Raw genomic sequence first — 230,686 nt, forward strand, 5'->3', positions numbered from 1 at the left:
TAAGTGATCTGATGAAGTCTATCGTTTTACATCTAGGTAGCCCACTAAGGAAAGGCTCTAGAGGCTCTCTCTCTGCCTCAACATCCCTTACCCATTATAGAAGATGCCTTCTAAGCACATTACAAAAAGGACATTATTATACCTCAATAAGGTTGTTTTTTTTAAAAAAGGATGTATTATTATCCCCGGGTTGTATGGAGATGTGTCCCAAAGTGTCATTTTCTATTTTGAATAGTGACCAAAGAATGGATGAGGTGTAATCATGTATATTAAAGGTGAAGATCTGAAAGTAATCCGCAAACAGGCTGGACTGACAATTTCTGAAGCAGCCAAGTTAGCTGGAGTAAAAACGCGCAAAACGATAATGAACTGGGAAAAAAATGTAGGAGCGCCTAATATCAACCAGTTTTTGCAGTTATGTCGTGGTTATGGTCTGGATTGCCATAAACTGATGACAGACATCATGCATCGTAGCGCCACAGGTCAAGAACTGGGGGCAATTCAAAGCCACCATAGTTGATGAAAGATGAAGCATAGTCCGTCAATTGCGGGCTATGCTTACAAGAAAAACAATATCAGGGATGAAATAAAAGAGGCTGTGATAATTCTATCAATAGCTGTTAGTGATAGAAGTGATTCGACCAAGCACTTCCAATACACTTACCTTATCTTTGGATAATGTCTGAGGCGGGTAGTTGTTATTGTCACTCAGCAAATTGATACCGCCTTCAAGTGTCAGTTGCACCCGGCGAATACAGACAGTCTCATTGATTTTGAGCATATACATCTTGCCATCTTGAAGTTCTGTTTCACTGCTGTCATATATGACTCTGGCACCTTCCTTAATTGTGGGTTCCATCGCATTCCCAACGGCTGTCCAATCATGATGAAGTGGCGGTAAGTGAGGAGCGGTATATTCTGTTGCACCTTCACAAACTTGCAAGACAGTCTTTTGATCCAGGATATTGTTAGAACTAAATCTGGCAATGACTCTTTGTTTAACAAGCTCTTTGAAGTCATAGCCCGTTTCATTTGATAGTGCGACCAAATAATCCACATCAGGTAAACGGCCTGAATTTTCATAAGACTTCAACGTATTTGGATGGCAGTCGTATTTCTTTGCCATGGCAACACGAGTGATGTGGGGTGCTCTTAATGATTTTATCCACTGCCCAAATTCTTTTTCGTTCAATGTATTATACCCGGGTAAATTTACACGCTAGCATTCTATTAAATGTGCACTCAGACCCCAAGCACTTATTTGCACAAATTTTACCTGAAGACATAAGAATATCTTTATGTGAAATCTTTTATAATCAAATAGATATTTTAGTATCAAAATCGAAATTATCACCTCCGAAATAATCAACCCAAAATAATGAGTGAGGTAACAAAATAGCTCTGTTAAATGTATAGGAGCCTTTTTAAAGTAAGTATTTTTGCGAGATATAGACTGAACGATACAGAAAGGGAGTCAAGCAAGTGCAAAAAGATGTCTATTCTAAAGCCTACCAGGAACTGTTGGATAAGCTCAATCAACAGGATGAAATTTTGTCTGGTTTACCTGACGGTGAAGTTAGAAAAGAGGCATTTAATATTTTACTTGGCGCTGAAGAGTTACTTATTCGGTGGGACGAAATAGGCGTCAACTTTTCACAAGCGATTTCCGTATTACTGAGAGAAAACGAACGCCTGATAAATCAGGAACCCGGAGAGTCTTAGTAGCTCAGTCGAGTTAATCCGTATTTATCTCTCAATAACATCGAAAGAATCTCGAAATAGCCTTGAAGTAAACAACTCCCGGGTTAGTCTTTATTTCCTTAACTATTCGTTACTATCCACATCATCTGAATAATCAGCCAGCATATCGTTCGTTTCACCCGAAGTATTAACCTGTGACACTGGCAGTTCACTATCATGCTCAGCAAGATCCTCTTCTGCCTGACCCGCCATAGTATATTCAACTTCTATGCTATCGACTCTCTGCAAACCTCTCGGCAACTTGCTACCACGGCGTCCTCGCTCACCACGGTAATATTCCAAATCTTTTGCCGTCAGGGTCATTGGGCGCTTGCCCGCAGTAAGTTTGACCGAAGCGCCTTCGGGCACAATCGCAATAAGTTTCACATATTCTTCCCGGCTTTGAACACGAGAACTGGGCACGTTAATGATCTTGTTCCCCTTCCCTTTGCCTAAAGCAGGCAAATCCCGTAGGGGGAACATTAACATTCGACCTTCGTTGGTAATGGATAAACAGTAATCCGTATCCAGATTCACAACTCGCTGAGGCGGGATCACCTTTGAACCTCGGGGCAACGATAGATAGGCTTTACCGGCTTTATTCTTACTAACCATGTCATTGAATTTTCCAATGAAACCATAGCCAGCATCAGAGGCAATTAAATAACTCTGCTCGTCAGCCCCCATAATGGCGTGCTCGAATTGTTCCCCGGCAACCATATTAAAACGACCCGTAAGCGGCTCGCCCTGGCTTCTTGCAGAAGGCAGGCTATGAGCATCGCAGGAGAAAGTTCTACCTGAGGAATCTAAAAATACGACTTGTTGGGTACTACGTCCCTTGGCTGCACTGAGGAAATTGTCGCCGGCTTTATAACTCAAACCAACCACATCAATGTCGTGACCTTTAGCACAACGAGCCCAGCCTTTTTCAGATAACACAACCGTGACGGGTTCTGAAGGCACTAATTGTTTTTCAGACAACGCTTTCGCTTCATGGCGTTCTACGATCGGAGATCGACGTTCATCTCCATACTCTTTGGCATCTTCCAGTATTTCTTTCTTAATCAGCGTTTTCAGCCTGCGATCGGAACCCAGCAATTGCTCTAACTTTTCACGCTCAGCTTCAAGTTCATCCTGCTCGCCGCGAATTTTCATTTCTTCCAGCTTTGCCAAATGGCGCAACTTCAAATCGAGTATGGCTTCAGCTTGCGTATCGCTAAGGCCAAATCGTTCCATTAAAACAGGTTTAGGCTTGTCTTCGTTACGAATAATGGCAATCACTTCGTCAATATTGAGGAAGGCGATCATCAAACCTTCGAGGATATGCAATCTAGCCAGCACTTTTTCCAGGCGATATTGCAAACGACGAGTGACGGTATCTTTGCGGAAAGCCAACCATTCATTGAGAATGGTCAATAAGCCCTTAACTTGTGGACGACCATCCAGGCCAATCATATTCAGGTTAACGCGATAACTCTTTTCCAAATCCGTTGTGGCAAACAAATGCTGCATCAGCTGTTCGGTATCAACACGGTTAGAGCGTGGCGTAATGACTAAGCGAGTAGGGTTTTCATGATCCGATTCATCGCGTAAGTCACTAACCATTGGTAGCTTCTTGGCTTGCATCTGCCCAGCAATTTGCTCAAGGATCTTGGCACCCGAGGATTGATGCGGTAGCGCTGTAATGATCAGATCACCATTATCTTCATGATAAACAGCGCGCATCTTAATGCTTCCCTTGCCTGTTTCGTAGATCTTAACGATGTCGGCCTTGGGCGTAATAATTTCAGCTTCTGTTGGATAATCAGGGCCTTGCACATGGGTCATGATCTCAGCAAGGTCAGCTTTACTATCATCCAGTAAGGCAGCGCAAGCGTTAGCTAATTCTCGAACATTGTGTGGCGGAATATCCGTTGCCATACCAACAGCAATACCGGTAACGCCATTGAGTAAGATATGAGGCAATCTTGATGGCAGAACCTTAGGTTCTTTTAATGTGCCATCAAAGTTAGGAACCCAATCGACCGTTCCCTGCCCTAGCTCACGTAGTAGAACTTCACTGAATTTCGACAAACGCGCTTCGGTATAACGCATGGCAGCGAAAGACTTGGGATCATCAGGCGCTCCCCAGTTTCCTTGCCCATCAACTAAAGGGTATCGGTACGAAAATGGCTGAGCCATTAACACCATAGCTTCATAACAGGCCGAATCACCGTGCGGGTGAAACTTACCCAGTACGTCCCCCACCGTTCTCGCCGATTTCTTATATTTGGCAGTGGCACTTAAGCCCAAATCGGACATGGCATAAATGATACGGCGCTGTACTGGCTTTAAGCCATCACCAATATTTGGTAACGCCCTGTCCATGATGACGTACATGGAATAATTCAAATACGCATCTTCGGTAAATTTACGAATGGGGAGTTGTTCTACGCCTTCGGCGCTAATAGTGATTTCTTGGCTCATAGTAGCTTTTAGCGTTAACCCTTAATTATTCTTGAGCTTCCAATGTATTGTGTGCCTTACGCATAGGTGAATAGAAACGCTTCATTACACACAATTAGTTAGGGCATGTTACTTACGGTAAGTGATCCTGTAAATCACATTTGCAAAGTCGTCCGACAACAACAAGCTTCCATCAGGCATAGGCAAAAAGGCAACTGGACGTCCCCAAGCGGTATCGTCTGCTTGTAACCAGCCATCAATAAAGGGCTGATAATTCTCAACCTTGTCTTTTTTCACTGTTGCCATCATGACTCGATAGCCTGACTTCTTGGAACGATTCCAGGAGCCATGTTCTGCTACAAATAGGGTTTCCTTATAAGAGGCAGGAAATTGTTGTCCCTGATAGAAGTGAATACCAAGAGGCGCTACATGAGCCTGTAAATCCAGTGCCGGCGCGCGATAATCTGAAGCTTTCTTGCCAACACCAAATTCAGGGTCGGCAACGCTACTACCAAAGAAATAGGGATAACCAAAATGTTGCCCATGCTCACTCACATGATTAATTTCACAAGGAGGAAGGTCATCACCTAACCAATCGCGACCATTATCACTAAACCAGAAATCCCCCGTTTTTGGATGCCAGTCGAAGCCAACACTGTTTCTCACACCTCTTGCAACCCACTCTTGCTGCCCGGTTTTCAAATTAAAGCGCAAGATTGAATCAAAACGAGGATCGTCAAAATCTTTCGAACCTTGGGTCATACACACATTACACGGTGTTCCAATAGGCACATACAACCAACCATCAGGGCCAAAATCGATATTCTTCCAGCCATGATGTCTCTCTTTAGGTAAATTAGCGACAACCACTTCCGGTTTGGGAGGATTGGAAAGATGCTCTTCAATATTGGCAAACCTGATAACCTGATTGACCTCAGCAACGTACAGGTCTCCATCTTTGAAGGCCAAGCCTGAAGGCATAAACAGACCGGATGCAATCTCAATGACTTTTTCCGCTTTACCGTCACCATCGGCATCAACCACCGCATGCACTTTTCCCGGATTGCGACTCCCCACAAACACAGTCCCTTTATTACCCAAGGCCATTTGCCGCGCGTTATCAACATTTTCTGCATAAAGGCTTATCTCAAATCCCTCGGGTAATTTGAGTTTTTCCAATGGCAAAGACCAGGCAGAAGTTAAAAACAGGCAGTAAAGTGCCAACATTGACAGGTATTTCATCATAGCCTCTTAATAGAAAATCCGGACGATTTTTGCATTTCATTGTGGGCACAATAGTGCCATTTCACAAGTGAGAATTTGCATTAACAAATGATACATTTCATCACTTCTTTTTACACACAGTTCACAAGGGATTATTTACTAACCTTAAATAGCTACAACCCCGGTAAATAAAGCTATCTGGCAATACGAATTTACATCGTATATTTGTTATTCAAAGGTCTTTAAGGTAACTTAGATGAAAACCCCTCTAATGTTCAGAGCACTCGTAACATCAACAGTTAAATGTAGTTGTGTTGAGTATCGCAGTATTAGTCGTTTTTTTGGGTGTGGGATTAGAGAACTATCGATTTAGTTAATTCAATCAGACAACAACTGATCGGGTTAGCAGTAAGGGGAAATTGGAAATTAAAATGCGCCGAATAGTCCATTTGTTGTTTTGGGTAGCCTGTATTTGGGCACCAAGTGTAATGGGGCAAAACCAATCATTAATTGAACTGGTAGACGTCAATAAGTCTTACTCTATTAACCGCAAAGCTCAAATATTGGAAGAGCCTAATGGTGTTTGGCAAATTAATGAAGTTGTACAACGACACAATCTCTTTTATAAGCCCACCTCAGATAATCCTAACTATGGCCTTAGTGAGAAAGGATTATGGCTTTACTCTCAAATAGTAAATAAATCTGATATGCGTTTTTGGGTTGTTGATGTCAGCTTTGCCCAAAATGACAACGTGGATTTTTATTTGCTGGAAGACGGCGAAGTTATTTTTGAAAGTAAGCAAGGAAAAGTCACCAATAATCAGTACAAACGATACCCTGTTTTCAAAATACAAATGAAACAAGGGCCAATCTACGACCTCTATGTTCGTGTATATAACCCTCATCTCAACCGAGTCATTCCCATTGATATCTATTCCGGCAAGCACTTCAATCTGGTCATGAACGTGGATCAAACCATGTGGGGTTTCTACTACGGTGGCTTGTTCATGCTTGTGCTGTATAGCGTAGTATTATTCATTAACACTCGCGAAAGTAGCCTCTTTGCATACGTTTTCTATCTCATCAATGCAATTTTATTTGAACTGGTTTGGGGTGGGCATCTTCATTTATTTCTTAATTCGCCAACCAGTCAGTGGCTCATGACCCATACCGATCTGGTCTTTTCCCTGATGGCCTTTAGTGCAGGGTGTTTTGCGCTTTCCTTTTTAGAAGCATCCAATTCCGCACCAAAGGCCACCAAATTAGTGAAAATCTTTTTGGGCTTAGAATTTTTCCTGGTAATCATTTCCGCTATTGATGTATTCCCATCTAAAGTACAAAACTACCTTGTTTACTTCATTAGCATAGGCGCCATATTTAGTTATCTCCGAGCAGGAATAGAAAGCTATTTAAACCACTACAAACCCGCCAGATACTTTGTTTTCGCCTGGACAATACTGCTCTCTTGCGCATTTGTAGGACTATTAGGCCTTATTGGATATCTTCCCTCTAACTTTGCGACCACCTATTGTTTCCAAATTGGCGTATTCATTGAATCGGCGTTCTTCGCTTTAGCCATACTGGAGAAAAGTCGCCATAAGCTGGAAACCGACGTGCAAAGTGCCACAGAAGATCTCATGAATAATCTGGAATTAATCGAAGAGCAAAACGCCCGTTTAGACATTGCACGCAAAGACGCCGTAAAAGCCAGCCATATTAAATCGCAATTCCTGGCGAATATGAGCCACGAAATAAGAACACCATTGAATGCCATTCTGGGTTTTAGCAAAGAACTCTCAACGCTGTCACTTCCGGCAGATAAACAGGAACATATTCAAATTATCAATACTTCCGCGACAAACCTGTTGGCTATTGTGAATGATGTTCTGGACTTCTCTAAAATAGAAGCCGGAAAACTGCGCATTCACCAAGAGCATTTCAGCCCAACTGAATTGCTCGAAGAATTACTGTTTGTCAATTCGAAAGCGGCTCGAAAAAAAGGCTTGTTCTTTGGTTTCGACAGTTGCCCGCTACCGCAAAAACTGGTTGGCGATCCGGCACGTATCAAACAGGTACTCACCAACCTGTTAAGTAACGCTATCAAATTTACCCAGGAAGGCTATGTCAATATGGTCGTGCGTGGAAAAGCACTCGACAACGGACTGTACCAACTGGAATTTCTGATAGAAGACTCCGGTATTGGTATTGAGAACAAGAACAAAAGTAAACTGTTTCGCGCCTTTTCCCAGCTTGACGAAGCGTTAACCCGCTCCTATCAGGGAACCGGTTTGGGATTGGTGATTTGCCAACAACTGGTGCAATTAATGAAAGGTCGCATCAGCTTTGAAAGCCTTTATGGCGTTGGCAGTAGTTTTAAAGTCACGCTTACCTGCAAGCAAGCCTCCGAAGAATACGACATGATGCCGGATCCTCAATGGCAAGACAAAACCGTGGTCATTCTGGATAAAGACTTTTTAGCAAGACGCAGCAAAGCCAAGTTACTCACCTATTTAGGTGCCAAAGTCACATCCGCAGAAAGTCTGGATTTTCTGGCATCCCTGCATAACAAATATGACTATTTGCTAGTGGATGCCCTAAGTTTAAATGGAATCAATCAAAGTGAATACTTACGTCAGTGCAAGCTGTTTCCGGCGAACGATAAGGTGCTACTTCATGACAACCATCATTCCATTAACGCGATCCCGCAAGTGCATGACATCTTCAATCGCTACATTGAGAAACCGTTATTACTGTCTCGGTTAACCCATTTCTTCGAACAGGAAGAGCAAGACGATGCCGATATCTGGCAACAACGACTTGCCTCATTGCCCGCGATTAGCGTGTTAGCCGTAGACGATATGGAACTGAATTTAAAACTGCTGAAAACCTGGCTGCTTGATGCGCCGATTGATTTGGTGCTTTGCTACAGTGGCAAAGAAGCCGTTAGCCTGTGTGAAAGCAAAGATTTCGATCTCATTCTAATGGATGTTCAAATGCCTGAGATGGATGGTGTCGAGGCCACGAAACGTATTCGCCGTACTCGAATCAACCAGGGCACACCGATCATCGCAGTAACCGCCCACGCATTCAGAGAAGAAAAAGAACGCCTGTTAAATTCGGGGATGGATGATTATCTGGCAAAACCGCTCGATCTGGGTTCTTTAATCAATACCATCAAACGATGGAGTATAGGCGTTGAAGAAAAAGGCCCCATCACCTCAGATTTACCCGACTTTGAATGGAAACTTGCGGTCGGTCGCGCCAATGGTAACGAATCGATAGCGAACGAAATGTTCTATGACTTTGTAGAGCAGTTACCGGAATCCTTTGCCGCAATCAGTCACAATGCTGAAAATCAACGCTGGAAAGAAATGCAACATTTTGTGCATAGGCTACATGGCGCATCTTGTTACACCGGTGTACCAAAGCTACAGTTTTTATGCGCAGAATGTGAAAAATGCCTGAAACTGGGAGATATAGATGACGCAATGCGCTACGTCCCCAGTATTAAACAGGCGGTTGACGCCTTACTGAAAATGAAACAGGAAAGTTAACAAGGTAAAAAATACCAACGCCATATAGAACAATATGTACAGCCGCATGGAGGCGGCTGTAGTGCTCCATCAAGGGGTTCGCGCAAGCTGGCGTTTAATCTTCCTGCGCAACCTTGTTTTTACATTCTCGAAGCAGCTGCACAAACTCTTCCGTAGAGCGATCCAATTCCGCTACATTAATGAATAAATCATAGCCCAGTGTTTCCCGCAGCTTGGTCATTCTGTTAGCAAACATAGCCTGCAACCCGGTATACAACTTACCACTTTCAGAGGTGTATCTATCGTCTTCCAATAAATGGTCATTGTAATCATTCTGGGTTTTCATCTGTTCCTTGATCGCTTGCAGCAGCAAGGAACGTTGCTCTGTCATAATGTTATTCATTAAACGCGGCGACATCGTTTCCAGAACAGGCTCGTAACTTTTCACCCGAATGCCGACAACCGCCAAAGGATGGTGTTGCAAATCAACGTAAACACTGGGCACATCAAAACGCTGAATATTGTCCCAATGTAAATACCACTGCCCATGTCGATGGTGATATCGCATTTCCTGACGAGAAAGATGCAGGCTATGATCGGGCTCTCTTAGCTTAAACCAGCCAATGAGTATGGCAACCAAGCCACCACAGATGATGAAAATTCCCATCAAACGCAGCTCAACAGGCAACCAACTAAGAACCATTGTCCCCAGAATAAGCGCCACACCGCCAATCGCGATACTCGTCAGGCCGCCACCTTTAGATTGTGCCCGAATATAAATGACATCATCCATACGCTATAACCAGAAAAAATACACGACAACGAACATCATCACTGCCCATAAAATGATGAACCGCCAACGACGACAAGTAGGGCAATCGGTATGCCACCAGCGAGATAATTTGCTTGTTTTCATCTTATCCTGAACCACCCAGTAAGAACGCTTAGCGCTATATTGTAACGCCGCTTTCATGCTATCATCCCCGGCTTTGTAATTTACCCCTTGATTTAACGGGCTGAAGCGCCCCAGATTTGAGACGATTCATGACGGACAAACTAGCCGAACATTACAGCGATATTATTACCCTTTTAGGCGAAGATGTAACTCGTGACGGGCTAATCGACACACCAAAACGTGCTGCCAAAGCCATGCAATTCCTCACCGCTGGCTATGATATGTCATTGCAAGAAGTAATCAATGATGCAATTTTTGAAGCTGACACCGACGAAATGGTTGTGGTTCAAGGTATCGAATTCTATTCCTTGTGTGAGCATCACCTTTTACCCTTTATTGGGAGCTGCAACATAGCCTATATCCCAAACGGCAAAGTGTTAGGATTATCCAAGTTTGCTCGTATCGTCGATCTATTCTCTCGTCGCTTGCAAATTCAGGAAGGGCTAACCAAACAAATCGCCGAAGCAGTGCAAGAAGTCACAGGAGCGCGTGGTGTAGGTGTGATCATGGAAGCCAAACACATGTGCATGATGATGCGCGGCGTACAAAAGCAGAATTCCTCAATGGTCACATCAGTCATGCTTGGATCATTCCGCGAATCTCAAGCAACTCGTACCGAATTCCTACGCTTAATCGGTAAATAAGCCGCTGCAAATTGAAACATCCCGGAATAAGCAAATTCCGGGATGTTAGTCACACATTCAATACCAGGTTTTACATTTTGTCCTGGGTTTTAGTGTCGAAATCGCTGGCATCATGGCGTTCAAGCAACTGCTCATGAGGTTCACCGAACACCCGATTCACCATACGACCACGCTTAACCGCAGTTCTTGAACCCACTTCTTCCGTCCAACGCATCAAATTTTTATATTCATGGGTTTGCAAAAACTCGGCTGCATTGTATACCGCGCCACTCGCCACACCGCCGTACCAAGGCCAGATTGCCATATCGGCAATAGTATAGTCATCACCGCAGATATACTGATGTTTCTCTAGTTGTTTGTCCAACACATCCAACTGCCTTTTCACCTCCATGGTAAAGCGGTTAATAGGGTATTCGTAACGTTCTGGCGCATACGTATAGAAATGCCCAAAGCCTCCGCCCAAAAATGGAGCACTGCCCATTTGCCAGAACAACCAGTTTAAACATTCTGTGCGGCCAGCATGGTCTTGCGGAATGAAAGCACCAAATTTCTCAGCCAGATAAAGCAAGATCGAACCCGATTCAAACACGCGCGTTTCCGGATCCGTTGTCGTATCCAGCAAGGCAGGAATTTTAGAATTGGGATTAATATCAACAAAGCCAGAACCAAATTGTTCCAAATCCAAGATACGGATCAAAAACGCATCATACTCCGCATCGCTAAAGCCTTTGGCTAAAAGCTCTTCAAACATAATGGTGACTTTCTGACCATTAGGCGTACCCAGGGAATAGAGTTGGAAGGGATGTTTGCCTCGGGGAAGTTCCTTTTCGAATCGCGCCCCGGCGGTAGGGCGATTAATGCTGGCGAATTGCCCGCCATTCTCATCATCATAAGTCCAGATTTTCGGCGGTGTATAGGTTGGATCAGACACAGTGAAGCCTCGCTTTATTTATGTAAAGTGGGAAAAATGTGGTGCAACTTGAATCCACGCCCAAGGATTATTTATCTCTCTCTAACGTATTTTGCCCATCTAAATAGCTACACGGAGCTATTAGTCAGCTATAGAAAGTTGTGAGCAGACCCACTGTCGCAGGGAAGCGACGGTGGAGCTCCCCAAGAATGGGTTTACGGCGAGTCTGCGACGAGTTTCTATAGGTGACTCTTCATTGCAGAAAATACTAGTCGCAAAAGAAAAGTTAACGCACAAGAAAGTACCCTACCTATATGGGAATGCTTTCCTAAAAATAAAGGCAACAACTTGAAAAGTGTAGGAAAACGAGTAAAGAAAAAAGCCTCTATTCGAAAGCAGAATCCTTGGCAAAATCTCGCAATTTAGAATCTTCTTGCTCAGTAAGGTGCGGATAAGCCTCTGCCACCGCTTGCATAATGTATGCAACGGGCACACCGTCAAATGTGCCGTGATCTGTCACATATTCCATATGTTTCTGCCCATTCTCGGTGTAAGGATGGAATATAGAATCCGTTTCACCATCGAATTCCAAAGGCACAACTCCAAATTTCTGGCATAGCTCCACATTAAAAACAGGCGTACATTTCACCCACTGATCATCCAGAAATAATTCTGCGTAACCATGCATCACAAACAAATCAGAACGCAGTAATTCCAATAACTTAGGGCTGGAAAGATGATTGCGCACATTCGCCAAGCCCAAGCGAGCCGGAATGCCCAAACCTCTCGCCGCAGCAACCATCAATGCCGATTTAGGCACACAAAACGCCTCGCCTTTTTCAACCGCATAGCTGGCAGTCAGAGACGGCACACCATCAATAAAAGTGTAAGGGTTGTAACGAATGTCATCACGCACCAAGTAATAAAGCTCCACCGCTTTCTCTTTGTTTGAACTGGCTTTCACCCGGGAAATAAGTTCTTGAATACCGGGATGGGAAAAATCTAATTCGGGAGTTTCTTGTAGGTACTTGTCCATGGCAATTGCGTGGTATGACCAGTAGGTAGGCAAAGTGTAATAGATGCTCTCCTTGCAAACCAGTGCTTTGTATTAAAGGAATAACAGACAGCTCACTTACGATTTTGTTATGCAGGTGCTAACATCGGTGCATTCTTTTCTACCGTTACCAATGATTGTGCCCAAAATAGCAAACGACTCAGTATCGGTTTCCATTCAGCAACTCAAACAGCCTTCGCAGCAAGAAACGTGGCAACAAAAGTCCGATTGGGTTGCCGTTGAAGAACCTTTAGAGATCTGGGTTAAGTTCGCACAATCGCAAGATAAACCTTTCCCGCTTACTGTCACCATGCGCACTCCCGGTGATGATCTCGATCTGGTGAAAGGCTGGCTGCTCTCAACCGCGTCGATATCGGTCAATGATATTGTAGATATTCGCCATACAGGAACCGAGACCTTAAAATCCGGGCAAAGTAATCGCGTTATCGTGACCTTAAAAGACGCCGTTCAAGACAAAATAGCTCAGCTAGCGCGCAGTGAAATAATCAGCAGCAGTTGCGGCGTTTGCGGTTTTAAGCAGATTGAAAACCTGATGGATGAATTGCATCAAAGCCAGCGAAAAGCTAACTGTCGCATTAACTTGAACCCAATAAGCCTGGATAACGATCAGATATTCGCACTTACCCATCACCTCAAAGAAAACCAACCCTTATTTGCTGCAACGGGCGGAGTACATGGTGTCGGGTTGTTTGATGCAACAGGTAAGCTGTTGGATGTTCGCGAAGATGTCGGGCGGCATAATGCCATGGATAAACTCATCGGTGCGCATTACGAAAAATTTTCGAGTTCATCCTACGGTGTTGTATTAAGCGGACGAGTGAGCTTCGATATGGTGCAAAAAGCCGTGAAAGCCAGCATAGTGATGATCGTCGCCATTGGCGCGCCAAGCAGCTTAGCCATTGAATTAGCAAAAGAAGCAGATATAAGCCTTTATGGGTTTATCAACAGCAATAAAATAAACCGCTATGTTTAAATACAACTTTCAGAAAAGACCATGAGCAAAGAAAACACGCCTCCACAAAAAATCACCGTCAGCCTTCCCAAAGACTGGGCGGCGGGCGTACCAGCGGTCATTTCAGCATATAAGAATGTCGGCACGAAAGTGGGCGCAATCAAAGGTTCAAAATTGCTACTGGAAGCCAACCAAAAACAAGGCTTCGACTGCCCCGGCTGCGCCTGGCCAGACCCATTAGGCCACAGAGCCACCTTTGAGTTCTGCGAAAACGGAGCCAAAGCCATTGCCGACGAAGCCACACGCAAACGCGCCGATGCTGAATTCTTTGCTCAATACAATATAGAACAACTCAAAGCTGAATCAGACCGTTGGCTTAACGATCAAGGTCGATTAGTCGAGCCCTTATTTTTAGACCAAAGTTCTGAACACTATCGCCCCATCTCCTGGGAAGCGGCTTTTGAACTTATTGCCGACGAACTTAACGCCTTAAACAGCGCCGACGAAGCGGCTTTTTACACCTCAGGGCGAACCAGCAACGAAGCGGCATTTCTGTATCAACTTTTCGTTCGAGCCTTCGGCACCAACAACCTGCCCGATTGCTCCAATATGTGCCACGAATCCAGCGGCGTCGGGCTAAAAGAAAGCATCGGCGTCGGTAAAGGCACAGTCACGCTAGAAGACTTGCACCACTCAAAAGCTATTTTTATTTTTGGGCAGAATCCCGGCTCTAACCACCCCAGAATGCTATCAGCCTTGCAAAAAGCGAAACGCAATGGCGCGACAATTATCACCATCAATCCATTAGACGAAACCGGTTCAAAACGCTTTAAAAACCCGCAAGAAATAGAAGGCGTAATAGGTGCTGGCACAGCACTTCGCAACCTGCATTTGCCAGTGAAAATAAACGGCGATGTGGCCTTATTAACCGGGTTGTGCAAATACCTGCTGGAACAGGACGAACTTAATGGCAATGTGCTTGATCACGACTTTATCGCATCTTATTGCTACAACTTCGACGCATTTAAGCAACAAATACAAGCAAGTGATTGGCAAGCCATAGAAACGGTCAGTGGCATCAACAAAGCACAGATCATTCAAGCCGCCGAGCTCTACATGCAAGCCGACAGCGCCATTTGCTGCTGGGCAATGGGCATGACGCAACATAAAAACGCCGTGGCCAATATCCAGATGATGACCAATTTTCTCATGCTGCGTGGCAATTTAGGCAAGCCGGGAGCCGGAGTCTGCCCGGTGCGTGGACACAGTAATGTGCAAGGCGATCGCACCATGGGGATTTGGGAAAGGCCATCACAAGCCCTGCTTGATGCCATTGAACAGGAATTCCATTTCCAGCCCCCGCAACATCATGGCGTTGATGCCGTGCAATGCGCAGACGACATGCTCAGCGGCAAAATCAAAGTCTTCTTTGCTATGGGTGGCAACTTCTATTCCGCCATGCCCGACAACCAACGTGTAGGGCAAGGCTTAAGTAACTGTTCCCTTACTGTGCAAGTCTCAACAAAACTAAACCGCTCGCACCTGTACCACGGAAAACGCGCACTAATATTGCCAGCGCTGGGTCGAACCGAAATCGACACCCAAGCAAGCGGCATTCAGATCGTGACCGTTGAAAACTCAATGGGTGTGGTGCAAACCTCTTACGGGAAGATCCCGCCCGCATCGGAGCATTTAAAAAGCGAAGTGGCGATTATTGCCGAACTCGCAGACAAGGTGTTTGCTACGAGAGGAACCTCGAATAACACTATTCCCTGGCTTAGCTTCAAGCAGGATTATCGACACATTCGCGACCATATCGCCAAGGTTATCCCCGGTTTTGAGGACTTTAATCAACGCATAGAAAAAGAAGGCGAATTCCAACTTCCCAACGCCGTGCGCGATGCTCGACGTTTCGACACCGCCACAGGCAAAGCCAACTTCACCTGCCACGACATTGAACCCATTGATGTGCCAGAAGGCTGTTTTATATTGATGACCTTACGTAGTCACGATCAATTCAACACCACCATCTACACCGACAACGACCGCTACCGAGGCATTCACGGCACTCGCAAAGTGCTGTTTATTAACAAGCACGACATTGCTTCGCTAAATTTAAAAGCGGGAGACAGGGTAGATATCACCTCGCATTGGCAAGACGAGCCAGACAGAACCATCACAGGATTCCAACTGGTTGAATACGCTATCCCACAAGGCAGTGTTGGCGCTTACTACCCGGAAACTAACGACTTGATAACGTTAGGAAGCAAAGCCGATAAAAGTAACACACCGGCTTATAAGTCGGTGGTGGTGAGTTTGAGGAAGTCTTTATAGCCGCTTATGTTATCTGTCTCTTCGTCACATCTTTTTATGTCAGATAGATTCTATTCATTAATGATAATTATGCTTTTGTTATTTCTTTAGGTTTCTTGTATGACACGTCCTTCGGACGCGCCAGTTACTTTTCTTGTCTCTGAACAAGAAAAGTAACCAAAAGAAATCAGCCCCAACGGTTAACCTATTCCTGCGCTTCTCGAATATTGAAAGCCGGTCTCACGGTGCATCCATGCACCGAGCAGCCCTAATTCATCATCCCTGATGAATTGCTTTCAATATTCTTCCGTTTTGCTAATTTAGTCAGGGGGTTAACCGAGGGGAACAGACCATTCTTCAAGCTTCATACCACGTCAAAGAGAATAAGGTGACATATAGCCATCTGTATAAAACGCAAACGATTAAAAGACCATTCATTCGACTTGTTACTAAGAGACAGCTTATGTTATTGGGTTTGTTTAAGTACGAGCGTAATGGGTGTCAAGTGAGAGCAATGAATAGACGAGTGAGATCAAAGAATAGAAAGAGCAAATAATAAAGCGCCGAGGTTCTGAAACAAGTTCAGAACGACGCCGTTTTTGTTTTTAAGCGCCTTCGCTCTGGTTTTAAGCGCCTTCGCTCTGGTTTTGAACGCCTTCGCTCTTGAGCCAATTAATGTGGGCTAATTAACAGGCAATTCAACACATCAAAAATACTCCTCAAACTCCTTACGCAACAACGCCATCATATTCGGTCTACGCTTATTTTGCAGAATGACATCAGCCATCAAGTCGGCAAATTGCTGATGAATGTCAGCGTTGTCGGGTAACTGATTCCGCAATTTTTTTAGTATCGACACGGCTTCGTGATAGCTCTGACTGTTAGATTGCTGCAACACCAGCGTTAAGGCTCTCGCACAATATTGAATGGCTTTTTCAGGAAAGTCAGAGGCCAACTTAACCGACGCCATACGCAATACTTCTTCGCCAGCCTTGTTGTTATCCAGCCAATTAACCGCCTTATCGAAAGCATTCTCATCCAGATAAAAGTGAACAATATCGTCTTGGCCAACGCTGATGCGCGCCAATTTCCTTGCCTTATCAGTCTGAGAATTGGCTCGCGCCAACAAGCTCGACTCCACATCAGACATTAACGTATCGGGCTGCCACCCCATAATCTCAACAGCACGTTGAAGCCGTTGCCATGAATAATATCCCGGGTAACGATTAAACTGTTCCCATGCAATGGCCCAGGCTTTTTGGGTATCCCCCAAAGCCGCATAGACTTTAATCGCCTGAGCATCCCACTCATTTTGATAACGGTTTGCCGTTGCCATTTTTTGCGCCGCCAACAACCAGTCTTCTGCTTGAAATTCATCATGGTTATCCAGACAAAATTGGCTAATCGCTAACAGGTCGTGAAAACTGGATGCCATTTTGCTTTTGATTTTCAATGCGTTGCTAAACTCTTTTGCCTGAGGCAAATGAGTCAACAGCATTTCTCCCAGTCGTAGCAGATCAAAATTCATTTCGCGCTTTTGAATATCCGCATTCACTGCAATGGCATCAAACTGCTGCTGGCAGTTTTGCAAAAATACCGACATTTCCTCGTCATTTAGCTGAAAATCGCCGGGAATTTTCGGGAGACCTTCAATCTCTGAATTTAGGTGACTTAACAACCATTGCGCTTTGTCCTGCGCATTCCATGTTTGACGCGCCACCGCATGAGGTAAGGCGTCAGACAACAAATATTGCACGCCAAAACGAAAACCACCGGAATCGTCAACCCGCTCAGCGACTTTATTCAAACGCTCGTAAATGGAAAATATCAGCTTTAAATGTTCTTCTGCGGGTAGTTGGCGAGCCGCCTCAAGTACATCAGCAATTGCCCGCTCAGCGGCATTGAAATACTCAGCGACCTTTCTGTATTCCCAAATATCTTTAATCGGCAGCGATTTAGTCACCAGCTTTTTAAGCGAACCAAAATCCTGCTTTGAAGAGGCAATAACGGCCTTGTTCATCCATCGGGCATATTGATGTTTATTGTCACAAAGCAACTCATATAAAGACTTGTGCAAAGTGTCGGCAGGAAGCGCCTGAATATACTGTTGCAGCAATGCATCTTTATTGACTTTCGGAGCCGATTTCTTTTTGACGGGCTGCTCTTCTTCTGTTTCTTCTGCCTCAAATGACTCATTGTTCAGTGTGGCGTTATAAGCCAGCACCAGTGCAACACAATGCTTACACACCGCCTGGTAATCAAAGGCCGGGCAATTACATCTACAACGCCAGGAGCCATTATCCTTAATACTCACCCCCACGCGGTAATCATAGGTACCCGACACAATACCCGATATTTCACTGCCCGATTGTTGCTGCAAAACAACATCACCTTTGCGAAAAATGCTTTTCCCCTTGGTAAAGGTTGAATTGCCAGCGACCTCTAATAACTGCTCTTCCGAAATCATCGTTCATGCATTCTGGTTGCAATAAATGGCGGTATTATCCACAGCTCATACGCTCATGTACATTCCAATCCAACACCTTTTTATTTGCATCAACACAATTGATGCAACTATTTTCTTGATCTAAAACGCACCACCCAATATATTGCATCAAGCGCGTTGAAGTGATTAAAAACTACAGGACTCTCCGACAGGTGACGTTAAGCCAAATAGCAACCATTAATGCTGGTTATCCTTTTCGAGGAGCCATCGCCGAAAAAGCCACAAGCGCTATTCTGGCGGTGCAAATGCGCGACACCTCGGAAAGCGGCGGCATTCATTGGCATACCTGTACAGCAACCACGCCTACCGGAAAGCGCGAACCACAATGGTTGCAGGAAGGCGATATTCTTATTGCCGCGCGAGGTAATCGTTATTACGCGGTTCTGGTTAAAGACATCCCGCCCAATACAGTCGCACTCGCAGCACCCCAGTTTTATGTGGTAAGAACGCTGGCAAAAGCCTTACTACCGGAATTTTTAATGTGGCAGCTTAACCAGCCGCCCTGCCAACGTTATCTGGACAAAAACAGCGAAGGCACCAGCAGCAAAAGCATCAGAGCGTCGGTGTTAGCCGATTTGCCAATAATAGTGCCATCGTTGGAAAAACAGCGCACAATATTGGCCTTAAACGCGCTGATACTAAAAGAACGCAAAGCCGCACAAGCGCTGATCCATAACGGCGAACAGATGCTGGCAAGCATAGCCAATGACCTGTTCACCCAGGCTTGAACACCAACAACGAATATCGGGAACAACAAAAACATGAGCGAAAGAGTCAGTCAGGACAGTATCAACAAAGCCGTATGGTCGGCGTGTGACACATTCCGGGGCACAGTAGATCCAAGCATTTACAAAGATTACGTACTGACCATGCTGTTCGTTAAGTACCTGACCGACGTATGGCAAGACCACTACGACGAATACAAAAAGCAGTACGGCGACGCGCCTGAACTTATCCATGCCATGATGTCGAACGAACGCTTTGTGCTTCCCGCCGAGGCCAGTTTTTATCATCTTTACGACAAACGCCATCAACCCGGCAACGGCGAGCGTATCGACAAAGCACTACACGCCATCGAAGATGCCAACATCAGCAAGCTGGCCGACGTGTTTCAGGACATCAGCTTTAACTCCAACAAGCTGGGCGACGAACACCAGAAAAACGACATTCTGCGCCACTTGCTGGAAGACTTCGCCAAAGACTCACTCAACCTGCGTCCCTCCCGCGTGGGCAACCTCGACATCATTGGCAATGCCTACGAATTTTTGATCAAAAACTTCGCGGCAACATCGGGCAAAAAAGCCGGTGAATTCTATACACCGCCAGAAGTGTCGGAGCTGATCGCCGAATTAGTCGCCCCGGAAGAAGGCGATGAAATATGCGACCCCACCTGCGGCTCGGCGTCGCTGTTATTAAAATGCGCCAACCAGATACAAAGCAAACATAAAGGCTCGAAAAAATTCGCGCTGTACGGGCAAGAAGCCATTGGCAGCACCTGGGCGCTGGCGAAAATGAATATGTTTTTGCATGGTATCGACAACCACAAAATTGAGTGGGGCGATACCATTCGCAACCCCAAATTGCTCGACAGCAACGGCAAGTTAAAATTGTTCGATGTGGTGGTGGCTAATCCGCCTTTCTCTCTGGAAAAATGGGGCATTGAAGTCGCCGAAGACGACAAACACACCCGCTTTAAACGCGGCTTACCGCCCAAAACCAAAGGCGACTACGCCTTTATCAGCCACATGGTAGAAACACTTAAACCCGCCACCAAAGGCAACGGCGGCAGAATGGGCGTAGTCGTGCCACACGGCGTACTGTTCCGCGGTGCCAGCGAAGGCAAAATACGCACAAGGCTGATAGAAGAAGGCATGTTAGACGCTGTTATTGGCTTGCCCGAAAAGCTGTTTTACGGCACCGGCATTCCCGCCGCCGTTCTGCTGTTCCGTCGCTTTAAATCTAACAACAACGTGCTGTTTATCGACGCCAGCCGCGAATTTAAAGCCGGAAAAAACCAGAACCAGCTCACCGACGACAACATCGCCAAAATCGTCGCCACCTACCAAAGCCGTGAAAGCATCGACAAATACAGCTATGTCGCCAGCCTGGATGAACTAAAAGAAAACGACTACAACCTGAATATTCCCCGCTACGTCGACACCTTTGAAGAAGAAGAGGAAATCGACCTCATGGCCGTTCGCGCCGAACGCCTAACGCTAAAAGCCGAACTACAGGAACTGGAAACCCAAATGGAAAGCTACCTAAAGGAGCTGGGTTATGAGTAGTCAATACCATTTTGCCGACGCCGGGAAAATGGTCGGTTCAGCACCTGGTAGTAGCCAAGAAATCGACAATCTCATGTTAACTTGCAATACCAACACAAACCGTCGTCATGCTGAACTTGTTTCAGCATCTCCCAACAGCCATACCAACATTAATCATCGTCATGCTGAACTTGTTTCAGCATCTCTCACACACCCTGCATTGCTTAACCCGGAGCCCCTCTCCTGTCATACCAGGCTCGACCCGGCATCCAGAGCAACAGCGCAAACAAGCCTATTAAATGCAAAAGGGAGGGAAGGTTATGGTGCCTAAAGGGTGGACATATGGTGCAATAGAACAATATATAGAGTTAGTTAATGGGTTTGCTTTTAAAAGCTCTGAATACACAACTCTCGAACACGACATCAAATTATTACGCGGCGACAATATAACTTCAGGCTCATTACGTTGGAAGAATGCAAAGAGATGGCCTAAAGAGCATTATCCTTCTCTTAATAAGTTTCATTTGAATGAAGGAGATATAGTAATTGCTATGGATCGTACATGGGTTTCTAGTGGCTTAAAAGTAGCGCCGGTGACTTTAGAAGATCTTCCCTGCTTATTAGTTCAACGTGTATCAAGAGTGAGAGCAAAAAATAATTTTGAACAAAGCCTTCTGAAACAAATATTTATTGGTCATCAATTTGAGCAGTATGTGAAATCCGTCCAAACAGAAACCGCAGTCCCCCATATAAGTCCTCAACAAATTAGAAAATTCCCAATTCTTGTTCCCCCCTTACCCGAACAACAAAAAATCGCTCAAATCCTTTCCACTTGGGATAAGGCTATTGCAACAACCGAAAAGCTGCTTACCAATAGCCAGCAACAGAAAAAAGCATTAATGCAGCAATTGCTTACAGGGAAAAGGCGCTTATTGGATGAATGGGGTATTCCTTACAAAAAGCGTTGGGAAAAAGTAAAGCTAGGTGATGTTAGTTTCATAACAACGGGGGTTTCTAACAGAGAAGATTCCATATTGGATGGGGAGTTTGCTTTTTTTGATCGTTCAGAGGACATTAGAACCAGTAATCAATTCTTATACGACACCGAGGCCGTTATTGTTCCAGGAGAAGGGCAAGACTTCATACCCAAACACTTTTCAGGGAAATTTGATCTTCACCAAAGAACTTACGCAATAATGGATTTTAAAAATTCGATAGGTAAGTTTATTTATTACTATATACATTATTTCCGTAGCTATTTTTTGTCACAAGCCGTAGGAAGCACAGTAAAATCGCTTAGATTACCGATGTTCCAAAAAATGCCTATTCATGTTCCATCACTCAAAGAACAAACCGCTATCGCTAATGTCCTTTCCACCGCCGACAAGGAAATCGACACACTGAAACAAAAACTGTCGGCATTAAAACAAGAAAAACAAGCACTAATGCAACAACTACTCACTGGCAAACGCCGGGTTAAGGTCGAGGAGGCCGCATGAATTCAGAACCACTAGAAGACGATGATTTGACCTTTATTGAAGATATACTCGAAAAGTATGGCAACGATGATTCCATTTTGTGCGCTTCTGAGCTGGATGGCTTTTTAACCGCGATAGTATCGGGCCCCAATATGCTGCTTCCCAGCCAATGGATGCCGGAAATATGGGGCGGCGCAGGTAATGAGCCAGAATGGGAAAGTGAACAGGAAGTGCAGCGTTTTATGTCGCTGGTAATGCGAAATATGAATAATAACATTGATATGTTGATGCATTATCCCGATGAATTTGAATGTTTATTCGATATGGGCATACCCGCAGAAGAAGGCGGAGACCCGGTTCTCATCCCGGAAGAATGGTGCTTTGGTTACATAAGAGGAATGACACTGGGTGATTGGCCAGAATGGTCGGAACTTCCAGAGGAACTAAAAATGGCGCTGGATATGGTGGCTCTGTTTGGTCTGGAAGATAACTTTGACGTAGTGGAAAACTTGTCTATGGAAGAGCATCAGGAACTCACCCATGCTATCGCACCAGCCGCCGCCGCCCTGTACCACTATTTTCTGCAACAGCGAGCGCCAGGTTCAATAGAAGGAGCATTAAACAGGCCAATGCCGGAAGTACGAACAGAGCCCAAAACAGGGCGCAATGATCCATGCCCTTGTGGCAGTGGTAAAAAGTATAAAAAGTGCTGTTTGCATTAATGGCTTTTCACCTTGGGAGATAAGCGATGAAAGAAAGCCAATTAGCCCAGGCTCCGGAAGGCGAGTTTATTCTATTTAGAAGCGCAGATGGCAAGGTTCAGGTTGAGTGTCGCTTTGGATCCGATACCTTATGGCTTTCGCAGGCAATGATTTGTCAGCTTTACGGCAAAGCAAAATCAACCATTAGCGAACATATTTCCAATATTTTTGAAGCCAATGAACTGGTCGAAGATTCAGTTGTTCGGTTTTACCGAACAACTGCTGCCGATGGCAAACCCTATGACGTTAAATACTACAGTCTGCCTTTGATTTTAGCTGTGGGTTACAGAGTGAGATCGCCACAAGGCACGCAATTCAGGCAATGGGCTACCCGCACTTTGCAGGAGTATATTGTTAAAGGCTTTGTTATAGACGACGAACGTCTGAAAAACCCGCCAGTGGGCCATTCTGTTGTACCGGATTATTTTGACGAATTACTGGAACGTATTCGCGATATACGCGCCAGTGAACGCCGGGTGTATTTGCGTGTGAAAGACATTTTCACCATGGCAGCCGATTATGAGCCTTCGCTACAAGACACCAACAGGTTCTTTCAAACCATACAAAACAAACTGCACTTTGCCAGCACGGGTTTAACCGCCGCAGAAATTATTAGCACTCGCATTGACGCCAACAAACCCAACCTTGGACTCACCAGTTTTAAAAGCGATGAAGTAAGAAAAACGGATGTCACCATTGCCAAAAACTACCTGACCGAAGACGAAATAAAAGCACTGAATCGCATTGTGAATATGTGGCTCGATTTTGCCGAAGATCAGGCCATGCAAAGAAAGCAGATATTCTTGCAGGATTGGGCGGAAAAGCTGGATCAGTTTCTGGCATTTAACAGTCGGGATGTACTTGAAGGTAAAGGCAGCATCAGCAAAAAAGCCGCCGATGAAAAAGCCCGTCTGGAGTTCGAGAAATATGCAAGCCATCGCAGAAAGCTGAAAGAACAGGAAGGCGCTGAGATTAACATTCAAGCCCTTCGGGACATTCTTAAACAAGACAACTCTTAAAGCAGTAGCAAGAGCAGAAACATTTAGAGGCAAGGTAAAAGGAACGCAGATGACTGTACCCAATACCAACGAACAATACGCTAGCCATATTCCGGCTGTTGCAACGTTAATCTCTTTGGGGTGGCAGTTTATCTCACAAAGTGACTGTATGGCGCTACGCGGCTCAAGCCGTGAAGTATTATTAAAACCGCAATTAATTGCTTACTTAAGCAAGAAAACCTTTGATTATAAAGGGCAAACCTACCCGCTTTCAGCTCAGGCCATTGACCAGATCTTGCGTAAACTGAGCTCGCCCGGGCTTAACGAAGGTTTGATGGCAGCAAACCAGACTCTTTACAACGACCTGACCCTGGGCATCACCGTGACCGAGTTTATGCCCGACGGTAAAAAGTACCAGCCCAATGTCGCCCTCATCGACTGGCAACATATCGACAACAACCTGTTTTATGTCAGCGAAGAATTCGAGGTGTTAAACGGCTCGGGAACCCAGTCTCGCCGCCCGGATGTAGTCTGTTTCGTGAATGGCATACCGCTCGTAGTCATTGAAGCGAAACGCCCCGATTCAGGCAATGCGGGTAAGTCGATGGTGGACGAAGGCATTAGCCAGACCATTCGTAACCAAAAGCAGGATGAGATCCCTGAACTGTTTGTTTATGCCCAATTAATGCTGGCCATTAGCATGACCGAAGGGCGTTACGGCACCACCGAAACCGAAGCCAAGTTTTGGGCTAAATGGGACGAAGAGGAACTGGCGCCGAGTGTTTTTCATGACATCAAGAACACGCCGATACCAGCACAGCAAAAACAGGCGTTATTTGCCGATAAATCGGAGAAAATCGCTCGTTATTTCGAAGAACTGTGGTCGAAAGAGCAACTACCTAGTAATCAGGACAAGCTGATCATTAGCCTGTTATCGAAACAGCGATTATTGGAGTTTGTGCGCTATTTTATTCTGTTCGACAAAAAAGTCGGCAAAATCGCCGCACGTTACCAGCAGGTTTTCGGCATTAAAGCCTTAATCAAGCAAATTTCCGGGTTTAAGCCCGACGGCAGCCGCGAAGGCGGCGTGATCTGGCATACCACAGGCTCGGGCAAGTCCTTCACTATGGTGTTGCTGTGTAAAGCGTTGTTGCTTGCCAATGAGTTGCAAGATTGCCGGATCATTGTGGTTACAGACCGGGTTGATCTGGAAACGCAGTTAGCAAAAACCTTTCTAACCGGCGGCGCTTTTGGCAGCGACATTTCCAGCAAAAAGAAAGGCGATGAGCTGGCCAAGGTCAAAACCGGAAAACAGTTAGCGCAACGCATTGGCGAAGGTAATGAGCGCATTATCTTCACTATCATTAACAAATTTACCAGCGCGACCAAACTGCCAGAATGCCACAACCCGTCTAACAAGCTGATTGTGTTAATTGACGAGGGGCATCGCAGCCAAGGGGGCGAAACCCACGAGCGAATGCGCCAGGCATTACCGAATGCCTCGTATATTGCCTTTACTGGAACGCCGCTGCTTAAAAACGACAAAACCACCAACAAGTTTGGCCCTATTGTTCACGCTTACACCATGAAACGGGCAGTGGAAGATGGCACGGTAACGCCGCTTTTATATGAAGAGCGTAAGCCCGAACTGAATGTGAATGCGGCTTCTATCGACGCCTGGTTTGACAAGATCACCCAAGGCTTGTCGGAAGCGCAAAAAACCGATCTCAAGAAGAAGTTCTCAACCAAAGGGGTTATTTATGGCGCAGAACGGCGGTTGGAGTTAATTGCCTGGGATATTGCCACGCATTTTAATGACAACTTCAAAGCGCTGGATATGGGCTTAAAGGGGCAATTGGCTTGTGATTCCAAGCTTTCGGCGATCCGCTATAAAAAATTTCTGGATGACATTGGCCTGGTCAGCAGTGCCATTGTGATTTCCCCTCCCGATACCCGAGAGGGGCATGAAAAGGTTGATGAGTCTGCCCTGCCCGAGATCCAGCAGTGGTGGAAAGACAACGTTAAAAGCGACGCTGATACCTATGAAAAAAAGGTCATTGAAGACTTCGCCACCGAAGGCGCACCCGACATTTTAATTGTGGTTGATAAGCTGTTAACCGGGTTTGATGAACCCAGAAATTCGGTGCTCTACATTGATAAGCCCTTAAAGCAACACAACCTGATCCAGGCCATTGCACGGGTAAATCGTCTGCATGAACAAAAGCAATATGGCTTACTAATTGATTATCGCGGCATATTGAAAGAATTGGATACCGCCATTGCCAAGTATCAAGATTTGGAAAAGCGTACTCAGGGCGGGTTTGACTTGAACGACATCGACGCCATGTATGCTGATGTGAATACCGAATACCGGCGTTTGCCGCAGTTACATGCTGCGCTTTGGGCAATTTTTGCGAGTGTTGTTAACCGACAAGACATTGAACAGTATCGACAGGTTTTGCTGCCGAAATATCAAAAAGATAACGAAGGCGTTGAATATGATGCTCGCCTGAAATTACGGGAAGACTTTTACGACGCGCTAACCCAGTTTGGTTTGTGCTTGAAGGTGGCCTTATCGACCCGCAGTTTTTTTGAAGATTCGGCATTTTCTGAAGACCGGATAACAGAATATAAGCGCGACCTGAAATGGTTCCTGGATCTTAGAAAAATCGTCCGTCAGGATGCCTTGGAAACCATTGATTATTCTACTTACGAGAAGCAAATCCGTAAGCTGGTGAATAAAGATGTGACCGCTAACGCGATTGCGGAGCCCGACGGCGTGTATGTGGTGAGTGAACTTGGCAGGGAAGAGCCTGAAAGTTGGAATGAAGAAAAAACCCGCAACGAAACCGATATTATTCGCACTCGTTTGAAAAAAAGCATAGAGCAGGAGCTTGCCGCAGACCCCTACGCGCAACAATATTTTTCCGAGCTGTTAAAACAGGCCATTCTGGAAGCGGAAGCCTTATTTGATCATCCTTATAAACAGTATGCGATTTTTAAAACGGCCGAAGAGCAGATGAAGGCCAGGGACATTCCCGACATGCCACCCGCCTTTGCCAACAATAAACAAGCCCAGGCCTATTATGGTGCGTTCAGGTTAGCCTTGGGCGAAGAGCTGACACACTTTGATGATGAAACCCAAGCGTCGCTGATCACAGAAGCCTTTGAAGTAGAAAACATCGTTCGCGACGCCGTTGCAGAAAACTCGTTGAATCCCTTGGGTATTGAATCGGCGATACAACGGGCTCTTTTGCCGCGCCTGTTTGCCCTTGTTGGCCTTGATCGCGCACAAGACATTATTGAGCAGGTGATTAATATCATGCGTGCCGGGTTCAATCGCAAATGATCACCGAACATGAAATTCGTTACGGCGATGACATTATTCGATTCACCTTATGTCGAAGCGACCATGCCGTTGCCGATAGCAAAAGAAAAGTCACCATTCATGTTCACCCCAATGGCGATGTGCAGGTTGACGCCCCGAATAAGGCTTCCACCGAGGAAGTGAAGCAAGCGCTGCAAAAAAGGGCAAGATGGGTGTTGCAACACCGTAGCGAGGCGCTTGCCAGGCAACAGCATGTGCTGCCTCGTTGCTATGTGAGCGGAGAGTCGGTTTTCTATCTGGGACGACGCTATGTATTAAAAGTGCTTGAAGCCGCTGATAAGCAGGTAAAACTGGTTGGGGGGCAGCTTAAGGTTTATTCCGATCCCGCCAACCCGGGTTTGGTCAAAGAGCAACTGAATGCCTGGTACAGAAAACAGGCTCTCGTCGTGTTTGAACGAAGACTCAAAGCCGTTGTAGAAAAAGCCCCCTGGGTTAACACCGCACCAAACTGGAAATTGCTGGTGATGCAAAAGCAATGGGGAAGCTGTTCACCTACCGGGCTTTTGTCACTCAACCCGCATTTGGTGAAAGCCCCTACAAAATGCATTGACTACGTGCTGCTACACGAGCTTTGCCACTTAAAAGAACACAACCACAGCCCCGAATTTTATCGCCTGCTGTCGCGACAAATGCCCGACTGGGAAACGGTTAAAGGCAAACTGGATGGCATGGCAGAGTTGATATTGAATGAGTGAAGGTGGTCGCCAAGTGGTCGCCTCGGGTGTTTTTTGAGTGTAAATGGTCGCTTTTTGAAGGTGTTTTTCCGGTGACTTTTCCAGCTCCAGAAACAAAAAAACCTGCGTTAAGCAGGTTCTTGTGAGATGGTACCAGAGGCCGGACTTGAACCGGCACAGTATTGCTACCGGCGGATTTTGAATCCGCTGCGTCTACCAATTTCGCCACTCTGGCATCTCAGATTGTGTGCTCTTGCAAGTGATTCCAAACTGACTATTTTTCAGTGATTGGCTTCCCTTGTGAGCGGTGCATATTAAATGGATTCTGGGGTTTTAAGTCAACTGTTTTTTTGTTTATTTTGACACTTGGGTTACGGAGTGCTGCAAAAAGCAGCACTTTGAGCAAATCTTTCTCTACAAACAACCATTATCTGCATATGTTGGCAGATAATGGTTGCTAACACAGACTGAATTTAGCTGCGTTTTACCGCTTTAGGTTCGTTGTGAATACGCATTTTGTTCACAGCTTCAAATGCGCTGCTGTACGCCGGGCGTTTCACATATTTACCTGCGCCTTTCACGGTACGTAAATCACCTTCTGTCCAGACTACTTTGCCTTGGCTTAAGGTGTGTACCGCAATACCGGTAACAGTTCGACCTTCAAAGATATTGAAGTCGATGTTTTGGTGGTGAGTTTTTGCTGAAATAGTACGAGTTCCTTTTGGATCCCAAATCACGATATCAGCATCAGCTCCTACTTCAATGGCTCCTTTACGTGGATACATATTGAAGATTTTCGCCGTATTGGTGGAAGTCACAGCCACAAACTCGTTGGGTGTCAGCTTGCCTGTCGTCACGCCCGCATCCCAAAGTACCGACATTCTATCTTCGACACCAGCTGTACCATTCGGGATTTTGGAGAAATCATCTTTACCCATGGCTTTTTGGTCTGCGCAGAAGCAGCAGTGGTCGGTTGCTGTAGTTTGCAAATTACCTGATTGTAACCCTTTCCAGAGTGCATCCTGGTGCTTTTTCGGGCGGAATGGCGGGCTCATAACGTGAGCTGCTGCATATTCCCAGTTTTCGTTTTGGTAAACCGAATCATCAATTTCCAAATGCCCCGCCAAGACCTCACCATATACGCGCTGTCCATTATTACGCGCATCGGTAATGGCATGTAGCGCTTCTTCACAAGATACGTGAACACAATACAGAGGAACGTTCAACGCCTGGGCAATGCGAATGGCTCTGTTCGCCGCTTCGCCTTCCACTTCAGATGGACGCGATAATGGATGGCCTTCAGGGCCAGTGATACCACGCTCCAGAATTTTGCGTTGCAAGTGATAAACCAGATCGCCATTTTCTGCGTGAACCGTTGGCATAGCGCCCAATTCCAAACAGCGAGTAAAGCTGTTAATGAGCGTTTCGTCTTCTGCCATGATGGCATTCTTATAAGCCATGAAGTGCTTGAAGCTGTTCACACCATGATCGTGCACCAGTTTACCCATGTCTTCATACACTGACTCGTCCCACCAGGTAACAGCAACGTGGAAACCATAATCTGTCGCAGATTTCTCAGCCCACTCCATCCACTGATGGTAAGCGTCCATAAGCGGCTGCTGTGGATTTGGGATAACGAAATCTATGATGGACGTTGTACCACCAGCAGCACCAGCGCTGGTGCCAGTAAAGAAATCTTCACTGGCAACTGTGCCCATGAAGGGAAGTTGCATATGAGTGTGGGGGTCGATGCCGCCAGGCATCACTAACAAGTCACCTGCGTCGATGACTTCTGTACCCGCAGGCACATCCAGATTCTCCCCAATTGCCTCAATGATTCCGTTATTGCAGTAAACATCTGCTCGATAACTTTTATCTGCCGAGACAACTTCACCGCCTTTTATCAAAATTGCCATGTGAACTCCACGATGTCGGTTAAATACCATGTTAGAAGCGATAAAATCAGGCAGATATCGACACTTTTTATCAACAATTACCGATGAAGAATTGTGACTAATGCTGAAACAGGCCAAGATTAGGAAAAGTCTAAAATCTGCCTGAATAGATATGAACGCACTGAAAAATACATCGCTTCTTTTGGCGTTATGTTTTTTGTTCCAAAACTAATATTGTTCAAGGTGAAATATTTTACAACCCTTAAACGTAATTTTCTTTGTGTACATCTCGTAAAAAAGTATCCAACACCATGTTGTGTCTATTGCATTTTCTGGTCACTGTGCGGTATTGAGTCACGAAATTATATTGCTCTGGATTAAGCGCCCGCATTTTTCCATCTTGAATCCATCTTTTCGCATAATGGGTAGGTAAATAACCAATATAGCTTCCTGTCAAAATGAGCAAAGCAACCCCTTCTCTGTCGGTTGCTGTCGCAGAGGTTTTTAGATTTTGATAGTGGCATCGGGTCTGCGCTGATTGCGCGTAGGCAGGAGCAACGGCATCATGTTGCTGGATCAGTTGTTCAGTAATTTCTTCCTCGGGTATATCAAATAACTCATGCTCTTTGCCGCAATAAAGAAGGGATTCTTCGTTATACAGCTCGGTATATTGCAGTCCGGGTAAAGTACGAATGTTAGGGACAACCCCGACATGCAATCCGCCGTCCAGTATAGAGCGTTCAATCTCATTTGGCGGGATCATGCGGATCTGAATTTCAACATCAGGCCCTTTCTCTTTTAGCGCCTTAAGCGCATGGGAAATTTTCATGTGCTCAATGGTGACAAGGTTATCGGTTATGCCGATATTCAGCTCACCTGTCAGGTGCTCATGAATAAAATTCACTTTTGAGCGAAAATCTTCCAGGGAAGTCATTAACTGCTGACTAGCCTGATAAACTAATTTTCCTTCTTCGGTCAATGAGAAACCAGCCCGCCCTCGCTGACATAATCTCATACCTAAACGTTCTTCTAAGTCTGACATGCTAATGCTAATCGCAGAACGAGTGATATTCAGCTCGACTTCCGCTGCAGAAAAGCCTCCACATTCAACTACTGTGCGGAATACACGCAATAACCGAATATCAAAATTACTCAGCTGTGGCGCTATTTTGTTATTTCTGCTCATACGTATGTTTTAGTTTAGAAAATGCTTAAGTAAAGATTAATAAATTAATATGGATTAAAAATAAATCCAAGAATAAACTCATTATAATCTTGACCAATTGGTCAAATTTTTCCAAACTAGTATTTCGACTCACTTGAGCAAATAGAATTAACGATCGACAAGTGAACAACGGAGAGCTTCATGGCAGACATTTCAGCATCAAAAACGGAATTACCGAATAAAGAATCACTCGAAGCATTTTGGATGCCTTATACCGCAAATCGGTATTTCAAAGAAAATCCAATTATTGTGACAGGTGCAGAAGGTAATTATTTCACGACCCAGGATGGTAAAACAGTTTACGACGCCTTTTCCGGGCTGTGGTGTACTGGCATGGGTCATGGTCGTAGTGAAATTGTTGATGCAGTGTCGAAAGGCATTAGAACACTGGATTACTCACCTGCATTTCAGGTTGGTAATGATTTAGCGTTCGAAGTAGCGAACAAGGTAAAAGCCATTACGCCTGAAGGTCTGGATCATGTGTTTTTCACCAATTCAGGTTCAGAAGCTGCCGATACGGCACTGAAAATGGCTCGCGCTTATTGGCGTTTAAAAGGCCAGGGTACAAAAACCCGTTTTATTGGTCGCGCGCTGGCTTATCACGGTGTGAACTTCGGCGGTATCAGTGTTGGCGGTATCGCAGGTAACAGAAAGCTGTATGGTCAAGGTGTCGATGCCGTGCATCTGCCTCATACCCTGTTACCAGAAAACCGCTTCACAAAAGGTATGCCTGAGACTGGCGCTCATTTAGCAGACGTATTGGAAGACATGCTGATCATGCATGATCCCTCCAACGTAGCAGCGGTTATCGTTGAACCTTTTTCCGGTTCTGCGGGAGTGATCATTCCGCCAGTGGGTTATTTGCAGCGTTTACGTGAAATTTGCGACAAGCACAATGTATTGTTGATTTTCGATGAAGTTATCACTGGCTTCGGTCGTACCGGTCAAGCTTTTGGAGCTGACACCTTTGGCGTAACGCCCGACATTATGACCATGGCGAAAGGCATTACCAACGGCACAGTACCAATGGGCGCAGTGGTTAGCAAAGGTGACATTTACAACACCTTTATGGAAAACGGTGGCCCTGAATACATGTTGGAATTTCCACATGGTTATACCTATTCAGGTCATCCGGTTGCTTGTGCAGCAGCAATAGCAGCCCTGGATCTGTTTGAAAAAGAAAAGATGTCGGAAAAAGTGGCAGCAATGTCGCCTTATTTCGAGGAACAAATTCATAATTTGAAGGGACTAAAACATATTGCTGACATTCGCAATTTCGGTTTGGCCGGCGCATTAGAAATTGCATCGTTCAATGGTAATGAACCCGCTAAACGCCCCTTTGAGATTTTCCGTCGCTGTTGGGACGCTGGTGTTTTTGTTCGCTGTGGTGCGAACACAATACAAATTGCCCCTATGTTCACAGCAACGAGAGAAGAAATTGATCACACCTTTAACGTATTGCACGACGCGATATTAGCAACTGAATAGTAATCGAGTAGTTAGGAATAGATGATATGAATACCATTACGCATTTTATTAACGGACAAGAGGTAGACGAGCAAGCTCGCTATCAGGACGTCTATAACCCTGCTACCGGTGAAATCACAGGGCGCGTTGCCTTAGCGTCGAAAGAAAAACTGGAAGATGCCGTTGCTGTTGCAAAAGCAGCCTTTCCAGCATGGCGCTCCACTCCACCATTAAAACGCGCTCAAATTATGTTTCGCTTCAAGCAATTGCTTGAAGATAACGCAGCAGAAATTTGCAACTTACTCACAGCAGAACACGGTAAAGTCACCGATGATGCCATGGGTGAATTACGCCGCGGTATCGAGAATGTCGAGTATGCCTGCGGTGCGCCAGAATTACTAAAAGGCGAACACTCGCGCAATACCGGCCCTGGCATTGATAGCTGGTCTGAATTCCAGCCGCTAGGTGTGGTTGCAGGTATCACTCCTTTTAACTTTCCGGCCATGGTGCCTTTATGGATGTATCCAATGGCCATTGCCTGTGGCAACACATTCATATTGAAACCTTCTGAACGCGATCCTAGTGCCCCCATGTTTATTGGTAAGTTGCTAAAAGAAGCCGGTGTGCCTGATGGCGTATTCAACATCGTGAATGGCGACAAAGAATGCGTCGATGCCATTTTGGAATCACCCGATATTCAAGCCGTCAGCTTTGTCGGTTCAACACCGATTGCTGAATACGTTTACTCAAAAGGTAATGCCAACGGTAAGCGCGTACAAGCTCTGGGTGGCGCGAAAAACCACGCCATCATCATGCCAGATGCCGATTTAGACAATGTGGTAGATGCCTTGATGGGCGCAGCCTACGGCTCTTGTGGTGAACGCTGCATGGCGATTTCCGTTGCAGTATGTGTTGGCGATGACGTTGCCAATCAAATCGTCGGCGATCTGAAAAGCCGCGTTTCCGAACTGCGCATTGGCCCAGGGTTGGAAAATGGCCAGGAAATGGGGCCATTAATCACTCAACAACATTATGAAAAAGTGGCGGGTTTGATCACCAATGGTGTGAATGAAGGAGCCAAATTACTGGTTGATGGTCGAGACTTTAGTGTCGCAGGGCATGAAAAAGGTTACTTCTTGGGCGGTAGTTTATTTGACCATGTCACACCGGATATGGAAATATATAAGACCGAGATATTTGGCCCTGTGTTGTGTGTGGTACGGGTTGATTCCCTGCAAACTGCCATGGATATGATCGACAATCATGAATATGGCAACGGTACCTGCATATTTACACGGGACGGTGGTGCTGCCCGTTATTTTTCAGATCACATTAACGTAGGCATGGTTGGGGTTAATGTTCCTCTGCCTGTGCCTGCTGCATACCATAGTTTCGGTGGATGGAAGCGCTCGTTGTTTGGAGACTTGTCTGCCTATGGTCCTGATTCTGTAAGATTCTATACACGTCGTAAAACCATTACTCAACGATGGCCTTCGTCAGGTGTGCGTGAAGGAACGCAGTTTGCGTTTCCCAGCTAGGAAGTAGCGAAGAATTTCGTATTTTGGGGAGAGTAGCCAAGTCGTAGCTCATTGTGTATTCAAAACTACAATTAAAAAGGGTAAATAATTTGAAGCAAGGCATTCAATCCAATCGATTATTGGAATCCGAAGTTGTCGAGAACTTCGGAGATATTAAACCGCTACTAACCGAAAAAGAGGTTATGGTAGCCAGTGAGCGCTGTTTGTTCTGCTACGATGCACCTTGCATAAAGGCGTGTCCAACCAGCATTGATATTCCGCAGTTTATTCGCAAGATTAACTCTGGTAACCCTCATGGCGCGGCAAAAGAAATTTTGTCGGCCAATATTCTCGGAGGCAGTTGCGCCAGAGTATGTCCTACCGAAATTTTGTGCGAAGGCGCCTGTGTGCGTAATACACAGGAACATGCGCCGGTACAAATTGGACGCTTGCAACGTTATGCGGTCGATCATCTGGATACCAGCAGACCTTATCCTTTCACTCGCGAACCTGACACAGGCAAGCATGTTGCTGTCATCGGTGGTGGCCCTGCCGGTTTGGCCTGTGCCCACCGTTTGGCTCGATTTGGTCATCAAGTCACTATTTATGAAGCCTCACAAAAAATTGGCGGATTGAATGAATACGGTATCGCCCAGTACAAACTGGTCGACAACTACGCTCAAAAAGAAGTGGATTTTATTCTTCAAATTGGCGGCATTGAGGTGAAGTACGAGTCACCTCTGGGCAGCAACCTGACGCTAGACCAGATCCGCGAACAACATGATGCCGTATTCCTGAGCATTGGCATGGGCGACGTTAACCGCCTGAACGTTCCTGGTGAAGACTTGCCAGGCGTCGAAGATGCCGTTGCTTATATTCGTCAATTACGCCAAACCCAAAACCTTGCCGAGCTTCCTGTAGGTCAACGTATCGTTGTCATCGGTGCAGGTATGACAGCGATCGATATCGCAGTGCAGAGCAAAAAGCTCGGCGCAGAAGAGGTTTCTATCGTCTATCGCCGTGATCGCAAAGCCATGGGTGCTTCAGAGCATGAGCAAGAACTGGCTCTGCAACATGGTGTACGCTTTATTCTAAATGCACAGCCTGAAGAAATACTCGGGGAATCGTCTGGTGTTACTGGTATGAACTTTAAGCGCACAGTCACCGACGATAGCGGCAAGTTAGTCACAACAGATGAAATCATTCATGTTCCATGTGATGTGGTATTTAAAGCCATCGGTCAAAAAGCAACGCCAGTTCCTTTTGAAGGTAGTAAGGAAGTTCCAGCGTTTGATAAACGCGGCAAACTTGCTGTTGACGCGCAATTCAAAACTTCTTTGCCAGACGTTTTTGCGGGCGGTGATTGTACTGAAGGTCACGACTTGACCGTTGGTGCTGTTGATCACGGTCAACGCGCAGCTCTCGCAATTCATCAACAACTACAAGAACAATAATAAGGTGACGTTATGGCTGATTTAACAAGTAATTTTGTAGGTATTAAGTCCCCCAATCCGTTTTGGTTGGCTTCTGCACCTCCAACAGACAAAGCATATAACGTTATCCGTGCGTTTGAAGCTGGTTGGGGTGGCGTAGTATGGAAAACACTGGGTGAAGACCCGGCTCCCATTAACCTGTCTTCCCGTTATTTTGCTCATTACGGGCAAAATCGTCATGTTATCGGAATCAACAACAACGAATTGATTACTGATCGCCCATTACAGGTGAATCTGGACGAAATCACACAAGTTAAAAAAGACTGGCCTGATCGCGCAGTGGTTGTTTCCGTTATGGTGCCTTGTGAAGAAGACGCCTGGAAACGCATTTTGCCTAAAATCGAAGCCACGGGTGCTGACGGCGTAGAACTGAACTTCGGCTGCCCTCACGGTATGCCAGAACGCGGTATGGGTGCTGCGGTTGGTCAGGTGCCTGAATACGTTGAGATGGTAACGCGTTGGTGTAAGGAAAATTGCAGCATTCCGGTTATCGTTAAGCTAACGCCGAACATCAGTGATATTCGCGCTCCAGCCAGAGCTGCCAACCGTGGTAACGCTGATGCCGTCAGCCTGATCAATACCGTTATTTCCATTACTTCGGTAAACCTGGATTCCATGTCTCCTGAGCCGGTTATTGACGGCAAAGGCACTCACGGTGGTTATTGCGGCCCCGGTGTTAAGCCAATTGCGTTGAACATGGTGTCGGAAATCGCTCGTGACCCAGAAACCTATGGTTTGCCTATTTCCGGTATTGGTGGCGTGTCTACATGGCGTGATGCGGCGGAGTTTATCGCTCTGGGAGCAGGTAACGTTCAAGTGTGTACTGCTGCCATGTTATACGGCTTCGACATCATCAAAGACCTGTGCGACGGCTTAAGCGACTGGATGGATACCAAAGGCTACAAAACCATCGACGATTTTCGTGGTAAGGCCATTCCAAATACCGTTGATTGGAAAAACCTGAATATTAACTACAAGCGTATTGCTCATATCAATCAAGACAACTGTATCAACTGTGGTCGTTGTTTTGCTGCTTGTGAAGATACATCGCATCAGGCCATTGCCAAAACTGATGCAGGTAACGGCGTATCGAAATACACCGTTATCGAAGACGAATGCGTAGGTTGTAACCTGTGCCATATCACTTGTCCTGAACCGAATGTTATCGAGATGCGAGAAGTGAACGAAGGTAAGCCTTATGTGAGTTGGGAGCATCATCCAGCCAACCCATATCGCGTAGCTAAATAAGAATTGTTGGGAATAGATTAAAAGAAGCATAACGGAGGTACGTCATGCCAAGAAATGTTGTAAGCGGATTGATTCAATGTCACAACCCGCTAAATGATGAGTCGTTACCAGTTAAGCAAATACAGCAAGCTGCGCTTGAGCATCATATCCCTTTTATTGAAGAAGCGGGTAAAAAAGGCGTTCAGATTCTGTGTTTACAAGAGATCTTTAACGGGCCTTACTTTTGTCCGTCGCAAGACCCGCGCTGGTATGATGCTGCCGAGCCAATTCCAGGCCCGACAACAGCCATCATGCAAGAATATGCCAAGAAGTATGAAATGGTCATCATCGTACCTCTGTATGAATACGTGCAGCCGGGTGTTTACTACAACACAGCGGCCGTAATTGATGCAGACGGTACTTATCTGGGCAAATATCGTAAGAAGCAAATTCCGCATACCAATGGTTTTTGGGAGAAATTCTTTTTCAAACCTGGAGATTCGGACTATCCTGTATTTCAAACGCGCTATGCAAAAATCGGTGTTTACATTTGTTACGACCGCCATTTCCCTGAAGGTGCCCGTATTTTAGGTCTAAACGGTGCAGAGATTGTTTATAACCCTTCAGCAACAGTCGCTGGCTTGTCCCAGTACCTGTGGAAATTGGAGCAACCCGCTCACGCAGTAGCAAACGGCTACTTTATGGGTTGTATCAATCGTGTAGGCACTGAAGCACCTTGGAATATTGGAAAGTTTTACGGAAGTAGCTATCACGTTAATCCTCGTGGCGAAATCATTGATTGTGCCTCTGAAGATAACGACGAATTGCTTATTTCAACGCTCGACCTGGACATGATTGATGAAGTTAGAAAGGTATGGCAGTTCTATCGGGACAGACGTCCAGAAACATACCAAAAACTAACCGAAATTTAATTATCTCCGCGGTTTAATCGTTAAACGTGCGCAAACCCTGCCGGATTGCAGGTGTACAAGGAGGATTTATGGAACAACGTCTAATTAGCAGACAAGAAGTGAAATCAGTAGCAGTAAAAGTTGGTGAATTTGTCGAGTTGAATGCAATGGATGACTTGAAAGAGAGTCCTTTGTATAACGAAGACCTGGCACCCACAAAAGTTGAACAACGTACCTGGCACAAAGGGAACGTTGCTGCCCTGTGGGTGGGAATGGCTATTTGCGTTCCTACCTATACGCTTGGTGGCGTCTTGACTGCCTATTTTGGTTTATCGGTAGTTGAGGCTCTGCTGACAATTTTAGTGGCCAACATTATCGTGTTAATCCCTCTGACTTTAAATGCGTTTTCGGGAACGAAATATGGAATTCCTTTCCCCGTGTTGTTGCGCTCGTCTTTCGGTTTATATGGTTCCAACCTGCCCTGTTTAATCCGAGCCGTCGTTGCCTGCGGCTGGTTCGGAATCCAAACCATGTTTGGCGGGGTGGCCTGTCACTTATTGCTGTCCAGTGTCTCATCAGAGTGGGCAGCACTAGGTAGCGCGGGTGAAGTGTACGGCTTTTTCATGTTTTGGGCTTTGAACGTATTTGTTGTGGTAAAAGGTTCAAACTCAATCAAACTATTGGAAAGCTGGTCAGCGCCTCTGTTATTGGCTGTTGGATTAGGCTTAATGTTCTGGGCTCTGCCACAAATTGATGTGGCCGAGATCATGGCAACCAAAGGTAATCGTCCAGAAGATGCTTCTGCAACCCCTTACCTGATGGCTGGTGTTACTGCAATGGTTGGCTTTTGGGCAACCTTAAGCTTGAACATTCCCGACTTCAGTCGTTTTGTAAAATCTCAGAAAGATCAGATTGTCGGTCAAGCTATTGGCCTTCCTTTAACCATGTTCTTTTTCGCAGCCCTTGGTGTGGTATTGACCTCTGCTTCGATGAGCCTGGTTGGTGAAACGGTGTCTGACCCCATCAACCTGATTGGCAAAATCGACAACCCTATGTTGGTTGCCATCGCAATGACGCTTATTATTGTTGCGACATTATCAACTAACAGTGCAGCGAACGTTGTCTCGCCAACCAACGACTTCCAAAACATCGCACCTAAATACATTGGTGAGAAACGTGGTGTATTCCTGACAGGTTTCATCGGCATTCTTATGATGAGTTGGGAATTACTGAAGAAGATGGGTTGGATTGAATCTGATGTCAGCGTAGAAGCCTTATATTCGAACTGGTTGTTAGGCTACTCAAGCTTGTTAGGCCCCATTGCCGGAATCATGATTGTTGATTACTTCATTGTGAATAAACAACAATTGGATTTGGTGTCGTTATACAAGCGTGGTGGTCGATATGCTGATGTTAACTACCAAGGTATGGCTGCATTCCTGATACCTGTAGGATTAACGCTGTACAGCATCCTGACAGGTAATATGCACTGGTTCTATGATTACGGATGGTTCACTGGCTCTTTAATGGGCGGATTGATCTACTACGCACTGAAGAAACAACAAGCAATTGCTGCACAATAGTCAAATTTCGGTAATATTTCTTCCAAAAATGATGTAGCCTATGGTTACATCATTTTTTTTATCTAAAATTTGACCTGCCGTAATGCGTTCATATCAAGAACAGCATGTAAACGACATTAGTAAGCAGGCTTCAGGAAGAATTACAGAAGTTTCACGTTATATCTATGCAGAACCTAAAAACAGAACTAGCTCAGATTCTACACACACGGTTACCACAATATTTTTCATCCCCGGAAAAAACCGAAAGCTTCATTGAAATTCAAAGTGACAAAATAATACTTACTATCCCTTTTGCATGCTCAGGCATTTTTAACCAATATGGTAAAGATATTTTCAGTGAATTCTGCTCACAAAATAACCTTGAAAAAGAATTAAACTTTGATATCAAATCCGTTAAAGGATTGCAGCCTGACTTTGTTAAGAATGTAATTGCCGTTTCATCAGGAAAAGGCGGAGTTGGAAAATCAACAACTGCTGTTAATTTAGCCATTTCTTTACAAAGAGAAGGCGCGAAGGTTGGTATTTTAGACGCAGATATATACGGCCCATCCATTCCTATCTTAATGGGTACAGTGAATCAACAACCGCAAGTTTTACCTAATGATAAAATGCAGCCCATTATGGCTCACGATATTCAAACCATGTCTATCGGATATCTGGTTGATGGTGATTCTGCGAATATTTGGCGAGGCCCGATGGCTAGCCGGGCATTTCAACAACTCTATGAAGAAACGCAATGGCAAGCACTTGATTATCTTATCGTTGATATGCCCCCGGGCACAGGTGATATTCAGTTGACTTTAGCTCAACAACTCCCCGTATGTGCTGCGATTATCGTCACTACACCACAAGATCTCGCCCTCGCAGATGCCATTAAAGGTATAGAAATGTATAAAAAGGTCGATGTTCCCATACTTGGTATAGTCGAAAATATGAGCTATCACACTTGCTCAAATTGCCAACATAAGGAAAATATTTTCGGTGCTGACGGGGCAGATAAAATTGCAAAAAGATATTTAACAAATATTTTACAGAAATTCCCTCTATCTGCAGCGATCAGGCAAATGGGTGATGCAGGAAGCCCCCTTCCATTAAACACAGAAGGTGAAAAAAAGATATCTGATTTATATTCCGATATGGCTCGAAATATATCTATGCAGATATCTGAATTTAAAATGCATGAACAGCAGATATCTGTAGTTAAAGTTTAAGGAAATAGTAGTAGTTATTTGAAATTCAAAGTATTAAGATAAAAAATTGATCCTTCCAATATTCAATCTAGACGGGTGTTGTTGGGAGTTGAGCTGTAAACAGCTTTCCGTCAGTGCATCGAGTTAGTTTAATGATGCGTAACAATATAGTTAATGCAGGTAACATAATTTATGCAAAATAAGACAAGTTCTCTTCGCAAGATGGCTGGTAAAGGCTGCCTGGCTATTTCTATGCTCTCCCTGAGTGTTGCGAGCGCTCTCTCCCATGCCGAGGAGGCAGCGGCTGAAGGCGTTGACTTTAATGCCAGCGTGTTCGAGAAAATTACTGTAACGTCGCAAAAACGTGAGCAGTTTCTGGATGATGTAAGTATCGCGGTTACCGCATTTAGCGCTCCTCAAATGGAGATGTACGGTATAGAAGACAGCATCGATTTAATCGATTTTGCGCCTAACGTGTCCAGAGCGGGTGACTTGGGTGGTCAACGTTCAATCTTCAACATCCGTGGTGTTGTTCAAAACGACTACGCTGACATCGCAGAAGCTCCAGTTGCGGTATATGTAGACGGTGGTTACTTGGCAAGCACTCAGGCACAAACGTTCGGTATGTTCGACATCCAACGTGTTGAAATCCTGAAAGGCCCTCAAGGTACGTTGTTTGGTCGTAACGCGACAGGTGGTTTGGTTAACACGATTACCGCCAAGCCTACAGAGTACACCGAAGGCTACGCAGAATTTACAGCTGCACGTTTCGGTCAGCTTCGCTTTGAAACCGCTATCTCTGGTGAGTTAAGCGACTCCGTTCGCGGTCGTTTCGCCCTGATGACAAACAAAATGGATAACATTTTGGACAACATCTACGAAGACGGTGCAGATCCTGATCCTCGCTTGGGTTCTGTCGGCGGTGGTCAAGACGGCTATAACGATGACACCAAAGCTATCCGTGCCCAATTAGAATTTGACTTGGGTGAAGACGGTACAGCTCTATTAGCGGGTAACTGGTCAGATACCGTTAAGTCAGAAGGCCCTTATCAGGTTGTTAACACCACTGAGATTCTTGATGCTAACGGTAATGTAATTGACGTTATCTTCGCAGCTGATGACCCTATGGGCTGTGACCGTATTCAAGGTGGCAATTGTGTTGACGGTAACTTTGATGGCAACCCTTTCCGCCCAGGTGTTGGCACTGATTTCAATGGGAACATCGACCCTGATGGCAGTGGCGTACAGGTTAACAAAGACTTCGCCTTTGACGATCAAAACAAATTCGACTCTAAAGGTTTAATGCTAACTATCGATTACTTCTTCGAAAACATGGACTTCGTGTCTGTGACAGATTACAAGAAGTTCACTCGTACTGTAGGCTTGGACTCTGACCAAACCGCTTCACCAGAACTGATTTTCCAATCTGACGGTGAAACCACTCAATTGAGCCAGGAATTCCGTTTCTCTGGTTCGACTGACAATTATAAGTGGGTAGGTGGTTTATTCTATTTGGGCATCGAAACAGACTATCTTCAAGGCTTGGCGGCCTCTCCAACTGCAGGCTTCCTTGCTGGTGAAGAAGCAAACACCATTGCCAACATCGACACTGATTCATACTCAATCTTTGGTCAAATCGACTATAACCTGACTGATGAATTGGTATTGGTTGCTGGTGCGCGTTTGGTTCAGGAAGACAAGGCATTAGAAGGCCGCGTTATCCAGAATGCCAACACCAATGACCGTTTGGTTGAAGTTGATTATGCCAACGGCACACTTTTGGAAACAGCTAACCTTGAAAACAATCAGGATCTTTGGTCTGCCAAAGTTCAGTTGGACTACTCACCAAATGATGATGCGCTGTATTACTTCGGTATCAACCGTGGTGTAAAAGCGGGTAGCTTTAACGCTCCATTGTTCGGTGGCTATAGCTCATACGATCCAGAAGTGTTGTTGTCATACGAAGCGGGTGCCAAGTTGACATTCATGGAAGGCAAAATGCAGTTTAACTCCAGCGTGTTCTACTATGATTACTCTGACTACCAGTCGTTCTCATGGGTTAACAACGCAGGTGTTGTATTCAACGAAGAAGCCACCTTCACAGGTGCTGAAATCGAAATCTTCCTGAATGCTGCTAAAGGTCTGGATATCATGTTCAACGCTTCATACATTGATGCTGTTGTTGAAGACCTGCAAGTTGCTGACGGCGATTTCAGAGACACCACTCCTCCATATACTCCGGAATATCAAGCCTCTGGTATGATCCGTTATAGCTGGAGCGTAGGTGAAGGCAATATGGCTGCGGTATTGAGCGGTAGCTATCAGTCTGAGACTTTCCACAACGCCAGAAACTTTACAGCTCATAAATTGGATAGCCAATTCAAAGCGAATGCTAACCTGACCTGGAAAGATTCTGAAGATATGTGGAACGTAGTTGTATACGTTGACAACTTGACTGACGAAGACGATGGCATCATTGGTTTCGACGTATCTGGTTTCTACGGAAACACTCAGATCGCTTACACCAAGCCTCGTACTTACGGTATTACTGTTAGAAGAAACTTCTAATTTGTCTTTGATGAGATTGAGTTCTTGCTGAACTCAATCTCATTTTCTCCCCATCTCCTCAAAAAACAGACAACTTCCAAATTTAAGCCTATTTAAGCAACAACAGAGCTCTCATTTTTTGTTAGAATACGCCCAATTTACGTTTTAGAAATCGAGCAGTATGTCTGCAAAAAAAGCCCAAAAGACCAAGTCATCTAAACCACAAAAAACAAATGCTAATACACCAATGTTTCCACGAGCCGGATTTATGCGTCGCTTGGCAGCAATGGTATACGACATTCTGATGGCCGTTGCCGTTGGAATGGTTGCCGCCATGGTAATGATAGTCACGATGACGCTCCTGCTGGAAAATGGCGTATTAGATAAACACGGCTATGAACATGTCAGTGACGTTATTCAGCATTCGGAACCCTTTAAATATACGATCCGCATTTGGGTATCGGCCTGGGTACTTGGTTTTTTCCTGTGGTTTTGGCGTAACGGCGGGCAAACGATAGGCATGAGAGCCTGGCGTATGCGCTTATTTAGTACGGATGACAGGCCGCTAACCTACACTCGGGCGCTATATAGAATCATCGCTTCATTAGGCGGACTTGGCACTCTTCTGGTGCTATTTGACATTAAAAACAAACAATCATTGCAAGACCGTTTAGCCAAGACCGAAATGCTGGTACTCACTAAAGCGGCAAATGATCATAAAGCCTGGAAAGAAATTTAATCGGTTATATTAGGAAGACTGACTATGAGTGATGTATTGATTGTTATCCCTGCGCGCTACTCCAGTTCCCGCTTACCGGGAAAGCCGCTGGAAAAAATAGCAGGCAAGGAAATGCTTAAACGTGTCGCAGACATTGCTAACTATGTCGCCCAAAAAATGCATAACTGCGCCTATGTAGTGGCAACAGACGACGAACGCATCGAAGCTTTTTGCCTTGAAGAATCCATTCCTGTCGTCATGACCTCAGATTACTGCCAAAGCGGAACCGAACGCTGTTGGGATGCCGTGCAGAAGATCGAAGAAACTCAGCCTCGTCCTAAATTCATCGTTAATCTGCAAGGTGACAACCCCCTCTGCCCGCCCTGGTTTCTGGAAAAGCTCATTCAAGATTGGCAACAAGGCCGTCATGAAGAAAAGACAGAAGAAGAGACAGAAAAAGATGCAGGACAAGTATTCACTCCCTATGTACACCTTTCCTGGGATGAATTGGATGCATTACGCGAAACCAAAAAAGTCACACCATACAGCGGCACTACTGTGCAAATTGATAAGCATGGCTATGCACTCACATTTAGCAAGTTGATCTTGCCCGCCATGCGTAAAGAGAAGAAACTACGCGAAACCATGGAAAAGCCTCCCGTTCGACGCCATATTGGGCTTTATTCCTACACATACGATGCATTAGAGCAATATTTTGGTTTGGAACCCGGCCAATATGAAGAACCGGAAGGTCTGGAACAAATGCGCTTTGTGGAACATGGTATTCCTGTCAAGATGGTAGAAGTTGATTATCAAGGTCGCATTGGTATGAGTGGCGTTGACAGCCCTGAAGATATTCAACGAGCCGAAGCTGTTATCGCCGAATGTGGTGAGTTTGATTTAAGTTTATAGGCTCAAAAATACCAATGCTCGCTGATATTGCCTACCGAATTACGGGATATCACTACAAGGATATCCATAAGGCATTTGAATCCATTTCATCTGGCATGGATTCACCAGATATTATTGAAGCATGTGAGCTTTTGGAAACGATGATTAACCAAAAGCTCAGCCAGATTAAACCGGCTATTACGACAAAGAATAATCCTGAACTATTAGTGGTTGCCGGAATACCCTATTCCGGAAAATCGACTCATATCAGGGCTCATATAAGCCCCCTTTTGAAGCAAAACACCTCTTGTATCGTCAGTTTCGATGACATAATGCAAACCATGCCCTTATATCAACGCTTGATGTTAAACAATGGCGCAGAAACGGCTTTTCTCAACACTGAATTAGTCGCCCGAATTGCGGGCTATGAACTACTTTCCAGAGCAATCCAGCAAGGGCATTCGATTATTTTTGAGCATAGTTCAGCGCTACAAGAACATGTGAATTTATATCGCATCATCAAACAAGAATTTGCTTACAGTACGCAAATGCAAGTGCTTAAAATCAGCCTGGAACAGGCTTATCAGCGGGCTAGCTCAAACCAGCAGAGAGATTCTGGACGCCATACTCCCAAGGCATATATTGAAGATCGCCATCAGGCATTAAACTCACTTTTACCCGAATACGAGTCTATAATGCCGGTTCACTACATTGAGTCGCATCAATAAATAGATCAGACAGACAAGAGAAGAACAGTGACAACCAGACTGATTATTGCCCGCCACGGAAATACCTTCACTAAAGAGCAAACACCAACACGAGTGGGCGCAAACACCGATTTACCCTTGGTAGAAAATGAAAGAGGCAACGCAATTGGCAGGTACTTGTTGAAGCTGGGCATCAATATTGATGCCGTCTATTGTGGCCCTTTGAAGCGTCATATTCAAACAGCCGAATTGGCCTGTGAAGCCCTTGAATTCGACACTTCCGCAATTCAGGTAAAACACAATTTCAACGAAATTGATTACGGTCCCGACGAAGACAAAACCGAAGAACAAGTCATGCTGCGCTTGGGTAATGGTGACTTAAAAGCCGGGGAATTAATCATAGAAAAGTGGAACCGTGAGGCTATCGCGCCTCCGGGTTGGCAGGTAGATGTCGAAGCGCTGAAACAATCATGGTTGGACTTCAGTCAATCTATCGCCACCGAGCATCCAAATCAAAATGTCTTATTAGTCTCCAGTAATGGCACTATTCGCTTCGCCCCTGTTATTACAGGAGATTTTGAAGGCTTTATCGCTGAACACGATATTAAAGTAACCACTGGTGGCATCTGCATTTTCGAAAAAGAAGACGACGAAGCCAACTGGCGCTGTGTGGAATGGGGAGTGAAGCCGTTAAAGCATATCTAACCTGATTTATTCTGCTCGCTATAGCAAACACCTTGTCACTTTTCGTCAGTTTTTTCCTGTGGCAATCACGTTAATATGAAAGCAAATAGATAAGAGTAGAGATTATATGCTAACCAAAGACCAAGCCCGAGAATTTGCTTCACGCTGGCTCCCAGCATGGACAGGCAACGACCCGCAAAAACTGGCAGATTTCTATTCAGACGATGCATTCTACCTCGACCCAGGCATCCCTAAAGGTGTTCAGGGAAAAGAAGCGCTGTTAGCTTACTTCTCAAAATTGTTAGCCCAAACCCCTGAATGGGTATGGACTCAAATTGAACCCATTCCCATGGAAGGTGGTTTTCTCAATAAATGGCTCGCAGTGATCCCCGTTGGCGATAAAAAAATCGAATGTATTGGCGTTTGTTTTGTGCAGTTCGACGAACAAGGGAAAATTCGCCGTAACGAAGTGTATTTTGACCGCACAGAACTGGTTGCAGAGATTTACCGATTAAAACAGCAGGGTTAATAGAATTAACCCAAACAATATGGCCAATTTTAAAGTGTAATCATCTATACTTGGGCAATATTTCGTTATGACTCAATAAACCAATATCAATCGAACTATGCATTTCAGAATTCAGTCCCAGCTTAAAGAAGCACCAGTAAAACTGTTTGATTTACTGATGTTGGTATTGTCTTTGTATTCGATTGTATCAGTGGTTGTGCAACTCACCATGGCACTCGAACAAAGAGTGGCAGAAATTCTCTATTACATGGATTTTGTCGTGTGTTTCGTGTTTTTTATCGACTTTTTGCGGCAATTTTTCAGCGCACAAAGCAAGCTGCAATATATGAGATGGGGTTGGATCGATTTACTCGCCAGTATCCCGGTCATTGAAGAATTCCGATTTTTGCGGATTTTTCAGATATTCCGTGTCATTAAAGTAATGCGTCACCTTAATGTGCATACCGTATTACTTAAATTGGTTGATAGAGATAGATCTGAACTGGCCTTCTCCAGTGCCTTGGTGATCACTTTCCTGCTTATGGCTTTAGGCCCAATTGGTATTTTGCATTTCGAAGGACAAGTTCCAAATTCCAATATTCAAAGTGCCGAAGATGCCATCTGGTGGGCGTTTGTTACCCTAACCACGGTTGGATATGGTGACTACTACCCTATCACCACTGGCGGACGCATTGTCGCAGCCATTTTATGTGTCGCAGGCATTGGACTGTTTGGCACTTTCTCGGGAATGGCTGCCAATTGGTTGCTGGGCAGAAAGGAACACCCAAGCAATCAAAAATAATCCCTTCAATTTAGCTTGAGCCTTACCAGTCAAGCACCTTTAGGTGTCTAAATTGATTGATGTTTTTATATTTATATAAGTGATATTTAGTAACATTCCTGAACTAAAAGGTGAACTGAAGTGAAACTATTAACAATGATAAGTATGATAATTTTAGCTACCAGTAGTTTCGCTGATGAAATGTTGATAGATAAGGATTGCAATCGAAATCAACTACAGAGTAGAAGCAATTGCGCGCTAAAAGCTTTACATAATTTACTTGAAAGCCCCCCGAAACCGATCACCATATCAACTCCTGATGGCCAACTTACTTTTTCTTCAGAACAACTTATGGCGCATGATTTGTCAGTACTTAATTCGGAGCTGGGTCTGGAAGCCGATTCTCAATTAGTATTTGATCGAGACAAACTGGCTAGGAGCAAGAACAAATCTCAGAAAGGCGGTGAAAACCTATCTGTTAAGGCAGTAGATTTAGAAGAATTCGCAGCCATAGAAAAAATTGTTGCCATCGCAAAGGAACATCAAATAGTAATGATAAATGAAGCCCATCATGTTTCAATGCACCGCTTTTTTGCTAAAAACCTTGCTTTAGCGCTCAGAAAAATAGGATTTACTCACATAGCAGCAGAAACCTTTTCTGACTTAAGTTCGTTAAAGTCGTCCGGATACCCAACAATTGAAACAGGTGTTTATACTTCAGATCCAGAATTTGGCGATTTCATTAGAAGTGCAGCTTTAGCTGGCTATAAGTTTGTTAAGTACGAAGCGGCTGGTAATAAAAGAGAATTTGAGCAAGCCCAAAATATAGCTCAAGCTTTGCAAAAAATGCCTAATGCAAAAATTTTAGTTTATGCGGGATATGGTCACATAAAAGAAAATGTAAGCTCTCAAGGACAAGAATGGATGGCAGCGCAATTTAAGAAGTTTACTGGCATCGACCCGTTAACAATTGACCAGGTCAGTGGCACTGCTCGTTATGAGGATGAACTAACAGATCCCACATACAAATTTGTTGAACCTTATCTTGAAACTCAATCACTTGTATTTAAGAATAAAAACGACGAATGGTTGGTTTCAACTAGCTATTCTGAAGCCGTTGATTTAACGGTATTCCATCCCAGAGAGGAAATAGTTAATGGACGAGCAAATTGGTTAGTTAATAAAAAAGACAGACAACTTTATAGGGCTACTCATTTACCGAAGGAAAGGCCTATCGCAGTTAAAGCCGTCATTGAAGACGAATGGAATGAAAAAGGAATAAAATCAATTCCCATGGATCAAATATTGCTTAAAGACAGTGAATCTATTGCTAACTTATATCTGCCTCCTGGTAATTATCGTATATTAATTGACTCATTATCGGGAAAGAAGTACTCCTCCAAAACGATCTTAATTAGTAATTAGAGCTTCCAGGATTGATTTTAGGTATTTTTGCATCATATTGGTTGCAGCTGGAGTCTAAAAAATCACATATAAATTCAATGAGAATGATTCAAAATCCACGCCTATGAAACTTTGTCCCGCCATTCTTCTTTACTAATCTCGGTCAATTTCTTATTTTTCAGAATCATTATTCGGTCCGCCGATTGTATAGTTTCGGCCCGGTGTGCCACGATAATCCTCGTAATATTCATGTGCTTTACCGCTTCATTGATTAGTGACTCGGTTTTGATATCTAAATGGGAAGTTGCCTCATCAAGAAACAATATTTGCGGATTGCGATATAACACCCTTGCTAAAAGTACTCTTTGTTTTTGGCCTCCTGACAGAGTTGTGCCCATATCCCCGATTAACGAATTATACTGCATTGGCATTGCCATTATGTCATCGTGAATTGCAGCCAATTTAGCGACTCGTAGGACTTTTTCGAAATCCACATCAGGTTGAAAAAAACAAATATTTTCTCTAGGCAGTGTTGATCTTTGTGTAAAAAACAATCGGCATAGCATCAAGGTATAATGGTTTCGCCAAAAATCGTTATACCGAAGGTGATGCAATGCCACGAACAATGCTAACAGATAATGCTTGGGAAAAGTTAAAAAATGTGCTCAAAGAAAGTGGGCGGGTTTACAATAAATATGAACACAGAAATACGCTGGAAGGCATTCTTTATCGAATGCGCACAGGTATACAGTGGCGAGATTTACCTCCTGAGTTTGGTCTATGGAATACCATTTTTCGGCGGTTTAACTTATGGTCGAAAAAAGGTGTTTTAGAAAAATTGTTGAGCACTCTGGCGAAGGAAAGTGATACAGAGTGGCTGTTCATCGATGGCAGTATTGTCAAAGCCCATCAGGATAGTGCTCGAAGTGGTCGCAAAGACGAAGAAGCAATAGGCAAAAGCCGAGGCGGTAACTCGACTAAAATCCATTTGGCTGTCGATAGCGGCGGATTGCCAGTTTATTTTGAATTGTCGGGTGGTCAAGTTAACGATATTGTCCATGCAGAGAGTTTGATTAATCATGCATCTACGGCACAGCATGTTATTGCAGGCAAGGGCTACGACAGCGAGGTTTTAAGGGACTTTATCGAAAATAAGGGCAGTCAATCGCAGATACCAAGGAAGCAAAATAGCCGCATCGGAAATAGCCAAATGGACTGGTGTTTATACAGGTACCGACACCTTGTTGAAAATGCCTTTATGAAGATAAAGAAATACAGAGCCGTTGCCACTCGGTATGACAAATTGGCGAGGAACTATCGCAGCATAGTCGCTCTGGCCTTTGTCATGATGTGGCTACCAATGTATTGCGATTGAAATATAAACAAAGATCAACACTGTCTAGAGAAAACCTTCACTGAAGCATCTGAATTATTCGATGAAAGTATCGGTTCTCAAATCGCGGAAATGGTCAGTAAAACGGTTCTAAAATTACAATAAAAGTTACGACAAAAACGCCTACAAAAGTGTGATTATAACACTAAAAACACTCTAATTTCTGTGCCCAGATTTTCAAATCGGTCTCAATCGTTGTAAAAATTGATAAAACGGGCATTCAATCAAAATAAAATATAAATCTATAATATCAATTAGTTACGAAGTATACCGATTAACACCATTTGCAAACATTCAGGCAGGTTAAGCCTCCCAAGCTTTCACTTACCGCTTCAACATCTGCAACGCAAACAATGCAACCAATAAGCTCGGTGTTAATGCTCCGAGCACGGGCGGGAAGTTGTATACCATGCTTAAAGGCCCAAAAACTTCGTTAACAATGAAGAAGCCAAAGCCGGTTAGCACACCTAATATAATTCTGGCTCCTGTTGTCACTGAGCGTAGCGGGCCAAAAATAAAAGATAACGCCAGCAATAGCATGACTCCAACCGAGACCGGTTGCAGTAGTTTCCTCCAGAATGCCAGCTGATAACGGTTAGCGTCCTGACTGTTGTTTTCCAGATATTGGATATAGCTGTACAAGCCCTCAATGGATAACGCTTCCGGTTTAATGATCGCTACCCCCAACTTGTCGGGCGTTAAGCTTGATAACCACTGCTCTTCAGTTTTTTTAGAACTCTTTATCTGCTCACCAATTTGTGTACTGCCCACTCTTTTCAACTGCCACTCTTCGCCGTTAAAAGTGGCTGATTTTGCAGTGGTAATAGTGGTGAGTTGTAAATCTTCAGAGAAATCGTAAATCGTAATATCGCGAAGTTCATCCCTGTTAACCACTTCCCCAATACTCACAAACTTGTCACCGTCTTTTGCCCAGGTCAGCTTGTCCGACGCGAACAAATTACCGCCGGAAATCGCCTGAGCTCGAATTTCTTTGGCTTTGGTTTCGGTCATAGGCGCAACCCATTCCCCCAATGCCATAATAAACAGCACCATCAACAACGCACTTTTCATTGCCGATTTAATGATGGCTAAACGGCTCATGCCCGAAGCCTGCATCACTGTTAATTCGCTGGAACTGGCCAGAAGCCCCATGCCAATTAAGCCTCCCAACAAGGTTGCCATAGGGAAGAACTGCTCAATATCACGAGGTAAACTCAGTAAAACGTAAACGCCGGCAACCGTCATATCGAAGCTACCACTGCCAATATGGCGTAGTTGCTCGATAAACTTGATCAAACCGCTTAACCCAATCAGAACCGAAAGGCTAACGAAAGTCGTACCCAGCAAGGTTCTTGCAAGGTACATATCAATAATACTAAACATGTCCTTCCCCCTGATTATGATGTTTCCCTCTGAGACGAGCTCGAATCCTTACGCCAAATGATCGCTCTTTCAGGATCAGGAGCGCCCCAATGGCAAGAATAACCATATGCACCCACCACACGCCCAAAGCAGGTGGGATCTTGCCATCTTCCAACGCCTTTCGACTCGCCATCATCAGCAGGAAATAACCGAGGTACAACAACAAAGCCGGAAAGATCTTGCCAAATCGACCCTGACGCGGATCGACGGTGCTCAAAGGAACAGCTATCAACACCAGAAACGGGATAGATAGAGGAATCGCCAAACGCCACTGGAATTCAGCTGTAGCAGCAAGCGAGTCTTCTTCTAATAACTGCGACGTTGGATAGGCCGAGAGCTTGCGCCGTTGCTGTTCAGCTTCCTGCTCTGCGATCTGAATCTGATATTTCTCGAATTGAACGATATGAAAATCATTCTGGCCTTTTTCACCTTCGTACTGAGAACCATTAGTCAGCACTAACTTTTGGGAACCATCTTTATTTTCTTCAACATAGCCACCTTCAGCGTAAACAACCTGAATATCCTGACTCGCCGATTCAGCATCATGTTGCGCCAAAAAGACTTTCTGCAATTTGTTGTCGCTGGTGATATCGTGCACAAACATCACCGCGCGCTTATTCGAGGTTTCTTCAAAACGACCCGGAATCAACGCTATCAAGCCCGCTTCTGTTGCGACTCTATCCTCCAACTGATACTGGGTTTCTACCGACAAAGGCGCTATCCACAGAGTAAGAACCCCCGTCAACATAGCAAACAGCAAGGCCAACACCATCATCACTCGGGCAACATACCATTCACTAACGCCACAGGCTCTCATCACTGTCATTTCGCTATCAACGTACAAACGCCCGTGCGCCAACATAATGCCGAGGAAAAAACTTAAAGGAAGAATAAGTGCTGCCAGAACCGGCATTTTTAATGCTAAAAAACCAAGCACCAAACTGGCAGGAATATCGCCGTCAGAGGCATCAGCAAGAACTCGCACAAAGCGCTGAGTAATAAAAATGGCCATTAACACCAGGAATACAGCAAATTGTGACTTTATGGTTTCTCGAAGTAGATACTTCAGTAGTAACACGTTATCTCCTGGCCTATCAATTTAGCGCCCCCAAACACCTGATTTTAGTGTTTGAGAAGCAAGAAAACAGGGTTTTTTAGTGGAATGCCTAGAAATTTCAAGTAAACTTACCGTTTTTATATATTTGTCTGGTCATAGGTCAGCGTCACTCAGCACTATCATCATGGCTTTGGACGTTGAAATTTAAGGGCTAAAGCACTCCGGGCGTAGTGATTATCTCTGCCTGAGTTGAGCATTGCAAACAATAACTTATCCTTCCATTGGATATGTCGTATCAATGACCAGTTTTTAATTATAGCAATAACCCGACAGTAAACAGTGAGGTTGGCGTCGAGCTATTTGAGGAATCCCTATGGAATTCAATGTAAAAAGCGGCAGTCCTGAAAAGCAGCGTAGTGCCTGTATTGTTGTTGGTGTCTTTGAACCCCGACGTTTAACACCCGTTGCCGAACAATTGGACATCATCAGCGAAGGTTACATCAGCAATCTATTACGCCGTGGCGATTTGGAAGGCAAGGCCGGACAAATGCTATTACTTCACCATGTTCCTAACGTGCTAAGCGAACGCATTTTATTAGTAGGATGTGGCAAAGAGCGTGAGTTAGACGAACGTCAATATCGCCAAATCATCAAGAAAACCATCAGCACACTCAATGAAACCGGTTCAATGGAAGCGGTCTGCTTTTTGACTGAATTACATGTAAAAGGTCGCGACACCTATTGGAAAGTACGTCACGCCGTTGAAACAACCAACGAAGCGCTGTACAACTTTACGGCCATGAAATCCCGTAAAGACGAAGCTCGCCGTCCTCTACGTAAAATCGTGTTTAATGTGCCTACCCGTCGTGAACTCACAACCGGTGAGCGAGCGATTGAACACGGCATGGCAATTTCTGCTGGCATCAAAACCACGAAAGATGTCGCCAACATGCCTCCCAATATTTGCAACCCAGCCTATTTACGTGATCAGGCAATGGAAATTGCAGAACAGCACGACAACCTGACCATTGAAGTGATTGATGAAGCTCAAATGGCAGAGTTGAATATGAATTCCTACCTGGCTGTCGGACGAGGCTCTCAAAATGAGTCGATGATGACTGTTATGCACTACAAAGGCGGCGTACCAAGCCAAAACCCTGTCGTGCTGGTGGGTAAAGGGCTCACCTTCGATTCAGGCGGCATCTCTCTGAAAGGAGGAGATGGCATGGACGAAATGAAATACGACATGTGCGGCGCCGCATCTGTTCTTGGAGCCATGCAGTCTATCGCCCAAATGAAACTGCCGATCAACGTCATTGGTGTATTAGCGGGCTGTGAAAACATGCCCGACGCGAATGCTTACCGACCGGGCGACATTCTGACAACCATGTCAGGACAAACCGTGGAAGTATTAAATACCGACGCCGAAGGCCGTTTGGTGTTGTGCGATGCCCTTACCTATGTAGAACGTTTCAGCCCCGACGTGGTCATTGATGTGGCAACGCTCACTGGCGCTTGTGTCGTTGCCTTGGGCAAACACGCGACAGGTATGCTGAGTAACCACAATCCTTTGGCTCATGAACTCATCAATGCTTCCGAGCAAAGTAGTGATCGCGCATGGCGCTTGCCGCTTTGGGATGAATATCAGGAGCAATTGGAAAGCCCATTCGCAGATATGTCCAATTTAGGCGGACGCGCTGCCGGAACGATCACTGCGGCATGTTTTCTGTCTCGCTTTACCCGCAAATACCATTGGGCGCATTTGGATATAGCTGGTACAGCCTGGATTAGCGGCGGCAAGGAAAAGGGCGCCACAGGTCGTCCTGTTGCCATGCTGGCTCAATATGTGATGAATAAAGCTGGTGTAGAGACCGAAGACTAAACCATGCCAGCAGCTATTTTTTATCTTTTGCCTGAAGAAACTTCGCAAGCCGACAGCGAACAACAACGATTGCTGGCTTATGCTTGCGATGTGGCTGCTCGTTGTTATCGCAACCGCCAACGAGTATGGGTGCAATGTCAGGATCAACAGCAAGCGGAAGCCTTCGACGAATTGCTATGGCAACGTCCTGTTGATGCTTTTGTTCCCCATAACCTGGTTGGAGAAGGTGCAGGAAACTCACCTGTTGAAATCAGTTGGAATAAGGAAGGCAAATCGCCACCTCGTGTAAACAGCCCTGTACTGATCAATTTAGCCGAGCTCTTTCCATCGTTCGCGAATCGTTTCCAATTCGCTTACGATTTCGTCCCATCGCAAGAGACTCAAAAACAACAGGCAAGAGTACGTTACAAACACTATCGTGCGGCAGGGTATGAACTCAATACCATCCCCGCCGACCAGATTAATGAGAATAACAATGGATAAAACGTTTAATCCGCAAAATATTGAACAAGCACGTTACCAAGATTGGGAAAGCAAAGGATATTTTGAAGCCAGTGGCACTGGCAGTCCTTACTGTATTTTACTACCACCTCCCAACGTAACGGGCAGCCTGCACATGGGGCATGCATTCCAGCATACCATTATGGATGCCTTAACCCGTTACCACCGCATGAAAGGTGACAACACCTTGTGGCAAGCAGGTACAGACCACGCAGGTATCGCAACCCAAATGGTTGTAGAGCGTCAACTGGCTGCTGACGGTAAAACCCGTCACGATCTGGGACGCGAAGCATTCGTTGAAAAAATCTGGGAATGGAAAGAGCACTCTGGCGGTACTATCACTAGCCAAATGCGTCGCTTGGGCGATTCCTGTGACTGGAATCGTGAAGCCTTCACCATGGACGAAGACCTGTCCAAAGCCGTTACCGAAGTGTTCGTTAAGTTGCACGAAGAAGGCTTAATTTATCGCGGCAAACGTCTGGTTAACTGGGATCCGGTTCTTCACACAGCGGTTTCCGATCTGGAAGTATTAAACGAAGAAGAAAACGGCCACATGTGGCACATGCGCTACCCATTGGCAGACGGTAGTGGCGAATTGATTGTTGCCACTACTCGTCCAGAAACCATGTTGGGTGATACCGCCGTTGCCGTAAACCCGGAAGATGAGCGCTACCAAGCCTTTATCGGAAAAGAAATCAAACTGCCCATTACAGGCCGTTTAATCCCGGTTGTTGCCGACGAACATGCCGATCCTGAATTCGGAACAGGTTGTGTAAAGGTCACTCCAGCTCACGATTTCAACGACTATGAAATTGGTAAGCGTCACAACTTGCCGATGATCAACATCTTCACTGCCGATGCCAAATTGAACGACGAAGCGCCGGAGCACTTGCGGGGTCTGGATCGTTTCGATGCACGTGAGAAAATCGTAGCCGAATTAGATGCCGCCGGCGTATTGGTTAAGGTTGTAGATCACAAACTTAAAGTGCCTCGTGGCGACAGAACGGGCGCGGTTATCGAACCGTATCTGACCGACCAGTGGTATGTAAAAGTAGAACCATTAGCCAAGCCAGCGATTGAAGCGGTAGAAAACGGCGACATCAAATTCGTACCGGAAAACTGGAGCAAAACCTATTTCCAATGGATGTACAACATTCAGGATTGGTGTATTTCCCGTCAATTATGGTGGGGACACCGTATTCCAGCCTGGTACGACAGCGACGGTAATGTCTACGTGGGTCGCACAGAAGAAGAAGTGCGCAGTAAGCACAGCTTGTCAGCAGATATTGCATTAACACAAGACAACGACGTTCTGGACACCTGGTTCTCGTCAGCATTGTGGCCATTCGCCACGATGGGATGGCCAGAAAAAACACCTGAACTGGAAACCTTCGTACCTTCATCTGTGTTGGTAACTGGTTTCGATATCATCTTCTTCTGGGTTGCCCGCATGATCATGATGACCATGAAGTTCACTGGCAAAATCCCATTTAAAGAAGTCTACATTACTGGCCTGATCCGCGACGAACAGGGCAATAAAATGTCGAAATCCAAGGGTAACGTCCTCGATCCTATCGATTTGATCGACGGTATCGATCTGGATTCCCTGGTGAACAAACGCACAGCCGGAATGATGCAACCCCAATTGGCAGAGAAGATCAGTAAACGTACTCGCAAGCAGTTCCCTGAAGGTATTGCTGCACACGGCACAGATCCTTTGCGTTTCACCTTCCTGGCGATGGCTTCAACCAGCCGCGACATCAATTTCGATATGGGTCGCGTTGAAGGTTATCGTAACTTCTGCAATAAGCTATGGAACGCATCACGTTTCGTGCTGATGAACACAGAAGATCAGGATACCGGCAAACAAGGCGGAGAAATGGAATTAAGTCTGGCAGATCAATGGATCTGGGCGAAGTTCCAAAATGCAGTAAAAGACTTCGAACAAGCGGTTTCGGAATATCGCTTCGATATCGCCGCTCAAACCGTTTACGAATTTACCTGGAACCAGTTCTGTGACTGGTATCTGGAATTAACCAAACCTGTGCTTAACAGCGATACCAGTAGCGAAGCGCAAAAGCGTGGCACTCGCCATACCTTGGTTAATGTACTGGAAAACCTGTTACGTTTGTTGCATCCATTTATGCCATTTATCACGGAAGAAATCTGGCAACGTGTTGCACCACTTACCGATGTCAGCGATGTGAACAGCATCATGGTACAAGCCTTCCCGATTATCGAAGACAGCAAGCAAAACAACAAGGCGTTGCAAGATGTCGAGTGGCTGAAAACCTTTATTGTGGGTATTCGTAACATTCGTGGTGAAATGGATATTTCTCCAAACAAGCCCGTTCCTGTATTGCTTCGCAATGCTTCAGAAGAAGATCAGCGTCGCGTGAAAACATGTCACAGCTTCCTGTCTACACTAGCCAAACTAGAGCAAGTGACAGTATTAGCCTCAGGCGAAGCAGCACCCGCATCGGCAGCGGCTTTGGTAGGCGAAATGGAAGTGCTTATTCCAATGGCAGGGCTTATTGATAAAGAAGCCGAATTAGCGCGTATTAGTAAAGCTCTGGATAAAATATCCAAAGACTATGCTCGCACTGAAGGCAAGCTGTCGAATGAAAGCTTTGTAGGTAAGGCTCCAGCAGATGTCATTGAAAAGGAAAAAGCCAAACTGCAAGAGTTCAAGATGCAGATGGACAAGCTAAAAGAACAGCACGATAGTATTTCCGCTCTTTAACACGAGCGAGTAAATCAACCCGCCTTTTATAAGACTGCGGCACAACAGATTCTCTGGTTGTGCCAAAACAGTATAAAAAACAATCAACAGCCGTATGGTTTGCACTATACGGCTGATGTATTATTAACCAATTGTACATTCTGCAATCAATACATTGCAGATGTTAGCAGTTGGGAATATCTCCCTCTGAATGATTGCTGACAATCATTTCAGTTCTGCTGAGTCAATCCATTAGTATGATCTATAGGTAGTTGGATAGATGAAGGCACGACATTTAAAGCCGTCTTTAATAGACGAGGCTAATGCATCCAGACGCACTCTGAACGATAGAGGGCATTATCATGAGCTATAAATATCAAAAAGCGACGATTGCCGAAATTGTAAAAGTGTATCGTTCCATCCCTGAGTTTTCTCATTTCAAAAGCTTAGCCGACTTGAAGAAACGGCTAGCGGGCAAACCTCATTTGATCCTCGCCGCCTATGACTGCGGCGAAGTGGTTGGGTTTAAAATTGGCTACGGTAAAAACAACAGGGAATTCTATAGTTGGCTGGGAGCAGTGAACCCGACGCATCGAGGTAAAGGCGTTGCACATGGCTTACTCAATGCTCAGGAACAATGGGCGAAAACTCAAGGTTTTCAGATTATCAGTGTTGCATCCACTAATCGCTTCCCGTCCATGATGCGCATGTTGTTACGACAACACTACAAGATCGTGAATTTTGAGCAACGTTCTAATCCAGATAACAACAAAATCCACTTTTCTAAATCACTGATTTAAAGCCTGGATTGCTAATGGCGTAGAAAAAAGAACAGGCATGATCACTTGAGAAATCGACTGCATGCTGAATTGATTTCAGCACCTATGAAAGAAACCATGAGAGATGCGGATATTCATCAGCATGACGATAATACTCGGTATACCGAAAAGAGTGAGCACTTGTTAAAACTGCTTACGATCCGCGTCGGTAGCAGCCTCATTACATTCACCGCGAATTTCAAACAAGCCTCGCTCTATATAGCTGCCTAATTGGATATAACCCTCTCGACAATAGCCATTTTGAGTTAATCTCAATTCTAAGGCTTCAATGATCAGATCCTGCAATCTTTCACGATGCGCTATTCCTTGCCGCCCCGGAGCTTGTCTTTCCATCAAACCCGGATGGCTATAATGCCCCACACCTTTACCGCCCTCTGGAGACGTGAATACAAAGAGCTTTGTGCCATCCGCTTTAATACTGGTAATAAATACCCCGTGTACTTTGCTGGTTCGAGAATTTGAACCACAGGCTGCCATTGCTAATATCAGTATTAACAGCAACAACGTATGTCGAACAGGAAGAAAAATAGGGCGCATAAAAAAATGGACGAGCTCAAAGATGCCTTAATACAACAACTTTTTGCAGCATCTTTCAACCCTGTGGCACAATTGACACTTCATTTATTAAGAGGAAACGACATTGTCTGATTTGCCAAACTGTCCTAAATGCCAATCTGAGTACACCTATCAGGATGGAAATCTGTTTATTTGCCCAGAGTGTGGTCATGAATGGTCTGCGGACGGTTCCGGTGCAGATGACGACGCACCTGTGATCAAAGACTCCGTAGGCAATGTGTTACAAGACGGCGACACAGTTACCGTTATTAAAGACTTAAAAGTGAAAGGTTCTTCATCTGTAGTGAAAGTAGGCACAAAAGTGAAGAACATCCGTTTAGTCGGCGGCGACCACGACATTGATTGCAAAATCGATGGCATTGGAGCCATGAAACTAAAATCGGAATTCGTTAAGAAAGCTTAAGTCTATTCCCCGAATGAAACCACTCACTCAAGAACAAGCAACCCGTTATAGCAGACACATCATGTTGCCGACGATGGATTGGGAAGGTCAGGAAAAGTTACTCGCTTCCCGGGTTCTTTTAATCGGAGTGGGTGGATTGGGATGTGCTGTTGCACAATATCTTGTCGCCGCCGGAATCGGTCATCTGATTCTGGTGGATGACGACAAGGTAGAACTATCCAATCTACAACGTCAGGTTCTACATACTGAGCATAATGTGGGTGAGTTCAAGGTTCACTCGGCTCAGGCAAGGTTACAAGCCATGAATAGCGATTGTGACATTCAAACCTTCACGCATCGTCTTAATAAAGCTGAATTGATAAAGCTGGCAGGGGAAGTTGACCTGTTTGTTGATTGTAGCGATAACCTCGCCAGCCGAAATTTACTGAATGAGGTGAGTGTCGACTCACAAACCCCTTTAATTACAGGCGCAGCCATTCGCATGGAAGGCCAGGTTTGCTGTTTTATTCCAGATTCAACACCACCGTCCCCCTGTTATGCCTGCTATAGCCGGCTGTTTGGAGAGCAAGAGCTTTCCTGTATGGAGGCCGGAGTGTTAGCGCCCTTAGTCGGTATCATCGGTGCCATGCAGGCATTGGAAGCCGTAAAGCTTTTATCTGGCGTAGCGAATGTTCAAGCAGGAAAACTGATGCATTTTGATGCCGCGACAAGCCAATGGCGTGAAATGTACATCCAACATTATGATCAGTGCCCAATTTGTGCTGGTTGATTCCTGCCTTTCCGCTTAACCATTCAAAACTAGAATTAATACCAAAAATTTAATCAATTTTTATGATTAAAAATTCCCCCTTATTTTACTTATACCTTCACTTATTTCCCCATTATTCAGGATTAACTGGGTCGTTGAAGGTTATAGCTCTCAACTCATAAATTAAACGTTTAAGACACCTCAAATAAAGAGATCTCAAACAGGACGAGCCTTGCGCGCATTTCCTGACCAATTGGTCAAATAGTAAACAATTCAAATTGAATTTTCCTCACAATTTTATTCGTCTAAAAAATGCCATAAGAGAATTGAAATAATTCAGTCAAGGTAAAATAATTATACTCAATGAGCCATAGGTATATTTCTAAGCATGTTTAACGAAATACCGTCAAATATCGCTTAAATGTAGAAAAAACTCATTAAAAAGCATTAAAAAAACAAATATTAAAATTATTAAAAAACCATATGCCAAATAAAAACAACATATTGGCATGAAATAACAAGTGTAAAATTGAAGGTAGAAAAAATGAAAACTAAAATCGGTATGATAGCCGCGGCCGTCTGTGCTGCATCACAAACCTTTGCAATCTCATCGGCGTTCGCAAATGATCTCTTTATTTCAGAGTATGTTGAAGGCAGTTCCTACAACAAAGCACTGGAATTTTATAATCCCGCGGATACTGCTGTAGATTTATCCTCCGCAGGTTATCAACTTGCCAGATATTCCAACGGAACGACAACTCCAGCCTATATCTCACTCTCAGGTACAGTGCCCGCCAAAGGCACTTTTGTGATAGCACACACCAGTGCCGCAACAGCAATCCAGAATGTTGCCAACCAGCTGTCAGGTTCTATTAGCCATAACGGTGACGATGCTTACGTATTATTCAAAAACGGTTCGCCAGTTGATTCTTTTGGACAAGTAGGGGTTGACCCCGGTTCAGCCTGGGGTAGTGGCACTAGTTCAACAGTCAATAACACATTGCGCCGCTCGACTTCCACAACCTCTGGCGATCCGATTTATAACGATGCATTTAACCCTGCGTCAGAATGGCAAGGTGCAGGCAATGACGCATTTGATGATTTAGGTTCATTCGTTGGTTCCGGTGGAGGTAGCGGCGGTGGTTCAGGTGGAACGGGTGGCGGATCAACCGTTTGTAATGACCCATACACCCCAATTCACGAGGTTCAGGGTTCAGGAGCAGCAACACCATTAACGGGCGAATTGGCTGTTGAAGGTATCGTCACTCACGACGTTCAGACAGATCTTGGCGGCTTCTATGTGCAAAGTGCCATTGGCGAAGAAGATGCCGATGCCAGTACATCAGAAGGTGTGTTTGTCTACACGGGAACCAGTCCTCAGTCCGTTAATATTGGCGATAGAGTACGTGTTGTTGCGACACCAGCCGAAAGCTTTGGTTTAACACAATTAGGAGCCGTTAGCTCTGTCACCGTTTGCGCATCAAACCAGACTTTACCAGCCGCAACGCCTGTCTCATTACCTTTTGCAGCCGCAGATAGCGCAGAAGCCTATGAAGGCATGCTGGTCAGCTTCTCTGGATTAACCGTTAACGAAGTCTATAACCTGGGACGCTACGGTGAGGTGACATTGTCTAATGGTCGTCGCATGATACCAACTCAAGTTGCCGCTCCAGGCGCAGCCGCTAACGCAGTTGCAGCACAAAATGCCTTGAACAAGATTATTCTGGATGATGCTTCCACGATCCAGAATCCAGCAGTGATCCCGTTCCCGGCACCAGAATTGACGGCAAGCAACACGCTACGTGTAGGCGATACTGTTTCAATGGCGGAAGGTGTTATGCACTACGCCTATAGTGAATATCGCGTGTTTCCGGTCAGTGGCTTGCAATTCTTTGAGTCTAACCCTCGTACAATTGCACCAAGCCTGACCGCACAAGGTAATTTGAACATTGCCAGCTTTAACGTACTGAACTTCTTCAATACATTAAACATGCGCGGCGCAAATACCACTGAAGAATTTAATCGCCAAAAAGACAAGATCGTTGCAGCCTTGTCGACACTCAATGCAGATATCATTGGTTTAATGGAAATTGAGAACGATGGCTACAACAACAATAGCTCAATTAAAGAACTGGTAGACGCGTTGGATCAAGCCGACCCTGGGTATAACTGGGCTTACATCAACCCTGGTGTCAGCGCAATTGGTACAGACCAGATTGCAGTTGGCTTGATTTATCGCAGCTCTGTCGTTACCCCAACAGGTGGTGCCCAAATATTGGATAGCGGTAACTCGCCAAAAGATGGCAATGGGAATCCACTGTTCCTCGACACTAAAAACCGTCCAACTCTGGCGCAAAAATTCACGCTGAATGCCAATGGGCAGAGTGTTGTAGTTGCTGTTAATCACCTTAAATCAAAAGGTTCAGCCTGTGATGATGTGGGCGACCCGGATGTAGGTGATTTACAAGGTAACTGTAACGTGACCCGTACCAATGCGGCACAAGCTGTAGGAACCTGGCTCAATGCCCAGTACCCTTCCGATGCAGTGCTGGTGATTGGCGACATGAATGCATATGCCAAAGAAGATCCTATTATGGCCTTGGCTGGCAATGGTTATACGGAATTGTTTGAACATTTCAATAAAACCGATGCTTACAGCTATGTATTTAATGGCGAATCAGGCCAGTTAGATCACGCACTGGGCAACACCGCTCTGGTTGGAAAAGTAGTTGATATCACAGAGTGGCATATTAATACCGACGAACCGAAGGTATTGGACTATAACACTGAGTTTAAAACCGCTTCTCAAGTGAATAGCCTGTATGCACCCGATGCGTATCGTTCATCAGACCACGATCCAGTCGTCATTTCTCTGGATTTGTAAGGGTCATTGCTTGATTCATCCCTGTTTGATTTGCCCGGCAAACGCCGGGCTTTTTTGTTCTTGTATATATTGTTGTCACTATATGGCCTGGTATATGGAGAAAAGCCTGTTAACGATCCGTGTTTTTGGAATTCAAATATTGTATTTCAAGGATCTTTTTCTATTCACCACAACAGATAAGAACGTCTCAATTTGTACAAATAACAACCACAAGATAACACCATGATTACACATAGTTACAGTTGACAATAATCTGCAACAATTTGACAACGGTTAAATATTAACCCGATTTGAGTAATAAAACTCTTCGCGGATTCTTACTCATAACAATAAGTAAGATTACCGGAACCATATAAGCATTTGTTTTTAAAGCTTTAATAACGACATATTATGATTTTTTTTCAAACCTTCCTGCGTTAATCAATGTGTGCAGAATATGGACAGCGCTTAGATGAAAAAATAATAAATCAGCGCTCTATAAGAAAAAAACAAATGGTCGTTCATGTTAGGCAACGTTTGGAAGAAACAATGAAAAAACAAATCAGTGTAATCGCGGCGGCAGTTCTTGCGGCTACACAAGCTCAAGCAGTAACTGCAAATTTTGGCTGGGAAGATGGCAGTACCGTGCTCGGGCAATATGGCGCGGATCACATCCAACACAGCAACTCAATGCAACAAGCGTACACGGGTAGCTATTCTCTTTTAGTAGAAGATGTAGACCCTATCGATAATGGTACGCCACAAAGTTTTGTCGCCTGGGTTAATGGCCTGACCGACGGTGACACTGTTACCGTAAGCATGTGGGTTCACGACGACGCAGCGGATCGCCCTGCCGGTCGCATCTGGGGTCACTACACTAACGACGCTAGCAACATTGATTCTTACGCCGGTTCAGCTGGCGGCAACAGCACATATACCGACGGCTCAGGTTGGCAGCAAATCAGCTACACCTGGACTTTCGATTCCAGCAGCAACACTCGCGACGGCTTGGTTGTTGAATTCCGTGTTTACGACAGCGCGGATTTTACTACTGGTTCTTTATATGTTGATGATATTGAAATCACCAGCAGCGCAGGTTCTATCACTCTCCCTTCCGGTGAAGTCATCACTGGTGATACAGGTAGTGGTGACAACGGCGACAATGGAAGCGGCGATACTGGAGCTGGCGAACTGTACTTCTCTGAATATGTAGAAGGCAGCTCAAATAACAAAGCGCTGGAAATCTATAACCCTACAGGCGCAGACATTGATTTGGCAGCAAGCGGCTACTCGTTAGCACGTTTCTCTAATGGAGGCACAACGCCTGCCGATCTTGGATTAACAGGCACTATCGCAGCCAATGACGTATTTGTTTTAGCACATTCCAGTGCCGATGCAGCCATTCTTGCTGTAGCAGACCAAATTACCGGTTCACTCAGCCACAACGGTGACGACGCTTACGTTCTTTATAAAGATGGCGTAGCCATTGATTCATTTGGTCAGGTTGGTGTTGATCCAGGTTCCGCATGGGGCATAGGCGACTCTTCTACTGCCAACAACACATTACGCCGTTTAGCGAGCGTGACTGCTGGCGACACCATTGTTGATGACGCATTTGACCCTGCGGTTGAATGGCAAGGCTTTGGCAATGATGATTTCAGTGATTTAGGTAGCTACGGCGGTTCTACTGGTGGTGATACAGGTGGCGACACTGGTACAACGCTAACCTGCGGTACTGAATACACAGCTATTCACACCATTCAAGGTGCTGGCGCAGCCACTACTTTAACAGGTGAGCATGAAGTTGAAGCGGTTGTCACTGCCGACATGCAAGCCGGTATCAGTGGTTTCTACCTGCAAACAGCGGTTGGTGAAGACGATGGCAATGCAGCCACTTCCGAGGGTATTTTCGTTTACACTGGCAGCGCAGCTCAAACGATTACAGTAGGTGATCGCGTACGTGTTAAAGCGTCTGTTGGTGAATACAACGATATGACCCAATTGAGCAATGTAACCGCATTGACCGTGTGTGCGTCAGGCCAGGCATTGCCAGCTCCTGTTGAATTAAGCCTGCCATTTGCGGCTGCCGATAGTGCAGAACCAATGGAAGGTATGATTGTTAACTTCAATGGTTTAACAGTAAACGATACTTATAATCTGGGTCGTTATGGTCAGGTAACCCTGTCTAACGGTCGTCGTATGAACCCAACCCAAGTAGCAGCGCCAGGCGAAGCAGCATTAGCCGTTTCAGCTCAGAACGCTTTAAACTCTCTTGTTTTGGACGACGGTTCTAACGCTCAAAACCCAACGCCAATTCCTTTCCCGAATGGTGGTTTAACCGCAAGCAATACTTTGCGTGTTGGTGACACTGTTACCTTGTCTGCAGGTGTACTGCACTATTCTTACGGTGAATTCCGCGTTTACCCAATTGATCAAGCTCAGTTCACAGCATCTAACCCTCGTACTATCGCACCTGAGTTAGAAGCAGAAGGCAACTTGAACATTGCCAGCTTCAACGTACTGAACTACTTCAATACCATGAACGTTCGTGGTGCAAACACAGAAGAAGAATTTGCACGTCAGCGTGCCAAGATCCTCGCGGCAATTTCTGCTCTTGATGCTGACATTATCGGCTTGCTGGAAATTGAAAACGACGGCTACGGTGCAGACAGCTCAATTGCAGATTTGGTTGCTGGCTTGAACGAAGTAAATCCTGGCTACGAGTGGCAATACGTAAACCCTGGCGTTGCTCAGGTCGGTACTGACGCGATTGCTTCTGGCATAATCTACCGCAGCTCTGTTGTGGCTCCGGTTGGCGATGCACAGATTCTGGATAGCTCAAACTCTATCGTGGGTGAAGATGGTGAACCATTGTTCCTTGACTATGGTAACCGTCCTGCGTTGTCTCAAGCTTTCATGTTGTTGGAAAACAAGCAAACCCTTGCCGTTGCTATCAACCACTTGAAATCAAAAGGCACTTCCTCTACTTGTGCGGCAGCAGGTGATGCCGACAAAGGTGACGGCCAAGGCCATTGTAACCTGCGTCGTACCAATGCAGCTCAAGCAACAGGTGTATGGCTGAACGAATTGTTCCCTGAAATGCCTGTGATTGCACTGGGTGACTTAAACTCTTATGCGAAAGAAGATCCATTAACAGCATTTGCTGACAACGGTTTCGTTAATCTGTTCGAACATTTGAACATCGAAAACGCTTACAGCTATGTTTACTCTGGTGAATCTGGTCAGTTGGATCACGCTTTGGCTAACGCTTTCATGTTAGACAAGGTAGTAGATGTGACTGAGTGGCACATCAACACTGATGAACCTCGCATATTAGACTACAACACCGAATACAAAACTGACGAGCAGTTGGTCAGCCTGTATGCAGCAGACGCCTACCGTTCGTCGGATCACGACCCGGTTATCGTGTCTATCAATCTTGAAAAACCTTTCGATCCGAATCTGACCGACATCGAAATCGCGCCAGTAAGCGGCTTGTCGCACCATGACAAGAAGCACTTCACTGCGCGTGCCAACCATTGGTTGAGAGATGTTGCGAAGTGGCAAAGAGAAATCGCGAAGTTGGAAGCAGAAATTGCCGCTTTGGATCCGGAGAAAAAGGCTGAGAAGATCGCTCGCAAACAGGCTTCTATAATACAAAAACAAGCGAAGTCGGCGATCTATCAAAGTTTGGCAGACGCGACCCTATTCGCCGTTGACGGTACAGACACGCAAGTTATCACGGTTGTTCGTCAACTAGCACTGTCTGAACGCAATGAAGAAAAGCTATTACGTAAGCAATATCGCTTTGACAGAAAGAGCAGCACTGAAAAAGCTGCCAAGCTGGAAGCGAAAGCGGCTGCACTGATGGCAAAAGGCAAAACCCGAGCGGCAGAGAAGCTGCTTGCTCAGGCGGAATCCTTTAGAGCTAAAGCTGCTGTGTACAGCATCTTGGCTAACGTAATCTCTGCGTCTCTTGAAGTAGAGTAGTTCCCCGAAAGAAGCCCGGTTTTTACCGGGCTTTTTATTATCTAAAAAGCTTTGGAAATGGGCAGTGAATTAACTTTCCAGAGTCATTCAGGCACGGACTAGCACAACTCTCATATCGGTAGTGAGAGGTATCAAGTGATTTAGAAACAGGCGCCTGATCCAGGGTTCGCGCAGTAAGCGAGTCACTTCAACAGGCATCCTGATTAGAAAAACAAATATAAACATCAAACTTCGGCGATGCGGCAACAGCCGAAGATAAACATAGGTGCCACCTAATGACAGAGAACAAGTTAAACATCAAGCAAATGGTTTGCGCTATTGCGGCTACGTTTGTAGTCTCAACCAGCGTTCAAGCCGCCATACCGGCGGGATACTACAATTCCGTTAACATGTCATCGAGTACAGCAATGCATCAATCTCTACATGAGATTATTGATGACCATACTCGCTTCCCTTACACAGCCAGTACCACAGATACCTGGGATATCCTGGAACAGGCAGATACCGATCCGGACAACACAAACAACGTTATCGATATCTATAAAAACGCCTCTTACCCGAAACAGGGCGGCGGCAATACCATGTACAACCGTGAACACTCCTGGCCAAAATCCTATGGTTTCCCGGTAGATGGTAGCGACAACTACCCTTACACAGATACTCATCATCTGTTTATTGCTGACAGCGGCTACAACAGCAGCCGTAGCAACAAACCCTACGATTTCTGTAGCTCAGCCTGTACTGAAAAGTTCACCGACTTTAACAATAACCGTGGCGGAAGCTCCAGTGACTCAAACTGGACTGAAGGTTCATTCACCGCGGGTACATGGGAAACCTGGCGTGGTCGCCGTGGTGACGTTGCCCGTGCCTTGATGTATATGGCTGTGCGTTATGAAGGCGGTACACATAGCATTACTGGCATTGCTGAACCCGATTTACGCTTAACCGATGATAGAGCGTTAATAGAACAGTCCAATACAGGTTCTAACCAAACCGTCGCTTACATGGGTCTTAAATCGGTATTGTTGCAATGGCACATTGAAGATCCGGTCGATGATTTCGAACGTCGCCGTAATGACGCCGTTTATTCCCATCAAGGCAACCGTAACCCCTTTATCGATCATCCGGAATACGTAGCGTGTGTGTTCCAAAACACCTGTTCCGGCGGCGGAACTGGCGATACTACGCCACCAGCAGCACCCACTAACTTATCTGCCACTGGCGGCGCAGGCTTCGTAGAACTGGCCTGGACTGCGAATAGTGAAGCGGATTTGAGCGGCTACAATGTTTATCGTCGTTCAACACCTAACGGTGTATTCACTAAAGTGAACACGACGACCGTGACGACCTCAGCTTACACCGACAATAGCGTAGCAGCAGGAAGTACCTACTATTACGTTGTTTCAGCCGTTGATACATCATTCAATGAATCCAGCTACAGCACTCAAGCGACAGCAACAACCGATGGCAGCACCGGCGGTGGTGGCGGTGGCGGTAGCAACCCGGGCACAGCATGGATCAATGAATTCCACTACGACAATGACGGTACAGACACTGGTGAATTTGTAGAAATTGCCGGTGGCGCAGGTACTGACCTGACAGGCTGGAAAATCGTTGGCTATAACGGAAACGGCGGCTCATCCTATAAAACCGTGACTTTATCTGGAGTGATAGCGGATCAAGCCAATGGTTATGGTACTTTGCAGTTCGCTTTTACCAGCATGCAAAATGGTTCTCCTGACGGTCTAGCCTTGGTTGATGCCTCTGGCGCCGTGGTGCAGTTAATTAGTTACGAAGGTGTATTTACTGCTGTTGGTGGTGAAGCCAATGGCATGACGTCTGAAGATATCGGCGTAGCAGAAACCACAACAACACCAGTAGGTTATTCATTGCAATTGGCTGGCACTGGAAGCAGTTACAGCGATTTCGTATGGCAAGCGGCAGCAGCAAACACGGCTGGCCTACCGAATAATGGTCAATCATTTGCAGGTGGCGGCACCGTTGATACCACTCCTCCAGAAGTACCCATGAATCTGGTTGCTACGGGTGGTGATCAGGAAGTGGTATTGAGTTGGTCAGGCAACACAGAATCAGATTTTGCGGGATACAACCTGTATCGTCGTGATAATGGCGCTGCGACTTATACCAAACTGAATACCGCTCTGTTGACAGCAACAAGCTATACCGATGCAGGTTTGACCGATTCAACCACCTACCACTATGCCATTTCAGCGGTAGACACTAACGACAACGAATCAGCAATGAGCGCAGATGCTTCAGCGACAACCAATACTCCGGTTGTAGGTGGCAACGTTTGGATCAACGAGTTCCATTATGACAACCAAGGCGGCGATACCAATGAGTTCGTTGAAGTGGCAGGCACTGCGGGTGTTGATTTAACAGGCTGGAAATTGTTGGGCTACAACGGTTCAGACGGCAGTGTTTATAAAACGGTTTCTTTGTCTGGAAGCATCGTTAATCAAAGCAATGGCTTTGGCACCGCCAGTTTTGCCTTCACCGGAATGCAAAATGGCGCACCTGACGGCATCGCTCTGGTCAACGCAGCAGGCGAAGTGGTTCAGTTCCTGAGCTACGAAGGTACGCTAACTGCAACCAGTGGTGCAGCAACAGGCATGACATCCGAGAATGTCGGCGTTAGCGAAACCTCCAGCACAGCAGTGGGCAGTTCATTGCAATTGTCTGGCAGTGGTAGAACTTACGCAGACTTCATTTGGCAAAACCCGGCGTCTAACACCTCCGGTCAGCTGAATAACGGCCAGAGCTTTAATTAAGGTTATTGCTTGAGAGAAGAATCATATTGGTTCAGGTAACGAATACATTTTAGATAATAGATGCTCCTTGATCTTGTCTCTTTTGTTTAATACCTGAGCCTTAATGTGATGAGAGAGAAAAGCCCGACGATTGTGTGTCTCGTCGGGCTTTTTATATTGAGCTTTATTTAATTACTGAAATTGTAAATAAAATTAAATTTTATTTATTGTAGTAATCAAGTTAACCGCATAATCCTGCGTAACGGCAAAAATCAGTGCAATTAACTTCACATTCAGAAACCGGTGGTTTCGCGTAAAGCGCTCCTGAAGAAATACCCGCAACAATAGCCAATGCCAATATTAATTTCTTTTTCATAAGAATTTCCTTTTGTTTTCCATTTGTTGTAAATAATCCTTTTTCAATATATCGTTGTTTTTATAGAAGTCAATCACCAAAAAATATTTTATGCTTATCCTAAAACAAACCATTAAAATAATTTCACTTTTTTCATTTTTCTCAATTTTGACATTTTTTTTAACAAATAAATGGCATGAGAATTCCATGATCGAATATGGAAATTTTGAATATTATGTAGCACCTGGATACGTTAAAGTATATGGCGTAGAGTGGTGTGAGTTCTGCAAAAAGACCAAGGATTCCCTTGATAAACTAGGCGTTAGCTACACCTTTTTAGACGTAGACAAGGATATTATCAGCAAGCAGCATTTCAAAGAAATAGGAGGTAGTGCTTACCCCCTAATATTAACAAGCAATTTCTTAATTAAAGGTTACAATGAAAATGTAATTAATGAAAAGTTCTCAAAAGAAAACCAAAGTAAAAAACGGTAAAATTTAAACTCAAAATTAAAAACAAAACATTTAATTTGTTAAAAAATGTTTTTTAACGATCAGGATTAAATTAATTATTAATTTAATAAGGTTTCTTTAAAAATGAGCTTGTACCGTTTGAACTATCCAGCTTTTTAATTGCACTTCTGACATTGCGCCGCTCATTCTCGCGACTTCTTTGCCACCAGCAAATAAAATCAATGTTGGAATACTGCGAATACCTAATTCCGCACTCACTTGCTGTGCGATTTCGGTATTCACCTTGGAAAACAAAATAGATTCTGTTTCGCCGGCTACTTTGGCAAAAGCAGGAGCCATCATCTGACAAGGGCCACACCAGGAAGCCCAAAAGTCCACTAATACCGGCATATCGTTCTTTTCGATATAGCGATAAAAATTGCTGTCATTTAATTCAGCAGGGCTATGAGTATGCAACTGCGCACCGCATTTGCCACACTTGGCATCCAGATGAGATCTGTCATCCGGTATGTTATTGGTCGCGCTACAGGATGGGCAAACGATATGCATGGGAATTCTCCGAAAACGAAAAGCTAATCAAGACTGCAACAAAGACTAATACTTTCGCTGGAATTATCAATGCTCGATATGCTCAGCATGAAACGACTACACTCGAGACACGCCATCAAATCGAACCTTCAAATTCACCATTTAACACACTTAAAAAGAAAGTGTTAAGCTGTGAGAAATCATTTTCAGCCTTTGCGATCTAAGCTGATGCTATTTTCTGGATATGGTTTTCTGACTATGCATTGCCTGGATACAGTTGCATAAGCCAATCATTCACCCCAATATAATGCGAGTACATGAAGAGCAACCTGAACGCAGGAATTCCACCACTTTGAACACCATCCTTATTACTGGCGCAGGACGAAGATTAGGGCTCTATCTGACCGAAGCCTTTTTGCAACAAGGCTGGAATGTTATTGCATTCACTCGCTCTGGCTCAGAAGCCCTGAATAATCTCGATTCAAAGCACCTGTTCCAGTTTGAATTGCCCACTTATAGCCAACAAGAACTCTCGGCCGCATTGACTCAAATTAAACAGCAATTCGGAACGATACAGGCGGTTGTTCATAATGCTTCTGTCTTTGAACAGGATGATAAACACAAGCTTGATGCCTTTGCGTTTTATGAACAACTGTTCCATGTTCATATGCGCGTGCCTATGGCGATCAACGAATTATCCGCAGAGCTATTAGCTAACGAACAAACAGCGGGAAATATCATTCATATCACTGATATCTACGCCGACAATCCAAACGAAGCCTATAGCATGTATTGCTCGACCAAAGCAGGGCTGGAAAACTTGAATAAGAGCTATGCCAAGAAGTTCGCACCGGGTATTCGTGTGAATAGTATCGCTCCGGGGCCCATGATGTTTTTAGAGGAACATTCGGAACAAGAGAAACAAACCGTTGTCAGTGAAACGCTATTACCGATGGAGCACGGCTTTAAGCCTGTCTTAATGGCGATCAATGCCATTCTGAAAAACCACTATATGACGGGGTCATGTGTCAGAGTAGACGGGGGCAGAGCGATTAAGCGAGGTTAGAGTTATTTAACTTGCGCGAAGCATCCACTTAATTCAATACCCCAGATAGATTCGATAGGGGTAGGGACATTTCTGCCCCTCCCTCCGAACCGTACGTGCGGTTCTCCCGCATACGGCTCTCCAGTTAGTAGTTTCCACATCGGGACCGGCTCGCTCTTTCCCACGCTTCATTCATGGTGAAAAGCCCAAGTTTTGCAAAGTAGGCATTAGGCCAACGCTTATGGTCTTCGAGTGTTAGTCCTCGACCGAGGCGTTTTTCCTGTTTTCGTTTTATCGCTCTGAGACGACGTCGGATAAAGCCATACATAAGTTGGAATATCCACAGTCTTGTATGTTTGAAGTAATTAAACCATCCTCTTAGAATTGGGTTTAATTCTCGTATGATTTGCACCACCGCTTTCCCTTGCGTTCGTTTGGTCTTTTCTCTGATTTTGTCTTTCAGTGCCTTGCAGCTCTTACGGCGTACAAAACGCTTGCCGCATTCAAACCTATAGCCCAGAAAGTCAAAACCCTGCTTAGCCATTTCACAATCCAGTTCGTGCAAATAGATATTCGCCAGCAACGAACTTATTTCTGTGGCGTTATGCGGTGGGCAGGGCGGGATTCCACTTTGTTCAATAACTAATCAACGGATAATAATCTAAAGTTTCAGTCGTTAGTGCGTGTAGAACTTGTTCAACCGCACACTGTATTCAGCATTATTTTCCTTACTTTGATGTTACAGTAGCTCAATATTTAAACTTAATAACCTGATTAAATATGTGGGATCTCGCCCTGATGCGGTGGGTGTCCTTGTAAATTTTTGTATAGTTAAAGTCCTTCGCCTTAGTTATCGAAATTTCAGCATGATAGCTTCTGTATTTGTATGCCTGATTGGGTAAGCCCAAGAAATAACATATCGCTCTTCATTTTCAATAGCTCTGACAAATTCTAATGCCTTCTCCCTTTCCAAATAGCTGGCAAGAAGTATGCAGTTCGAGGCAGAACATGAAAAGCTATAAATAGTTAAATCAAATTCGGTAGATAAAGGCATCACTACACTAGTGACAAAATCGATATTTTGAGCCGCCGCTTCGCTGGTGTTATCTAACTCATTCATTTCAGAGGATGTTTTTTCTAAATATGAATCTTTATCAAACATAACTTGTTGGATTTCTTCAACAGCAGTATGGGTTATTATCAGGTCACCTTTTGGGTGAATTCTGGCCCTAATAATATCCTTTCCATCATTGAGAACTTTAAATTTAAAAGGTTCGGACTCGTAAATCTCCTTGAACTTTTTATATAAAATTTCACCTTCATCCAGCACTCTAACCTGACTTGCTGACATTTGTGCCCTTGATTCTAGTAATGCATCAGATTGGGGATGAACATCTAAGGAAGCATCTTTTTTCTTAATTAATGTTTTTTGATCTTCCTCTTTCTCCTCATTCAGAGTCTGAGAGTTATCGACATTCAGAATATTGTTTGATTCAATTGAGTTTTTAGTAGTTCCGCTTTCTTTATCTGGTAAAGGGTGATGATTATTAAAATTAAGACTGAAAATCACAAAGATAAGTATTAGCAGGCTTAGAGAGAAGTATTTCACTTTGATTCTATGTAGTTAGAAGGGGCTATATCAAAGCCACAATCGTATAAAAATTAACTGTGACTTTATCATTTTAACAAGTAAAGATTCTGGTAAGTTACGAATCAGGGATTTGGATTAAGTGAATCATCTTCACATGATTGACAAATATACCCACCCATAGTTCTTACGCAGTTTTTACATTTATAGTCTGCGAACGCTGCATTTGTAAAAAGAAGCAAACCAGAAAGTAATGTCAACTTTAGTATTTTTTTCACCATCTCTTTCCTTAAGGTGTTGGCGTCAGGCTATCATCTTCACAAACTTCGCACATCCAAGAACCATCGTCTAATTTGATACATTTGGTACAAGATGCTGAAACAGCAGATGATGCAAAAGCTAAGGCAAAAAGAGTGAGAAAAATTTTTATTTTGTCATGTTATTATTTTTTAATGTAGATTTTACTGCACAACAATTATTTAAAGATCCTGCTACTGATCGTGCGAAGCGGATTATCCATACTATCTCATTTATTGCAAGCAACTAATTTTTCCTTACTCGTGACTATGCAAATGTAAAGTTTTGAGAATATGCGGGCGAATTAAGGCAGTAACTCTCTGCTGTCGTCATTCCCATAACCATTCCTTCGAAGGCAGTAATCCACCTCCGCCGTAGAGAAATCAATGCTAACAGGTTGAGTTTTGCACTTTGATTCATCGTCAAGCAAATGGCCCCCGCTTTCGCGAGGGTGACGGAAGGCAAGGTTTGCGAAGTAGGCATTAGGCCAACGCTTATGGTCTTCGAGTGTTAGTCCTCGACCGGGGCGTTTTTCCTGTTTTCGTTTAATGGCTCTGAGACGACGTCGGATAAAGCCATCCATAAGTTGGAATATCCGCGCTCTTGCATGTTTGAAGTAATTAAACCATCCTCTTAGAATTGGGTTTAATTCTCGTATGATTTGCACCACCGCTTTCCCTTGCGTTCGTTTGGTCTTTTCTCTGATTTTGTCTTTCAGTGCCTTGCAGCTCTTACGGCGTACAAAACGCTTGCCGCATTCAAACCGATAGCCCAGAAAGTCAAAACCCTGACCTTTTTCCATGCAGTTCCCAAGATGGGTTTTATCCGGGTGCAGTGTTGAATGACGGCACAGTTTATCCATCAGGCTATACCACTTGCCTCCTTTGACGCCGTTACCCAGCGCCGCCAGCATACGCGCCGACCATATTGATGTGTCGACCCAGTCCTGCTGGGTCTCAGCCTCTCGTCTAGCCTTTATTGGCACTGGTAAGGGCATATCACTATCCACCAATATTCTCTTTACGTATCTACTTTCCTGCCCCGCTTTCCTAAGAGTGGGTTTGCTCACCACTCGTCTCATCCGAAAAAAATTCAGACACCGGTACTATCAGGGCTCTGACTACTCTGTTCAGTCACCTCCAAACAGAGAGCTCCCCAGTCCAGATAAATAACCGTCTTGTCGTTCCATCCTCAACCATCCGATGTTGTCTTATCATCGCTTTCACCACCGACATAGCGTGATAAGTGTGTTTCAGACTTCGCCATGCATCTGGAAGCTCGTCACAACATCAAACCGAATCAGGTTCGTTATCCTACGGACCGACAGTTCGCTTCCCGTTACTCTCCACCCAACCTCACGGTTACGCAGTTACGTTCAGCTACGGAGTCTCGGCTTGCTCCGACATGGACTTGCACCATGCTGATTATTCACCCTGTTGGGCGTACTCATGCTGATGACTATCTGCATCTATTGCTCACTGTGAAAAGACCCTGAAATGAATTCTGTCTCTTAGTCACGTCTTTTTATGTCGGATAGATTCTATTCATCAATGATAATTATGCTTTTGTTATTTCTTTGGGTTTCTTGTATGACACGTCCTTCGGACGCGCCAGTTACTTTTCCCAAATTAATAAATAGTCAGCTGAACAAGAAAAGTAACCAAAAGAAATCAGCCCCAACGGTTAACCCATTCCTGTGCTTCTCGAATCTTGAAAGCCGGTCTCACGGTGCATCCATGCACCGGGCAGCCCTAATTCATCATCCCTGATGAATTGCTTTCAATATTCTTCCGATGCTCGGGGTTAACCGAGGGGAACAGACCATTCTTCAAGCTTCATACCACGTCAAGGAGAATAAGGTGACATATAGCCATTTGTATAAAACACAAACGATTAAAAGACCATTCATTCGACTTGTGACTAAGAGACAGAAATAAATTCAGGGTGACGCCAGTTTCACTCAATCACCCTATAGCAACTTGCTTAAATCACCTTTGAAAAAGCCGCAGTACGGCGGTATTTAGGTAGGTACACATCAAAGCACATACACATTGTTCTAATAAAAGCCCTTCCCTGTTCAGCCACCAGAATCCCCTGCTCATCAATGCTGATCAGCCTGTCATTCACCATGGGCTTTAACATCTCCAGTTCTTCTGCGAAGTATTCTTTGAACTGGATATCGAATGCTTTCTCTATGTCAGAAAACATTAACTGATAATGACAAATAAGCTGCTTAATCACCGCAGCTCGCACATGATCATCGTTACTCAGCAAAATTCCCTTGTCCACGATATTGGCATCGTGTCCTGACTCAATGTGATCAATGGCCTGATAATAGTCGTGCAAGGTTTTATGGTTTTGGCAAATCACATCCCCAACCTGGCTGATAGAAGTGATTCCAAACCCTAACAATTCAGCCTCATCCAGTTCCGTATAGCCCTGAAAGTTTCGATGCAAACGCCCTTCCCGCTGAGCGATACTCAGTGGATCATCCGCTTTGGCAAAGTGATCCATTCCAATATGTTGATACCCCATTTTTAACAACCTTGCCTTGGCATATTCCAGCATTTCCTGTTTTAAATCGGCTGAAGGTAGCCATTCATCTTTAATTTTACGTTGCGCCGCAAATCGGCTGGGCATGTGAGCATAATTGAACAAAGACAGCCTGTCTGGCTGCAACTGCTCTATGCAATCCAGCGTATACTCGGCAGTGTTCAAGCTTTGATGGGGCAAGCCATAAACCAGATCCATATTGACCGAATCAAAACCAATCTGGCGCGCTTCTGCCATGATGTCTTGCACATCCACAACATCCTGAACGCGGTTGATAGCAAGCTGTACCGAACGATCAAAATCCTGAATGCCCATGCTGATACGATTAAAGCCAGCTTCACGCAAAGCCTTTAAATCACCCTGTTGAACCAGTCGCGGATCCAGCTCAATACTGATTTCCGCACCCGGCTTAAGATTGGTATAGCGACGCACGGTCTCCAATAGCGAAGCAAGCTGTTCTGGACGCAGGAAATTAGGCGTACCACCGCCCAAATGGATCTGGCAAATCTGCTTGTCTTTCAAATAGGCACTACGCTGAATAATTTCCTTAAACAAATAACCGAGATAACGCTCTGCCTTCTCTTTTTGGCGCGTTACCATCTTGTTGCAAGCGCAGTAGTAACAAAGCTGATGGCAAAACGGGATATGAAAATATAAAGACACATCATTGTGCTCAGAATGCTGTAATGCTTGAACAAGATGCGAATCATCAACGCCCTTCGCAAGCTCCAATGCCGTAGGATATGACGTGTATCTCGGCCCGTTTTGGTTATATTTACGGGTAAGGTGAGTAATTGATTGAGTGGTTTCGGTCATTAATCTTTCAAGAAAGTAACTTGCTTAATAGAGTGATGGTATCCTAGCAACCCGTTTATCCGGGCAGGTTGACGTACATCAAGAAAGCAACAGGAATAACAATAAATGACGATGTTCAACGGCAACGGAACGGTTGCCGAATTTAGTGAAATTACAGCGCTATTAACCCATCACTGGGTTGGATATGCCTGTTTAGCGATTTTCTTTGTCGGCTATGTACTGGTCATTTTAGAAGAGCGGCTCAAGCTACGTAAATCCAAACCCATGTTGTTGGCTGCCGCGCTTATATGGGTCTTGATTGGTATATTCTTTAGCGCTCATGGCGCAACAGAGCTGGTTGAAGTAGGCATGAGGCATAGCTTCCTTGAATATGCTGAGTTATTTTTCTTCTTACTCGTCACCATGACCTATATCAACGCCATGATGGAGCGGGGTGTATTTCATGCTCTAAGGCTATGGTTAATCGCCCATGATTACACCTATCGGCAACTATTCTGGATTACAGGACTTCTCGCATTTTTCCTGTCACCGGTTGCTGATAACCTGACCACCGCCTTAATTCTTTGTGCCGTGGTCATGGCCGTATCAGACGGACGCTCAAAGTTCGTCCTGATTTCATGCATCAATATCGTTGTTGCTGCCAATGCGGGAGGAGCATTCAGCCCTTTCGGTGACATCACAACCTTGATGATTTGGCAAAAAGGCATGGTCTCTTTTTGGGATTTCTTTCAGTTATTTTTACCAGCCGTGGTCAATTTCATGATACCTGCGCTGATCATGCAATACGCCATTCCAAATTCCATTCCTCCAGAGCATGGATTACCGCATAAACAAATTAAATTTGGTGGACGCCTTATCGTTTTGCTCTTTGCTGCAACGATTACAACCGCCGTCACCTTTCATTCTATGCTGGGGATCCCTCCCGTTTTCGGCATGTTAACCGGGCTTGCTTATCTGAAATTGTACGGCTACGTGTTACGCCAGCGCTCTCGGGCATGGGTTCACAAGGCAGACAACCCTCCGGGAAGTGTTGATGACCCCTACGATTTTGATGTGTTCGCTAAAGTTGCCCATGCCGAGTGGGATACCTTGTTCTTCTTCTACGGCGTCATCATGGCCGTTGGCGGCTTGGGATTTATTGGATATCTTGGACTGGCTTCGGAAATGATTTATGGTCAATTCGGGCTCACCATCGCCAATAGTCTGGTCGGTATTGTGTCAGCCGTCGTGGATAATATTCCCGTGGTTTACGCCATACTCACCATGCAACCCGATATGCCAGAATACCAATGGTTGCTGGTAACTTTGTCCGCAGGCGTTGGCGGCAGTTTGCTTTCCATCGGTTCTGCAGCCGGTGTTGCCTTGATGGGGCAAGCAAGAGGACAGTACACTTTTTGGGGGCATTTGAAATGGACTCCCGTAATAGCACTGGGCTATGTTGCCAGCATTCTTGTTCACTTAGGCTTAAATGGGTAAGTAATACACAAACTTGCAGACGTCAGTATTCTAAGTTAAAAAGGCTGCATTGAAATGCAAAAAAACATGCGCAAAAGACGTATACGAGGCGCATGCGATAAGCCCATTAATCCGGTTAGAGACTGACAATCACACTCATGAACTTTGCCAAAAAAATCACAGATGCCCGCCCTTACATGAGCCCATCTGCCAATAATCAGCAGTCTCAGGAAGTTGTTCCACTCACCCGATTCGAAAGTGACCGAGGTCGCATTATCAACTCAGCGGCAGTGCGTCGATTGCAGCAAAAAACCCAGGTATTTCCTCTGGAACGCAATTCTGCGGTACGCAGCCGGCTAACACACTCGTTAGAAGTGCAGCAGGTTGGGCGCTTTATCGTGCAAACCATTTTTCGCAACCTGACAGAACAAGAACAGAAAGAATATGGATTATCAGGTTTGGAACGCCATCTGGAAAGCCTGGTGGAAATGGCCTGCCTGATGCACGACATCGGCAACCCTCCATTTGGTCATTTTGGCGAACAGGCAATCAACGATTGGTTTGGGAAAAACCTGTCATCTTGTTATCCCAAAAGCCAATCAGGTTCAATCCAGCTAAATGAAGAACTGGCTCGTGATATTTGTCATTTTGAAGGCAACGCCCAAGCCATTCGTTTAGTTCATACGCTGTTGAATTTAAACCTGACCTACACCCAGGTGTCGGGCATTCTGAAATACACCCGCTGTGGCACAAACGTCAAACCCGAGAAGCCTCACCCACAGCATTATCTGCAAAAGAAAGTGGGTTATTACTTCAGTGAAACTGGTTATGTAAATGACTTGCGTAAAGCGCTAGACATGGAAGAAGGTTGCCGTCACCCGGTGTCGTACATCATGGAAGCGGCTGACGATATTTCCTATTGTATTGCCGATCTGGAAGATGCAGTGGAAAAGCATATTCTGGATTTAGACAAGTTACAGTCAGCACTGATAAAGGAATTTGAAGCGCTAATCGACAAATATAAACTCTCCCCTGCCGTGCCCAAGGCTCTGGATCTAAGAGAAATCTTACGCAAATCGAATCAAGCCAAAGAAAAAGACAATATTTGCCCGTCCAGCCAGTTTTTTATCGCCTTTCGAGTTGGGGTTATTCATCCTCTGGTAAAACATGCAGCGGACAAGTTTAAAACTCACATCAACGAAGTATACAGCGGTACATTTAACGCGGCATTGCTGGAAGATGAGAGCTACGCTCATGCCATTACCGAATCGCTAAAAAACGTGGCCTTCAAATTCGCTTTCTGCCATCAGGAAGTAGAAGCGATGGAGTTACGAGGTTACAAGGTGATCACAGGCTTACTGGATGCCTATCAGCCTTTGCTCCAGTTAGATCGCAGCACCTTCGATGCTGTCGCAGAACAGAAAAAACAGGCTCCCTTACTCGAGAAACGCCTTTACAAAAAGCTCTCCAGTAAACATTTAAGAGCCTATAAACAAGCTGTCGCAGATAAAAATGATGAACTGGAATTTTATTATCGCTGCCGTTTACTGCAGGACTACATTAGCGGCATGACAGATCAATTCGCCTATGACGAATATCGTGCATTGATGGTCGCAGACTAAATACCTGAGCTGCGCATAATCACGTTATGCGCAGTGCTCCATAACAACATAGCTCCCCAATGTTCAACAGCCCCGGAAATATCCTTTTCATTTTTTTGAATCAAAAGCGGCAAATTTCATCTATCTGCTACACTTAAGTTATTCCACGTCAGGGAAACCAAATAACCTGAGCTCAGTATAAGTAATACACTCTCTATTGTATTTTGCATTTATTGGATGTAATCGGTGAGCGCTAACTACCTATGAAAAAAGATGTTCCGGTAAAAATCGGATTAATGGCTCCTTTAACCGGTTTGGTGCAATTGTACGGACCAGAAATATCTCATGCAGGGATCATTGCATGTAATCAAATAAATCGTCTCGGCGGCGTGTTAGGACGTCCTTTGGAATTGGTTATTGGTGATGACGGAAGCTTGCCCGACACAGCCGTACCTTGCGCATTAAAACTGATCGAAGAAGATGGATGCGATGCCATTATCGGTAATCTACTTTCTAATTCGCGTATTGCGGTCAACTATGAAGTCGCAAACTACAAGAAGATACCCTACCTGAACTTTTCATTTTACGAAGGCAGTATTAGTGGTCGCTATTTTTTTAATTTTGCCGCCCTACCGAATCAGCAAATTGATAAAATGGTGCCTTATATGGCTGAGCGATTCGGCCCCAAATTTTATTTTGCCGGAAGTAACTACGAATGGCCCCGAGGTTCAATCGATGCCGCCAAAAGCGCCTTGAATGATTACGGTGGTGAAATTGTCGGCGAAGAGTATTTTGAATTTGGCACTTCTGACTTCCATCCTTTACTGGAGAAGGTAAAGCGTTCTGGTGCTGACGTTTTTGTTCCTTATTTTGCTGGTCATGATCAAATCAATTTGCTGACTCAATTCACACAGTTAGGACTAAAAGAAAAAATCACGGTGGTCATGGGTCACTACGATGAAGCGATGGTTTCAAACCTGTCCGAACATGTTCGAGAAGGCTTCTATTCCAGTAATACCTATTTCATGTCCATTGATACCGAAAAAAATCATCAATATTTGAAAGAATTGGCACAACTTCCAGATGTAAATGGCATTTGGCCTAATGGCAATGGCATCCTGACTAATTTTGGTGAAGGTACTTACAATTGTGTTATGGCCTATGCAAATGCAGTGAATTTAGCGGGTACAACCGAACCTGAGGCAGTTGTAGAAGCACTACTCCATATTCAGGTAAATGGGCTGCAAGGTACTCTGCATATGGAACCATCGACTCATCATTCCTCGGTAAACAGTTACCTTTCTCGCTGCTTACCTAATGGTCAGTTTGAAATCATTGAAAGTTTTGGCGAAATAGAACCCAGAATTCCTGCTCGCTATCTGGATAGCTTTTCCGTTAAAGCTGAGGATAGCGCAGACAAGTTCAAAGAAGAACCTTCGTCATGGCATATATTGGGCATAGTCAAAATCAATAAATCCACCACCGGTGAAATATTAAGTGCGCTTTATTCCAATGTGGAAAACGCCCTATTAATTGAATTGGCAAAAAACGAAGAAGTCATCCAGTTATTAAAAACAAATGAAGTACGCTGCGTTATCCGCTCGCCTGAACATCTGATACGGAAAGGCTTAGGCGACAAAGTGAAATTTGAACTATTAACCAATGAAAGCAGTGTGGCTGAAATCGCCATCTTTACCAATTTTCAAATTCACAACCATTCAACCTTGGGATTAGCCTTCGACACCGCCGACATTGCAATTATTGTGACCTCAGATAAAGGAAAAATACTGAACGCGAACAAAACTGCGGTCAAGCTGTTTGGCTACCCACATGAAGAGATGAAAAATCATAGCGTTAACTTGCTAATTCCTCCCAGATTTCGCGTTCGCCACAGTGAATATATCGCCAAATTTGTAGATTCAGCTCAAAATGAAAAAGCAATGTCGTTACGCTCAGAGTTGTATGGATACAAGCGCGATGGCAGCGAATTTCCGATGACAGCCAGTATTGCCAAAATCACATCGGCAGGTGAAACCAAACTGATTGTTACCATTCGGGATATTACCCATCAGAAAAGCTATGAATCACAGCTGATTTGGAGCGCCACTCACGATGCTTTAACTCAATTGCCGAATCGTGCCTTGATTCGAGAGCGCATTGAAAAAGCGCTGGAACGTTCCTCCAGCAGCAATAAGCCTGTCATTTTGATGTTTCTTGATTTAGACGCTTTCAAATTTATTAATGACAATTACGGACATGATTTTGGTGACTTGCTTCTAAAGGAAATGTCTGTACGCCTGATCAATACGGCTCGCCCTGGAGACACTGTAGCGCGCTTCGGAGGCGATGAGTTTTTGATCTTGTGCGAACGCAGTACCGAAGACATTGAAGATATGTCTCGATTCATTGAATCCATTGTTCGCATTATGCGCCAACCCGTTGTTATCAACGGTATTGAGATCCATACCAGTGCCAGCATTGGGGTAGCAATGGGCTACGGGGGTACTCATAGCCCGGATGATCTTCTGAAAAATGCAGATGTTGCCATGTATTCGGCAAAAGAGAAGGGGCGCGATGGCTGGATGCAATACGACAGCCAACTGCATGAACAATCTCGCCTTCAGGTAAAGGTCGCTAAAGAGCTCACCAGCGCTATCAGCGAAGGCAAGTTAACCATGTATCTACAGCCTATTGTAGATATGAAAAAAGTTCGCATCGTTGGAGCGGAAGCCCTTTGCCGTTGGCAAGACGATGATCAGATGATATCGCCAGCGATATTTATTCCCATTGCAGAAATGACCGGGTTAATCAAAAAAGTGGGACTGTTCGCTTTTGAGGAAGTCTGTAAGTTATTACATGCCTGGCATGACAAAGTCGAAATCGGAGAACTTGAGTATATATCCTTGAACGTATCAGCGTTTCAATTAGATGATATTAACCTGCCGGAAACATTTAAAGCTATCGCTGAACGTTATAAGGTTCACCCCAAAAACATCTTGCTGGAGGTAACTGAAACCGCCATCGTTCAAAACTTCAAAAGCGGTATATCTGTGCTACAAAAACTTGGCGATATGGGATTCTCGCTCGCCATCGACGATTTTGGCACAGGGTACTCATCATTAGGTCAGCTCATTAAGCTACCTGTCGACAAAATTAAAATTGATAAAATGTTTGTCGATGATGTGGCAACCAAGGAAGAAGCTCGCTTGCTAATCCAGGCAATTGAACATATGGCTCATGGATTGAAAATGAAAATAGTGGCTGAAGGTGTGGAGAATACTCAGCAAAGCTCGATTTTAGAGGAGCTGAACATTGATTATCTGCAAGGGTTCCTGTTTTATCGCCCGATGCCAGCAAAGGAATTTATACGGTTGTTAGAGCGCGATTAACCGACAGATTGCTTATGCACAGCCCATGTGTACTAGCTCATGCTACTTAACGTCCATAGAGCCAAGAGCAATCGGCTTCGGCTTCCCATAGTAGTATCCTTGAACATATTCCACCGCCAGCTCTTCTGCAAACTTATGCTGTTCTTCCGTTTCAATGCCTTTAATAACCGTTTCGATGTTGAGAGTATGTAACATTTGTACAATACCCTTCAACTTCACTCTATCCCGTTTCAAATTGGACTGAATCAGATGAGGAGATGTTTTCACCAAACTAATGGGGAAATCGGTTAAACAAGAAATAGCTGACACTCCAGCACCAAAATTATCCAACGCCAAACGACAACCAAGATCAGCTATAGATTGCAAGCACTGACGACGCCTTCCCCCCCCCTGTAACAGCGCTTTTTCGTCGATCTCAAACACAACATGGCTGGCATCAACCTCATAGGTTCTCAGACAGTAGCAAATATGATCATAAAGGGTCTCATCAACCAATTGATGAGTAGATAAATTAATAGAAATAAATTGAATACTGGCACGAGTCTGAAGATTAGGCAGAGTCGCGATAGCCATTTCAATCGACCAACGACCAATCTCCCATATCAAACCGGTTTCTTCCGCAAAATTGATGAACTCTTTTGCCTCTAGTATCTGATCACTTTTGTGTAATCGCATTAACCCTTCATAGCCAGCGATATTGCGATTAGCAAGATGTTGTACGGGCTGAAAATGAACATCTATTTGCTGATTATAAAGCGCTTCTTTCAGAATTATTTCCATTACCGAGCTTTTTTCAAATTCAACCTGCATATCCTGTTGAAAAAAGCACACTTGATTGCGACCCGTTCTTTTCGCCCTATATAGCGCAATGTCCGCATGTCTCATTATATTGTCCAGATCATCATGACCCTCAAGATCTGTAGCAATACCCACGCTTGCCGTTGCGTTTACCCTGCGTTTTCCAACATCAAAGGGTTCACTCAGCGACTTTACAATTCTACGAGCCAAATTACTGGCTTCATTGCCGGAAGACTTGCCACTCAAGAGAATCACAAACTCATCACCTCCCAATCGGGCAAAGACCTCGCTACCTCGAATAACTTTTTGCACTCGTTTCGCTACATGCTTCAATACCTCATCACCCACTGCATGTCCGCAGGAATCATTGATTTGCTTAAAGTGATCCAGGTCAAACATGATAATAGCAATTTGGGTGTCTTTACGTTTGGCGTTGGAACGATATATGGCATAAGCCTGTTCGAACAGATAGCGATTGGCAAGCCCGGTTAGCGAGTCGCGCTCAGCAATTTTCTTGGTCTCAACAAAATGTTGATGCTGGACTTTTTCCTCTTCAAAGCGGGTTTTGGCATGGGCAATGGCTCGTTTCAGCGCAGCAACGCTGATATTGCCCTTCACCAGAAAGTCTTGTGCGCCTTTACGGATACATTCTTGAGACAGTTCAATGTCTTCCGAATTACTCAACATAACAATAGGCGTCTCGTTTTTCATCGGCGGCTTGCGTAACTCATCCAACAACAAAACGCCGTCACCGGGAGGCATTCGATAATCCAATAATACCAAATCGAAGGTATCCTGTTTAAGGTAAGATAATCCTTGTTCCAGTGAATGAGCTTCAACAAACTCATGAGCAGGATCATCAGAGCGCAGTATTCGCTTTATATGCTCGCGATCAACCAGATCATCATCAACTATCAATATCTTCAACGTCACTGTCTCCGTTACTATTATTATTTTTTTGGGACATGATAGATTTCCAATGAACCGGCCAAATGATGCGCATTTCAGTGCCGTTTTTACCATCAGAATGAATAACGAGGGAGCCACCAAAATGGGCGAGAATTTTGCTGATAATAGCGAGCCCCATACCACTGCCTTCAACTTCATCTCTGGGCTTCAACGTTTGGAACATTTCCATTGCTTTTTCATGCAATTCGGGAGGAATACCCGGGCCATCATCAATAACACTAATCACATAATTTTTATGATCTTTCTGACATTTTACGTTGATGTGACCAGTGTCTTTGTGATGATGTCGAATAGCGTTACTTAACAAATTGCGTAACACAATTTCAAAAGGAATTCGAGGTAGCGTTAGCTCGTACTCTTCAGCATCCAAAGTGAATTTGTTTGAGTTATCCAAGATATCGAAAATATCTTTTGCCAAGGTTCCCAGCTGAAAAGTTTGATCGGTAAAATCCAACTTGGAAATACGCGAATAACTGAGTAAGTCATTCAGTAACCTTTTCATTCTGTCGCAACGATTTTTAAGAATTTCAAAGTGGTTTTTAGATGTTTCCGGCAAGATGTCGCCACAATCCTCTTCGATCCAACCGACAATGCTACCAATGGCATTCAGTGGCGATTTCAGATCATGGGAAGCGATATAGGCGAACTGATGTAAATCTTCATTACTTTTTTGCAGTTCTTCATTGCGTTTTTCCAAACGCTCGGTCAATTCGATCTCTTTGTCGATATCAACCACATAAGTCACAATAAACGACTTTTTGTTATCCGGTGAACGCACAATAGAGCACGACATCAAGCCCCAAATATGTTTACCTGCCTTATGCAGGAATAAACGAGGCTCTCTGGATTCCTTGGTTTTTCCTGTACGCAAGTCTTCCAGGGTTTTCTTCATGGCAGGGCGATGCTCTTCCACCAGCACATCACAAACATGCATGCCCAGTAATTCTTCTTTCTTGTAGCCAACACGTCTTGGTAAAGAAGGATTTACCTCAATGAAATAACCTTCCTGATCTTGAATAGCAAAACCCACAACTGAAGCATTAATGGCCGTTTCAAACAGTGCCTGATTTTCTGCCAGCTTTTGTTCTACATTAACCAGTTCAGTGAGATCCTGAATAACACCGGTAAAAAAGGGTTGATCGTTGGCGTTCCCCGCTGTGACTTTAAGCATAACCGGGAATATCTCGCCACTGCGCTTGCGTCCTTCCAATTTGCGCGATTTACCAATGGTTTTCCGTGTTCGCGTCAATTTGTACATCTTCATGTAGTCGTCGTGAGCTGAACGATGCGGCTCTGGCATAATGGCACTCACGTTTTGTCCAATTAACTCTTCCGGGTAAAAGCCAAACATAGGTAACACGGCCTGATTAGCCGACAGGACAATACCATTGGTATCAATAGTAATGATGGCATCTTGAACGGAACGAAACGTGGCCTGCATTTTTTCATTGGCTAAATCAAGTTCTGCTTTACTTTCTTGCAACTTCTCCATACTCCAATGGTAAGCGTTGGCAAGCTGCCCGATTTCGTTCTTGGGCAATCGCTTGGGAAGCACAAAATTGCCTGTTTTTACCGATTCCTGACAGGCATCAAGCAAAGCATTAATCGGTACATAGAGCTGATTTTTCAGCAAATAATGAATAATGGCTCCAATCACTAACAAGTTAAGGAAAAAGAACAGCAGTGTGTAATTGGTAAACTCCATTTTTTCTTGCTGATATCGGTACATGTTGAAACTGACAAAAACCACCCCTTTGGTTCCCGCCGGGCCAATCAAAGGGCCACTCAATTCTCTTAAAATAATTCGGGATTCAATGTGATTCTCGTCTCGAAACAGGGAAACAATCTCAGGTGTAAATAGCGTGGATTTGTATAGAGTATCAATAAGATTGGCTTGCTCTACATCGAATATTTCTGCGTAGTGCTTGTCTTTGAATTGGATGTCACTAATGGCGATGGCTTTGCCTGAATGATCAAAGATTGCAATCATGTTGATGTCTTGACTGGCTGAAAAATTCTGCATCATGCGGCGCAATCGAGGCAAATTATCGACGGTCAAAATCTCGGTAGCATATTCAATACCATTGGCAATTTCGGTAATGCGCTCATTCGTTCTGCCTTCAATAGAGGAGTTAACAAATCGATCTTGCCATAACAAAATTCCCAGATTGACCACTATCAAAACACAAATCAGTAATACCAACAGTGATCGGGTAATGGATCCTGTTATATAAGACTTGATTTTCTGCACAAAAGATTGCGTTTCCATAGGGTCTCGTTAATTCTGCTTGGGAAGGTATTCAGGGCTGCTGTAAACGTTGGTGTTAATGTCTTGTGTAAAAGACGACATGGTTTCAGCCAAGTTGTTAAACACATTATTCAACTCCCCGGCTTCTCCTAACATTGTATGATTCAATGCCAAATCACCGGGGGTCATCCCTTCATAACCTTTAATAAATTCATCCGGGGGGGCATCAATATAATTAGCAATTTCGGTAAGAACCGATTCAGGATCTTTCTTTATTTCATCAATAATCTGAAACCATATAGCGACAAATATTTTCAGCTGTTCCCGTTTTTCATCCGTGATGTTTTTACGGGTAAGCAAGTTATCAACTACATCGCTTTTAATCTCTTTGGTCGTGAAAAGTATGTTCCCTGCCAGCTGTTCTGCTGTTTTTGACAATAAAGGTTCCCATAACACAGCAGCATCAACCTCTCTTCTCAACAACATCTCTCGACCCAACTCATTACTCACATCAACAAGTTCAACCAGATCAGAGTCAATGCTATGTAAGCGCAAGGCTTCCATTAAAATGGTGTGACTGACAACCCCCACCTGACAGGCGACTTTTTTGCCAACAAGATCTTTGACACTTTTGATATCAGGTGCAGCAACGATGCCATCGGCACCTGATGAAATGTTGGTTATCAGAACAACATGAATATCATCTTCCGTGATAGGCAATTGCATGACGTCCCACGAAGAAGAGTAGACAGCATCCAATTGCCCTCGCAGAAATGCTCGAGATGAATCTTCCATATTATCAAAACGATTTAACTGAACATTCAGTCCAGCCTGCTTAAAAAGCTCTTTGTATTCTGCATAGTAAATAATATCGAAGCCTGGCCACGGCGAAATACCCACTCGCAAAGGTTCATCAACATCAACCCGGGAACACCCCTTGATGAATATTAGAGTTGCTATCAGCGTGACCTGTATAGCCCGCTTAAAGAGCTGATTTGTATACATCGCGACTCTCACTACTCCCCATTACTCCCACGACTCACATTACTTAACAGCTAATACCTGCAAACTGCATAGCTCCTGCTAATAACAATGAGAACTTGTGTCCTTTTACACTCTGATTTACTTTTCCTGATAGCTTAAAGCGTAGGCAACTTGTTGTTATTTCTCCACCTAACTTGATTTTGAATTTCAATATTCCCCTTCCTTTTCATTTGAAACAGGGGGTAAAAAATGACTATTTTTAGGGATCGTTACGATGAATGCGGGATTCTGTGCGAGGGGAACACTGGTCAGCGATTTATTATTCAACGATAATAAAGCGGTTATTTCCATTATCACCCTGTTGAAATTCCATGTTTGATCTTACCTGGTGCTTAAGTGCTGTTGCATTGTTGTTAGGCTGTACCGTACAAACCGCGGTTGGTTTTGGTATGGCACTGGTTGCAGCTCCAATCATTGTTGTGCTTAATCCACTTTGGGTGCCTTATGTTTTAGCCGTTACCGCATTAGTGCTCAGTTTGGGGAATACATGGAATCAACGCCAACATGTACAGTGGCGTCAAATCGTCCCTCCCATGATCAGCCGAATTCCTGGCACTATGCTCGGCACATGGATATTAATGACTTTAGACACAGAATGGCTGCAAATACTGGTCGCGGGGATGGTTATGCTGGCGATTTTAGTCACTCTAAAATTGAAACCTTTTCCATCAACGACAACCAATATGAGCATTGCAGGTTTTGTGTCGGGCATTACTGGAACCACAACCAGTATCGGCGGCCCCCCAATGGCATTAGTCATGCAACACAGTGCAGGGCATCATGCCAGAGCCAATTTATCGGCATATTTTGTGTACAGCTGTATTGTGTCGTTAATTGGTTATATGACAATGGATTTGATGACCACTGAATTATGGATTTCCTCGCTAACCATGATACCCATCGCCTGGCTAGGCTTTTATCTGGGCAAGCGTTTACGCCCTTGGGTAGACAACCGCTTTCGCCCTGTCTTGTTAGCACTATGCGGTCTTTCAGCCAGTATTGCCTTGATTAACGCAGCGATGAGCATTGTTTTAGTGGCATGAGCGGGACTATTTCAAGCTTCCATTGCTTCCTTTAATTCATTGAAAATATTCATCAAGGCACTGCGAGTTTTTGCTTCACTTGGGGAATGCCCTACGTTGTCGAGGTACTGCAAGTGAGCACTTCCGTGAGCTTGAGCCAATGTCCAAGCTATATCAGGAGGACAAATCACATCTTCACGACCATGGACAATCCATAGTGGGATAGTTTGAATTGCAGCGATATTTTCCAAAATATAATTCGATGTAGGTAAAAAACATTTATTCGACAAAAAGTGGCACATAATGCTCGCTTTTGCATGTAACGAGCGTTTATCTTGCATCGTTAATTCGTTATACGCTGAAGGTATAGCCATTGAAACTGATGCCCAACAGATCCAACGATATGCCGCATTTAAACGAGTTTCGACATCCTGATTTGCCAAATCTGAAGAATAGGTATGCAATAGCTCTTTACTGTCGTTCCATTCTCTATGCAAACTAAACTCACGCCACTGTTCCGGGTAGAACCGACTGGCACCATCAGCCCGATATAACCACTGAGTATCTTGCTCTCGCCCCAGAAATACACCTCGTAGAATCATTCCCTGAACGCGCTGCGGATACTTTATTGCATAGGCAAGAGCCAAGGTACTTCCCCAACTTCCAGCAGTAATGTACCAACAATCTATATCAAAATATTCTCGAACACATTCGACATCGTCGATTAGCAATTGCAAATTATTCTCTCGTAACTCACCCAGAGGAGTGCTTTTCCCAGCCCCACGCTGGTCAATTAAAAGCACTCTGAAATAGCTAAAGTCGATATAATCGATATGTTCAAGATTCACCCCTGAACCAGGGCCGCCATGCATAAACGCAACATATGGCCCCGATTGGTCATTCGCCGGGTGAGTCACTTCAATCACACGAATAGTATGGGTATCCGAAACCGGGATGAAATGATCTGTCATAGTGGTAGGCTGGGGCATGATTTGTGTGAAGTCCGATTATTCAAATCAAAAAATTGATGCTATCAATCTCCTTTGGAATAACAAGTTAGCATTGGCAGAAAAAAGCCCGCAACGACATATAAAAATATAAAGCGGGCAATGCCTCAGGAGGAAATCGATAGCAAACCGTTATGAGCCTTCATTTTACGATACGTCATCCCATGGCAAATTTAGGGCTGCTAATATTAAGTAAAGTTTCTTCAAATGTGTCTGCGGGTATGGGCTTACTAAAATAATAGCCTTGTAATCGCTCTACCCCGAGCGAACTGCACAGCTCAACATTTTCAATGGATTCGATACCTTCAGCAACGGTGTCCAATTCCAAAGATTTCAACATCGATACTAACCCTTTCAACAATGACAGAGATTTGTTAGAGCCATCACTACCCGGCATAAGGGAACGGTCAACCTTAACGGTTGATATTGGAAACATTTGCAAATGCTGGATGGAAGAGAACCCAGTGCCAAAATCATCCAACGCAATACCGTAACCTCTTGATGCCAAATCATTTAAAGTTTTGAGTATCTCGTTAGTATTCTTCAACAGAACGGTTTCGGTAATTTCAATTTCAATCTTATCTGGACTCAGATTGTATTTGGCCAGAGCTTTATCCAGAAAACTCACCAAGCTTCGATCATAAAGCTGCTGAGGCGAAATATTGAGTGCCATGATCAAGTCGGTTTGGTAGGCATCTTGCCAACTGCGTAATTGAGACAACGCTTCATTAATAATCCAACGCCCAATATCAACAATAAGGCCAGTTTCTTCTGCGATATTGATGAAATAATCAGGAAATTTAAGTCCTTTATCAGGATGTTCCCAGCGGATCAGGGCTTCACAGCTTACTAATTTCTTAGTCTGAGAAGACAACACTGGCTGATAATGCAGCACCAACTCATTGTCTTCTACTGCCTTCAATAGCCTTTTTTCTATTTGGTAACGTTCCCGAAACTGCTCTTGAACATCATCATCGACAAAGCAAATTGAATTACTACCAATGCTTTTCGCACAATACTCAGCAATATCGGCACTGCGTAATAGTTGCTGTGCATCATCTGCATTTTGAGGAAAGAACGCTGCGCCAATGTTCACATCGATTTTTATTTTCCAATCCTTGTAATTTACCGGTTCAGCCAATCTTTCAAAAATACGCTGATCAATGCCATCGATATGAGCATAGTGTAAGTCGGTAAGGATGATGGCAAATTCATCCCCCCCCAAGCGATACAGCATCTCACCCTCTTTAAGAATATCGCTGATAGCATCCGTCAGGTAATTTAACACCATGTCACCAACATGATGCCCATAGGTGTCGTTGATCATTTTAAAACGTTCGATATTGATCAGAACCAGTCCTAAACAAGCTTTCTTGCTACGGTGTTTCTCCACTTCATTGACCAATGACAAGTCAAACATATAGCGATTAGCCACACCTGTAAGGGAATCATGCTCAGCCAAAAACTTCACTTTCTCGTAGCTTTCATTCAGCTTAACTTCCAGAGAGCTTCTTGCTTTGGCTTGAATAACCACACGCCGAAGACACTTGGCGTTTAATTCGGATTTAGGAATGAAGCCATGCGCGCCAGCATGAATGTTATCCAAAATATAACCGTCGGTTTCATTCTCACTGATCACTATCAACGCGGTTTTAGAAGATTTAACGTTGTACTTCACTTCCAACAAAAGCTCTAATCCACGCCAGTCTTCAACTTTGTCGGAAAGAATGACTAAATCAAAAACCTGAGAATTAACGGTGTTGGCAACCTGCTCCATATTGGTGGCAAAATTGGCATTAACTTCGAAACTGGCATCAGAAAACAAACGCTCAATTTGATGACAGTAATTTAGTGACTCATCTATCAGCAATAAATTCACGCTCTATTTCTCCTTCACATTCATCGTCTCCAAGCAGGTAAACTAACTAATGCGATTGCTGTTCATGACCCCATGTCGGCTCGTGTCACAGAGGAATAGTAACCATAGATCAGTTTCCTTCATTGTGCTTATTAATTGGTCAAAATATCCGAAGAAAAATATGTAGGAATATGTAACCTTGTTTAAAAATTACCGAAATTCAAAGAGTAACCATTCATCCCGATAGCACTTTCTCTATCATTGACGATTGACAGGATCTGGTGTCGGAGTAAAGTTCTGATAGTATTTAATGCTGTTTCCGTTTAGGTACATCGACTGTGGAAATTGAAAAAAACACAAATCAAGAGCCAGATCTGAATCTGGATGAGTTTCTCTCCCACTGCGTCATTAAGGATTACAGACGACAAAGCATTGTCGTGCGTCAGGGAGAAAAAACCGACAAGTTATTCTTGTTGCTTAAAGGCTCCGTGTCGGTGATCCGTCAACACGAAAATGATAAAGATATCGTTCTGGCCTATCTTAATCAGGGTTCATTCTTTGGTGAGATGGGGTTATTTGATCCGAATCAGCTTCGAAGTGCCACGATAAGAGCTAAAACAGCCTGTAAAATTGCCGAAATCAGTTATGAAAAGTTTGGCAAGCTTTCCAGCGAAAATCCTGAGTTGATGTATACCATTTCTCAACAATTAACCAACCGCTTACGTTCAACCTCGAAAAAAGTGTCTGACCTTGCCTTTCTTGACGTGACAGGCCGGGTAGCAGCCTGTTTGTTGGATTTATGCTCTGATCCAGAGTCCATGTCTCACCCCGACGGCACGTTGTTGAAAGTGACACGACAAGAATTAAGTCGCAATGTGGGATGTACCCGGGAAATGGTGGGTAAAGTGATAAAAAGCCTGGAAGAACAAGGGTTGGTGGCAACCACAGGCCACAGTATTGTGGTGTTACACAGCACCAAGCAAGACTGATAATTGATCGAGACAATCCATCCACGCCTGACAATGTAACTCGAAGTCTTCTTCATCCTCAAACTCACCATGATCCAGTATCAGCTGAGTTGTGCTGTCATTGATGGCAGAAAACGCCAGAACAACCTGAGTTTGATGAGGCTCGTCCTGCCATTGCCATGAAAATTTCAAACTTTCATTGGTTTTCATTTCCTGATAACGTCCAACCAAAATGTGTTGATTACCCGCAGGGTCAGTCATCAACAAGCGGAACTGACCATCAATAATAGAATTAGACATGGCCTGCTGTACTGTCATCCCAAGAGGATTAAACCACTTCTGCAACATGTCAGGCGAAATAAAAGCGTGATAAACCTTTTCTAATTTGGCGTTCAGTGCCAGTTCCAGATGTATATGTTGCATTAGCAATGGATCTGCCGTGTTGCATTTGAAGATGTATTAATATTACCTGCAATCTTTTACTTTGTAATAATTTGCAGACATCTTTTGTTTTAATAATTTGTACCTATTAAGTGACTAAATCATCGTACATCATGATGAGTCACCTGGAGAACATTAGCGTGAAGTTGGGCATTGTGTTGGGTAGTGGCGCCGCAAGAGGCTGGGCACATATTGGCATTATCAAAGAATTAATGAGCATGGGCATTAAACCCCATGTTGTTACCGGCACATCCATTGGTTCATTAGTAGGCGCAGCCTTGGCAAGTGGCAGAATGGCGGAGCTGGAAGAATGGGTTCGAGGCTTAACCAATTGGCAGGTGCTAGGTTTACTTGATTGGGGGCTGGGTAAAGGCGGCTTGGTGAGCGGGCAGCGCGTTTTTGAAAAAGTCGCCGACACGCTTGGCGGTTTAACGTTCGCTGACCTGGAAATACCTTTTGGTGCGGTTGCAACAAATTTACAAACCGGGCGCGAAACCTGGCTGATGGAAGGTGAACTGAAAGCCGCCATCCGATGTTCGTGCGCCATTCCGGGATTAATGGCTCCCGCTTATCATAATGGTCAGTGGTTGGTAGACGGCGCTACCGTTAACCCTATCCCGGTTTCCATGTGCCGAGCATTAGGAGCGGACTTTGTTATTGCCATCGATTTGAATTCCGACAAACCTCACCACAGAATTGCTCGCAACGGTATAAAAAAAGTAGAGCCGCCGGTTCCAGAAGAAGTGTTCGAAATGCCCATTGTAGATTCGATGGCGGTCGCCGGGCACGATATGCATGAAGAGAAAAATCCCTTCGCCAAATTGCTCTCGCACAGTAAAGAATACTTGCAGCAATTCTCCGACAAACAACATGCAGAAAAAGCACCGGGCGTATTTGCGGTAATGTCTGGCTGTATAGACATTATGCAGGATCGCATCACACGTTCACGATTGGCAGGCGAGCCACCTGACATTTTGTTGCAACCCAAAGTAGGACGTTACGGCATTATGGAATTCCATCGCGCCGAAGAGTTAATCGCTGAAGGCCAGAAGTGTGTACAAGCATCAAAAAGCATTCTGGAATACGAACTTGAGCACTTTAAGGATTTGGAAAAAGAGTGGGAAGAGGGATAAACGAGTCCAGCTAAAGACTGCCGCTCTAAAGTATGCGCTTAAAATAGATTCTGTATGCGCCATCAATAGAAACTTATCGCAGACTCGTCGTGAATACATCAATGTAGGCTCCACAGCCGCATCCCTGCGGCTATGGGTCTGCTCAAAGTTTCTACCGATGGCGGAATAAGATATCGCAAATTAGCCCTGTCAGCTCAAGCTTGAGCTAGTACAAATAAAGGCCATGTATGTGAACAATCACTTAGACCAATGAATATGCGTAATCTTCCATTGGTCATTGGTGCGTTTTAAGCTCATGGTTTCGAAACTCTCAAAATCAATGTCCCTGCTTTTGTAGTGACCGACTTTACGACTGCGTTGAATAGAAATCGCCAAATCGCCCGCGATCGTCACCTGATGGTCCAGCACTGTGCTTTGAACGTCGGCTAAAAAGTGAATATCCGCATTTAAATGATGTGAGGCATATTCACTTGCTGAGCGTTCCACCCCGCCTTCAAAAATCAGTACATTATCATCAAGCAAGGACAGCGCTTTTGTCGCGTCTCCGGCTTTCAAAGCCTGATGAAATGCCGTGACGGTTTTTCCAGGCAGAGAATCCGCATTAACAAACATAGCTTCTGTTTTAGTATTTTCAGGGGTCTCTTCGGGAGTATTCTCAGGAGCATCATTGGCAAAGCCAGTTCCCACATTGAACAAAGATAAGCTCAACAATAAAACGCTCGTTATTCCAGTCAGTTTATTCATTATTTAATCTCTTTTATTTAAATGGCTTATTCAGGCTGCGGGCTCGCCACATAAGGTAAACCACGGGGATCACCAATAACGACAAAACCAGCGCACTCGCCATGCCGCCCACCATAGGCGCAGCAATTCGGCTCATCATTTCAGAACCGGTTCCAGAACCATACATAACAGGCAGCAAACCTATCATGACAGTTGCCACCGTCATCATGACCGGGCGCACTCGCATACCCGCACCATGCAAAATGCTCTGGTGTAATTCTCGTATGTCTGGTGTTGTGCCTGACTGTTGATGCTTTTCCATCATGTCTCGAAAAGACTGATTCAAATACACCAGCATGATCACACCAATTTCCACGGCAACGCCCGCAAGCGCAATAAACCCCACACCAACAGCTACCGACAGATTAAACCCCTGCCAATACAGTAGCCAGATGCCGCCGATCAACGCCAAAGGTAAAGTGCCCATAATAATGCAGACTTCAATCAAATTACGGAAGTTGAGATAAAGCAGGATCACGATAATCGCGAGCGTAAGAGGCAACACATAACTCAATTTTTCCTGAGCGCGTTGCATATACTCATACTGCCCCGCCCATGTAACACTGTAACCCGGCGGCAAAGACAATTGTTCAGCCAACACCGCTTGTGCTTCCTGAACATATCGACCGACATCCACATCTTTAATATCAATGTAAACCCAGCCGTTAATGCGTGCATTCTCGCTCTTGATCGCAGGAGGGCCATCTTCAATATAAACACGCGCAACATCACTGAGCGTAATACGCATACCACCTGCAGTCACTATTGGTAGCAAGGCTAATTGTTCTGGAGACTGCCGATACGCCTGCGGATAACGCAAGTTCACCGGATAACGCTCCAAACCCTCAACGGTTTGAGTGATATTCATGCCGCCAATCGCCGTCGCAACCACCTGTTGAATATCACTGATGTTCAACCCGTAACGAGCCGCTTTAACACGATCAATATCCACCTTAATGTAACGACCACCAGCGACTCGCTCAGAATAAACAGACGCTGTATTAGGAAGTGCTGACAAGATGCGTTCTATATCTGCACCAATGTTCTGAATGGTATGGATATCCTTACCTGCGATCTTGATCCCAACCGGCGTTTTAATCCCGGTAGCCAGCATGTCGATACGTGTTTTAATGGGCATCACCCATGCGTTGGTCACGCCCGGCACTTTCACCAGCTTGTCCAGCTCAGCTTGCAAAGATTCTGTCGTTACGCCTTCGCGCCATTCCGACTTGGGTTTTAATTGAATGAAGGTTTCAATCATGGTTAAAGGAGCCGGGTCAGTAGCAGAATCAGCGCGGCCTATTTTGCCAAACACGTTTTTTACTTCCGGAACAGTGCGAATTAGCTTGTCGGTTTGCTGCAACAATTCTCTTGCCTTACCCACCGACAAACCCGCATAGGTAGTAGGCATATACATAAGATCACCTTCATCCAACGAAGGCATAAATTCGCTGCCGATATGTTTCAAAGGGTAGAAACCAGCAATGGTTAAAGCCACGGCAAACACCAAAGTGCTCTTTGGAAATTTCAATACCGCTTTTAATACCGGCATGTAGATGGCTTGCAGTAAACGATTGGCAGGATTGAGATGCTCAGCAATCACTTTACCCCTTATAAACAAGCCCATCAGCACCGGAATTAACGTGATCGACAAACCGGCTGCGGCAGCCATGGCATAGGTTTTGGTATAAGCCAATGGTGCAAACATTCTGCCTTCCTGTGCTTCCAGAATGAAAACAGGCAGAAAACTTACAGTTATGATGAGTAGACTGAAGAACAATGCTGGCCCCACTTCCGTGGCTGACTGCGCGACAATTTTCCAGCGATTGCTATCGGTTAATGGCGTTTTCTCCATATGCTTATGCATATTTTCTATCATCACGATAGCGCCGTCGGTCATCGCGCCAATGGCAATAGCAATGCCGCCTAACGACATAATGTTGGCATTAATTCCTTGCCAATGCATGATGATAAAAGCAACCAGAATACCCAGCGGCAAACTGATCACAGCCACCAGCGATGAACGTAAGTGCATTAAAAATGCAGCACAGACCAGCGCGACAATGAACAGCTCTTCTGCCAGCTTCGACCATAAATTATCAACAGCTCGCTGGATCAAATCGGAACGGTCATAAACTGTCACCAACTCAACACCGTCGGGTAAGCTTTTTTGTAGCTGATCCAATCTGGTTTTCACGGCCTCTATCGTCTGCTGCGCATTTTCCCCGAAGCGCATAACGATAACGCCGCCGACCGTTTCACCTTCACCATTAAGTTCAGCAATACCACGGCGCATTTGAGGCCCCAACTTGATGTCGGCCACGTCTTTTAACAGCAGAGGAGTGCCCTGATCCGCCAGCCCTAAAGGAATATTGGCAAGGTCATCGAGGCTTTTTATATACCCCGTGGCATTCACCATATACTCGGCTTCCGCCATTTCGATAACCGACGCCCCCACTTCCTGATTCCCTTGTTTAATCGCCATTTGAATATGACTAAGCGGAATGTCGTAGGCGCGCAGCTTGTGTGGGTCAACAATCACCTGATATTGCTTGACCATACCGCCGACGGTAGCCACTTCCGACACGCCAGCCACCGCTTGCAGTTCAAAGCGCAAGAACCAGTCTTGAATAGCGCGCAATTGGCTAATGTCGTGATTTCCTGTTTTATCCACCAAGGCATAAAGGTAAACCCAACCCACCCCCGTTGCATCAGGCCCTAACTGCGGTTTGGCTGACTCAGGTAACAAGGGAGTCACTTGCGACAAATATTCCAACACGCGACTACGCGCCCAGTACAGATCCGTACCGTCTTCGAACAACACATACACGTAAGAATCGCCAAAGAAGGAATAGCCTCGAACCGTTGTTGCCCCCGGTACAGATAACATTGCTGTTGTTAGCGGATAAGTGACCTGATCTTGCACTACTTGCGGCGATTGTCCGGGATAATTGGTTTTAATAATCACCTGAACATCAGACAAATCTGGTATCGCATCCACTGGTGTTTGCTTCACCGAGTAGAGCCCGACAGCGATTAGCATCGCGGTTGCCAATAGCACAAAAAAGCGGTTTGCCACCGACCAGCGAATGATGGCGGCAATCATGATTGACCTCCATTCACCAAGGGATGAATAGCGATAATGATGAAGTCGCCAGCATCAATCACAAAGGTAAACTCAACGCGAGTACCTGCACTAATCTCACTGAGATCGACATCCTCACTCACCTGAAAATCCATCGTTGCTGCCGGACGTTGCCACTTTTCAATGGCTTCACGACTGATGTTGACGGTGCGACTGGCAGTATCGATCTGATTGACCAGACCATTGACTGTGGCCTGGCTGATTGTTGATGACGTATCTTCATACGCATCCATTGCTGACGACATGCCTTCATCATGGCTCATACGAACAAAATCAGAACTGATACTGCTTTCAGAATCCAGCAAAAATTGAGCGGATGTTACAACTCTGTCATCCACATTCAGACCCGACAGGATTTCAATATAACGGTCTGAAACCCTGCCAATCTCGACCATCACCGACTTGTATTGACCCGAAGCCAGCTCTAACACAACACGGTCTTGAGTTCCGGTACGAATAACCGCTTCTCTGGCAACCTGTAAAACAGACTCAGGCTTTGTGCCATGCAACGTCACCTGAGCATACATATTGGGTTTGAGCTGAGCTTCAGGATTGGCGAAACGCAAGCGAATTCGCAATGTTCGTAGTTTCTCGTCCAGCTTGGGATAGATGTAATCCAAATGGCCTTGCCATTGTTTTCCGGGCAAATAGTCCAATGTCATAGATACCGGCATTCCCAAATACACATCGGAAGCCTGCCGTTCAAACACTTCCGCTTCCACCCAAACTTCATCCAAAGAAGCAATGGACATCAAGGTTGTACCGGGCTTAACGTAAAACCCTTCGCGAATTTTCAATGCATCCACAACACCCGATTGAGGCGCTTTAAACTCAACGGTTTGTTGCACTTTCCCCTGTTTTTGCAGTTGAGTTAATACTGACTCTGGAAATTGCAGTGCAACCAAACGATTCAACGCTGCTTGCATCAGAGTTTGATTGCCACTTTTTCTGGCTAGAACATATTCCTCCTGCGCATTGACCAATTCGGGAGAATACAAAGAATACAGAGGCTGACCTTGCTCAACGGGTTCCCCTGCGGCTTTAACATTCAATGATTCAACCCAACCCGACACTCTGGGATGAATGTGAATAAGATGATCTTCGTTGTATTTCACATATCCAACGGTATTAATGTCAGCTTCCCAAGGCTGAAACTGCACCGGACTGGTACGAACCCCGAGGTTGTTCACCACATTCGGTGAAATCGACACTGTGCCTGGCTGTTGAGAAGAAGAATCTTCTTCATAAACCGGAACCAAATCCATTCCCATTGGCGATTTTCCCGGCTCACTACGCCTGTAATTCGGATCCATAGGAGCAACCCAATACAAAGGCTGTTTGGCCTTATCGCTTTTTGATACTGAGTGCTCATTGCTCGAAGGATAAAAAGCGGCGGTGAGTATAGAGCCAACCACGGCACTCAATACCGCAACAATCAAATGAGTTCTATTCATTGTTAGCGCTCCCATTCAATGCATCGGAATCGGTTTGTTGATCCCCGGAAAAGTAATAGTTCAATGAAGCAATGCTTTTGAGCCGTTTAGTTTTTAAGGTCAGCACTTCTAACCGCGCATTCAGCTCGTCGATCTGAGCACGAACCGCTTCAGCAAAATCACCATCGTCATTGGTATACGCCGCTAAAGCCGCTTCTGATTGCTGATGTAACTGCGCTAATAATTGGTTTTCATAGAGCGACAACTGGCGCTCTTGATTTTTCAGATTCTTAATATGCTGCAAAGCACTTGAAGCCAAAGTACGTACTAACAAACGTTTTTCTGTTTCGATTTGTTCTGCGTTGAATATCGCCGCCTGAATTTGCTGTTCAGGACGCGTGTCATCCCACAACGGCATATCCACTGTCACGCCAACAGACAACAAATCGGCACGCTCATGGCCTAGCTTGTCTTCATCACGATAACCATAGGTTGCGTTCATGCTCCACTGTGGTTTACGGCTCTGTTGTGCGATTTGAATACCGGTTTTTTGGGCGTGAATGACTTTCTCGACGCTAGCCACTTTGGGATGAGCCAGCAGCGTTTGAGCAATAAATTCATAATCATGAGGGCGCACATCCATTTCAGAAAAAACACGTTGCGCGGCATCTGTCAGGTTCAATTCGGGCAATTGTTCGGGTAATGAGAAGCTTGAGAAATGACTCACATTGTCACCCTCTGGCATTAACCAAAGGGCTAACTCTGCCAACTTAACATCGCGATGTTCTTGTAGCTTGAACAAGCGCTCATCCAGTCGCGTCAGCTCTAGCTGAGCTCGAACTAAATCCTGTTGTCGCACATTACCAATAGCAGAGCGATAACTGGATTGAGCAATACTTTCCAAATGCTTAAACAAATTCGCATCTTGTTGAATGATCTGTATTGAGCGTTCAGCCAATAAAGCATCTAGCCAACGGTGCGTCACTTCCATTGTTACCTGTTGCGTTCTGTCATCACGTAAAACCGGTTGCTGTTCACTTAGCTGTTGCCACTGTTTCTGTTTCAGCTCCAGCGTATCGCCTCGTGGAAATGCCTGAGAAAAACCCAGTTGCGCTTGTGTCATGGCTTCCTGAGAAAAATCAAAACTGTCGGTTGGCAGGTTCTGCAAACGAAATGTCAGTTTCGGATTCGGTAACGCTTGCTCAGAGCGACTATTAGCCTGTAGCGCTTGTTCTTTGTAGCGGCTGCTTTGAAGCCAGGGGTCATTGTCCTTTGCCATATTGATAGCATCTTGCAAATGCAGAACCCTGGACGAACCTAAGACACTGGCACTCTCAGCTAAAGCCTGGGGGTTGTATAGGCTAATAACCAGACCCCAAAATACAGGTATTATTGTGCGTTTTAGCTTGTCTCTGTTTGACGATATAGCATCAATCATAATCAGTTCCATCAAACTGAGCTTGATTACTCAAGCGTACTACCAGCAATCATGACTATTAACTGCCAATAGAAAATTCATATAAATGAAACGAGTTAAAGAAATCAACAGGCACAACACTCCTGCTAAAAACTTTCACTCCATAAAAGAAGAACAGATTAGATAGTTGTTATCGGGGGACGTAATCGGGAATGAGGCGGTGGCAGCGAATACTGCTCAAGATAAAAATCCAGCTTGGGATTACTGTTCACGGCTAAAACCGTGGGAGATTTCGAGTTCACAAAATGCAAGAAGCTTGCACAACCTGCGTCAAGACACGAACAGTCATCAGTTCCATCATCACAGCAATTCATCTTAGAATGATCACTTTTATCAGAGCCGCGATCCATCATGCCATGCATGGAATGCATATTGTCAGCATTTGAGTTCCCAGCTTGAAAAGACTGAGAATGCTGCTCACCATGTTCAACATGAACACAATTCATACGCAACGCCGCAACCGATTGGCTAAAAAAAGCCAATATCACAACCATGATTAATGTTGTATTGATGCGTTGCATGAAATGAATTTTCTCTTTTTCAATCAATATGGTGAACCATCTGCTGCCAAGTATAAGCAGGTTCGCGCTCAAACGCATACCCTTTTTCTGTCGAGGTTAAACGTAAATCCGTAAATGCTTGATCAATGACAAGCTGTAACAGTAAGATCCTGGAAACCCTCTATCCATCACAGGAAGTTTAAATATGTTGTTGGAGTACGGATTCAAGAAGTTATCAACCTATGTCACTTTAGCTATTACTGCTGCAATTCTTATTCTTTCTTACGGTAATCCTATGGTTTTTGATAGGGCCATTGTATTCGTATTAATTGCCACTGCACTCCTCAGTTTCAAACTAGACAAAAACATTTTTAGTATTGCCAGTATTATTCTATATGAAAGGATTTTTGAAGAGGTAATTTGGGCAATCGAATCTAATACATTCTGGTACCAGGAACTTTGGTATCACCAATTTTATTTACTCTGCATTGTTCTGATTTGCTCATTGAATCGACAGCAAATACTATCAAAACTCGTGGTTCTTTTTGTGTTGATAATAGAAGCTGCCATTCTGCACTGGATAGATATTGGCTATGTCATTCCTACCATGTATTGGCCACTTGTCATGATTTTCGAAACGCTTGTGAGTATTTATTTAATAAGAAATAGAGTATTTCTGTGGAACAAATTTATTGGACATGACGTTTCTATCATGCCCAAAAGCATTGATAGAAAAATACTGGTGGTCATGTATTTATTTATATTTCTAGAATCCCTAAAATTATCCGAATACATGCTTAGACATGTATTCGGAATGCACAATATTCTTTATCTCTATAATAATTACACCTACTTATCGCAAGCACTAACCGCATGCATTCTATGGATAATGTTCATAGAATCCTGGCGTTTGATAAAACAATCTAGGTTTGCAGCTTAAACATGATCAAAATTTCAATAACAAATTGGAACAGACAAACAAAACGTTGTTCTATATTTTCCGGTTCTCAATACATAAGCCATAATTGAATAAACTCCGTTATTTTCACTTCCACATGCAACAAAGTATGAAGACTAAATTATTCCGATATGTATTAATCACACTAAGCTTGCAAGGCATTGTTTCTTGCGATCTGGGTGGCGAATATAACTTTAGTGCCACCACTCGTTCGAATTCCGCACCGATTGCAACAGGTTCGCTATCCTTCACCGCTTCGGCAGCAACATCCAGTGAATTTAAGATAACCACTGTCGATGCGCAGGGTGATGCATTAACTGTTTCCGTTGCAGATAAACCCGAGTGGTTAGAATGGCAGCTCACGAACAATCAACTGCTATTTACAGCAACGCCTGATTTTTTCGATATTGGAGACTATGACGTTACATTTACCCTGAGTGATGGTCAGCTCTCCAATTCATACCAATTACACATTTCAGTGCAAGACAACACCACAGCTTATCAAGACATTGCACTGAATGAAGACATTGTTCTCGGTAGCTGGGCATTGCAAGACGGACAAACATTCCACTTGTTTAGCGCCGGGAACGGACTGTATTCCGATGCTCAAGAGCAGCTATTTAGAATGAGCTGGCAGCAAGACAATGACTACCAACTGACATTCAATACCTACCTTCTGGACTGCTCACAATGCGAAGCAACTCAAAGCTGGCAAATGCGAGTCGTTGCTCAAAAAGAGGGGCAAAACAGCACATTAACTGGCGTTCAACAACGCTGGCTACTACAACAGGGCGATCAAGCTCAGGCCATCAATGCATCATCAGTCCAATCGGTAACATTAAATGCCGGGTATTACATGGCGCTCGCCACCTCCGACAGCGTCGTTTCGCAAATCAATCTCGAACAACACACCCTCACCTTGAACGGCACAGCCTTAGTCAAAGGGCAGACCCTACCCATCTCAGTTCAGGGAAAACTGGAAACTGATGATACTCAATCGATTTATTTTGACGAACCTGAAGTGCAAGTACCTGCTTACGATAATTTCATTTCCAGCTGGTATAACAATAGTGCGGGTGCGTTCCTCGGACTACGGTTTGACTTGTATCCCACTGAATTACAAGCGCTGTATGCCAGTGAACAATTAGTATTAGCCCAAGTCACGTTAATCCCTGCTCTTTCCGAAGAAGATGCCAACATCAACCATGTCGATTTTGATGGTCTGGATGCATTCCTCAATACCCCCATTACGACCACCTTTGTCTATAAACCGCTTACGCCTGTGACAGAAATGACGTTAGCGACTGGGCAGAACATAGCCTCTCGCTTTATCGCTCAAGCAACGGCATCCATTTCAGGCATTAACATGCAGGTATTTGGCGCTAACACGCTGGAAATAGTCAGTGAATCCGAAGCGAACCTGCAATTTCACTTGAGTGAGAGCAATGCAGATGTTGCAACTCAAAGTGTCAGTTGGAGCCTTGAACAAGGAGCACTGACATTGCAAACGCAAGAGGGTGAAACGCACAATTACCAATTACTCAGTGACGCTAACGGAGTCACTTATCTGGCAGGTTACGACATTGATGGGCAAACATGGGCTTACCCCTGGTTTGAAGTGGAGTTTGATATATCCATGCAAATGACAGAATCTGATTGGGTAGGTGAATATCAAAACGTACATTTTCACTCCACCAGCAATCTGGAACAAAACGCCTTTATTCTGAATGAATCCGGACGCGCCGATTTGCACTACAGTGAATTAGTACCGGATTGGCAAGATCGCTGGAAATATAACAGCAACAACTCCATCAATATGGTTTATGGCCTTGGAAAATGCAGCTCGTATTCAGTCTATTATGACGAATGCTTTCAGGAGCAACTGTCCAACTACAATGAGTCAGTACGCAATGCTTTCGGAGTTCGCCACTATCAAATGCTGCAACAAAACAACGATATGCGCTCTTTAAGAACAGCTTTACTGGTATTTGATAATGAACCAAGCGCTTACCCATCGGTGCAGCGCTGGTATAAAGTGCCTTGATAGACTAAAAAAGAAAAAGGCAGACCCGAAGGTCTGCTAAAGGTCTATAAAAGGCTGTAACAACTGGACATGCTGTCATCTTCGAGAAGTAGCAGCAGTCATTAGCCTTTCGTTACAAGGATTTGGTAATTGTGAATGCCCCACGAATATCACCGGCAGCAAATCCTGTAGCCTGATCACTGGGGTATTCGGATTTAATTTTTTCGACCAACGAAGGATCTACACTCGCGCCATGACAAGACAGGCAAAACTCACCCGCGCGAATAGCCTGCATATAGCGATAGGTACGTTTTCCATCCTGCTCAACAATTTCACTATGAACTAATGAAGAGAAAGCCGCACCATCCGCTTTTTGCTGTTCAAATCCTTCTAATACAGCTTTCTCCCATGAGTCTGGTGCATTACTGCTATTACGGATTTTTAAACTGGTACGTCCAACGTGCCAGCCATCCGTAGACAAAGCAGCGGCAATGCCGGGTGCTTTTTCCTTACACATGGATACACCATGAGGAAAGCCACCGTCAGCCAATGCTGTTTTTAATGTTCCCCCCAGCTCTTTGGCAAAGCTGCCAATACGCTGTTTGGCCGCCTGCTCCAAAACACTTTTCTCACTATCAAGATAAGCATCTTGAGCATTTACCTCTGTCTCAGCCATCAATTGATGACTGAGTAAGGTAACAGCTGCACCTAATGCCACAATCGCAGGCGCAGCAACTACAGTTTTAATCACTCTCATAACCACCTTTAATTGAGTGTTATTCGTCTTCAAGCCGCTCGATACCCAACGCCTTGAGCACATATTTTTCATACACGGGCTCACTCACCCCAGTACGCATTTTACGCATAAAATACTTTTCAAAGGCAATTTTAGCCAAATGCACCCACTTGCCTTTCTTAAACCAGGTTACGTTACGTGGCGGAATTTGTGGCATTGCAACAAATGCAGCCCCGGTGTCTCCCATGTCAGCCAAACAAATGGCATGCCAGGTTCCTTTTGTTTTGGGAACCTCATTATGCACCACAATGGATTTCAGATTATGGGCAATTGCCGTCATCATGGTTTCTATCATATAACCCGTTTTCGGCGTTCCTGTGGGAACCGGTGTCGCTTCAACAGGCGGAATAGCCACGCAGACACCACCAGAAAAGATATTCGGATACTTGGGTGAACGCTGATATTCATCAGTAATCACAAACCCTTTCGGGTTACACAGTCCTTCAACATTCGCAACCGCATCAACACCAGCAAAAGGAGGAATTAACATGGAATGGTTAAAGTCCAATTCATGTGAGAACGCAACCTCTCCTTTTCGATCCAGTTCAGAAATGAGCATTTTGCCCTCTTTCACTTCATCAACATTGGCGTTGCAAATCCACTTGATATTGCGATGACGTAACTCCGATTCCAACATGGATTTCGAATCGCCCACACCACCTAATCCCAAGTGACCAATATAAGGCTCACTGGTGACAAAATACATGGGCACCTTGTGCCTGATCTTTTCGTCTCTCAGTGCTTTATCAAGAATAAAGGCATATTCATAAGCGGGCCCAAAACAGCTAGCCCCTTGGAATGAACCAACAATAACGGGGCCTGGGTTCGCTACCAGCTTTTCAAAATCGTCATAACATTTTTCAGCATGATCCAACGTACATACCGATTGCGTAAAACCTTCCGGGCCTGCGCCAGGAATGTTGGAGAAAGCCAGTTTTGGGCCAGTCGCAATGATCAAATAATCATAGTCAATTTGCTCATTGTCACTGGTCAGCAAAAAGTTATTTTCAGCATCAATTTTGTCTACCCGGGCACACTTAAAATTGATTTTCTTCTTATTCAGGTATTTTTCGATAGGCATGGTGACGGCTTCAGAATTCCGCCAGCCAACGGCAACCCAAGGGTTCGAAGGAACAAAACGAAATTCAGGGCGTTCGTTAACAACAAGTACCTCATGATCTTTTCCTAACGCTTCCTTAATTTCATATGCTGCCGGCATGCCGCCAGTGCCTGCTCCTAAAACGACGATCTTGGCCATATACGTTCTCGCTGATTTATGATTCCACGCTTTACTAAGCGTAGTTCGAAATGTGAACGATTTGTTAACCAACAACCGTGCCAAAATAGAAATTTAATTTAATTCATTGAAATAAAAGAAATATTAAATAAATTTTTTATAATCAGTGGAAGGATGAGTAAATATTAAAGCTGTTTTTAATGACATTAATGTCATATAATTTTTGAAATTTTGCCAAAAATGACAAAAGCACCCAAAACAAGAACGAAAATGGTGCTAATGGAGCCCCAGAATGAATGCATCTGTCGTTCAGTCGATGATCAATGCCATAGACAAACCCGCCATATTTATCACGCCAGATTATGTGATCCAGGCCGTTAACCAGGCATATATTGATACCTATGATTCCAAAGTATTGATAGGCACCAGCAAATGTTTCGAAATCTCACATAAAAACGATGAACCCTGCGACAAACATGGCGAAGACTGCCCTCTACAACAATGCAGCAAGACCCAGCGAAACACCAGCGTAGTGCATATCCATACCACAGCCACAGGGAAAACCTATTGCGATATCCTGATGAAGCCAGTAATGGATGACACGGGTATCACTATCGGCTTTTTAGAAATTCTGGACAAAATTAACTACGCCGCAGCCGAGTCCCAAACCAATAAGATGATTGGCGTTTCCCCCAGCTTTAAAAACATGCTCAACCAGATTAATAGGGCGGCACAATCAGAAATTTCCGTTCTTTTACAGGGTGATACTGGCACAGGTAAAGAACTCGTCGCTCAAGCCCTACATAGCTCAAGTAGACGTAAAGACAAACCTTTCGTCGTCATTGAATGTACTGGATTAAGCGAGAACCTGTTTGAATCTGAACTGTTTGGCTACGAAAAAGGCGCATTTACGGGTGCTAATGCCAGTAAAAAAGGCTTAATTGAAGTGGCGAATGGTGGCACGGTGTTCTTTGATGAAATCGGCGATGTGCCACTGAATATGCAAGTGAAACTGCTCCGTTTGTTGGAAACGCAGAGTTTTAGAGCTGTCGGTGGGTTAACCCAGAAAAAATCTGATTTTCGCTTGGTCTGCGCAACCCACAAAAACTTGCTGGAATTAGTGGAAAAAGGCGAGTTTCGTCAGGATTTGTATTACCGCATTGCAGGCTTTCCCATTCACTTGCCTTCTCTTTGTGAGCGCAAAGAAGATATTCCCGAGCTGGCATATCACTTCCTGAATCACTCAGAACACCAGCACAAAACCTTTTCACCTGCCGCGCTGGAAATGCTTTGCCATTACCCGTTTCCCGGCAATATTCGCGAGCTGAAAAGCATTGTCGAACAAGCCGCACTGCTTGCGAATGACAACCAGATTCATAAAAACGATTTACCGCCACAAGTCATGTCAAAGCAACTTACTCCGGAAGCAGAACAAGACAACATCGTCACGCTCGAGAAAGCCGAAGAGAATTATCTGAAAAATGTCTGTGATGAATTTAAAGGAACTCCGGACGAATTAGCCAGGATTCTGGGAGTCAGTACCCGAACTTTATATCGTAAATTGCAGCGATATGGTTTGAAATTGCGGTGATTTGCTCTCAACCAATATCTCCTTGAAAATTGGGAATAGTTTATTCCCCCTCTTTAAAGGCTGTCTCTTCGTCACAAGTCGAATGAATGGTCTTTTAATCGTTTTACGTTTTATACAAAAGGTTATATGTCACCTTATTCTCTTTGACGTGGTATGACGTTTGAAGAATGGCCTGTTCCCCCTCGGTTAACCCCCTGACTAAATTAGCAAAACGCAAGAATATTAAAAGCAATTCATCAGGGATGATGAATTAGGGCTGCCCGGTGCATGGATGCACCGTGAGACCGGCTTTTAATATTCGAGAAGCACAGGAATAGGTTAACCGTTGGGGCTGATTTCTTTTGGTTACTTTTCTTGTTCAGCTGACTATTTATTAATTTGGGAAAAGTAACTGGCGCGTCCGAAGGACGTGTCATACAAGAAACCCAAAGAAATGACAAAGCATAATTAACCCATGCTCGAGATAAGGAAGTGTTTTGAGATGGCTATTTTTATCACCACGTCTTATCCCGAGTTGGAGTTAATTATCATTGATGAATAAAATCTATCTGAAATAAGAAGAGGTGACTAAGAGACAGTTTTAAGGAAGGATTAACAACGTAATCTGAAAATTATTCACAGTCTCAGGATCAAAAAAGGGAGCAACTAAACATTACTCCCTTTCTCAAAAACAAACTTAAAACCTGACTTTACTTCCCGCTCAAAGCCAGTTCTTTCTCGGTTTTAAAACCAAACACTTTGCGCAGCACAATGGTCGCTGGGCAAAAGCCGGTGAAACTTTGCTGGAACAAGTTGGCACCAATGAATACGGTGAACCACATAAATCCCGGGTGTACAAAATAGGTCAGGGCGACTGACAGTAAAACCATAAAGCCTGCAAAAGCGGTAAGGGCTCTTTCTGCTGACATTGTAATCAACCTCTTATCTCATCAGAAACTATAAAAATATCTAAAGGAAAAGTAGACATTGCTTGTGTCTTCAAACTGGTTGAAGAACGTATGTTTGTCTTTTCCGTAAAACCAATTGAAACCTGATGACAGGCTCCAATCATCAACCGGGCTATAACTCGCCCGAAACTTCGTATACCCGTCTTTTTCAGTCGGAGAATAGAAACTAAATAAGTTCAGCGTCAACGTTTGACGCAGAGCTCGATAAATCACTTGTGTTGTTAGCACATTGCGTACTTTTTCCTGCTCATATTCAGGCCAGGGCGAAGTACGAACCAATGCGTCATGGTCGTGGGTACGTTCCATATACCACTGCAATGAACCGGTTAAGTTGGGATATAACTCTTGTTCGTACCCAACCAAAACCTTAGACATGGAATTCTGCTCAAGTGGATTATCACCATTGGGATCTTCCAATGCGTTTTGACGCGCATACTCGAACTTGGCGATACCGTCACCTAACGGGCTCACCACACTGAATCCATATACGTTCATGTCACTGAATTTAGGTCTGCCGAATACATCAGCCGATTCTGGTAGAGGGCTGTAACCACTGTAGCCATATAGAGCCACTTCTGTTGAATCAAAGGACTTATATAAACGCACTGCATATTCGGCATTGGTTGGGCGGTTTGCCGTTGGGACATCAAATTCAGGCGCAATGTTCTGCCCCGCTTGAGGACTGAAAAATGAATAATATTGTCCGTTAATGTAATTATCTGGCGTAAAACGCGGCGTTACGACGAAGTCGAAATTGAACAAGTCAAAATAACCCGACAGCTTGGCCGAAAACGACGGCGCTTTCAGGTATTCATCATCACGCCCGGAGAAAAACGACTGCCAATCTTTGGGAAACAAGTCGTTCAAGAACAGGTAATCACCGGTTCCCCAGGTCAGCACTTGTTGCCCTACTTTGGCATCAAAATGTGATCCCCAATCCCCTAATCCCGCTAGGGAACCATGCCAAGCCAATTCACGAATTTGAATTTCGGTATTGTTCTTCACACCATCGTAGTACAGGTCGGCGCGAGTCTTAATGGTGGACGCTTCAAGGTCATAATCCCACTGAAACTGAAAACGTAAATCTGACAGTGTTTGTGGCCTGTCGATAGCAGGATCCAATGACAAACGACGACCATAAGCGGCTTCAACAAAACCGGTAATCGGATTACGAGTGCTCTTCGAGTCCTCAAATGAATCCCAATCATCACCTGTGCCAGTACCACCATCAGACTGAGCGGAATCACCCCAGTCTCCACTACCAAAATCTCCACTATCAAAGCCCCCCCACTCATCGCTCTGAGTTTCGGTTTTCTTTGCAGGCGCTTTATCACCCCAACTGTCAAAATCTGCCCACTCGTCCTTTTCCTGTTTTTGACTTTCCTGCTTTTGATTTTCTTGAGCAAGGACAGAACCAGGGATTACCGCCGCAGATGCAGCAAGTAAAAGTGAGCTCGCAATAAGCGAACTCTTGAATGGCATTTTCATCGTATTCAGCATGTAAGCGTAAATGCTCCTCTAATCGTGAAGGCTATTTAAGCCACTCTTTTGGTGGAGTTCTCAAACTACGCTCTGAAAAAACGCTGTCTGGCAAATCAATGTCGTACTTGATATTGCGAAACTCCATCAAGGTATAACCACCAGTTTCCAGATCTGACACCTTGGAGCGCAGAACGGTTGGGAAACCGCCGATCTCTTCTACTTGGACTGTTTCTACCTTGCGGTAGTTCTTGTCATTCTTATAGAAGTTGATCTGCATCGGTAAAAAGGTGGATTTATCGATAGAAGCAACATAATGAGTGAACTCAACGCTGGAAGGATTTTTAGGCACGCCCTTCAACACGTAGAACTGATCGTCCTCAGATTCGAGTGTGAAATTGTCTTCAGTCACAGCACGACCAGACACATCTTCATAAAAGAAGTGCGAACCAACAAAAGAAGTGCGCTTGTCACCCGCTGAAATACGTTTTACCAGATCCAAAGCTGGAAGATACAACCAGCGATCATCGTCCTGGCTAGCATCAGTGTGCTTTTCCACACGGAAAACGGTGTCTTTAACATCAGTAGGGCGAGAGAAAAATACGATCATGCGCTGATCGCCATTATCCTCAACGTCTTTACGCAAAATAGTAAACTGGCGTAGTTGTTTGCGGCCTTGGGCGTCGACAATCATCATACGTGCTTCCGCACTGCCGTCGTTACCAGCATAGTAAGCCGCTTTTTCAGCCTTGGTAATAATGTCTTGTACATTCACTTCAGCATTGGCAGCTTGAGCAAACGCCAACCCTGCAGCAATGGATAAAATTAATTTTTTCATTCCAGACTCCAATTTCTTTAAATAGCAGTGTCTCGGACTACGAGTCAGACTTCACACCAAACACCAAGCCTTTTGCTTTGGTCATTACTGATGGTAATACTAATAACGTAACCAAAGCTGAAATGGCCATGATACTTGCCAGGAAAAAGCCTACCGTGATGTACGGCACAAGAGGTGCGAACAACAACGGAGTGAAGCCCAACGCAATAACCAATGCATTACGGGTAATGGCCGATGCCGGTTCATCGAACATGATAGTAAAGGTTTCTTTAATGCTACCGGTTTGATTAAACACAGAACGGGTACGCTCCAGAAAGTGAATCGCAAAGTCTACCGATAAGCCTAAGGTTAATGCTGAAAGCACTGCAATTGGCATGTCGTAGTCTTTGCCCACAATACCGATTAGGCCATAAATGAAGGCAATGGTAATGGTCAGCGGCAACATGGCCAGAAAGCCAAACACCACGGAACGGAACAGGAATACCATCATAATGAATACAGTAACGAAGGCGCTCAGCAAGCTATTCAACATACCGGCAACCATGTTTTCCTGCCACACCACGTTCAGATATGCCTTACCAGCCCAGCCCACATCCAAACCTTGAGGCAGAGGATTAGCTTTAACGTATTCATCAACCAAGGAGACAACTTTGGTCATATCCTGATTGTCACCGCTGGTCAGCTGCAACCAAATCAGAGTTGAACGGTAGTCTGGCGTAACAAAGTGCCACAAGTCATTAGGTCTATGTGACGACTGGTACTGCAACAAGGTTTGCGCAACCGCATTGCTGGAATTAGGCAATTGATAATCTTTGTCTTCGCCTGAGCGCAATTCGCGGTTCACCACTTTCACCACGTCAGCTAATGAGTTGGATTTACCGACCAAACCGGAATCTTTCAGATAGTCCTGTAATTTGCTCATGTAAGCCAATAGCTCTGGGCTTTGGAACGTTTTCGAGTTGTTAGTCGCCTGTTCAGCTTGTTTCAACAAAGTTTCCAACCAAGCGATTTGATCGTCAGAATCAGCCGCAAACAACTGATCATCAATCGCAATAATCAACTGCTGTAATTGCTCTTGTTCTGGCAATGCAGACAACCTGGCTTCTGTTTCTGTATACCAATCAGCTAATCCAGAGGGCATATTTTGTTCAGATGTCAATAAACCCATGCCAGTTTTGACATTATTGTTGTCAGAAATGACAAGGTAGGCATCATAGGTTCCTGCAAAGTTTTCATTCAATACTCTGTCGGCAACGCGAATTTCGTGATCTGCTTTAAACCAGCGTACCGGGTTATCGTTAATCTGAATTTGAGTAATACCCCAAACCGAAATGCCGAAAATAATAGCGAAAACGCTTAGCAAAGCGCCTTGATGGCTATTCGCAATACGACCCAGGAACTTGGCAAACTGTGCAACACGAGAACCATCTTCGTTGTCGTGCAATGCCGCTTGTAGCTTTTCTAAAGACTCATCGCTCATACGCGACAAATAAGCAGGAATAAAGGTGATAGTCACCAAAAACGCGAACAAGATACCAAAGCCAACGAAAGCACCGAAAATCTGTACTGGCGGAATAGGAGTCAGCATCAAGGAGAAGAAACCAATACAGGACGTGATTGAGGTGTACAACATAGGTGTGAACAAGTGACCAATGACTTCTTCAACCACATCACGCAGGTTTTCACCTGGCTTATAACGATCAGAAAACTCCGAGAGTATGTGTACCGAATCCACCACCGCAATCGGCATGAGGAAGATAGCGATCATGGAAGACATGATATGCACGGTAAAGCCCATACCAATTAACAAGCCCATAGTCACAATAACCGTCGCCATTGCGACAATCATAGGCGCGGTAATCAATGGAATATTGCGGAAAAACAGGAACAACAGGATGAAAATGGTTAAGCCCGCCAAAGGCGCTGAAATACCCATTTGCACAAACATTTCAAAACCAAACTGGTCTTCTGCCACCGGCAAACCTGTGATGTACCAGTTGTCGACTGAGTCCAGTTCTTTGATATGACCGCGGATTTCTTCGGCGATACGATAGCTTTCATTTTTATCTACGATAGGAACGTAAATGGCTGCCGCCTTACCGTTTTGAGAAACCAATGTGTTGTACAACAAAGGCAAGCGCTCAATCTTCTTCTGAACCGCCAAGGCTTCTTCTTCAGAAGTTGGAGCGTCTTTCATCATCCATTCAAAGCGAATGGTTCCTTCCCCTTCCTGAGAAATGTTATCAACGGTTGAAACCGCCATTAAATCTGCGGACACAACGCCGTCGATTGACAAAATTGACACAACCAAGTCATGCATTGCGGTCAGGGATTGTTGGTTGTAAACACCCACCCCTTTTGCGCTTTGCGTGTTTACGGCTCCAACAACAATGGAATCGTACATATTGAAATTGCGTTTTGTCTGATTATGGAACACCCGGGAAGGATGGTCTGCAGACAGCATGTTTTCTGGATCTGTGTCGATCTGAATACGAGGAATCTGACTACCGATTCCGAACGTTAACAACAACAGAACCCAATAGATTGTCTTGGGTTTGGTGGTACAAAAATGCACTAGTGATTTAGCGATATGAGTCATTATTGTCCAATAAAATTTAAGCTGATCAGTTTATTACTTAAAAGTAGCAAAAGTTAGGCCATATCCAAGCTGGAAAGGAAAATTTTGGATGATAAAGAAGGGGTAAAAGTAGCTAAGGTAATAAATTTAAAAACAAAGAGTTTTGTTTTTCAGGTATTGGGGTGAGTTAGAGCCAACATGGAACTAACCCACCTTTCTCTTTTCAAAAAGTTTTAGCGAGATTTCTTGGTAAAAGTATCATCTGCAGGGGATTCAGTATAAGCACCGAGATCTTGATTCGAGCTCCAATTCTTATCCATAAGAACTCTTATCTGACTGGTACTCGAAGCAGCAGAAGGGGCATCCAGGGCTTCATTAGCAATGTCCAAAGTAGAAAAATTCTTCGACCAAAAATACCAGGTAACTGCAGCCCCATGCTTTTCTGCCAATTGCCAAAAGTCGAAATTCCAAGGTTTCAGCTCTGAGAAGGCCAGCTCATTCATCATCGCCATATTCGCATCACCTACAAATGGCGTACCAGAAGTTGGAGAGGAACGGTAAGATTCAATTGCCACACCCAAAGCTTTTAATTCAAAAGCATATTCTCTGGACACTTCACCAGTCCATTTACCACCCAAATAGTCCTTACCCCAATTCGAAGAAAATGGGTCGAGTAACACCACTCTGTCAGCACGCAAATTCGCGTTAGCGTTAAAGCGCAATTCATAAGCAATATTAAGAGCCAACTGATTTCCCAATGAATGCCCTGCTATACGTAATTCGCTGCCGTTATACCCCTGCATATTGTCCAGAACAGATTGGGTTAATAGCTGCGTTACCGATTGATTCGGCCCAGCCTGGTAGCCACTGACGGAGCTTTTCCATCGCATCCCCTGACGTGCTGTTGCGGAATAAATTTTTGACTCTGCATCCTTCACTTCTGACTCATCAGCAAACTGATTCCAATATAAAATGCCCACGTTATAACCACGATCCAACCAAAACTGTGATAAATCCATTGCTGGGCCACCTGAATTCCTGCGATCCAAGGTTTCTCGCCGGTTCGCATCCACAGAACCATTCTGCCAACCATGGATGTATAAAACCGTATTTTTATTCGGATCATAATAAGGATTAGCTTGACCAGGAATAGCCTTTTCAGCCTTCGTATAATCGAACCAATACAAACCATAATCCAGGTTTTCAAAGGTCGACGAAGGAAACGTAATTTCTGCTTTCGCAGTAAAAGACAATGAAATTAAAGCACCTACAGCTATTAATGATGCCCGTGAAACTCGATGTATTGTATTAAACATTGCATTATCCCGGGTTAATTGAAATAAAATTGCCACACGAATGAAAGCGTTTACAATAACACAGAGGGTATTTTTTGGAACTGGTTTGACCAGAAATTTAGTGAATATTTTTAACCAGACTGACGCTTAAAGTTATAAAGAAAGATTAATGTTGAAAGATAAGCCGCTTCCTTGCGGCGGGGACGAAAAAGCATCACAAAAACAAAAGTCTTCCATGCATGTATCTCGCAATCATAACTTTCCTGTTTCAATTACCGGCGTTACCCAATAGCGAATGCTGCTGGCAGCTTTCAAATCCCTCATTCCAGCGAGTAACGCTTGGTATTGCTCGGCTTCATGCAGAATATCAATGCGGAACAATTGACGATAACCCGCAACCTGTTCCGCGATATCGTATTGTGAATGCTCGCGGCTAAAGCCGTTTACGGTCGAAAGTGTAAAGCCTGAAATATCATCCATGGTCATCAGCAAATCAATGACACCATCACGGCTGGCTTCATCAACCACAACGCTTAACATCTGAGATTGGTTCATCATTTCCACTCCTAAAGCGTTAGCTTATGAGCCGCTTTATTCTCCAGTTTGAAGTAGAGAATAGGCAAAAAGTACAAGGTGACTAATGTTGATGAGAACAACCCGCCAATCACCACAATCGCTAGCGGCTTTTGGATTTCAGCACCAGGGCCTGTTGCCATCACCAAAGGCATCAAGCCGAACATGGCTGTGCTAGCCGTCATCAAAATAGGACGAAGACGATCTTTAGCTCCGGTAATCACCAGCGTAGTCAAAGGAATCGCTTTCGCCTTGGCTTCTTCAAAGTGAGACAACATCACCACACCATTCAAAACCGCAACGCCAAGCAAGGCGATAAACCCGATGGATGCTGGAACGCTGACGTATTCACCTGTGAGATACAAACCAAAAATTCCGCCCATTAAGGCAAAAGGAACATTCGCGAGAATCAACCCCGCTTTGGTTAAGGAACGGAAAGTACCAAACAGAATAATGACTATCAGAAGCAGTACCGCAGGGATCACCATTAGCAGGTTGTTAGTCGCACGGATCTGGTTTTCAAATTCACCACCATATTCAACGCTGTAGTTAGCCGGAAGCGTTACTTGCTGAGACACATTAGCCTGCAACTCTTCCACAAACCCCACCAAATCACGCCCTTGCACATTGGTAGCAATAACGGCGAAACGTTGCGCATTTTCACGCTCGATAATCGCTGGCCCTTCCGCCAATTTGATATCGGCAATATCACTCAGCAATACAGAACGACCACTATGCTCGCTATTCACCACATCTGACTCGGGCATCAAAACGCTGAGATTGCGAATTTCCTCAATAGAGGCCAATGTAGGTATGCCTTGGTACTGGCTTGAGAACATGATCGGAGTTTTCACTTTACCCTGAATCAACTCACTGATTTTTGCGCCCGTAATCTGCACGCGCAGGTAATTCGAAAGCTCAGAAGTTGTCATGCCATAACGGCTAGCTATTTCAGGATGCAGTACCACGTTCAGATAATCGCCACCTTCAATCAAGGTCATTTGAACGTCGATACTGCCAGTGGTGCTTTTTACCGTATGCGAGATTTCTTCCGCCAGTTTTGCCAGTGTCGGAATATCTTCCCCAAACACTTTTACGGTGACGGTTCCAGTGCTTCCGGTCAGCATTTCAGACACGCGCATTTGAATAGGCTGAGTAAAACCAAAGTTGATACCGGGATAACGCTGCACCACTTCACGAATGGCTTGCTCCAACTCAGCTTTGGTTTCAAAACGCCATTGATCTCTGGGATTCAGTTCCATGAACACATCGGTCTCGTTTAATCCCATAGGATCCAGGCCTAATTCATCAGATCCCGTTCGAGCCACAATTTGCTTAATTTCAGGCACTTCAGCTATCAAGGCTTTCTCAATTTGTTGATCCAGTTGAATGGATTCATTAAGAGAAATGGTGGGCGACTTTTCCAACTGCACAATGATGTCACCTTCATCCAACACGGGCATAAAGGTTTTGCCAAGCTGAGTGAACAACCCAAGGCTGAGCACCAACAAAGACATTACCACCACAATAAAAGCCGTTGGGCGATGCAAAACCTTATCCAGAGAGTTGGAATAAAGCTGCTGTAACCGCTGTAGATACTTAGGTGTGCTTATACCACCAGAGCGAATCAACAAAGATGAAAAAACGGGAATAATAGTTAAAGACGTTATTAACGCAGCGGTCATTGCAAACACAATGGTCAACGCTACCGGTGAGAACAGCTTTCCTTCCAGCCCGGTTAAGGTTAGCAAAGGAATAAACACAACAATAACAATCACAGTACCCGCAACCACTGGCTTGGCAATAGATTTACAGGCTCTGAAAATCAGGTGCATTCTAGGCAAAGGCACATTTTTGTTGAGTTGAGTCACAATGTTTTCAACAACTACAACTGACGAATCAACCAACATACCGATGGCAATTACCAGCCCCCCCAAACTCATCAAATTGGCCGATAACCCCCACTGATTCATCATCAAAAAAGTGATAATGACCGCAATAGGAATAGAGGTAGACACCACCAATGATGCATTCACATGCCCCAAGAACAAAGCAAGCAACACAATAACCAATACAATGGCTTCAAATAACGCACTGGTAATAGTGTTCACTGCTGTATCAATCAGGTTTTTACGGTCATAAAACACATTCAGTTTTGTGCCGGGAGGAAGAGTGCTTTGCAATTGTTCTAACTTGGCACGAACACCGCGAACAACATCGGCAGTATTGGAATCTTTCAGCGCTACAACCAAAGCTTCGGTTGTTTCTTCACCGTCTTTGGTTACCGCCCCATATCGCGCCAGACTACCAATGCTGATTTCCCCTAAATGCTTCAACTGAATAGGAAACCCTTCAAGATTGGTAATGACGATATCGCCTAACTCATGGGCTTCCTGAATTCGCCCTTCGGTACGAATAATCATGGAATCCGTACCAATATCCATTCGCCCCACACTGCCATTGGTATTAGCCATTTGAACCTGGTCAGCAATGTCTTGCAGCGTTAAACCCGCCGATTCAATCGCCACAGTATCAGGCGTGAATTGAACTGTTTTGGTAAAGCCACCCAAAATGTTTACATCAGCGACGCCCGCGACAGTTCTAAGCTGCGGACGAATTTGCCAATCCAGCAGGTGCTTGCGTTCCATTAATGACAAGTTAGGGTTTTCGATGCTGAACATGAACATTTCACTAAGCGGCGTACTCATTGGTGCAACTCCACCTTCAGCAATATCAGGCAAGCTAGCCCACAATCCATTCAAGCGTTCGTTGACTTGCTGGCGCGCCCAATAAATATCGGTACCTTCTGCAAAATCAAGAGTAATGGAAGTAATGGCGTATTTGGTTGTGGAACGCAAAATGGTTTGCTTGGGAATACCCAACAATTCCGTTTCGATAGGGCGAGTGATCTGCGCTTCGATTTCCTCAGCAGTCATACCCGACGCTTTAACAATAATCTTCACCTGAGTCGGTGAAATATCAGGGAACGCATCAATCGGGATTTTCTTCCAGGCTAAGGCCCCTAACGAGACCAAAATGGCGAACACCACCATAATGAAGACACGTTGTACCAGTGAGAAGCGGACTATCTGATCCAACATTTATTCGCCTCCCATACCAGCCATCATTCCCTGAACGGCACTCACAGAACGGCTTAACACTTCATTATTTGTCAGTGCAGAATTGAGCTCTAGATAATACTGAGCAACCTGGTTCACCGTTCTATTGGAAGCCAACACATTAACGGGAACTGCTTGCACTTGGTTGCCTTGTTTGACTAAAACATGAGAGCTATTTTGCCAATTAAAAACACTAGACTGAGGCACTAACATCGAGGCTTGCTCAAGCTGAGGAACAACACGTAATGTTTGCCCAAGCTTTAATGAACAGGATTCAGGTAAAGGTTCCGACCACAAACTGACATGGAAGTTCTCTGCAGTTCCCTCCATATTCTCGATTTTAATCGGCATATTGGCACATAAACGTGTACTTACTGATTCTATCTGTCCAGCTAGTTGAACCGGAGCTGCAACAGCCAAACGAATTTTGTCTGCCGGAATAATTGCACCCAAAACAGGATCCATCGTATCAAGGTTCAACATTTCCGGATAAAACAAAATCCCGTCAGCAGGTGCCATCAACTTGGCAGTGTCCATATGAGCACTGTCTATATTTAAGAGCTCAGAGAAATGCTGCAAATGACCCAGTTCGATACGTATAGCATGGTACTGTTCCGCAATCTCAGACCATACATGAATGCTAATCGCCCCCTTCTCAAACAGGTTTTTGCCTTCGTTGTAACGCTTCAAAGAAACGCCATACACAAACTCTTGAGATGCCAACTGTTCCTGAAAATGGTGTACTTCACTGCCTGATAAGGTAGCAATAATCTGCCCTTGCTTCACAGGTGTTCCATGCGGAAACAACATATCCACACGTTGTGGCTGGAAAGGAGCAGTAATCAAAAATTGCTGCGACATTGAAAAGGTTACTTCAGCCGAAAGCGGTTGCCCGTTATAGACATCAGCAGTTTTAACTTGTGTAAATTCCAGTTCCAGACTTCCAAGATCTTTAATGGCAATGGATTCATTCGCATATGCGGAGTTGCCCATAAACATCAAAGCAAGGAAATTCAATAGAACGACCTTAACCCCGGAAACTCTGCTACCAGAGAACACCGGAGACGATAAATTTGAAAAAAAGTTGGGCACATTCACGGTTCAATAAAATCCTGTAACAAGTGAGTTGAACATCTATAACTGCAATAAAAAACGCTTGCAGTTATACTTGCCGCAAGCATCTATGAATCGACTAAATTGATCATCGGGCATGTGTCCTAAAGCGTTTAAATATATGATTTTATTGGCTTAATTATCCATCCTTAGTAATGTGTTTACGCTTGAAATTGATTCAAAAATTACCCTGGAGAATTCCCTTGAAAGACAAAATCCTCGCCATTAGCTTGCTCATTATCATGGTGTTGAATCTATTGGACGTAATCACCGACACTCGCTTGCAAGTGCCGCTTTGGCATATTTTTGAAGAAGGTTTTATCGTACTGGTCTCTGGGGTTTTGGCTGTGTATCTGATTATTGAAATGCGTCACAGAACCAAACGCTTGAGTACGTTGTCTCAAGATCTGCGCGACACTGAAAGTAAACTGCAAAACATGACCGAGCAGTTTAAACAGGCTCGCCATCAATATTCCGAAGCTATCCAGAATCAACTGGAAGCATGGCAACTCAGTCAGAGCGAAAAAGACGTAGCAACCTTACTGCTTAAAGGTTTGAGTTTTCAGGAAATAGCAACGCTACGAAACACCAAAGAGAAAACCGTGCGCCAACAAGCGTCCGCTATTTACGCCAAAGCAGGGTTAGAAGGACGCCATGAGCTAGCAGCCTGGTTTTTTGAGGATTTTTTGACTCCAACAGAACCGGTTTAGATACGCTAAACGTCATCAACTGACAAATGGCCGCCTCATGCTTGATTCGAGTTAATCGCCCCCCACGCCTCTACAAAAACTCTTAAACGACAGTTCAGCAAGTTCTTTGGCAGTAAACACTTTATGTCCATCTCCCATGGATTCCTCCATCGTTAATGCGGCGCTAAAAAATAACCCTTCGATCAAATTCGTCACCCAGACAGTTGGAAAATCATTACTTATGCTGCCTTCCTTTTTACAGTATTCCACCAACTCAACGGTTTCCTGTTTTTGCTTCCTGTATATGGCGAGCACCTCTGGATCGTCCTCGGTGAGGGTGTCCAGTTTCATTAAAAATTGTAGCTCCTGAGTTAGCGGAATTACGTACTCAAACGTAAGTCTGATAGCGTCGATACCTGACTTGGCTTTCCTATTGATGGGCAAGCAAGCAGTATCAATTGCGTTAAAGCAATGAATCGCAATGCCTTTAATCAATTGCTCTCGTGTCTCAAATTGTCGGTACAGCGTGGCACGCCCCACCCCCGCATGATTGGCAATATCACTCAGTGAAGCTTCCTTATTGCTATTCAGTAGTTGTAACCCAGCTTTAAGCAAAGCGTCACGAGAACGTTTCGCCCTTGCATCGAGGTTTTTGACAATTTTAAACATTTTTCCGCCACCAAACTTATGAAACACAGTTGTATCGTATCTTTCAAGAAATTATGATACACACCTGTTTCATAAAATACAAAAAGTTAACTGCTATTTGAGGTTGGGTATGAATCTACGGAACAATTTATGGAGGCTGCTCGTTGCTGTTTCTCTGTTACTCACTGTCTTATGGATAACATTGGATGAACCTGAAAATAAACACTCTACTGAGCATGATAAGCCCGTTTATACCGTCACAGTACAAACGGTAACTCCACAAACGTCCCATATCTCTATCGAAGCCATCGGTCTTACTTCAGCTCACTGGCCGTTAGAAATTATTGCCGCAGTCAGTGGGCGAGTTAGTGAGCTACCGGAACACACTGAACCCGGTGACATACTAAATAAGGATGCCTTGTTATTATCAATTCAAGATACGGCTTATGTGGCCGAACATAGAGCCGCGCAGGCAAAAATTGAGCAGGCAAAGTTAGAAGTAGAACGTTTAAAACATGAGCAGTATGTCGTCAGTAAAATGGATAATGGCAATAAATTATCTGCTTTTGGAAAGTTTGAACCTCATATTACTGCTGCAGAAGCAGAATTGGCCGCGGCATTGGCAGCAGAAAAGCTGACCTGGCAGCAATGGCAAGATACTAAAATAAAGGCACCTTTCGATGCGGTGATCATAGATAGAACCATTACTCCCGGGCAATGGGTAAACGCAGGCGAACGCTTATTTTTACTGGCCTCTAGCACAGAACTTAATGTCAAGGTGGAGCTGTCTGCGAAAGATTGGCAACGAATTAGAACACTGTCTGATTTCAGTTCACATAAAACAAACACAGCTATTGTTATGGCTCCTGACGGCTCACAGTGGTCAGCAAGTTTGCGTTACACCAATCCAACGATGGATTCTGTAACCCGTCAACGCAGCATAGTGCTTAAAGTAGCCAATCCCTACGAAACAGAAAACACCAATTTGCCTTTGTTACCAAATCAGCAGGTGACAGTGTTGTTCAATGGTACTGAATTGCATAATGTGGTTGAAGCTCCGGCCTCTGTATTAACTGAGGATGGCAAGGTATGGTCGTTGTCGCATGGGCAGTTATTGCTTGAAGAAGTAGAAATTGTGCAAGAACTACCTGACATCGTGAAGTACCGCTACCTGAACTCACCATCAGAGCCAAGAAATCTGATTCTTTTTCCTCTCAGCACCATGTTGCAAGGCCAGCGAGCCATTGCTACGCAAGATAATTCCGAAAACGCCTTTCAAGAAAACGTACTGGAAAACTAAACAATGAAAGCATTAACAAGATGGTTTCTGGATAACCCAGTCGCAGCAAACTTACTGATGGCGTTCATATTAGTAGCAGGTTATTTAAGCTTTAAAAACCTGCGAATTGAGAGCTTTCCTCAAATTCCGGCTTCACAGCTCATCATTTCTGTAGTCTATCCGGGGGGTACTCCCAAACAGGTTGATGAAGGCATAACTCAACGTATCGAAGATGCTATTAGTGGGGTGCCAGGAATTAAAAGCATAATGAGCCAATCTTCCATAGGTTATGCCGAGGTAACAGTAAAGAAGAAAACGGGCGTAAAGCTCGATCGCTTAATGGAAGACATTCGTAATGAAATAGAAGCTATCGTCGGCTTTCCAGCACAAGCAGAACGCCCTCAGATTTACCGAGATGAGTTTGGTAATTTGGCCGCATTTGTATTGGTTTATGGAGGTGATGATCCGCATCTGTTGCAGAAAGTGTCAAGTCGCGTACAAAACGCCCTGAAAAAGCACCCGGAAATTTCTAAAGTTACCAACCTGGGTAAGCGTAAAGCTGAATTAGTGATTGAACCAAACCAGGCTCTAATGCAGCGCTATAACCTGCACATTGAAGATTTAGCAACGCGAATAGATCAATGGTCGTTTAACTATCGAAGTGGTGAACTTAAAACCGCCCGAGGCAACATCACCTTGCGAGGCGACAGCTATTCCGACAATCTATTAAAGCTGCAAAACTTACCCATTATCGTCACCCCAGAGTCAAACGTAACGCTCAAAGACATTGCCACGATCAAACGCAGTTTTGAACAAACCGACAGTATTGTTCGCTTTGAAGGTAAACAGGCAATTGCCTTAATGGTTTCCACCAGTCAGAAAGACAACCTGCTTCGAGTCAGTGAAGCCATTGATAACACATTACAGGAACTTCAACCTACTCTACCTGTCGGGATCCATGCAACAGTAATGGCAGACATGGCTCCTTACATTGAAGAACAATTATCATTGTTAGGCACAAATGGTTGGCAAGGTTTGCTGATAGTTATCCTGCTTTTAGGATTATTTTTAGAAGTAAAACTGGCTCTGTGGGTTGCATTGGGTATTCCGGTATCACTCGCGGGCACTGTTTGGCTAATGGGTTTACCCGCTCTTGACTACAGTATTAATGACATCACCTTATTTGGCATGATCCTGGTGTTGGGTATATTAGTAGATGATGCAATAGTAGTCGGTGAAAGTATCCACCAGGCGCGACAAAAATACCGGAATCCAAAAGAGGCCGCATGGCATGGTGTTAATTCCGTAGCCATAGCGACCATGTTCGGCGCTCTCACGACCATCGCAGCGTTCTCACCCATGCTATGGATTGAGAATGAATTGGCTAAAGTGCTGGCTGGATTTTCCGCTGTCGTTATTTTTGCGCTAACGTTCTCATTAATAGAGAGCAAGTTTATACTGCCTTCACACCTTTGCTTACCCATGCATTCTGAGCAAAAAACCAAGCCTTGGTACACACAAATTCTGCATACTGCCCGTAAGTTATGTATGGCAGGACTAGATTGGTTTTCACTCCGTGTATACCAGCCAGTTCTAAAACTCGCATTACACAACAAAGGCAGCGCGCTAACCTTGTTTGTGGTTATTATGCTTTTAGCTTACGGCGCCTTGATGAAAGGACACATTCGCTCCGTTTTTTTTCCTGAAATTCCCGGACGATATGCCACTTTAAAAGTCACCATGGCTCAAGATGCAGCCTTATCGTTAACACAAAGCCATATCCCCAGGTTAGAGGCCGCTATCGTCAAAACCAGCAAACAATTGCAGCAAGAGTATGGATTAGATAGCGAGCCGGTTCAGCGTTATTTAATTTCCATGGAAAATGGCAAAGTCATAGAACTGACTGCTGAATTGACTAAAACCGCTCTGTCAGACATTCCCGGTGATCGATTCCTGCAAGTGTGGCGCGAAAATACAGGGCAGATAGAAGGCAGTTATGCCGAAAACTTCACATTGGCAGAAGAACCAGCGGGTGGCACAGCAATTACAGTGTCTGCAGAGAGCCGTGATTTAGCTCGCTTTGTGGCACAACAGTTAAAAGAAGACCTGCGCTCCTTGCCCGGCGTGAATGATGTATTCGATGACTCTCAGGACGGGAAAAGACAATTGCAAGTTAAGCTCAATGAAAGAGGCGTTCAGTTGGGCATAGATCAACGTCAACTCGCCATTTTGGTTGGCGGAGCTTTCGGGGAAATCGAAGTACATCGGCTATTGGATAAAGGTCAAGAAGTCTCCGTTAAAGTCCGCTTGCCTGAACAGGAAAAGCGCTCAATCGAACAACTAAAATCAACGCCTGTATATCTCGGTAAAGATAGCTACGTGAGTTTGGGCGAAATTAGCGACCTCACATACAGCCGACAACCAGAAGTGCTTTATCGTCGAAATAGAAATGAAGTTGTCAGCATTTACTGGAAACAAAACCGCTCAGTAGCTTCACCGGAAGAAGTATGGGAGCAAGTAAAAAGCCAATTATTACCAGAACTTAAGGAGAAGTACCCTCAAGTCCAAATCGAGGCAGTAGGAGAATTTGCAGAAATACTGGAAGTACAAGCAGGCTTTCAAAAAGCCATGCTGATGACGATTCTGCTGATATACGTTTTGTTGGCGATACCTCTTAAATCATATTGGCAGCCATTGATTATTATGTCGGTTATTCCCTTCGGATTCGCTGGCGCTATTTATGGTCACGGTGTAATGGGACTATCAGTAAGCTTATTATCGATGTTTGGTATGATGGCAATGACAGGCGTTGTCATCAACGACTCTTTAGTGCTAATGACGCGTTTTAATCAACTTTACCGCTCAGGAATGGAAGTCAAAGACGCACTTATCGAAGCAGGAAAAAGTCGTATGCGGGCAATCTTCCTGACAACAGTAACAACGGTTTGTGGCCTGCTACCGTTACTCACTGAAACCTCTGAGCAAGCACAATACTTAAAACCTGCAGCGGTATCATTAGTGTTTGGTGAGCTATTGGCAACGCCCATTACACTAATATTGATCCCTGTACTGTTAGGGTTGGGACGCTATAAGCGAAAAGAATCGAACAATATTGATAATTCACAGCTGTTAACTGAGGAGTTTGAAAGCTCTTAAACGAAAATTGCGGCACTTACCGAGGTAGGTGCCGCAATACTTATGACATTTGTAATATAAGCTTCGTCCAATGTATATCCCTATACTTTTCCTTCAACACTATTGTTTCTTTGCTCATATGTTTGAGCATTAATTTTGATGAACTGTTTTTCGTCCTAAAAACAAGCGTACTAGTAATTCAGCGTAATACGCTTCGACACATAAACCCTTGCGATAGAAGTAAATTGTAGGGATATTTATGCATATGTGTTAATAAATGGACGACAGGTTTTATCACTCAGGCGACATTGCGCAGAAATAAAAATAAGATATTGTTTTTTATGGCTTTATTTAAATTAATAAATAATGGTCATATATTAAAATCTTTTAAATGATTAAAATCCAACCACAAAACGTGCATACATATCAGAAAAGATAGAATTTTCAGTTGAAAACTAAACTTCAGTACAGTTTCTCATTTTCGTGATTCCACGATTATTTATAGGAATATTCGAATTTCACCGGCAAATCTTTACTTATGTGCGAAATACGCTCCGCAATAAACAGAGTCTTGCACAATCCACGACGAGCTATAATCAATATCCTTGCAGCGTCTATAGTCACCCTATTGTTCGCAACTCATTTCAGGGGCATCCTCAAAAGCAGAATGTAGTAACACTTATCTAAATCCGTCTATTAGCAGATTCTCATTACTTGATGTGAAATTGATTGGAAATTGCTCTGGAAAAATGGCCTGAAGAGGGTGATACAGCGGTGCTGGTGTAGGGGGAGTTATATGCAGCACTTGCTCAATCGCAAGTGCTGCTCGTTATTTTTAGTTTTATTTAATTACGTCCCTATAATTTCCTTCAACACTTAATTGCTTTGCCCATCTGAATACTGGACTTATTTTTATTTGAATTGATTTTTATTGTGCCCTTATGTTCCGTAAGGGAAGTGTCAGAATTTGGTAGTTATTCTTTAAACACTTTTCTCTGACTGCCTTGAGATGTTCCCAGTTTAGTCTTGTTAAATCGGTAGCGTTAGGAAATCGCCGACAAAGTTTATCAATATTGCGACAACATCAAAAATTAACCGCAAACAATTGATTTATAATGATTATATTTTTATATAAACACCGTTTAATAATTAATTTATTCCTAAAAGCACCTATTAGGTAATATTTATGGACTCGTGATTGGCGTTTTTAACGCTCCGAATGAGCGCTTGATTTTCTCTGCCCACAATTTATTCATTCAATTCCAAGCACCGTTAGAACCAGAACAAGCATCACACTAAATAATCTGGAATATTGTGAGGTTGGAATGTAGCCATTAACTGATAAGCAATACGGTTGACTATCTTGGCAATCAAACCAAGAGATGAATTGCCTGCCGCAGGTTACAAATGAATAAACGGAAAAGAGAAATATTTTAAGAACGGGAACTTTAAATTAATAGGTAAAAGCCAAAACGAAAAAGGCGAGCCGAAGCCCGCCCCAACAGTAGTGTTGTTCAATCGTTTTTAGAAGGAAACGGTAGCCGTTGTTGTACAAGTGCTAGTGCTTTCTTCACAAATTTGATAGGTGTAGGTTACGCCGCGAGCCTTAGAATTCATGCTATCGGTGTAAGCACCATCGTTAGCGGTTGTTACAACCAATTGACCATCACGGTAGATGTCAACATTGCTGGTAGTTGCGCCAGCCCAGCTCAAGTCAACTGTGTGGTAGCCACGAACTTTGTAACCGCTGGCTGTCATGGTGAAGTCACCACCGCCATTGTTACCACCAGCACAACCATTAGTTGTCAGGTAATTATTAGCAGCGCCAGCTTTTACCAAGCCGTAACCGAAGTTGACGTCATGGCCAGCTGCACCTTGATCTTCAGCAGTCGCTTTAAGCGCTGCACGAATCTCTTCACCTGTACAGGTTGGGTGATTAGACCAAACCAATGCTGCAATACCTGTTACTGTAGGTGTCGCCATTGAAGTACCACTCATAGTACCGTAGTCACTTGTTACAACATCAACGGTGGCAGTGCTTGCTGCCAAAATAGCCGCGCGATCTTCAAGAGCTGCACCAATAGCAGGAATAGTTGTTGTGTTAGGGTCACCCAATGTGCCGTAAAGCATGCCAGCTACGTTATTGATAACTACGGCACCAATACCACCAGACGCTTCACAGTTAGCAACTTTATCGTGGAATGAGATGTTACCGCGGTCGATAACACAAATCTTGCCATTAGCAGCTGAGTCAACAGCTTCTGCTGTACCCATGAAGTAAGTGGCACCTGTGGCAGAACCAAAGTTTTCCATTGCAGAAGATGCAAATGAAACACCATCAGCGCTGAATGAAGACGATGTCGCCATACCTGCAGGGTAAGTAGATAGAGTGTCTACACCACCAGCAGCAACTTCAACACAGATAGTATCGTCAGTTCTCGCATTGGGGCCTTTACCTGTAACACAAGTAGGAAATTGAGAGAAATCAGCGATGTTGTTGTTGGCATCAGCAGCACCAATCATCATCACTGAAGAGTAAGCAGCAGGGTATGATGCAACATCATTACCGTCGTTACCCGCAGCAGCCAAAACCAAACCGCCCGCGTCACGGAATGCATTAAACGCGTTTTCTTCTGTCGCGTTTGCACCACCGCCACCCAGGCTCATGTTGATCAGGTTTGCACCTGCAGCAGAACACAAGTTAGCCGCGTGAGCCAAGTCAGAAGAATAGCCCCAGCCAGCAGCATTAAACACCTTGATAATGTGCATATTTACGCCAGGCGCCATACCAATTACACCGTAGCTGTTGTCAGCCGCACCGATAGTACCAGCAACGTGAGTACCGTGAGGGCCACCGTTTTCAAACCAGTTACCTGTGCCTGAATCGTTGTCACCTGTAATGCGGCTCCATACGAAGTCAGGGTTAGTTTGATCCAGACCGGAATCGATAACACAAACCTTCATGCCAGCATTAGCATTAAAGTTAACCAGATTTGCTTCTGCCTGGTAGTAACCGTAAGGGGTAACCTGTTGAACCATAGGATCGCCAGCGTCATCGCTGTAAACAGCCATTGGGCGACGAACGAAATCTTCTTCAACCAATTTAACGTGAGGGTTGTTCATCAAGCCTTTGACTTGATCTAACGATTTGCCTGCGAATGTCGCAGCAATAAAACCGTTTGAATCTAGTTGGATTTCACCACCAGATTGTTTAGCCAAGGCTTTAACAATGCCTTTACCGGCATTGTCTACCTGGATGATGTAACGGTCGTTAGCTGCATTTGCAGAGAATGCTGTAGCAACTGCTGCAGCCATAAGAGTAGATGTAAAAGCTTTTTTCATCTTAACTACTTCCTTCAATTTCAACACTGATTATTTTGCCCAACTTTGTATTTGGGTTTTCTCGCTTTACATACTCCGTTATTAGGGACTAACCCTAGCGAATGACGTTTATGTTTTGGTAGTTATCATTCGACTCGAAAACTCCGTGAGTTCGTTCACTCTACCCCGATTCCCAAGATCACAGTTATGAACTTGGCGACAGCTTTTTATACTTATGCGACATCACCTTTTTCACATTTATAAACCATTGTTTTTATTTGGTTAAATATTTAATTGAACAGCATTCATTTTTTCTTTTGTGCAAAAAATAGCAGCATTATAGTTATTAAAATTAATAACACTTACATTTTAGAGTTTAATATTTACCGAATACTTTCCGAAAACCTTGCTCGTTTGCATCACTGATTTTCGTCTAAAATTTATCTACTTTGATGTGAATTTTAATACCTGGTTTGATAGATGCTTCTTGCAACTTGAGCCGGATAATCTTATGTTTTGAAGACCTGATTTATAAAGGGATCCAATGTGAGACAAATGCCTTCATTATTCTTCTTAGTGCTTGTGACGCTATATAGCGGGTTGGCTTGTGCTGAAACGAATGAAGAAGACCTTAAACAGCTCCGCAAATGGTTCTCACGCGCAGAATCCATAGCTCACAGTCCCAATAGTAATGAATCAAAGTTTCTCATTAAGAAGCTAGAGGATTATCCCCTGGCTCCCTACGTTCATCTCAAAACGCTAATGCGTTACCCTTTTTTATCGAATAAAACCAAGATAGATGAATTCCTGACCAAGTATGAAGGCTCACCGCTAGACAGGCCCTTAAGAATGAAGTGGCTGAAGTATTTAGCAGGGCAAAATCAACAAGCCATGTTTTTACATTATTACCGAGACATTGGTGATGCCGGTTTACGCTGCCATAACATTGAGTTCAGGCTCGCCAGACCCGAGTTACGCCAAGCTGCTCTGGAAGAAATTGATGAGCTCTGGCTAGTAGGCAATTCACAGCCTAAAGCTTGCGACAACGTGTTTGATGAATGGACAAATGCCGGACGGCGCACTGCGGATATGGTCTACGAACGGCTAAAGCTGGCAGCTGATGGCGGCAACCACACCTTAATCCCTTATTTGAAAACCCTATTACCGGAAAACAAACAGTATTTAGCCGATTTATGGATGAAAGTAAGACGCTCTCCGAGTTATGTCAGCCGCGCCACCAGATTCCCGGGCAAGTTGCCACAACTGGAAACGGAAATTTTGTCTTATGGTCTTAAACGTTTGATATGGAAAGAACGAGATTTAGCACTGAAAAGCTGGGAAAGCCTGTCTCGCCAATTCCCTTTTAGTGATGAACAGAAAAAACAGATTACTGAGCGATTCGCACTGGGTCTGGTTATCGTAAATCACCCCAAATCAGAACAATGGCTAGAACGCGCCAATGATTTAACGTCCGACGAAGAACTATTTCGCTGGCATTTGGCTCATGTGTTAAGGGATCAGGATTGGAACCATGCAATGGAAGTCATTAACTCTGCACCTGAAGATTTAACCGATTCGGAGTCATTCCAATATTGGACTGCGCGCACCCTGGAAGAGCTGCAAGCAAAAGACAAAGCCACCATAGAATTTCAAAACCTGTCGGAAAAACGCGATTATTATGGGTTTATGGCCAGCGGCAAATTGGACAAAGCGCCTTCTATCGTCGATAAGCCCCTCAGCTTTACCGAGCAGGAGTTACTACTGATCGCTAACCATCCTGCTGCGTTACGCGCCTATGAATTTCTGCAATTAAAGCGGTTTACCAGTGCCCGCAGAGAGTGGCGTTATCTGGTATCTTTGTTAAGCGAAGAGCAAAAGAACATGGCTGCTGTTCTCGCCGATAGCTGGGGCTGGCATGATCAGGCCATTCGAACTTTTGCCAAAGCGGGCTATATGGATGATGTTTCCCGTCGTTTTCCTTTGGCTTATAGAGACACGCTTGAAAACAGCGCAATGCAAAACAATATTTCCCCAGCTTGGGCATTTGCCATCGCTCGTCGCGAAAGTTCATTTATGGCCGATGCTAATTCTGGAGCAGGCGCTAGAGGCTTAATGCAGCTTCTACCAGGAACGGCTCGCTATCTGGAAAAAGACAAAGTAAAAAACAGAGAGCTATACGATCCTGACTTCAATGTGCAATTGGGTACAAGATATCTGCGCTATTTAATGGATCGCATGGATAACAACCCGATTCTTGCCACCGCTTCCTATAATGCTGGCTGGCGTCGTGTAAAAGACTGGCTACCAGAGAACGGCACTATGCCAATGGATATCTGGGTTGAGAACATTCCTTACAAAGAAACTCGCGATTATGTCAAAGCCGTTATGGCCTATAAGCAGATTTATTTGCAGCAGTTAGGGAAGGAAGAAAACCTGTTTAAAGACTTCACTCACATGAAGATCCCTCAATCTGGCAGCTTTTAGTTCCAGTACGTTTCGGTAAATACTTGTTACTCCCATGCCTTAAAGGGTAAGGCAAGTATATGATAACCTCTGGTCAGGATAAGAAGTGGTGGCAAAAAACAGCCATCTCAAAACACTTCCTTATCCCGACTAGGGGTTATGATAGTATGTGTCTCATTAATCATTCAGTTTTATCGGGTATCTAATGACAGTTCAACAACTAGAAAATAGCTACAAAGAACACATTCAACGATTGCAAAACATTACCAAAGAAGCGATTCAACGCGAAGGCATTGACGGTATTGTGATCCATTCAGGGCAAGCAAAACGCAAGTTCCTTGATGACAACTATTATCCCTTCTCAGCCAACCCGCTATTCAAAGCCTGGTTGCCTGTTGTCGATAATCCTAATTGCTGGTTGATTCTGGATGGCGAATCCAAACCCAAGTTAATTTTCTATCTCCCAGTCGATTTTTGGCACAAAGTGCCACAAGAGCCGAATGATTTCTGGTGTAGTGAATTTGATATTCATTTATTGAAAAAACCAGAAGCGGTCGAGAAGTATCTTCCTTACGACAAACAAAAATACGCTTACATGGGCGAGTACATTGAGGTTGCCCGTGCATTAGGTTTTGATTTGGTTAATCCCGATCGCGTGCTGCATTACATTCAATATCAGCGCAGCTACAAAACCGAATATGAACAAATTTGTATGCGCGAAGCCGGAGCCATTGCGGTGGCAGGCCATAGAGCAGCAGAACAAGCTTTCCGTCAAGGGAAAAGCGAATTTGAGATCAATCTGGCGTACCTGATGGCAACGCGCCACGGTGAAAATGAAGTACCTTACACCAATATTGTCACACTTAACGAAAACGCGGCGATTCTACACAACACTGTGCAAGACCGAAGCGCACCTGCGCAACATCGCTCGTTTCTAATTGACGCCGGTGCAACCTTTAACGGTTATGCTTCTGATATCACTCGCACCTATGCCTTCGATGAAAAATCGGAATTCGCCGATCTGGTTCGCGAAATGGACAAGGTAACGCTGGCATTGGTTGATGAATTGCAGCCTGGCCGTGACTACACCGATATTCAATTATCTGCACATCGTAAAATTGCAGGGTTACTCACCGATTTCGGCATTGTTAATCTGGTTCAGGAAGATGTGCTACGGGAAGGATTGGTTAAAACCTTCTTCCCGCATGGCATTGGCCACTTCCTCGGAATTCAGGTACATGATGTCACCGGATTGGTCGCCGATGATCACGGCACACCAAAACCCGCACCGGAAGAGCACCCATTCTTACGCTGTACGCGCATGATCGAACCGAATCAGGTTTTCACCATTGAACCCGGGTTGTATTTCATCGACAGCTTGTTAAAAGAATTAAAAGCGACGCCACAATCAAAATATGTGAACTGGGATAAGGTTGATGCGTTTAGACCTTACGGCGGTATTCGCATTGAAGATAATGTTATCGTTCATCGTGATCGCAATGAAAACATGACTCGAGATTTGGGGCTGGGCTAAATCCTATTAGCCCCAATAGCCTCAAACACAGGAAAGTCGAGAAAGATCCTAACTTTCGCTTTCTTCTTCAAATTCTTCATCAACGAGTGTATCCCGCGCAATTTTAGGTAATTTGTGCGGGTTATCTTTGCGTAAATCATCATCATCGGGAAGCGGCTGCCCAGTGTATGCGTGCAGAAACGCTTCACACAATAATTCCGAATTAGTTGCGTGGCGAAGGTTGTTAACCTGGCGACGAGTACGCTCGTCCGTCAGGATTTTCAATACTTTCAGCGGAATCGATACGGTAATTTTTTTAACTTGTTCACTTTTTTTACCATGTTCCGCATAGGGATTGATATACTCACCATTCCATTCTGCCATTAAATTGCCCCAATGCTGTTTATTCTGAGTGGAATTGTAATCTTTACAGGTCGTCAGTCAAATTTAGATGTCTAAACTGCTTGACGGCTCGCCAAATGGTAATTAAATTGGTAGCAGTATTTAGCCATCTAAACGTCTAAAGTTGGAGTTAACATGGGTTCCTATGCACAGGGTATCGACGCCCTTAACCAATCAATCTCTGAATTAAAGGATATCAACGTTTCGTTTGAATTCTTCCCGCCAAAAAATGAAGCGATGGAAGAGACCTTGTGGAAGTCAGTGCAACGTTTGGCTCCATTAAAACCATCTTTCATGTCGGTCACTTATGGTGCCAACAGCGGTGAAAGGGATAGAACCCATGATGTGGTTAAGCGTATTCAAACTGAAACCGGTATTACCGCAGCTCCGCATTTAACTTGTATTGATGCGACAGCCGACGAATTAAAACAAATTGCCAAAGACTACTGGGACAACGGTATTCGCCGCATTGTTGCGCTTCGAGGCGACATGCCGGAAGGTATGACAGAGCCAGTCTCTTACGCAGCCGATCTGGTTGAACTGCTAAAAGGTGTGGCAGATTTCGACATTTCTGTTGCTGCTTACCCTGAAACTCATCCCGACGCGCCTAACGCTCAATTCGATTTATTAAATCTGAAACGTAAAGCAGAAGCCGGGGCAAATCAGGCAATTACACAGTTTTTCTTTGATATTGAAGTGTTCTTGCGATTTAGAGATCGTGCCGCTGCAGCAGGCATAGACATTCAGTTAGTGCCCGGTATTTTGCCTGTCACTAACTATAATACTCTGTTGCGCTTCGCTGGCTTTACCAATGTTCATGTGCCAAACTGGTTGCATCGAATGTATGAAGGCTTGGATGACGGTGATCAAACCACCCGTAACCTGCTTGGTGCCAGCATCGCTATGGACATGGTGAAAGTATTGGCAAAAGAAGGGGTACGAGACTTCCACTTCTACACCCTGAACCGTAGCGAACTCACCTATGCAATTTGCCATATTTTGGGAGTTCGCCCAGAGTAAATAGCCATAGGGATACAATGCCAACGAACAATTCAGGCGACCAGAATAAATCCGGTAGTCAAAATAAAGGAAACGTTACCAGCATCGTTAAAGACGGTCACAGCAGCACTGACAGCAACAACACTGTCAATAAGTCTGTTGATGTTGATGGTCATGATGATGACAATGCTACTGAAGAAATCGTTTCCATCGTTGGCGTGCTAACCAATAGGGCATCCTTGTTTGCCTTTATTAAAGGATGCCTTAATCAAATCAGAGATGACCGCATTGGTGTTACAGCAGGGCACTTAGCCTACGTCACCCTGTTATCTCTGGTTCCTTTCGTTGTTGTTTTCTTCGCTATCTTGTCTGCTTTCCCTGCTTTTGCAGGTATTCGCGGGCAACTAGAATCCTTTGTTTTTACCAACTTTATGCCTGCCGCGGGCGATGTGGTGCAAAAATACGTGGGCGAGTTTGTTGGTAACGCCTCGGAAATGGGCATGATCAGTATTTTAGTGCTAATGGCGGTTGCCTTATTGCTAATTTCCAATATCGACAAATCCCTTAACCAGATATGGGGCACACCCAGCCAACGACGCCCAATATTCACCTTTGCCATCTACTGGATGGTACTGACACTAGGCCCACTTCTGGTTGGCAGCAGTTTGGCCATCAGCTCTTATCTGGTCTCTCTCACAGCCTTTGCTGATGAATATACTCCGGGATTAGGCACAGCATTTCTGAAACTCACTCCCTTCCTAATCTCTTTTGCCTTTCACTTTGGCGTTTACATGGTCGTACCCAATAAACAGGTTAAAGCTCGACACGCCGCATTTGGGGCGATTTTCGCAGCGCTTTTGTTTGAATTAGGAAAAGTGTTATTTGCCCTGTACGTGACTGGCTTTCCTTCCTATCAAATCATTTATGGCGCATTGGCTGCCGTGCCCATTCTTTTTGTTTGGGTTTATTTGTCATGGACGATTGTGCTACTTGGAGCCATCGTTACCGTACAAATAGAGAAAATAGCGAAAACCTGATTTCTGAAGTTGTGAAAAATCATGAGCGAACAACTAAAAGCAGCTTCTCAACGAGTACAGGATTACCTGTCAGAAAAGGGCAAACAGTTTGTTGTTAAGCAACTGCCAAGCTCGACTCGAACTGCACAAGAAGCCGCAGACACCATAGGCTGTTCCGTTTCCCAAATCGCCAAGTCCTTAATTTTCAAAAACAAACAAAATGACGAGCCAGTGCTCATCGTAGCCTCTGGCACCAACATGGTTTGCACCGATAAAATCGAGCAGGCAACCGGTATTCAATTGGCTAAAGCCGATGCAGATTATGTGCGAGAAAAGGTAGAGTTTGCGATTGGTGGTGTGCCACCGGTTGCCCACAGCAGCAATATCACCACCATTCTTGATCCCGATCTGAAGCAATACGAGACGATTTGGGCAGCAGCAGGAACCCCTAATTCCGTATTTGAACTCAGGCCGTCGGATCTGGATGAATTAACGAAAGGTCTTTGGGTAGCTTTGGCGAAGTAAACTCACTCTTCGCCAAACAATGAGGGCAGTTGCTAGTTCTGCTTAATCAAACTAATAAACTCATCCGATTGAGCAATAGAATTGTTCATCTCTTTAATTAACTGCTCAATGTCCTTTTTGATATTTTCAAACTCACCTTGCAACGCACCAACCGCGCTGGCATTCAGGTTATGTTTTAGGTAAAGCACATTGTCCTGCAAAGTCGCTAACACAGGGTTCATACTGGCTTCGGCTTTACGCATGGTTGCAAGTAAGCGTTGATAACGTCGCTGGGTTTGGTGCAACTGTTGTTCGCTCTTACGACGCAACGATTCGTTGTTGTATTGCTCAAGTTCAGTCGACCATTCATCAAACAAGGCTTCTGCCACATCTTCAATGCTGTCGATGCGCGCACCAACACGTTCCGCACTGCTTTTGCTGCTCTCGTATTGGTCTTTCAGCGCTTCGTAAGTATCTTGCAATTCCCCGCCGTGGAAGGAAATCAAGGTACTGAGGCGTTCGAGCGCATCAGTAAACTGCTCCTGAGCCTCCTCCTGAGCAGATTTTGCAGATTCCACCCTGTCAGCCAGAATGTCGCGCTTTTCAACGCCCAGCTTCTCCCAGGCAGAATAATAGGCACTCTGACATCCTGCCAGAGTGAAGAATAAGCTAAAAAGGATGATTCGGATCATAGGCTTCGCTAATCGTTACCGGATTTGTATTTGGCAGCATCAATGATAGACCACAGATGAAAAATCGCGCCGACAGGCCACAAAAATATAAAAATGATTGTGAATGCCAAGCCATAACATGCCCAGGTTACCAAAAAGAACATGATAGCTTTTAGTAATCGACCTTGTACTAATTGACCCAATCCTGGCATAAAGACATTGCATATTGCCGCGATGACATTACCACCTGAACCTTGACCAGCCATAGTATCTCCTTTTAATACGTTAACGAATTACCATCAGTCTCGTTGCTTGATGGCTTTTATCAAATTAGTCTAAAAGTTATTGAGATACAAACAAAAATCATGTCTAGTTGTGTCCGTTAGAATGTAGCTTAAGGTTCGAGGAGTAAGTAAGTGATAGCGTTAATTCAACGAGTGAAATATGCGCGTGTTGAGGTCAATGAGCAAGTCGTTGGTGCTATAGATAACGGACTGTTAGTGCTATTAGGCGTAGAAAGAGAAGATGACGAGGCAAAAGCAGCCCGGCTTTGCGAACGAGTGCTAAATTATCGCGTATTTTCTGACGATGAAGGAAAAATGAACCTGAATGTTCAGCAGGCTGGCGGCTCGGTTCTGGTAGTATCGCAATTTACCCTGGTTGCCGATACTCGCAAAGGCAACCGTCCTGGATTTTCCCGAGGAGCAACACCTGAACAGGGAGAAGCCCTCTATGAATATTTTGTGGAACAGGTAAAAGCGAACGGAATGACCTGCGAAACAGGGCAATTTGGCGCAGACATGCAAGTACATCTGCAAAATGATGGCCCCGTCACCTTTCAGTTATCAATTTGATGGGATTATTTAAGTTGCACAATATTCATCAAATTAAGATGAAAACGTGCGCACATCTGCTGCAATTTAGGATCAAAGGGCAAAAGTGCGAGTTTCTGATGCCCGCAAATAAAAATGCGATTCCTATATTGAGGAATACTGTATATCTGTGGTGAAAAACCAGTGATATCAGCAAGAAGCATCTCAATATCCAGAGTTTGAATTTCCGATATCGGTAGCAAATTAATCACCAATAACCCCTTTTTAGACAATGCCTTAACACAATCCTCAAAAAAGGCTTTTTGATGCATAAAATCAGGCGATGAGTAACCCGAAAAAAGATCGATGAAAAGCAAATCTTGTTCCCGGTATTGTTTAACCGCTTTTTGCGCATCCTGATGCTTAACGACATGCTTTTTATCTGCCTTCCAACCTGCAGAGAAATAATCGTAAAAATACTCGATAATTTTCTTGTTCAACTCGATAGACGTCATCTGACATTTGGGAAAATAATGATAGAAAAAGCGTTGTAGCGCACCGCCTCCAAGCCCAAGTTCTAATACAGATTTCGGATTGCTCATATAATAAAGGGCTAACAACATTCCGTGCATATGTGGTAGAACTGGCTTATAAGGTGTGGTTAGATCCATTACCGTCTGTACAGTATTGTTCATTTCCAGCCACTGGAATTGAACATTTTGATGAACAGATAAGTTGATTGAATCATGCTTGGCAAAGTTAACAATGCGAGCATTGATAAGTTGGTGGTCAATATTGAACAGTGTTGATTCGCCCATATTTAGTGTAGAAGACTTCAGAAACTGTCTGTTGCAAGTTAAAAGGGTTATTAGTGTATAACGTTAAGATCCCTCGTAGTGAAGAGGAATTACAAAAATACTTCCATTTTCGCTGGAAAATACTCAGAGAACCGTTCAATTTACCTGAAGGTTCAGAAAAAGATGAGTATGAGTCGGTTAGCGAACATCGCATGATAACGGACAATTCAGGCCGCGTACTTGCTGTTGGACGAATACACCTGAACGCGCCAGAAGAAGCGCAAATAAAGCACGTTGCCGTAGAAAAAAACATGCGTACCAAAGGCTTGGGTAAGCTGATTATTGCTGCTTTAGAAGATGTCGCAAGAAAGCAGGGCGCTGAACGTATTGTCACTAACAGCATGGAAACCTCTGTAGAGTTCTTCCGTCACTGCGGCTTTGAAATTCAGGAACAAGCCCCGAAAGAGCTGGATAAACAAAAACGCCAACAAATGCTCAAGCGCATCAAAGACAAGTCTGCGCTGAGAATGCACCCAAAATGGTGTGAAGAACTACAAAAAACCTGGTATGAAACCATTCCCATTACCGAGCATATGGGAATCAAACTGCATCAGTATTCAGGTAGAACATTGGAAGTCCGCGCTTCGCTCAACAAGAATATTAATCTTCACGGCACCATGTTTGCCGGTAGTATCTTCTCTTTAGCGACACTCACCGGTTGGGGCATGATTTTCCTGCAACTCAAGCAGAAAAAGCTAAGCGGAGAAATTGTCTTGGGCGATGGCAATATCCATTACCACAAACCCGTGACTTCTCAACCCAGAGCCGTATGTAACATTGAAACCATGTCTGGGGATTACGAATATCTACGTCGTGGCAAAAAATGTCGTTTAAATGTGACCGTAAATATCCAGGACGGTGACGTTCCAGTCGCAGAGTTTAAAGGCATTTATTGGATCATTCCGGAAGAACCAAGCGAATCCTGAAGCAATAAATCTTAATATTCAGGGCTGGATTTCCCAGCCTTGAATTAAATGCGCACAGCATTCAATCCCCAAAGCATTCAACAATGCTTAAACCACACCTTTTTCTTTCAGTTGCGCAATATCTTCTGCGCTCATATCCAATAGCGTCTCTAACACCTCTTGCGTGTGCTGCCCGCAGGTCGGTGGAGGTAAATCGTAGGAAACCGGCGTCTCTGACAGTTTCAGCGGCGATCCAACCAATTGTTGCGGTTGCGATGTTAAGGAATGAGGTAGTGTAATCGCCATGTCTCGTTGCTGAACCTGCTTCATGGCAAATACCTGATCCATCGTATTCACTGGCGCGCACGGCACATTAGCAGCACGTAACGCTTCAAGCCAATGGGCTGTTGTTCTAGCGGCTAAAATCGGCGATATCTCCGCAAGTAATGCCTCTCGATTGAGCACGCGCTGTGCGTTGGTGGCATAGCGAACATCGGCAACAATGTCTTCACGCTCAATCACCCGACAGAAACGTGCGAATTGTGCATCATTTCCCACAGCTAAAATGAAATGGCCATCGGCTGTCGCCATAGTTTGATAAGGCACAATGGTGGAATGGGCATTACCCTGACGAGGCGCAGGCTTACCGGAAGTCAGATAATATTGCGCAATGTTGGTTAAACTGGCGATAGAACAATCCAGCAAACTCACATCAATCATCTGCCCTTGCCCTGTTTGATGGCGAGCATTCAGTGCAGCTAAAATTCCAACGGCTGAATTCAACCCGGTGATCACATCACTAAGCGCAACGCCAACTTTCATCGGCTCACCACCCGCTTCACCGGTACACGCCATCAAGCCAGACATGGCCTGCGCTAAGAAATCATAGCCCGGCTCTTTAGCCATTTCGCCCGTTTGACCAAAGCCGGAAATCGCGCAATAGATCAAATGCGGAAACGCTTCGTTAAGCTGATTGTATTCCAGCCCGTACTTTTCCAGGCTACCAACCTTGAAGTTGTGAACCAAAATATCGCAAGAAGGCAGCAACTTACGAATAATGTCCTGCCCTTCTTCGGTACTGATATCCAACGCCAATGACTTCTTGTTGCGATTCGCACTCAGGTAATACGCACTCTCAGAGGTATCGTTCCCTTCATCATCCTGCAAATAAGGCGGCCCCCAAAAGCGCGTATCGTCACCCGCCCCCGGGCGTTCCACTTTGATTATCTCAGCACCGAGATCACCCAACATCTGAGTGCAATAAGGCCCAGCTAAAACACGAGAAAGATCCAGAACCCGGATCCCTTGTAATGATTTCATGGGATGTTGTTTTGACGTTGAGAGTTAATTTAGCGATATCTTCCCGTAAGCTCAGGAAGATTGGTAGGGGTTTGAGTAATCTTAAAACATAAAAGGGGGCTTATAACCACCCACACCGAAAATTAAAGTGGATTTGGTAATTGTTCAGCTTTGATCTTTTTCAAAGCATTCAATATAGTGCTGCTTTCTTTAGGAGGACATTCATTGGCTACTCAGCATCCAGCACGTCAATTCGCAAAAAAACTGAAAGATTATTATGGCGGATATAAAGCGTTTTATAAGGTTGTCTACGGTGAGGATGCTGAAAATAGCAATGAACTACAACGTTTTATCAACTATGTGAATCGTGGGAATTATAGTTTGTCATTCCTTGAAACATTGGTGCGCAATGCGCATCTCCACCACGTTACCATGGCGGAGTTCTTTCTCGGTGAGAAGTAAAAGCTCTATTTTTTAGAATGGTTGTTTTGATTCCTTATCATTTTTGATTGCGGCCAATCTTTAAATCAATTTTTATTTATCACCCTTGCCATAAATTTATCATGCGGTTATTATTCTTACCTGACTTTGAATAAGGCAGTTTAATTGCGTTTTGCCAGTATTTAACTGGAACTGCTTGGTTTTTGCTCTTAATTTAAATCAGGTTATTATTGTTACCCTTACCACCCATAGGGGGTGTTAAGCATGATTTGGGAGTAACAAATATGAACCTGAGAAAAATAATCTGCATGTTGGCATTCCTGCTAACACCCGTTTTAGCTACGGCAAATGAAGATATTCAAAGTTTGAATGAAAGCGCGACTCAATCATATTGTTGGTGGATTTTCTGTACAGGTAACACAGATATCATCACAACAACAGGTGGTGTTGGCGATCCCCCTGTCACGATAATGGGTGGTGGAGTTGGACATCCGCCTGGGACAGGTAACGATTAATCATTATCGGTAGTGATGTTTATATGCCGATAGAGTAACGAGAGTAAGTATGCTTGATTATGCTATTGGATTTATTATCGGCAACGTATGGGCGATTGCTTTTCTGTTGGTTGCTGTTTACAACTTCTATTTCAGAAAAGATCATAAACCGACGTTTTTCTTATGTTTGGTTATGGCTGGAAGCCTTGGGATTTCGCAGACAATTTATACTAATTGGATATTGCCGCAAGATAACCTTGTAAGCATCTACTACTTATATTGGGCTGCGGTATCATGTGCCATTGCCCTGACTTTATTCTTAAGTACAAAGTTTGGGGCTCGCATTTTGCTTTGGCCCCTGAGTTTTGCTATTGGACTTCACCTTATTGAGGTCTTGTTTAATATCGCGATGCATATCGACAGGAACGTAATAGCACTTAACCAAGCCTTGTCCGTAAATAACGATATTAAAAGTGCTTGGTGGCTATGGAACGTGAGAGATATGTTCATATTAAGCACCAACTTCTTGGTTATTGCCGCATCAATCTTACCTTTAGATATCTTTTCTCGCGTTAGTCAGCGTTTTGAAAGACGTTACTCATGTGAGCAAATGACAAAGGTTTTCAAGCGAATTAAAAGCTTGCGTCAACTGGTGAATGTTATGCCGGATGGTATTGATAAAAGCAACGCCGAACAATGTTTGGATAGTGCCGAATTATTGCTTACGCAATGGGATGACGAAGGAGAAGATAGAAGCCATATATATAGTGCCAATATGCTTTGTGATCGCGCCCGCGCTCTTGCGCTGGCTCTTACTCCGGAATTCGAAGATGTCACATTTGACGAATTTGAGAAACGAACCGTTCGTCAAAAAGCCTAAAGCAACTCTCTTATCTTGAATTTTACCTTAAACCCCTATAATTCTTAGTAATCCGAGGGAATAGTCTTTCCCTTGCTTTAACTTCCATGCCTTCCCTCTGAACGTTTTTGAATTTCGGGCTCGATTTCCGCGTTGCAGAGATCCACATAAATTCTAATTCTTGATTTCTCCGAAATTCCATACGAATAAAATATGGCTATTACATTAACCTATCTGTAAAATTGACTAATATACGAATTACTGACTCGAATGGTATTGAACCAAAACGAGCATACCTTGAATTCGCAGTAATATACTGTTAGAGGTTTACCTAAGCTATCTAGCTTTTTAATACTTTCTGAACAATATAAGGGTGCTATATGAGCAATGAAAATAATGGAATTAAAGCCGCCGGAGCAGGTGCTGCAACAGGTGCTGTAGGATCTGTTACCGCAGTTTATAGTGCAGGGACTGTTACAGGTTTGGGGGCGACAGGTATCACCTCCGGACTTTCCGCGATTGGTTCTGTTGCAGGTGGAGGAATGGCAACAGGTTTAGCAATAACAGCTGCCGCACCATTGGTTGTAGGCGCTATAGGTTACGGTCTGTATAAGTGGCTTAAAGATTAACCTATAACAAATTAATTAAACGGAAAATAAAGGTGCCCATCACTTCGAGATAATAATCAACCTTTATTTTCCGCTTAGTAAGCGCGTTATATTTGCTCAATAAGTTACGGAGTATAAATGCAAAATATAGGAATCATATTATCTATTGCAGGACTAGCATTATCAGTACTCTTGTGGGCAGTAAAACCTGAATTTATAGTGAATTTTTTTAAATTCCAGAAAGTTACAAATTTCATACGTTCAAAAAACCTTTCTAATAATTTTACTATCGCAATTGTTGACGATGAGTTAGACAGCTACCCCATTAGTTACATACAAAACTTAGGATATAGGGTTAAAACTTTTGAATCAGTTTCATTTTCTCAGGCGGAAGAGTTATCAAAGCATGATTTGATTCTTTTAGATGTTAAAGGCGTTGTTAAAGAAGATTTAGAGGAAGGCGGTGCAAAGTTAATAAAAATAATAAAAAATATTCGGCCGTTAGTCCCTGTCATTGCTGTTTCTTCTGGTTATTTCCATACAGAACTGAACGATTATTTTAGAACCTGCGATGATAATATTAAAAAGCCAATTGATGAGTATAAGATCAGAGAAATTATTGGTGAATTGAAATTAAATTTCTATGATGAAAATAACATTGCGGAATTATTAAATAATGACATTGAGTCTTTACAAATAGGCAAGAGAAAGAAAAAAAGTATTTCTTCAATGATTATTTATTATTTAAAAAATGAAATAGAAAGCCAAGAATTAAAAATAACTTTGCACAAATTTGCTACAACAAAAACAGATGACATTCTTAACAAAGTTAATCGTTTGAAGGATCGTTTAAATAATGCTTAAAGACATTTTCAAAGAAAATATATTAACATCCCCTTGGCCTTTGTACATCGATGACTTCTTTTTCGATGGAACTAAAATCACCAAATCACCGACATGTGATAACTCTTGTTTAAACGAAAAACAATCTGAAGAAATCTATAAATGCAAGCACGGATTAAGCCATATATCTAAAATTATTGGTGGGAGCAGACTCGTCATTTCAGGGGTTTATATATGTAGTAGCAACTCAAAAAAGCCATTTAAAAAGCACAAACCTCAAAAAACATCAATCACAGCTATAAACAAATGGCTCTCTGAAATTGAATCAAAACTCTCATCAATAAATAAACTTGCTAATAAAATAGCAAAAGATAAATTTGACCAATTCCATGAATTTGCAAAATGGGCAAATGAAATTAATTTTTACTCTAACCGACTTGTTAATAAATCAAAGAATTCTCAATGTAGTGGTTTTGAAGCTGCACCAGAAGATCTCAAAAGCCTCCATAAAACAAGCGTTATGCTTTTAGACTCACTTGACACCCGCCTCATTTACTTTAATCCAGAAAGCGCTTCCTTTGGCCATAAAAGAGCCACGGATATATACAGCATGCTTCACAAAATATCTTTAGTATTAGGCCATTCAAAAAACAACAAGGGTAAAATTAAGATTAAAATTAATGGTCGAGTTCAAAATAAACATAGTGTTTACGAGTCATTTAAAATAATCCCTTTATCTTTACTTCAAAACGCATTGAAATATAGGAAAAGCAATGATGTTGAAGTTCATTTTGAAGAAAATGGCAAAGATTTAACTATGAATGTTATCTCTGTTGGTGATTTAATACCGAAAGACGAACTGCCTAGTTTATTTGATAGAGGTTTTAGATCAACATCGGCTTTAAGGAGTAGAATAGAAGGTAATGGTTTAGGTTTATATGTTGCCAGCATTGTTGCTAAAGCTCATGCTTTTGATTTGTCGGTAAAGAGTGAGATACTTGCAGGTAAAGGGCTTGCGAAAAATACCTTTACTGTTCGCATTAATTAATCCGGGAGTGCCATGACTTAAATGCCCTAAACAGCCGCGTCCCTGCGGCTGTATATAAGCTTATAAACTTCTAGAGGAAATTCTACAGATAGCTCTACAAACACCCACCCCAACTAAGACTTAACCTGAACTTCGATCTGTTCCTGTTCAGCGAATTGGGTATTGGTGGTTTTCACCAGATAATCCATCGACACTTCGTCACAGGCATTTTTCTTGGGGCAAATATCACAGTCCTTAATTACCTTCTCAGGCAAGCTGTCCATCGGAGTGTGGGCAAACCCTAACTTTTCGAAGAACTTGGGCGCACGAGTCAACACGATCACGCGCTGTAGTTCAATGTGCCTGGCTTGCTCCAATAAATACTGCACCATCGCCTTACCCTGACCATGGCCTTGGGCTTCTTTTAACACACCCACTGAACGCACTTCCGCCAGTCCGGTTTGATAAATATACAAACAAGCGCAGCCAATCACTTTGCCATCCAGCTCGGCGACTACAAAGTTCTGAATATCATGCACGATGCTATAGCGTGTTCTGGGCAGCGTTTCGCCTTTTTCAGACCAGTAGTTAACGATATGCTCAATCGCTTCCACGTCGGTCATTTTTGCGCGACGTACCGACATTACAGCCGCTTTTTGCGCGTTCAGACGTTGCTGAACCTGCCCCAACGCCAGGTTAATTTGCTCAACCGCAGGGCTGCCGGTAACGTGGCTGGCAACTAAATCATCACTGCTTTTTTTGATGCTTTGCAGTGCCTTTTCAACTTGCTCACGTGACGTTCCGCCCACAACTTGACGTTTATCCAAACAGGATTCAATCGTCAAATGTTGGTAGACATCTTGAGTGATCTTGTCGCTAAATGTCTGCAATTCAGCCAAAGTGAAATCTTCCAGCGCCTTGCCTTCTGCTATCGCAGCCAATACCACTTCACCCACAATATGGTGAGCTTCACGGAATGGAATATCCTTGTTGACCAGATAATCCGCCAATTCAGTGGCGTTAGCGTAACCTTGCTGTGCTGCTGATAAAGTTGCTGCGCTGTTTACCTTCAAGCCTTCTGTTACCAACACCGCCATTTGCAGGCAGGCTTCCCAGGTATCCAGTGCGTCAAACAAGCCTTCCTTATCTTCCTGCATGTCTTTGTTGTAGGCCAAAGGCAATGCCTTCATGGTCATCAACATGCCACTCAACGAACCGCATACACGGCCGGCTTTACCACGGATCAGCTCAAGCGCATCCGGGTTTTTCTTTTGCGGCATTAACGACGAACCCGACGTAACCAAATCGCTCAATTCAATAAACCCGGCTTCGCCTGTATTGTAGAAGATCAGATCTTCTGCAAAACGAGACAAATGCATCATGCTGATGCTGGCAGTAGAGATAAATTCAATCACATGATCTCTATCCGATACCGCATCCAGGCTGTTCAAGGTTGGGCGTCTAAAACCCAGATCCTGAGCCAGAGCATGTCGGTCAATCGGATAAGCTGTACCCGCAAGCGCACCAGAACCTAGAGGTGATGTGTCGGCGCGATAAAGCGCGTCTTGCATACGGCTGATATCACGGTCGAACATTTCGACATAGGCCAAACACCAATGCCCAAAAGTCACAGGCTGAGCTCTTTGCAAGTGGGTGTAACCCGGCAGAACCGTAGCACGTTCTCTGTTCGCCAGATCCAGCATGGCTTGTTGCAAGTTAACCAGAGCCTGCAACAACTCTCCGCCTCTAGCTTTACACCATAATTTCAGATCCGTCGCGACCTGATCATTACGGCTTCTGCCAGTATGTAACTTCTTGCCCAAGTCACCACATTTAGCGATGAGCTTGCCTTCCACCCAGCTATGGATGTCTTCGGCGCTCATTTCACCTTCTGGCACTTCCAGCACACAGGCAGGGTTTTCCTGCACTGTTTGCAATAGTTCATTGAGCGCTTTTTCCAGATCCTGTTGCTCTTTAGCACTCAACACGCCTACTTGCAGTAATGCGCGTGACCACGAGATAGACCCCTCTATGTCTTGCGTGGCTAAACGATAATCCACGGGTAAGGAATCATTAAATGATTTGAATAATTCGCTAGGTTGTTCTTTAAACCGTCCGCCCCACAAAGCCATGGTGGTCTTCCTCTTTTCTCTTATCTCGTTAGCTATTTATTGGTGAACGCTCTAATTCTGCTGCTCAAGCTGTACAGGCGAATAAAACCTTCTGCATGTTTTTGGTCGTATACGTCGTCAGCCCCAAAAGTAGCGTAATCTTCTGAGTACAAGCTGTTTGGTGAACGACGTTGAATAACCGTAGCATTGCCTTTGTACAATTTCACAACGATATCGCCTGTGATTTGCTGAGCAAAGGTTTTACTCGCCGCCAACAACGATTCAGCCAATGGAGTGAACCAGCGACCGTCGTACAATACGTGAGAAAACTCTAACGCCACTTGCTCTCTGAATTTCAGAGACGCTTTATCCAAAACCAGTGTTTCCAACGCTTTGTACGCTTTCATCAACACTGTGCCTCCAGGCGTTTCATAACAACCTCTGGATTTCATACCCACCAAGCGGTTTTCAACGATATCGACACGACCCACGCCATGAGCAGCGGCAATGGTATTTAGCTTAACCAATGCCTGATACGGGCTGAATGATTCACCATTAACCGCGGTTAAAATACCTTGTTCAAAACTTAAGGTAACGCTTTCTGATTTGTTTGGCGCATCTTCCGGATCTACGGTCATCGTCCAAACCTGCTTGCTTGGCTCACACCAAGGGTCTTCCAACTCACCACCTTCGTGGGAAATGTGCCAAGCGTTCGCGTCACGGCTGTAGATCTTGGTCGCAGAAGCCGATGTTGGTACGTTCTTCTCAGCCAAATACGCTAGCAAGTCTTCTCTTGAAGACATATCCCATTCACGCCAAGGAGCAATAACTTGCAGCTCCGGAGCCAAAGCAGCGAATGCACCTTCAAAGCGCACCTGATCGTTACCTTTACCGGTACAACCGTGCGACAACGCATCGGCGCCAACTTTCTTTGCCACTTCAACGTGAGCCTTGGCGATCACTGGACGCGCCATAGACGTACCCAGCAAGTATTCACCTTCGTAAACCGCGCCAGTTTGCACGGTCGGGAAAATGTATTCAGACACAAATTCTTCTTTCAGGTCAGCGATGTAACACTCACTCGCACCTGAACGAATAGCTTTATCATGCAAGCCTTCCAGTTCTTCGTCGCCCTGACCCACATCAGCCGCAAAGGCAATCACTTCACAATCATAATTATCTTTCAACCACGGAATAATGGCTGATGTATCCAGTCCACCAGAGTAGGCGAGGACAACCTTGTTTACTTTTTTGGGTTTCGCAATGGCCATGAATAAAGCTCCTAAAAAATACTATTTAATTCGTTACTGCCGGCTTATTGACCGAATAAGGTAATAAGAATGGCGTTCTGTGCATGCATACGATTTTCGGCTTGAAGCAACAGCAAAGACTTATCGCCGTCCATTAATTCTCCGGTGATTTCCAAATCACGATGCGCCGGCTGACAATGCATTACATGGGTCGCCCCAGTGTCAGCCAACAGCTGTTCATTCAATTGATACGGCATAAAATATTGTTTGATCTTGTCCAGTGGCGTGTCGTCACCCATGGAAATCCAGGTGTCGGTGTATAAAGCATTCGCCCCTTCGGCGGCAGCAATGTCATTACTGACCGTAATGGTCGCTCCGGTTTTAGCAGCAATAGCCTGAGCACTTTCTACAACAGACTGCACAGGTTCATGCCCTGCTGGTGTGATTACAGCAACATCTGCACCCAAGTGAGCACCGACTAACATTAGTGAATGCGTAACGTTATTTCCGTCACCAAAGTACGCTAGTTTGGTTTTACTCACGTCACCAAAAGTCTCGTGCATTGCCAGAAAGTCAGCCAATGCCTGACACGGGTGGTACAAATCACAAAGAGCGTTAACGACCGGGATCTGGCAAGATTCTGCGAAGATCTTCAGGGTTTCATGCTTGAACACTCTGGCAACAATGGCATCGCCCCAGCAAGCCATGTTGGCAGCCATATCTGCAACATCTTCACGGCCTTGCAAGTTATTGCTTTGGCTGTCGAGATAAACCATATGCCCGCCCAGCTTATTGATACCAATATCGAAGCTGACACGGGTTCTTAGCGACGGCTTCTCGAATAAGGCAATAACCGACTTTCCCGCCAACGCTTGTTTGTATTTTGCAGGGTTTGTTTTTACATCAAGAGCAAGACTCAAAAGCTCGGTCAACTGCCCCGATTCCCAATTTTCAAAAGTTAATAAATCCCGTTTCATTACTTGGTCTCACTACTTAATTTCATTTGATACTCAGCGATATTTTCCGCATTGCTTTCGGCATCGCTGTGAATGGTGGTTCCAACGGCTTCCCCCTGAATCAATCCAAGCAATTGTTCAGGCGTTTTCCAGGAAGCGATAATCACAGGATTACCAATTTGATTCGCGGTTTGCAGGGCAGCTTTCACCTTTACCGCCATGCCGCCATTGATAACGCCTTGCGCTATCAACTGCTCAATAGACTTTGAATTCAGCTCAGCAATAGGCTGCATGTCGGCATCAAGCACACAAGGCACATCGGACAAAAGTACAAGTTTAGCTTCTAGCGCATGAGCAATAGCCGCAGCGGCTTCATCGGCATTAACGTTCAATAGCTGTCCGTTTGCGTCAGCACCAATTGAGCTGACAATGGGTAGCTGTTGATTGCCCAAGACTTGCAATAACAATTGAGGATCATTGGCTTTTGCAGTACCAACAGCTCCCAATTTTTCGTTAAGCTGCGTTGCTGTGCATATGCCGCCGTCAAGCAATGACAACCCGACAGGCACGATGCCTTGCTGCATCGCCCATCCACACAGCGTTTTGTTAACCGTGCCAGCTAAAGCGCCTACCACATAAGGCAAATGTTCGTTTGGCGTAACCCGCAAACCATCGATTTTTTCCGATGTTAAGCCCAGTGCTTTCAGCAGGTTTTCAACACTGTTTCCACCACCATGCACCAACACCAGAGGTACGCTTGGCATAAGTTGCTTTAGCGTAGAGAAAAAATGGATTGCAGCCGTTTTATCTTCTAACAACGCACCGCCAACCTTGATCACCAAAGGCGTATGATTAGCCATGAGCAACCCCCTGATGAGATGGCGCTAACAGCCCGGTGTGATGGGCAAAACCACTGACCAGATTGGCACATTGCAGAGCTTGAGAAGCTGCGCCTTTTAGCAGGTTGTCGATGGCACTGGTCACAACGATGTACTGTGAGTTCACATCATATTTCCAATGCAAATGGCACTGCGCAGAATGCACAACGTCATCCAACTTCGGCCACGACTGGCAAAGTTTAATCAGAGGTTCGTCGGCATAGGCTTGATTAAAGGCATTATCAATGACCTCGACGTTGGCAGAAGAATTCAGCTTCGCCGTAACCGTTGCCAAAATGCCACGCTTAAAGTTACCCAAATGCGGAGTAAAAATAACTTCTGCGCCCAAATGAGAGGCAATTTCAGGTTGGTGTCTGTGTCCTAACACACCATAAGCTTGCAAGCTGACTTCGCAAAAACTGTTGCCCATAGTGGCTTTTCTACCGGCTCCGCTCACGCCAGAAATGGCATTGATAATGGGATAATGATCGGCATCCAGTAACCCGGCTTGCATCAAAGGCTTAAGTGCCATCAAGGAAGCGGTAGGATAACAACCTGGAACCGCCACCAGCTTACTTTTTTCAATCGCTTTAGCATTCCACTCAGCCAAGCCGTAAACCGCCTGTTCAAGCAAATCGGGATATTGGTGAGTAAAACCATAAAAACTGTCGTAAAGATCATGTTGCGCCAAACGAAATGCACCAGACAAATCCAACACTTTGGCTTTGCCGCTTAATAGTTTGGGCATCCAGTCATGGCTCGCTTCATGAGGCGTCGCCAGGAAGATCAAATCCACCTGATCCGCCAACACTTCCAGCGTGTCTTCGCTAATAGATTGCAGTGCCAAATAAGGCTGTTCAAAATCCTGTTCTGACAGTCGCCCATCCAGATGATTTAAATACTTTCCGGCATCGGAACTATTTTCTGATACATACACGCTATGCAGACTGATATTCGGGTGTTGCACGATCAGTCTGGCAAGTTCGGTTCCGGTATATCCACTGGCTCCAATAATGGCACTTTGCAACATAATTTCACTCTTGATTGTTATCATTCGCTTGGTAACGAAAAGGTTATTCGGTCTTAATATGGATAAATCTAAATGGGAATTTCGACTATCGTCGTCGAATGAGAGTGACAGGCAGAGACGACGAATGTAGTGAAGATGTTTGCTTGCCTACCAAGTTAATCAATAGATGCATAAAACCACCTGACGCAATACAAACAAACAGCATCTGAAGTAAATCAGAACATTGTGCAAACATGTGTAAAGCTGAGTGTTTCATTGTGCCAAATCGATCTATTTAAAATTAACTAAGGGAATAGACTACTATCTAAGCTATGGCTTAGATGTCCTACTTCGTCAAGGTTTCTGCGCATACTACCAGTAAAATATATTTATGCAACATTCATGAATAAATATATTAATTTATTTTTCCTGTCATTCATTTCAATCAAATCCATTTAAATATTGTCTTACAAAGCTAAAGTCAGAGTAATTGAAAGATAAGGAAGACACATAAAATTTGTAATAAATATGCAACATTTCCGTAATTTTATTGTTACCGGGGAATATTGAAATGCGCTGATTAGCCTCATAGGCTTGGCTGAAAGCGGTCTGGATGAAATATAGAGGGTAGAAAGGTATAGAAAGCAAGGTGAGGCTATTGCATTTAACCGTTAAACCATCGCTTCCCTGCGATAAATTCTTGTGGGTGACTTGCAGTTATGTGCTCTTATTTAGAGTGAGTTAACCACCTCTGCTCTGGCAACTTCTTCAGTACGCAGAAAATCGAGTACCACTTGGTTAAATTGCTCAGCTTGATCATAGTTAGGCACATGCCCCGCTTGCTCCAAAATCACTAACTTGGAACCGCGCAGAATGGTGCTCATTTCTTCACCACGAGTAAAGGGCACGCCACGATCCTCTTTTCCCCACACAATCAAGGTTGGTAAAGACAAATTGCCTAAACGATGAATTTCATCGCTTAGCTTATCGAAGAATTCTCGACGTTGAATGCCCAACAACACATCAATAGTGCCGGCAATCTTATGAAAACGGGTGACATTTTGAAAATACTCATCCGTAATCAGGTGCTTGTTGTGAACGAAGAAATCGCCAAGGCTTTTACGTCGTAAGGCATCGGTTTTTAACTCCATCAAAAAATTTCCAACGCCGGGCATATTCACCAGCTTACTCGCTGCGGGTAGTTTATTGGGAAGACCCGCAGCATCAACCAATATCAATTTATGAATTCGTTGTGGATGATTAAGAGCGAATAGAATGCTGGTACCACCGCCCATTGATTGCCCAACCAATGTCGCTTTATCAATGCCCATTTTATCCATGAAGCGCAATACTTGTTCTTCATACAAGGGATAACCGTAATCAAGAGGTTCACGAGTGCTGTAACCGAAGCCCCATAAATCCAGCGCATACACTTTATGCTCAGCAGCAAGCGCATCAATATTTTCATGCCACATGTATGAATCGTAGAAAAAGCCATGCAGAAGAATAACTGGCGCAGCGCCTTCTTTGCCTTCACCTTTTTCCAGATAATGAGTTTGGCGACCGCCTAAATCTACAAACTTCCCTTGTGCATATTTCTCAGCCCATTCATCCAGTGGCTGGCTGTCCCAAGGAACAAATTGTGACGCATCATCAAACCAATCAACCTGAGTAAAGGCAATAAGCAAACCGAGCAAAACCACTGCACCTAATTTTGTCTTCTTATTCATAACTATGTCTCACAATTGTTTATTGAAGTTTTCAACCATCCACTCGTGAAATAAAAACATTGAGACGATTGATTCGAAGCAAACATATCAGCCTCGACAAAAATCAAACGGCCTACACAACAGGCAAAATGGAAGGAAAACAGCAGGTTTCAAAGCGACTATTTAGCATTCCCTTGCACAAGATAAACTTTAAGAATCAACCTGTTTGAAGTTAATTTGTTACTTCTAACTCAGAGGCTTTTGCGGCTCGGGATTCGTTCTCGGTACGCAAAAAATCAAGCACGACCTGATTAAATTGCTCAGCTTGATCATAGTTAGGCACATGCCCAGCCTTATCCAAAATCACTAACTTGGAACCGCGCAGAATGGTGTTCATTTCTTCACCGCGAGTAAAGGGCACGCCGCGATCTTGCTTCCCCCAAATAATCAGGGTTGGCAGAAATAAGTCACCTAAATGATGGATCTCATCACTAAGCTTATCGAAAAATTCTCGACGCTGAATGCCCAACAACACATCCGTAGTACCCGCCACCTTATGAAAGCGGGTGACATTTTGAAAATACTCATCCGTAATAAGATGCTTGTTGTGAACGAAGAAATCACCCAGACTTTTACGCCGTAAACTGTCGGTTTTTAACCCCATCAAAAACTTGCCAACACCAGGCATATTCACCAGTTTACTTGCAGCCGGCAGCTTATTAGGAAGACCCGCAGCATCAACCAATACCAGCTTATGAATTCGTTGTGGATGATTAAGAGCAAATAGAATGCTGGTGCCACCGCCCATTGATTGCCCAACCAATGTCGCTTTATCAATGCCCATTTTATCCATGAAGCGCAATACTTGTTCTTCATACAAGGGATAACCGTAATCCAGCGGCTCACGAGTGCTGTAACCAAACCCCCATAAATCCAGCGCATACACTTTATGCTCAGCAGCAAGCGCATCAATATTTTCATGCCACATATATGAATCGTAGAAAAAGCCATGCAGAAGAATAACTGGCGCAGCGCCTTCTTTGCCATCACCTTTTTCCAGATAATGAGTTTGGCGACCACCTAACTCTACAAACTTCCCTTTTGCATATTTTTCAGCCCATTCATCCAGTGGTTGGCTGTCCCAAGGAACAAATTGTGACATATATTCACTCTAACGAATTATTACAGTTTTACCTCATGCTAAAGACCCAAAACCTACAGCTCTAAAGCGTTACAAAAGAGAGTACACGCTTCGTTACACCGGAGAAAGTAAAATATTTCTCATTAATGTAATTTCACAGATAACGTCGCTAAACAGGCTTCTAATTAAATATTTAAAGCTTCTTTCTATCTAAAAAATCACCCGGAAAAATTAATGCTTGAACAAAATCGTATACGATTATACGATCCGACCATGAAAACATTATCCAAAGCAACCAAAACCACTTCCGAAATACTGGCTGATCAGATCCGTAACGCCATTATTTCCGGAAAGTTTCCAAGCGGGCAGGCATTGAAACAGGATGTTCTGGCTAGTCAATTTGGCGTCAGTAAGATCCCTGTCAGAGAAGCGCTCTACTTATTACAGAATGAAGGACTGGTTACCTTCTTAAACAACCGTGGTTCCATTGTTTCTGAACTATCAACCAACGAAGTAGACGAAATATACACAATGCGAGTGGCTCTGGAAGCAATAGCCTTAGAGCGAGCCATTCCTAAACTGACTGCCGCAGACTTCATTGCCGCAGAAAGCACATTGAAGCTGATTGAAGCTTCTGATGACCCGATTGAATGGTCAAATCTTAACTGGATATTCCATAGCACCATTTATCGCGCAGCTCAGATGCCCAAACTACTGGAAACCGTTTCTGTTCTGCACAATAACGTTGCTCGTTATCTTTTGCTTTACCTCAACACCATGCAGCAACAGGAACATTCACAGCAAGAGCACTGGGACTTATTGGAAGCGTGTCGTAAAGGACGAATTCAACAAGCCCTTGGCCTATTGCGCCAGCATTTAGAAGATGCAAAACAACAGACTATTTCTTACATGACCCAACAACAGGAGTCGGAATAATGAGTTTACTAAGCAATTTTGAGCGTTACCCTCTAACCTTCGGTGAAACTCATATTGAACATTTACCCAGACTTAGCGCAGCCCTGGGTGGAAAAGTTGAGATCTACGCCAAACGTGAAGACTGTAATTCAGGGCTGGCAATGGGCGGCAACAAGTTACGTAAGCTGGAATACATAGTGCCAGATATTCTTGCCTCGGGCGCAGATACCTTGGTTTCAATCGGCGGGGTTCAATCTAACCACACCAGAATGGTTGCCGCCGTTGCCGCAAAACTGGGGCTAAAATGCCGATTAGTTCAGGAAAGTTGGGTACCTCATAACGACGCCGTATACGACCGTGTCGGCAACATTCAACTATCACGCCTCATGGGTGCAGATTCACGCATCGTCGACGACGGCTTTGATATCGGTATCCGCCAGAGCTGGGAAGAAGCCTTGCAGGAAGTGAAAGACGCTGGAGGCAAACCTTATGGTATTCCCGCAGGCGCATCCATGCACAAATTCGGCGCTTTGGGTTATGTGGCATTCGCCGAAGAAGTGAAAAAACAAGAACAAGAGCTCGGATTTGAATTCGACTATATCGTTGTGTGTGTTGTCACCGGCTCAACTCAGGCCGGCATGATTGTTGGGTTTAAACCCGAAGGCCGCTCCAGTAGAGTCATTGGCATTGATGCATCGGGTACACTTGCACAAACCCGCGCCCAGGTATTGGAAATCGCTCAAAACACATCAAAGTTGATCGGACTTGAGTCCGAAATAACAGAAGAAGACGTACACATTAACCCGGATTACGCCTACCCTGCCTACGGAATTCCCAGCAAAGAAACAAACGATGCCATGCGCTTGGCAGCGCAAACCGAAGCGATGATCACCGACCCGGTTTACGAAGGAAAATCAATGCAAGGATTGATAGATTTGGTTAACAAAGACTACTTCCCACAAGGCTCAAAAGTGCTTTATGTTCACTTGGGCGGAACCCCGGCATTGAATGGCTACAGCTATATCTACCGGAATGGGTAAGGAGTGCGTTTAGCACTCCTTAATTCTTCTGAATTAAAGAGGGGGGTTCAAATATAATGGTGATAGTAACTGAAAATGAATCACCACTATAAAACTTAGGCACCTGTAAGTTATCCTGCCCCCCTTCATCAACAACATAACCGTTCTACAACTAAAGAATAGGTTTCAATTGGTGGAAAAGCCCCCCTCTTTGTCTAGGCTTGAATAAGATGCCCCTCTTTACTGAGGTGTACATATTCAAGCTGATTGCTTTCTGTATCTCATTTGCAGAAATACCCGAGCTCAGTTTGAGAGGTGTGCTCATGCAAAAGTTATTTGTTTTTTTAAACTTGTTTCTGTTCTGGTTATTACTGACCGCTTGCGCTCCTGAAAGCAAAGAGCCTATGCGTGTGGGTACAAACTTGTGGCCGGGTTATGAGCCCCTCTATCTCGCCGCAGAATTGGGATATTGGGACAGCTCAGAGGTCAGAATGACCGAATTCAACTCTTCCAGTGAAGTCATGCGAGCTTTCAGAAACCAATCCATTGATGCCGCAGCTCTCACACTTGATGAAGTTATCTCACTTTGGCAAGACAACATGCAGGCTGAAGTGGTCTTGGTTTTGGACATTTCCAAAGGTGCCGACGTCATTGTTGCCAAACCGGAATTCTCTCATTTCAAAGATCTGAAACACCAAAAAATAGCCGTAGAAAGCACAGCTCTAGGAGCCTATTTCATATCACGAGCGCTAGAAATCAATAATATGACCCCTAAAGACATTGAGGTCGTTCCTCTTGGTGTTTCAGATCACGAAAGCGCTTTTAACAACAATCAGGTACAAGCTGTCGTCACCTTCGAACCTGTACGAACCAAATTATTGGAGAAAGACGGTGTAGAGGTATTCAGTAGCCGGAATATTCCAGGAGAAATAATAGATGTACTAGTGATACGAAAAAGCTACCTAAGAAAAAATCGCCATCAGGCAGAGTCACTTGCAGAGGGTTGGTTCGAAGCCATTGAGTACATGTTCAATGAGCCCAGGGACGCATCACGACGCATTGCAAAAAGATTAAACATTTCACCACAGGAAGTGCTCGCCAGCTATGAAGGATTGGAATTGGTTGGCGAAGAGAAAAACAAAATCATGTTGTCTGGAAAAAAAGCCCTGGTTAATCAAACCTTGATGAAACTTACCGCCAGCATGATGCAAAACCGGCTGCTTACAGAGCCCCCTCCAATAGAACGCATCATCAATGATCAATTAGTCAGGTAAGTCGTGTTAATCCACTTTCTGCCTAAAATCGTCGTGTTGCGTACCGTTCCTCCACAGGCAATAGTAAGTAGCGTGACTCAGATTCGATAGACAAAAGCCTAAGACACACCTCGTCGTGCCATAAATAACGTCATTGCACGAACGTATAAATCCACAACTTGCTGTGACTCATTGTTATTAATGAAGTTATTAAATTTAGGCGAGGAATTAAGCTCTATCAGATGATAATTACCGTCGTGCCCCATAATAATATCAAATCCAACCCAACCTAAATCAATGTGCTCATAACAAGGGCGGACAAACTCGTATAACTCCTGAATGAGGGACTCATCATGCACTTGAATAGCAATTTCGTCCTGTTCCCAATAGCGTAAATTGAACCCTTCCTTGCTACCTCTTTGGTACGCCAATACTGGCTCCCCAAACGCGCATAGCAATCGATACTCTAATTTACTGGAAACATATTCCTGAGCTAAAGCCAGAAAATCGTATTCCTTGGAATGATGATCAAAGGTTTTATCTAATGCCTGACGAACTTGCTCTTTGTCTTCACATAAAAACACACCTTTGCCTAATGCTCCGGCATTACGTTTTATCACCACAGGGAAATCAAAGTGTTCGGCCGTCGCCTCAACCATTTCCTCCGTAGAATGATATTGGCAATAATGGCGATACTCCGCAGGTATTGTGGAATCGAGGAAAGACAGAGTTTTGGGCATACGAATATGCTCATTAAGAATTTCGTATGTGTGCATTTTGTCGCGGCATAAATGGTAAACCACTTCGCTGTTGAACGGGGTTTTGTTCAATTGAAAATATTCTTTTCCCCAAGGTAACGTCACTTGCACCAGGTTCTGTTCACGATCGATATAGCGGTGAGGAAGCGCCATTTGATCCAGAGCTTTCACTAAACAAGCGATGTGTTTTTCCATATTTATAGCGTCACTTTATTGTTTTTTAGCCACAAGAAAATAGTCTGTTAGAGCCTTGTCCAGCACTTCCGTTTCGAGGATCTCAAAACTGCCTCTGGTAACCAGATTCTCTAACTCGGCAATACTAAATGATGTCATCGGTGGAACCACACCAATTTTACTCAATAAAGATAAAAACATGCGGAAAAAGGATTTCTTTTCACCAAGACAACCCGTTGCAGAAATCAACAAACCGCCGGGTTTTAATAGCTTATTAATGCGTTGCACAGCTTTTTCAGGTGCATCGATCAAATGCAGTATGTTGTAAGCGATAACCACATCGTAGCCTTCTTCCTGATAACGCTCGTCATAAAGATCAGTAACCGCAAAATCAACGTTGGCAATGCCTCGGCGCTGCGCTTTACGCTTGGAAACTTCAATAGATTCGGGGGAATAGTCAAAGGCATCAACATGCTGAACATGTTCTGCCACATCACACGTATTACCACCAATGCCACAACCAAAATCCAATACTTTTTGTTCTGAATTTAAATGCTTGATTGTGCGATCAATGGTTTTGTTTTCTTTACCCTCATCGGAATCATTTTGCTTTTCACTTCGAATAGCCATTTTGTCCCAAAATTGAATTGTCTTGGTCACTCGGTTTTCTCCACATTAATCATCTGAATCCGGGTTAACAGGTTCTGTCGTTAAGTTAGTCAGTAAAATCTTCTAGCTGAATGGATGTCTTCCAGTATTCTGGCAAGCGACACCAATCCAATTTATGCTCATTCGAAGCCGTATACACAGGTTCTGGCAAAGGTTGTTCAGCAAAACAGCCACCAGCAACACCCGTTAAACCAGGGAAAAGCTCCACTTTCCAGAACAGCGTAGTGCCACAATGAGGACAAAAATGCCGATATTGACTGGAAGGTTTATCAACCTGATAAATAGACGTTTCACCTTCTTGCTGCTGGATCTGTTCGTCACGAAAATAAGCCGAAATGCCAAAGGCACTTCCAGTTCTCTTTTTGCAATTCAAGCAATGACAAACCGCATGAACCTTTGGTTCACCTGAAACCCTGATACTGGTTTTCCCACAACAACATTTCGCAGTTCGTATCATCCTACGCCCCTGATTTATTTGGCAAGTATTATGCGAAGAAAACTCGCACTAAAACGCTATTCGATATTCCATTTAAGCATGGTTGTTTTGCTAACGCTTGTGTCAACAAATCACGATCAAATCTAGCCGATCGTTTATCGAAACAAGGAGTTAATCATTGAGGCTGATACAAAAACGGTCATCCACATAAGCCAATTGATGTGGACGACCGAATTATGGACAATACAGTTGATGTCGTTTATTCGGCTATAAACTTAATGCTCTTGGCGCCTTCCCACATGGTAGACATGCCGATTTCACGCAATTTATCCAAATCGGAAGTAATGGTCGCAAAGTGATTACCTGCAAGTGCTCCCGCTTTAGAGGCAAAACTCACGCTGCCATAAGCAATCAAGATTTCAGTTTCGCTTTTGCCTTTTGGATACAAAATAATTTGCCCCGGCGTAGGGTGGCTGGTGGCATCTTCATAACCGACACCAAAGTCTCTGTCCCCTAACGGGATCCACATGCCTTCACCGCTCCAGCGAACATGTACAACCTGACTTTCAAAGGGCATTGCCTTCTTAAACGATGCGCAAGTTTCAGGTGAATTTTGCTCTTCAAATCTTGCATCAAATTTATGCCCGTCAATTTCTATAATCATATGTTCTCCAGAGTCATTATTAGCAGTACCTGTCGAATCAGAATAATCTGAACTCAAACACCACAGACTGCATTACGGTGAAGGATTTTTTTACCATAGGCAAGAGGTGCTGGCAAATTCGGAAGTCAGTTAACCAGAATTGGGGATAAGTCAGTTTTTAGCGGGCAATAAAAAACGGGCTTGAGGTAAAGCCCGTTCTTCAAATCATGAGTTTATGAGCAACACTCAACGTGACTGTAACTTCTCCATAATTTCACGCGGAACATTGAACGGTAATGCAAACGGTAATTCGGCTTCAGCAACGCCCGGTAAGACGGAACTTTCAGCCAGCGCATCAAGAGGTAGTTGATCGCTTTGTTGTGAGGTGTTTGCTTGCATTACAGTCATCATTCTTAAACCTGAGTCTTGTTCAGTTTAGTTATCGTTATTTGCTAAAAAAACTTGATGAAAAAATAACAAAATCTGAAAAAAAATTAACAAGACTTAGCAATACATTGAAATTAAAGAGATTATTTTAGAGTACAGGCTTAACAGTTATCACACATCATTCTGTTTAAGTTATCACACCCCATACGCATTAACGCCTTCAAGTAGGCACGAAAGAGATAAGTATCAACAATGAGCCGGAAAACCGAAGCGTGTCTTGGAAAAAGTTTCATCGAGTATTCAACTATTGCCCAAAGAGTCGAAAGCTAAATATCCAACGCACTATTGATAAATTTACATACAAAAACCGCTTTTCCAATCTCTTCAAAAGAACGCTTCATTTCTTTATTTATCAAGGCCATTACCCGATCATATTCACCCACAATCTGAGTGCTCATGGCGTTGGTTTTCACCAATACATCCTGAGCTGCATTCAAGCGCTCAACCGTGCCTTTTATCGACGGTAAATACTCGTCAGCCAGTGGGTATAAACTCATTTCAACAGATATTTTCATAGCCTACTCCATACGTTTTCTGCTTTGGTTTTGCGCATTATAAGGGCTCGGCAAGAGCCTCTGAATAAATAATCACAGGTTTACAGAAAAAATTGCCTACATATTAGAATTTTTGCTACTTTTAGCGTCAATTTACAATAAAGATAATATTGAAAAAGGCATATCGGATGTTCAATAAAAAATCGCTAACGCTGGCAGGTGTTGTTTCAGCCACCTTGTTACTGACAGGTTGCAGTAAACTCAACAAAGAAAACTACGACAAACTCAGCATGGGCATGAGCTTGAAAGAAGTCGAGCAAGTCATCGGTTCCCATGACGAATGTTCATCAACCCTGGGAACCCAAAGCTGTATTTGGGGCAACGATAAAGCCAAGTATATTAAGGTCAGTTTTGTTGCAGATGCCGCCGTCGCATTCTCCAGTGACAAACTGTAAACGGCCTAAATAGTCTGAACCAGACCTTATCTGGGCTTATCTGCTCAGGTAAGGTGCTTCCCGCATTCAGTGTTATACTCAAATCTTGAACCAATTGCTTCAAGATAGACTCTCCAAGCAGTAATCCAAATTAGTAAAAAACGTAAAACAACCAGCAGCGCAGTATGAAACAACACGATAAACAATGGGTCGCCGACGCCATTCAAAAGATCAATGCCGATTACAATCGTTCATCCGATACCCACCTCATCAAAGTGGATTTACCGCAATTTCCCGGATGCGATCTCTACCTGAAAGACGAATCGACTCATCCAACCGGCAGCTTAAAACATCGCCTGGCGCGTTCCTTGTTTTTGTACGGCTTATGCAATGGACATATTGGGCAAGATACGCCGATTATTGAATCATCTTCCGGCAGTACGGCGATCTCCGAAGCCTATTTTGCTCGCCTGTTAGGGCTGAAATTTATTGCTGTTGTACCTCGCAATACAGCGAAAGAGAAGATCAGGCAGATCGAGTTTTACAATGGTGAATGCTGCCAGGTAGAACCGAGCGAACTCTATGCCAAAGCGCATCAACTGGCAGAGGAATTGAACGGTCATTACATGGATCAGTTCACCTATGCGGAGCGCGCCACTGACTGGCGCGGCAATAACAACATTGCCGAAAGCATCTTTCAACAAATGCAAAAAGAGCGCTTTCCTATTCCACGCTGGATAGTGATGAGCGCTGGAACCGGCGGTACGTCTGCCACTATCGGTCGCTATATACGCTTGCATCCGGAATATCACTTGCTAACCGAACTAATGGTCGCCGACCCGGAGAACTCGGTGTTTTACGATTATTACCTGAATAGAGATCCCGCCATCACCAGCAATAAAGGCTCTCGAATTGAAGGCATTGGTCGCCCAAGGGTAGAACCTTCATTTCAGCCCAATGTGATTGATCACATGGTGAAAGTGCCCGATGCCGCCTCCATTGCGACCATTCGATGGCTGGAAACCGTGCTAGGTAGAAAATGCGGCGGTTCCACAGGCACTAACGTTTATGCGGCATTACAGCTTTTAAAACAGATGCAGGAACAAGGCGAAACCGGCAGTATTGTCACCCTGATTTGCGACAGCGGTGAACGCTATTTAAACACTTATTACAACGATGACTGGGTTGTAGAACAAGGACTAGACTTAAGTGAACACCAGAATTTGCTTGCTCAATAATAATCCGCTGGTTAACATTGCGCTCAGGTGTACGAAGGCGCCTGAGTTCGCAAAAGACGATTAACCATCACAGTCACTTCATTTTCATTTCTTACAATTTACAAATTTTTCATGGGTTTAACGCGAACAGATCCCAGACAATGAGAGGTTTGTATGAATCCCATAATTCGCCTTAGAGCAAAGGCTCGCTGGCTATCGAAACAGCAAAATATTAAACGCAAAGACGCCCTTAACCTGGTTGCACAAGAACAAGGCTACGCCGATTGGACGTCATGTAAAAACGCCACCGACACCTACTGGTATCCCGGCATGTCCGCTTTTTTAAACCACTGGTTTAGCACCTACAAAGAAGCGAAAGAGCACAAAGACAACCACGGCGGCTACCTGCTTACTTACAAAGGCCAATACTTCGTTGCCTCCGGCGACTACATCACCAGCTTGGGTCTCGACCCCGACGACCCGGTTTGGAATGCCATTGATTTTGATGTCTCCACATCAAATGCACTGGAGAAATTCCACGCCTATCACGGCAAACGTAGCGCAAGAAAAATCGCCTCAGCGAGCTAACGGGAAGTCTGGCCATGAACAAACACTATTTAGAACCCACTCAAGAAGCGGGAGCCGCCTTATTTAGCCGCAATATCAGCGGCGCAGTGGTCATGTTTAACCTACTGCGCTTTAACGATATCGCCGACTACTCACAATTCCCGGAACTCGCTCCAGAAACGCCAATTTCAGGCGAAGCCGCTTTTCAAAAATACATTGATTTCACCTTACCCTTTTTAAAACAAAGTGGCGGTGAACTTCTATTTTTAGGCGATGGCGGCAAATACCTGATAGGCCCACCCGATGAACAATGGGACAAGGTGATGGTGGTAAAACAAAGCTCACTTGAAAGCTTTATGGCCTTCGCATCCAATCAGGATTATCTGGCAGGATTAGGCCACCGAACTGCGGCATTGCTTGATTCCAGGTTGTTGCCCGTAGTTGAGACTAGGAGCCGGAAGTTTTAGAGCGAGCTTAATGCAGGTAACTGATACGAAAAACCCGGTTTTAGGAAGCAACCGGGTTTATTTATCCTTAAATTACAACGTGTGAAAATCAGTGGGTAGTCGCGGTAATGGATACTCGAACACCGAGGGCATGGAGCATTTTAAAAACCGTGTCATAACGCGGTTTGGCTCCAGGCTTGATAGATTTGTACAAACTCTTTTCACCATGCCCCATTTGCGCAGCAATTCTTTTTGCCCCTAATGCTTTAATGACATCACCCACAGCAACAAGAAAAAAGTCAGGATCATCTTCCTGTAACGCGGCATCAAGGTAGGCCGCAATATCATCAGGAGAATTCAAATAATTTTGAACATCCCAATGATTTAATTCTGAGAGTTTCATTATTTAATCCTCCAAATTAGCACACATTTTCTTTGCTCTAGCGATATCCCTATTCTGTGATGATTTGTCTCCACCACATAGTAGAATCACGATATCGCCATTACGTTCCGTAAAATAAATACGAAAGCCCGTTGCAAAGAAAAACCTGGGTTCACTCACACCGTCGCCAAGTCCTTTTATATCTCCCATGTGACCACTTTCTAAACGACGCAAACGAGCATTGATCCTCGCTTTTATTTTCACGTCTTTGAGTTCGCTGAACCAACGATCAAAATAATGGGTAGTTAAAATCCTTTTCATAAGGCCAGATAGTATCCTTATGGATACCATCTAGCAAGAATATCGTCAGAAAAAACTGAAAATGAACGCTTTAACTGATTCCAAGGAGGATATCGCAAGTGCCTTGGCTGATTTCGAGTCGGATACCGTAACAATTGTGCTAACAATCCCAGCAATCGCAGCCCAAATAAATAAAACGCGAGTCTTGTTGCTTTGTTCCTTAACAGGCTCAACATGATGCTTATTCACTTCCAGCTTTTTATAAACCTCTATATGTTTAAATATCTGTTCTCTTTCGTCATCTGTGAATTGGCTAAAGCCGTCAGCCAATATAGGAACTGCTTCGGGTGCTAACTCCGCGATCACTTCGTGCAATGTTTGCAGCGGAAGGGCGATATCCTTTGTTTTATCAAAACCAAAAAACTTTATATTAATTGCTTGTTTATTAAAGGAGTATTCGATCAGTGTCTTGATCTTGCCACCTTTCCAGCTAGCAAACACTCCATCAGTCCACACATCGCTAGGTAGCCTTATATCAAACGAGTGCGTTTTAAATAGCCCAACAACGAAATGGCTGCGAAATCCCAGCGGAATAGAATCAAAGGAATACTGAATCATTAAAGGGTGTTTGTTCTCTTCCCGCATTAAAAATGCATGGTGCATATCCGGTTCATTAAACTGAGCGGCATCTGGAAAAAAGCACCTTTTTTCCATCATTACTCGAAATATATGCATTGCTTTATGCTGTTGCAAAAACGCAATCAACTTTTCAGAATCAACATTTTTACCGATTATTTCATCACGTAACTTCGCTTTACCAACAACACCACCGTTATCCTTTAGTGATGAATGATTAATTACTCTATAGGCTTCTTTAACAGCCCAATCCGGGTCTAAACAATAATCTGAATCGCCATTTGAAACTATCTTGCCTAACCCCTCCAGCTTGGAGCTAATCCGCAGCCATTCTTCCTCATCCCCTTCAACTTCTAGTGCCTTTTTCAGCTCATGATTGGGCACAAAGTGATCGTCTGAAAACACCTCTTTCAATTTGATAATCGCTTTATGCGCATCTTGAGAGATCGAATACTGGCTTTCAATGCAGGTGTTCACCAGCTTTCGTAAAAACTCATTAAACTTGCCCTCGTTATCGTCGGGGTCGATGCAGGAAAATGAAATAAAGGAGTCTTTGTCCAGGAGTTCTGGATACTCTCTAATCAGGCGGTTTTGGTTTTGCTCACGAAATACTTCTTCATGGCAATTGGTGACTAATAGCACTTCGACTTTTTTACCAACCTGTTGAGGCTTGTCGATGTCATCGCTTTGCGGGAATTCTCCTGTACGATGCTCTTGAATATGTTCTTTTGTATGCTCTCGAATTTGCGCTAACCATTCATCGGGGGCTTGTTCATGGCGGCTATCGACTACTAACACATATACACAGTTTTCGGTGCGCATAAAGCCGCGATGCAGGTTGTGAAAGATGCTCTGCCCACCAAAATCCCACAGTAATAATTCCAGATTTTTATCTTCAATATCAGCAAGTACGCGCCCATGCTTGTCGTTCAGTTCTTCCTGATTAATTTCCTTGCAGACTATTCCCGTTGTCGCTGGTTGCGATGATGCAGTTCCGCGAGTAAGAATAAGATCTCGTAAGGAGCTTTTACCCGCGCCACCCGGCCCTACTAACATAATGCGAAATATGGGATTCGCTTTTAAATGATCATCTCCCTGAAGAAAAAGCCTTAACGACTTGGCATCACCCCACACTTCATCACTGACATCTTCTCGGCAATAACGCAGAAGGCGATTTTTCTCAATCAACTGCCCACACCAAAGTGTTTGCACATCTTGAGCGAGAAAACCTAAATCCAATTCTTCTAATTGCTGACAAAACTCCCGATGAATAGATTCGATAAAGCTTTGATCTTCGCTCTTATCTTCTTGATTTCGGCTTTCTTTATATTGGCTCTTTTCGTACTGGTTATTTTCATACCAAAGAGGCTGAGAAAAAAGAGAATCAGGGTCATGACTTAATAGATGGTTAAAATCACGGATACTACATTTTAATATCCATGATCTTGCGGAGTAGGCGGCGTCGGCGGCGGCGTCGGCGGCGGCATCGGCAGCTCTGGCGGCATAGGCAGCTCTGGCGGCGTCGGCAGCTTTGGCGGCTTTGGCGGCGTAGGCGGCATCGGCGGCTTTGGCCGCGTCGGCGGCGGCTCTGGCGGCGTAGGTGGCATCGGCGGCATCGGCGGCATCGGCGGCATCGGCGGCTTTGGCGGCGTCGGCGGCTTTGGCGGCGTAGGCGGCGTAGGCGGCATGAGTGGCTTTGGCGGCGTCGGCGGCGCCGCGAAAATCAACGCTAACGCCCTGATTTTCGCGCAAAACGGTTTGCAAAAGAATATTAGCACGGACCACGGCAGCAATATGCAACACTGTACGCTTCAGCCAAATCTCACTCAGACTCAATCTTGCTGTGACAAAAGGCAAGGCTCGCAAACTGGCACGCCAAGCATAAGCAACCAGCGCTTTTCTCCTTTTATCTTTTCCTTTTTGCTGCAACAGCATCCGGATCTGCCCTTCTGACGGCAAATCATCTATTGTCAGCTCCCAGTCTTCGGGAATTGGGATAGGTTCTAGTTTCTCCATGGACTTTTTCTTTTGTTCTTTTGTTCTTTTGTTAATTGGCTAATGTTAGCTAGCTGCTTTTAACGAGTGCTCAAGTAAATAAGCGAGTAAGTATGAACCCCATCATGGCGCAAAACACGCTATTTCATAAAATAAGTGCAACGCTCATGGTTGCATGGTGATAGACGATCAACTGCCTATTGGTGGTATTCTAAAGTCGCCAAAAATTAGAGTATTACCATGAGTTATAAGCAGTTGACCGAGGGTCAAAGATATCAGATCGAAGCATTATTGCGAGAAGGTTTTAGCCAAAGTCATATCGCCATTCAGATTGGCAAGAACAAAAGTAGTGTGAGTCGGGAAATTAAGCGCAATGTCTCTGAAACAGGTTATTGTGCAGAGACTGCCCATAAAATAACAATGGAAAGGCACCTCCATAAAAGTAAACGTGGGATACCCGATGATACGCGCTTTTTTGTTGAGTACTGTTTGTCACTTAAATGGAGTCCAGAGCAAATTTCTGGTGTGGGTGATCTGACAGGATATCGAGTAAGTCATCAGTGGATTTATGAGTTTATCTATGAGGATAAAAAAGCCGGAGGAAAGCTTTTTAAACAGTTAAGACATGGACACCGAAAGTATAAAAAAGGTGGTTCAGGCAAACGCACTATCATCCCAAATCGCGTTGGTATTGAGCACAGGCCAGAAGTGGTTGACACAAAGGAACGCTTCGGAGACTGGGAGGTTGATACTGTTCTGGGTAAACAAGGAACAGGGGCGATTGTGAGCCTTGTTGAGCGCAAAAGCAGGCTCTATTTAGTGCGTAAAGTGAGTGGCAAAAATGCGAAAGATGTCGCACTAGCCATGACTGATATGTTACGCCCTTATACCGATTCGGTTAAAACCATTACAGCAGACAATGGTACAGAATTCTGTGACCACGAAACCGTTGCAAAGGCATTAAAGACAGATATCTATTTTGCCAATCCGTATGCCTCATGGGAGCGAGGATTGAATGAAAACTTTAATGGTTTGCTGAGACAATATATTCGCAAGGGAACTGATCTGACGACAGTCAGTGATGAAGAATTGTCTTCAATCGAAAAGCAGATAAATTTACGTCCGAGGAAGTGCCTCGGATTCAGGCAGCCAGCAGTTGTCTTTGATGAACTGCTGAATGCTGCTTAATTGGTTGAGTGTTGCACTTGAGAGTTGAATCCGCGCACCACCGCCATCAATTGCCAATATTTATTTCCTTAAAGTAAGGAAATACATACCAAAAATGCCAAACCAAATGATTAGGCAAAATAGTCCAAAGCTAACTTTTAGTATTCGCTTGAATTTTAACCATTTTGCTGCAATGCTTTTTTGACTCACTCAACACTAATATTGCTTCTGATTTTCTCTTGAATTCAAAGCATTGGAGGCGTTATGCCCTATACTCCGCAACAGGTTTATCGTTCTGAGAATTTGCGTTTTGCGACGCAGGAAGGAACACGTCAGCCCACTATGTATTTCCGCACAGATCATGGTTCAGGCAGGTTACGTCAAGAGCATGACAGTGGGCCAAAAGTTCAGGATATCCGCAAACACACCACCCATGCGTTTTTTAAAACCAAAGATCAGCAGGTAGCTTTTCATCGAGATTTAAGAGCGCAAGGAACAGGTCTCACTAGAACTCAATACCGAGAATTACGAGCTCACCATGGTGGACATCACACGCCAAGAGAAGGCTATTTTCATCATGAAGCGAGTTTCCAAGGGCATGGCGGAGGCAGTTTGGTTCACACTAATAGCCGAGGAGATGCAGCGAGGTTACATAAAAACGGTGGGCAGGTGGTTTCCAGCCAAAAACTTGAGACGCTGCGCGGTCAAACGTCAACTATCGCTCGTAGAATGGGAGTTTGATAGCCAACAGTCTTTAGCATTAAATTAATGTTAACAAATAGCAGTGCCGTTGCTTAACACATTGGGATAGTTTACGCAGACTCGCCGAAATTCCATCCGTGGAGGCTCCACAGCCGCGTCAACAAAATTGAAAGTCAGGCTGAGGGTCTGCTTAAAACTATCCAAAGGTGACTAATAACCTAACACTTTTATGCAGAATAGATTGTCAATTAAGCTTTTATACGCTGAATAGCATGTTCCAAATGCGATCTCGGGCAACCATAATTCAAGCGAATAAACTGCTTATTGCCAAAGTCTGCGCCCGGTGAAGGGCCTACGCCTTTGTCTTCAAAGTACTTCTGCGGAAGTGGCACATTTAAACCAGAAGCATCAACCCAAGCCAGATAAGTCGCTTGCGGTAGCAACATACGTAATCCTTCAATGGCATTGATTTCCTGATACAGGTAATCGCGGTTGCCACGCAAATAATCTAACAAGACTTTGTGCCAATGATCGCATTCGGTAAAGGCGGCTTCCGTTGCCACCAAGCCCATAATGTTCGCCCAAGGCAATAACCCCATTCCGGCATGATTATATTGAAAGCGCAGTTTGGCGTCGGGAATAATCGCAAATGACGTGCCTAAACCTGCAATATTAAAGGTTTTGCTGGCTGCCATCAGGGTAATGGTTTGGCTTTCAACACCAGCTAAAGTACCCGCAGGAATATGCTTGGCTTGTTGATCCAAGACCAGATCGCAGTGGATTTCGTCGGAGCACAGGAAGATGTCGTTTTCCTGACAAATACGCGCCACTTCCTTAAGCTCCGCTTCGGTAAGCACTGAGCCGACCGGGTTCATCGGGTTACACAGGATGAACATTTTCACTTTCGGATCCTGCGCTTCTTTTTCTAATTGCGCGAAGTCCAATGTCCAACGACCATCCACTTCAACGGTGTCGATATCAACACGTTCCATTTTATTGATCGCTGGTGCGGCTAACATGGGCGGGTAATTAGGGCTTTGCACCATAACCTTGTCGCCCGGTTCACAAAAAGCGCGGCATGCCAGATTAAAGGCAGGTACAACGCCCGGTGTCCAAACGATCCATTCCAGCTCAATGTCCCAGTTGTATTGCTTTTTCAACCAGTGTTTTACGGCTTCATTGGCGGGAGCATATTGGCTCGGATGGGTGTAACCCAAAATGCCGTGACCGACACGTTTATGCAGAGCATCCAGAATGGGCTGCGCACAGCTAAATTCGGTATCAGCAACCCACATCGGCAGTATGTCTTGTCCCTGATATTTAAGCCACTTGAGAGAATAGGTGTTATCGCGGGAAATAGTTTGAGAAAAATCCATGATGGGATGCCCTTTTTAATGATTCAGTATCAAGCATCAGATTGTAATGATTATTTTAGCTGTGCCTAGTGCGGAATTGTTCTTGATTGCTATAAGCTAGACTATTCATCAAAGCCTTTTGATAAATCAGCAGCAGCTTTTTGTTTAACCAGTTTCTTCACTTTTGCCAGTAAGTCTTTTGCCGTAAAAGGCTTACCCAGAAAATCATTCACACCCGCTTTAATCGCCTCGACCACTAATTCCCGAGAAGTGTTCCCGGTCACCATTAAAACTGGGGTGGTTTTGTCGAACTGACGGAATGCACGCAAAAAGTCCAGGCCATTCATGCCCGGCATTTCCCAATCACTGATGACCAGATCGAAGTAACCCTGGTTTTTTTGCAATTTTTGTAATGCTCTTTCTGACCCGCCAAACACCATGATATCGCCACAGTGAATTTCCTTGAGCATATGCGCTATCAAGGTTTGGGTGAGTTCTTCGTCGTCAATTAACATGATATTGGGGAATAATCCCGCATCAGAATCTGCCACGCTCAGCTTTTCCTCTGTTTAGGTGACCGCTTGGATCAAATATAGGCTTTCCAAACTGCGACTGCCAGAAAATAAACTACACTTACTTTTTGTTCTTCTTTTTCAAAGATTGCGTTTAAGAAAAAATATGGCTAACGGTTTTGTTGATCCGTATCAATTTTAATCAAACCGGGATTTGCCATACTGAACGCAAGTAAATTGTAGGAGAATCTACATGATTGATCGAGATAATGTTGGTGTAATGGATACTGCTGTTCGTTCTATTATTGCTTGTTTATTTTTTGCCTTGGCTGTTGAGCAGGTTTTACCCGATATGGTGAACATCGCGCTACTGGTACTTGGTTCTCTACTATGGGTTTCGTGTGCAACAGGTGTTTGCTACCTATATAAAATGCTGGGCATAGACACTTATCACGTGAACTAGATTGATGTGTTGCAAAGGACGCTTTCAATGTGGATTGGTAAGCTATAAGGCGGAGGTTAGACAGGGAAGTATCATTGCAGACACCCCCGTTTACATCATCTAAATAATCTGGTTCGAAAAAGTAAAAACGGCTGATATCTCTATCAGCCGTTTTTTTTTATATTTTCTATATTTTTCTGCATAGCGGCTTAATCACCGCCCAGTCGCCAAATCTCGTTGGCATTCAACCTGATGGTTGAGTTAAAGCCTAATTAGCTAATCGCGTAAAGCATCAATGCAGTAACGATTAACCCAGATACGCCAAAAAATCCGTACTCGATACGGTGTTTAATGGCACTATCACTAACCGGTTGAAAAAAGCTCATAATAATGCTGCTTAATCCCAAAACGAATGCCACTAGCATTAGGCCGAATAAAAATGCAGAACCCCAATCGCCCATATTGCGTATCCTATTAGTCAAAAGGACGGCTATTATGCCGTAATACTGGGATAAATATAGTGGGTTAGATCAATATTTGTCTAATCTGGAAGCGTGAAAACCCACATTAATTGCAATTGAAGAGGATCCATTGATTAATTCGGTAACTATTATAGGCGCAGGGTGGTTAGGCCAAGCTCTCGCAGAACATTTGCGCGATTCTGGCATGTCAATTTGCCTGTCTGCGCGCAGCAACGAAAAAGTACAAACCTTGAGTCAACAAGGCTGGCAAGCCAGCCAATTTGAATTAGGCAACTCGGTTCAGTCTTCCTTGGTTAATAAAGTTCAAAATGAGCATCACCTTGCCATCATCAATATCGCACCAGGACGACGAAACCTGGAACCTGAAACCTTCGTCGCCAATATGATTAAACTGATCGATGAACTCGTTATACTGGGCACAACTCATTTATTGTTTATTAGCACAACTTCTGTTTATGGCGACTTACAAGGAACCATTACAGAAACCACCAGCACGGCTCCAGGCACTCCCTCGGGAAAAGCCCATGTCGAGATAGAAAATTATATTAGACAGCGATTAGCCAAGGCGACCATTCTACGATTAGCCGGTTTAGTAGGTGGGGAGCGCCATCCAGCCAAAAGTCTTTCAGGAAAACTGGATATTCCTCACCCGAACCAGGTTGTTAATCTGGTACATCGAAACGATGTGATAAAAGCAATATCAGCAATTATTGATAACGATATATGGGGGCAAACATTGCACCTATGCTCGACAGAACATCCGACGCGAAAAGAGTATTATCAATGGGCTGCGGCAAGATTTAATCTGCCGAAACCAGAGTTTTTACCAGAGGGTTCGGATTCAATTTCTGGCAAATTAATTGAGGCTAAAAACACCATTAAGAAGCTGGGGATCACGCTGGATTATCCCAGTCCTTACGATATGATTTGATGAAAATTAGAGTTAGAGACCACTTAACGTTTAACTTAACCAGTAAGTAGTCTCTAACTATTTGAATGTTATCCAATTAAACCCGTGCCAAAAAACTTAATGGCAACAGTGTTAATGAAGATCAACAATAAAATCGCGGGGATAAAAGTACCGACCGAGAAATCAACGTACTTTTCATAAAAACTGCCTTTGTAGCTTGGTTCACCGTGATCCAGCTCTGCATTAAAGTTCGCCCGCTTCCAACGATAGATAACAAAGATACAAATCAGGAAGCCATTGAATGGCAAAATGGTGTCGTAGAACACATCCACCAGCACATCAAAAAATGACTTACTCTGACCCGCATAGCTAACGAAGCTGGTGAAAAAGTCCATCATGCCAAAGGAAGTAATGGAAACAATCGACAGGGTTAGCATGGCAACGCCCAGTACCAACAATGAAGTCTTACGATCTAAATTACGCTCGTCCATCAAGGCGGCATTGGGTACTTCCAAAATGGAAACCAAAGATGTAATCGCCGCGAAGAACACCAACAAGAAAAACACAGAAGCCACAACGCTTGCGCCGGTATAGCCAATAGAAGACTGAAGTGCCAGAAAAATCTTGGGCAAGAATGAGAAGATCATACTGACCGAAGAATCACTTAAATCAGCAGTATTGGTATCAGGGTTAAAAGAAAACACCGCAGGTAAAATCATCAAACCGGCAATAAAAGCAACGGCTGTGTCGGTCAAGGCCACCATTTTCGCAGCACCAGGCACACCATTACTACGGTTTAAATAAGAACCATAAGTAATCATGATCCCCATGCCCAAAGATAGAGAGAAAAAGGCTTGCGATAGTGCGGCACTCACCGTAGATGCAGTGATTTTGCTGAAATCAGGGATTAGATAATACTCAACACCTGCGAATGCGTTATCTAGTGTCAGTACAAAGATAACCATACCAATAAGCATGAAGAACAAAGTCGGCATAAGTAACTTCGCCGCTTTCTCAATACCTTCTTGCACGCCCCCCAGCAATATTAAGTAAACCAAACCGGTTACTACAGCCAAAAAGATAAAGATGTCGGAAGAATTGATGAAGTTACCAAAGGTGTCGGGCTTTGCCAAAAACTCCAGGTTTCCAATCATTGAATTAAAAAGATATCCAAATATCCAGACGGTGATCACCATATAAAACACAGCGATCATAAAGGGGGTGATGATCGACAACCAACCCGCCATCGTCCAGGGCTGTTTGTGTCCTGAAATTTTATTGTATGCGCCAAGCGGATCTTTTTGCGTGTGGCGACCAATAGACATTTCTGCCAACATCACAGGCAAACAAATAAAAAATACAAAAATTGCATAGATAAGCAAAAACGCGCCGCCACCGTTTTTTGTTGCAGCGACAGGGAACCCAACCATATTCCCGATCCCTACTGCAGAGCCTGCCGCAGCTAAGATAAAACCGAGTCGGGAACCAAACTGTTCACGAGGTGCACTCATACCCTCTCCCTTTCAATACAATTATTTTTGTTATAATTCAGCCAGTTTTTATTACCAGCGTCACATTTCGACAGCGATGTTAACAATTGCCTTACAAAATGTCTTTTCAAATGTGGTGAAATGCTTGGAAAAATAAGTTCACTCTGGCTTACAACCAAGGAAAACTCTGTACATAACACTTTGTTCACAGATATATACAGGACAACCTCTAACGCACGATGTAAATCAGATTAAGATGAAAGAAAATGGAAGTATTCTGGTTCCATCATCAGTATTATCAAGCAAGCAAATTTAATCGAATCAGGTTCAAACATGAGTAATATTCAGCAAGCTACCTTGGGTGGCGGTTGCTTTTGGTGTATTGAAAGCGCATTTAACAGCATTGATGGTGTGGTGAAGGCTATTTCTGGTTATGCTGGCGGGCATGTCGATGAGCCAAGCTACGAGCAAGTGTGCTCAGGCGACACAGGACACGCCGAAGTGGTAAGAGTCGAGTTTGATGCAGACAAATTATCATTCCGTCAGGTTTTAGAAATCTTCTTCGCGTTGCATGATCCAACCCAGCTAAACCGCCAGGGTAACGACATAGGTACTCAATATCGAAGCGCTGTGTTTTATCATAACGATGAGCAAAAACAGTGTGCTGAAGAGATCATTCAGGAAATGAAAGATGAAGGCATTTGGGAAAACCCAATCGTCACGGAGATATCCCCACTAACTTCATATTTTGACGCAGAAGATTACCATCAGGATTATTTTTCAAACAATCCGCAAAATCAGTATTGCAATATGGTGGTTGCGCCAAAACTGGCGAAGTTTAAAAAGACATTTGCTCAAAAGCTAAAAAAACAGGACTAATAATAGAGTTCTAAAGCAGGGCTGAAAAAAACGAATGGAAGCACTCTCGATACATCACGTTAATTAAAGGTGATGTGAATGAAAAAACCGGGAAGCCAATAAAAAATAACCTAACTATCGAAGTGATAGTTAGGGGTCTAAAAGTGTTACTTCTGTAGGCAAAAAAACAAATACGGTAGAAACATGAGGCGTGCGCTATATCTACATAGGCTAAAAATACAGCCACGCCCGAAAATCAATTTCCCTCTCGGCAGTCCATCGCCCTTGTGCTCCAAGTCAATTCCGTCTGCTTACAGCTCCAGCGATCCCTTCCATCCAGAAAGGGGCATTAATCCTTAATGTGTCCATTTAGTCCTTTTATCCCAACGTTTCCTGTTGGGGCATACGTCCTTGCATGTGTCCTTAATCCTTAACCATTCCATCCCTGAACACTTTCCAATTGTCCTTATTCTTCCTGAAAACCTTCAATCTCCTGATCAAAGTGTTCATCCTGAACTGCTCCTTGCTCCATGTTTTCCATTTTCATCCTTATATCTCAAACATCCTGGTTTGAGGCACATATCCTTATGTGTGTTCCATTTCCATGTTTATGCTATTCCCAGCTTTCCCTTTACATCCTGAAAGGGGCACTCATCCGTGAATGGGTCCATTTCCATTACATCCTGTTATTTCCCTGTCTACCTTGACCTTCCCGGCCTTCCTGTCCGAGAAATTCATTCCTTGAATCCATCCTTGTCCCTAAATACTTAATATCCTGTTTTCCCTGTTTCTCGCTAATCCTAAGCAAGACATTCAACCTTGAATGTGTTCCTGTTTTCTATCCTGACCAATTTTCCTTTTATCACTGTTATTTCCTTCTAACAGTATTCTTCTTCCTGAAGTTGTCCCGATGTTCTTCCTGACCTCGGTGTTTCCTTGTGACATGAGTAACTATAAGTGTTTCCAAATCCTTTTCTATCCCGATCTCTCAAAATTAGACGGTAAATTTACAACTCATTACGGGTTGAATTTAAATTTAACCATTATTTATCAATGACTTGCAAAAAGCACCCTACCATTGACATACACCAAATTACCCGCATTTCCTACACAGATGTAAGACATGTCTTACAAAGACAAAGGGGTATATCTTACCTTTTGGATTGAGTAACTTTTGAACCTTCAAAAATAGTGTTCAAATAATTAGCGATTCTTATTCCACCTTGCTTTAAACGAGCTCTAACAACTGGAATATTTTCATAAGAATAATCCCAACTAATGTCATCACTTTTTGGATAAATCTGATCTCGTATAGCCGTGCTTTCCTTAACCCAAACCATTGGGTCGTTACTCGCCCAAGCTTTTCTCTCTATATCAGTGATACTTGCTCCCAGCCATTGAGCCCATTCAGTAAAAGAAAGTTGCTGACGATCAATCAAACCGCTATCCCAAACACGATGTAAGTTTGTGTCTTCTTTGAAAAATTCGACTTTCTCATCATTGCCACCTCGGTCAGTACCATTGCCAGCATGTAGTGGCTGATGTAAGTCGCCAATAATATGAACAATAAAACGTAGTGCTTTTTGCTTTTCCTTTAACGATGCATCTTCGCTAAGCAGAACCTCTCTGAAATTCTCCAAAGCGCTAACAGCATCGCCTTCATCCGGAGCGCCAACATCTTTATATTCTTTGCCTTTAGGAACGGTGACGTAATGCCAGGGGCTTGCTGTTTTTTTCCAGAATTCAGACGGATTGGAACGCATTTCATCAGGCCAGGTCGACGCCTGCGCTAACGTTTCCGTACCCAAAATGGCTTTAACTTGCTGTTGTGCTTGCTCTGTCAAATGTGCCTGGGCAATCTCGCCCGTTACACGATGCCCAGTTTGCCCCCAGGCAAAAACCTGAGAGCTGATAACTGTGCAGGTCAGCACGAGTGAAGGGAGTATTCTCATAAAGTAGCCTCTTTAATTATTGTTTTTAATCTTTGTCATACAGCCTAATCGTATTAGGCCGTCATTTTGCCATTAGATGAGCGCAGTTTTGCACACAGAATGCCTTGTTTCTGTAACAAAACGATGAATTCATCCAATATGAAAGTTTGATTGAAATTGCTCTGCAATATTATTACTTGATACCGAAAGCCAAGGGAGTTTATAGCCGCAACTAATCAGAGCTGTTATAGCCCCAACGTTCCATCAGGGTTTGCTCAATACCCAAATGATCCAGAATTCTAGCCACAACAAAATTCACCAGATCGTCTACACCTTTAGGTTGATGATAAAAACCGGGAGAGGCTGGCATCATTGTTACGCCCAAGTTGCTTAAGGTAAGCATATTCTGTAGGTGGATACTGGAGAGGGGCATTTCCCGCACAACCATGATGAGCTGGCCTTTTTCCTTAATCACAACATCAGCCGCTCGTTCAATTAAATTGTTACTGGCTCCAGTCGCAACAGAGGACAAGGTACTGGTAGAGCAAGGGCAGACAACCATTTGCTTGGGCGCAGCAGAGCCAGAAGCAACAGGAGAAAACCACTCTTCCTTGCCATACACCTTTATTTGCTCATCTTCGCACTGGCAATATTCCACAAAGGTTTTCTGCATAGCTTCAGGATTAGCCGACAATTGCATTTCATGCTCTGTCGCAAACACAACACGAGCAGCCGAAGAAACCAACAAATGAACCTTATAATCTGCAGCAACTAAAGCCTGTAAAAGCCTCAAGCCATAAGGAGCACCAGAAGCGCCAGTGAAAGCCAATGTGATTTCTTTTTGCTTACTCATTTATTGTTTCTCTGCCAATGCTTGCAATAACTTTCCGTGAATGCCGCCAAATCCACCGTTACTCATTACTAATAAATGGTCGCCCGGCTTAGCCTTGCTCAGAACAGCTTGCTGCAACTCATTCATATCACTGAATATAGTAGCTGTTTTTTCTTCTTTATTAGTCACTAGCTCCCAATCCTGATCGGCAGGGCGGAATATTAATGCTTCATCAGCCGCTTGCAGAGAATGTAGCAGGGAATCTTTGTGATAACCGGCTTTCATAGTGTTGGAACGTAATTCCAACAAGGCAATAATACGCTCGTTCCCCACCTTGGCTCGCAAGCCACCCAATGTTGTCTCAATCGCGGTGGGATGATGGGCAAAATCGTCGTAAACGGTAACGCCAGCCGCTTTACCTTTCACTTCCATACGGCGTTTCACGTTTTTAAAATTGGCTAACGCTGCAATGGCATCTTTGGGTCGAACACCTACATGGCGCGCTGCCGCAATCGCCATCAAAGCGTTGTTCACATTATGCTGACCAATCAAAGACCACTGCACAATGCCCATTAATTCATTATTGAAATAAACCTCAAATTCACTGCCAGCTTCATCAAGCTGTTTAGCTTGCCATTCCTTACCAACTTGCTGCTGCTCACTCCAACAGCCCTTTGCCAAGGTTTGCTCTATGGTTTGCACACCGCTAGGGGACAACACCAAACCATTGCCTGGAACCATGCGTAATAAGTGATGAAATTGACGTTGAATATCTTCAATACTGTTAAAAATATCCGCGTGATCAAATTCCAGGTTATTAATAATTAACGTCTTCGGACGGTAATGAACGAACTTACTGCGCTTGTCGAAAAACGCAGTGTCATATTCATCGGCTTCAATCACGAAGAAGGGGGAATCACCTAATCGGGCAGATACTGAAAAGTTTTCCGGTACGCCACCGATCAAAAAGCCGGGTTGCATACCGCAGTCTTCCAAAATCCATGCAAGCATACTGCTACAAGTGGTTTTGCCATGCGTTCCCGACACAGCCAACACCCATCGCTCTTGCAGCAAATTATCCAGCAACCATTGAGGCCCACTAGTGTACGGCAAATTGGAATTTAACACATACTCGACGGCTGGGTTTCCGCGTGACATGGCATTACCAATCACGACCATATCTGGCTGAGGCTCAAACTGAGACAAATCCTCATAGCCTTGAAAAAGCTCAATACCGAGTTCTTCAAGTTGCGTACTCATTGGTGGGTAAACCTGTTGGTCGGAACCAGTAACCTTGTGGCCCAGCTCTTTTGCCAAGGCAGCAATGCCGCCCATAAATGTGCCACAAATACCTAATATATGTATGTGCATAAAATGACTGTCATTAGAAAATTGACCGTAGCCTAACAGAGCAAAGCTCTGCCCTCAATGTTACATCAGGCTCTCAAAACCCATTTAGGCTGGATAATTGGGAAAATTGTTATCCAGACCAGTAAAAATGCAGCTCAAAGATGTTCAAAGCGTGCAGATACAGTACAATATGCAGCCGAACCCAACTACCTTAAATAATAAAACTTAAAAACAGGTAGTAACCCTACAGACACAAAAAAGCAAAGGTTATTCCACGCTATGAAACGATTAAATTCACAACTGCAAGAAGACGGGTGCCCACTCGAACTGATCCTGTTGATTCGTACCTTACTGGCCGGATGTAAAGAAATCTCTTTCCGGGTTAGCCAAGGCGAACTCGCTGGTGTACTGGGGTCAACATTGAGTGACAATGTGCAGGGTGAAAGACAAAAGAAACTGGATGTTATCTCTAACCAAATCCTGAAAGACATCCTGAGCGAATCCGGTTACGTTAAAGCCTTATCTTCGGAAGAAGAAGATACGGTGGTTGGCTGTAACCCTGATGGTAAATATCTGGTCAGCATCGATCCTCTTGATGGTTCGTCGAACATCGACATCAATAGTTTGATTGGTACGATTTTCTCTATCCAACACGCACCACAATGGATGGAACCTGACGATCCCCAAGCCTTCCTGCAACCAGGAACTCAGATGGTTGCCGCTGGTTACGTTCTTTATGGCCCATCGACAGTGTTGGTTTTAACCACGGGACGCGGAACTCACGGTTATACCTTGGATAAAACCCATGGTGGTTTCCTGTTAACTCGCCCTAACATTCGGGTTCCAGAGCAAACACAGGAATTTGCCATTAACGCATCTAACCAGCGCCATTGGGAAAAACCCATGCAGGATTACATTGCTGATTTGTTGGCAGGTAAAGATGGCCCTCGCGGTAAAGACTTCAACATGCGTTGGATTGCTGCGATGGTGGGTGACATTCACCGTATTTTGTCTCGCGGCGGTTTGTTCACCTATCCGTTTGACTATCGAGAGCCAAACAAACCAGGCAAATTGCGTTTGTTATACGAAGCTAACCCTATGGCATTTTTGATGGAACAAGCTGGCGGTGAAGCTTCAACGGGCACACAGCGCATCATGGAAATTTTGCCGACCGAGATCCACCAACGTGTACCGGTGATCATGGGCTCAAAGGAAGAAGTGGCAATGTGTCTGGAATATCACAACCGCGAAGCAAACTAATTCGTAGTTATTACATTTACGATTAATTAAACAACGGTTGCAGTCATCTGTCACCTGTAGAAACTTATCGCAGACTCGCCGTGAATACATCCATGTAGGCCCCGCAGCCGCGTCCCTGCGGCTGAGGGTCTGCTTATCATTTTCTACAGGTAATATATCCCCTATCTTAATCTCACTTTCCTTTGAAAAACCACACTACATAACGCCAAGAATGGCGTACAATCGAACGCGCATTTCTACAGCACATCAGGTGTATTTCCGCTCCAAATAGCGGGCGTATATTCTCATATGCTTTAAATAGTACCAGATGGTTCTTGTATCGGGTCACGCGCCCCGAATATGATGCCATTCCCACATTGCATTCTGTGCACAGTAAAAAAGAGAGGAGCACAATGAAACCTAGCGTTAAGCCGAACAACCCGCATTTTTCATCTGGACCTTGTTCCAAACGCCCTGGCTATGATGTCAGCAAGCTTGATCTTTCCACCCTGGGACGATCGCATCGCTCGGGTTTAGGCAAGCAAGCGTTAGGGTTGGCATGTAGTAAAACCGCTGAACTACTGGGTTTGCCGGAAGGCTACCGAGTAGGTGTTGTTCCCGCCTCAGACACAGGCGCTGTTGAAATGGCTCTATGGTCATTGCTAGGGGCAAGAGGCGTCGACGTTCTTGCGTGGGAATCATTTGGTAGCGGTTGGGTGTCGGACATTCTGAAGCAATTAAAACTGCAAGATGTTCGCGAATATTCTGCCGATTACGGTGATCTACCAGATTTGTCTCAAGTTGATTTCAATAATGACGTGGTATTTACCTGGAACGGGACAACATCAGGCGTCAAAGTACCGAATGGTGACTGGATCCCCAATGACCGCGCAGGCTTAACCATTTGTGATGCCACTTCTGCGGTATTCGCGATGGACTTGCCATGGGAAAAACTCGACGTTGTAACTTACTCCTGGCAAAAAGTGCTGGGCGGTGAAGGCGCTCACGGTATGCTGATCCTTAGCCCTCGCGCAGTAGAGCGCCTGGAAAGCTACACACCAGCATGGCCAATGCCGAAAATCTTCCGCATGACCAAAGGCGGCAAACTGATTGAAGGTATTTTCAAAGGCGAGACCATCAATACTCCTTCTATGTTGTGTGTTGCCGATTACCTTGACGCTTTGAATTGGGTCGAAGATTTAGGCGGCGTCGGTGCAGCGATTGAACGTTCAGAAGCCAGTTTGGCAACGATTAAGAAGTTCATCGCGGAAAATGACTGGATCAGTTTCCTCGCCAAAGATGCCGCGACAGTAAGTAACACCAGCGTGTGCTTAAGTGTCGATGCTAATGCCGATCAGGTAAAAGCCATGGTGAAATTGTTAGAAGCAGAAGGCGTAGCTTACGACGTAGCTTCTTACCGCGACGCACCTGCGGGTATCCGTATTTGGTGCGGCGCAACCGTTGAACCATCTGATGTAGAAAAATTAATGCCTTGGCTGTTTTGGGCTTATGAAGAAGTGACCAAGTAACACTAATCCAAATAAGGGCGACCGATATGTTTCGAGTAAAAACTTACAATCGAATTTCAGTAAAGGGTTTAGAGCGTTTTTCACGTGAGCAGTTTGAAGTGGGAGGCGATATCGCACATCCAGAAGCGATCTTGTTAAGAAGCCACAAATTACACGATGAAGCCGTTCCACCTTCTTTATTGGCGGTCGCCAGAGCGGGAGCGGGAGTGAACAATGTGCCAGTTCAAGAATACAGTGACAAAGGCATTGTTGTTTTCAACACTCCCGGCGCTAATGCTAACGCGGTAAAAGAACTGGTACTTTCAGGTTTATTACTGGGTTCCAGAGGCATTGCTCAAGGCATGAAATTTGTGCAGGAACAAACCCATATCACCGATGCGGCTGAAATGGGCGCTCTCATGGAAAAAGAGAAAAAACAATTCGCCGGACAAGAGCTGTACGGAAAAACCTTGGGTATTGTCGGTTTAGGCGCGATCGGATCCATGGTGGCAGAAATGGCATTAGCTTTGGGCATGAATGTATTGGGTTACGATCCCAAGCTCTCTATAGAGGCTGCATGGCGCTTGCCTAACCAGGTAGAAAAAATGGATAATCTGCAAAGCCTGTTATCCAAATCTGACTACATCACTCTGCATGTTCCCGCTATCGAAGCGACCAAGCACATGATCAACAGTGAATCTCTTGCTTCAGTTAAAGCTGGCGCAGTGCTACTTAACTTTGCACGCGAAGCCATTGTTGACGCAGATGCTGTCATCACTAGCCTGGATGGCGAAGGTGGGCTAGCTAAATATATTTGCGACTTCCCAGAACCAATCCTGTTAGGCAGAGACAACGTTATCGCTATGCCACACATTGGTGCCAGCACCACCGAAGCAGAAGAAAATTGCGCTGTTATGGCAGCCGACCAACTTATCGACTTCCTGCACAACGGCAACATTAAAAATTCAGTGAACTTCCCCGCCATTGCAATGGAAAGAGCACCGGGAAGCGTCAGAATTACCTTCGCAAACCAAAACGTTTCCGGCGTATTGGGCAATGTATTAGGCATATTAGCAGAATACTCAGCCAACGTACTCGACATGGTAAACAAAAGCCGAGGCGACCTGGCCTACAACATCATCGACGTCGAGCAACAGCCCGACCCACAAGCCATTGAGGCTATCAAACAGATCGAAAGCGTAGTGAGCGTGAGGGTGATTTAAGCCCTCATTTTTTACAACCTCTCACCGACAGACCATAAATGAGCATTTATCACACCTTTATTGACCCGTCATTGTGGTTATGATTAAATCCATTTCAAACATAGAGTTCAACACTCAAATTCCCCCCGAATGAAAGAGTTTGAGCACCAGATACTGAACACTAACAAATTCCCATGCTCTACATAACTTTAGCATTGCCACTTACAGTGCAGATCAAGTTGCCCTAAAAGACATGTGACAATTAATTTGAAAGGATAACTAGGAATTATGAATTCCTTAAGCCGGTTTAGCCCAATATTTATTTCTTTATGTTATTGCTTGGCATCTAGCTTATCTGTTGTCTGTTCGAGCTTTTTTGAAGGGACATTATTGGTTGATAATCTCAAAGTAGTAAATGGGATAAACATCACTCAACATGCCTATGTTAATAATTACTCTACAATTATTAATTTTGTTTTATTAAACCCTCTAGGCATTTATTTTTTACTGAATGCTGAAAACGGATATAAGCAGTCTTCCATTTACTTTCAAAATGAAATGGCGTTTTCAAAGTACCATAAGTTAGGACTTACAGTCTTATCTTCTATGATCGGTAGTTCACTCATGTATTTCTATTTTGATGGATTTATTGGTGGCAATTTCTTCACAGCTGCATTTGAACCCGATGGGGACGGTAAAGCCGTAGTTTCAATAACGGGTATTTTTATCTTTTTTTGGACTGCATTATACATGTCCTTTCTGTTTTATAATTGCATACGATATGGCCAATACATTCTTTATATAAGGGAGCGAAATATACAGGAGTTTGGAATATCGTTGTCTACGAAAGTTCATCGAAGCATTGCAATTGCAATATATCCCTGCGTCCAAGTTATGTACGCTATAACCACTATATTCTTGGTCATGATTATTTTTATGTTTAGAGATTATATTCAATTTGAAATAGATGAAAGCAGGCGGGTTTGGTTGTTTGCTCCATATTTGTTGGTAGGGATCTGTTCGGCTCTTCCATTTTTTCATCTGCATAAAATCATGGCAGCTCAAAAGGAAGTTATAGTCAACAAAAGTGCAAATGAAGTAGAAAGACGGTTTTTAAACAACGCTGTTAGCACCAACTGGCAATCTATAAAACTAGACAATATTCTAAAAGCTGCTGATTCAATGGATAAAACAGAGAAGTTAAGTAACATTTTAAAAGTATGGCCTGTTCAGCTGAAAACATTGACGATGCCAAACATAAGTTTTGCAATTTCGTTATTTACACTTATGTATAAATTACTTTCGGTCTTCACTTCTACTCAAACAGTATAAATACCCAAATGCACCATAAATAGCCCCCCAGCCAAAACTGCGCCAGCAGGTATATCAACCAAGTAATGCTGTTTTGTATATAGGGCGCTCATAGATATCAAAACTGGCATAAGAAATATGAGAAAAATATACGATGAAAAGGAAGCATATAAATTATTTGTTATATGCAGGGCTGTTAAGACTGATGTAGCTACGTGCATTGATGGGAAGCAGTTTCCTCCCTTATCAAAATGATGAACAATTCCTAAGAATCGTTCAGATAAAGAATTTTTCGAATCATATTCTCTCCAATGTGACGGTGTTTTTACGGGAAAGAAATAAGCGATAATGAGCTGGCAAAAAAGTAGTAGCAGGAAGTTAAGACCTATATAACAAAATTGCTTCAAGTCCTTTACAGTCAGAACTATCGAACAGATAAAAGGATAATAAAAAAAAGAGTATATCCAAACCCAACGAGGCTTGAAGGGGATTTTTTCATCAATACTAATCTGCAATTTCTTCGCGGACTTCAAAGGATATTTTTGAGGAAGAAAATAAATTTGATAACCACCAAGTATTAAAATTATCGTTAGAAATACTGCAACAGCAATATCTAAAAGAGCCATAATTCCTAGTTATGCGTACTAATTCACAACCCTCCCTCTCACATTCGCCTGAGACACTTTTTCCTTCAAAAGCGTGTCATTGACGTGGGTATAGATTTCCGTGGTAGATATACTGCTGTGGCCTAACAGCCGTTGTACAAAGCGGATATCCAGGCCGGATTCCAGTAGTTCACAGGCTGCACTGTGCCGCAGCATGTGGGGGGTGACTTTTTGTTTGGTAAAGGCGCGTTGTGCGATTTCTTTGACGAGCTTTCTTAAGAATTGGGTTGATGCGGGTTGGCCTCGGCTGTTGACCAATAAGTTGTTATTTCCGGGTTCTGCTATTTGGCGTAATTGTGTGTAGGAATAGATCAGTTCGCACAGTTCTTCGTCGGGAATAAACACGTATCGCTCGCGCGCACCTTTGCCGAATATTTTAATTTTCCGCTCATACACATCGACAGAATCCAATGTAATTCCCGACAGCTCCCCAACCCGAATTCCTGTGCTTAACATTAATTCAACAGCCACTAATGTAGTGAGCTTATTCAGTGATTTTTTGGTTCCAATTAGCCGGGCGATTTTCCGGTAATTGTAGGCATCTGACTTTTTCAATCCGAGCTCTATTTTGGATTGCTGGATCATATTATTGATGTCTTTTGCCGGTACGTTTTTGGGGAGTTTTCGGGGGAATTTGATGTCGGTGCGAAATTTATGAAATGGGTTTATTTCAATAACTTCTTCCAGTTCAAGCCATTTAAACATGGCACGAAGACAGGCCAATTTGCGCTTAATTGAGGCGGGTGATAATTCTTGATCACTCAAATAATTGTGAAACTTCTGCAATTCTTGCTTGGTAATCAACTCGATCTCGAGATTTTTACCAACGCAATCGGAAAATTGTTCGAGATCGATGTGATAGGCTTTTAACGTGTGTTTCGAGAGATTTTTATTTCTGGTACAAACTTCCAGATAAAATGAACATATACCACTTAAACTGTTCATTACTACTACCATACAAACCAAAAGTTTGTATGTTACTGTTTTTTCATAGAAATGAAATTAAATATCGGTAAATATTAAAACCGAAAGATTGAGTTATCCCCAATCCGTTATTCCATACTCACATATCCCGGCACTTGCTCTACGCGTTTTAACCAGGCTTGAATATGCGGGTATGGCGTTAAATCAAAGCCGCCTTCGTGGGCTACGTGGGTGTAGGCATATAGGCTGATGTCTGCAATCGTTGGGTTGTCACCGATAAAAAATGGCGCTGCTGCCAGTTGCTTTTCCATCACTTTTAGCGCTTTGTGTCCACCTTCTTGCTTGCTGTAATATTCCTCTTCGCGCTCTTTCGGCAAGCATTGATATTTATTAATGAATCGAGCAACAGCAATGTAGGGCTCATGGCTATATTGCTCGAAGAATTGCCATTGTAGAACCCTGGCTCTTGCCAAGCCTGAGTCTGACAGATAAGGCGTGCCTTCAGCCAGATAATTCAAAATAGCATTGGATTCTGTGAGCACTTCCTTTTTCCCGGTTTCATCCTCGATCACCAAAACAGGAATTTTTGCGTTAGGGTTTAACGCCAGGAAGGCCTCGGTATGCGTTTCCCGAGTCAAGACGTCGACGTGTATCCATTCATGCTCAATTCCCAACCACTGCAATAACAACTTAATTTTGTAGCAGTTGCCTGACAACATATCGCCATAAACTTGATACTTCATTACCGATTCCCCAGATGAATTTGCCTGGCAGTTTGACATATAAAACTGAACCGAACATCAACCATTTCTCTACAGTCCATTCATTGACAGGGTAAATTTTAATGGCACTATAGGTTTAATCTCTCCCAGATAATATTAGTGCTCATGATACCCAAACGTTACCTATCTTTATTATTCATATCGATTTCTTTTAATTTGCTGTCATTGAGTGTATTCGCTCAAGCAAAGCCAGAAGTGTCTATGCCGGCAGAAAATCAATCAACTGACTTTGTTAAAGTATTCAAATACGACAATTCAACTCAGTGCGCCAAAGACGGAATAACGCTGGAAACAATGCAGTTGGAGCTGGAAAATTTAGGCATTGACGTGAGCTGCGCTCAAAAAGGTGATGATGGCATGATGCGCCCTATGGTTTGTGGCGCGCCAAGTGGAAAGCTGAATGTATATAAGATCCCGGCAGATAACGTCGCGGACGCCGAGGCAGCAGGCTTTAAACCGGTATCAGAATTAAAGGGATTCCGAGACAAGCCTTGCCGTTAGCAGAGCTTGACTAGAAATCCTGTACACTTTCAGAATCGGGTTCAATTTTCAGCGCTAAAAACACCAGGTAACAGGCGATAACAACGTCAATAACACCACAAAACTCAGGCCACCAGCCAGGAGCCCCATCGTTTACGAAAAAAGAACCGTGAACAATGTCATATAGACCATGAGCAGTAAACCCCATCGCTAATACAAGGATACCAGAAGACGGATTAATCCGAGCTCCCAACATAGCCCAAGCCAGAAAACATAAACCGATCAGGAATTCCTGAAAAAAGGCATCGTAATCAGAAACGTATAAAGCAAACAACCAGTAGAAGATAGGGAAAGAAGACAAGAGGGCAGAGTATAACCACATATGATTCTGTAATGGCAGTTTGTAACCTTGCCGTACAAGCATCAACGCGACAAACAAACCAACCAATATTGCGTAGATGCTCATAGAGCAAACTCCTTACTACTCGTAATCAAGAATAACTCTCGACAGTAGTAAAGATGATTCAATTGAGATGGCTTAATGATCCAACCTGAGTGCGCCACAGTAATACTCCTCGCCTTAGGGTACCTATATCGAAAATTGCTCCGAAAATTACCGATACCTGCGTTACAAACTCCACACCGCGCAAAATATCAGCAATGAGTAGCAAATTTCAACCCTTAATTTTGGTGAAAAATAGTTCATAGCGATTAAGTATTGTGCAACTTTTTCTAATTACAATAAATTAAGCCAAATAATTTTTAGTTTTGATCTTGGAGGCAGTTGAACTTTCGTGATCAATTATGCAACAGCCTGGATGAGATTTAGACGAGGCAGAGACTGCGTAGCATAGTGATCTATGTAAGTGGTCTCTAACAAAGTATAAATCTCATCCAAGCGTTGCTACAACGCAAGGAATACTGTACTCCACAACTGAGCTGGATTTGACTCCGTAATGTCTGAACGACGCTGTCCAAATGCTTCCATTTGATACTGTCCATCCTGCACCGACCAACTCCACAACTCAGACGATTTAAGCTGTTCAGTATCTTTCACAACTTGCCAAAGCATATCTTTGGTTTTGTGCAATTCAGCTCTTACTTGCTTAGTCAAATCATCTCGCTCTAACTGCCGTTCAATACCAACCAACATCATTGCTTGCTGCCAAGACCAAACCACGATGCCGTGATATTTATCGCGACCAAACAAATGCTGAATTTCTTCACCTGCATAAACAGGGTTTGAAACCAGCATGCCTATCGGTGTCATCAAGCCATAGGGAAACGGGGACTGCACATTTTTAAGAATCTGGCTTATTTGCGATTCGGATGGAGAACCAAATAGCAACATGAAACCGGTGTCGGAATGCATCACTGGCAATGGGCTGCCGTCTTCATTCAATGCCAAGGCATAAAAAGCAGCAGGCTCGGCCTCTCGCTTTCCAGAAACGGACACAGACAATCGCTTGGCGTATTCTTTCTGATTATCTTCTACGACAGATTGAGAAACCTTCGTCTCAAAGAGAGGAGGAACCTTGCTCTGCCAATGCATTGCCATTTGACGTAGCTTCTGAGCCGTAAAGCTTGTATCCGACACAGACAACAGCCCTTTTTCTAGTAGCTGAGCTCCAGCCTCTAACGCCGCAGGCATCAATATCGCATTAACATCAAACGGGTATTTAGCACCGCCTAATCCTTCTTCACTATCTCGCCAATTGCCATCATAGTGGCCATCGGGCAGCCCGATCAGGTGTAATAAATCCGGTTGCTGATAAAAAGCCTCAGCGGCATTTACCGCGTAGCTTAAATTGAGCGAGAGCAAATCCCCTAATCCTTGCCCATCTGAACGTGTTCTTTGCAGAAAGGCTTTTGCTTTTTGGCCATCAATAGATAGTAGGTACTTACTGATAATTGGCAGTAACATGAGATCATCATCTAACATATCGTAATCATAATAAGGGGAATCGCTAAAAGACGATGACCCGTTACCACCCTGCTCTTTTTGTTTATCTTTGATATGTCTTAACAGCGCAAACTCACCAATATCTTCTTCATGAGCGACTCTTCCCTGCTCAGACATTCGTTCAAGCACGGAACTCAACACCGCTTCGATCGCATCATCGGTTAAAGCAGGCATTAACATACGTAACGACAGCAAGGTGTCGCGCCCAAAATAGGTTAGAAATCGCCAGGAACCCGCCAGCATTTTTTCTTGATAAGTGAGGAAATTGAGCGAGTTCAGTTGTTTTGGATCGGCATCTTTTTGGTACTCAAGCTTAAGAGGTGACAAAGGCGTTAAAGGGGTTTCCGAAGTCGCGGCACGCAACCTCATTCTTAAAACCCCCTGTTCAGACAACTGTAATTGGTAACCGGTATCCGTTAATGCGATAGAACCTTCCAGCACATCAATACTGACCTTGTACCCAGCCTGACCATCAAGACGATTTCGATGCCAACTGATGTGTTTTTTATGAGCACCAATCAAGACATCGTCCACATTCACAGGCACTTCAGCAATGCGCTGATATTCACGTAATACTCGAATACTTCCCATCACGACTTTACGTATCTCCAGAGCGCTTCCTGTTACCGTCAATTCAGTATCAATGCCGTGATAGCTTTGCTCCTGCTCTACAAACTGCCAGTTTTTCAGCGGCTGAGATATCTGCCATTCCACCTTGTTTACAACAGGATTAAACCAAAGCCCTATACCAGAATTTCCCGCTGGAAAGGCAGTAATCAGGCGAGGTTGATTACCATTCGACATAATGACATGGGCAGCAGCAGAGCCATTGCGATAGAAAGCACTTAAATTGCGCCCTTCCTGCAAAGTGAAATTCAGTTCAGATGACGGTTTTTCTGTAGCTCTAGCATGCTCCTTTTGGCTAACAGCGTCAGATGCAGAACATCCCGACATAACCAGAAGAAGAAACGCTGAAAAGAAGAAAGAACACTTAACAAACGGAGCACTTAACACCGCTCTTGAATTTGCCATAACCACTCATCCAATAGGAAATATTTTTCCATCTTGGCATACAATCAAGGCAACTTGCAATCGTTTGCATTTTTTCTTATTAAATTTTAAATTCCAATTAAACCTCTGATAAATCAAGCTTTCTGACTTTCCCTGCACCAATACCAAACTCCTTTTTAAATGCTCGAGAAAATGCACCTTCAGAAAGATAACCCACTTCAGCTGCCGCTGCACTTACCGAATATCCTTGCGTTAGTAATTCCCAGGCACTTTGTAAACGCCACCAAATCATATATTCATTGGCCGTCCAACCACTGACATCTTTAAACGCCTTCACAAACGCAGTGCGGGACATGCCGGCAACTTTCGCCAAAGACGCCAAACTCCATTTATCGCTCAACGTGTTATGAAAAGCCTGTAACGCCTTGGATATTTTAGGGTCAATATACAAACTCAATAGACTGGCTTGAGTAGAACTACCCTGCAAATAATGGCGTAGGGCATAAATAAACAAAAGCTCAGACAAGCGATTCAAGATTGATGAATGCATGGTTTGATACTGAGTGCTTTCACTCACCAGCAACTTGGTCAGCTTCTTCAACCAGGGAGTGGAGTCGCCACTACGAATAAGCAATACTGAAGGCATTGCATCCAGTAGTTTGTTCTGATGCAAATGCGAGACTTTCAAGCCACCGCACAACAGTCCAGTGCCACTTCGCCTGGACTGATATTCCAAATGAGCTTGCTCTCCTTCCTGAGGATGAACAGGCCACAATTTATGTTCCAACTCCTTGGGAAAGATTATTAAATCCCCCTCGTATAATTCTGTTTTGATATGCCCAGGAACATCCAACATACAACTTCCTGTCGTCACAACATGGAAGCAGGTACTACCGGGCTCGTGCTCTTGAATAAGCCAATCACCACACACTTTAGCGTTATGGTAGATATCGACTTTTAAGCGTAGTAATTCAATGAAATCGTCAAATGCAGTCATAGTCAAAATTGTACTATTGGCAAATTTATTGCCAATAAATGATCTTATCGTACAGTTTAGTTGATTAACAAAATTGTGCAAAAAACAAACAGCACAAAGGTCACAAAACGGTTACTTCTAACAGCATGGGTTAACAAACAAGGACGAGCAAAAGAACAGCTCATGCAGAACAGCAGTAAATAACCCTATTCATACTAAGTGTATACAACAAAAGAATATTTTGCCGAAATTCCTGCAATAAAAAGCCGAACAAAATTCCGTGTCCGGCTTATTTCAACCAAAAGCTCAAACCACCAGCTATGGCTAACGGAATTACTCACAAAGTGAGAGCACTTTAGCTACCAACTTACTAATACCTTCATCAGCCTCCAAAATAGAGCCAGCCAACATGTAAGCCGGTGTACTGACAACCTTATTGTCTTCATCCACCACAAAATCCTGAACCGGGCACTGCACATGCGCTCCCCCTAATCCCTCTATCTCTTTGATCGTGTCAGCGTCATTACCAATAGTGGTTTTTGAACCAGGGCCATACACAAGAGGGATCATAGCAGGCGCAATACAGATATAACCTGCCGGTTTACCCTCCGCAGCAAACGCTTTACAGACATTTAGCACTTCGGATTGCATTTCAGCCGCGGCACCTTTCACCGCAAAATTCGATAAGTTCTTCGCAGCACCGAAACCACCCGGTAAAATCAGCGCGTCAAAATCTGCCACATTTAATTCTGTCACCGCTTTAATGTCGCCGCGAGCGATTCTTGCAGCTTCCACCAGTACGTTACGGTTTGGCGTCATCTCTTCACCTGTAAGGTGATTAATGGTATGCATTTGTTCCATATCAGGCGCAAAACACTGATAACTTGCACCCGCTTTAGCAATATGGAGTAACGTTAGAACGGCTTCATTAATTTCCGCGCCGTCGTAAACGCCGCAACCAGACAGGATCACTGCAACCCTTTTCATTAGCTTGTCCTCGTATCTCAATGAGTGTGAAAGGTAAATAATACTGGGATGAAGTGTAGCACGACACATAGCCATGAACAGCTTGAGCGTGTTGATCTTTCGGGTAGGACTGGTAGCAGAGTTTTACTCTGTTACAGGAATTATTTTTCTTCTCAAGAGCCTTCTGAGGTATTCTTTAGCTTTCGATTAAACACATAAAGATACATTGAAGCACTTAATAAAAACCCATCAATACATCATCAATCCTGTCACTCGGGAAATCAGAGTTGATGGCAGCGAAGCACAAAGCATTAGCCTCAGACCCAAAACCTTTGAGCTGCTTCTATTACTACTGGAAGAACCTCTCAGAATATTTTCAAAACAAGATATTTTAGATACCGTATGGGCTGGAAGTGTGGTCGAAGAACAAGTGATATTTCAATCTATCACCGAGATACGAAAAGCCTTTACCACTCCAAACCTACTGACAAATTACCCCAAGAAAGGCTATGCATGGACAGCAGATGTAGAAACACTGGAAGAAGTTAGCGCGACATCACCAACGCCAGAACCTAAAACCAACCCAAATATAAAAGCTCGACCTGCTTTTATATACATTCTTCCCATACTCATGCTTGCAGGTTTGGGAATTTGGCAAGCTCAAAATATGATTGCCAGCAAGCAAACTATATCAGCGCCAACCCAACAGTCTATCCAACAAGGTACTGTCATCATGCTACCTGTACAAACCAGCCAAACCACGCAGGTCGAATCCTGGATGAGGCTAGGGTTAATGGATCAGGTTATTGGGCAACTGAGCGATAAATTACCGTCCACGGTATTGCAGGTAGAAGATGTACTTGATCTGCTACGGCGCGCCAATATAAATGGAGAAACCTACAGCGAACAGGATATTCAAGCCTTGTTCCAACGCTCGGGCGCAGTAATGATCATTGAGTTGTTGATCAATGGCGTTCCTGGTGAATATGAATTGATATATCGCTTACATAGTCGTGAAACGGAAACCGATGGCGTTGAGGTGGGAGCTAGACTGGATGAACTTCTTGGCAAAGTATCAGAAAAGATCATATTGCAAAAAACCGGTTCTCAAACTCATCCCTTTAGTTCCACAAGCCAGTTTAACAATCGCCTGCTCGCCAAAGGTGTTGAGCTATTAAAGTCAGGAAAATCTGAACAGGCGATTCCCATTTTTCAATCCGCTATTATTTACGAGCCTGACAATCATCTACTGCAATACTATTTGGCAAAAGCGTTCATTGCTCACGAGCAATATGATGATGCCATCACTACATTAGAAACAACGCTCGCCAATGCAACCAAAACCCGCATTTTTGAGTATCAGGGCAGGCTTGAGTACCTTCTTGCCAGTCTTTACCTTGACCATAAACCCGCTTCATTATCTGAATCTTTGTTACAACAGGCGCAAACACATGCTCAAGCTGAAAACGACTGGCTATACCTTGCTTACGTCATTTCATTACAAGGAAAACTTCAGCAACAGCAGGAAAAATTTAATGAAGCCGAACAAGCATTTAATACTGCGCTCAACTACCAGCAAATAATGGGTTGCCCCTATGGTGAAGTGCAAAATCTTCTGGATTTGGCAGAACTAAATTCACTAAAAGACGAACCTCAAAAAGCCCGCCTTCAACTCAATGAAGCCAGGAAAGTGATTAAGGAAAGGCATCTGGAGGCAGCAATTCCAATATTGCAATCGATAGAGGAAAAACTCGCGTTATCGTTATAAAGCACAGATGCACTCACCCCTGAGTAGACGCATATTTTTCATCTTTAATACTTGCGTCTTCGTTGCCTGCTTCTTTGCTTGTTGTTTCTTCGCTGATCGTTTCTTGAATAGCCTCTTCGATATCGCTTGGACGCAACAATTTCTCAATTTCAGCGATACGGCGGCTTGCCTTGGCCAGCAACTTAACAATACGTTTGTAATGCCCAAGTACGTTAAAAGCAAATTGAATATTCGCACCAGAAACGGAGGCACTCTTAATATGTTTAAGCAGCTTTTCATTGGTCTCATCGACAACTGAAACTAACTGTGAAACATCTTTGCTCAAGGCCTTTGAATAGGGTTCGCGAAAGTGTTCAATTGCCAAGTTGTAACTGCCGAGCAAAGGGTCGAATATCTCTAACAGTTTAGGATCCTCATCCAGCTTCTCGCTTTTGCATATATCCCGATCCATAAACAACAAATTAGACAGATTCTGGCTGCACTTTATCTCTAAATTCAATACATGCGCCAATTCATCCGCCATTGGCTGACGAAACAGCTGAATAACAAAATCATCTAATTTCGCTAATAATCGCTCCATTTGATCGACTTCTTTTAACGCCAATTTCTTGTCTGTATTTTGCAAAATAGAGATAGTCATCGAATGCAGGTTTTTCAGTTCCAGCAAAATAGATTGAGCCGCCACGGGGGGCATTGTCAGCGTTGTTTTGTCAACATATCGTAATCTCAAAGGCTCTCGTTGTTCCGATATAAATCGCTTTCTCAGAAAATGTGATATTTTCGGCTCCAAAGGTATCATTAGCAGCACGCCAATCACGTTGAACAAGGAGTGGTAAACAGCTAGCCAAAATGCCGCATTTCCTCCCATCAATTTTTGTTCATAAGCTTCCGAGAATACTTCAGATACCAACGGTAATAATAATAATGCGGCTGTACCGGCAACCAGATTAAAAATCACATGTGCCCAAGCGACTCGTTTAGCATTAGGTGTTGCACCAATAGTTGCCAATAATGCTGTTGAAGTTGTACCAACATTAGCACCGATTACCGCAGCAGCGCCTAACTCAAGAGGCACAGTTCCGGCATTAACCAACGTCAAAATCATTGCCATTGAAGCACTGGATGATTGCATTACAGCTGTCATAACAATACCGAGGCCAATAAACATCATGACGTGATACGTATCGAATGTTCCAGCATCCACAAAGGCAAAGCTTCCCTGATGATCGGCTAATGCGCTTTGCAGTAAATCCAAACCAACAAACAGCAAACCAAATCCGGCTAATGCACTGCCAACCGCTTTTAAACGGGCTCCCTGAGAGAGAATATGCAAGAAAGCACCAATACCCACTAACGGAAGCGCGAAGATCTCGACTTTTACCTTGAATCCGATCAGGGCAACGATCCAGCCTGTCATTGTTGTGCCAACATTACTGCCAAATACCACCCAGGCCGATTGCCCCATAGTAAGCAGTCCAGCATTGGCAAAACCAATGGTAGCCACAGTAACCACGCTGGAAGATTGAACGAGAGAAGTTAAGGTAAAGCCAGAAATAAAACCTCGGGTTTTGGTATTGGTTCCAGCATATAAATAATGTTCCAGCTTCTCTCCTGCCGATTGTTTTAAACCATCAGTAAGATGCAGCATTCCCAACAAGAACAAGCCTATTCCACCCAGCAATGTGCCAATCGCAATGATCAATTCAGGTTACCTTTTATTATTTTCTTTTATTGAATTACTTATGATTCGTTAACTTGCCCGTTAGGCTCCGTCGTCATATTTTCTTGCAGTTCAGCTTTCTCGGCAACCAAATTTCCAACAACGATAATGGCTCCAAACGTCGCAGACGATCGAATACTGACAAAAAGTCATGATGCCAATAAGAAGTATGGCAGTTAAATCCAGTTCAATACCAAAAACAGACGCTAAACACACCGTTGTTACTGACTAATACAAAGCATTTCACTCATGTTAACAGCAGTATACAACGATATAAGAAAGCGAATTATCTTGTTTTGTGGAAGATCAAATACAAAGGAATCAGTAAGTTAGGGGCTAATGGGAAGTAGATAATAAAAAACCGCTCCTTTACCTAAAATGGAGCGGCTTAATGTAATTACAAAAACCTACAGTCTAAATACCTGTTCCAAACTATCAGTCACCTGTAGAGAATTAGGAGCAAACCCTCAGCCGCAGGGAAGCGGCTGAGGAGCCTACATGGAAGTATCCACGGCGAGTTTGCGATAAATCTCTATGGGTGACTGACAATTAAACACTGCTATTTAGAGTTAGCAAATGTAAGGTTTCGCTTTTCCAGAGAAAAATTTACATAGTAACAAACTCTTCCGCAGAGGTTGGGTGAATGGCCACACAAGCATCAAAATCAGCTTTGGTCGCGCCCATTTTAATGGCGACGGCGAAGCCTTGCAGGATTTCATCCATACCCAAACCTATACCATGCAAACCAACCACTTTTTCGTCAGCGCCGGCACAAATCAACTTCATACGTGTTTCTTGACGATGACGAGTCACCGCGGTGTACATCGCACCAAAGCTGCTGTTGTAGACCTTAATATTATCTTCGCCATATTGCTCTTTGGCTTGTTTTTCAGTTAAGCCAATCGTACCAATGGCAGGGTGACTAAACATGACGGTCGGAACCAATGAATAATCCATTTTCGCTTCTGGCTTACCACCAAACAAACGTTCAGACAGCAAACGACCCGCTTTCACTGCGACAGGCGTTAGCTCAATCTTGCCGTTAACATCGCCTAGTGCATAAATATTCTTGGCGGTGGTATTTTCAAATTCGTCGGTTTTGATAAAGCCGCGTTCGTTCAACTCAACATCAGTATTTTCCAAGCCAATATTTTGTACGGCAGGAGAACGACCAATCGCCCAAATCACTTCATCGACAACCAAAGATTCGCCATTGGTAAAAGAAAGTGTCAAGCTTCCGTCAGCATTCTTCTCTATCTTTTCAGAAGTGCAGTGAGGATGCAGAGTCGGGCCGTGTTGTGTCATAAATTCCACCAATGTAGAACTCAGCATTTCGTCAAAATTACGTAACGGACGATCATGACGGATCACCAAGTGGGTTTCCGTACCTAGAGAATGTAATACGCCAGCCAATTCAACAGCGATATAACCCCCACCAATAACCGCAACGCGTTTTGGCTGCTCTTGCAAGGCAAAGAAACCGTCGGAATCGATACCTAAATCAGCGCCGGGAATATCCGGGAAGTTGGGTCTACCACCTGTTGCAATCAGGATATGATCAGCTGTGTATTCTTGACCATTTACCGACACCGTGTTGTTGTTCACAAACTTGGCGTAACCTTCAATACGAGTGATGCCATTCTTTGCCAATACTCTGTCGTAAGAGCCATGAATACGATCAATATAAGCTTCGCGACTATCAACCAAAGTTTTCCAATCAAAATTGTTCAGCGTGACATCAAAGCCATAGTCTTGTGCGTACAACTTGATTGCCTCAGCAACCTGAGCCCCAAACCACATGGCTTTTTTCGGTACACATCCAACATTGACGCAGGTTCCACCAACCACTTTACCTTCTATCAGAGCAACCTTTGCTCCGCGCATTGCGGCACGATTTGCCGAAGCAATACCACCACTTCCCGCACCTATACAAATATAATCAAAATCAGCCATTGCTATCTCATTCTTGGTTTGCCTGTGCATAACTTCGGATTTTTCACCGAGAAATGCAAATTGGTTTTTTATATGGGGTTGATTAACTTTATTGAAAGATACCAGAAAGAGGCAATCTCACACCGGCAACGGGTAATTATTTGCCTCATTATTCTCTTCTACATTCACTTTTTTGATCTATAACAAAAGAAACCGCCGCCATCATTTGAAAAAGGTCAATTCATGAACAAGACTGTATCGAGCAGGTAACACATCACATTGCAATTCACGCACTGATAACCGTTATCACAGAGGAGATGAACATGAGTTTTTTACCTAACCTTTTTCACAGCAGCAAAAACCACTCCCCCAGTTCACTACGTAACCAAATTGACAAGGTGTTTGAAAATTTCTTTACCGACTGGCCAGAGGTTAACCCTTACGATGAGCGTTCGACGAACTTTTTGAAGCCGGCTGTTGATGTAGCAGAAACCAATGAGCACTTTGAGATTAAAGCCGAATTACCAGACATGAAAAAAGAAGACATTCATCTGGAAATGCACGGCAATACGCTAGTGTTACACGGTGAAAAGAAATTCGAAAAAGAAGAGAAAAAAGACAAAGGCTATCATTTGATTGAACGTACTTACGGTTCATTCCGTCGCGTTATTCCATTGCCTTTTGAAATTGCAAATGAAGAATCAATACATGCCACTTATAAAGACGGCTTATTGACAGTAATGATTGCAAAGCCCAAAGAATCAATTGAGAAACAACGAAAAATTGATATCAAGTAAAAGGGCAAACGCCAGTTTTAAACATTCCTTCTACGCTAATATTTGCGTTTCACGACACTCACTCCAAGGCACTTCGGTGCCTCTTTTTTTGTTCGCGATCCACCATTCCAATGGAACAAGGCATAGCCCGAAATCTCTATGCCCTCTACACATTAAGCGAATACCTAAGCGAAAAAGTTCGCGTCTTCCTTGTTTACTTCTTTACCAATAAAACGATATAAGGAAACACCACAAAACAGAAGGATAATACTTACAGCAAAGTCAAACATATTACTCACCTTTCTTGTTGTATTCTAAATAAGCCCATTTCCGGCACCCAACTCGAAGAAAGCAGTATTCATGCCAAACGTGTAAAAAATTTCCTATAAATTTACACCCATGTACTGCTGGTTACATTCCTTACGCCTCGAATATGTTCTTATCGACAAAAATAGAAATAACTTAATAATGGATAATATTTTTCTTGTTTATTATTTACAACCCCAAACAACAATTAAAGGTTAATATTTATACCGAATTAAACTAAAGTATTAGCCATCCAGAGGTCTAATGCTCACAAAACTTTTACAATCTTTTGATATCTAAGGAGCAGAATTTGCTTGAGTTTTGCCGTTTAAATCCTATAAATGGGTAAAGAAGACAAATATAAATTCAGGACATCTCAATGAGCCATACCGACCTGCCTCGTTTCTCAGAAATCAAGCCAGAACATATTGTTGAACAAGTAAAATCCCTAATCGAAAAATGCAAATCGACGATTGAAGAAAAGTTAAAACAAGATCATTTCACTTGGGAAAACCTGATTACGCCAATTGACGAAGTAGAGGATGAGCTGAATAAATATTGGTCTCCGGTGTCGCATATGAATTCAGTGGTCAATACAGACGAATTACGTGAAGCCCATGATGCCTGCTTACCTTTAATTTCTGAATTCGGTACCTGGTTAGGCCAACACAAACAGTTGTTTGACGCCTACTGCCAAATTCGTGACGACGCCAGTTTCTCCTCTCTCAATGAGGCTCAGCAAAAAGTCCTTACCGACTCCATTCGCGATTTTGAATTGTCTGGCGTAGCGTTACCTGATGATAAGAAAAAGCGCTTTGGAGAAATTCGAGCTCGCCTTTCAGAACTCGCTTCAAACTTTGGTAATAACGTGATGGATGCCACTTTAGGTTGGACAAAACTGGTAACAGACGAAGAAGATTTGGCAGGTATCCCCGAAACCGCAAAGGCAGCCGCAGCGCAGGCAGCTCGCCAAAAAGACTTGCAAGGCTGGTTGTTTACACTCGATTTCCCTAGCTACTTGCCAGTATTAACCTATGCCGACAACCAAGAGCTACGTCGCGAAATGTATACCGCCATGTCAACTAAAGCCTCCGATCAAGGCCCTAACGCTGGCAAATGGGACAATACGCCATTAATCGACGAAATTTTGGCGTTACGGGCAGAAAAAGCCAAATTACTTGGCTTTGACAGCTACGCAGCTCTGTCGCTTGCCACAAAAATGGCAGAAGCCACTGAGCAGGTAAACCACTTCTTGCACGACTTATCAGTGCGTTCATTGCCACAAGCAAAACGTGAGCTACAAGAAATTTACGATTTTGCTGCAGAGAATTTTGGTGCCACCAATTTAGAAGTTTGGGACATTCCCTATTACGCAGAGAAATTGAAGCACAAGCTTTTCAGTATTTCAGACGAAATGCTGCGCCCATACTTCCCGGAAGAAAAGGTGATAAACGGTTTATTTGAAGTGGTTTCACGCTTATACGGTATCAAAATCAAAGAATGCAAAGGCATCGACGTATGGCATAAAGATGTGCGCTTCTTTGATATTACCGACAAAGATGGCGAAAAACGCGGTAGCTTCTACCTCGATCTTTACGCCAGAGAACGCAAGCGAGGCGGAGCCTGGATGGACGAGTGCATATCGCGCCGTGAACGCTCCGACGGCTCACAACAATATCCAGTCGCTTATCTAAACTGCAATTTCAGCGGCCCGATTGATGGCAAGCCAGCCTTATTCACTCATGACGAAGTCATCACCCTGTTCCATGAATTTGGTCATGGCTTACATCATATGCTGACTAAAATTAATGTCTCTGGCGCTTCTGGCATCTCCGGCGTACCTTGGGATGCCGTTGAATTACCAAGCCAATTTCTGGAAAACTGGTGTTGGGAGAAAGAAGCGCTTTCCTTTATCTCCGGACACTACGATACCGGTGAACCATTGCCAGATGACATGTTAAAAAACATGTTAGATGCCAGAAACTTCCAGGCAGCCATGCAAATGGTCAGGCAGTTGGAGTTCTCTATGTTCGATTTCCGTTTGCATGAACATTATCAATCAAACCCACCAACGAACGTGCAAGAAGTGCTGGATAAAGTGAGACAAGAAACATCCGTGGTAATCCCACCGTCCTTTAGCCGATCCCAAAATTCATTCTCACATATTTTTGCTGGTGGATATGCCGCAGGCTATTACAGCTACAAGTGGGCGGAAGTGCTGTCTGCAGATGCCTATAGCCGTTTTGAAGAGGAAGGCATTTTCAACCGCGAAGTGGGTGAATCCTTTATGCACCACATTCTGGAAATGGGCGGCAGTAAAGAACCCATGGACTTGTTCAAAGCTTTCCGAGGAAGAGAGCCCGAAATCGACGCACTACTGAGACACAGCGGGATCCAGTAATATGCCAGCAGAACATTTTGATGCTATTTACGCTCGGGCAGCCGAGCGTAAGGGCGGTGAAGCAAAGCTGGAATCCATGTTAAGCCAGCCGCTCTCGTCGGACGCGTTAGCGAAACTGGGTGATGACCGCTACCTGGCTGAGTTCACCAAAAAAGTCTTTCAGTCCGGTTTTGTCTGGCGTGTAGTCGAACAGAAATGGCCTGAATTTGAACGCCTGTTTTTCAATTTCGACATAGAGAAAATGCTGCTGTTGTCAGATGAAATGTTTGAGCAGAAAGCACAGGATCCCGCGATTATTCGCAACCTGAACAAAGTCATGACCATTCGCGACAATGCCATCATGATTTCAGATGTGCAGAAATCCCACGGTAGTTTTGCCAACTTTATAGCCCAGTGGCCTGAAAATGACATTATTGGGCTTTGGCAGTATTTGAAACAGCATGGAGCCCGACTCGGTGGCAACACAGGCCCTTATGCACTAAGAGCATTAGGAAAAGACACTTTCCTGCTTAGCCGAGATGTGGAAGGATACCTGAAAAGTCACGATATCATTTCAGGTTCAAGCACTTCAAAACGCAGTCAGGAAGCCATCCAACAGACTTTCAATATCTGGCGAGAGCAAAGTGGACGCTCGTTACAGGAAATCAGCCGAATCGTTTCCTATTCATCGGGTGACAATAACATCATGCCGGAAGATTAGCCGAGCCTTGAGATACGCTTGATTAAATAACCTCTGCTGCGCATAAGAAAGCGAACAATAACAATATGAAACTCAATATATTTCAAACTGTTATTGGTCATATGAGTCCCGTTATGCACTAAATAAGTGTGCTTAACTGCAAGTCAGCCACAGAAATTTATCGCAGACTCGCCGTGAATCAATCCATTGAGGCTCCACAGCCGCTTCCCTGCGGCTGAGGGTCTGCTCAAAACTTTCTGTTGCTGACTGATAGTTTGGAACAGCTATTTAGAATATTTTGAGGAACGTTACTTTTTAGTGAATTCGAGGCGAGTTTACGCGCCAATAGCGAGACTATTGCAAGTAAACTTAACGAAGAAGTCGCTGAAAATAACCGACTCAAAACGCTTTCTTATGCGCAGCTGAGGTTAAATAATGGAGTAAGGGTGCTAGAAATAGCCCCCTTTTAATTTATTGGTTATGGTTGTTGATGGGAAAGCACACATTGATAAAAAATATTTGGTTGATTAAGCCCGGATTCTGGAGTGAATCCACCACCAGCCTCAATTAAAACGGAGCCTTCATTACATTGAAGACGTCCGCCCGTAGCATACGTCATATATGGCAAATTGTTTTCAGAGTTTTGAGTTATCGTGATAGTGGAGCCATAGCTACCAACGTCATACCTTCTGGTAACGCCATGCGCAACTGTAGTAAACCCCAACCCAGCCAGGTTACCGCCCACACCGGTTGCAGACCCAGCAGTCGAGGTTAAACTGAAATTGTCGAAATGCGCCTGACCATCACCGTAAGTTTCGATTTCAATCACGATATTGCTACCAACACCGGGAACATTTTCACTGCCAAATTCAAGCGTAGCTCTTGAGAATGTACCAGCCTGACTAGGGAAAATCGGGTTAATAGATTGCAGTAAAACTTCATCATCGGCTTTAACCGTCACGGTGTAATTTGGCACTGTGTAATCCAAACGCTCACCGATATCAAACTCCAATACATAATCCGTATTAGCTTCAAGCGTTGCGCTTAATGTTTGCGAAATTTTGGCATTACGATAAAGAAACAATGTGTTTTTGTGAGAACCATCGCCAGCTTCACCAGTAAACACAGTATCGGGTGGATTGTAGATACCCGTAATACCCGCTTCTGAAACCCAACTTTGAACAGCAAATTGAATATCGCCATCAGAGGAGGCTTGAGCATCAAAATCAGCATTGTTGATGGTAACGGTGGCAGCAAACGTATTTGCAGAAAGAAGTGCTAATAATCCGAGAGTAACCTTACTAAATTTCATAATCGTCTTCCTATTCCTTGATTATTTAAGAGCCGCTTTTCATAAGCGAGCTTATACTACCCATCTGATTCAATAATAAACAAGTCCGATAATTTTTTACATTGTAACCAAAGGTAAATTTTTACACTTTACAAACTATTAGAAAGAATAAAAGTAGAAGTCACACCAAGCTTTACTTTTGTTTAAGCTTGGCGCATACGGTATGAGGATGATTGATATGGATTAACTACCCAGGAAGACAACCGTTTTATTGCCATCCAGAAACACTCTGCGCTCAATGTGATATTTAACTGCCTTTGCCAACGCCATGCACTCGTTGTCACGTCCAACTCTAACCAGATTTTCTGGTTTATAGTTATGGTCAACACGCGTGAGGATTTGTTCAATAATCGGACCTTCATCTAAATCAGATGTCACATAGTGAGCGGTTGCACCAATCACTTTTACACCGCGATCATAGGCTTGATGATAAGGTTTTGCTCCCTTGAAACCCGGTAGAAAAGAGTGGTGAATGTTAATGCAGCGTCCAGCAAGTTGCATCGACAAATCATTGGACAACACTTGCATGTATCGAGCTAACACCACCAGCTCCGTGCCAGTCTCTTCGATAATTTCAAGTAAACGCTCTTCTTGCTGAGCCTTGGTGTCTTTGGTGATAGGCAAATGGATGAAGCGGATACCTTCACGCTCCACCATGGGTCTTAAATCCTGATGATTGGAAACAACCGTTGTTATTTCCATATTAAGCTCACCATTTCTACGGCGGTACAGCAAATCATCCAGACAGTGATCGAATTTAGACACCATAATCAGCACCTTGGCGGGCACTGAAGGATCAAAGATATTCCATTGCATGGAAAACTTCTCGGCTATCCCGAAAAAGCCGGATTTTAATGTAGCGATATCAGGTGAACCCGCCTGCAAGCGAAATACCGCACGTAAGAAGAACTTGTTTGTTGATTCATCATCAAATTGTTCAAGCGCGCAAATATAGCAATCATTGTCGGCCAAATATCCGGATATTGCAGCCACGACACCGGTTCCGGCACGACAAGTCACATTAAGGATCAAGGTGTTCTTTTCTTCAGGCATTGTGGTCATGATAATTCTGGGCATTACTGGGGTTAATACTGCTGAGAGAGTATTGCATTACCATTCTGGCAGGGTCCAAAACCTGGATTACCTCATCAATACAACTCCCTTCCCTTCAAGGGCTCGAATAGAGTTCAGCCTTTGATACCCACTGAGTGTACTCAAGCAGGAGAGTACGTCAATTTGAATAAGCGACAATTGCCTTACTTGTCATCATTACAACGTTAATGTCGCTTTTAATAGTCAGCTTATAGATACAAAACTACATTTTGTTTAGTTTTGCGAGAACTTTCCCGAAGACGGCGCGAGTCGTTTCCGTTTGCTCTAATTCTTTACTCAGTTTGGCAAAAGCATCGTCAACGATACGGTGAATACCTTCTTCCTGATCTTCTTCGAGTCCCAATCTTGGTAATAGCTCAAACAATTCATCCACCAGCTTTTTAAGCGTTTGGTGGCTTTGCCCAATACTGCCCTGCAACTGATTAGAAGCCACATTCAGCAACTGAGAGATTTCTTTAACCGAGCTTTGCCATTTCTGGGCATCCATTAATTCTTTTTGCTGGTTCAGGTTGTTAATACGGACATCGTACGCTTCCATTACCAAACACAAACTATCTCGAAGTCTGCCAGCACGATCTTCGTCATCGGGCATGTTCAATACCAACAAAGAACTATAGGGAAAATTGAAACAGGCTCGTTTCTCACGCTGCCAAACCCGCTCTTTGTCACGCACCATATTAATGATTTCCTGCTCAATCGGCGTAGCCTGCCGGCCAGGTGTCGGCATAAATATGTCTTCGCCCATCTGATTGAAGAAAACGGTACATTTCAATCCATAATCACGTAAAGCAACAAACAAACCATCGCAGACAGAATCAAAGTCGTTGGCTTCATTCATTGCCCGAACTGACTGCAATACGCTGCCCATCTCACTTTGTGCTGACATGGCCTGCATTGCCGTATTGCTGGCCAAATTAAGCTGAGCACGCAAGCCGGCTTTCTTGGTGATACGATTTCTCGCCGCCTGCATTTTGGTAGCAAATTCAATCACATCATAGGGCTTGGTAAGATAGTCGTCGGCTCCAGCTTCCAATCCTTTTAAACGCTCGTCAACAGAGACCACACTGGTTAGAAAGAGAACGCTGGTATCACACTGAGAATAGTCTTCTTTAATGGTTCGGCAGACATCGTATCCATTTTCTTCACCAAACTGCTTTTCCATTATTATCAAGGCAGGACTCACGGTCGACAAATCAGCAAGCAGCTCTTTACTTGCTTTATAGAACTTTATTTTTCCCTCTTCCGCGAGGATCCCTTCAAGAATTTCTCGTTCAATTTCATCAGGCTCCACAATGCATATTGAGCAGTCAGTCATAGGGATAATGTCCAAATTAAAAAACACCGTCTTCTCTAATATTAGTTCTTAAAAAGGGATGCAGAATAAAAATTATCCAGAAATGTAAAAAATACTACATTACTGGTTTTCTGAAACCATTCACCGATATTCAAGTTATATTACATCAAACGCCGCTTAAGCAATCGCTAATTTTTGCTACAATGCGCCCAAAGTATAGGACGTTAGAGTAAAAGATAATGAACAACGATAGCCAGGCTACCGACTCTGAAACTACTCATTTCGGATTCCAACAAGTTAATAAAAAAGCAAAAGCATCAATGGTTGCAGAAGTTTTTCATTCTGTTGCTGATAAATACGATCTAATGAACGACGTGATGTCGTTAGGCATTCACAGACTATGGAAACGCTTCACCATAGATTGCAGTGGTGTACGCCCCGGTCATACCATTCTCGATTTGGCAGGTGGCACTGGAGACCTGGCAGCCAAGTTTTCCCGACTAACGGGTAGTACAGGAAAAGTCGTCGTTGCAGACATTAACGCCAGTATGCTGCAAGTAGGCAGAGACCGTCTACGCGATATGGGCATTACGGGTAATGTCGAATGGGTTCAAGCCGACGCCGAACACTTGCCATTCCCGGACAATCATTTCGATTTAGTCACTATCGCCTTTGGTTTACGTAACGTTACCGACAAAGACCAAGCGTTGCGCTCTATGTACCGCGTTTTGAAACCAGGCGGCCGTTTATTGGTGTTGGAGTTCTCCAAGCCGACCAATGAAAATTTCAGCAAGATCTACGATTGGTATTCCTTCAATCTGTTACCGAATATGGGCAAACTCATCGCCAATGACGCCGAGAGCTACCGATATCTGGCAGAGTCTATCCGCATGCATCCCGATCAAGAAACCTTGAAAAGCATGATGGAAGCCGCAGGATTTGAACAAACCAGCTATCACAATATGACCGGCGGCATCGTTGCAATGCACAGAGGCTTTAAATTCTAATGCCAGCACCACAACTGTTTACAGCGGCAATAGAAACTGCATTTAACAAGCTCATTGCGCTAGACGAACAATCGGCACAAAGGCTTGTGCCTTTAAACGGTAAGCACTTAAAAGTGACTGTGAAAGAATTCCCCTGGCCGCTCATTTTCGCCTTCTCATCCCATATTGATGTATTAACGGATGGGGGTGGTGAAAGCCCAAATACAGCGCCAGACTGCCACATCAAATTAAGTCTGGATACGCTAAAAGAGCTTCAAGACAGCAGCCAGATCACACGACTGATTCAAGAAAAGCGTTTAGAGCTGGATGGTGACATTCATGTGGCGCAGCATTTTAGTGTACTGGTTAAAGATCTGGATATTGATTGGGAAGAGCAATTATCACGCTATGTTGGCGACGTCGCTGCACACCAGATTTGGTCGACAGCGAACAGTATCAAATCGCACCTGTCTTCTCGCTTACAGCAACTTGGCAATATGGTCAGAGAAGGTGCTATAGAAGAGAAACAGCTAGCACCTCATCCGATAGCAATGGAGGGTTTCATACAGGATGTTAGCCAACTTCGCTCTGATGTCGGCAAATTGGAAGCCAGAATCGCTTCGCTTACTAATAAGATAAACAATCGCTAATAACCTCAGGAATACAACGCTCGTGCGAATCAAACGCTTTTACACCATTACAAAAACTTTGTTGCAGCATGGACTGGATGAATGGATCCCGCAACGTTTCCTGCCTTGGTACATGCAGTTTTTGAAAATGTGTCTGTTCTGGATGCGCAATCGCTACCCAGATCGCCCTCGTGGCGAACGTTTAAGATTAGCGTTAGAGGCATTAGGGCCTGTATTCGTAAAGTTCGGGCAGATGCTCTCAACTCGACGCGATATTCTTCCCCCCGATATCGCTAATGAACTCACCCTGTTACAAGATAAAGTGCAACCTTTCGATGGCGAACAAGCCTCTGAGATAATCCGTAAATCACTTGGACTTGGCTCCCTTGACGAACTCTTCTCTGAATTTGAAACCAAAGCACTGGCTTCCGCTTCAATTGCACAAGTTCATGCTGCCACTCTTCGTACCGATGGCGATAAGGTCGTCGTTAAGGTTATTCGCCCGAATATCGCAGACACCATCACTGCCGACATTGAACTAATGCGCGCCTTTGCCATTATTGCTCAAAGGCTACTTCCCGATGGCAAGCGCTTACGTCCCGTGGAAGTCATTGAAGAATATCGCAAAACTATCATTGACGAACTGGATCTGATGCGTGAATCAGCTAACGGTATTCAGTTAGCGAGAAACTTCGAAAACTCTCACTCTTTATACGTGCCCCATATTTATGCCGATTACTGCCGCACCAACGTATTGGTAATGGAAAGAATCAAAGGAATTCCGGTCGCCGAAGTTGATACGTTGAAAGAGCTGGGCGTTAACTTGAAATTACTGGCTGAGCGCGGCGTTGAAGTGTTCTTCACCCAAGTTTTTCGCGACAGCTTTTTTCATGCCGACATGCATCCTGGTAATATTTTCGTCGATGCCACCAACCCGGAAGATCCGCGCTACATTGCAATAGATTTTGGCATTGTAGGCACACTAAACAAAGAAGATAAGCGTTATCTGGCAGAGAATTTCGTCGCCTTTTTTAATCGCGATTACCGCAAGGTTGCAGAGCTTCATGTTGATTCCGGCTGGGTGCCATTCAATACCAATATCGACGAATTTGAAGTGGCTATCCGTACCGTCTGCGAACCGATTTTCCATAAGCCATTAGCCGAGATTTCCTTTGGTCAAGTGCTGCTACAACTGTTTAACACCGCTCGTCGATTTAACATGGTTGTGCAACCCCAACTGGTACTGCTGCAAAAAACCCTGCTATATATCGAAGGCTTGGGGCGACAGCTCTATCCGCAACTCGACCTTTGGCAAACCGCCAAGCCTTTCCTAGAAAACTGGATGAAAGAGCAGGTCGGGTTCAAAGCCATGTACAACAAGATCTACTCCAACTTCCCCTTCTGGACGGAAAAAATGCCGGAAATCCCGGATCTTGTTTACGACTCACTAAAGCAAGTAAAACTATTGCCAGAAAAACAACGCATCTGGTTTGAACATCAAGCCAAGCTACAAAAACAATCTCGTAAAAGCCAGTTTTACACCATGCTGGGCTCAACCTTCTTTATCGCCAGCTTACTGTTACCCCTGCACAACCTGCACTGGGGTTACACAATCGGAAGTGGCTTGGTAGGCGTAGGCTTATGGATACGCGCCTACCTGTATCATGCGAAGTAGTATTTGATTGGAATTGAAGCAGGGCACATCTACCCTGCTACAGAAGACGCCAATTCAACACTTTTAGCCTTTCCCTCTTTGATCACCTTTAGTTTGTTAAACACTGGTGCGGCATAGGCTTGAAAGATTTTGGTTTCCAGTGCTCTTGGCTCTTGGTTAAATCGCTCAATAAGCTTTCCCTTTGAAGAATGCATTTCGATGATGGGGAAGTCTATGTCGAGACTGGCAATTTCATCATCACTGAATTCATACCCCAACATTGCAGCGGCAGCCAGGTTAGAGGGCAAAATGCGGTAATTGCCCTGGATCTGACGATCCAGCTCTTCGGCAATATTTTTGGCGCAGTCCAATGGGTGTTCGAGGCTTGATTCCAAAGGCTGACCAAATTCGATATGAACTCGCCCTTTCTTCCCGGTTATCCCTTTAGCAATACTTTGAATATCTTCGTGAGCACCTTTCTCATAAGTGCCTGATTCTTCATGGCTCAGCAACTCTTTTGCCTTGGCAATGTCACAAGGGTCGTATTCATAGGAAATAGACACTGGCACAATGCGCAGCTCGTCGAGGTAATCCTCAACAGGCATGGTTTTGGGCTTGTTCAATAACAACATCGACAAAACCGCAGGGTTGGTTTGATCATTGCCATCTTTGGCTCGCCCTTCACGCTGGGCAATCCACATATTAGCGTTGTCTTGTGTTACCGATTCATACATATAGTGGGAAAGTTGCTTACTGGCCGTAAGCTTTTCGCGCACGGTTTTCACAGAACGTTTAACCACAAAACTTTTGTTCAAACGCATTAAATCGGCAATCCAGTCTTTCCCCAGAAGGTTATCGCCTATGGCAATGCGCATGGTGTCCATACCGTTTGCGTGCAAGATGTAATTGATAAAAGCGGGATCCATCGCAATATCGCGATGATTGCTGATAAACAGATGCGGCTTTTTAGTATCAAGCGCCTCTAAGCCCTTAGTGGTCAGGCCGTCGGTGGTATCTTCAATCACCTGTGTTACATAACGTTCTATGTAAACCTGCAAGTCACGTACAGAATTAAAATTCTGCACTAATCGCTTGAGTTGGTATTTCAGGTAAGCCTCTATTAGAGGACGAAAAATACGCGACAAAACACCGTTAAATTTGAAACGCAAAATAGTCTCAATAAGCTCAGGCTCATTGACCAAACGATCTAACACCGCCCGAACTTCGGAATCTTTATAAGGGCGAATGTCATCAAAATTACTCATGTAATGGACAACCTTTCTCTTTTACATGTCATAAAACGAGCCAATCACTCGATGATTGAATCACAATGTATGGTCAACAAACTTAACTACAAGCCCAACCCGTGTCAGGGATGGCCGAAAAATCCTTCAACCCTTAATGCAACTCCATAAGAAGCAGAGAAACCTTCATCTCGCTCCCATAAAACAAATGGCTCAACCTCAAAAAACAACCAGGATCTTAAGGCATTTCTGCGCCAACGAGAACTCACTAAATACTGCGAAACCTGATAATTCGGTTTGCTTTCACCTTCAACATAAAGGCCACAGATTAAAGCAGAACTTTCTGATAATTGCGTCATGCCATATAAACCATGCTGCCAAAACCAATCATCGGTTTTCTCTCGATAATAAAAATTGTTATCGAGACGCATCACAGAACGTTCATTTAATCCATGTTCATACTGCAAGCCTAAATGAGTCCCTAATCCATCCTTAGTATAATAGTACGCGGAAGCTTCTGTGCGAATAAAATTTCCTGATTGCAAATCAAATATATGGCTATAACGAGTTCTGGCAAAAGGCTGTAGTTTCCGGCCAACGCCAACCCGATGAGACCAAACCGACTTTTCATCATGCATGCCTATCCAGCGTAGAGCCAAATTAAAGCGGTTTTGATCAGCAATAACATCATTTTGAGCCGCTTTAACAGGAGCTTTTTCTAATTCTTCATCGTAATCGCTGAATACCACATCAACATGATTTTTCAGGTTGGGTAACTTCCAGTTTATTCTTACCCGGGATTCGAACTCCATAATGTCTCTGGTTCTGGGTTCCCAGGCTAATTGAATGCGGGCACTTCCGTGAGCAGTCTCAGTAGGTGGTTTGGATTCGTCCACAAAAAAATTGTCAAACCAGTTAGCGGTTTCATGAACAGAATAGGTTACGTTTTCTTGAATATCGTCCAGCCAAGGATATTCATGCACTTCTTGCGCAGTCAAAGGCGCAGATGTCAGCACACAAATAGATAAAAGTAGTACCCCCAGGCTTCTATTCAATATTCCCCCTTCGTAAGATATAAGAAATGAATTACAGCGGTAACAAGTTGATAGCGTACTAATACCAGAACAATACCAGAACGCGTCCTAACTAAAACACCACCATATCAGATAAATTCTGTTGTCAAAAGTGTGTGCTCAAATCGCCCCTGTCTTTAAACTGTAGCAATTAAATGCAGTGACCTTTTCTTTTTGCTACGTATAATAGCCATAATTTTTTAAGTTGGAGTCGAAAATGGGCGGCATAAGCATTTGGCAATTGCTAATTATCTTTGTGATCGTAGTGCTATTGTTTGGCACAAAGAAGCTGCGTACTTTGGGTGGAGATTTGGGTTCAGCAGTAAAGGGCTTTAAAAAAGCAGTATCTGAGACCGATGAGAAAGACGCTGATTTCCAGAAAAGTCAGGAAGTTGAAGATAAATCCCAACAAAACACAGCTCAAAGCAAAGAAAACGAACAGCAAAAGCATTCGTAGTACATTACCACTATGTTTGACATTGGCTTTCTGGAATTAGTCGTAGTCGCTGTTATAGCGTTATTAGTGCTGGGGCCTGAGCGCCTTCCCGGTGCAATACGCAGCACCTCCAGAACCATTCGTAATATCAAGAATATGGCGACCGGGTTTCGCAACGAGATTGAGCATCAGCTCCATATTCAGGAATTACACGACAATTTGAAAAAAGCTGAAGAACAAAACTTTAAGAACCTGTCTCCAGAGATCCAGGCATCCGTAGACGAACTTAAAGAAGCGGCAGCATCGGTAAACCAACCCTACAATAAAAAAGACGATCAAGGAACGTGAGCGATACTCAACCTCTTATTGCCCATCTGATTGAGCTACGCAGCCGATTATTACGATCACTGCTCAGCGTATTGCTGGTATTTCTATGTTTGGCATATTTCGCTCAGGATTTATATTCCTTGCTGTCAAAACCCTTGCTTGATGCCATGCCTGAAGGCGCTCAAATGATAGCAACCGACGTGGCCTCTCCCTTCTTCGCTCCTTTTAAATTGACTCTGGTATTGTCATTTTTCATTGCAATACCCTATGTGCTTTATCAATGCTGGGCATTTATTGCGCCGGGACTATACAAGAACGAAAAGCGCCTTGTCGCCCCCTTGATGTTTTCTTCCAGCTTGTTGTTTTATGCCGGTATCGCGTTCGCTTATTTCGTCATTTTCCCGTTGGCCTTTCCGTTTTTTGTGGGTGTAGCACCTGAAGGCGTCGTAATTAACACCGACATCAATAGTTATTTGAACTTTGTATTAAAATTGTTTTTTGCATTTGGGGTTTCCTTTCAAATCCCGATTGCCATAGTTTTACTGTGCTGGACAGGCTTTACTACGCCAGACAGCCTGAGAGAAAAGCGCCCTTATGTCATAGTTTCTGTATTTGTGGTAGGAATGCTAATGACACCGCCAGACCCAATCTCACAAACCCTGTTGGCTATTCCAATGTGGATTTTATTTGAACTTGGTGTCTTTGCTGGCGGTCTATACGGACAGTCCGATACACAAGAAAAAGAGGATCAGGAGATATCATGAAGTACCCATTTGGCCTTGCCACCCTGTTATTGGCATTTGCCTCCGTATCTGCGCAAGCGGAATCCTTAGCTGATGCAATGAACAAATGCAGCAAAGTAGACAACAGCCTGAAACGACTGGTTTGTTACGATAAGCTCAATCAACAAGCTCAAGGCTACGCCGATAGCCAACTTCCAAGCAATTTACAAGCACCCGCACGTCAATACCAGCCAACAGAAGTGGCCAACAATGACGCAGGTTTTGGTCGCCAAAATCAAGCCTCACCCGAAAGCAATTTTGGTATAAAAGCACCCGTTGAAGATATTGATTCCCTTAACGCCTCTGTCGCCAAAGTGGATAAAGATCGTCGTGGCAGAATGACGATTACGCTGGACAATGGTCAGGAATGGAAACAAACCGATGACGAGTATTTGGGATTGAAACCGGGTGACTCTGTTGTTATCGAAAAAGGCATGTTAGGTTCATTCTTGCTAAGAAAATCCGGTTCATCCAAGCCGATTCGAGTTTCTCGCAGCTCGTAACGCGACAAAGCCCGAAAGAGGATTACCATGCGTCTTTGCGATATAGGTGTCAATCTGACCAACAACCGATTCAACGATGATTGGGAAGCCACCATTCAACGCTCACTCGATGCCGGGGTCGATAAATTAATTATCACCGGAACCGATATGGCAGAAAGCAAAGACGCCTTGTTAATGTGTGATTCCTGGCTTGAGCACTGTTATGCTACAGTGGGTATTCACCCTCACTACGCGAAAGACGCGGTTGATGAAAAAGGCGAACCCAACTTTTATCAAGAAATCATCCAACTTGCCAGCCACAGTAACGCGGTTGCGATTGGTGAGTGCGGGTTGGATTTTAATCGCAACTTTTCACCGCGAGACATTCAGCTCGCGGTATTTGAAGCGCAATTAGAAATAGCCTGCGATTTAGCAATGCCGGTATTTTTGCATGAACGAGATGCGTTTGAAGAGCAAATCAAATTACTGGAAAAATACCGTTCAAAATTAGTGGGTGGCGTTGTCCATTGTTTCACGGGAAACATCGAACAAATAAAAGCTTATCTGGGTTTAGATTTCTATATTGGTATTACAGGCTGGCTATGTGACGCCAAGCGCGGTCAGGAATTGCGCGAAGCCGTTACTCACTTACCTCTAAACCGTTTGCTATTAGAAACCGACGCTCCCTACTTAATGCCGAAAACGCTAAAATCATCGTCAAAACGAAATGAACCGGAAAATTTGCCCCACATATTGGAGCAACTCGCGGCTATATTGTTAGAACAAGAAGAACATGCTGGCTTATCGCTGCAAGATATCGCCCATGCCAGCTATCAAAACAGCATCACTTTATTTGGATTGGAGAAATAACACGAAATGCTAATGGCGAGCGGTCGTCTTAACAATTTCTATGACAAAATGCCAATGTGGTTAATGGGATTACTGCTGTGCTTTTGTATCTGGGGAATTGTCACTACCTACCAAGCCAATATCACTTCACTTCCCGATCAAACCATCAGTAGAGGCATTGACTACTACCAGGCAAACAGCTCGGAATTGCAGCTCTCAGACATTCTGGAGCTAGGGGAAGAAGTCTGGACAAGCCAGCAAACCGACACACTCACCTTACCCACAGCCAATCACACTTATTGGTTGAGAATGCAGCTACCTTATCTGGATAACATGGATAATTGGCTGCTCGAAGTAGACTACACTCAGCTTGATCATCTCAGCGTTTGGTTTATCCAAAAAGACATCGTATTAGCCAATTACAACACGGGCGATCAAATGCCCTTTCGCAGTAGAGCGTTGGCTCATGAACGTTTTTTATTTCCAGTCCCCACGCAAGACAAAGAAGTGCCAATTCAGGCCTATATTGAACTCAACAGTTCCGTACCAGCCGCACTACCGGTAAATTTGTGGCGAGAACGAAACTATTTGGTTTTTAACGGTGAACATAGCGTTGCCATGGGGCTGTTCTTTGGCTTCATGTTAGCGATGGCACTCAGTAACTTCTTCTTTTTCATCAATACCGGCGCAGCGAGCTTCTTGCTCTACACAGGTTACGTTATGTCAGTGGCATTCCTGCTATTCAGCATGCATGGCATGGCTTACAAATACTTTTGGCCGGGAAGCATATGGATGCAAAACCACAGCATCGGGATATTTGCCAATGCCACACTGTCGTTTGCTTTGCTCTTCATTAGGCAACTGCTGGATTTATCACGCTATAGTGTCAATATCGATCGCTCATTTCTCGGATTAGCAGGGCTTTTCCTCTGCTTCCTCATTGCCAGCTTTTTCGTAGAATCCTATTTTATTTCGCAGGTGTTCCTGTCATTCGTCACCCTTGTCGTGGTTTATGTTTTCGCAGCGGGCATCTGGCTTTGGTATAAAGGCTTAATCGTCAGTAAAGTCTATGTGTTTGCATGGTTCACCTTGCTTATCAGCATCTTGTTCGCCTGTTTGGAGGGCTTGCAGATATTTGATACATCAATGCATTCCCGCTACATGCTTATGCTGGGCGCAGCCATTGAAACTCTGTTGTTAGCCCTTCTGCTAGCCCGCAGCTACAGCGAACAATCCAAACTTCTTCTCGCTGCTCGGGAACATGCGCTGGAGCAAGACAAGAAAGTGCTGGCAGCTCGTGAAGAAACCATCGCCATTCAGCAACAAGCCAATGAAGATCTGGAATATGCCGTCCAGGAACGCACTTATGAGCTCGAAATTGCGCTGCGAGAATTAGCAGAAAAGAATCAGGAATTAGAAGAGCGCAACACGCAAGACGCTTTAACCGGGATCCGCAACCGTCGCTTCTTCGACAAGAAATACCTGGCTGACATGCGCTTAAGCCGCCGAGGCCAAACTGAATTAGCTGTCGCCATGATCGACATCGACCACTTTAAAAAAGTGAACGATACTTATGGTCATTTAGCCGGCGATGAATGCTTAAGACATGTTGCCAAATTGATTAAGGAAAATCTGAAACGCCCGGGAGATGTGGTATGTCGTTACGGCGGCGAAGAATTCGCAGTGCTTATGCAAGACACTGGCGAACAAGGTTCAATACAATTAATTGAAAAAATTCGCCAACTAGTTGCACAGCACCCGGTAAAATATGGTGGTGGCGAAATACCATTAACCATTAGCGCAGGCATCAGCAGTACCATTGTATCAGCAGAACAAGCTGAAGAACTGCTGCTAGACACAGCCGATAAAGCTTTATACAACGCAAAAGAAGCAGGTAGAAATCAAGTCATTTACAAAGCCATAGAGCAACCTGATAATCAGCATCATCAGGAAGACGAGCAATAGCGCTAATACCTGTAGTAACTATAATTTATTACCGACCAACAACGGCGGTATGCTCGATCCAATTAAGGAGCAGATAGTTTGCAACACTTTCCATATTCAAGAATGCGCCGCATGCGCAAACACACTTTCACTCGTCGGTTGATGGCTGAAAACCAGCTTACTGTGGCAGATTTGATTTTCCCTATGTTTATTCTCCCAGGTAGCAACCAAAGAGAAGCCATTCCCTCCATGCCGGGTATTGAACGTTTATCTGTCGATTTATTGTTGGAAGAGTGCCAGCAGCTTGTTGATTTGGGCATTCCGGCTATCGCGATTTTCCCGGTTACACCATTAGACAAAAAATCGCTCGGCGCAGAAGAAGCCTACAACCCGGAAGGGCTGGCTCAAGTGGCGACTAGAGCAGTAAAAGCAGCCTTTCCACAGTTAGGTGTGATTACCGACGTAGCCTTAGACCCTTTCACATCACATGGCCAAGATGGACTCATCGACGAATCAGGCTATGTACTCAATGACGCCACTTGTGAAGTCCTGATTAAACAAGCTTTATCTCATGCAGAAGCCGGGGCAGACGTCGTCGCACCATCGGATATGATGGATGGTCGCATTGGTTTAATTCGTAAGGCGCTGGAAGAGGCCGGACATATCAACACCTGCATCATGGCTTATTCTGCCAAGTATGCCTCTCACTATTACGGCCCCTTTCGTGACGCCGTCGGCTCAGCCGGCAACTTAAAAGGTGCGGACAAAAAGAGCTACCAGATGGATCCGGCGAATTCCGACGAAGCCATTCGTGAAATCCAGCTCGACCTGCAAGAAGGAGCGGATATGGTTATGGTGAAGCCAGGCATGCCGTATCTGGATGTTGTGCGTCGCTGTAAAGACGAATTAAAAGTACCAACGTTTGCATATCAGGTAAGCGGCGAATATGCCATGCACAAGGCGGCTTTTGCCAATGGCTGGTTGCAGGAAGAACCTGTTATATTAGAATCCCTGTTAGCTTTTAAACGTGCAGGGGCTGATGGCATTCTTACTTACTTTGCCAAGCAAGCCGCACAATTGTTAAAAGGATAAGATGATGATTGAGGTTGCGGTTAATTAGCCCAGAATTATCAACACAAGCACCTCATTCTTTCGGATAACACAGACAAACCAGCGATAGAGACTAGATATGCCCTCAAATAGATTTGATGACGACATACCGAAAATTACTCTGGACAGAGAAGACCGGGAAGCATTCCATCAATCCCGAAGTAAAGGCAAATATAAAACCTCTAACGAGCCAGAAGTAACTACATCAAGCAGCACTTCTGAGGTAAAGGTCAGCAGTAGTCCATCACCCGTATGGACAACCGTTCTGCTCATTTTAATTTTTGCTGCGTTTGGTGCCAGCTATTGGTTGTACCAACAACAAGTTAAAAACCTGCAACAACTCGACAACGCCCAACAACGTATCGCTGAATTGGAGAGACAACTTTCTGCAACCGGCGAAGAAATGGGTGAATCTGCCGTAGCACTGCAAGCAAAAGTGAGCCAACTCGACGCAAAAAGCAAAGAGCTTTGGGAACAAATGGACAAGCTATGGGCCTCAGCATGGCGTCGTAATCAGTCAGACATCAAGAAGCTCACTGACCTGCTAGACACCATGAACACCGACAGCGCAGACTTTGAAAAACAATTTAAAGTCATACAGGCAGAGCTAACAGCAAGTACCGCTAATTTTGGCTTACTGCAAGAGCAACTCGATAAGCAAATTAACGAGGCCAAAGGCGTCAATAAGAACATTGCTGACCTGCAAAAAGTCGATGCTGAACGTTATAAGAAGATTCTTGAAATGGATCGCAAACTCACCGCCGCTGACAAAATTGCCAGCGAGCTATTACAGCGTATTAAAGAGCTGGAAAAATGGCGTGAAACAGAGTTAAAAACAAAGCCTGAACCAGAAGTGATCCCAAGCCCGAAGAAAGACATACCGCCGCCACTGACGGTTGGGTAAATCGTTATTCAGCCAAGACATAAAAAGCCTATGAGGACATAACAAAGCATATTGTTTTGCCCTAACAAACGGACTCTAACTTCAAGCCGGTTTTACTGGCTTCCTTCCTTGTTTTCAAAGTCATCAATGAGCTTGTCATTCTGTTCCATCCGCTGACGCCATTGTTGAATGGCCTTTTCGCGCATATTGGAAATGTGATCCCGTTCATCCACAATATCCACACCCAGCAAGCATTCCAGCATGTCCTCAAGAGTGATAATGCCTTGCACGTCGCCATATTCATCAACAACCAGGCAGATATGTAAGTGCTTAGCCAGGAAAGTAGAAAACAACTTGGGTAGCGCAATGGTCTCCGGCACTATGTATATAGGTTTACTGAGCTTAGCGATTCTAAAACCGGGCTCTAATCGATGTAATGCGAGCAAAATATCGTTCTTAAGAACAAAGGAAGTAATGTCGTCTTCATCCTTGTCTGTCACCAGTATTCGGGAAAATGGCTCGGAGCCATGCTTTTCAATATATTCCTGAACCGTCATATCCTTATGCACTCTAAAAACAACACTGCGAGGAGTGAGTATGTCTGTCACTTTGGCATTGCGAAATCTTAGTAAATTACTAATCAATGTTGATTCATCTTCACCAAGCGCACCTTCCTCAGAGCCCAGATTCGCCATCGCTTCTATTTCTGCACGAATATAATCAGCTTCATTTTTCTTGGTGGAAAACAACTTGGTTAGCTGCTCACTGAGCCAAACAAATGGCTTTAGAAGAGGAATGAGCCATATCAACAAAGCACTCACTACGCCCGTTAACTGACGCCAATAATTAGCACCTAATGTTTTAGGAATAATTTCTGAAAAAACCAGTACCAATAACGTCATTAGCGCAGAAGCAATACCCACAGCCGCATCACCAAATATGACAGCAGCCTGAGCCCCCACACCAGCAGCTCCAGCCGTATGAGCGATAGTATTCAACGTCAAAATAGCCGCTAGAGGACGATCAATTTGCGCTTTTAACGACTTTACACGCTCCGCCAAATCCGGCTGCTCATTCTGCAACGTCGCAATATAACTCGGAGTAATACACAGCAACACCGCTTCCATAATGGAACAAATAAAGGAAACCGCGATAGCCACAAACATAAAAGTGAAGAGTAATAGCATAAGATAAAAATCGAGGTATTAAGTCAGACTAAGTTAGAAGTGTTTACAATTCTAGCCATTCTTCCTTGTTTCGCTTGATATTGCCAGAGTTCTCTAATCAACAACACCTGGATTTTCAGAAATGATCACAAACTCCTGACAAATTCAGGAATAAAACCGGGAAAAAAGAAAAGTCCACACTGACCCTAGATAACCTCTTATGTGGTTTCCAAATTCATTTTCTGCACCAATATTTATTAAGTGTAACAATGTGATAATATTTCGCCGCTACTAAACTAGTAAAGCGCGCCAATAAGCAGTTAAAGATTGACTCCACTACTATAGGAATATTATCCGGGCTGCTGTTTTGGAAGAAGTAAAAACAAGGAAATAAAGGAGTTAGTTATGCTAAAAATCAGAAGTTATTTAGCAGCATTTCTATTTATATTTAGCCCTCTGGCCTTAGCCGCCGCCCCACAAATAAGCATTAGCTGGTCACCCTCGACGATATATGTAGGTCAAACCTCAACACTTGCCTGGAATGTAACTGGTGCTAATAGTTGCGTAGACCAAAATGGCAGTTCCGTTGGAATGACGATGAATTGGACGTCTTCTCCCAGAACCGTGGTTGGAACTCAAACAAAAACGTTAACCTGCACAGGTCCGGGTGGCACAACGACAAAAGGTGCAAGCTTAACGGTAAAAGCGTTACCTCCAAAGCCAAGCATTAGCATTTCGTGGTCTCCAAGCACTGTGTATGTAGGTCAAACTTCAACATTAAGTTGGAGCGTATCTGGTGCAGATTCATGCGTGGATCAGAGCGGCGCATCAGCCGGTTTTTCGATGAACTGGACGTCTTCTCCCAGAACATCAGCAGGCACCCAAACCAAGTCACTTACATGTACTAACATTGCAGGAAGTACAAGCAAAGGAGCCACACTGACGGTACTAGCTTTGCCTAATCCACCCAGCGTCAGTACAAGCTTTAACAAATCCTCTATGTATGTTGGTGATTCTGTCACTTTTAGCTGGAGTTCTTCAGGCGCCAGCTCATGCTCATTAGATGGTGGTTCTGTATCAACTTCTGGCAATCGAACCTATACACCAGGTAGTGCAGGAACATTTTCCAAATCAGTGAGTTGTTCAAATATTGGAGGTAGTCGTTCGGCCTCCGCATCCACAAGTGTAGTCAACTACCCAACACCTACAGTATCTGCCTCCTTTGGTTCTGCAACATTAGCTTTAGGAGAATCAACCCTATTAAGCTGGTCTTCTACCTATGCAGATTACTGCACTATTGATAGCCAAAATTACAGTACATCAGGTTCAATTAACTACTCTCCAGGCTCGACTGGTACCTATAGCAAAACCGTAACCTGTAGTGGCAGAGGTGGAAGTAAGTCAGCACAAGTCAGTTTGAGCGTTATCGCTTTGCCAATAGTGGATGTTAGCTGGAGCAAAAATCCTGTATGGGTTGGTGAGATCCCAACATTAAACTGGTCTATTTCAAACGCAACAGCTTGTTATAACGTAAATAGTGCTGGAGATGAAACTGTAATAGAGACAACAAGTGGTTCTTGGCCTAGCACTCCTGCCGAAGAAGTACCCCCAAGAACAATAAATACTTTCAAGAAAATTCGTTGCGAAAACCAATTCCCGGTATATAGCTCCGAAGATGAAGAATTGTTAATAGTAAATCCATTGCCTCAACCGACCGGATTTAGTGCTACGAGATTAAGCGATACATCAATTCAATTAAACTGGAATGAGTTCTTGCAAGACAACCATAACAACAGAAAAGAGCTGGGGTATTATCTAACTACTATTTCTGACGGTAACACAGTATCGGATATTTACCTGGGGGAAGGTGATTTATCCTCATTCGTTGATAACTCAGCTTCAACCTCAAGCCACGAATACCAATTAATGTTATGCCTGACAGACATTCTGGGTGGTGTAAAGCAACCAAAAACATTGTGTACCAGCCCTGTAATCGTTACTGTTGACGCGGTTACTCCTCCACAGCCAAGCGGACTAATAACCGTAGGATATAGTGAAGGTCATGGCTACATTGAACCTTTTGAAAGGGTTATCTTGAACTGGGAAACCAGTAATGCAAACAATTGCTACCTCACCATTGACAACGGCACGCCAGAAAGCATTACCAGCTCAGGTAGTAAATTACTACCTTTATACATGCCAGCTCGTAATGGTAAGGAATTTGACGCCTCTATCACATGTGGCGACCCAGGCACACCTTTGGTAACTAAAAACGTTAAAATTGGAACTGAAACAAGTAAATACATTGATGTCAGCGACTCAAACTGGGAAAGCGAGCTAACAACAGTTTCAAGTACTAAAAATATTATTCTCTACGGCTCAGGCACATTAACCCAAGATCTTACAATAAGCAGAAGTATGGATGGTCGGAGAGCATCTGTTAACGTTCAAAATTATACGCTCAAAATTAGCGGACTTCAGGGTGGAGTTGTCTATGTCCCTGAGTTGTTAAATCAAATTAAAACTGACACTGCTGCACTTGAAGTAACTAACGTATCTAACTCAACAATCTATACAAGACACATTAAACATAGTGAGACATTGAATGGCATATCAATGTTGATAAGTTCTGCTGATGGTTCGGTTAACAACAACTTGTTTTATCTGGGCAAACATTTTTTCTTTCAGAAAAACATGATATTGGATGCGACATCCTGTTCAGATGGAACCACGCTGACTATTTCCGGTAATCGTTTCTTCGGTGGTCAATTGGCTCGAGGAGTAGATGCAAAGACTGATTGGGCTTCTGATTCAGCACACTTGGTTATGAATACCAATAATAGTGCCTGCATTAGCGAAAACACCTGGTTTGGAACGTCAATGGAAGGTACGCGACAAACCACTGAAGCTCGTGCTCATATCCACGGGGACAGTAATAACTTTATAAATGTAAGGTGGGAAGGCGTCAACATTGACGTAGCGCAATGTTCCGAGAGTTTTCCATGCAAAGCACAAGTAACGCTTTCCGGCTCGAACAATACTATTTTATCCGGCTATGACCATGGTTCGTTTATTGATGCCAGAAAAAACGATGAAACAAGTAGCTATAAACAAAATATTTGTACCAAGAATATTGCCACTTCATCCAATAATGCCGTACGTGGGTGGCTATCTAAAAGTGTTGGTAACGTATGGATTTGGGAAGACAACACTCAAGAAATTGAATGTCAGTACTAAGATTAAGGAAAACAACAATGAATAGCTCAATTAAACTATTGCTAGCATCATCATTGATGCTGACTTCCTACGCTGGGTTTGCTCTACCCAACACAGCTGAATGTATTGATATCAATGCATCTGAAATTACAAACGACATCAATAACGCGATTGATTCTCAATTGCCTTATAAATTGTCAGGTTGTTTTAACCTCAATTCTAGCGTCATTATCAAATTAGATAATGCTGATATCGCTAACAAGCGCTATTCAATCGACCTGGATTTATCCAATGCCACATTTATTGTGAATTACGGTACAGAAAATCCATTTCCGGTTATTAGCCTACAAGGACAAACCTATAATGGCGATAATATTCCTATAGAGAGTAGCTACATTAAATTTCCCAAAATCTACAATATGACATCTTACAATGAAGATGATGTAAGACGATGCCACTACGTCAGTCGTATACAAAATGGTGACCTCCATCCTTCACCTGGAATATATGAAAAGTCGATACCTGCTGATTCAGCAACGCGAAGCGATCACACTCAAAATATCGGCATTGAAATTCAGGCAGGAAGAGCATTGCAAACATCATTGAATGAAATATCAGGGTTTTGTATAGGGCTGGCAATGGTACCTGCTGATACTTGCAGCGACTATACACCATCGACAAGCAACGACTACTGTTCATATGAAAGTATCGTTGCCTACAACTCTTTTTTTGGGGGGCAATTCACAAACAATTATGCAGACATTGCTATTAGCTCCAAAAACAATTATGGCTGGGTTAATCAAAACAATTTCTTTAGTCCCACTTTTGTCGGAGATAGTAATAATCCTTACTGTAAGGAATATGTTGAAACAGATAAAGATCAGCAATGCAAAGACATCTTTATTGACGGGAAATCTGCTGAATCAATATATAAAATTGACCCACCGAATAACAATAGCTTCTTTGAGCCTACTTTTGGCGATGCTGTAGCAAAAGCAGATAACTTTTACAGCAGAGCAGGTAACCATAATATGGTTTACAAAGCTCACACTGTTAACAATGCTCCAGTTAAAACCAATATAGGCAATAAAAGAGCGTCAACAAAAGTGCTTTTATACGGTGAAGTCCCCATTCAAGGTGATGAAAACTGCAAAGGGCACAATTCAGAATATTACTGTACTGCAAGTGGCAAGAAAATTGAGGCTGGAGCAGTTAAGCGTATTGATGAAGACACATTACCAGATTTGAATCAATAGTATATTCATTAGATATCAAAGATACAGACCGTTAGTTGAGTAAAGCAGCGGTCTTTTGTCTAAATCCACTTTTACAAAATAAAAGCGGATTTAGACTTTATACGCAATTCCTGGTTAATCCTCATCATCCAACACTACATCATCATCGAGTGGTGAATCATCCAGATCATCATCATCGCCGCCACCGCCACCACGACTGATCTTTTCGTCTGAGTGATTAGGTTTATTTCCATAAATGCTGCCTGCTTTCGGGCGATTAACGCGCATTTGATATTTTGACCAAGCACGTTCAGCTACCGATTCAGGAGCCTTCTCTCCTAAAGCAACTGCCAGCAGTCCTTTATCTTCTTTACAGTTACAGTCAAGCTCACCGTCTAATAAAGCACAAATCAAATTCCCATATTGAGATAGCGCTTTACTCTCTGAAATTGAGAAATCGCCTGATCTTGCAAACCCGTAAGGGTAATTCTTGGGATCCTGGTAGGATCTTGTAAGCAGTTGCTCTCTAGTTACTTTTGCCATTGCTATGTTCTCAACAAAAGAATTGTAGTTACCATCCAAAACAGCAAGCCAAAATAGGGGAGTTTACCCCTCCAATATTGCCCGAAATGCACTTAGTGAATTTATGTGAACACTTCGTTCAACAACCATATTCAGGACAAATATTGATCGTTAACGTTGGTTGGCTGACTAAATATACACCAGTGCAAAGCGCGGCTTGTGCATACGCATTTTTTAGGCTCAATTTAGAAGCTAGTCAACCTTCTTTTAAGGCCAAAAATAAGAAATTTTTAGAATTTTTTATATAGAAAAGTATTAGATCTATAACTTTATATCAAAAATTGTTATTAAATTAACCGAACTTGTTGAAAATGATGGGATTTTCGGACAATTCGAGCAAAACATAAGCAGTTAATTTAAAACTAAAAATCAAGCGCTGGCTCGCCAGGCAAGCCAGCCGCTCATGAGGTAAACCGACTAGTTAAATAAGTAGCGGGCAATCACCCCAATAGTGCGAGGCTTAAGCGTGATAACTCTTCCTGGATCGCCAGTCACATTGGCATAAGCTCCATCATTAAAAGAGACGCGGCTTAAATCCTGAGAAATAATATCGTCACTATTGAACACATTACGCACATAGAGCTGAAACTCCCAATTTTCAGCACTAATACCCGTTGTGAAATCCACCAGACCATAACTGTCAATGTGAGCGGTATCGATATCGACTTGCGCAGAGCCCTGCTCGGAGTAGCGATTCAGATAACCCCCGGTATATTGATAATCCAAACGAACGAAACCGTCCCAGCCTTGTAAGTCATATAGATACTTCAGTCCGATAGCAAATCGTTCATCACTGACACCCAATAAAGGATCACCTTCTTCAATACCGCGGTTTTTCGCATCCTCAGTCAGGCTTTTTACTTCGTGATCCAAAAAGGTCGCATTTGCATCGACTTGCAGATTATCTGTCATTTGCCAACGAGCCCCCATTTCCAGCCCTCTAACCCTTGCCTGCCCGGCGTTAGTGTTAAATACAAAGCTGGTCACAGGATCCATTAAGGCAAATTGAATATCATCCCAGTCAATATCATAAATGGCGGCATCAATCGCCAAATTGCCACCTAATAAGCGAGATTTCACACCCAGCTCTTTCGATAATAATGAATCGGAATTAAAGGTTTGCGGTACAGGGAAGCTGCCATCTCTAATTGGAAATGAGCGATTCACACCACCAATCCTGTAGCCTTCAGCAATGGTTGCGTAAACAAGGGTGTCACCAAAATCGTAAGAGGTGTTGAGCATAAACTGCGTGCCATCTTCTTGCTGCTTAAATGTGGCTGCAGTGGTGTAATTTGAAGCAACGTTAGCCGCAATAATGGCATTTAACTCATCTTCGCTGATCACACCGGCGGAATAATCCGTACTTGCTAATGCAACCTCAGTGCCCCCAAAATAGCCCGCCTGAACATAATCATTGCTGATATCGACATCAAACCAGCGCAGACCGCCACTCACTTCCCAACGTTCGTCAACGTTGAAAGCCAGGTTGCCATAAACCGCACGCTGCGTAATCGCTTCATCACGATTAGTGTAAAACCACGTATCTGAACCAATCACACCATATTTAGCCGGATCTTCTTCTGCGGCAGCCTGATAATCAGACGCCCAGGCAAAAGGAATAAAGGCGGAATAAGCCGAACTCAAACCATCATAAATCTCATATTGCTTCCAATTATTTTCAGCTTTCGAATAAATGCCGCCAAACACCCAGTTAAGGCGAGATTGCACAGCATCACCCACCAGCCTTAATTCATGGGAAGTTAGCTGATAATCAATAGGGCGCAGATTCACAGAGCTGGTTGGATTGCCATTACTATCGGTTTGACTATCCAGCGCATAGGAAAACTGACTGTTAAAGTCACCCACCCACCAATCTAATCCTTGTCGTACACGGGAAAGATCGTCGGTACGCATATAGTCACGGTTTGTGCGGCTTGAGATCCAGGTAGCATTGCCCCAATCAGCATCATAAGAAATGGTCAGATTCAAAACTTCGTTATCGTCAGAATAAGATTCCTGATCCCTTACAGCCGCTTTAAATTCACCATAACCAGCATCGATCAAATTAGGATTCCAGTTCGACAAACCGCCCACTTGAGCATCATGCACCAAATACATAAGGTCGGCACTGAACTGTAACGTTGGCTGCCAGCGCAAAGCCACTCTACCGCCCCAAGTAAGTTCATCGTTAATATCGTCTTTGGCAATACTGTCATCAATAAGGGAATAATCACCGGTATGGATAAAACCAACGTTATCAATCCAGCCTGATAAATCTCTACGATACCCCACCATCCGAACACCAACAGTATCACTCAATGGCTGGTTGTACATGAAGGCAACCTTGTTCCCCAATCCACCTTCGCTAATCTGCTCCAGGCCAGCTTGCACCCAGCCCTCTTGCATTTCCAGATCGACTTTATTGGAAATATAACGAACCGTTCCACCCATTGAACTGCCGCCATATAACGTACCTTGAGGGCCTCTAAGCACTTCGACACGGTTCATATCAATAAGATCGATATCCGGGTTTCTGCCCGTCTGGGAGAGATTAATTTCATCAAGATAAACCGCAACGGTAGGTAATTGAAAACGGTTGCTTGGAAAGTTGATCCCGCGAATGATGATATTTTGCTCACCAGGAGCCGCACCTTCAGAAAAATTCACTCCGGGTAAGGTACGCATAAAATCCTGAAAATTAAGAGCGGCTCGCTCCTGAAGTTCCTGCCCACCAACCGCAGACACCGACATACCAGTATCTTCAACCGTTGTAGCTCTTCTTAGTGCAGTAACCTGAACAACTTCCATTCTCAATTCAGCATCATCAGCCTGAGAATAGGCGAAATGAGAAAAGGAAGAAGCGAAAAAAGCAGCAATAAAACCTAGATTAAAATTTAAAGGAATAGTCGGCAAAGGATGCAGCTTCATTTATAACTCCCAAGGCCAAATACATTAGCCAATTATAATCGACAACACTCTAACCATCCGCCCACAAAATCTACCACAGATAACTTAATGCACTGCCATACAAAGCAAAACAGGGTAAAAACAAACGTAATCCCTTATATTTACAACTTTAATCAAGAACAAGCAACACGGAGCAATTGCTTACCTATTAAAGCTCTTGAAATAGTATCCTTTTTAAATCAGACGCAAGTTTAACCCATAGAATTAATAAGGATATAAATAATCCACTCTTTTGATTATTGGGTTTAAAGAAAACAAGCCAAAATGAACGCTACGATGGGATTGATAACGAATGATTTAATTGATTATTGAAGATAAAAATAAGAAGAAAATTGGAGCGGGAAACGAGATTCGAACTCGCGACCCCAACCTTGGCAAGGTTGTGCTCTACCAACTGAGCTATTCCCGCATAGAAATGAATTCTAGTCGCTTTCACTATTAATTGAGGACTTTTTGGTGAACAAGTTCTCTGTGACAGCGGCTGCGCATTTTACAAAATTAGAAGTTGGACGCAAGCATTAATTGCAATTTTTTTTTCGACTGCTTGCGATTTGCACAAAACCGGTCAAATAAGCCACCATCCGACCGGTTTCACGTAAAATAGGACAAAAATTCAGCAACTTTGTTGCAATTAAATTACAAAAACATGCTTACGGTAGTAATCCAATTCCATTATGGATTCCCGAATATCATCAAGCGCCTGATGACTGCCTTTTTTGGTAAATCCATCCAGGATCTCAGGCTTCCAACGACGAACCAATTCTTTAACTGTGCTGACATCAATCATTCGATAGTGGAAAAACTCATCCAGCTCAGGCATGTGGCGCACCATAAAGCGACGATCCTGACCGATACTATTACCACATAAAGGTACAACGCCCACAGGCACATACTGCTTTAGAAAGTCCAACGTCTGCTGTACTGCGGCGTCTTCATTAACAGAACTTGCCTTGCATCGAGCAATCAGGCCGGAATTGCCATGTGTATTGGTATTCCATTCATCCATGCTGTCCAGCACATCATCACCTTGATGAACCGCAATAACAGGGCCTTCCGCCAATATATTGAGTTGCGCATCAGTCACAATAGATGCAATCTCCAACACCTTGTCAGTGTCGGGATTCAGCCCAGACATCTCCATATCAATCCAAACCAGATTATTTTCACTATATGACATTTAACATACCTTGATCAGCGCAAACACAGTATTTAGGTGCAATCCGTCTTACCAATGGTTACTATGCCTATCTTTGAAATTACAGTCCTGATTTCATCCAGAAACAGCGGCTTACTCTTTACATATTTTTGCAGTAAGTATTTGCAACAGGAGTCAGGTGGAGACTAACAAACTTTAGTGCTTAATTACTCAGGGTTTCTCTGAAAATGACATCCTCAAAAGGACATAGTAAAAGGAACAACCCAAAGCACACTCCACATTCCTTAATGTTAAAGCGTAATATACTCAATTTAGTATCCAAGTGGCAAAAAGAAACAAACTGACACACAAACAAAAACGGCAAGTTGGTCGAAATTTGCAAAAGCGAATCGACGCAAAACAACAATTGCCTGAAGACGACACCCTGCTCGCAGAAAGAGAAGGCTTGGTTGTCGGGCGTTTCGGCCAGCATACCGATGTTGAAGATGCCGAAGGCCAAATTTACCGTTGCCATATCCGCCGCACAATCGACAGCCTGGTCTGTGGCGACGAAGTCATTTTTCGCCCAGCCAAAGACAGCTCAGTAAAATTAAACGCGGTTGTCGAAGCTGTAAAACCTAGACGCAGCTTACTCAGCCGCCCGGATTACTATGACGGCATCAAACCCATTGCAGCCAATATCGACCAAATATTTATTGTGTCTTCCTTATTACCAGCGCTTTCGTTAAATATTATCGATCGCTATCTGGTTGCAGCCGAAGATGTCGCTATTCCTCCGATTATTTTGCTGAACAAAGTCGATTTAGCCTCCGAAGAAGAGCTGGAATATATTGAAGAAGACATGCAAACCTACCGAGACATCGGCTATCAGGTTTACATGGTTAGCTGCGAAACAAGGCAGGGCATCGACGAATTACAAGCTTTGCTGAAAGACAAAACCAGTATCTTTGTAGGGCAATCCGGTGTTGGTAAATCAAGCCTGATCAACGAGCTTTTACCTCATGTGAATGAGCAAGTTGGTGAAGTTTCCCTTAATTCAGGATTAGGTCAACACACCACTACCGCAGCCAAACTTCTGCACTTTCCAGAAGGCGGCCAACTTATCGACTCTCCGGGAGTGCGAGAATTCGCACTATGGCACCTGCCAGACGAGAAAGTCACCTGGGGCTTCAAAGAATTCCGCGACTATATCGGAGGCTGTAAATACCGCGATTGCAAACATAGAGACGACCCCGGATGCCTGATCCGTGAAGCAGTCGAAGAAGGAAAAATCAGCGAAGATCGATACATCAGTTATCTCAGCATTTTGGATGGCATGGAAGAGCAACGCCCGTCATTCTCTACACCCAAAAGAAAATAGGGTACAATCGCGGGCAATTTTACATAGCCTATTAAATAGCCCCTAATTAGCTTTAATGTAGATTTGATGCTTTTTGAGCCGGGCTTTTCGTTTTGAATCGAGGAATTCGAGTGCTACCAGATATTTTGAAAGTTAAATTACAGTACGTGTTACCCAAGCACCTGTTATCACGTATTGTTGGCAAACTTGCTGCTGCTAAAGCCGGATGGCTAACCACCAAACTCATTGAGCTGTTTATCAAGCAGTACAATGTCAATATGGCGGAAGCTGAACAGGAAAATGCCAGTGACTACGCCACCTTTAATGACTTTTTCACTCGTCCGCTAAAATCCGG

Annotated in this window: 192 protein-coding genes and 2 tRNA genes (1 of these 194 running past the window's edge); 103 read left to right on the forward strand and 91 right to left on the reverse strand. The window is 44.0% G+C overall.

The genetic code is table 11. From position 1 onward, the window contains the following. Nucleotides 1–262 precede the first annotated feature (262 nt). On the forward strand, nt 263–520 hold the full coding sequence (locus tag KIH87_RS18075) for a helix-turn-helix transcriptional regulator (protein ID WP_232359245.1): 258 nt from the start codon (nt 263–265) through the stop codon (nt 518–520). Between the two features lie 90 nt (nt 521–610). On the opposite strand, the gene KIH87_RS18080 is transcribed toward KIH87_RS18075, so the two are convergent. After that, nucleotides 611–1,192: a LexA family transcriptional regulator gene (locus KIH87_RS18080; RefSeq protein WP_232359246.1), complete on the reverse strand. Its 582-nt coding sequence runs from the start codon at nt 1,190–1,192 to the stop codon at nt 611–613. Nucleotides 1,193–1,482: 290 nt separating this feature from the next. Here KIH87_RS18080 and KIH87_RS18085 point away from each other — a divergent pair, with 290 nt between their 5' ends. Next, nucleotides 1,483–1,722 carry a hypothetical protein gene (locus KIH87_RS18085; protein WP_232359247.1) on the forward strand — a complete coding sequence of 80 codons (240 nt, stop codon included), beginning with the start codon at nt 1,483–1,485 and terminating at the stop codon, nt 1,720–1,722. 102 nt (nt 1,723–1,824) lie between these two features. On the opposite strand, the gene parC is transcribed toward KIH87_RS18085, so the two are convergent. Next, nucleotides 1,825–4,206 carry a DNA topoisomerase IV subunit A gene (gene parC, locus KIH87_RS18090; RefSeq protein WP_232359248.1) on the reverse strand — a complete coding sequence of 794 codons (2,382 nt, stop codon included), beginning with the start codon at nt 4,204–4,206 and terminating at the stop codon, nt 1,825–1,827. Between the two features lie 108 nt (nt 4,207–4,314). After that, the gene (locus KIH87_RS18095; protein ID WP_232359249.1) at nt 4,315–5,430 is read right to left on the reverse strand and encodes a PQQ-dependent sugar dehydrogenase; all 1,116 of its coding nucleotides are present in this window, start codon (nt 5,428–5,430) and stop codon (nt 4,315–4,317) included. A 410-nt stretch (nt 5,431–5,840) separates the two neighbouring features. Between KIH87_RS18095 and KIH87_RS18100 the strand changes: the two genes are divergently transcribed. Then, nucleotides 5,841–8,963 carry a hybrid sensor histidine kinase/response regulator gene (locus tag KIH87_RS18100; protein WP_232359250.1) on the forward strand — a complete coding sequence of 1,041 codons (3,123 nt, stop codon included), beginning with the start codon at nt 5,841–5,843 and terminating at the stop codon, nt 8,961–8,963. A gap of 94 nt (nt 8,964–9,057) precedes the next feature. Here KIH87_RS18100 and KIH87_RS18105 read toward each other — a convergent pair whose 3' ends face one another. Continuing rightward, complete coding sequence (locus tag KIH87_RS18105; protein WP_232359251.1) at nt 9,058–9,735, reverse strand: DUF2982 domain-containing protein; 678 nt, start codon at nt 9,733–9,735, stop codon at nt 9,058–9,060. A gap of 3 nt (nt 9,736–9,738) precedes the next feature. Beyond that, nucleotides 9,739–9,915, reverse strand: coding sequence for a hypothetical protein (locus KIH87_RS18110; RefSeq protein ID WP_232359252.1), 177 nt, complete (start codon nt 9,913–9,915; stop codon nt 9,739–9,741). Between the two features lie 71 nt (nt 9,916–9,986). Here KIH87_RS18110 and folE point away from each other — a divergent pair, with 71 nt between their 5' ends. Beyond that, complete coding sequence (gene folE, locus KIH87_RS18115; RefSeq protein WP_232359253.1) at nt 9,987–10,541, forward strand: GTP cyclohydrolase I FolE; 555 nt, start codon at nt 9,987–9,989, stop codon at nt 10,539–10,541. Between the two features lie 70 nt (nt 10,542–10,611). Here the strand turns inward: folE and yghU are convergent, their stop codons facing one another. Continuing rightward, on the reverse strand, nt 10,612–11,472 hold the full coding sequence (yghU, locus tag KIH87_RS18120; protein WP_232359254.1) for a glutathione-dependent disulfide-bond oxidoreductase: 861 nt from the start codon (nt 11,470–11,472) through the stop codon (nt 10,612–10,614). Between the two features lie 364 nt (nt 11,473–11,836). Continuing rightward, a complete protein-coding gene (locus KIH87_RS18125; protein ID WP_232359255.1) occupies nt 11,837–12,487 on the reverse strand; it encodes a transglutaminase-like domain-containing protein in 651 nt (216 codons plus the stop codon). Nucleotides 12,488–12,614: 127 nt separating this feature from the next. On the opposite strand from KIH87_RS18125, the gene KIH87_RS18130 reads away from it, so the two are divergent. Continuing rightward, on the forward strand, nt 12,615–13,499 hold the full coding sequence (locus tag KIH87_RS18130; protein ID WP_232359256.1) for a formate dehydrogenase accessory sulfurtransferase FdhD: 885 nt from the start codon (nt 12,615–12,617) through the stop codon (nt 13,497–13,499). Nucleotides 13,500–13,520: 21 nt separating this feature from the next. Then, complete coding sequence (locus KIH87_RS18135; RefSeq protein WP_232359257.1) at nt 13,521–15,812, forward strand: FdhF/YdeP family oxidoreductase; 2,292 nt, start codon at nt 13,521–13,523, stop codon at nt 15,810–15,812. Nucleotides 15,813–16,497: 685 nt separating this feature from the next. Here the strand turns inward: KIH87_RS18135 and KIH87_RS18140 are convergent. Beyond that, complete coding sequence (locus KIH87_RS18140) at nt 16,498–18,258, reverse strand: SWIM zinc finger family protein (RefSeq protein WP_232359258.1); 1,761 nt, start codon at nt 18,256–18,258, stop codon at nt 16,498–16,500. 191 nt (nt 18,259–18,449) lie between these two features. On the opposite strand from KIH87_RS18140, the gene KIH87_RS18145 reads away from it, so the two are divergent. The 8 genes from KIH87_RS18145 to KIH87_RS18180 are packed head-to-tail and all read left to right on the forward strand — an operon-like array spanning nt 18,450 to nt 27,881. Beyond that, nucleotides 18,450–19,025 (forward strand): restriction endonuclease subunit S, encoded by a 576-nt coding sequence (locus KIH87_RS18145; RefSeq protein WP_232359259.1) that lies wholly within the window; start codon nt 18,450–18,452, stop codon nt 19,023–19,025. 33 nt (nt 19,026–19,058) lie between these two features. Next, nucleotides 19,059–20,582 carry a type I restriction-modification system subunit M gene (locus KIH87_RS18150; protein WP_232359260.1) on the forward strand — a complete coding sequence of 508 codons (1,524 nt, stop codon included), beginning with the start codon at nt 19,059–19,061 and terminating at the stop codon, nt 20,580–20,582. After that, nucleotides 20,575–20,892, forward strand: coding sequence for a hypothetical protein (locus tag KIH87_RS18155; protein ID WP_232359261.1), 318 nt, complete (start codon nt 20,575–20,577; stop codon nt 20,890–20,892). The genes KIH87_RS18150 and KIH87_RS18155 overlap by 8 nt, the downstream gene beginning before the upstream one ends. After that, complete coding sequence (locus KIH87_RS18160) at nt 20,882–22,060, forward strand: restriction endonuclease subunit S (protein ID WP_232359262.1); 1,179 nt, start codon at nt 20,882–20,884, stop codon at nt 22,058–22,060. The genes KIH87_RS18155 and KIH87_RS18160 overlap by 11 nt, the downstream gene beginning before the upstream one ends. After that, a complete protein-coding gene (locus KIH87_RS18165; protein WP_232359263.1) occupies nt 22,057–22,761 on the forward strand; it encodes a UPF0149 family protein in 705 nt (234 codons plus the stop codon). Before KIH87_RS18160 ends, KIH87_RS18165 begins: the two co-directional genes overlap by 4 nt. Nucleotides 22,762–22,787: 26 nt before the next feature. After that, nucleotides 22,788–23,819: a virulence RhuM family protein gene (locus KIH87_RS18170; protein ID WP_232359264.1), complete on the forward strand. Its 1,032-nt coding sequence runs from the start codon at nt 22,788–22,790 to the stop codon at nt 23,817–23,819. A gap of 49 nt (nt 23,820–23,868) precedes the next feature. Continuing rightward, nucleotides 23,869–27,147 (forward strand): type I restriction endonuclease subunit R, encoded by a 3,279-nt coding sequence (locus KIH87_RS18175; protein WP_232359265.1) that lies wholly within the window; start codon nt 23,869–23,871, stop codon nt 27,145–27,147. Further along, nucleotides 27,144–27,881, forward strand: a complete 738-nt coding sequence (locus tag KIH87_RS18180; RefSeq protein WP_232359266.1) for a M48 family metallopeptidase — start codon at nt 27,144–27,146, stop codon at nt 27,879–27,881. Before KIH87_RS18175 ends, KIH87_RS18180 begins: the two co-directional genes overlap by 4 nt. Nucleotides 27,882–28,008: 127 nt before the next feature. Here KIH87_RS18180 and KIH87_RS18185 read toward each other — a convergent pair. The 3 genes from KIH87_RS18185 to KIH87_RS18195 form a co-directional block, all read right to left on the reverse strand. After that, nucleotides 28,009–28,095: transfer RNA gene (locus tag KIH87_RS18185), tRNA-Leu, on the reverse strand. A gap of 238 nt (nt 28,096–28,333) precedes the next feature. Beyond that, a complete protein-coding gene (gene hydA / locus KIH87_RS18190; protein WP_232359267.1) occupies nt 28,334–29,776 on the reverse strand; it encodes a dihydropyrimidinase in 1,443 nt (480 codons plus the stop codon). Nucleotides 29,777–30,017: 241 nt separating this feature from the next. After that, complete coding sequence (locus KIH87_RS18195) at nt 30,018–30,941, reverse strand: LysR family transcriptional regulator (protein ID WP_232359268.1); 924 nt, start codon at nt 30,939–30,941, stop codon at nt 30,018–30,020. Between the two features lie 180 nt (nt 30,942–31,121). Between KIH87_RS18195 and KIH87_RS18200 the strand changes: the two genes are divergently transcribed. The 15 genes from KIH87_RS18200 (at nt 31,122) to KIH87_RS18270 (ending at nt 48,629) form a co-directional block, all read left to right on the forward strand. After that, nucleotides 31,122–32,468: an aspartate aminotransferase family protein gene (locus KIH87_RS18200; protein ID WP_232359269.1), complete on the forward strand. Its 1,347-nt coding sequence runs from the start codon at nt 31,122–31,124 to the stop codon at nt 32,466–32,468. Nucleotides 32,469–32,494: 26 nt separating this feature from the next. Next, on the forward strand, nt 32,495–33,985 hold the full coding sequence (locus tag KIH87_RS18205; protein ID WP_232359270.1) for a CoA-acylating methylmalonate-semialdehyde dehydrogenase: 1,491 nt from the start codon (nt 32,495–32,497) through the stop codon (nt 33,983–33,985). Between the two features lie 89 nt (nt 33,986–34,074). Continuing rightward, nucleotides 34,075–35,418 (forward strand): NAD(P)-dependent oxidoreductase, encoded by a 1,344-nt coding sequence (locus tag KIH87_RS18210; RefSeq protein WP_232359271.1) that lies wholly within the window; start codon nt 34,075–34,077, stop codon nt 35,416–35,418. A gap of 12 nt (nt 35,419–35,430) precedes the next feature. Then, nucleotides 35,431–36,705: an NAD-dependent dihydropyrimidine dehydrogenase subunit PreA gene (gene preA, locus KIH87_RS18215; RefSeq protein ID WP_232359272.1), complete on the forward strand. Its 1,275-nt coding sequence runs from the start codon at nt 35,431–35,433 to the stop codon at nt 36,703–36,705. 44 nt (nt 36,706–36,749) lie between these two features. Continuing rightward, on the forward strand, nt 36,750–37,616 hold the full coding sequence (locus tag KIH87_RS18220) for a nitrilase-related carbon-nitrogen hydrolase (RefSeq protein WP_232359273.1): 867 nt from the start codon (nt 36,750–36,752) through the stop codon (nt 37,614–37,616). Nucleotides 37,617–37,684: 68 nt separating this feature from the next. Beyond that, a complete protein-coding gene (locus tag KIH87_RS18225) occupies nt 37,685–39,178 on the forward strand; it encodes an NCS1 family nucleobase:cation symporter-1 (protein ID WP_232359274.1) in 1,494 nt (497 codons plus the stop codon). Nucleotides 39,179–39,342: 164 nt separating this feature from the next. After that, nucleotides 39,343–40,389, forward strand: a complete 1,047-nt coding sequence (apbC, locus tag KIH87_RS18230) for an iron-sulfur cluster carrier protein ApbC (RefSeq protein WP_232359275.1) — start codon at nt 39,343–39,345, stop codon at nt 40,387–40,389. 171 nt (nt 40,390–40,560) lie between these two features. Continuing rightward, the gene (locus tag KIH87_RS18235) at nt 40,561–42,936 is read left to right on the forward strand and encodes a TonB-dependent receptor (RefSeq protein WP_232359276.1); all 2,376 of its coding nucleotides are present in this window, start codon (nt 40,561–40,563) and stop codon (nt 42,934–42,936) included. A gap of 160 nt (nt 42,937–43,096) precedes the next feature. Beyond that, entirely contained in the window at nt 43,097–43,654 is a 558-nt protein-coding gene (locus KIH87_RS18240) for an RDD family protein (protein WP_408635772.1), read from the forward strand. Between the two features lie 24 nt (nt 43,655–43,678). Then, complete coding sequence (locus KIH87_RS18245) at nt 43,679–44,545, forward strand: 3-deoxy-manno-octulosonate cytidylyltransferase (protein WP_232359277.1); 867 nt, start codon at nt 43,679–43,681, stop codon at nt 44,543–44,545. 14 nt (nt 44,546–44,559) lie between these two features. Then, nucleotides 44,560–45,252, forward strand: coding sequence for a zeta toxin family protein (locus tag KIH87_RS18250; protein WP_232359278.1), 693 nt, complete (start codon nt 44,560–44,562; stop codon nt 45,250–45,252). Between the two features lie 27 nt (nt 45,253–45,279). Continuing rightward, a complete protein-coding gene (locus KIH87_RS18255) occupies nt 45,280–45,936 on the forward strand; it encodes a histidine phosphatase family protein (protein WP_232359279.1) in 657 nt (218 codons plus the stop codon). Nucleotides 45,937–46,042: 106 nt separating this feature from the next. Continuing rightward, entirely contained in the window at nt 46,043–46,444 is a 402-nt protein-coding gene (locus KIH87_RS18260; protein WP_232359280.1) for a nuclear transport factor 2 family protein, read from the forward strand. A 97-nt stretch (nt 46,445–46,541) separates the two neighbouring features. Continuing rightward, a complete protein-coding gene (locus tag KIH87_RS18265) occupies nt 46,542–47,225 on the forward strand; it encodes an ion transporter (protein WP_232359281.1) in 684 nt (227 codons plus the stop codon). 120 nt (nt 47,226–47,345) lie between these two features. Next, the gene (locus KIH87_RS18270) at nt 47,346–48,629 is read left to right on the forward strand and encodes a hypothetical protein (RefSeq protein WP_232359282.1); all 1,284 of its coding nucleotides are present in this window, start codon (nt 47,346–47,348) and stop codon (nt 48,627–48,629) included. A 101-nt stretch (nt 48,630–48,730) separates the two neighbouring features. Here the strand turns inward: KIH87_RS18270 and KIH87_RS18275 are convergent, their stop codons facing one another. Then, entirely contained in the window at nt 48,731–49,228 is a 498-nt protein-coding gene (locus KIH87_RS18275) for an ATP-binding cassette domain-containing protein (protein ID WP_232359283.1), read from the reverse strand. On the opposite strand from KIH87_RS18275, the gene KIH87_RS18280 reads away from it, so the two are divergent. Continuing rightward, on the forward strand, nt 49,222–49,983 hold the full coding sequence (locus tag KIH87_RS18280; RefSeq protein ID WP_232359284.1) for an IS5 family transposase: 762 nt from the start codon (nt 49,222–49,224) through the stop codon (nt 49,981–49,983). The genes KIH87_RS18275 and KIH87_RS18280 overlap by 7 nt on opposite strands. A 342-nt stretch (nt 49,984–50,325) precedes the next feature. Here the strand turns inward: KIH87_RS18280 and lptG are convergent, their stop codons facing one another. Together lptG and lptF are read right to left on the reverse strand one after the other, a co-directional pair. Continuing rightward, nucleotides 50,326–51,384 (reverse strand): LPS export ABC transporter permease LptG, encoded by a 1,059-nt coding sequence (lptG, locus tag KIH87_RS18285; protein WP_232359285.1) that lies wholly within the window; start codon nt 51,382–51,384, stop codon nt 50,326–50,328. Next, nucleotides 51,377–52,501 (reverse strand): LPS export ABC transporter permease LptF, encoded by a 1,125-nt coding sequence (gene lptF, locus KIH87_RS18290; RefSeq protein ID WP_232359286.1) that lies wholly within the window; start codon nt 52,499–52,501, stop codon nt 51,377–51,379. The genes lptG and lptF overlap by 8 nt, the downstream gene beginning before the upstream one ends. Nucleotides 52,502–52,853: 352 nt before the next feature. Here lptF and pepA point away from each other — a divergent pair, with 352 nt between their 5' ends. From pepA to KIH87_RS18310, 4 genes are all read left to right on the forward strand, one after another. After that, nucleotides 52,854–54,362 carry a leucyl aminopeptidase gene (pepA, locus tag KIH87_RS18295; RefSeq protein ID WP_232359287.1) on the forward strand — a complete coding sequence of 503 codons (1,509 nt, stop codon included), beginning with the start codon at nt 52,854–52,856 and terminating at the stop codon, nt 54,360–54,362. 3 nt (nt 54,363–54,365) lie between these two features. Continuing rightward, a complete protein-coding gene (locus tag KIH87_RS18300) occupies nt 54,366–54,845 on the forward strand; it encodes a DNA polymerase III subunit chi (RefSeq protein ID WP_232359288.1) in 480 nt (159 codons plus the stop codon). Continuing rightward, nucleotides 54,838–57,606 (forward strand): valine--tRNA ligase, encoded by a 2,769-nt coding sequence (locus tag KIH87_RS18305; RefSeq protein ID WP_232359289.1) that lies wholly within the window; start codon nt 54,838–54,840, stop codon nt 57,604–57,606. The genes KIH87_RS18300 and KIH87_RS18305 overlap by 8 nt, the downstream gene beginning before the upstream one ends. A 341-nt stretch (nt 57,607–57,947) precedes the next feature. After that, nucleotides 57,948–58,385, forward strand: coding sequence for a GNAT family N-acetyltransferase (locus KIH87_RS18310; RefSeq protein ID WP_232359290.1), 438 nt, complete (start codon nt 57,948–57,950; stop codon nt 58,383–58,385). A 162-nt stretch (nt 58,386–58,547) separates the two neighbouring features. Here the strand turns inward: KIH87_RS18310 and KIH87_RS18315 are convergent, their stop codons facing one another. Beyond that, nucleotides 58,548–58,961 (reverse strand): hypothetical protein, encoded by a 414-nt coding sequence (locus KIH87_RS18315; protein ID WP_232359291.1) that lies wholly within the window; start codon nt 58,959–58,961, stop codon nt 58,548–58,550. A 103-nt stretch (nt 58,962–59,064) separates the two neighbouring features. On the opposite strand from KIH87_RS18315, the gene KIH87_RS18320 reads away from it, so the two are divergent. The 5 genes from KIH87_RS18320 (at nt 59,065) to KIH87_RS18340 (ending at nt 69,796) form a co-directional block, all read left to right on the forward strand. Next, nucleotides 59,065–59,403 (forward strand): zinc ribbon domain-containing protein YjdM, encoded by a 339-nt coding sequence (locus KIH87_RS18320; protein ID WP_232359292.1) that lies wholly within the window; start codon nt 59,065–59,067, stop codon nt 59,401–59,403. Between the two features lie 13 nt (nt 59,404–59,416). After that, nucleotides 59,417–60,172, forward strand: a complete 756-nt coding sequence (locus tag KIH87_RS18325; protein WP_232359293.1) for a HesA/MoeB/ThiF family protein — start codon at nt 59,417–59,419, stop codon at nt 60,170–60,172. A gap of 523 nt (nt 60,173–60,695) precedes the next feature. Further along, entirely contained in the window at nt 60,696–63,035 is a 2,340-nt protein-coding gene (locus tag KIH87_RS18330; protein WP_232359294.1) for an ExeM/NucH family extracellular endonuclease, read from the forward strand. Between the two features lie 528 nt (nt 63,036–63,563). Further along, on the forward strand, nt 63,564–67,004 hold the full coding sequence (locus KIH87_RS18335; protein WP_232359295.1) for an ExeM/NucH family extracellular endonuclease: 3,441 nt from the start codon (nt 63,564–63,566) through the stop codon (nt 67,002–67,004). Nucleotides 67,005–67,279: 275 nt separating this feature from the next. Then, entirely contained in the window at nt 67,280–69,796 is a 2,517-nt protein-coding gene (locus KIH87_RS18340; RefSeq protein WP_232359296.1) for an endonuclease, read from the forward strand. A 220-nt stretch (nt 69,797–70,016) separates the two neighbouring features. Here the strand turns inward: KIH87_RS18340 and KIH87_RS19445 are convergent, their stop codons facing one another. Continuing rightward, the gene (locus KIH87_RS19445) at nt 70,017–70,151 is read right to left on the reverse strand and encodes a hypothetical protein (RefSeq protein ID WP_269751478.1); all 135 of its coding nucleotides are present in this window, start codon (nt 70,149–70,151) and stop codon (nt 70,017–70,019) included. 186 nt (nt 70,152–70,337) lie between these two features. On the opposite strand from KIH87_RS19445, the gene KIH87_RS18345 reads away from it, so the two are divergent. Continuing rightward, a complete protein-coding gene (locus KIH87_RS18345; RefSeq protein ID WP_232359297.1) occupies nt 70,338–70,625 on the forward strand; it encodes a glutaredoxin family protein in 288 nt (95 codons plus the stop codon). 96 nt (nt 70,626–70,721) lie between these two features. Here KIH87_RS18345 and trxC read toward each other — a convergent pair whose 3' ends face one another. Continuing rightward, a complete protein-coding gene (trxC, locus tag KIH87_RS18350) occupies nt 70,722–71,153 on the reverse strand; it encodes a thioredoxin TrxC (protein WP_232359298.1) in 432 nt (143 codons plus the stop codon). Nucleotides 71,154–71,484: 331 nt separating this feature from the next. Here trxC and KIH87_RS18355 point away from each other — a divergent pair, with 331 nt between their 5' ends. Next, nucleotides 71,485–72,198, forward strand: coding sequence for an SDR family NAD(P)-dependent oxidoreductase (locus KIH87_RS18355; RefSeq protein WP_232359299.1), 714 nt, complete (start codon nt 71,485–71,487; stop codon nt 72,196–72,198). Between the two features lie 124 nt (nt 72,199–72,322). Here the strand turns inward: KIH87_RS18355 and KIH87_RS18360 are convergent, their stop codons facing one another. The 3 genes from KIH87_RS18360 to KIH87_RS18370 form a co-directional block, all read right to left on the reverse strand. Then, nucleotides 72,323–72,721, reverse strand: coding sequence for a group II intron maturase-specific domain-containing protein (locus tag KIH87_RS18360; protein WP_232359300.1), 399 nt, complete (start codon nt 72,719–72,721; stop codon nt 72,323–72,325). A 306-nt stretch (nt 72,722–73,027) separates the two neighbouring features. Next, entirely contained in the window at nt 73,028–73,786 is a 759-nt protein-coding gene (locus KIH87_RS18365; RefSeq protein WP_232359301.1) for a hypothetical protein, read from the reverse strand. A 580-nt stretch (nt 73,787–74,366) separates the two neighbouring features. Further along, nucleotides 74,367–75,131 carry a group II intron maturase-specific domain-containing protein gene (locus KIH87_RS18370; RefSeq protein WP_232359302.1) on the reverse strand — a complete coding sequence of 255 codons (765 nt, stop codon included), beginning with the start codon at nt 75,129–75,131 and terminating at the stop codon, nt 74,367–74,369. 195 nt (nt 75,132–75,326) lie between these two features. Between KIH87_RS18370 and KIH87_RS18375 the strand changes: the two genes are divergently transcribed. Further along, nucleotides 75,327–75,557: a hypothetical protein gene (locus KIH87_RS18375; RefSeq protein ID WP_232359303.1), complete on the forward strand. Its 231-nt coding sequence runs from the start codon at nt 75,327–75,329 to the stop codon at nt 75,555–75,557. A gap of 488 nt (nt 75,558–76,045) precedes the next feature. Here the strand turns inward: KIH87_RS18375 and hemN are convergent, their stop codons facing one another. Continuing rightward, complete coding sequence (gene hemN, locus KIH87_RS18380; RefSeq protein WP_232359304.1) at nt 76,046–77,431, reverse strand: oxygen-independent coproporphyrinogen III oxidase; 1,386 nt, start codon at nt 77,429–77,431, stop codon at nt 76,046–76,048. Between the two features lie 105 nt (nt 77,432–77,536). Between hemN and nhaD the strand changes: the two genes are divergently transcribed. From nhaD to KIH87_RS18395, 3 genes are all read left to right on the forward strand, one after another. Next, nucleotides 77,537–78,907, forward strand: coding sequence for a sodium:proton antiporter NhaD (nhaD, locus tag KIH87_RS18385; RefSeq protein WP_232359305.1), 1,371 nt, complete (start codon nt 77,537–77,539; stop codon nt 78,905–78,907). 137 nt (nt 78,908–79,044) lie between these two features. Further along, a complete protein-coding gene (gene dgt / locus KIH87_RS18390) occupies nt 79,045–80,508 on the forward strand; it encodes a dGTPase (RefSeq protein WP_232359306.1) in 1,464 nt (487 codons plus the stop codon). Between the two features lie 242 nt (nt 80,509–80,750). Further along, complete coding sequence (locus KIH87_RS18395; RefSeq protein WP_232359307.1) at nt 80,751–83,876, forward strand: ABC transporter substrate-binding protein; 3,126 nt, start codon at nt 80,751–80,753, stop codon at nt 83,874–83,876. Nucleotides 83,877–83,918: 42 nt separating this feature from the next. On the opposite strand, the gene KIH87_RS18400 is transcribed toward KIH87_RS18395, so the two are convergent. Genes KIH87_RS18400 through KIH87_RS18410 form a run of 3 tightly spaced genes read right to left on the reverse strand, consistent with a single transcriptional unit; the run spans nt 83,919 to nt 88,896 of the window. Continuing rightward, nucleotides 83,919–85,601, reverse strand: coding sequence for a putative bifunctional diguanylate cyclase/phosphodiesterase (locus KIH87_RS18400; protein ID WP_232359308.1), 1,683 nt, complete (start codon nt 85,599–85,601; stop codon nt 83,919–83,921). Then, nucleotides 85,582–87,912 carry a sensor histidine kinase gene (locus tag KIH87_RS18405; protein ID WP_232359309.1) on the reverse strand — a complete coding sequence of 777 codons (2,331 nt, stop codon included), beginning with the start codon at nt 87,910–87,912 and terminating at the stop codon, nt 85,582–85,584. The genes KIH87_RS18400 and KIH87_RS18405 overlap by 20 nt, the downstream gene beginning before the upstream one ends. Nucleotides 87,913–87,921: 9 nt before the next feature. Beyond that, entirely contained in the window at nt 87,922–88,896 is a 975-nt protein-coding gene (locus KIH87_RS18410; protein WP_232359310.1) for an ABC transporter substrate-binding protein, read from the reverse strand. Nucleotides 88,897–89,246: 350 nt separating this feature from the next. On the opposite strand from KIH87_RS18410, the gene KIH87_RS18415 reads away from it, so the two are divergent. Continuing rightward, complete coding sequence (locus tag KIH87_RS18415; RefSeq protein ID WP_232359311.1) at nt 89,247–89,978, forward strand: sulfite exporter TauE/SafE family protein; 732 nt, start codon at nt 89,247–89,249, stop codon at nt 89,976–89,978. Between the two features lie 11 nt (nt 89,979–89,989). Here the strand turns inward: KIH87_RS18415 and pip are convergent, their stop codons facing one another. Both pip and KIH87_RS18425 read right to left on the reverse strand, forming a co-directional pair. Then, the gene (gene pip, locus KIH87_RS18420) at nt 89,990–90,928 is read right to left on the reverse strand and encodes a prolyl aminopeptidase (protein WP_232359312.1); all 939 of its coding nucleotides are present in this window, start codon (nt 90,926–90,928) and stop codon (nt 89,990–89,992) included. A 193-nt stretch (nt 90,929–91,121) separates the two neighbouring features. Further along, entirely contained in the window at nt 91,122–92,843 is a 1,722-nt protein-coding gene (locus KIH87_RS18425; protein ID WP_232359313.1) for a GGDEF domain-containing response regulator, read from the reverse strand. Nucleotides 92,844–93,166: 323 nt separating this feature from the next. Between KIH87_RS18425 and crp the strand changes: the two genes are divergently transcribed. Then, nucleotides 93,167–93,811, forward strand: coding sequence for a cAMP-activated global transcriptional regulator CRP (gene crp, locus KIH87_RS18430; protein WP_408635824.1), 645 nt, complete (start codon nt 93,167–93,169; stop codon nt 93,809–93,811). On the opposite strand, the gene KIH87_RS18435 is transcribed toward crp, so the two are convergent. Then, nucleotides 93,788–94,213 (reverse strand): SRPBCC family protein, encoded by a 426-nt coding sequence (locus tag KIH87_RS18435; RefSeq protein WP_232359314.1) that lies wholly within the window; start codon nt 94,211–94,213, stop codon nt 93,788–93,790. The two genes, crp and KIH87_RS18435, sit on opposite strands and share 24 nt — an antisense overlap. 131 nt (nt 94,214–94,344) lie before the next feature. Here KIH87_RS18435 and KIH87_RS18440 point away from each other — a divergent pair, with 131 nt between their 5' ends. After that, nucleotides 94,345–95,364, forward strand: a complete 1,020-nt coding sequence (locus KIH87_RS18440) for a patatin-like phospholipase family protein (RefSeq protein WP_232359315.1) — start codon at nt 94,345–94,347, stop codon at nt 95,362–95,364. A gap of 237 nt (nt 95,365–95,601) precedes the next feature. On the opposite strand, the gene KIH87_RS18445 is transcribed toward KIH87_RS18440, so the two are convergent. The 5 genes from KIH87_RS18445 to KIH87_RS18465 all read right to left on the reverse strand — a co-directional run bounded on the left by KIH87_RS18445 (nt 95,602) and on the right by KIH87_RS18465 (nt 102,723). Continuing rightward, nucleotides 95,602–96,108 carry a YybH family protein gene (locus tag KIH87_RS18445; RefSeq protein ID WP_232359316.1) on the reverse strand — a complete coding sequence of 169 codons (507 nt, stop codon included), beginning with the start codon at nt 96,106–96,108 and terminating at the stop codon, nt 95,602–95,604. A gap of 13 nt (nt 96,109–96,121) precedes the next feature. Next, nucleotides 96,122–99,253, reverse strand: coding sequence for an efflux RND transporter permease subunit (locus tag KIH87_RS18450; RefSeq protein ID WP_232359317.1), 3,132 nt, complete (start codon nt 99,251–99,253; stop codon nt 96,122–96,124). Next, a complete protein-coding gene (locus KIH87_RS18455; RefSeq protein WP_232359318.1) occupies nt 99,250–100,746 on the reverse strand; it encodes an efflux RND transporter periplasmic adaptor subunit in 1,497 nt (498 codons plus the stop codon). Before KIH87_RS18455 ends, KIH87_RS18450 begins: the two co-directional genes overlap by 4 nt. Then, entirely contained in the window at nt 100,739–102,163 is a 1,425-nt protein-coding gene (locus tag KIH87_RS18460) for a TolC family protein (RefSeq protein WP_232359319.1), read from the reverse strand. The genes KIH87_RS18455 and KIH87_RS18460 overlap by 8 nt, the downstream gene beginning before the upstream one ends. Nucleotides 102,164–102,321: 158 nt before the next feature. Next, on the reverse strand, nt 102,322–102,723 hold the full coding sequence (locus tag KIH87_RS18465) for a hypothetical protein (RefSeq protein ID WP_232359320.1): 402 nt from the start codon (nt 102,721–102,723) through the stop codon (nt 102,322–102,324). A 184-nt stretch (nt 102,724–102,907) separates the two neighbouring features. Here KIH87_RS18465 and KIH87_RS18470 point away from each other — a divergent pair, with 184 nt between their 5' ends. Together KIH87_RS18470 and KIH87_RS18475 are read left to right on the forward strand one after the other, a co-directional pair. Continuing rightward, nucleotides 102,908–103,642 (forward strand): hypothetical protein, encoded by a 735-nt coding sequence (locus KIH87_RS18470; protein ID WP_232359321.1) that lies wholly within the window; start codon nt 102,908–102,910, stop codon nt 103,640–103,642. 127 nt (nt 103,643–103,769) lie between these two features. Next, the gene (locus KIH87_RS18475) at nt 103,770–105,704 is read left to right on the forward strand and encodes an Ig-like domain-containing protein (protein WP_232359322.1); all 1,935 of its coding nucleotides are present in this window, start codon (nt 103,770–103,772) and stop codon (nt 105,702–105,704) included. Between the two features lie 112 nt (nt 105,705–105,816). Here KIH87_RS18475 and KIH87_RS18480 read toward each other — a convergent pair whose 3' ends face one another. Both KIH87_RS18480 and KIH87_RS18485 read right to left on the reverse strand, forming a co-directional pair. Next, on the reverse strand, nt 105,817–106,434 hold the full coding sequence (locus tag KIH87_RS18480; RefSeq protein ID WP_232359323.1) for a Tll0287-like domain-containing protein: 618 nt from the start codon (nt 106,432–106,434) through the stop codon (nt 105,817–105,819). Nucleotides 106,435–106,459: 25 nt separating this feature from the next. Continuing rightward, the gene (locus KIH87_RS18485; RefSeq protein ID WP_232359324.1) at nt 106,460–107,737 is read right to left on the reverse strand and encodes an NAD(P)/FAD-dependent oxidoreductase; all 1,278 of its coding nucleotides are present in this window, start codon (nt 107,735–107,737) and stop codon (nt 106,460–106,462) included. A 271-nt stretch (nt 107,738–108,008) separates the two neighbouring features. Between KIH87_RS18485 and KIH87_RS18490 the strand changes: the two genes are divergently transcribed. Next, nucleotides 108,009–109,307 (forward strand): sigma-54 interaction domain-containing protein, encoded by a 1,299-nt coding sequence (locus KIH87_RS18490; RefSeq protein WP_232359325.1) that lies wholly within the window; start codon nt 108,009–108,011, stop codon nt 109,305–109,307. A gap of 689 nt (nt 109,308–109,996) precedes the next feature. Here KIH87_RS18490 and KIH87_RS18495 read toward each other — a convergent pair. From KIH87_RS18495 to KIH87_RS18530, 8 genes are all read right to left on the reverse strand, one after another. Further along, the gene (locus KIH87_RS18495; RefSeq protein WP_232359326.1) at nt 109,997–110,215 is read right to left on the reverse strand and encodes a YgaP family membrane protein; all 219 of its coding nucleotides are present in this window, start codon (nt 110,213–110,215) and stop codon (nt 109,997–109,999) included. Nucleotides 110,216–110,236: 21 nt separating this feature from the next. Then, nucleotides 110,237–111,754 carry a hypothetical protein gene (locus tag KIH87_RS18500; protein WP_232359327.1) on the reverse strand — a complete coding sequence of 506 codons (1,518 nt, stop codon included), beginning with the start codon at nt 111,752–111,754 and terminating at the stop codon, nt 110,237–110,239. A 31-nt stretch (nt 111,755–111,785) separates the two neighbouring features. Then, the gene (locus KIH87_RS18505; protein WP_232359328.1) at nt 111,786–112,571 is read right to left on the reverse strand and encodes an outer membrane lipoprotein-sorting protein; all 786 of its coding nucleotides are present in this window, start codon (nt 112,569–112,571) and stop codon (nt 111,786–111,788) included. 37 nt (nt 112,572–112,608) lie between these two features. Then, a complete protein-coding gene (locus tag KIH87_RS18510; RefSeq protein WP_232359329.1) occupies nt 112,609–115,170 on the reverse strand; it encodes an efflux RND transporter permease subunit in 2,562 nt (853 codons plus the stop codon). 212 nt (nt 115,171–115,382) lie between these two features. Continuing rightward, entirely contained in the window at nt 115,383–116,465 is a 1,083-nt protein-coding gene (locus KIH87_RS18515) for an alpha/beta hydrolase family protein (RefSeq protein ID WP_232359330.1), read from the reverse strand. 231 nt (nt 116,466–116,696) lie between these two features. Then, entirely contained in the window at nt 116,697–117,002 is a 306-nt protein-coding gene (locus KIH87_RS18520) for a DUF3240 family protein (RefSeq protein ID WP_232359331.1), read from the reverse strand. Between the two features lie 8 nt (nt 117,003–117,010). Continuing rightward, entirely contained in the window at nt 117,011–120,118 is a 3,108-nt protein-coding gene (locus tag KIH87_RS18525) for an efflux RND transporter permease subunit (RefSeq protein WP_232359332.1), read from the reverse strand. After that, nucleotides 120,119–121,129, reverse strand: a complete 1,011-nt coding sequence (locus KIH87_RS18530) for an efflux RND transporter periplasmic adaptor subunit (protein ID WP_232359333.1) — start codon at nt 121,127–121,129, stop codon at nt 120,119–120,121. It abuts the gene before it with no gap. A 323-nt stretch (nt 121,130–121,452) separates the two neighbouring features. On the opposite strand from KIH87_RS18530, the gene KIH87_RS18535 reads away from it, so the two are divergent. Next, nucleotides 121,453–121,959, forward strand: a complete 507-nt coding sequence (locus KIH87_RS18535) for a helix-turn-helix transcriptional regulator (protein ID WP_232359334.1) — start codon at nt 121,453–121,455, stop codon at nt 121,957–121,959. A 51-nt stretch (nt 121,960–122,010) separates the two neighbouring features. On the opposite strand, the gene KIH87_RS18540 is transcribed toward KIH87_RS18535, so the two are convergent. Further along, nucleotides 122,011–122,607 carry a TetR/AcrR family transcriptional regulator gene (locus tag KIH87_RS18540; RefSeq protein WP_232359335.1) on the reverse strand — a complete coding sequence of 199 codons (597 nt, stop codon included), beginning with the start codon at nt 122,605–122,607 and terminating at the stop codon, nt 122,011–122,013. A gap of 109 nt (nt 122,608–122,716) precedes the next feature. Here KIH87_RS18540 and KIH87_RS18545 point away from each other — a divergent pair, with 109 nt between their 5' ends. Then, nucleotides 122,717–123,886 (forward strand): efflux RND transporter periplasmic adaptor subunit, encoded by a 1,170-nt coding sequence (locus tag KIH87_RS18545; protein ID WP_232359336.1) that lies wholly within the window; start codon nt 122,717–122,719, stop codon nt 123,884–123,886. 3 nt (nt 123,887–123,889) lie between these two features. Beyond that, a complete protein-coding gene (locus KIH87_RS18550) occupies nt 123,890–127,021 on the forward strand; it encodes an efflux RND transporter permease subunit (RefSeq protein ID WP_232359337.1) in 3,132 nt (1,043 codons plus the stop codon). Nucleotides 127,022–128,524: 1,503 nt separating this feature from the next. Here KIH87_RS18550 and KIH87_RS18555 read toward each other — a convergent pair. Continuing rightward, complete coding sequence (locus tag KIH87_RS18555; protein ID WP_232359338.1) at nt 128,525–130,342, reverse strand: S8 family serine peptidase; 1,818 nt, start codon at nt 130,340–130,342, stop codon at nt 128,525–128,527. Nucleotides 130,343–130,876: 534 nt separating this feature from the next. Here KIH87_RS18555 and KIH87_RS18560 point away from each other — a divergent pair. Together KIH87_RS18560 and pepQ are read left to right on the forward strand one after the other, a co-directional pair. Continuing rightward, nucleotides 130,877–132,805, forward strand: coding sequence for a lytic transglycosylase domain-containing protein (locus KIH87_RS18560; protein ID WP_232361524.1), 1,929 nt, complete (start codon nt 130,877–130,879; stop codon nt 132,803–132,805). Between the two features lie 184 nt (nt 132,806–132,989). Next, nucleotides 132,990–134,318 (forward strand): Xaa-Pro dipeptidase, encoded by a 1,329-nt coding sequence (pepQ, locus tag KIH87_RS18565; protein WP_232359339.1) that lies wholly within the window; start codon nt 132,990–132,992, stop codon nt 134,316–134,318. A 48-nt stretch (nt 134,319–134,366) separates the two neighbouring features. On the opposite strand, the gene metJ is transcribed toward pepQ, so the two are convergent. After that, nucleotides 134,367–134,681 (reverse strand): met regulon transcriptional regulator MetJ, encoded by a 315-nt coding sequence (gene metJ, locus KIH87_RS18570; protein WP_232359340.1) that lies wholly within the window; start codon nt 134,679–134,681, stop codon nt 134,367–134,369. Nucleotides 134,682–134,834: 153 nt separating this feature from the next. Between metJ and metF the strand changes: the two genes are divergently transcribed. From metF to KIH87_RS18585, 3 genes are read left to right on the forward strand one after another with little or no spacing between them, the layout of a single operon-like run. Next, on the forward strand, nt 134,835–135,719 hold the full coding sequence (gene metF / locus KIH87_RS18575; protein ID WP_232359341.1) for a methylenetetrahydrofolate reductase: 885 nt from the start codon (nt 134,835–134,837) through the stop codon (nt 135,717–135,719). A gap of 17 nt (nt 135,720–135,736) precedes the next feature. Further along, nucleotides 135,737–136,735 (forward strand): virulence factor BrkB family protein, encoded by a 999-nt coding sequence (locus KIH87_RS18580; RefSeq protein ID WP_232359342.1) that lies wholly within the window; start codon nt 135,737–135,739, stop codon nt 136,733–136,735. Between the two features lie 21 nt (nt 136,736–136,756). Further along, nucleotides 136,757–137,239 carry a YbaK/EbsC family protein gene (locus KIH87_RS18585; RefSeq protein WP_232359343.1) on the forward strand — a complete coding sequence of 161 codons (483 nt, stop codon included), beginning with the start codon at nt 136,757–136,759 and terminating at the stop codon, nt 137,237–137,239. A gap of 32 nt (nt 137,240–137,271) precedes the next feature. Here KIH87_RS18585 and KIH87_RS18590 read toward each other — a convergent pair whose 3' ends face one another. Continuing rightward, on the reverse strand, nt 137,272–137,910 hold the full coding sequence (locus tag KIH87_RS18590; RefSeq protein WP_232359344.1) for a DUF2959 domain-containing protein: 639 nt from the start codon (nt 137,908–137,910) through the stop codon (nt 137,272–137,274). 8 nt (nt 137,911–137,918) lie between these two features. Beyond that, complete coding sequence (locus KIH87_RS18595; RefSeq protein ID WP_232359345.1) at nt 137,919–138,155, reverse strand: hypothetical protein; 237 nt, start codon at nt 138,153–138,155, stop codon at nt 137,919–137,921. A 150-nt stretch (nt 138,156–138,305) separates the two neighbouring features. Here KIH87_RS18595 and dtd point away from each other — a divergent pair, with 150 nt between their 5' ends. Then, nucleotides 138,306–138,743 (forward strand): D-aminoacyl-tRNA deacylase, encoded by a 438-nt coding sequence (gene dtd, locus KIH87_RS18600; RefSeq protein WP_232359346.1) that lies wholly within the window; start codon nt 138,306–138,308, stop codon nt 138,741–138,743. A 5-nt stretch (nt 138,744–138,748) separates the two neighbouring features. On the opposite strand, the gene KIH87_RS18605 is transcribed toward dtd, so the two are convergent. After that, nucleotides 138,749–139,519: a spermine/spermidine synthase domain-containing protein gene (locus KIH87_RS18605; protein WP_232359347.1), complete on the reverse strand. Its 771-nt coding sequence runs from the start codon at nt 139,517–139,519 to the stop codon at nt 138,749–138,751. A 53-nt stretch (nt 139,520–139,572) separates the two neighbouring features. Between KIH87_RS18605 and KIH87_RS18610 the strand changes: the two genes are divergently transcribed. Beyond that, complete coding sequence (locus KIH87_RS18610; RefSeq protein WP_232359348.1) at nt 139,573–140,484, forward strand: bifunctional GNAT family N-acetyltransferase/hotdog fold thioesterase; 912 nt, start codon at nt 139,573–139,575, stop codon at nt 140,482–140,484. Between the two features lie 87 nt (nt 140,485–140,571). Here KIH87_RS18610 and KIH87_RS18615 read toward each other — a convergent pair whose 3' ends face one another. Next, nucleotides 140,572–141,783, reverse strand: coding sequence for a CaiB/BaiF CoA transferase family protein (locus KIH87_RS18615; protein WP_232359349.1), 1,212 nt, complete (start codon nt 141,781–141,783; stop codon nt 140,572–140,574). 204 nt (nt 141,784–141,987) lie between these two features. Here KIH87_RS18615 and KIH87_RS18620 point away from each other — a divergent pair, with 204 nt between their 5' ends. From KIH87_RS18620 to KIH87_RS18645, 6 genes are all read left to right on the forward strand, one after another. After that, nucleotides 141,988–142,224 (forward strand): hypothetical protein, encoded by a 237-nt coding sequence (locus tag KIH87_RS18620; RefSeq protein ID WP_232359350.1) that lies wholly within the window; start codon nt 141,988–141,990, stop codon nt 142,222–142,224. A gap of 263 nt (nt 142,225–142,487) precedes the next feature. Beyond that, a complete protein-coding gene (locus KIH87_RS18625; protein ID WP_232359351.1) occupies nt 142,488–142,718 on the forward strand; it encodes a hypothetical protein in 231 nt (76 codons plus the stop codon). Between the two features lie 49 nt (nt 142,719–142,767). Beyond that, nucleotides 142,768–143,577, forward strand: a complete 810-nt coding sequence (locus KIH87_RS18630; RefSeq protein WP_232359352.1) for a hypothetical protein — start codon at nt 142,768–142,770, stop codon at nt 143,575–143,577. A gap of 359 nt (nt 143,578–143,936) precedes the next feature. After that, complete coding sequence (locus tag KIH87_RS18635) at nt 143,937–144,185, forward strand: hypothetical protein (protein ID WP_232359353.1); 249 nt, start codon at nt 143,937–143,939, stop codon at nt 144,183–144,185. A 117-nt stretch (nt 144,186–144,302) separates the two neighbouring features. Next, complete coding sequence (locus KIH87_RS18640; RefSeq protein ID WP_232359354.1) at nt 144,303–145,028, forward strand: response regulator; 726 nt, start codon at nt 144,303–144,305, stop codon at nt 145,026–145,028. Further along, nucleotides 145,021–146,055 (forward strand): ATP-binding protein, encoded by a 1,035-nt coding sequence (locus KIH87_RS18645; RefSeq protein ID WP_232359355.1) that lies wholly within the window; start codon nt 145,021–145,023, stop codon nt 146,053–146,055. Before KIH87_RS18640 ends, KIH87_RS18645 begins: the two co-directional genes overlap by 8 nt. Before the next feature lie 113 nt (nt 146,056–146,168). Here the strand turns inward: KIH87_RS18645 and argH are convergent, their stop codons facing one another. From argH to KIH87_RS18680, 7 genes are all read right to left on the reverse strand, one after another. Beyond that, nucleotides 146,169–148,166 (reverse strand): argininosuccinate lyase, encoded by a 1,998-nt coding sequence (gene argH, locus KIH87_RS18650; RefSeq protein WP_232359356.1) that lies wholly within the window; start codon nt 148,164–148,166, stop codon nt 146,169–146,171. Nucleotides 148,167–148,198: 32 nt separating this feature from the next. Continuing rightward, nucleotides 148,199–149,416: an argininosuccinate synthase gene (locus KIH87_RS18655; RefSeq protein WP_232359357.1), complete on the reverse strand. Its 1,218-nt coding sequence runs from the start codon at nt 149,414–149,416 to the stop codon at nt 148,199–148,201. A gap of 44 nt (nt 149,417–149,460) precedes the next feature. Continuing rightward, a complete protein-coding gene (locus KIH87_RS18660) occupies nt 149,461–150,372 on the reverse strand; it encodes an ornithine carbamoyltransferase (RefSeq protein WP_232359358.1) in 912 nt (303 codons plus the stop codon). Beyond that, nucleotides 150,372–151,211: an acetylglutamate kinase gene (gene argB, locus KIH87_RS18665; RefSeq protein ID WP_232359359.1), complete on the reverse strand. Its 840-nt coding sequence runs from the start codon at nt 151,209–151,211 to the stop codon at nt 150,372–150,374. The genes KIH87_RS18660 and argB overlap by 1 nt, the downstream gene beginning before the upstream one ends. Continuing rightward, the gene (gene argC, locus KIH87_RS18670) at nt 151,204–152,259 is read right to left on the reverse strand and encodes an N-acetyl-gamma-glutamyl-phosphate reductase (RefSeq protein WP_232359360.1); all 1,056 of its coding nucleotides are present in this window, start codon (nt 152,257–152,259) and stop codon (nt 151,204–151,206) included. Before argC ends, argB begins: the two co-directional genes overlap by 8 nt. Nucleotides 152,260–152,969: 710 nt before the next feature. Continuing rightward, nucleotides 152,970–153,968, reverse strand: coding sequence for an alpha/beta fold hydrolase (locus KIH87_RS18675; RefSeq protein ID WP_232359361.1), 999 nt, complete (start codon nt 153,966–153,968; stop codon nt 152,970–152,972). 211 nt (nt 153,969–154,179) lie between these two features. Continuing rightward, nucleotides 154,180–155,109: an alpha/beta fold hydrolase gene (locus KIH87_RS18680; RefSeq protein ID WP_232359362.1), complete on the reverse strand. Its 930-nt coding sequence runs from the start codon at nt 155,107–155,109 to the stop codon at nt 154,180–154,182. A gap of 213 nt (nt 155,110–155,322) precedes the next feature. Here KIH87_RS18680 and KIH87_RS18685 point away from each other — a divergent pair, with 213 nt between their 5' ends. The 3 genes from KIH87_RS18685 to KIH87_RS18695 all read left to right on the forward strand — a co-directional run bounded on the left by KIH87_RS18685 (nt 155,323) and on the right by KIH87_RS18695 (nt 158,296). Beyond that, nucleotides 155,323–156,024: a GntR family transcriptional regulator gene (locus KIH87_RS18685; RefSeq protein WP_232359363.1), complete on the forward strand. Its 702-nt coding sequence runs from the start codon at nt 155,323–155,325 to the stop codon at nt 156,022–156,024. Next, nucleotides 156,024–157,043: a 1-aminocyclopropane-1-carboxylate deaminase gene (locus KIH87_RS18690; protein WP_232359364.1), complete on the forward strand. Its 1,020-nt coding sequence runs from the start codon at nt 156,024–156,026 to the stop codon at nt 157,041–157,043. Before KIH87_RS18685 ends, KIH87_RS18690 begins: the two co-directional genes overlap by 1 nt. Before the next feature lie 302 nt (nt 157,044–157,345). Further along, on the forward strand, nt 157,346–158,296 hold the full coding sequence (locus tag KIH87_RS18695) for an ABC transporter substrate-binding protein (protein ID WP_232359365.1): 951 nt from the start codon (nt 157,346–157,348) through the stop codon (nt 158,294–158,296). Nucleotides 158,297–158,394: 98 nt separating this feature from the next. Here KIH87_RS18695 and KIH87_RS18700 read toward each other — a convergent pair whose 3' ends face one another. From KIH87_RS18700 to KIH87_RS18725, 6 genes are all read right to left on the reverse strand, one after another. Further along, nucleotides 158,395–159,228, reverse strand: a complete 834-nt coding sequence (locus KIH87_RS18700) for an ATP-grasp domain-containing protein (RefSeq protein ID WP_232359366.1) — start codon at nt 159,226–159,228, stop codon at nt 158,395–158,397. Between the two features lie 15 nt (nt 159,229–159,243). Then, on the reverse strand, nt 159,244–159,867 hold the full coding sequence (locus KIH87_RS18705; protein ID WP_232359367.1) for a class I SAM-dependent methyltransferase: 624 nt from the start codon (nt 159,865–159,867) through the stop codon (nt 159,244–159,246). Nucleotides 159,868–159,922: 55 nt separating this feature from the next. Next, a complete protein-coding gene (locus KIH87_RS18710) occupies nt 159,923–160,333 on the reverse strand; it encodes a GFA family protein (protein ID WP_456320192.1) in 411 nt (136 codons plus the stop codon). Between the two features lie 238 nt (nt 160,334–160,571). Continuing rightward, the gene (locus KIH87_RS18715) at nt 160,572–160,976 is read right to left on the reverse strand and encodes a DUF3830 family protein (protein WP_232359369.1); all 405 of its coding nucleotides are present in this window, start codon (nt 160,974–160,976) and stop codon (nt 160,572–160,574) included. A 225-nt stretch (nt 160,977–161,201) separates the two neighbouring features. Further along, on the reverse strand, nt 161,202–161,366 hold the full coding sequence (locus tag KIH87_RS18720; RefSeq protein WP_232359370.1) for a hypothetical protein: 165 nt from the start codon (nt 161,364–161,366) through the stop codon (nt 161,202–161,204). Between the two features lie 302 nt (nt 161,367–161,668). Beyond that, nucleotides 161,669–161,917, reverse strand: a complete 249-nt coding sequence (locus KIH87_RS18725; RefSeq protein ID WP_232359371.1) for a YkoF family thiamine/hydroxymethylpyrimidine-binding protein — start codon at nt 161,915–161,917, stop codon at nt 161,669–161,671. A 167-nt stretch (nt 161,918–162,084) separates the two neighbouring features. Between KIH87_RS18725 and KIH87_RS18730 the strand changes: the two genes are divergently transcribed. The 4 genes from KIH87_RS18730 (at nt 162,085) to KIH87_RS18745 (ending at nt 164,581) form a co-directional block, all read left to right on the forward strand. Further along, a complete protein-coding gene (locus KIH87_RS18730; protein ID WP_232359372.1) occupies nt 162,085–162,351 on the forward strand; it encodes a DUF3862 domain-containing protein in 267 nt (88 codons plus the stop codon). Between the two features lie 164 nt (nt 162,352–162,515). Then, the gene (locus KIH87_RS18735; RefSeq protein ID WP_232359373.1) at nt 162,516–163,568 is read left to right on the forward strand and encodes a PLP-dependent cysteine synthase family protein; all 1,053 of its coding nucleotides are present in this window, start codon (nt 162,516–162,518) and stop codon (nt 163,566–163,568) included. A gap of 153 nt (nt 163,569–163,721) precedes the next feature. Further along, nucleotides 163,722–164,135, forward strand: a complete 414-nt coding sequence (locus tag KIH87_RS18740; RefSeq protein ID WP_232359374.1) for a hypothetical protein — start codon at nt 163,722–163,724, stop codon at nt 164,133–164,135. Between the two features lie 14 nt (nt 164,136–164,149). Beyond that, nucleotides 164,150–164,581 (forward strand): DUF1330 domain-containing protein, encoded by a 432-nt coding sequence (locus KIH87_RS18745; protein WP_232359375.1) that lies wholly within the window; start codon nt 164,150–164,152, stop codon nt 164,579–164,581. Nucleotides 164,582–164,669: 88 nt separating this feature from the next. Here the strand turns inward: KIH87_RS18745 and KIH87_RS18750 are convergent, their stop codons facing one another. The 3 genes from KIH87_RS18750 to KIH87_RS18760 are packed head-to-tail and all read right to left on the reverse strand — an operon-like array spanning nt 164,670 to nt 167,894. Continuing rightward, nucleotides 164,670–164,963 (reverse strand): addiction module antidote protein, encoded by a 294-nt coding sequence (locus tag KIH87_RS18750; protein ID WP_232359376.1) that lies wholly within the window; start codon nt 164,961–164,963, stop codon nt 164,670–164,672. Nucleotides 164,964–164,966: 3 nt separating this feature from the next. After that, on the reverse strand, nt 164,967–165,263 hold the full coding sequence (locus tag KIH87_RS18755) for a type II toxin-antitoxin system RelE/ParE family toxin (protein ID WP_232359377.1): 297 nt from the start codon (nt 165,261–165,263) through the stop codon (nt 164,967–164,969). 45 nt (nt 165,264–165,308) lie between these two features. After that, nucleotides 165,309–167,894, reverse strand: a complete 2,586-nt coding sequence (locus tag KIH87_RS18760; RefSeq protein WP_232359378.1) for a COR domain-containing protein — start codon at nt 167,892–167,894, stop codon at nt 165,309–165,311. A gap of 219 nt (nt 167,895–168,113) precedes the next feature. Between KIH87_RS18760 and KIH87_RS18765 the strand changes: the two genes are divergently transcribed. Next, nucleotides 168,114–169,061 (forward strand): IS30 family transposase, encoded by a 948-nt coding sequence (locus KIH87_RS18765; protein ID WP_232357857.1) that lies wholly within the window; start codon nt 168,114–168,116, stop codon nt 169,059–169,061. Between the two features lie 243 nt (nt 169,062–169,304). Continuing rightward, the gene (locus KIH87_RS18770) at nt 169,305–169,781 is read left to right on the forward strand and encodes a hypothetical protein (RefSeq protein WP_232359379.1); all 477 of its coding nucleotides are present in this window, start codon (nt 169,305–169,307) and stop codon (nt 169,779–169,781) included. 209 nt (nt 169,782–169,990) lie between these two features. On the opposite strand, the gene KIH87_RS18775 is transcribed toward KIH87_RS18770, so the two are convergent. Next, nucleotides 169,991–171,118: a MalY/PatB family protein gene (locus KIH87_RS18775; protein ID WP_232359380.1), complete on the reverse strand. Its 1,128-nt coding sequence runs from the start codon at nt 171,116–171,118 to the stop codon at nt 169,991–169,993. A gap of 101 nt (nt 171,119–171,219) precedes the next feature. Continuing rightward, the gene (locus KIH87_RS18780; protein ID WP_232359381.1) at nt 171,220–171,648 is read right to left on the reverse strand and encodes a response regulator; all 429 of its coding nucleotides are present in this window, start codon (nt 171,646–171,648) and stop codon (nt 171,220–171,222) included. A gap of 214 nt (nt 171,649–171,862) precedes the next feature. On the opposite strand from KIH87_RS18780, the gene KIH87_RS18785 reads away from it, so the two are divergent. Continuing rightward, a complete protein-coding gene (locus KIH87_RS18785) occupies nt 171,863–172,072 on the forward strand; it encodes a YgaP family membrane protein (RefSeq protein WP_232359382.1) in 210 nt (69 codons plus the stop codon). A 251-nt stretch (nt 172,073–172,323) separates the two neighbouring features. Here KIH87_RS18785 and KIH87_RS18790 read toward each other — a convergent pair whose 3' ends face one another. Then, complete coding sequence (locus KIH87_RS18790) at nt 172,324–172,512, reverse strand: hypothetical protein (RefSeq protein WP_232359383.1); 189 nt, start codon at nt 172,510–172,512, stop codon at nt 172,324–172,326. Nucleotides 172,513–172,642: 130 nt separating this feature from the next. Between KIH87_RS18790 and KIH87_RS18795 the strand changes: the two genes are divergently transcribed. Continuing rightward, nucleotides 172,643–173,464 carry an NAD-dependent epimerase/dehydratase family protein gene (locus KIH87_RS18795; protein ID WP_232359384.1) on the forward strand — a complete coding sequence of 274 codons (822 nt, stop codon included), beginning with the start codon at nt 172,643–172,645 and terminating at the stop codon, nt 173,462–173,464. A 68-nt stretch (nt 173,465–173,532) separates the two neighbouring features. Here the strand turns inward: KIH87_RS18795 and KIH87_RS18800 are convergent, their stop codons facing one another. Continuing rightward, a complete protein-coding gene (locus tag KIH87_RS18800) occupies nt 173,533–174,954 on the reverse strand; it encodes a sodium-dependent transporter (RefSeq protein WP_232359385.1) in 1,422 nt (473 codons plus the stop codon). A gap of 312 nt (nt 174,955–175,266) precedes the next feature. On the opposite strand from KIH87_RS18800, the gene msrA reads away from it, so the two are divergent. Then, nucleotides 175,267–175,812, forward strand: a complete 546-nt coding sequence (msrA, locus tag KIH87_RS18805) for a peptide-methionine (S)-S-oxide reductase MsrA (RefSeq protein WP_232359386.1) — start codon at nt 175,267–175,269, stop codon at nt 175,810–175,812. Nucleotides 175,813–176,942: 1,130 nt separating this feature from the next. Here the strand turns inward: msrA and KIH87_RS18810 are convergent. The 3 genes from KIH87_RS18810 to mpl form a co-directional block, all read right to left on the reverse strand. After that, nucleotides 176,943–177,743: a S1/P1 nuclease gene (locus tag KIH87_RS18810; protein ID WP_232359387.1), complete on the reverse strand. Its 801-nt coding sequence runs from the start codon at nt 177,741–177,743 to the stop codon at nt 176,943–176,945. A 211-nt stretch (nt 177,744–177,954) separates the two neighbouring features. Then, nucleotides 177,955–178,575, reverse strand: a complete 621-nt coding sequence (locus tag KIH87_RS18815) for a flavin prenyltransferase UbiX (RefSeq protein ID WP_232359388.1) — start codon at nt 178,573–178,575, stop codon at nt 177,955–177,957. Then, nucleotides 178,576–179,925 carry a UDP-N-acetylmuramate:L-alanyl-gamma-D-glutamyl-meso-diaminopimelate ligase gene (gene mpl / locus KIH87_RS18820; protein ID WP_232359389.1) on the reverse strand — a complete coding sequence of 450 codons (1,350 nt, stop codon included), beginning with the start codon at nt 179,923–179,925 and terminating at the stop codon, nt 178,576–178,578. A gap of 258 nt (nt 179,926–180,183) precedes the next feature. Between mpl and KIH87_RS18825 the strand changes: the two genes are divergently transcribed. The 4 genes from KIH87_RS18825 (at nt 180,184) to KIH87_RS18840 (ending at nt 185,185) form a co-directional block, all read left to right on the forward strand. Further along, complete coding sequence (locus KIH87_RS18825; RefSeq protein ID WP_232359390.1) at nt 180,184–181,164, forward strand: class 1 fructose-bisphosphatase; 981 nt, start codon at nt 180,184–180,186, stop codon at nt 181,162–181,164. Between the two features lie 392 nt (nt 181,165–181,556). Further along, nucleotides 181,557–182,672: a phosphoserine transaminase gene (locus tag KIH87_RS18830; protein WP_232359391.1), complete on the forward strand. Its 1,116-nt coding sequence runs from the start codon at nt 181,557–181,559 to the stop codon at nt 182,670–182,672. 26 nt (nt 182,673–182,698) lie between these two features. Beyond that, nucleotides 182,699–183,874: a phosphoglycerate dehydrogenase gene (locus KIH87_RS18835; protein WP_232359392.1), complete on the forward strand. Its 1,176-nt coding sequence runs from the start codon at nt 182,699–182,701 to the stop codon at nt 183,872–183,874. A gap of 267 nt (nt 183,875–184,141) precedes the next feature. Continuing rightward, a complete protein-coding gene (locus KIH87_RS18840; RefSeq protein ID WP_232359393.1) occupies nt 184,142–185,185 on the forward strand; it encodes a hypothetical protein in 1,044 nt (347 codons plus the stop codon). On the opposite strand, the gene KIH87_RS18845 is transcribed toward KIH87_RS18840, so the two are convergent. The 3 genes from KIH87_RS18845 to KIH87_RS18855 form a co-directional block, all read right to left on the reverse strand. Next, complete coding sequence (locus tag KIH87_RS18845) at nt 185,173–185,790, reverse strand: phosphatase PAP2 family protein (protein WP_232359394.1); 618 nt, start codon at nt 185,788–185,790, stop codon at nt 185,173–185,175. The genes KIH87_RS18840 and KIH87_RS18845 overlap by 13 nt on opposite strands. 18 nt (nt 185,791–185,808) lie before the next feature. Further along, nucleotides 185,809–186,774 (reverse strand): tyrosine-type recombinase/integrase, encoded by a 966-nt coding sequence (locus KIH87_RS18850; protein WP_232359395.1) that lies wholly within the window; start codon nt 186,772–186,774, stop codon nt 185,809–185,811. A 107-nt stretch (nt 186,775–186,881) separates the two neighbouring features. Further along, nucleotides 186,882–187,496 carry a glutathione S-transferase family protein gene (locus KIH87_RS18855; RefSeq protein WP_232359396.1) on the reverse strand — a complete coding sequence of 205 codons (615 nt, stop codon included), beginning with the start codon at nt 187,494–187,496 and terminating at the stop codon, nt 186,882–186,884. A 240-nt stretch (nt 187,497–187,736) separates the two neighbouring features. Between KIH87_RS18855 and KIH87_RS18860 the strand changes: the two genes are divergently transcribed. Continuing rightward, nucleotides 187,737–188,036, forward strand: coding sequence for a hypothetical protein (locus tag KIH87_RS18860; protein WP_232359397.1), 300 nt, complete (start codon nt 187,737–187,739; stop codon nt 188,034–188,036). A gap of 10 nt (nt 188,037–188,046) precedes the next feature. On the opposite strand, the gene KIH87_RS18865 is transcribed toward KIH87_RS18860, so the two are convergent. From KIH87_RS18865 to elbB, 4 genes are all read right to left on the reverse strand, one after another. After that, nucleotides 188,047–188,481, reverse strand: a complete 435-nt coding sequence (locus KIH87_RS18865) for a hypothetical protein (protein WP_232359398.1) — start codon at nt 188,479–188,481, stop codon at nt 188,047–188,049. 438 nt (nt 188,482–188,919) lie between these two features. Continuing rightward, a complete protein-coding gene (locus tag KIH87_RS18870; protein ID WP_232359399.1) occupies nt 188,920–191,010 on the reverse strand; it encodes a glucosidase family protein in 2,091 nt (696 codons plus the stop codon). A 97-nt stretch (nt 191,011–191,107) separates the two neighbouring features. After that, nucleotides 191,108–191,986 carry an AraC family transcriptional regulator gene (locus KIH87_RS18875; protein WP_232359400.1) on the reverse strand — a complete coding sequence of 293 codons (879 nt, stop codon included), beginning with the start codon at nt 191,984–191,986 and terminating at the stop codon, nt 191,108–191,110. Between the two features lie 312 nt (nt 191,987–192,298). Continuing rightward, entirely contained in the window at nt 192,299–192,952 is a 654-nt protein-coding gene (elbB, locus tag KIH87_RS18880) for an isoprenoid biosynthesis glyoxalase ElbB (protein ID WP_232359401.1), read from the reverse strand. Nucleotides 192,953–193,157: 205 nt separating this feature from the next. Here elbB and KIH87_RS18885 point away from each other — a divergent pair, with 205 nt between their 5' ends. After that, complete coding sequence (locus KIH87_RS18885; protein WP_232359402.1) at nt 193,158–194,699, forward strand: winged helix-turn-helix domain-containing protein; 1,542 nt, start codon at nt 193,158–193,160, stop codon at nt 194,697–194,699. A gap of 13 nt (nt 194,700–194,712) precedes the next feature. Here the strand turns inward: KIH87_RS18885 and KIH87_RS18890 are convergent, their stop codons facing one another. Beyond that, nucleotides 194,713–196,401 (reverse strand): Na/Pi cotransporter family protein, encoded by a 1,689-nt coding sequence (locus KIH87_RS18890; RefSeq protein ID WP_232359403.1) that lies wholly within the window; start codon nt 196,399–196,401, stop codon nt 194,713–194,715. Between the two features lie 624 nt (nt 196,402–197,025). Beyond that, nucleotides 197,026–198,372 carry a glutathione-disulfide reductase gene (gene gorA, locus KIH87_RS18895; RefSeq protein ID WP_232359404.1) on the reverse strand — a complete coding sequence of 449 codons (1,347 nt, stop codon included), beginning with the start codon at nt 198,370–198,372 and terminating at the stop codon, nt 197,026–197,028. 302 nt (nt 198,373–198,674) lie between these two features. On the opposite strand from gorA, the gene KIH87_RS18900 reads away from it, so the two are divergent. The 3 genes from KIH87_RS18900 to KIH87_RS18910 all read left to right on the forward strand — a co-directional run bounded on the left by KIH87_RS18900 (nt 198,675) and on the right by KIH87_RS18910 (nt 202,534). Continuing rightward, nucleotides 198,675–199,148: an Hsp20/alpha crystallin family protein gene (locus KIH87_RS18900; RefSeq protein ID WP_232359405.1), complete on the forward strand. Its 474-nt coding sequence runs from the start codon at nt 198,675–198,677 to the stop codon at nt 199,146–199,148. A gap of 664 nt (nt 199,149–199,812) precedes the next feature. Then, the gene (gene prlC, locus KIH87_RS18905; protein ID WP_232359406.1) at nt 199,813–201,834 is read left to right on the forward strand and encodes an oligopeptidase A; all 2,022 of its coding nucleotides are present in this window, start codon (nt 199,813–199,815) and stop codon (nt 201,832–201,834) included. Nucleotide 201,835: 1 nt separating this feature from the next. After that, a complete protein-coding gene (locus KIH87_RS18910; RefSeq protein ID WP_232359407.1) occupies nt 201,836–202,534 on the forward strand; it encodes a DNA-3-methyladenine glycosylase I in 699 nt (232 codons plus the stop codon). A gap of 457 nt (nt 202,535–202,991) precedes the next feature. Here KIH87_RS18910 and KIH87_RS18915 read toward each other — a convergent pair whose 3' ends face one another. The 3 genes from KIH87_RS18915 to KIH87_RS18925 all read right to left on the reverse strand — a co-directional run bounded on the left by KIH87_RS18915 (nt 202,992) and on the right by KIH87_RS18925 (nt 206,292). Beyond that, complete coding sequence (locus tag KIH87_RS18915) at nt 202,992–203,825, reverse strand: hypothetical protein (RefSeq protein ID WP_232359408.1); 834 nt, start codon at nt 203,823–203,825, stop codon at nt 202,992–202,994. Nucleotides 203,826–204,047: 222 nt separating this feature from the next. Further along, nucleotides 204,048–204,926, reverse strand: coding sequence for a formyltetrahydrofolate deformylase (gene purU, locus KIH87_RS18920; protein ID WP_232359409.1), 879 nt, complete (start codon nt 204,924–204,926; stop codon nt 204,048–204,050). 253 nt (nt 204,927–205,179) lie between these two features. Continuing rightward, nucleotides 205,180–206,292, reverse strand: coding sequence for a response regulator (locus KIH87_RS18925; RefSeq protein ID WP_232359410.1), 1,113 nt, complete (start codon nt 206,290–206,292; stop codon nt 205,180–205,182). A gap of 218 nt (nt 206,293–206,510) precedes the next feature. Between KIH87_RS18925 and ubiE the strand changes: the two genes are divergently transcribed. From ubiE to ubiB, 3 genes are read left to right on the forward strand one after another with little or no spacing between them, the layout of a single operon-like run. Beyond that, nucleotides 206,511–207,278 carry a bifunctional demethylmenaquinone methyltransferase/2-methoxy-6-polyprenyl-1,4-benzoquinol methylase UbiE gene (ubiE, locus tag KIH87_RS18930; protein ID WP_232359411.1) on the forward strand — a complete coding sequence of 256 codons (768 nt, stop codon included), beginning with the start codon at nt 206,511–206,513 and terminating at the stop codon, nt 207,276–207,278. Further along, the gene (locus tag KIH87_RS18935) at nt 207,278–207,907 is read left to right on the forward strand and encodes a ubiquinone biosynthesis accessory factor UbiJ (protein ID WP_232359412.1); all 630 of its coding nucleotides are present in this window, start codon (nt 207,278–207,280) and stop codon (nt 207,905–207,907) included. The genes ubiE and KIH87_RS18935 overlap by 1 nt, the downstream gene beginning before the upstream one ends. 22 nt (nt 207,908–207,929) lie before the next feature. Beyond that, nucleotides 207,930–209,561 (forward strand): ubiquinone biosynthesis regulatory protein kinase UbiB, encoded by a 1,632-nt coding sequence (gene ubiB, locus KIH87_RS18940; protein WP_232359413.1) that lies wholly within the window; start codon nt 207,930–207,932, stop codon nt 209,559–209,561. Between the two features lie 29 nt (nt 209,562–209,590). On the opposite strand, the gene KIH87_RS18945 is transcribed toward ubiB, so the two are convergent. Both KIH87_RS18945 and KIH87_RS18950 read right to left on the reverse strand, forming a co-directional pair. Then, on the reverse strand, nt 209,591–210,805 hold the full coding sequence (locus KIH87_RS18945) for a 1-acyl-sn-glycerol-3-phosphate acyltransferase (protein ID WP_232359414.1): 1,215 nt from the start codon (nt 210,803–210,805) through the stop codon (nt 209,591–209,593). Nucleotides 210,806–210,909: 104 nt separating this feature from the next. Further along, nucleotides 210,910–211,839, reverse strand: coding sequence for a hypothetical protein (locus KIH87_RS18950; protein ID WP_232359415.1), 930 nt, complete (start codon nt 211,837–211,839; stop codon nt 210,910–210,912). A gap of 235 nt (nt 211,840–212,074) precedes the next feature. On the opposite strand from KIH87_RS18950, the gene tatA reads away from it, so the two are divergent. The 8 genes from tatA (at nt 212,075) to KIH87_RS18990 (ending at nt 218,691) form a co-directional block, all read left to right on the forward strand. Then, nucleotides 212,075–212,314, forward strand: a complete 240-nt coding sequence (tatA, locus tag KIH87_RS18955; protein WP_232359416.1) for a Sec-independent protein translocase subunit TatA — start codon at nt 212,075–212,077, stop codon at nt 212,312–212,314. A gap of 12 nt (nt 212,315–212,326) precedes the next feature. Next, a complete protein-coding gene (gene tatB / locus KIH87_RS18960) occupies nt 212,327–212,641 on the forward strand; it encodes a Sec-independent protein translocase protein TatB (RefSeq protein ID WP_232359417.1) in 315 nt (104 codons plus the stop codon). Further along, entirely contained in the window at nt 212,638–213,384 is a 747-nt protein-coding gene (gene tatC / locus KIH87_RS18965) for a twin-arginine translocase subunit TatC (protein ID WP_232359418.1), read from the forward strand. The genes tatB and tatC overlap by 4 nt, the downstream gene beginning before the upstream one ends. Beyond that, a complete protein-coding gene (locus KIH87_RS18970; RefSeq protein ID WP_232359419.1) occupies nt 213,381–213,905 on the forward strand; it encodes a hypothetical protein in 525 nt (174 codons plus the stop codon). The genes tatC and KIH87_RS18970 overlap by 4 nt, the downstream gene beginning before the upstream one ends. Nucleotides 213,906–213,932: 27 nt before the next feature. Beyond that, nucleotides 213,933–214,754 carry a TatD family hydrolase gene (locus tag KIH87_RS18975; RefSeq protein ID WP_232359420.1) on the forward strand — a complete coding sequence of 274 codons (822 nt, stop codon included), beginning with the start codon at nt 213,933–213,935 and terminating at the stop codon, nt 214,752–214,754. A gap of 6 nt (nt 214,755–214,760) precedes the next feature. Further along, a complete protein-coding gene (locus tag KIH87_RS18980; RefSeq protein WP_232359421.1) occupies nt 214,761–216,698 on the forward strand; it encodes a sensor domain-containing diguanylate cyclase in 1,938 nt (645 codons plus the stop codon). 102 nt (nt 216,699–216,800) lie between these two features. Next, complete coding sequence (gene hemB, locus KIH87_RS18985; RefSeq protein WP_232361525.1) at nt 216,801–217,769, forward strand: porphobilinogen synthase; 969 nt, start codon at nt 216,801–216,803, stop codon at nt 217,767–217,769. Between the two features lie 97 nt (nt 217,770–217,866). Next, complete coding sequence (locus KIH87_RS18990) at nt 217,867–218,691, forward strand: coiled-coil domain-containing protein (protein WP_232359422.1); 825 nt, start codon at nt 217,867–217,869, stop codon at nt 218,689–218,691. A gap of 92 nt (nt 218,692–218,783) precedes the next feature. On the opposite strand, the gene KIH87_RS18995 is transcribed toward KIH87_RS18990, so the two are convergent. Continuing rightward, complete coding sequence (locus KIH87_RS18995; protein ID WP_232359423.1) at nt 218,784–219,857, reverse strand: CNNM domain-containing protein; 1,074 nt, start codon at nt 219,855–219,857, stop codon at nt 218,784–218,786. 384 nt (nt 219,858–220,241) lie between these two features. On the opposite strand from KIH87_RS18995, the gene KIH87_RS19000 reads away from it, so the two are divergent. Then, nucleotides 220,242–223,073, forward strand: coding sequence for a hypothetical protein (locus tag KIH87_RS19000; protein WP_232359424.1), 2,832 nt, complete (start codon nt 220,242–220,244; stop codon nt 223,071–223,073). 17 nt (nt 223,074–223,090) lie between these two features. Beyond that, a complete protein-coding gene (locus tag KIH87_RS19005) occupies nt 223,091–224,308 on the forward strand; it encodes a hypothetical protein (protein ID WP_232359425.1) in 1,218 nt (405 codons plus the stop codon). A gap of 114 nt (nt 224,309–224,422) precedes the next feature. Here the strand turns inward: KIH87_RS19005 and maoP are convergent, their stop codons facing one another. From maoP to orn, 4 genes are all read right to left on the reverse strand, one after another. Further along, the gene (gene maoP / locus KIH87_RS19010) at nt 224,423–224,830 is read right to left on the reverse strand and encodes a DUF413 domain-containing protein (RefSeq protein ID WP_232359426.1); all 408 of its coding nucleotides are present in this window, start codon (nt 224,828–224,830) and stop codon (nt 224,423–224,425) included. Between the two features lie 456 nt (nt 224,831–225,286). Then, nucleotides 225,287–227,797: a TonB-dependent receptor gene (locus tag KIH87_RS19015; protein ID WP_232359427.1), complete on the reverse strand. Its 2,511-nt coding sequence runs from the start codon at nt 227,795–227,797 to the stop codon at nt 225,287–225,289. Nucleotides 227,798–228,169: 372 nt separating this feature from the next. Beyond that, nucleotides 228,170–228,245: transfer RNA gene (locus KIH87_RS19020), tRNA-Gly, on the reverse strand. A 222-nt stretch (nt 228,246–228,467) separates the two neighbouring features. Next, a complete protein-coding gene (gene orn / locus KIH87_RS19025; RefSeq protein ID WP_232359428.1) occupies nt 228,468–229,013 on the reverse strand; it encodes an oligoribonuclease in 546 nt (181 codons plus the stop codon). A gap of 301 nt (nt 229,014–229,314) precedes the next feature. On the opposite strand from orn, the gene rsgA reads away from it, so the two are divergent. Together rsgA and asd are read left to right on the forward strand one after the other, a co-directional pair. Then, nucleotides 229,315–230,352: a small ribosomal subunit biogenesis GTPase RsgA gene (rsgA, locus tag KIH87_RS19030; protein ID WP_232359429.1), complete on the forward strand. Its 1,038-nt coding sequence runs from the start codon at nt 229,315–229,317 to the stop codon at nt 230,350–230,352. Nucleotides 230,353–230,462: 110 nt separating this feature from the next. Continuing rightward, nucleotides 230,463–230,686, forward strand: the start of a protein-coding gene (gene asd / locus KIH87_RS19035; protein ID WP_232359430.1) for an archaetidylserine decarboxylase. 646 nt of this gene lie beyond the right edge of the window; only the first 224 of its 870 coding nucleotides appear in the window; its start codon is at nt 230,463–230,465; the stop codon falls past the right edge of the window.

It is taken from the genome of Paraneptunicella aestuarii (assembly GCF_019900845.1).
Classification (GTDB): Bacteria; Pseudomonadota; Gammaproteobacteria; order Enterobacterales; family Alteromonadaceae; genus Paraneptunicella; species Paraneptunicella aestuarii.

Coding starts and splice junctions, on each gene's coding strand:
- argB (WP_232359359.1), bottom strand. CDS start 151,211: ATGGCTAATCATACGCCTTTGGTGATCAAGGTTGGCGGTGCGTTGTTA.
- KIH87_RS18925 (WP_232359410.1), bottom strand. CDS start 206,292: ATGACTGACTGCTCAATATGCATTGTGGAGCCTGATGAAATTGAACGA.
- KIH87_RS18910 (WP_232359407.1), top strand. CDS start 201,836: ATGCCAGCAGAACATTTTGATGCTATTTACGCTCGGGCAGCCGAGCGT.
- KIH87_RS18375 (WP_232359303.1), top strand. CDS start 75,327: ATGCATCTGGAAGCTCGTCACAACATCAAACCGAATCAGGTTCGTTAT.
- pip (WP_232359312.1), bottom strand. CDS start 90,928: ATGACAGATCATTTCATCCCGGTTTCGGATACCCATACTATTCGTGTG.
- KIH87_RS18660 (WP_232359358.1), bottom strand. CDS start 150,372: ATGAAACGGGATTTATTAACTTTTGAAAATTGGGAATCGGGGCAGTTG.
- KIH87_RS18830 (WP_232359391.1), top strand. CDS start 181,557: ATGAAACCTAGCGTTAAGCCGAACAACCCGCATTTTTCATCTGGACCT.
- metF (WP_232359341.1), top strand. CDS start 134,835: ATGGGTTCCTATGCACAGGGTATCGACGCCCTTAACCAATCAATCTCT.
- KIH87_RS18520 (WP_232359331.1), bottom strand. CDS start 117,002: ATGATGAACCAATCTCAGATGTTAAGCGTTGTGGTTGATGAAGCCAGC.
- KIH87_RS18875 (WP_232359400.1), bottom strand. CDS start 191,986: ATGACTGCATTTGACGATTTCATTGAATTACTACGCTTAAAAGTCGAT.
- KIH87_RS18700 (WP_232359366.1), bottom strand. CDS start 159,228: ATGGAAAAACACATCGCTTGTTTAGTGAAAGCTCTGGATCAAATGGCG.
- apbC (WP_232359275.1), top strand. CDS start 39,343: ATGCAGAACCTAAAAACAGAACTAGCTCAGATTCTACACACACGGTTA.
- KIH87_RS18790 (WP_232359383.1), bottom strand. CDS start 172,512: ATGGGCGATTGGGGTTCTGCATTTTTATTCGGCCTAATGCTAGTGGCA.
- KIH87_RS18605 (WP_232359347.1), bottom strand. CDS start 139,519: ATGGGCGAATCAACACTGTTCAATATTGACCACCAACTTATCAATGCT.
- maoP (WP_232359426.1), bottom strand. CDS start 224,830: ATGGCAAAAGTAACTAGAGAGCAACTGCTTACAAGATCCTACCAGGAT.
- KIH87_RS18330 (WP_232359294.1), top strand. CDS start 60,696: ATGAAAACTAAAATCGGTATGATAGCCGCGGCCGTCTGTGCTGCATCA.
- gorA (WP_232359404.1), bottom strand. CDS start 198,372: ATGGCTGATTTTGATTATATTTGTATAGGTGCGGGAAGTGGTGGTATT.
- KIH87_RS18335 (WP_232359295.1), top strand. CDS start 63,564: ATGAAAAAACAAATCAGTGTAATCGCGGCGGCAGTTCTTGCGGCTACA.
- KIH87_RS18545 (WP_232359336.1), top strand. CDS start 122,717: ATGAATCTACGGAACAATTTATGGAGGCTGCTCGTTGCTGTTTCTCTG.
- KIH87_RS18755 (WP_232359377.1), bottom strand. CDS start 165,263: ATGAAAAGGATTTTAACTACCCATTATTTTGATCGTTGGTTCAGCGAA.
- KIH87_RS18340 (WP_232359296.1), top strand. CDS start 67,280: ATGACAGAGAACAAGTTAAACATCAAGCAAATGGTTTGCGCTATTGCG.
- KIH87_RS18260 (WP_232359280.1), top strand. CDS start 46,043: ATGCTAACCAAAGACCAAGCCCGAGAATTTGCTTCACGCTGGCTCCCA.
- KIH87_RS18160 (WP_232359262.1), top strand. CDS start 20,882: ATGGTGCCTAAAGGGTGGACATATGGTGCAATAGAACAATATATAGAG.
- KIH87_RS18280 (WP_232359284.1), top strand. CDS start 49,222: ATGCCACGAACAATGCTAACAGATAATGCTTGGGAAAAGTTAAAAAAT.
- KIH87_RS19445 (WP_269751478.1), bottom strand. CDS start 70,151: ATGAAAAAGAAATTAATATTGGCATTGGCTATTGTTGCGGGTATTTCT.
- KIH87_RS18655 (WP_232359357.1), bottom strand. CDS start 149,416: ATGGCCATTGCGAAACCCAAAAAAGTAAACAAGGTTGTCCTCGCCTAC.
- KIH87_RS18725 (WP_232359371.1), bottom strand. CDS start 161,917: ATGAAAATATCTGTTGAAATGAGTTTATACCCACTGGCTGACGAGTAT.
- KIH87_RS18675 (WP_232359361.1), bottom strand. CDS start 153,968: ATGAATAAGAAGACAAAATTAGGTGCAGTGGTTTTGCTCGGTTTGCTT.
- KIH87_RS18690 (WP_232359364.1), top strand. CDS start 156,024: ATGAGTTTACTAAGCAATTTTGAGCGTTACCCTCTAACCTTCGGTGAA.
- KIH87_RS18505 (WP_232359328.1), bottom strand. CDS start 112,571: ATGAAAAAATTAATTTTATCCATTGCTGCAGGGTTGGCGTTTGCTCAA.
- KIH87_RS18125 (WP_232359255.1), bottom strand. CDS start 12,487: ATGGACAAGTACCTACAAGAAACTCCCGAATTAGATTTTTCCCATCCC.
- trxC (WP_232359298.1), bottom strand. CDS start 71,153: ATGCATATCGTTTGCCCATCCTGTAGCGCGACCAATAACATACCGGAT.
- KIH87_RS18195 (WP_232359268.1), bottom strand. CDS start 30,941: ATGAGCAGAAATAACAAAATAGCGCCACAGCTGAGTAATTTTGATATT.
- KIH87_RS18800 (WP_232359385.1), bottom strand. CDS start 174,954: ATGAGTGCACCTCGTGAACAGTTTGGTTCCCGACTCGGTTTTATCTTA.
- KIH87_RS18475 (WP_232359322.1), top strand. CDS start 103,770: ATGAAGACTAAATTATTCCGATATGTATTAATCACACTAAGCTTGCAA.
- KIH87_RS18200 (WP_232359269.1), top strand. CDS start 31,122: ATGGCAGACATTTCAGCATCAAAAACGGAATTACCGAATAAAGAATCA.
- hydA (WP_232359267.1), bottom strand. CDS start 29,776: ATGGCAATTTTGATAAAAGGCGGTGAAGTTGTCTCGGCAGATAAAAGT.
- KIH87_RS18680 (WP_232359362.1), bottom strand. CDS start 155,109: ATGTCACAATTTGTTCCTTGGGACAGCCAACCACTGGATGAATGGGCT.
- KIH87_RS18170 (WP_232359264.1), top strand. CDS start 22,788: ATGAAAGAAAGCCAATTAGCCCAGGCTCCGGAAGGCGAGTTTATTCTA.
- KIH87_RS18510 (WP_232359329.1), bottom strand. CDS start 115,170: ATGACTCATATCGCTAAATCACTAGTGCATTTTTGTACCACCAAACCC.
- KIH87_RS18850 (WP_232359395.1), bottom strand. CDS start 186,774: ATGAACAGTTTAAGTGGTATATGTTCATTTTATCTGGAAGTTTGTACC.
- KIH87_RS18315 (WP_232359291.1), bottom strand. CDS start 58,961: ATGCGCCCTATTTTTCTTCCTGTTCGACATACGTTGTTGCTGTTAATA.
- KIH87_RS18715 (WP_232359369.1), bottom strand. CDS start 160,976: ATGATTATAGAAATTGACGGGCATAAATTTGATGCAAGATTTGAAGAG.
- pepQ (WP_232359339.1), top strand. CDS start 132,990: ATGACAGTTCAACAACTAGAAAATAGCTACAAAGAACACATTCAACGA.
- KIH87_RS18110 (WP_232359252.1), bottom strand. CDS start 9,915: ATGAAAGCGGCGTTACAATATAGCGCTAAGCGTTCTTACTGGGTGGTT.
- elbB (WP_232359401.1), bottom strand. CDS start 192,952: ATGAAAAGGGTTGCAGTGATCCTGTCTGGTTGCGGCGTTTACGACGGC.
- parC (WP_232359248.1), bottom strand. CDS start 4,206: ATGAGCCAAGAAATCACTATTAGCGCCGAAGGCGTAGAACAACTCCCC.
- KIH87_RS18490 (WP_232359325.1), top strand. CDS start 108,009: ATGAATGCATCTGTCGTTCAGTCGATGATCAATGCCATAGACAAACCC.
- KIH87_RS18440 (WP_232359315.1), top strand. CDS start 94,345: ATGATGAGTCACCTGGAGAACATTAGCGTGAAGTTGGGCATTGTGTTG.
- purU (WP_232359409.1), bottom strand. CDS start 204,926: ATGACCACAATGCCTGAAGAAAAGAACACCTTGATCCTTAATGTGACT.
- KIH87_RS18840 (WP_232359393.1), top strand. CDS start 184,142: ATGAATTCCTTAAGCCGGTTTAGCCCAATATTTATTTCTTTATGTTAT.
- KIH87_RS18165 (WP_232359263.1), top strand. CDS start 22,057: ATGAATTCAGAACCACTAGAAGACGATGATTTGACCTTTATTGAAGAT.
- KIH87_RS18615 (WP_232359349.1), bottom strand. CDS start 141,783: ATGAAATCATTACAAGGGATCCGGGTTCTGGATCTTTCTCGTGTTTTA.
- KIH87_RS18870 (WP_232359399.1), bottom strand. CDS start 191,010: ATGGCAAATTCAAGAGCGGTGTTAAGTGCTCCGTTTGTTAAGTGTTCT.
- KIH87_RS18550 (WP_232359337.1), top strand. CDS start 123,890: ATGAAAGCATTAACAAGATGGTTTCTGGATAACCCAGTCGCAGCAAAC.
- KIH87_RS18720 (WP_232359370.1), bottom strand. CDS start 161,366: ATGATGACTGTAATGCAAGCAAACACCTCACAACAAAGCGATCAACTA.
- KIH87_RS18250 (WP_232359278.1), top strand. CDS start 44,560: ATGCTCGCTGATATTGCCTACCGAATTACGGGATATCACTACAAGGAT.
- KIH87_RS18455 (WP_232359318.1), bottom strand. CDS start 100,746: ATGAATAGAACTCATTTGATTGTTGCGGTATTGAGTGCCGTGGTTGGC.
- KIH87_RS18995 (WP_232359423.1), bottom strand. CDS start 219,857: ATGCTATTACTCTTCACTTTTATGTTTGTGGCTATCGCGGTTTCCTTT.
- preA (WP_232359272.1), top strand. CDS start 35,431: ATGGCTGATTTAACAAGTAATTTTGTAGGTATTAAGTCCCCCAATCCG.
- KIH87_RS18785 (WP_232359382.1), top strand. CDS start 171,863: ATGATTGATCGAGATAATGTTGGTGTAATGGATACTGCTGTTCGTTCT.
- KIH87_RS18750 (WP_232359376.1), bottom strand. CDS start 164,963: ATGAAACTCTCAGAATTAAATCATTGGGATGTTCAAAATTATTTGAAT.
- KIH87_RS18135 (WP_232359257.1), top strand. CDS start 13,521: ATGAGCAAAGAAAACACGCCTCCACAAAAAATCACCGTCAGCCTTCCC.
- nhaD (WP_232359305.1), top strand. CDS start 77,537: ATGACGATGTTCAACGGCAACGGAACGGTTGCCGAATTTAGTGAAATT.
- KIH87_RS18590 (WP_232359344.1), bottom strand. CDS start 137,910: ATGATCCGAATCATCCTTTTTAGCTTATTCTTCACTCTGGCAGGATGT.
- KIH87_RS18175 (WP_232359265.1), top strand. CDS start 23,869: ATGACTGTACCCAATACCAACGAACAATACGCTAGCCATATTCCGGCT.
- KIH87_RS18465 (WP_232359320.1), bottom strand. CDS start 102,723: ATGCAACGCATCAATACAACATTAATCATGGTTGTGATATTGGCTTTT.
- KIH87_RS18415 (WP_232359311.1), top strand. CDS start 89,247: ATGTTTGATCTTACCTGGTGCTTAAGTGCTGTTGCATTGTTGTTAGGC.
- KIH87_RS18325 (WP_232359293.1), top strand. CDS start 59,417: ATGAAACCACTCACTCAAGAACAAGCAACCCGTTATAGCAGACACATC.
- KIH87_RS18220 (WP_232359273.1), top strand. CDS start 36,750: ATGCCAAGAAATGTTGTAAGCGGATTGATTCAATGTCACAACCCGCTA.
- KIH87_RS18935 (WP_232359412.1), top strand. CDS start 207,278: ATGCCAGCACCACAACTGTTTACAGCGGCAATAGAAACTGCATTTAAC.
- pepA (WP_232359287.1), top strand. CDS start 52,854: ATGGAATTCAATGTAAAAAGCGGCAGTCCTGAAAAGCAGCGTAGTGCC.
- KIH87_RS18625 (WP_232359351.1), top strand. CDS start 142,488: ATGAACCTGAGAAAAATAATCTGCATGTTGGCATTCCTGCTAACACCC.
- KIH87_RS18265 (WP_232359281.1), top strand. CDS start 46,542: ATGCATTTCAGAATTCAGTCCCAGCTTAAAGAAGCACCAGTAAAACTG.
- KIH87_RS18225 (WP_232359274.1), top strand. CDS start 37,685: ATGGAACAACGTCTAATTAGCAGACAAGAAGTGAAATCAGTAGCAGTA.
- KIH87_RS18585 (WP_232359343.1), top strand. CDS start 136,757: ATGAGCGAACAACTAAAAGCAGCTTCTCAACGAGTACAGGATTACCTG.
- KIH87_RS18970 (WP_232359419.1), top strand. CDS start 213,381: ATGAAGTACCCATTTGGCCTTGCCACCCTGTTATTGGCATTTGCCTCC.
- KIH87_RS18515 (WP_232359330.1), bottom strand. CDS start 116,465: ATGTTTAATACAATACATCGAGTTTCACGGGCATCATTAATAGCTGTA.
- KIH87_RS18435 (WP_232359314.1), bottom strand. CDS start 94,213: ATGCAACATATACATCTGGAACTGGCACTGAACGCCAAATTAGAAAAG.
- KIH87_RS18635 (WP_232359353.1), top strand. CDS start 143,937: ATGAGCAATGAAAATAATGGAATTAAAGCCGCCGGAGCAGGTGCTGCA.
- KIH87_RS18730 (WP_232359372.1), top strand. CDS start 162,085: ATGTTCAATAAAAAATCGCTAACGCTGGCAGGTGTTGTTTCAGCCACC.
- KIH87_RS18810 (WP_232359387.1), bottom strand. CDS start 177,743: ATGAGAATACTCCCTTCACTCGTGCTGACCTGCACAGTTATCAGCTCT.
- KIH87_RS18155 (WP_232359261.1), top strand. CDS start 20,575: ATGAGTAGTCAATACCATTTTGCCGACGCCGGGAAAATGGTCGGTTCA.
- KIH87_RS18105 (WP_232359251.1), bottom strand. CDS start 9,735: ATGGATGATGTCATTTATATTCGGGCACAATCTAAAGGTGGCGGCCTG.
- metJ (WP_232359340.1), bottom strand. CDS start 134,681: ATGGCAGAATGGAATGGTGAGTATATCAATCCCTATGCGGAACATGGT.
- KIH87_RS18410 (WP_232359310.1), bottom strand. CDS start 88,896: ATGTATACAAATCAGCTCTTTAAGCGGGCTATACAGGTCACGCTGATA.
- KIH87_RS18460 (WP_232359319.1), bottom strand. CDS start 102,163: ATGATTGATGCTATATCGTCAAACAGAGACAAGCTAAAACGCACAATA.
- KIH87_RS18770 (WP_232359379.1), top strand. CDS start 169,305: ATGCCCTATACTCCGCAACAGGTTTATCGTTCTGAGAATTTGCGTTTT.
- KIH87_RS18745 (WP_232359375.1), top strand. CDS start 164,150: ATGAACAAACACTATTTAGAACCCACTCAAGAAGCGGGAGCCGCCTTA.
- KIH87_RS18640 (WP_232359354.1), top strand. CDS start 144,303: ATGCAAAATATAGGAATCATATTATCTATTGCAGGACTAGCATTATCA.
- KIH87_RS18845 (WP_232359394.1), bottom strand. CDS start 185,790: ATGGCTCTTTTAGATATTGCTGTTGCAGTATTTCTAACGATAATTTTA.
- KIH87_RS18900 (WP_232359405.1), top strand. CDS start 198,675: ATGAGTTTTTTACCTAACCTTTTTCACAGCAGCAAAAACCACTCCCCC.
- KIH87_RS18140 (WP_232359258.1), bottom strand. CDS start 18,258: ATGATTTCGGAAGAGCAGTTATTAGAGGTCGCTGGCAATTCAACCTTT.
- KIH87_RS18150 (WP_232359260.1), top strand. CDS start 19,059: ATGAGCGAAAGAGTCAGTCAGGACAGTATCAACAAAGCCGTATGGTCG.
- KIH87_RS18740 (WP_232359374.1), top strand. CDS start 163,722: ATGAATCCCATAATTCGCCTTAGAGCAAAGGCTCGCTGGCTATCGAAA.
- hemN (WP_232359304.1), bottom strand. CDS start 77,431: ATGACCGAAACCACTCAATCAATTACTCACCTTACCCGTAAATATAAC.
- KIH87_RS18360 (WP_232359300.1), bottom strand. CDS start 72,721: ATGGCTAAGCAGGGTTTTGACTTTCTGGGCTATAGGTTTGAATGCGGC.
- KIH87_RS18560 (WP_232361524.1), top strand. CDS start 130,877: ATGCCTTCATTATTCTTCTTAGTGCTTGTGACGCTATATAGCGGGTTG.
- KIH87_RS18685 (WP_232359363.1), top strand. CDS start 155,323: ATGCTTGAACAAAATCGTATACGATTATACGATCCGACCATGAAAACA.
- KIH87_RS18735 (WP_232359373.1), top strand. CDS start 162,516: ATGAAACAACACGATAAACAATGGGTCGCCGACGCCATTCAAAAGATC.
- KIH87_RS18945 (WP_232359414.1), bottom strand. CDS start 210,805: ATGAGTAATTTTGATGACATTCGCCCTTATAAAGATTCCGAAGTTCGG.
- ubiE (WP_232359411.1), top strand. CDS start 206,511: ATGAACAACGATAGCCAGGCTACCGACTCTGAAACTACTCATTTCGGA.
- orn (WP_232359428.1), bottom strand. CDS start 229,013: ATGTCATATAGTGAAAATAATCTGGTTTGGATTGATATGGAGATGTCT.
- KIH87_RS18235 (WP_232359276.1), top strand. CDS start 40,561: ATGCAAAATAAGACAAGTTCTCTTCGCAAGATGGCTGGTAAAGGCTGC.
- KIH87_RS18245 (WP_232359277.1), top strand. CDS start 43,679: ATGAGTGATGTATTGATTGTTATCCCTGCGCGCTACTCCAGTTCCCGC.
- prlC (WP_232359406.1), top strand. CDS start 199,813: ATGAGCCATACCGACCTGCCTCGTTTCTCAGAAATCAAGCCAGAACAT.
- hemB (WP_232361525.1), top strand. CDS start 216,801: ATGCGCCGCATGCGCAAACACACTTTCACTCGTCGGTTGATGGCTGAA.
- KIH87_RS18775 (WP_232359380.1), bottom strand. CDS start 171,118: ATGGATTTTTCTCAAACTATTTCCCGCGATAACACCTATTCTCTCAAG.
- KIH87_RS18345 (WP_232359297.1), top strand. CDS start 70,338: ATGATCGAATATGGAAATTTTGAATATTATGTAGCACCTGGATACGTT.
- tatA (WP_232359416.1), top strand. CDS start 212,075: ATGGGCGGCATAAGCATTTGGCAATTGCTAATTATCTTTGTGATCGTA.
- KIH87_RS18495 (WP_232359326.1), bottom strand. CDS start 110,215: ATGTCAGCAGAAAGAGCCCTTACCGCTTTTGCAGGCTTTATGGTTTTA.
- KIH87_RS18765 (WP_232357857.1), top strand. CDS start 168,114: ATGAGTTATAAGCAGTTGACCGAGGGTCAAAGATATCAGATCGAAGCA.
- argC (WP_232359360.1), bottom strand. CDS start 152,259: ATGTTGCAAAGTGCCATTATTGGAGCCAGTGGATATACCGGAACCGAA.
- KIH87_RS18525 (WP_232359332.1), bottom strand. CDS start 120,118: ATGTTGGATCAGATAGTCCGCTTCTCACTGGTACAACGTGTCTTCATT.
- KIH87_RS18860 (WP_232359397.1), top strand. CDS start 187,737: ATGCCGGCAGAAAATCAATCAACTGACTTTGTTAAAGTATTCAAATAC.
- KIH87_RS18530 (WP_232359333.1), bottom strand. CDS start 121,129: ATGGGCAACTCCGCATATGCGAATGAATCCATTGCCATTAAAGATCTT.
- KIH87_RS18240 (WP_408635772.1), top strand. CDS start 43,097: ATGTCTGCAAAAAAAGCCCAAAAGACCAAGTCATCTAAACCACAAAAA.
- msrA (WP_232359386.1), top strand. CDS start 175,267: ATGAGTAATATTCAGCAAGCTACCTTGGGTGGCGGTTGCTTTTGGTGT.
- KIH87_RS18300 (WP_232359288.1), top strand. CDS start 54,366: ATGCCAGCAGCTATTTTTTATCTTTTGCCTGAAGAAACTTCGCAAGCC.
- KIH87_RS18825 (WP_232359390.1), top strand. CDS start 180,184: ATGAAACGATTAAATTCACAACTGCAAGAAGACGGGTGCCCACTCGAA.
- KIH87_RS18205 (WP_232359270.1), top strand. CDS start 32,495: ATGAATACCATTACGCATTTTATTAACGGACAAGAGGTAGACGAGCAA.
- KIH87_RS18990 (WP_232359422.1), top strand. CDS start 217,867: ATGCCCTCAAATAGATTTGATGACGACATACCGAAAATTACTCTGGAC.
- KIH87_RS18695 (WP_232359365.1), top strand. CDS start 157,346: ATGCAAAAGTTATTTGTTTTTTTAAACTTGTTTCTGTTCTGGTTATTA.
- KIH87_RS18540 (WP_232359335.1), bottom strand. CDS start 122,607: ATGTTTAAAATTGTCAAAAACCTCGATGCAAGGGCGAAACGTTCTCGT.
- lptG (WP_232359285.1), bottom strand. CDS start 51,384: ATGTTTAGTATTATTGATATGTACCTTGCAAGAACCTTGCTGGGTACG.
- KIH87_RS19015 (WP_232359427.1), bottom strand. CDS start 227,797: ATGAAGCTGCATCCTTTGCCGACTATTCCTTTAAATTTTAATCTAGGT.
- KIH87_RS18485 (WP_232359324.1), bottom strand. CDS start 107,737: ATGGCCAAGATCGTCGTTTTAGGAGCAGGCACTGGCGGCATGCCGGCA.
- KIH87_RS18445 (WP_232359316.1), bottom strand. CDS start 96,108: ATGAATAAACTGACTGGAATAACGAGCGTTTTATTGTTGAGCTTATCT.
- KIH87_RS18405 (WP_232359309.1), bottom strand. CDS start 87,912: ATGGAAACGCAATCTTTTGTGCAGAAAATCAAGTCTTATATAACAGGA.
- KIH87_RS18580 (WP_232359342.1), top strand. CDS start 135,737: ATGCCAACGAACAATTCAGGCGACCAGAATAAATCCGGTAGTCAAAAT.
- KIH87_RS18760 (WP_232359378.1), bottom strand. CDS start 167,894: ATGGAGAAACTAGAACCTATCCCAATTCCCGAAGACTGGGAGCTGACA.
- argH (WP_232359356.1), bottom strand. CDS start 148,166: ATGGCTTTGTGGGGCGGACGGTTTAAAGAACAACCTAGCGAATTATTC.
- KIH87_RS18595 (WP_232359345.1), bottom strand. CDS start 138,155: ATGGCTGGTCAAGGTTCAGGTGGTAATGTCATCGCGGCAATATGCAAT.
- KIH87_RS18835 (WP_232359392.1), top strand. CDS start 182,699: ATGTTTCGAGTAAAAACTTACAATCGAATTTCAGTAAAGGGTTTAGAG.
- KIH87_RS18450 (WP_232359317.1), bottom strand. CDS start 99,253: ATGATTGCCGCCATCATTCGCTGGTCGGTGGCAAACCGCTTTTTTGTG.
- KIH87_RS18310 (WP_232359290.1), top strand. CDS start 57,948: ATGAGCTATAAATATCAAAAAGCGACGATTGCCGAAATTGTAAAAGTG.
- KIH87_RS19005 (WP_232359425.1), top strand. CDS start 223,091: ATGAATAGCTCAATTAAACTATTGCTAGCATCATCATTGATGCTGACT.
- KIH87_RS19000 (WP_232359424.1), top strand. CDS start 220,242: ATGCTAAAAATCAGAAGTTATTTAGCAGCATTTCTATTTATATTTAGC.
- KIH87_RS18975 (WP_232359420.1), top strand. CDS start 213,933: ATGCGTCTTTGCGATATAGGTGTCAATCTGACCAACAACCGATTCAAC.
- dgt (WP_232359306.1), top strand. CDS start 79,045: ATGAACTTTGCCAAAAAAATCACAGATGCCCGCCCTTACATGAGCCCA.
- KIH87_RS18180 (WP_232359266.1), top strand. CDS start 27,144: ATGATCACCGAACATGAAATTCGTTACGGCGATGACATTATTCGATTC.
- mpl (WP_232359389.1), bottom strand. CDS start 179,925: ATGCACATACATATATTAGGTATTTGTGGCACATTTATGGGCGGCATT.
- folE (WP_232359253.1), top strand. CDS start 9,987: ATGACGGACAAACTAGCCGAACATTACAGCGATATTATTACCCTTTTA.
- tatB (WP_232359417.1), top strand. CDS start 212,327: ATGTTTGACATTGGCTTTCTGGAATTAGTCGTAGTCGCTGTTATAGCG.
- KIH87_RS18395 (WP_232359307.1), top strand. CDS start 80,751: ATGAAAAAAGATGTTCCGGTAAAAATCGGATTAATGGCTCCTTTAACC.
- KIH87_RS18100 (WP_232359250.1), top strand. CDS start 5,841: ATGCGCCGAATAGTCCATTTGTTGTTTTGGGTAGCCTGTATTTGGGCA.
- KIH87_RS18980 (WP_232359421.1), top strand. CDS start 214,761: ATGCTAATGGCGAGCGGTCGTCTTAACAATTTCTATGACAAAATGCCA.
- KIH87_RS18815 (WP_232359388.1), bottom strand. CDS start 178,575: ATGAGTAAGCAAAAAGAAATCACATTGGCTTTCACTGGCGCTTCTGGT.
- KIH87_RS18710 (WP_456320192.1), bottom strand. CDS start 160,333: ATGATACGAACTGCGAAATGTTGTTGTGGGAAAACCAGTATCAGGGTT.
- KIH87_RS18555 (WP_232359338.1), bottom strand. CDS start 130,342: ATGAAAAAAGCTTTTACATCTACTCTTATGGCTGCAGCAGTTGCTACA.
- KIH87_RS18305 (WP_232359289.1), top strand. CDS start 54,838: ATGGATAAAACGTTTAATCCGCAAAATATTGAACAAGCACGTTACCAA.
- KIH87_RS18645 (WP_232359355.1), top strand. CDS start 145,021: ATGCTTAAAGACATTTTCAAAGAAAATATATTAACATCCCCTTGGCCT.
- KIH87_RS18075 (WP_232359245.1), top strand. CDS start 263: ATGTATATTAAAGGTGAAGATCTGAAAGTAATCCGCAAACAGGCTGGA.
- KIH87_RS18855 (WP_232359396.1), bottom strand. CDS start 187,496: ATGAAGTATCAAGTTTATGGCGATATGTTGTCAGGCAACTGCTACAAA.
- KIH87_RS18470 (WP_232359321.1), top strand. CDS start 102,908: ATGTTGTTGGAGTACGGATTCAAGAAGTTATCAACCTATGTCACTTTA.
- KIH87_RS18500 (WP_232359327.1), bottom strand. CDS start 111,754: ATGCTGAATACGATGAAAATGCCATTCAAGAGTTCGCTTATTGCGAGC.
- KIH87_RS18630 (WP_232359352.1), top strand. CDS start 142,768: ATGCTTGATTATGCTATTGGATTTATTATCGGCAACGTATGGGCGATT.
- KIH87_RS18915 (WP_232359408.1), bottom strand. CDS start 203,825: ATGAAATTTAGTAAGGTTACTCTCGGATTATTAGCACTTCTTTCTGCA.
- KIH87_RS18095 (WP_232359249.1), bottom strand. CDS start 5,430: ATGATGAAATACCTGTCAATGTTGGCACTTTACTGCCTGTTTTTAACT.
- KIH87_RS18865 (WP_232359398.1), bottom strand. CDS start 188,481: ATGAGCATCTACGCAATATTGGTTGGTTTGTTTGTCGCGTTGATGCTT.